This is a genomic window from Streptomyces sp. NBC_01176 (assembly GCF_045039825.1).
Taxonomy (GTDB): Bacteria; Actinomycetota; Actinomycetes; order Streptomycetales; family Streptomycetaceae; genus Streptomyces.
This window is the reverse complement of record NZ_CP108600.1, coordinates 3,095,985-3,326,670: the sequence shown is the minus strand read 5'-3', so window position 1 is coordinate 3,326,670 and position 230,686 is coordinate 3,095,985. Positions and strand designations below refer to the sequence as shown.

Genomic DNA, 230,686 nt, shown 5'->3' with positions numbered 1-230,686 from the left:
GCGCGCCGGACGATAGAGGAGGTGGACCTTCCGGACGGCTCGTCGCCGTCCGGCGTCGCCGTCGAGGAACCCGCGCCCGTCATCGAGGCGCCCTCGATCGAGATCCCGGAGCCCACCGCCGGACGCCTGGTGCGGCTGCGCAGCCGGCTCTCCCGCTCGCAGAACGCGCTCGGCAAGGGGCTGCTCACGCTCCTGTCGCGCGAGCACCTCGACGAGGACACCTGGGAGGAGATCGAGGACACGCTCCTGACCGCGGACGTCGGTGTGCAGCCCACCCAGGACCTGGTCGAGCGGCTGCGTGAGCGCGTGAAGGTGCTCGGCACCCGCACGCCCGACGAACTGCGCTCGCTGCTGCGCGAGGAACTCCTGCAGATCCTCGTCCCCGAGTTCGACCGCACGGTCAGGACGGACTCGAACCTCGACACCCCGGGCATCGTGATGGTCGTCGGTGTCAACGGCACCGGTAAGACCACCACCACCGGCAAGCTCGCCCGCGTGCTCGTCGCCGACGGCAAGAACGTGGTGCTCGGCGCCGCCGACACCTTCCGCGCCGCCGCCGCCGACCAGCTGCAGACCTGGGGCGAGCGCGTCGGTGCCCGCACCGTGCGCGGCCCCGAGGGCGGCGACCCCGCCTCGATCGCCTTCGACGCGGTCAAGGAGGGCATCGAGGAGGGCGCGGACGTCGTCCTCATCGACACCGCCGGGCGCCTGCACACCAAGACCGGCCTCATGGACGAGCTCGGCAAGGTCAAGCGGGTCGTCGAGAAGCACGCGCCGCTCGACGAGGTGCTGCTCGTCCTCGACGCCACCACCGGCCAGAACGGTCTCATCCAGGCACGGGTCTTCGCCGAGGTCGTCGACATCACCGGCATCGTGCTGACCAAGCTGGACGGCACCGCCAAGGGCGGCATCGTGATCGCGGTCCAGCGCGAGCTGGGCGTACCGGTCAAGCTGGTGGGTCTGGGTGAAGGCGCGGACGACCTGGCCCCGTTCGAGCCCGAGGCGTTCGTGGACGCGCTCATTGGCGAGTGATCCCGGCTTAGGCGTACAGGAAGCGCCCGTTCCCCCGTGCGACGGGAACGGGCGCTTCGTCGTGCCGGGGGAACGGGCGCCCAGTCGTACCGGCGCGCGTCGGCGGGGTTACGCGCGCGACCGGTGCGCCACGTAGGCCAGCGTCCCCAGCAGCAGCCGTGCCTGCGGCGGCCTGGTCGCCGAGTCCAGCGCGGGGGAGCGCAGCCAGCGGACCGGGCCGAGGCCGGCGCGATCGGAGGGCGGCGCGGTGATGAACGTACCGGGACCCAGGCCGTGCAGGTCGAGGGAGGCGTCGTCCCAGCCCATCCGGTAGAGCAGCTCGGGAAGTTCGGCCGCCGCGCCGGGGGCCACGAAGAAGTGGGCGCGGCCGTCCGGGGTGGCGGTCACGGGGCCGGTGGGCAGTCCCATCCGCTCCAGCCGGACCAGCGCGCGCCGTCCGGCGGGCTCGGCGACCTCGATCACGTCGAAGGCGCGGCCGACCGGCAGCATCATCGCGGCACCCGGGAACTCGGACCAGGCCTCGGACACCTCGTCGAGCGTCGCGCCCGCCGGGATCACCGGTGCGAAGTCCAGCGGATGCGCCCCCGGCGCGGAGCAGCCGACCCTTCCGCACGAACACGCTCCCGCGGCGGCCCGGGCGCCGGGAACCACGTCCCACCCCCACAGTCCGGTGAACTCGGCCACCGCGGTGCACTCCGACGAGCGGCCGCGGCGGCGGGAGCCGGGCCGGATCTCGCGAATCCCCCGGCTGCTGCCGATCGTGAAGCCCATGCCCCCTCCAACGGGTCCGAGGCACCCGTGGTTACGACCCGGATGCAAACCGTTACTCACTGTGCCCGCGCCCATGTCCGTGCTCGTGCCCATGTCCGTGCTCATGCCCCTGGATGCCGCGCGGCTCCGGCGGCGCGTGGGAGCGCTCCGAGGGTCGCGTTCCACCCTGTGCGCCCCCGCGTGCACCGCTACGCCCACTTCTGGCTGTCCTATGTCAAGTGAATCGCGTACTGGCGATCCGGAGTTCATTCGAAGGGGTGGCGAAAGGTGGCGTTTCGCGGATCGCCATGGCTGGACGGGTGATCGTAGGATTACTTTGAGTGCACGAGTCCTGGGGACGAATGCACTCGTGGGTATGCCGGAGGCAACTCGGCTTCCCGTTCGAAGGGTGAGAACCACCGGACGGGCGGCCGTATTTACCGGCATTCTGATAGGGCTTGGCGCACGCAGCGTACAAGTGGTCTCAGGGATGGGGGCGTTCCAGTGGGCGGCAACGGCGGAAGCGGTGTGAACGCTGACAAGCGCCCGAATGAGCTGTTGGGCTCCTGGTTCGTGCGCAGTGGCTGGTCGAAGGGCGAGCTCGCGCGTCAAGTGAACCGCAGGGCCCGTCAACTGGGGGCCAGTCACATCTCCACGGACACCTCGCGGGTGCGCCGCTGGCTGGACGGCGAGAACCCGCGTGAGCCGATTCCGCGGATCCTGTCCGAGCTGTTCTCCGAGCGGTTCGGCTGTGTCGTCGCCGTCGAGGACCTCGGTCTGCGCGCCGCCCACCAGTCACCTTCCGTGTCGGGTGTCGACCTGCCCTGGACCGGCCCGCAGACCGTGGCCCTGATCAGCGAGTACTCGCGCAGCGACCTGATGCTCGCGCGGCGCGGCTTCCTCGGCAGCTCGCTGGCCCTCTCCGCCGGGCCGTCCCTCATCGAACCGATGCAGCGCTGGCTGGTGCCCACCCCCACCCCGCCCCCGGAGGAGCCCGAGCACCCGGCCGCCGCCCGCCGCGCCGGCCGGCTCTCCGCGCCGGAGCTGGAACTGCTGGAGTCCACCACCGTGATGTTCCGCCAGTGGGACGCCCAGTGCGGCGGCGGCCTGCGGCGCAAGGCGGTCGTCGGCCAGCTGCACGAGGTGACCGACCTGCTCCAGGAGCCCCAGCCCGCGGCGACCAGCCGCCGTCTGTTCAAGGTCGCCGCCGAGCTGGCCGAGCTGGCGGGCTGGATGAGCTACGACGTGGGTCTGCAGCCCACCGCGCAGAAGTACTTCGTGCTCGCCCTGCACGCCGCCAAGGAGGCCGGCGACAAACCGCTGGGCTCGTACATCCTCTCCAGCATGAGCCGCCAGATGATCCACCTCGGCCGGCCCGACGACGCGCTGGAGCTGATCCACCTCGCGCAGTACGGGAGCCGGGACTGCGCGAGCCCGCGCACCCAGTCCATGCTGTATGCGATGGAGGCCCGCGCCTACGCCAACATGGGACAGCCGGGAAAGTGCAAGCGTGCCGTCCGGATGGCCGAGGACAGCTTCGAGGACGTCCACGACTGGGACGACCCCGATCCCGACTGGATCCGCTTCTTCTCGCAGGCCGAGCTGCACGGCGAGAACTCGCACTCCTACCGTGACCTCGCCTACGTCGCGGGCCGCAGCCCCACCTACGCCTCGCTCTCCGAGCCCCTGATGCAGAAGGCCGTCGACCTCTTCGCCAAGGACACCGAACACCAGCGTTCGTACGCACTCAACCTCATCGGCATGGCCACCGTGCACCTGCTGCGGCGCGAGCCCGAGCAGAGTGCGGTATTGGCCAAGGACGCGATGGCGGTCGCCAGGAAAGTGCGCTCGGAGCGCGTCAACACTCGTATCCGAAAGACGGTCGACACGGCCGTCCGTGACTTCGGTGAGCTCGCGGAGGTCGTGGACCTCGCCGAGCAGCTCGCCGTGGACCTGCCGGAGACCGCGGAAGCGGTCTGAGCCCAGGCCGCGCAAGCGGACCGATCCCAGTACCCCGGCCACGGCCGGCCGTCCCGAACTGCCCGACTCGGCTCCCCCATGCCAGGTCATCGGACGACCGACCGTGGCCGGTTTCTTCGTCTTCGGGGAAGGTTGCGCAACAATAACGATCGCTCCGCCCGGTATCGGGCAGTTCATGCACGCGTAACACACGAGACGCCTTCGTCACTGCGGCGAAACATCGAGGGGCGTCGACGGAAACCGCGCTGCGTCAATCTCATGGCGCATAACCGGCCCACCCCTCATGACCGCTCAGGCTTCGCCCGCACGGGGCCGTACCAACGACGAGGAGACGCCGATGGCACCAGCCATCACGCTAGCCGCAGAAGCTCCCAAGCTCTCGGCCGCCAACACCGGGTTCATGCTCATCTGTTCCGCCCTGGTGCTGATCATGACCCCCGGCCTGGCCTTCTTCTACGGAGGCATGGTCCGTGTCAAGAGCACCCTGAACATGCTGATGATGAGCTTCATCAGCATGGGGATCATCACGATCCTGTGGGTCCTGTACGGCTTCTCCCTCGCCTTCGGCACGGACAAGGGCTCCTTCATCGGCTGGACCTCGGACTGGGTCGGCCTCAGCAACATCGGCCTGACGGAGCTGTGGCCCGGATACACCATTCCGGTCTTCGTCTTCATGGTCTTCCAGCTGATGTTCGCGATCATCACGCCCGCGCTGATAAGCGGTGCGCTGGCGGACCGGGTGAAGTTCACGGCGTGGTCGCTGTTCATCGCGCTGTGGGCCACGGTCGTCTACTTCCCGGTCGCCCACTGGGTCTGGGGCACCGGCGGCTGGGCGTTCGACCTCGGCGTGATCGACTTCGCGGGTGGTACGGCCGTCCACATCAACGCCGGTGCCGCGGCGCTCGGCGTGATCCTGGTCATCGGCAAGCGCGTCGGCTTCAAGAAGGACCCGATGCGCCCGCACAGCCTCCCGCTCGTGATGCTCGGCTCCGGTCTGCTGTGGTTCGGCTGGTTCGGATTCAACGCCGGTTCGTGGCTCGGCAACGACGACGGCGTCGGCGCGCTGATGTTCGTCAACACGCAGGTCGCCACCGCCGCCGCCATGCTGGCCTGGCTCATCTACGAGAAGATCCGCCACGGCGCGTTCACCACGCTGGGCGCCGCCTCCGGCGCGGTCGCCGGCCTGGTCGCCATCACCCCGTCCGGCGGTGCGGTCTCCCCGCTCGGCGCGATCGCCGTCGGCGCCATCGCCGGTGTGGTCTGCGCCATGGCCGTCGGCCTCAAGTACAGGTTCGGCTACGACGACTCCCTCGACGTGGTCGGCGTGCACCTCGTCGGCGGTGTCATCGGCTCCCTGCTGATCGGCTTCTTCGCCAGCGGCAAGGGCCAGTCCACCGTCGAGGGTCTCTTCTACGGCGGCGGCCTCACCCAGTTCTGGAAGCAGTGCGCCGGCGTCTTCGCCGTCCTCGGCTACTCCCTCGTCGTCTCCGCGATCCTCGCCTTCCTCATCGACAGGACGATGGGCATGCGGGTGAGCGAGGACGAGGAGATCGCGGGCATCGACCAGGCCGAGCACGCCGAGACCGCATACGACTTCAGCGGAGCGGGCGGCGGCATCGTCGGCGGCTCCGTCTCCGCCCTCGCGGGTACGCAGAGCAAGAAGGTGGACGCATGAAGCTCATCACCGCCGTCGTGAAGCCCCACCGGCTCGACGAGATCAAGGAGGCCCTGCAGGCCTTCGGGGTGCACGGTCTGACGGTCACCGAGGCCAGCGGCTACGGCCGCCAGCGGGGACACACCGAGGTCTACCGTGGTGCCGAGTACACCGTCGACCTGGTCCCCAAGATCCGCATCGAGGTCCTCGCCGAGGACGACGACGCCGAGCAGCTGATCGACGTCGTCGTGAAGGCGGCCCGCACGGGCAAGATCGGTGACGGCAAGGTGTGGTCCATCCCGGTCGAGACGGCCGTCCGGGTCCGGACCGGCGAGCGCGGCCCGGACGCGCTCTAAGCGGAAGAACAGAACAGGAGCGCTGGGTGACGAGTACGGACATGCGTACGGATGCAGGGGACTCGGAACCCAGCGGCTACGCGGCGGCCCGGCTGCGCCTCCTCCAGGAGGGGGCGCGGTCCGGGCCGCCGCGCCGTGCGGCCCTCGCCGAACTGACGGACGAGTGGCTGACCGGCCTCTTCGGCGCGGGCACCCAGGACGGCAAGGAAAGCAAGGACCGCAGGGACCGCAGGGAGAGCCAGGGCGGCAGGGACGGCGGCGAGGACGCGGCGCGCCTCGCCCAGAAGGGCGGCGGCCGACGGGAGAACCTGCGCGGGGTCTCGCTCGTCGCCGTCGGCGGCTACGGCCGCGGCGAACTCTCCCCGCGCAGCGACCTCGATCTGCTGCTCCTGCACGACGGCAGCGACTCCGGCGCGGTCGCCGCCCTCGCCGACCGCATCTGGTACCCCGTCTGGGACCTCGGTCTCGCGCTCGACCACTCGGTCCGTACGCCCGGCGAGGCCCGCAAAACGGCCGGCGACGACCTCAAGGTGCAGCTCGGCCTGCTCGACGCGCGCCACATCGCCGGCGACCTCGGCCTCACCGCCGGACTGCGTACGGCCGTCCTCGCCGACTGGCGCAACCAGGCGCCCAAGCGCCTCCTCGAACTCCAGGAACTCTGCCTCGAGCGGGCCGAGCGCCAGGGCGAGCTCCAGTACCTGCTGGAACCGGACCTCAAGGAGGCCCGCGGCGGCCTCCGCGACGCCACCGCCCTGCGCGCCGTCGCCGCCTCCTGGCTGGCCGACGCGCCCCGCGAAGGCCTCGCCGACGCCCGACGGCGCCTGCTCGACGTCCGCGACGCACTGCACCTGGCCACCGGACGCGCCACCGACCGGCTCGCCCTCCAGGAGCAGGACCAGGTCGCCGCGGAACTGGGACTGCTCGACGCCGACACCCTGCTGCGCCAGGTCTACGAGGCCGCGCGGGTCGTCTCGTACGCCAGTGACGTCACCTGGCGCGAGGTCGGACGCGTGCTCAAGTCACGCGCCGTACGGCCGCGCCTGCGCGCCATGCTCGGCGGCGGCGCCAAACCCGCGGCCGAGCGCTCACCCCTCGCCGAGGGAGTCGTCGAGATGGACGGCGAAGTGGTGCTCGCCCGTGCCGCGCGTCCCGAGCGCGACCCCGTGCTCCCGCTCCGCGCCGCCGCCGCCGCGGCGCAGTCGGGAATCCCGCTGTCCCTGCACGCCGTACGGCGCATGGCCGCCGTCGCCCGCCCGCTGCCCACGCCCTGGCCCGCCGAGGCGCGGGAACAGCTCGTCACCCTGCTCGGCTCCGGACGCCCGACCATCGAGGTCTGGGAGGCGCTGGAGGCCGAGGGCCTGATCACCCGGCTGCTGCCCGACTGGGAACGGGTGCGCTGCCGGCCGCAGCGCAACGCCGTGCACATCTGGACCGTCGACCGCCACCTCATCGAGACGGCCGCCCGCGCCTCCGAGCTGACCCGCCGGGTGGGCCGCCCCGACCTCCTCCTCGTCGCCTCCCTGCTGCACGACATCGGCAAGGGCTGGCCCGGCGACCACTCCGTCGCGGGCGAGATCATCGCCCGGGACGTGGCCACCCGGATCGGTTTCGACCGCGCGGACGTGGCCGTGCTCGCCACCCTCGTACGCCACCATCTGCTGCTCGTCGACACGGCGACCCGGCGCGACCTGGAGGACCCGGCGACCGTCCGCTCGGTCGCCGATGCCGTCGGCTCGCAAGGCACCCTCGAACTGCTGCACGCGCTCACCGAGGCGGACGCGCTGGCCACCGGGCCGGCCGCCTGGTCCTCCTGGCGCGGCTCCCTCGTCACCGACCTGGTCAAGCGGGTCGCCGCCGTGCTCGCCGGGGACGCCCCCGAGGAGCCCGAGGCGGCGGCCCCCACGGCCGAACAGGAACGGCTCGCGATCGAGGCCTTCCGCACCGGCGGCCCGGTCCTGGCCCTGCGCGCGCAGACCGAGCCGCCCGCCGAGGAGGAGTCCTCCGCAGACCCGGAACCCCTCGGCGTGGAACTGCTCATCGCCGTCCCCGACCAGCCAGGGGTGCTGCCCGCGGTGGCGGGCGTCCTCGCGATGCACCGCCTGACCGTCCGCACGGCCGAGCTGCGCGCGTTCGACCTCCCCGACGGCGTGCGGGGCTCGGTGCTGCTCCTCAACTGGCGGGTCGCCGCCGAGTACGGCTCCCTCCCGCAGGCCGCACGGCTGCGCGCCGACCTCGTCCGCGCCCTGGACGGCTCCCTGGACATCGCCGCCCGGCTCGCCGAGCGCGACGCCGCCTATCCGCGGCGCCGCGGAACCATCGCGCCGCCGCCCCGGGTCACAGTCGCCCCGGCGGCCTCCCGGCACGCCACGGTCATCGAGGTCCGCGCGCACGACGCCCCCGGCCTGCTGCACCGCATCGGACGCGCCCTGGAGGACGCGAGCGTACGGGTGCGCAGCATGCACGTCTCCACGCTCGGCGCCAACGCCGTGGACGCCTTCTACGTGACCGGACCCGAGGGTGCCCCACTGCCGGGGGAGGAGGCTGCTTCCGTGGCCCGTGGGCTGGAGGAGATGCTGCGGGGATGACCGGGACCGGGGCCGCTACCGGTCTCGTACGAACGCGGTGGAGACCCCACGCCACGCGGCCGGATACCCTGGAGGGCGATTCCCATCGCCCCCGACCCCTGAGGACAGACGAGCGCCGTGTTCGATACTCTCTCCGATCGCCTCTCAGCGACGTTCAAGAACCTGCGGGGCAAGGGCCGGCTGTCCGAAGCTGACATCGACGCCACCGCACGCGAGATCCGTATCGCGCTCCTCGAGGCCGACGTGGCCCTGCCGGTCGTGCGGACCTTCATCAAGAACGTCAAGGAACGTGCCCTCGGCGCCGAGGTCTCCAAGGCGCTGAACCCGGCCCAGCAGGTCCTGAAGATCGTGAACGAGGAACTCGTCACGATCCTGGGCGGCGAGACCCGCCGTCTGCGGTTCGCCAAGAACCCGCCCACCGTGCTCATGCTCGCCGGTCTGCAGGGTGCCGGTAAGACCACGCTCGCCGGAAAGCTCGGCAAGTGGCTCAAGGACCAGGGCCACTCGCCGCTCCTGGTGGCCGCCGACCTCCAGCGCCCGAACGCCGTGAACCAGCTCAGCGTCGTCGCCGAGCGCGCCGGTGTGGCCGTCTACGCGCCCGAACCGGGCAACGGCGTCGGCGACCCGGTCAAGGTCGCCAAGGACTCCATGGAGTTCGCGCGCACCAAGGTCCACGACATCGTGATCGTGGACACCGCCGGCCGCCTCGGCATCGACCAGGAGCTGATGCAGCAGGCCGCGGACATCCGTGACGCGGTCAGCCCCGACGAGATCCTCTTCGTCGTCGACGCCATGATCGGCCAGGACGCGGTCAACACCGCCGAGGCCTTCCGTGACGGCGTCGGCTTCGACGGCGTGGTGCTCTCCAAGCTCGACGGCGACGCCCGCGGTGGTGCCGCGCTCTCCATCGCCTCGGTCACCGGCAAGCCGATCATGTTCGCGTCGAACGGCGAGAAGCTCGACGACTTCGACGCCTTCCACCCGGACCGGATGGCCTCCCGCATCCTCGACATGGGTGACCTGCTCACCCTGATCGAGCAGGCGGAGAAGACGTTCAGCCAAGAAGAGGCCGAGAAGATGGCCTCCAAGCTGGCGTCCAAGAAGGGCCAGGACTTCACCCTGGACGACTTCCTGTCGCAGATGGAGCAGGTCAGGAAGATGGGCAGCATCAGCAAGCTGCTCGGCATGCTTCCGGGCATGGGCCAGATCAAGGACCAGATCAACAACCTCGACGAGCGCGACGTCGACCGCACGGCCGCCATCATCAAGTCGATGACCCCGGCCGAGCGCCAGGAGCCGACGATCATCAACGGCTCGCGCCGCGCCCGTATCGCCAAGGGTTCCGGCGTCGAGGTCAGCGCGGTCAAGGGCCTGGTCGAGCGCTTCTTCGAGGCCCGCAAGATGATGTCCCGCATGGCCCAGGGCGGCGGCATGCCGGGCATGCCCGGGATCCCGGGCATGGGCGGCGGCCCCGGCCGCACCAAGAAGAAGGTCAAGCAGGCCAAGGGCAAGCAGCGCTCCGGCAACCCGATGAAGCGCAAGCAGCAGGAGGAAGAGGCCGCGGCGCGCCGCGAGGCCGGCGCCCAGCCGGGCGGCGCCTTCGGACTGCCGGCCGGCCAGCAGGGCCAGGACTTCGAGCTCCCGGACGAGTTCAAGAAGTTCATGGACTGATCGCACCGACGCATGGACGGACGGTTCGTCCCGCGCACCGACGCCGTCCCGTACGTCACCGGGGGCACCCCTCGACCGAGGGGCGCCCTCGGCGCTGTTCCGGCGACGTCCTGCGCGTGCTGGCGCGCATTACGTGGCGTAACGTCCTGATATGACCAACCCCGTGCCGCCACGCAAGGACCCTGATCAGCCGTGGCGTACCGAGGGCACGCCACCCGAGCCGACCCCACCGCCCTCCGGGCGCAGGAAGATGCCGGGTGGCTGGATAGGCCTGGCGGTCGCCGCTCTGATCGTGTTCGTGATCGCCGTCCTGGCACTGTCCTTCTTCAACGAGGGCAACGAGCCGACGATCTCGTACACGGAGTTCAGCAAGCAGATCGACGGGGGCAACGTCACCAAGATCTACTCCAAGGGTGACGCGATCCAGGGCGAGCTCAGGACCGCCCGGGAGAAGCCGGACGGCGGCGGGAAGTACACCAAGTTCAAGACCCAGCGCCCCTCCTTCGCCGACGACAAGCTCTGGCAGAACCTGGAGAAGCGCGGCGTCACGGTGACCGCCTCACCAGTGGTCCAGCAGCGCAGCCTGCTGTCCAACCTGCTGCTCTCCCTCGCCCCGATCCTGGTCCTGGTGGTGCTGTGGTTCTTCATCGCGCGGCGGCTGCGGCCGGGGATGGGCGGCCCGGGCGGCATGCTCGGCCGCAAGGCACCCCCCAAACCCGTGGAACTGCAGCCCGGCGCGCAGCGCACGACCTTCGCGGACGTGGCGGGCATCGACGAGGTCGCGGGCGAGCTCAACGACGTCGTGGACTTCCTCAAGAATCCGGGCGCCTACCGCAGGATGGGTGCCAAGATGCCGCGCGGTGTACTCCTCGCGGGCCCTCCCGGCACCGGAAAGACCCTGCTCGCGCGGGCCGTGGCGGGAGAGGCGGGGGTGCCGTTCTTCTCGGCCTCGGCGTCGGAGTTCATCGAGATGATCGTCGGCGTGGGTGCCTCGCGCGTCCGTGAGCTCTTCGCCGAGGCCCGCAAGGTCGCCCCCTCCATCATCTTCATCGACGAGATCGACACCATCGGACGGGCCCGCGCCGGTGGCTCGGCGATGGGCGGTCACGACGAACGCGAGCAGACCCTGAACCAGATCCTCACCGAGATGGACGGCTTCTCGGGTGCCGAGGGCGTCATCGTCATCGCCGCGACCAACCGCGCCGACATCCTGGACCCGGCGCTGACCCGACCCGGCCGCTTCGACCGGGTCGTCAACGTCTCGCCGCCCGACCGCGGTGGCCGCGAGGCGATCCTGGAGATCCACACCCGCGAGATCCCGCTCTCCCCGGACGTGGACCTGGCCCAGGTGGCCCGGACGACCCCGGGCATGACGGGTGCCGATCTGGCCAACCTCGCCAACGAGGCGGCGCTGCTCGCGGTCAAGCGCAAACAGGAGCGGGTGACGCGGACGGACCTCTCCGAGGCGCTGGAAAAGGTGCAGCTGGGTGCCGAACGGCCCCTGGTCATGCCCTACGAGGAGCGCCGCCGCACGGCGTACCACGAGAGCGGTCACGCCCTGCTCGGCATGCTGCGGCCGGGCGCCGACCCGGTCCGCAAGATCACCATCGTCCCGCGCGGGCGTGCGCTGGGCGTCACGCTCTCGACCCCGGACGCCGACCGCTACGCGTACACCGAGGAGTACCTGCGCGGCCGGATCATCGGCGCCCTGGGCGGCATGGCCGCCGAACACGTCGTCTACGCGGTCGTCACCACCGGCTCCGAGAACGACCTCGAACAGGTCACCAACATCGTCCGGGGCATGGTCGCCCGCTGGGGCATGACCGAACGCGTCGGCCGGCTCTCCGCCCTCCCGGGCGACGCCCAGCAGGCCTACGGCCTCTCCGCCGCCCCGGCGACCCTCGACTCCATCGACCACGAGATGCGCCGCATCGTCGACGAGTGCTACGAGGAGGCCTGCCAGAACCTCCGCGACCACCGCGACCAGCTGGACGCCCTGGCGGAGGCACTGCTCGCCAACGAGACGCTGGAGGAGGCGGACGCGTACCGGATCGCGGGCATCACCCGGATCCGGAAGGAGGAGGGCTGAGCCTCCACCCTCCGGGGCGGCGCCGGACTCCCAGGCGTCCTCGCCCGGGTACGAACGCCAGTCTGTCCGTCCGAAGACCCCCTGCCCGTGCCGTCCGGGCGATCGGGTGCCTGCGTCCGGGCGACCGATTGCCTGCGCGTCCGGGCGACCGCTTGCCTGCGCGTTCGGGCGACCGATTGCCTGCACGTCCGGGCGATCGGGTGCCTGCGCGTCCGGGCCGCCGGAATGTCCGTCTCGTCGGGGCGGCCGAATGTCCGCCTCGTCCGGGCGATCAGATGTCCCCCTCGTCCCCGGGCGCCTACCTCGTCCGGGCGATCAGATACCGGAAGACGTTCGGCATCCACACCGTCCCGTCCCGCCGGCGATGGGGGTGGAGCGCTTCGGTGAGTTCCTTGTCGACCTGGACCTCGTCCGTCGCGGCCACCGCCGCGTCCAGCAGCCCGGTCGACAGCAGGCCCCGTACCGCGCTCTCCACGTCCGCGTACCCGAAGGGGCACGCGACCCGTCCCGACCCGTCGAGCCCGAGCCCGGCCCGCTCGGCGATCTCCTCCAGCTCGTCCCGCCGAGGGGCCCGCCACCCGCCGCCGCCGCGCAGCGGTTCGGCCAGTCTGCCGACGCCCCGCAGCACGGCGGACGTGGCGCAGCGCTCCGGTGGCCCCCATCCCACGAGCACCACGGGCGCCCCCCGCTCGGCGAGCGGCGCGGCCGTCTCCAGCACCTCGACGAGCCCTTCGGAGTCACCGGCCACCCCTCCGACCGGCTCGAACGCGGTCACCAGGTCGTACGCCGGTTCCCCGGAGCCGGCCAGGTCCGCGGGCGTGCCCCGTACGATCCGGGCGTCGTCGTGCGCGTGCGTGCCGCGTCCCTCCGGCCCCAGCCGTTCCCGCGCGAGCCTCATCCGTTCGGGTGAGGAGTCGTCGACCCCGGTCACCGCGGCGCCCCGGGAGGCCGCGGTCAGCAGGGCCAGTCCGGAACCGCAGCCGAGGCCGAGCAGCCTTGTCCCGCCGCCGACTTCGAGTCGCTCGTAGACGGCCTCGTGGAGCGGTACCAGCATCCGCTCCTGGATCTCGGCCCAGTCACGCGCGCGTACCCGCGAGTCGACACGGGAGGGAGGTCCCGTGTGCTGCAGGTGTTGCCGCACGAGCGTAGGTGTCATCGAAAGCGCCCCAATCCGCCGAGAGTTGTCGCTGTGCCCCGTTTCCCCGACCCCCGCGCAGTGCGCGCGCACTTCCCCCGTATGTCAGGTAACTCCGCACTCGTCGCGGCGTCCAGGGGTTGCGGCGCGCTGCTTGTGCGCTGTCCGCGCGCGGCGCAAGAATTCACGTCCCGGCAACGTGTGCCCGTACGATCGCGCCATGGCTAAGGCACCTGTTCTCACGCCCCAGGCGGACGACTTCCCGCGCTGGTACCAGGACCTGATCAACAAGGCCGAGCTGGCCGACAACGGGCCGGTGCGCGGCACCATGATCATCCGGCCCTACGGGTACGGGCTGTGGGAACGGATGCAGCAGGAGATGGACGCCCGCATCAAGGCGGCGGGTGCCCAGAACGCGTACTTCCCGCTCTTCATCCCGCAGTCGTACCTGACGAAGGAGGCCGAGCACGTCGAGGGCTTCGCCCCCGAGCTCGCGATCGTCACCCACGGCGGCGGCAAGGAGCTGGAGGAGCCGGTCGTCGTCCGCCCCACCTCCGAGACGATCATCAACGCCTCCTTCTCCAAGTGGGTGCAGAGCTACCGCGACCTGCCGCTGCTGATCAACCAGTGGGCGAACGTGGTCCGTTGGGAGATGCGCCCGCGGGTGTTCCTCCGCACCACCGAGTTCCTGTGGCAGGAGGGCCACACCGCCCACGCCACGTACGAGGACGCCCGGGACTACGCCGCGTACATCCACAAGGAGGTGTACGAGGACTTCATGGTGAACGTCCTCGGCATCGACGTGGTGCTCGGCCGCAAGACCCCGCGCGAGCGGTTCGCCGGCGCCGTCAACACCCTCACGCTCGAAGGCATGATGGGCGACGGCAAGGCACTCCAGATGGGCACCAGCCACGAACTGGGCCAGAACTTCGCGAAGGCCTTCAACACCCAGTACCTGTCCAAGGACGGCCGACAGGAACTCGTCTGGCAGACCTCCTGGGGGTCCTCGACCCGTATGGTCGGTGGCCTGATCATGTCGCACGGCGACGACAGCGGGTTGCGGGTGCCGCCACGGCTCGCTCCCGTACAGGTCGTCGTCCTCGCGATCAAGGACGACGAGGCGGTTCTGGCCAAGGTCCGCGAGATCGGCGACCGGCTCTCGGCGGCGGGCGTACGGGTCCAGGTGGACGACCGCACGGACACCCCCTTCGGGCGGCGCGCGGTCGACTGGGAACTCAAGGGCGTACCGGTACGCGTCGAGGTCGGCCCCCGTGACCTGGAGAACGGCACCGCGATGCTGGCCCGCCGTATCCCCGGGGGCAAGGAGCCGGTCGCCCTCGACGCCCTGGCGGGACTGCTCCCCACCCTCCTCGAGGAGGACCAGGCGCGCCTCCTCGAGCAGTCGCGCGAGCGGCGCGAGTCCCGTACGTCGGACGTGACGACGATCGAGCAGGCCGTCGAGGCCGCCACGGCCGGCGGCTGGGCCCGCATCCCGTGGGCCGACCTCGGCGAAGAGGGCGAGGCCAGGCTCGCCGAGCACTCCGTGACCGTACGGTGTCTGGTCGCGGAGGACGGGTCGGTGCCCGACAGCGACGACGCACCCGGTAACGTCGCCGTCGTGGCGCGCGCCTACTGAACCGTCCCCGAGGGCGGCCGAAACGCCTCTTGCGCATCTGATGACGACAGGCACCCCGGCGCGCGGACAGCGTCTACGCGCCGGGGCGTACGCGTGACTACGTACCAGCTTGGTGCGAGCTGTGAGGCTTCTCCGCAGATCAGCGCACCCGCCCTCGTCAGGACACATCAGGGGCAACTGACGGGTACGTGCAAATTATTTGGGATGCCCCGGAATAGGAACACACAGGGCCCCCGGCTCGTTGTCACGACGTGAGCACGACACCACCTGTTCTTGCCGCAGAGCTGGCAGGGGCGTGGGCCGACATTCAGCGGCACCACCCCGAACTGCCCGATCTGGCCGCGCCCGAGTCCCTGATCGGAGAGTCGTCGTCCGCCTGCGGACACGAACTCTCCTTCGAACGCCTGTTGCACGAGGCAGTCCATGGCATCGCCGCCGCCCGCGGAGTCCGCGACACCTCGCGCGCCGGCCGCTACCACAACCGCAGATTCCTGGCGATCGCCGAGGAGCTGGGTCTTGACCACCCCGAGGAACCGCATCCCAGCAGCGGATTCTCGCTCGTCACGCTCAACCCCGAGGCCAAGCGCCGCTATCGCCCGACCATCGAGCGGCTGCAGCGCGCTCTCAAGGCGCACACCGCCGCGACCACCGCCGACACGGCCCGCTCGTTCCGGGGCCCCGCCGCCCGGCACGGCTCCTCCGGAGGAGGCGTCCGGGTCAAGGCCGTCTGCGACTGCGGCCGCAACGTACGGGTCGTCCCGTCCGTCCTGGCCCAGGCGCCGATCGTGTGCGGGGGGTGCGGCAAGCCCTTCCGGATTCCGGAGGTGGTCGGAGCGGCGGCGAGCTGAGAGGACGGCTGCTCGTGGCAGCCGTGCTCGGCCGCGCCGCCCGGTGAGCGCCATGTCACACCGCCGGCGCCCGGGAGTCGGCGCCGGGCGCCGGTCAGCCACGGGCCGGCGCGCAGGGCCGGTGAGGTGAACCTCCGGGGTGTGGCACAATGTCTAGCTGTACTCGACAGTCGCATAGGACCCCTCTCTCCTCCGGCTGACGCGTCCATCGGGCACTCGGGTACCGCAACCCCACGCGGCCATCTCGCCGTGCCCAACCACGTCAAGACCAGGAGACACCACTTCCGTGGCAGTCAAGATCAAGCTGAAGCGTCTGGGCAAGATCCGTTCGCCTCACTACCGCATCGTCGTCGCCGACTCCCGTACCCGCCGTGACGGCCGGGCCATCGAGGAGATCGGCCTGTACCACCCGGTGCAGAACCCCTCGCGCATCGAGGTCGACTCGGACCGCGCGCAGTACTGGCTGGGTGTCGGCGCGCAGCCGACCGAGCCCGTGCTCGCCATCCTGAAGCTGACCGGCGACTGGCAGAAGTTCAAGGGTCTGCCCGCCCCCGCTCCGCTGCTCGTCGCCGAGCCGAAGGCGTCGCGCCCGCTGTTCGACGCCCTGGGCGGCGACGACGAGGGCAAGGGTGAGGCCATCACCCAGAAGAAGAAGGCTGAGAAGAAGGACGAGGCCCCGGCCGCGTCCTCTTCGTCTGAGTCGACCGAGGCCTGAGCATGCTCGAGGAGGCTCTCGAGCACCTCGTGAAGGGCATCGTCGACAACCCCGACGATGTGCAGGTCGCCTCGCGCGACCTGCGCCGCGGGCGCGTACTCGAGGTCCGGGTCCACCCCGACGACCTCGGCAAGGTGATCGGCCGCAACGGCCGCACCGCGCGCGCCCTGCGCACCGTCGTGGGCGCCATCGGCGGCCGCGGTGTCCGCGTCGACCTCGTCGACGTGGACCACGTCCGCTGACGTAACAGGCAGCACCGGCTCGGGCCGGGGAGGGCCATCCGGCCGTCCCCGGCCCGTAGTCGTCTGCGAAGCAACGCCGCAGGCACACCGACAGGAGATCAAGCACAGTGCAGCTGGTAGTCGCTCGCGTCGGCCGCGCCCACGGCATCAAGGGCGAGGTCACCGTCGAGGTACGTACCGACGAGCCGGAGATCAGACTCGCCCCTGGTGCCGTCCTGGCCACCGACCCCGCCTCCACCGGTCCGCTGACCATCGAGACGGGCCGCGTGCACAGCGGCCGTCTGCTGCTCCGTTTCGAGGGCGTACGCGACCGCAACGCCGCCGAGGCGCTGCGCAACACCCTGCTCATCGCCGACGTCGACCCGGACGAGAAGCCCGAGGACCCGGACGAGTACTACGACCACCAGCTGATGGACCTGGACGTGGTCACCAAGGAGGGCGACGAGGTCGGACGGATCACCGAGATCTCGCACCTGCCCTCCCAGGACCTGTTCGTGGTCGAGCGGCCGGACGGCACCGAGGTCCTGATCCCGTTCGTCGAGGAGATCGTCGTCGAGATCGACCTGGACGAGCAGCGGGCCGTCATCGACCCGCCGCCGGGCCTGATCGACGACCGCGCCGAGATCGCGTCCACCCGGGACTCCACCGAGGAAGAGGCGTAATGCGGCTGGACGTCGTCACGATCTTCCCGGAGTACCTGGACCCCCTGAACGTCTCGCTCGTCGGCAAGGCACGCGCCCGCGGACAGCTGAACGTGCACGTGCACGATCTCCGGGAGTGGACGTACGACCGCCACAACACGGTCGACGACACCCCCTACGGCGGCGGCCCCGGCATGGTCATGAAGACCGACCCGTGGGGCGAGGCCCTGGACTCCGTGCTGGCCGACGGCTACGAGACGGGCGCGCACGGGCCCGTCCTCGTCGTGCCCACACCCAGCGGACGCCCCTTCACCCAGGAACTCGCCGTCGAGCTGTCCGAGCGCCCCTGGCTGGTCTTCACACCCGCCCGCTACGAAGGCATCGACCGTCGCGTCATCGACGAGTACGCCACCCGCATGCCGGTCCACGAGGTGTCCATCGGCGACTACGTGCTCGCCGGCGGCGAGGCGGCCGTCCTCGTCGTCACGGAGGCCGTGGCGCGCCTGCTGCCGGGCGTCCTGGGCAACGCCGAGTCCCACCGGGACGACTCCTTCGCCCCCGGGGCCATGGCCAACCTCCTGGAAGGGCCCGTCTACACCAAGCCCCCCGAGTGGCGCGGCCGGGAGATCCCCGAGGTGCTGCTCAGCGGCCACCACGGCAAGATCGCCCGCTGGCGTCGCGACGAGGCACTGCGCCGTACGACGGCCAATCGGCCCGACCTCATCGAGCGCTGCGAGGCGTCCCTCTTCGACAAGAAGGACCGCGAGATGCTCTCGATCCTGGGGTGGCAGCCGGATCCCGACGGCCGATTTTGGCGCAGGCCGCAGGCCGTGGAAGAATAGGCCGCTGCTCTACGTCGTCCGGCGTGCGCCCCTGCCACAGGGGGACACGACGCCCGCCCCGACGCGGCAGCACTCTCCTGAAAACCCTTCTCCCGTCGATGACCTGTGGCATCGGCGAAGAAAGCAGACCCAATGTCTCACCTGCTCGACTCCGTCGACAGCGCGTCGCTGCGCACCGACATCCCGGCCTTCCGTCCGGGCGACACCGTCAACGTCCACGTGCGCGTCATCGAGGGCAACCGCTCCCGTGTGCAGCAGTTCAAGGGCGTGGTCATCCGTCGCCAGGGCGCCGGTGTCCGCGAGACCTTCACGGTCCGCAAGGTCTCCTTCTCGGTCGGCGTCGAGCGCACCTTCCCGGTGCACACCCCGATCGTCGAGAAGATCGAGCTCGTCACCCGCGGTGACGTGCGTCGCGCGAAGCTGTACTACCTCCGTGACCTGCGCGGCAAGGCCGCGAAGATCAAGGAGAAGCGCGACAACTGAGCTCGCACGGAGGCTCATACGGACGCCGGATAACATCTGGCTCCGATGAACACCGAAGCACAGCACACGGAGCGCGACCGCTCCTCCCGCCCTGCAGAGTCCGAGGAGATCTCGGACACCCAGGGGCCGGAGGGACGGTCGCGTTCCGCGTTGCTGGACCGGGTCGCGGAGTGGATCCCCGGCGGGCGGATCACTCTGACCCTGCTGGTCTGCCTGCTGTTCCTGGCCGGCTTCAGCACCTTCGTGATGCAGCCCTTCGAGATTCCCAGCAGCTCGATGGAGCGCGGATTGAGGATCGGGGACCGCGTTCTCGTAAATAAGTTGGCGTACCGTTTCGGTGCTGAGCCGCAGCGGGGAGACATCGTCGTGTTCGACGGCACCGGCTATTTCGGGAACGCCGACTACGTCAAACGCGTCGTCGGTGTGGGGGGAGACCATGTGGTCTGCTGCGACAAGGAGGGGAGACTCGAGGTGAACGGCCGTTCGGTCGACGAGTCGACGTTTCTGTATCCCGGGGACGCCCCGTCGGAGGTGCCCTTCGACGTCGTCGTGCCCGCCGGCAGCCTGTTCCTCCTGGGCGACCACCGCAGCGACTCCAGCGACTCCCGGGACCACCTGGGGTCCCCCGGAGGCGGCATGATCCCCGTCGGCGACGTCATCGGCCGCGCCGACTGGATCGCCTGGCCCTCGGACGACTGGGCCCGGCTGAGGCGCCCCGGCGCCTACACGCGCGTGCCCGCCGCGGACGGTGCCCATGGGTAACCGCGGAAGGCCGCGCGGTGTCTCCGAGCACGCGGCCGACAACCTGCTGCCCACCGGGACGCGGCGCGCCTCCGGCGGCGCGGTACGCCCCGGCCGCGCCGAGCGCCGCAAGCTCCAGCGCAAGGTGAAGCGACGACGGCGGCGCTCCGCGGTCAAGGAGATCCCGCTCCTCGTCGGCGTCGCGGTGCTCATAGCCCTGGTTCTCAAGACCTTCCTCGTCCAGGCCTTCGTCATCCCGTCGGGCTCCATGGAGAGCACGATCCAGATCGGCGACCGGGTGCTCGTCGACAAGTTCACGCCATGGTTCGGCTCCAAGCCGCAGCGCGGTGACGTCGTCGTCTTCAAGGACCCCGGGGACTGGCTGGAAGGGGAGAAGACCACCAAGAAGAACGACCCCGTCGTCATCAAGCAGGTCAAGGAGGGGCTGACCCAGATCGGTCTGCTGCCCTCCGACAACGACAAGGACCTCATCAAGCGGGTCGTCGCGGTCGGCGGCGACACCGTCAAGTGCTGCGACACGCAGGGGCGCGTCACGGTCAACGGCATGCCGCTCGACGAGCCGTACATCCACGCCGACAACAAGCCGTCGGACTTCCCCTTCGAGGAGACCGTCCCCAAGGGCCGCCTCTGGGTCATGGGCGACCACCGGGCCAACTCGGCCGACTCCAGGTACCACCGTAAGGAGAAGTACGGCGGTACCGTCTCCGAGAAGTCCGTCGTCGGCAGAGCCATGGTCATCGCGTGGCCCTTCGGGCACTGGAGTCGATTGAAGGAGCCGGACACGTACGCGTCGGTGCCGAGCGGGTCGGCCACGGCCATGGGACCGTCGCATAGGGTGGCGTCCGCGGATCTCAATGGATTGATCCCGCTCCCGAGCCCTGCGGAACTCCCGCTCGTTATGGGAGTGGTGGGCCTGCGTCGGATCCGGGGCAGGCGGCGGCACGGAGTGAGGAGTGGATGTGGGGGATTTGGCGGTCGGCGCACGATCCGGACACGATGGGCCCGAGGAACAGCCGGAGCGAGCCGACGGATCGGCCACCCCGGCCACGAGCGAGGTCGTCGGTCCCGGGAGTGACTCCGGGGACGGCGGCGGTACGAAGGAGCACGGCGGGCAGGACGAGAAGCCCAAGAATCCGCGTTCCTTCTGGAAGGAACTGCCGCTCCTCATCGGTATCGCACTGGTCCTCGCGCTGCTGATCAAGACCTTCCTGGTGCAGGCGTTCTCGATTCCCTCGGACTCGATGCAGAACACCCTCCAGCAGGGCGACCGTGTACTGGTCGACAAGCTCACGCCGTGGTTCGGCTCGGAGCCCTCACGCGGCGAGGTCGTCGTCTTCCACGACCCAGACAACTGGCTGGCGGGCGAGCCGACGCCCAACCCGAACGCCGTGCAGCAGGTCCTCAGCAAGATCGGCCTGATGCCGTCGGCGGACGAGAAGGACCTCATCAAGCGGGTCATCGGCGTCGCCGGTGACACGATCGAGTGCGAGAACTCGGGCCCGCTGACGGTCAACGGCAAGGCGCTCAACGAGACGTACGTGTACGCCGGGAACACGCCGTGCAGCGTCGACGACCAGGGCGGCCAGTTCAAGGTGACGGTACCCCCGGGCAAAATCTGGGTCATGGGTGACCACCGGCAGAACTCGCTGGACTCCCGCTACCACCAGCAGGACAAGTACCAGGGCTTCGTGCCCGTGGGCAATGTCGTGGGCCGCGCCATCGTGATCGCCTGGCCGCCCACCCGCTGGAACACGCTGCCGATTCCCGACACCTTCGACCAGAACCTCAGCGCGGCCGCCCCGGGCGCCCTGGGACTGGCCGGCGCGGCGCCGCTGGTGCTGTGGCGCAGGCGTCGGCTTACCGCCGGAAACCCCAGGGTTTCTGGGCGGGGTACCGCCGGGTAGGGTGCCGTCCCAGATCACCGATCTTCCGCGGCCCGTACCCAGGACCGCGGGGTCGATTCTCCGAGTCGGGGGAGCACTGGGATGAGCAGGACGTCAGGTCGTACGGACGAGGGCCACGGTCGGCTCGGCAGCGTGCTGTCGGGACTGACCGTGGCCCTCGGCTGTGTGCTCTTCCTCGGCGGCTTCGCCTGGGGCGCGGTCGTCTATCAGCCGTACACGGTGCCGACCCAGTCGATGGTGCCGACCATCAAGGTGGGCGACCGCATCCTTGCGGAGCGGATAGACGGCAATGACGTCAAGCGCGGTGACGTCATCGTCTTCAAGCAGAAGAGCTGGGGCGACATGCTGATCGTCAAGCGGGTCGTCGCCGTCGGCGGTGACACCGTCGCCTGCTGCACGGACGGCAAGCTGACGGTCAACGACAAGAAGATCGACGAACCGTATCTCCCCAAGGGCCAGGCCGCTGAGACGAACCGGATCCCGACCGTCGAGGTCCCCGAGGGACGACTCTTCCTGCTCGGTGACGAGCGCAGCGGCTCACTGGACTCGACGGCGCACCTCACCGAGGCCTTCAACGGCACGGTGTCGCGCGCCGCGGTGAAGGGCCGCGTCGACGCCATCGCCTGGCCCATGAAGGGCATGCTGAAGCGCCCCACGGGCTTCAAGACGCTCGGCGGGATCTCGACCCCCGGTCCGCTGCGGCCGATCCTGACCGCCGTGGTCGCGGGCGCGGTGCTCGTGCTGGGCGGGGCGGCGTACGGCCCGGTCGCCAAGCGGCTCGGGCGCCGGCGTGGGCGGAGGCGGACGGAGCCGGTCGGTGTCGGCTGAGCCGTCCGGATCGTCCGGGCCGACCGGATCATCTGGACGGGCTGGACGGGTCACCCCGTCCGGGGCGTCGCCCGAGGCGTCCCTCGGGCCGACTCCTGGGCCGTCTTCCGTGTCGTCGGAGCGGGTCTCGGGCGCGGACCCGAACGGAGACTCGTACGACGGAGGGCTGCGGAAAGTCGCCCGGGTGGTGCTCCTCGACGCGCAGGAGCGCATTCTGCTGCTGCACGGCCACGAACCGGACGATCCCGCGGACGACTGGTGGTTCACGCCCGGCGGCGGCCTGGAGGGCGACGAGACCCGCGAGGAGGCCGCGCTGCGGGAACTCGTGGAGGAGACCGGCATCACCCAGGTCGAACTGGGCCCGGTGCTGTGGCGGCGCACATGTTCGTTCCCGTTCGCGGGACGCCGCTGGGACCAGGACGAATGGTACTTCCTGGCCCGTACGACCCAGACGGGAACCGTCGCCACCGGGCTGACGGAGCTGGAACGGCGAAGTGTCGCCGGAGCGCGCTGGTGGACGTGCCAGGAACTGACCGAGGCACATGAGACGGTGTATCCGACCAGGCTCGCCGAGCTGCTGCGCAGGCTGCTCGACGAGGGTCCCCCGGCCAGACCCGAGGTCCTCGACACCGAAATCGTCTAGGGGCTCGCGGGGCTGGCGCACAATGGGGGGACGCACGGCTGAAGGGGAACATGCCATGAGCGCCGAGGACCTCGAGAAGTACGAGACCGAGATGGAGCTGAAGCTCTATCGGGAGTACCGCGATGTCGTCGGTCTGTTCAAATACGTGATCGAGACCGAACGGCGCTTCTACCTCACCAACGACTACGAGATGCAGGTGCACTCGGTCCAGGGTGAGGTTTTCTTCGAGGTGTCCATGGCGGACGCCTGGGTGTGGGACATGTACCGGCCCGCGCGCTTCGTGAAGCAGGTACGGGTGCTCACATTCAAGGACGTGAACATCGAGGAGCTGAACAAGAGCGATCTGGAGCTGCCCGGCGGGTGACCGCCCCGGTGGATCCGCTGATCCCATGAGGTCGACCGGCGGCCGCTGACGGACGATGATCACTCGTGAGGGTGATGCAGTTGTCCCCAGACGGCCGCCTGTCCACCAAGATCCAACAGCGGGCGGGGACAGCCGCACTGTTGGCGCCGGAGGTGGTGCCGACATGAAGACGTCCAAGGCACGCAACGCACTCGGCAAGTACGGCGAGGATCTGGCCGCGCGGCGGCTGGCCGAGACCGGAATGACCGTCCTGACGCGCAACTGGCGCTCCGGCAGGACCGGTGAGATCGACATCGTGGCCCGGGACGGCGACGCGCTCGTCGTCTGCGAGGTCAAGACACGCAGGACAGGAGCCTTCGAGCACCCGATGGCGGCCGTCACCCCGGCCAAGGCACAGCGCCTGCGCGGCCTGGCGGAGCGCTGGCTCCAGGAACACGGCGGGGCCCCGCCCGGCGGCGTCCGCATCGACCTGATCGGTGTCCTCCTCCCCGACCGCGGCGCACCCGTGGTCGAGCACGCGCGAGGGGTGGCCTGATGGGGTTCGCGCGTACGTGCTCGGTGGCCCTGGTCGGCGTCGAGGGCGTCGTGGTGGAGGTCCAGGCCGACCTGGAGCCGGGCGTCGCGGCGTTCACCCTGGTCGGCCTCCCCGACAAGAGCCTCTCGGAGAGCAGGGACCGGGTCCGCGCGGCCGTCGTGAACTCGGGCGCGGTGTGGCCCCAGAAGAAGCTCACCGTCGGGCTGAGCCCGGCCTCGGTGCCCAAGGGCGGCAGCGGATTCGACCTCGCCGTCGCCTGCGCGGTACTGGGTGCAGCGGAGCGGATCGATCCCCGGGTGCTCTCCGACATCGTGATGATCGGCGAACTCGGACTCGACGGACGGGTCCGGCCGGTCCGGGGAGTGCTGCCCGCGGTCCTCGCCGCGGCGGACGCGGGGTACGAACAGGTGGTGGTGCCCGAGTGTGCGGCGGCCGAGGCCTCGCTGGTGCCCGGGATCTCCGTGCTCGGCGTGCGCAGCCTGGGCCAGCTGATCGCCGTGCTCACCGACGAACCGGTCCCCGAGGAGGACCCCGACGACGCGGGCCGGCCCCATCCGCTGACGGCCGGCCTGCGCATGCCGGGCACCGCCGCGGCCACCGGCATCCACGGCGCCCAGCACGACCACGGCCATGACCTCGCCGACGTCGTCGGCCAGCGCTCCGCGCGCACCGCCGTCGAGGTCGCGGCGGCGGGCGGACACCACCTCTTCCTGGAAGGCCCACCAGGAGCGGGCAAGACCATGCTCGCCGAGCGGCTGCCCGCCGTCCTGCCGCCGCTCACCCGGGGCGAGTCCCTGGAGGTCACCGCCGTCCACTCGGTCGCCGGCCTGCTGCCACCGGGCAAACCCCTGGTCGACGTCGCCCCGTACTGCGCGCCCCACCACTCGGCGACCATGCAGGCCCTCGTCGGAGGAGGCCAGGGAATCGCACGACCGGGCGCCGTGTCGCTCGCCCACCGGGGAGTGCTCTTTCTCGACGAGACCCCGGAATTCAGCGGCCAGGCCCTCGACGCGCTGCGCCAGCCCCTGGAGGCGGGGCATGTGGTGATCGCGCGCAGCGCGGGCGTGGTGCGGTTTCCGGCGCGGTTCCTGATGGTGCTCGCGGCGAATCCCTGCCCGTGCGGGCGCTTCTCGCAGCGGGACGACCTGTGCGACTGCCCGCCCTCCGCGATCCGGCGCTATCAGGCCAGACTCTCCGGCCCGCTGCTCGACCGGGTCGACCTGCGCGTCGAGGTGGACCGGGTCACGCGCTCCGAGCTGACCGGGCGCGGGACACGGGGCGAATCCACGGAGACCGTCGCCGGCCGCGTACAAGCAGCCAGGGAACGGGCCGCGGCGCGGCTGGCGGGCACCCCCTGGCGGACGAACAGCGAAGTGCCGGGGCGCGAACTGCGCAGCCGGTGGCACGCGTCCTCGGGAGCGCTGGACGAGGCGGAGCGGAGCCTGGAGCGGGGCGTGCTGAGCGCCCGGGGCCTCGACCGGGTGCTGCGCGTCGCCTGGACCGTCGCGGACCTGGTGGGGCACGACCGGCCCGACGCGACGGATGTCGCCCTCGCGCTGCAACTGCGCACCGGGGTGCCACGCGGGGTACCGATGGCGATCGGTGCGCTGTCGTGAGCCACGACGGCGCACCCCGATATCACGATGGCGCACCCGGGAACCACGACGGCACACCCCGGCAGGGCATGCGCGGAGAGGCCGCGCGCGGAGTGGGCATGCGCGGAGAAGGCACGCGTCGAGAAGGCCCGGGCCGAGAGGACAGGTGCCGGGAGAGCGCCCACGGGGGACGCGCGGACCGGGTGGACGCGCACGGGGCGGGTGCGCGCGAGGAGGGCGAGGGCGTCCGTGGATCGGGCGCGCGCCACGGGGGTGCCTACCGGGAGGCCGCGCAACAGGAGCGCGCCCGCCGCCAGGGTGCGCCCTCTGGGGATGGACTCCGCGGGGACGCACCCTTGGAGGACGTCCGCCGGGAAGGCGCACACCGGCAGGACCCGGACCGAGCGGACGAACGCGTGCACCGGGCCTTTCTCGCCCGTGTCGCCGAGCCGGGCGACGAGGCCTGCGGGCGCTGGATCCGTGAGGCCGGGGCGGAGCGGGCCGTCCAGGGGCTCCTGGACGGCGGGGAGCGGCCGCGGGGAGTGTCGGACCGGAGATGGGCCGGACTGCGGGCACGGGCCGAGCGGGCCGACCCGGAAAGGGACCTCGCGGCGGCCCATGCCGCCGGTATCCGGTTCGTGTGCCCAGGGGACTCCGAGTGGCCCGCACAACTCGACGATCTGGGGGACGCCCGACCCACCGGACTCTGGGTACGGGGACGCCCCAGCCTGCGGATGTGGGCGCTGCGGTCCGTCGCCCTCGTCGGAGCGCGCGCCTGTACGGAGTACGGCGCCCACATGGCGACCACCCTCGGCGCCGGACTGGCCGAGCGTGGCTGGGTCGTGGTGTCCGGCGGTGCCTACGGCGTGGACGGCGCCGCGCACCGGGGCGCCCTGGCGGCAGGCGGGGCCACCGTCGCCGTGCTGGCCTGCGGAGTGGACCGGCCCTACCCCCGCGGCCACACCGAGTTGATCACCAGGATCGCCGAACAAGGCCTGGTCGTGGGGGAGTTGCCGCCAGGAGAGCACCCCACGCCGAGCAGATTCATCCTGCGCAACCGGGTCATCGCGGCACTCACCCGGGGGACCGTGGTCGTCGAGGCCGCCTATCGCAGCGGCGCGCTGGTCACGGCGCGCGCCGCACAGCGGCTGGGCAGGTTCGCGATGGGCGTGCCCGGCCCCGTCACCAGCGGGTTGTCGGCCGGTGTGCATGAACTGCTGCGCGGGGAGGCGGTGCTGGTCACCGACGCCGCGGAAGTCGCGGAACTGGTCGGCGACATGGGTGAGCTGGCCCCGGACCGGCGGGGGCCCGTACTGCCACGTGACCTGCTGGACCCGGGTGCCGGACGGGTTCTCGCCGCACTGCCGGCGCGCGGACTGGCGCGAGCGGAGGAGATCGCCCTCGGGGCGGGAACCACGACGGACGACACGGTCGGGAGACTGTACGAACTCCGCTCGCTCGGGTTCGTCGAACGACACGGCGACGGCTGGAAGTTGACACGCCAGACGATGATCCCGGTCCGCGAAGATCGTCGCGGGCGCTGACCGAGCGTGTTCCTCCGTCCGGGCGAACGTCGACACCCTTGGCAATACCCGCAGTTGGCGTCCGCGGACCGTCACGGACGGCGACGAGGGCGACCGAGGCAAACGTTCAGCGGAACGTATCTGCGCACGGCCCGCCCACAGCCCTTCGCGCACTGCGACACTCCAGTCACGCTACGCTCACCTGGGTTCTGACGCAGACAGGCAACTCGGCATCAGAGCGACAGCTCACCCAGGTACCCACAGTTCACGGCAGAACGGCACAAGGCGACGAATGCCCCAGCACACCTCCGGGTCCGACCGGGCGGCGATCCCCCCAGCCGCCCGCGACGGCGGTAGCAGGCGGCCGCCCGCTCCCTCGACGCTCGACGAGCTGTGGCGGTCGTACAAGACGACGGGTGACGAGCGGCTGCGCGAGCAGCTGATCCTGCACTACTCGCCCCTGGTCAAGTACGTCGCGGGACGGGTCAGCGTGGGCCTGCCGGCCAATGTGGAGCAGGCGGACTTCGTCTCCTCGGGGGTGTTCGGGCTGATCGACGCGATCGAGAAGTTTGACATCGAGCGGGAGATCAAGTTCGAGACGTACGCGATCACGCGCATCCGGGGCGCGATGATCGACGAGTTGCGCGCGCTGGACTGGATCCCGCGCTCGGTGCGGCAGAAGGCGCGCAACGTGGAGCGTGCGTACGCGACGCTGGAGGCGCGGCTGCGACGCACGCCGTCGGAGGGCGAGGTCGCCTCCGAGATGGGGATCGCGGTGGAGGACCTGCACGCCGTCTTCAGCCAGCTGTCGCTGGCCAACGTGGTGGCCCTCGAGGAACTGCTGCATGTCGGCGGCGAGGGCGGCGACCGGCTGAGCCTGATGGACACGCTGGAGGACACCGCGGCCGACAACCCGGTCGAGGTGGCCGAGGACCGGGAGCTGCGTAGGTTTCTCGCGCGGGCGATCAACACCCTCCCCGACCGGGAGAAGACCGTGGTCACGCTCTACTACTACGAGGGCCTCACGCTCGCGGAGATCGGGAACGTCCTGGGAGTGACCGAGAGCCGGGTGAGCCAGATCCACACCAAGTCGGTACTGCAGCTGCGCGCGAAGCTGGCCAGCTTCGGACGCTGATCCGGAGCGTGGTGCGGTGCTGAATCGTCCCTTCGTCATCAGGGTCGCGATTCCTCCAGGTGGTGGGAGTGGCTGCCGCCATCCGCGGTCCGTCCGTAAAGTGGAGGGCGTGCCAAGGATTCGAGCGGCCTCCGTGGCCGAGCACCGGTCGATGCAGCGAGCCGCCCTGCTGGACGCGGCCCGGTCCCTGCTGTCCGAGGGCGGGACGGAAGCACTGACCTTCCCCGCCCTCGCCGAGCGGACGGGGCTGGCGCGGTCGTCCGTCTACGAGTACTTCCGGTCCCGCGCCGCCGTGGTCGAAGAACTGTGCGAGGTCGACTTCCCCCTGTGGGCGGCCGAGGTCGAAGCGGTGATGGCCGCGGCCGACGGACCCGAGGGCAAGGTCGAGGCCTACGTCCGGCAGCAGCTGGCGCTGGTCGGGGACCGGCGGCACCGCGCCGTGGTGGCCATCTCCGCGAGTGAACTCGACGCCGGGGCCCGCGAGAAGATCCGCGCGGCGCACGGCGGGCTCGTCGCGATGATCGCGGAGGCGCTGCGGGACATGGGCCACGCCGAACCGCGACTGGCCGCGATGCTGCTCCAGGGTGTCGTCGACGCGGCTGTGCGGCGGATCGAGCTGGGGGCGGCGGAGGATCCCGAAGCGATTACGGACGCGGCCGTCACGATGGCCCTGCGGGGCGTGCGCGGCTGAACCTCCGAGCCGAACCAGGGGCCCGGGCAGCTCAGGGGCGTCGACCCCCTGACGTGCCCACCGCGCCCACCGCGCCCACCGCGCCATCGAGCGCGCCGTGCCTACCACCTGCCTCGCCTCGCCTCGCGCACTTGCCCCACCTTGCCCCCGTCCCCCGGGCCCTCCCCCTCCCCCCACCCCCTCCCGCCCCACCCCCTCGCCGGCTGCGCCCCGCGCGCAGGTCTCACCCATCCGCCCACCCACTCCCGCGCCACCCACTCCCGCGCCGCCCACCCACTCGCACCCCGCCCACCCACCCACTCGCGCCCCACGCGCTCCGCCGCGACCCCGTGCGCCTGCCGGATGTCACGGCGCTACCGGTGCCGTCCTCACGGCAAGCGCGCCCGCGCCGTGCCCTTGGTGGCGTCCGAGCCCGTGCCCGCGGTGGCGATGGTCTCCGTGACGGCGACGGTCACGGTTGTCTGCGTTCTGTCGGCACCGGCAGCAGCCGGGACGGCGCGCCGCGCAGCAGCCAGGCGGGGAGCAGGGAGAGCGGGTCGAGGTAGGTGCGGTCTCTCAGCAGGCCCCAGTGGAGGCAGCTCGTGGGGCAGTGGGAGGCGTCCGGTTCGAGCGTGCCCAGTACGTCGCCGGCGGCCACCTCGTCGCCCTTTCTCACCGTGGCCCGTACCGGGGTGAAGGTGGTGCGCAGAGGCGGATCGCCGGTGCCCGCCAGCTCGACGGCGATCGCTCCGCGACCCGCGACCCGGCCGGCGAAGGAGACCCGGCCCGGGGCGACGGAACGGACCGGGGCGTCCGGGGGCGCCGCGAGGTCCACGCCCCGGTGGCCGCGACCGTAGGGCGTCGCCGGGGGTTGCCAGGCCCGCAGGACCGAGGGGCGCGTGCCCACCGGCCAGAGGCGGGCGACCGCCCGGACCTTCGAGTCGGCGCCGGGCGGTTCCACGGGGACCGGAGGCGCCGGACCGTTCGTACCCTCGATCATGTCCGGGTCGGACATCCGGGCCACGCCGCCGTCTCGGGACGAGGACGTCGAAGTGGCCAGGGTGACCGGCGCAGACACCCGCGCCGGCACGGCGGGCGCGGGTGACACCGTCAGCGCGGCCAGCACGACCGGCGCGGCCACCGTGATTCCCGGCCGCAACCGCGGCCGGGTACGCACACATCGTTTCGCTCGCATGCGAGAACGGTCCCGCATCGGGCGGATCCTGACCGGGAGCTGTGGACCACCGGCCGGTTGTGGACAGCGGCGTCACCCCGCACCTCGCGGGTCCCGTACACTTCTCGTGGCGATCCGGGTCACCGGGTCGACTTCGCACGCCCCGACACGCGGTCATCAAAAGCCGGTGTCAGCGCCCCTCGGTCCCTCGTGGCAAGGCGCATCGCGGGCGTCAGGCGCGAGTGCCGTCCGGCACGCGCGGCACAACCGAGAACACCAAGGAGAACGGCCATGGCCGTCGTCACGATGCGGGAGCTGCTGGAAAGCGGCGTCCACTTCGGTCACCAGACCCGTCGTTGGAACCCGAAGATGAAGCGCTTCATCTTCACGGAGCGCAACGGCATCTACATCATCGACCTGCTCCAGTCGCTGTCGTACATCGACCGCGCCTACGAGTTCGTCAAGGAGACCGTCGCCCACGGCGGCACGGTCATGTTCGTCGGCACGAAGAAGCAGGCGCAGGAGGCCATCGCCGAGCAGGCCACCCGCGTCGGCATGCCCTACGTCAACCAGCGCTGGCTGGGCGGCATGCTCACCAACTTCTCGACCGTCTACAAGCGTCTGCAGCGCCTCAAGGAGCTCGAGCAGATCGACTTCGAGGACGTCGCCGCTTCCGGTCTCACCAAGAAGGAGCTTCTCGTGCTCTCGCGCGAGAAGGCCAAGCTGGAGAAGACCCTCGGTGGTATCCGCGAGATGCAGAAGGTGCCCAGCGCCGTCTGGATCGTGGACACCAAGAAGGAGCACATCGCGGTCGGCGAAGCCCGGAAGCTCAACATCCCGGTCGTCGCCATCCTCGACACCAACTGCGACCCCGACGAGGTCGACTACAAGATCCCGGGCAACGACGACGCGATCCGCTCCGTCACCCTGCTCACCCGCGTGATCGCCGACGCCGTCGCCGAGGGCCTCATCTCCCGTTCCGGTGCCGGCAAGGCCGAGGGTGACAAGGCCGCGGGCGAGCCGCTCGCCGCGTGGGAGCGCGACCTCCTCGAGGGCGAGAAGAAGGCCGACGACGCCGAGGTCCAGACCTCCGCCGAGACGGAGAAGGTCGCCGACGCCGAGCAGGCCGAGGCCCCCGTCGCCGAGGCCGAGGCCGTCGAGGCTGCCGCCGAGACCCCCGCCGCGGACGCCGAGCAGGCCTGACCCCTCACCCCTTCGGGTCACGGACGGCGGGGGCACACCAAGCCCCCGCCGTCCGGCCCGTAGATCTTCAGACTTCGAGAGAGATTCCAGGAATCATGGCGAACTACACCGCCGCCGACGTCAAGAAGCTCCGTGAGCTCACCGGCGCAGGCATGATGGACTGCAAGAAGGCACTGGACGAGGCCGACGGCAACGTCGACAAGGCCGTCGAGGAACTGCGCATCAAGGGCCAGAAGGGCGTCGCCAAGCGCGAGGGCCGCTCCGCCGAGAACGGCGCCGTGGTCTCCGTCATCGCCGACGACAACACCTCCGGTGTCCTGGTCGAGCTGAAGTGCGAGACGGACTTCGTCGCCAAGGGCGAGAAGTTCCAGGCCGTCGCCGGCCAGATCGCCGACCACGTCACCAAGACCTCCCCGGCCGACCTCGACGCCCTCCTGGGCTCCGAGATCGAGCCCGGCAAGACGGTTCAGGCGTTCGTCGACGAGGCCAACGCCAACCTGGGCGAGAAGATCGTCCTGGACCGCTTCGCCCAGTTCTCCGGTGCCTACGTGACCGCGTACATGCACCGCACGATGCCCGACCTGCCCCCGCAGATCGGTGTCCTCGTCGAGCTGGACAAGGTCAACGCCGAGCTCGCCAAGGGCGTCGCGCAGCACATCGCCGCCTTCGCGCCGAAGTACCTCTCCCGCGAGGACGTCCCGGCCGAGGTCGTCGAGTCCGAGCGTCGCGTCGCCGAGGAGACGACCCGCGCCGAGGGCAAGCCCGAGGCCGCCCTCCCGAAGATCGTCGAGGGTCGCGTCAACGCCTTCTTCAAGGAGGCCACCCTGCTGGGCCAGCCCTACGCGCTGGACCAGAAGAAGTCCGTCCAGCAGGTCCTGGACGAGGCCGGTGTCGCCCTGAAGCGCTTCGTGCGCATCAAGGTCGGCATCTGAGTCCGTACAGCGATCGACGCGCGACCCCTATAGGGTCGACAGCAGTCGTCCGCGTACGTCGGCACGCGCGCGTGCGTGCCGGACGACAGCAGATCTGACGAGGAGGCCATTGCCGAGCATGGGAGCCAACACCCCACCGGCAATGGCCTTCTTCGTATGTGCACCATGAGGAGATCTCCATGACCAGCACCCAGGCCGACCAGGGCGAGAAGACCGACGACGGCAAAGGCGCCGGACGCTTCATGCTGAAGCTTTCAGGCGAGGCGTTCGCCGGTGGCGGCGGACTGGGCGTCGATCCCGACGTGGTGCACAAGATCGCCCGCGAGATCGCGGCCGTCGTGCGCGGGGGCGCCCAGATCGCCGTTGTCATCGGCGGCGGCAACTTCTTCCGCGGCGCGGAACTCCAGCAGCGCGGCATGGACCGGGCACGCTCCGACTACATGGGCATGCTCGGCACGGTGATGAACTGCCTCGCTCTCCAGGACTTCCTGGAGAAGGAGGGCATCGACAGCCGCGTACAGACCGCCATCACCATGGGACAGGTCGCCGAGCCGTACATCCCGCTGCGCGCCGTACGGCACCTGGAGAAGGGCCGTGTGGTCATCTTCGGCGCCGGTATGGGCATGCCGTACTTCTCCACCGACACCACGGCCGCCCAGCGTGCCCTGGAGATCGACGCCGAGGCCCTGCTGATGGGCAAGAACGGTGTGGACGGGGTCTACGACTCCGACCCCAAGACCAACCCCGAGGCCGTCAAGTTCGACTCGCTCAGCTACGGCGAGGTCATCACCCGCGACCTCAAGGTCGCCGACATGACCGCGATCACGCTGTGCCGTGACAACAAGCTGCCGATCCTGGTCTTCGAGCTCCTGGCGGAGGGCAATATCGCGCGGGCCGTCAAGGGTGAGAAGATCGGCACACTTGTGGGTGACCCAAGCGGCCGGGCCTGACCCGGGACGGACCCTGACCGGGGGATGGACAATGTCCTGCCGGTCCGGAACCGTGCAGGAACAAGACGCGACGCAGCCGGCTGCCACCCCGACGGGGAACAGCTGCCGGGCCTACTCAAGACACGCAGGAGCAAGTGGTGATCGAAGAGACCCTCCTCGAGGCCGAGGAGAAGATGGAGAAGGCCGTCGTGGTCGCCAAGGAGGACTTCGCCGCGATCCGCACCGGTCGTGCGCACCCGGCGATGTTCAACAAGATCGTGGCCGACTACTACGGCGCGCTGACGCCGATCAACCAGCTGGCCTCGTTCGCGGTCCCCGAACCGCGCATGGCCGTGGTCACCCCGTTCGACAAGAGCGCGCTGCGCAACATCGAACAGGCGATCCGCGACTCCGACCTGGGTGTCAACCCGAGCAATGACGGCAGCATCATCCGCGTGGTGTTCCCCGAGCTGACCCAGGAACGCCGCAAGGAGTTCATCAAGGTCGCCAAGACCAAGGGCGAGGACGCCAAGATCTCGATCCGCTCCGTGCGCCGCAAGGCGAAGGAGACCATCGACAAGCTGATCAAGGATGGCGAGGTCGGCGAGGACGAGGGCCGCCGTGCGGAGAAGGAGCTCGACGACACCACCGCGAAGTACGTCGCCCAGGTGGACGAGCTCCTGAAGCACAAGGAAGCGGAGCTGCTCGAGGTCTGATGAACGACTCTTCCTGGGGGGCACCGCCGCAAGCCGGGTACTGGGGGCCCTCCGACCAGGGGCCTGCCCAGGGGGCAGGCCCGGCGGGTCCCGCGTACGATGCGCATGACGCGCAGCACACTCGCCCCATGCCCATCGTGCCCGAGGGACCCGCACACGGCGGAGACCAGGATGACGACCGGGGGGCCGCTCGGCTGAGCGGCCCCCCGGTCCGCGACGACACACCGTCGGCGGGGTCCTACGGGAACCCGTCGCAGAAGCCGCAGGAGCCCATGCCCAGCGCCACCCCGCAGCCCGCGCCCGCACCGAAGAAGAGTGCGGGCCGCGACCTGGGTGCTGCGATAGGGGTGGGCGTCGGGCTCGGTGCGGTGATCGTCGCGTCGTTGTTCGTCGTCAAGGCCGTCTTCGTCGGTGTGATCGCCGTCGCCGTGGTGGTGGGGCTGTGGGAGCTCACCTCGCGGCTCGAGGAACGCAAGGGCATCAAGGCGCCGCTCGTGCCCCTGGCGGTGGGCGGTGCGGCCATGGTCGTCGCCGGCTACGTACGGGGCGCCGAGGGCGCGTGGGTGGCGATGGCACTCACCGCGCTGGCGGTCCTGGTCTGGCGGATGACGGAACCGCCCGAGGGATACCTCAAGGACGTCACGGCGGGCGTCTTCGCCGCCTTCTACGTGCCGTTCCTGGCGACCTTCGTGGCGATGATGCTGACCGCGGACGACGGTCCGCGCCGTGTCCTGACGTTCCTGCTCTTGACGGTCGTCAGCGACACCGGCGCGTACGCGATCGGCTGGCGCTTCGGCAAGCACAAGCTCGCGCCCCGCATCAGCCCCGGCAAGACCCGCGAGGGTCTGGTCGGAGCGGTCGTCTTCGCGATGGTCGGGGGCGCGCTGTGTCTGCAGTTCCTGATCGAGGACGGCACGTGGTGGCAGGGCCTGATCATCGGCCTCGCGGTCGCGGCCACCGCCACGCTCGGTGACCTCGGCGAGTCCATGATCAAGCGGGACCTGGGCATCAAGGACATGGGCACCCTGCTGCCGGGTCACGGCGGCATCATGGACCGCCTGGACTCGCTCCTGCCGACGGCTCCCGTGGTCTGGCTGCTGTTGGTGATCTTCGTAGGGTCGAGCTGACCCGCGTTCTTGTCGGTGAGGGGTCCGTCGTCCACTGGGCGGCGGGCCCCTTCCGCATGCCCGGGTCCTGGTCGAACACGAGAGCTCGGCACGGCCGACCGAAGTGGATTTCACGTGCTCCTCAGCGCTGCCTCCTCAGCGCCGCGCCGGCGGCCACGCACGCGGGTACGGCACGCGAAGCGACCGGGCCGCGACCGGCGTGTGGTCCGCGGCTGCGTGGAGGCGCCCCGCGCGCCGTACGACGGCACCGCTGCCGAGCATCGACGTGACGAGCTCGGCGGCGAGTACCTCTGGGGTGAGGTCCAGCAGGCGTGCGGCGTCGGTCAGCCAGGCTCGTGCATGGAGGTAGGGCTCCACCTCGTCGACCGGGATTCCGTCGCGGATCATCAGGGCGAAAGCGAAGATGCGCCGGGCGCCGTACCAGAGCGCGCCGGCGGGATCGTCGACGAGGCGCTGAGCGCGACGGAGGGCGGTGCTGAAAGCGGCCGTCGGGTCGGCGGGGATCGGGCCGTGCGACGGGAGGATCACCCGCGGGGCGAGACCGGCCATCCGGTGGAGGGAGTCGAGCGCCGCCGTGGCAGCGCCCGGTCCGTCGAGGGCGAGGTTGACCCAGCCGACGTCGTAGTCCGACAGCGCGTCCCCGACGACGAGCAGTCGCTCCTCCGGCTGCCACAGGGCCAGGTGCCCCGGTGTGTGCCCGGGAGTGCGGATGACCTCCCAGTCGGCGTCACCGAGTCGCAGGACTTCCCCGCCGTCGAGCGGCATATCGACCGTGTAGGGCGCGACCGGCTGGTCGAGGTACTCCGCGGTGCAGCAGCCGGGGTCGCGACGCGAGATCGCCTCCGCCTCCGGAGCTCCGGCCGCGATGCCCGCGCCACCCGCCTGAAGGATTGCGTTGCCGCCGACGTGATCGGAGTGCCAGTGCGTGTTCACGACCAGGCCCACGGCGCCGCCGTGCGCGCGTGCCCAGGAGGCCGTTTCCTCCGCGTGGCCGACGAATCCGCTGTCGACCAGAGCCGGTTGCCGGCCTTGGAGCAGCAGCAGGTTCGCGTCGGGGAACGGCCGTTGCCGCCAGGTCACCCAGGACGGCAGCGAGGGCGCGGACGGGCGGCTCACCGCTCCGGCCGGTTCACGCGGATGAGTGTCTGCTGCCCGTTGGCGACGAGCTTCCGGGCGCCGTCGCTCTGGACCCCGAACACCTCCAGCCGGCACACGCTCAGAGTCCGGCCGGACTTCAGGACGGTCCCGACGGCCTCGATGCGGTCGCCGGTGGCGGGTGCGAGGAGGTTGATCTTGTACTCGACGGTGAGGACGTCGGCGTTCTCCGGGAACAGCGTGTAGGCGGCGTAGCCGCCGGCGCTGTCCGCGACGGCGCTGGTCGCTCCGGCGTGGAAGTAGCCGTGCTGCTGGGTCACTTCGGGGCGGGCGGGAAGCGTGATCTGGACGCGGCCCGGGGCGATGCCGGTTATCCGCGCACCGAGGTGGGCCATCAGCCCCTGGCGGTCGAAGCTGTCCTGGACGCGCTTTTGCACCTCGGGGCTCGCCTGGTCCTGTGGGGTCGGGTCTTCCACGTGCTCTCCTTCGGCAGACATCGGAGTGTGCGCAGAGGCGCGGCGGGTGGTCAGCCGACCAGACGTTCCACGAGCAGGAACCCGCCGATGACGATCATCATGGCACCGGAGACACGAGTCACGGCTCGTGCCGCCGAGGGCCGCGTCGATGCGGAATCCGCTTCGTGCGGAACCGCCCATCGCCCACACGGGCTTGGCGATCATGATCATCGCAGGCGTCTTCGTGGGCGTGTTCCGGTCGCCGACGACGGGCGTGAGCATCGCTGCCACGACGGCTTTCAAGGCTGCTTCAGTCGCCGAGGAACCAGAGATAGCGGTGCGGTCCGGTCAGGACGACCTGACACAACTCTCTGGCCTGTTCGACCCAGGCCCCGCCACAGGTGTCCGGAAGCCGGTCGAGTTCGGCGAGCAGCAACGGAACCTGCCGATGGTTGAACATCGCGTCCCCGTAAGGGATCAAGGCCGACAGCATCGGGAAGGCGGCCGGGTTGAGGCCGGCGAAGGCGTCCGTCCATTCCACCCCGGCCCGGGCACGGGCCACGATGTCCCCCGCGTCGCCGCGTACCTGCATGTTGATCACTCGCTGATGCTATCGGCGCCTCGTGTCCGTTGCGTGCCCGTTCCAGCGGGGTGTGACGGCGACTCACGGGTACATCACCACCGACCACGCTCCGGCCCCGGTGGGGTACGTCGCAGGTCGCCGCGATCCGCATACGCGATCTTCCGAACGGTGCGGTCCAGCAGTGAAGTACCGCAACCGGCATGACCCCAGCCGACCGGCACCAGCGTTCGGTGACCGTTTCACCGGCCCACCGGCCCACCAGCCTGACTCGGGTCACGTTACGATGCGCGGGCTGGGGGGGGATCATGAACCTTACTGTTCCGCCGGCCCCGTTCGACATCGCCGACGTATTTCCAGAACTCGTGCCGTACGCGCGGGCCACCACTCTGCTGTACCCGCGCGCCGGCAGCCCCGTACGGGATGAGAGCTCGCTGGGTGGGCCGCTCCTTTGGCCCGCGGAGGAGTCCTGGCCGACGTGTACGGCTCCCGACCACTACAACCCTGCCCGCGGTTGTGCGGTGGTCGGTCCGGCCCCCGTCTCCATGGTGCCCGTGCTGCAGCTCATCGCTCGCGACGTTCCGGCACTGGTGTTCCCGGCCGGCACCGACGTGCTCCAGGTGCTCTGGTGCCCGCTGATCCACTCCGAGCACGACCAGCACTCGCCGGTGCCGGTGCTGCGCTGGCGATCCGTCGCCGACCTGGCGGATCGGCCCCTGCTCGATGAGGCGCCACGGCCTTACGAGTTCGACGACGAGTACGTCCCACTGCCCTGCGTGATACACCCCACCGAGACCGTGGAGTACCCCAACCAGGACATGCCCGCGGAGTTGTGCGAGCGCGTGGCCAGGTGGAGCGAGGAGATGGAGGAGTCCTGCGGCATCTCCTACTACGACGCCTTCACCACCCAGCAGAGCAAGATCGGCGGATACCCCGGCTGGGCACAGCCCCCGAACTGGCCGCACTGCGCCTGCGGTTCCCGGATGGAACACTTGCTGACGATCTCGGCGAGTGAATCGTATGGGCGCTGGCTCCCGGTCGAGGAGCGCACCCGTCCCGGCGGCGGCTGGGAAACCGACTCGGAACCACAGCATGACGGCCATGAAATGATCATGGGGGACTGTGGGGGCATCTATGTCTTCGTCTGCCGCACCTGCCCCACCTGGCCCACGACCCACCGTTACGACTGCTGAGCTGTAGGCCACGGAGGCCGGATTGCGCGGCTCAGAGCCCGTCTCGCCGCATGCTTCCGTACCGACGTCACGGAAGACGCCTCTGTAATCACCGCTCCGTTCGATGGTCGTCGCACCGCAGCCACCGGCACCGGCGCCGGCACCGACATCGCCAGGCGGGTCCGACCGAGTGCCGCGGTGGGGTCCCTGGACCGTCCCTGGGCCGCTCGAGGCCGACCGACGCTGACAGGCCGCTCAGAGGTGACCGTCCCCACCCCGCTCCGGCCCGGGCCCCAGGAGTTGATCTGCGACACTGGAAGGGTTATGCCTGCACCCGGAGAACTGATCTCCCACGGGCATGAAGAAGCCCCCTACCAGCGGTTTTGTCGCCAGTAGGGGGCCGTCTTGTGCCCGGTGGGCCGTCTCTGGGCCGTCAGGGCTCCTGGGCCGTGCCGAAGACGTCGTCCAGGGCCCGGCGAGCTCGCTCACGGCTGCTGGGCATCAGGTGGGCGTACACCCGCAGCGTCATCGCCGGATCGGCATGGCCGAGGTACTCGCTCACGGCCTTGATGCTCTCGCCCGCGTCCAGGAGGACCGAGGCGTAGAAGTGACGAAGGGCGTGCATCCCGTGCTGCCGGGCGGAGGCGTACGGCTTCCCGGGGTCCGGCGTCGGGATGAGGCCGGCCGCAGCGAGGGCGCGCTTCCACTCGTGGAAGTTGAAGTTGCTGCGCCAGACGATGCCGCCGACCGTGTTCGTGAAGATCAGACGCCGCTCGGTGAGCGGGCCGTCCGGCCTGCCCCACGGAAGCTTGATGCCCACGGGCGGGTGATTCTTCATGTGCTGCCGTAGGGCAGAGGCCACCAGGGTCGGCAGCGGTACGTCCCGTTCCTTGTTGCCCTTGGGCGGAGCGAAGACCGCGACGCCTCGGATCAGCTTGACCTGAGTGGTGACCCGCAGCGTGTCGCCGTCGAGCTGTACGGCGTCCTCCGACAGACCGATGATCTCGCCCTGACGCAGACCGCAGCCACTGCCGACGGAGACCATGGCCTGGTACCGCTCGGGCAGAGCGTCGCGGACCGCAGTCACTTGGGAAGGGATCCACGGCACGACCCGGGCAGTCGAGACGGCCGGCGGGCGGACGGATGCGGCCGAGCACGGATTCCGGGCGAGGTGGCCGTCATCCACGGCGGCCGACAGGACCGCGCGGACGTTGGCGTAGATGTTGCGGGCGTAGCTGCCGCCTATCGTCGAGTCGACCTCCAGGTCGCGCACGAACTCGCGGATGTGGGCCGGCCGGAAGGACCCGAGCGGACGCGCCCCCATGCGAGGGAAGGCGTGCAGCCGAAGCCGGGTTTCCACTCCGATGCGCGTGTTCAGGTCGGTCGTCTGGCCCGTGATCCAGCGCTCCGCGTACTGCTGGAAGGTCATGCGGGCGGCCTTGGGGTCGACGTACTGACCACGAGACATGTCGGCCGCCGTCTCGGCCAGCCACTCTTCAGCCTTGCGCTTCTGGCGGTCGGGGAAGGACCGGCTTTTCTCGGTGCCGTCGGGACCGACGTATCGGGCCCGGTAGCGAAGGCCGCCGCCGTAGCGGTCGGTCTTGACCTTTACAGGCTTGCCGTCCGGACCCGATTCGGTCTTGTACCAGCGGTCCTGGATGTGCCCGGCCATCAGGCAGCCTCCTCAATCTGGGAGTCCACCCAGGCCCGTACGTCGTTCGGGTCGAAGCGCAGGTGCCGGCCGACACGGAAGCCGCGGGGGCCGGTGTGCTTGCGGCGCCACTGGTAGACCGTCTCGACGCTGGGCAACTCGAACATGTTCACCAGGTCGTCAGGGGTGAGGAAGCGGCGCGGCAACTCGGAAGCCATGTCACCAGCCCCTTTCATCGGCGGACTGGTCGCGTAGTGCTTCGCGTGCTGTTTCGCGGTTGTGTTGGAGGTCGCGGGCGATGGTGGCGGCGAGGGCGGATTCGCCGGGGGTGTGGCCGTGGCCGGCGTACTGCCAGTCGGCCAGGACGAGGACGGTGTCCGGCTCGCGCTCCTCGAGGCCGAGGGCTTCGCGTTCCTGTACGGCGCGGAAGTCGGCGCGGGCTTGGCGGAGTTCGCCGAGGGTGGTGGAGTAGCGGCGGGACTTTGAGGAGAAGTGGCCGCGGAAGCCGAGCATGTGAGCCCACGCCCACAGGCGCCGTTCGGGGTAGAGCGGGTCGAGATGCTTGCAGGCTTCGATGAGGCGGCGGGTGTGGTCGGGGATCTGGTGGCGGTCGAGTTCGGCGAGTTCGCCGACGCGCCGGTCGAGGGTGCCGGTGTTCTCGGCGGCTTTGGTGGCGTACTTCGCGACGTAGGAGGCCACGGCCTGTTCGGTGATGTCGGAGCCGTCTCCGAAGGCCTTCACGGGGCGGACGTCGAGCTGGGTTCCCCACCGGAAGGTGCGCGCCGGCTGGACGTCGGCGGCCGGGGCGGAGACCGAGGTGTAGGAGTGCGCGGCGGCGGCGTGGATCGCGTCGGTGAGGAGGTCGGCCGTTGCCCAGGACGGGGGCGGGGTGTCGGGGCCGTCCGGTCCGTCGAGGCGGATCACGGCGTGGAAGTGCAGGGCGCCGCGCTTTTGGAACTCGGCGACCTTGCCGTAGGAGAGCCGGGCCGACTCCTTCAGCTCCCGCTGCGACAGGCCGGCGCGGGCAGCGAGTTCGCGGCGTAGCCGGTTGGTGAAGCGCTGCCAGAGTTCGCCCGCGTGGTTGTTGAAGAGGACGGCGCCCGCGTAGTCGTAGGTGGCTGGGTCGATTGCCGTGCCGAGGGTGGGGTCGGCGGCGGGGTGGCGGGTGCCGCAGCGGCAGATGCCTCGCTCGGGACGGTTGTGGACGGGGCCGAAGGACGGGGCGGTGAGCGTGGCGAAGACCCTGGGGTGATCGCGGACGGTGGAGGGGATGTCGCGGCGGTCGTCTCCGGCGAGGCCAGCGCGGATCAGGTGGTAGGTGTCGCCCGCGTACGTCCAGGCGCAGGAGGGGCAGCGGGAGGCCCGGCGGTTGCCGCACGCGACCCGCAGTCGTCCGCCGGGCTCGGATTCGGTCGAGTAGTGGTGGAGGGTCTCGCCGGTGGTCTTGTCCTTGCTGAGGGTCCAGCCGGTGAGGTGGATGGGGTCGGCGCAGCCGCCGGTGCGGCGGATCTGCTCGTGCCAGCGGTCGAAGTCGTCGGCCGAGGCCACCCTCAGCAGGTCGCCGAGGGTGACGGGGTCGGTCAGGAGGTCCAGGGTCACAGGACCTCCAGCAGGGCGGAGGCGATCCACTGGGCGACGTTGGCGGGCACGGCGTTCCCGGCCTGTTTGGTCTGCTCGCCGCCGTGGCCGAGGACGGTGTAGTCGTCGGTGAAGCGCTGGGCGCGCAGGTGCTCACGCGGGGAGAGCATCCGGAAGTAGCAGTCCTCCACCTCGACCGGGTCGGGGACACGGTTGTTGGCGCCGAGGACGAGGGCGGCGGATTCGCGGGTGGCGATGGTGTGGAGCGGGGCGCTGGTCGTTGTAGGGCTGCCCTTGCGGTAGGGGATGACGAGTCCGTGGTGGTTGCCGCCGGCGGTGATGGAGGCGAGCGGGTCACCGATGGCGCGGGTGGTCGAGCCGCCCCCGCGGTGCTCGGTGATGAACGCGGCGGGCACGAGGAGGGCTTCGCTGTCACGGGTGGTGCGGGTCCGCATGGGCGCGGTGACCGGGGACGCGGTGGTGTTCCAGCTCCCGCCGGCCGGGACGAGCAGCGGGGGTGTGGCGATGCCGTCGCCGATGCGGACCGTGCGGGTGGGCAGGGGTGCGGCGAGCGCGGGGAACGCGCGGCCGTCGCCCTGGTCGGCGTGGTTGACGGTGACCACGGACGGCACCCGGTGCTTGGTGAGGCCGAGGCGGATCTTGCGGAGGGTGGAGTCGGCGAGGGGGCCCCTGCCGTGGGCGGCACGGTCGCCGATCCGGATGCCGGGGTCGTCCCAGTTGATCGCGGAGGCGGCGGGGCGTACGTAGGGTTCGACGATCTGGTGGCGGCAGCGGGTGCTGGGGCAGCGGTAGTCGTACTGCTGCCGGTACTTGCCGATCGTGCGGCCGTTGCGCCAGGACTGCACCGCTTCCACGTCGCTCTCGCAGCCCGTGCACCAGGCGGGCGGACGCAGTCGCAGGTTCGGGGCGCGCATGCCGGTGCGGGTGAAGACGATGAAGATCCGGTCACGCCACTGCGGGGCGTGCGGGTTGTCGAGGGTCCCGACGTGGGCGGCGGTGACGGAGATGATCTGGTGGCGGAAGCCGAGGATCTCCATGCCGTGCAGCCACCAGGCGAACAGGGGCCACGCGGTGGCGAAGCGGGGGACGTTCTCGCAGATGACGGCGTCGAAGTTGTGGACTTCGGCGGCGCGCAGGATGTCGTAAGCCGTCGCGCGGGTGCGTTCCCACGCGGCCGCCTGCATGGGGCCTTCCTCGAAGAGGTCCAGTTGCCCGGCGGAGAGCGGTGCCTTGGGGCGGCTGACGCCGTCGGCGGGGCTGCCCTCGGTGCAGATCGGGGAGCCGACCAGGACGCGGGCCTTGGGCAGGCGCCGCATGTCGTAGTGGTCGAGGTCGACGCAGAGGTGTTCGGCCTCGGGGAAGTTGGCGGCGTGGGTCTCGACCGCGCGGGACCAGTGGTTCGCGCCGAGGACGACGTCGAAGCCGGCGCGCCGGAACCCGTCCGAGTCGCCACCGGCACCACAGAACAGGTGGATGGACGTCGGCCGGGAAGTGGCAGTGCGACGCATGACCATCACCGCCCGACCGGAGAGAGAGCGGAACGGCGGATGGTGAGCGACCCGGTGCCGTGGCAGGCGGAGCAGTGGGCGGTGATGGTCCGCAGGTGGCCGTTCCGGTCGCGGCCGCCGAGGGTGATGGCGGCGGAGGCGAAGCCGTCGCAGTTCGGGCAGATGCGGGACGGCGGGCGGGTGCGGTGCGTCATGCTGGGGGTTCCTTTCGATTGCGGTTGGAAGGGGCCGGACCGTCCGGGCGGCGGCGATGCTTGGCGGCTTGTGTGCCGCCCGGAGGCCGGTCAGCGAGAGGTGGGGCGGGGTCCGCGACGGCCGGGGTGTCCCTTGGCCGCGTACATGGCGGCATCAGCGGCGGTGAGGGCTTCCGGCAGGGCGCGGTGGGGCAGATCGGCCAGGTGGCAGATGCCGACCGACGCGGCCAAGGGCAGGGTCTGGCCGTGATGAGTGAACGGGCGGTTCAGGTCACGGATCAGCTCACCCATGCCAGACTCGCCGAGCCGGTGGGTAGCGACGGCGACGAACTCGTCTCCGCCGAGGCGGCCCGCGACACCGTGACGTCCGCACCAGTCGGCGAGGCGGGACGCTGCTACGACGAGGGCTGCGTCACCGGCGGCGTGGCCGTGGGTGTCGTTGAGGGACTTGAAGTCGTCCAGGTCGATCAGCAGGACCAGGGCGTCGCGGTGCCGGCGGATGGTGCGCTGAGCACGGGCGGTCCATCCGGCGCGGGTGTGCAGACCTGTCAGAGGGTCGCGACGGGCGGCAGCCAGGCGTTGGGTCAGCAGCCCGGAGTGGGCGGCCCAGCCAATCAGGGGCAGGGCTAAGGCGAGCACATGCGTGTCCACGGGGGATCTCCTCTGCTGCGGCTGGAGTTGCGCGGGGCCGTCCGGTCAGTGGCGGTGCTTGGCGGCTTGTGCACTGCCGGAAGGCGTGCTTTTCAGCGGCGTGTCTGCGCGTTGATGAGCGAGCGGATGACCAGGGCGCAGATGGCGACGGAAGCGCCGGTGATGGCGACCGCGAGGAGCATCGAGACCAGGACGGCGCCGACAACCAGGACCACGGCGGTGCCGCTGCCGACGAGGGTGATGACGGCGCCGGGGGTGAGCTGCACGGCCGGCCGCGCCGGGACCGGAGCCGCAGAGATGAACGGAGCGGGAGCCGGGTCCTGCGGGGTCTGCTGGATGACGACGGTCGGCTCGACGACCGCGGGCGGCGTCACGAGGCCGGTGGGCAGGGGCATGGCCGGGACCTTGGGGCGGAGCATGGCGGGGTTTCCCTTCTTGGGTGGTTACTTGACGGCGGTGTCGATGGCGGGGGCGAGCAGGCTGTCGGCGAGGAGGTAGCCGCCGAGGAGGAGGACGGCGACGAGCCACCAGGGCGGGCGGATGAGCTTGACGCCGAGCCAGCCGACGACGATCAGGGCGAACCAGAGCGGGACCTGCACGGGTGTCTCCTCAGCGGGCGGTGCAGCGGTGGGTGCGGGCGGCGAGCTGGGCGGCGGACTGGCTGGAGTAGTCGGCGGACCAGCCGCAGCGGTCGTTGGTGCACACGGCGGCGTGTTTGGTGTGGCCGTGGCGGTCGCGGTGGGTGCCGATCTGCACGGGGCCGATCCGCATCACGGAGTGGAAGTGGTCACGGGCAGGCATGACGGGTTCTCCCTTCGGGTCAGACGAGTTGGGCAGCGATGGCGTCAGCCAGCTGCGGAGGGACGCCGAGGCGTGCGCGCAGGGTGTCGGTGTCGATCGGGGATCCGGTGCGGGTGTGGTGGTCGGCGGCGAGCTTGCGGGCGTGCCCGACCAACGCGGCCGGGACCGGCGGACCGGCCGGAGCAGGAGTGGCGGGGGTGAGAGCGGGGGTGACCTCGGCTGCGGGAAGCGGTGCGGGTTCGGGCTGCGGTTCGAGGGCGGATTCCCGCTCGACTTCCGGCGCCGGATCTGGGGCGGCGGGGGCCGGCGGATTTGGCTCCGGGTCGTTGGCGGTGTGGGAGTGGGCGAGGAGGGTGCCGCCGAGGAAGGCGAGGGCGGGCCATCCGGCGATGCCGAAGCGCAGCCAGGCCGGCGGGTGGGCGAGGTCGAGGAACCCGGCGGTGGCGACGTTGGCGCCGAGCGAGGCGACCAGGGCGATCAGGAACCAGCACCAGGCCAGCCGGGACGGTCCGTCCGCGCGGAGCCGTCGCCATGCAGCGACGAGGAGCAGGTCGACGGAGATGGGGTAGGCCCAGCCCTTCCAGCCGGTCTGTCCGGCGGCGTCGGCGAGTTCGTGGAGGTGGGCGAAGGAGAGGGCTCCGGCGATGACGGCCTGGACGAGGACGGCGTCCACACGGAACGCGGGGCGGGCCATCACGAGCCGCCGGGGTATTCGGGGCCGTCGGTGGGGTCGTAGCCGGGCGGGAACATGCCCGGCGGGGGCTCAGGAAGCGACGCCGCGAGCGACGGGCCGATGGTGTCGATGAACAGGTCGTCGGCGCCGGGCGTGTCCGCGTAGAGGGCCAGGGCGCCGAGCATCAGCACGGTGCGGTGAAAGTCCTCGATGTGCTCACACATGGGAGTCGATCTCCCTTCTTTGAGGCATGGAGGGGGGTAGGGACCCGGCGCGAGACGGTCGCGCCAGCCGTGGAGCGGGAGGGGTCAGACGGTCGCGGGAGCGGCCTTGGCCAGCGGCTCGGATGCCGGTGCCGGGGTGCCGACGACGGGCCGGAACGGCGCGAGGGCGGGCAGGTCGGGGGTGCGGCCGGCGTGCTTGTTGCAGAGGTTCACGGCCGCACGGAGCGTGGTGTGCGGGGCGCGGATACGGGCCCAGCCGCCCGAGGAGTCGCCGGTCACGGCGATGCCGGGGGTCTCGGTGGGGATCTGGATCGCGGCGAGGACGGCGTCCGGGGCGATGTCGCCGAAGGCCATGTTGGCGGAGGATTCGTCGTTGACGCGGTGGGCGGTGCGGCCGGTGAGCTGGGCCCGGAGCATGGTGATGCCCTTGCCGAGTTCGGAGCCGAAGCGCTGCCCGCAGATCTCCAGATAGATCCCGGCAGCGCGGCCGAGCTGGGCGAGGTGGACCAGGGCGGTGATGATGCGGTCCCGGCGCTTCTCCTCGTCCTTCGTGGCGAAGAGGGCGAGTTCGGCAACCTCGTCGACCAGGACCACGATCGGCACCGGGCGCAGGTGGTCGGGGAGGTCCCAGATGTCGGCGGCGATCTCCGCATCGGGCACGTTGACCGTGATCCGCTGCTGGGTCCGGATCACCTGGTAGACGTCCGCCATGTGGGAGACGAGGGCTTCGAGGAGGTCGAGGGCGGTGTCGGGGTTGTCGGCGAGCGCGGAGAACCTGCGGGCCAGCGGGAAGAGTTCCACGCCCTGCTTGCAGTCGATCCCGACCAGCGCGACGTCCATCGGGGCGAGGCCGGCCACTAGGTTGCGCTGGTAGACGGACTTCCCGGACTCCGTAGCGCCGAGGGTCAGCCCGTGCGGGACCGTCCGGTAGTCGCGGTAGTGCACGGCTCCGTCCTCGCGCAGGGCGACCGGTACCCGCATCGGAGCCGGATCGGTTTTCGCGGGCATCTGGACCCGCTTGAGGACGTCGTAGCCGGTCATCCGGACCTCGACGACACCCGAGCGCAGTTCACGGGAGGTGACGCCGTACATGGCGAACGAGTGGCGCAGCCGGTCGCAGGAGGCGGAGACGTCGAAGGCGTCCTGCCCGGGACGGAGCTTGAGGCGCAGCACCAGGCCGGTCCGGGTCGGCCGGAGGCGCAGGATGCGCGGGGCGCGGGATTCGGGGACGGGCCGGTTGGCGAGACGGGCCATGGCCAGGCGCCAGCGCGACGGCGGAACCGTGAGCCCGCAGGCGTCCATCACGGAGGTGTACTGGAAGAGGACCCGTACCGCGGCGAAGGCGGCACCGAAGGCCAGCCAGTACCAGGCGGGGCGCCGCCACCGCAGGACCAGCGCGGCAGCGACGACCAGCACCAGCGCGACCGTTAACGCGGTCATGATCAGGCAGCCTTCGACGTCGAGCCGGCGGCGAGCGAGGTGACGGCGACCGCACGGAACGCGATCCCGTGCCGCTTCTGGCCGTTGAACTCGTTCTCCCACGCCGAGGCGACCAGGCCCGTCAGCGCGACGGGGGTGCCCATGGCCAGGTCCTCGGAGACGCCCGGCTGCGGAACGGTGAGCTTGAGGATCTCCACCTCGTCCGGCGTGGAGAACATGACCTCCACCGTCATCAGCGTGACGCCGTCCTTGTCGAGGGCGATCTCACCGGTCCGGCGGTCCTTGACCTTCGGCTGCGGGGCCTTGGCGACCATCACGGTCGCGTTCGTGGTGTCGACGGGAATCTGACGCATCGTCTGTTCTCCTGCATCGGAAGGATGTTGACCGGCATTTGCCGGTGAGATCAGGAGACCGCGAGAGGCCATGGACGCATCACGGTCCGCATGGACGTTTGGGGACGTCTGAGGTACCGTCAAAACGTCCCTACGTCCTACGGGGAGGACACCTCATGGCGAACGAGCGTCTGCGTGCGGCCATCTCGGCGAAGGGCGAGACCATCCAGTCCACTGCCGATCACGTCGGAGTAGACCCGAAGAGTGTCGAGCGGTGGATCACCACGAACCGCACGCCGCACCGGGGCCACCGATGGAAGGCCGCAACCTTCCTGGGCGTAGATGAGGTCTATCTCTGGCCGACAGTGGAGAAGCAGGCCGAGACCGCGAGTACGTCGGAGCTGGTTACGTACTACCCGCACCGCGGCGCCGTTCCGACTTCGTTGTGGTCGTCACTGATCGACGGGGCTACGGATCAGGTTGAAATCCTCGTCTACGCAGGGCTTTTCCTCTTTGACAGCCACCCCGACCTACCCGACCAGCTTGCCGAGAAGGCAACGGCCGGCACTCAGGTACGCGTCCTCCTGGGCGACCCGGAGTCGCAGATGATCCGCCAGCGAGGCGAGGAGGAAGGCATCGGAGACGATCTGGCCGCCCGCGCTCGGATAACCCGTCGCTACCTCGAACCGGCAGCCAAGACGCCGGGTGTCGAGATCAGGCTCCACGACACGATCCTGTACAACTCGATCTACCGCTTCGACGACGACGTGTTGGTGAACCCACATGTCCTCGGAGCTCCCGCAGGACAGAACCCGATCCTGCACTTCCGCTACATCCCCGGTGCTCGCACCTTCCGGCACTACATGCGGAGCTTCGACTACGCGTGGGAGCGGGGTCGGCCCTCCTAGCCCGGATGCCGCTCGGTCGTGCGAGGCTGGAGTCATGGCCCGCGTCGACTACATCAACGATCCCAACGCTCCCAAGGCGAACAGCATCGTCCCCTCGGTCACCGCCGTTGCGCGCAACGAGGCCGGGGAGGTGCTGCTCATCCACAAGACCGACAACGACCTGTGGGCCCTTCCCGGCGGGGGCGTCGATGTCGGCGAAGCGGTCGCGGACGCGGCGGTGCGGGAGACGAAGGAAGAGACCGGCTTCGACGTCGAGGTGACCGGCCTGGTCGGCCTCTACACGAACCCCGGACACGTCATGGCCTACGACGACGGCGAGGTCCGCCAACAGTTCTCGATCTGCTTCACGGCCCGGATCACCGGTGGTGAACTCCGGACCAGCAGTGAGAGCAAAGAAGTGGCGTTCGTGGACCCGAGCAAGCTCGACGAGCTGAACATCCACCCGTCCATGCGGATGCGGATCGATCATGGCCTGGCGAACCGGCCCGAGCCGTACATCGGATAGGGGGCCGGCGCACCGTGGCAACGCCCCGCAGCATGGACCGCGAGGAAGCCGTCCGTCTTGTTCGACGACTCATGACCGACGACTTTGCCGACGAGGACGAGGCGGACGGCGCCATAGACAGGCTGCAACGCGGACTCGTCTGCCCGCACGTCAGTGACTACATCTTCTGGGATGCCGACCCGGAGCTCACCGCCGAGAAGATCATCGATCGGGCTCTGTCCTATGAGCCGTTCGTGCTCTGAGCCGCGGTCCGCCCCAGCCGTTCCTGGGTCCGCTCGATGGCTGCCGCAAGGTAGGGCCGTGCGTTGCTGATCGCGGTGTGCACCTCGCTGCCGACGTCGTAGCGGACAAGGATCTCTTCGATACGGCGGTCGAAGTCGAAGGACTGGCCGGCGGGACCGGTCGTCATGTCCGCGTAGATCAAGGCATCGAGGATCGGAGCGTCCTCACGCTCGTAGACAGCCAGTTCAGCCGAGAGGCCACGCTGCTCGGCCTCGTACACGGCACCGGAGTGATGAGCGACGAGGCGTACGAGCCGGTCAGGAGCGCCGAGACGCACGAGGTGCCGCGCACCGTCGATCGGGTGGAAGCCGGTGTCACGAAGCTCCGGGGCGTAGCCGAGATCGTGGAGCCAGGCTGCGGCCACCAGGAGATCCCGTTCTTCCTCTGGGACGGCCGCGGAGACCTCACGGGCCCGAGCCGCTACGGCCTGAGTGTGCAGCCAACGGTTCCCGAGCGGAGGCAACAGAGACTCGGCCAGCTCGGCCGCTCCTTGAGGCGTGTCCAATGCAGAGGGCATGAATCGCACCGTAGCGGAGATCACTACTCAGCCGACAGCCCGAGCCCCGAGGGGCAGCAGCGCGGTAAGACTTTCCCTACTTCATCAAGGCCCGCGCACGGCGCGGGCGCGCGCCGCCTCAGCGGCGCGGCCTGCCTCCTGTCTCCGCCCCGGCTGGCCGCGCCCGGCGGCGCGCTGACGAGCTGCGGGCATGAAGTGGGAGACACCCTCTGTGGCTGGGGCGGTCGGCTCCACGGCTTTAGGCAGCCACTTTGGGGCGAGCCTCTAAGATCATGGCCCCAACGTCGTGCTTTAACGGGCAGGTCCACAGACTGCCCGACTCGCCGGAAGCTTAAGGGGCCATGATCACTCGCCCCAAAGCAGCTCCCGCCCAAAGCCGCTCCACCGACCTGGCGAAAGACCTTACGGAAGTCGCCCTTTACTAGCTTTCCAAAGAAAGTAGACATCAGAGGTTTTAATGTCCTTGCGGTCGTCTACGTGTTTATGTAGGCCGCCGAGCGTTACACCCACAGCAGCCAACCCGGCGCCAATAACCAACGGCACCGATGACAGGAGACCGACAGTAGCTACGGTGCTGCCGACAGCCATCGATGCACCGACCTTCACTGAAAAAGAGCGCTTGGCCTCCAAGAGGCTTCTTTCGATGTCTGCGAAAGCCGGTCGGATGAACTCTTCAGTGACCGATTTGACGATGTCCGGATTGGCGCGCTCCGGGTCTCGCTCGATCTGTTCGCGAATTGCCAGCGTCAGCGCGTGCTGAAACCTATCAAAATGCGGGCGCATATCGGCTCGCATTTTAACAATATCCCCACTAGTCATTCCGTGCATAATCGGCATCGGCAGCTGAAAGGCAACGGCAGACTCACGTGCCGCGTTAGCCACCTGTTGCGATGCTTGCAAGTACGAGAACTCTTCAGCCAGTGGAAGGGAGAGCCACTTGCTCGTAGCAACATCGTAGATCAGAGATGCAACCGACCTCTTCACCACGATCTCTGCGATCTGTGCCTTCGTGGGCTTCTTTGCCCTCTTCTTTGTCGAAACGAACGAGCCAGTAAACGGTTCGCTCGACGAGGGGTGGACTACGTTATAGCGCCAGCGCTCACCAGAGCTCTGCCGAATCGAAATCTCCGATTCCGACTTCAGCTGCTTAGCGATCTGAGCCCTGACATCCTCGCCAATCAAATGCGAAATGCCCGCCTCAGCCGCATGCTGTTCGATGTGGCGCGTACAGAAACCGTGCGGCTTAGACCGGAAGATTAGATGATCTGCGATATTCAATCGGCGCAAGTGCAGCAAAAAGTCGACATCTTGGGTAATGGAGTAGTTGAGCGAAAATACGCCCTGGCGCGAGGGTTTATTTTCTAGTGACCGGATATAGAAGTCGGCTTGTGGTCCCTCGACAACCGCAGAGTCGAAGTAGTGCCAGACTCGGCCAAATAGGCGATCTACCTGACGCATAAGGCATTCGGCATGGGAGCAATTCATACGCCCAGAAAAATCCATCGTGCTACCCGCCACGATGGATCTCCCCTTCGGGGGATCACCCGCGTGCCACTTGGGAATATTCTTGGCTGCTTCGTGCAGCTTCTCGGCGGGCCCAGGAAGAGCGAGCAAGTGGCTTGCCTGTTCTCCGCTCTTGACCTCAAACTCGTCGATCCAGCTGTACAGCCAATGCTCACTCATACCCGCGCCCCCCTGCCGCAGTGAAGAAGAAGATTCTACTTCCGTCATGACCGCCAGTGGCAGAACTCGGCAAAATCTGTCATCCCGCGCTCCTCGGAGGCGTACCCGAACGCGGCACGTGCACGGACCCGGCGGCCTGGCGTCCTCTCTCCGATAGAGAGTTGCCGCCGTCTGATCGTACAAGCGCCCTCCCGGACCGTTCTGGGGCCGTGGAAGGAACAGGCCAAGAGGGGGGCGCAGCCATAGAGCGCCCTCTAGGCGCTCCGTTGCTCGGAACGTGCCACAGTCGTGCCACATCGTGCGGTCAACCACGGTCAGCGACGGTTCGACGCAGTCGAAATGTGTCGGTCACCTGGGCTGCCGCCAAAGCCCGTGTGACCTGGACACCAGGGCCACCCCGTACTCCCGCTCTTACAAAGCGGCGCTCGACACAGTCATGCTCTAGCCATGGATGAGTTCAGATTGCCCGCGGGTCCTGGAGTGCCGGCGGCGGAGGCAGTTCGACAGAGCTGGACAGCAACCGTCGCGGCGCTACCTGAGGGCGCCCGCATCAGTGGAGAGGTCATCGGCCGCCAGCGGTTCGGTGTCTTCATCCGGATTCACGGGATGCCCGATGCCGTGGGACTGGCCGAGGTCGGCAGCATGCCGCATGATCTGGAGCTGCCCGCCCTGGGCGCTGCGGTCGCAGGCGTGGTCATCTGGCATACAGATCACAACCACCAAGTGAAGATCAAGTTGGATGAGTGGGACCGGCCTGAGTGATCGCACTGGGCCGTCCCTGGGCCGTGCGAGGGCGCTCGACGGTGACCTACGGCGACAGTCAGTGACAGATCAGGTGCGAGCGAGGGCAGTGAACGGCCAGGTCACAGCTCCCGGATGAGACTGGTTTCCGTCGAGGGGTGGCCGTCAGGCAAGATGGGGTGTTTCTCACCAGGCGGCTTCCCGGAAATGCCGTCACGCCCTCAGGGTGCCGTCGATAGGCTCGGCGCCGTGAGCGAAGACGCCCGCCTCATAGCGAACCACCGAGTCCACGTCGTACCCGCGGTCCTGGCTCTGGCCAATCCACCCTGGCAGCAGGACGTCTGGCTCGACCCATCGGCGTTCGAGAGCCTGGACCACGTCTTCCACACGCTCTTTGACGACTTCTGCGACGCCGGCGAGCCCGAGAGATTTCTCGGCGTCAGTCTGAGAACTGAAGAAGAGGTGACTCTCATGCGTGAGTTGGGCATCGCGCTCAACGCCGCAGCGGCCCAGGCGCCCAACGACACGGACGAGGAGTATCTACAGTCGCCCTCTTGGCCAAAGGTCGTTGCCGTCGCCGGGCGCCTTGCTCAGCTCCTGGTCGCGAACGACCTGAAGGAACTCGCTGCGCTGCATGAGTCCACCTGAGCCTCAGCACCCGACATGGGCCGCAGCGTTGAGTGTCTAACTGCGTGACAACGCGGACGGACAGCGGCGGACACGCAAGGACACATACGGACCAGCGCAGCAGGTCAGACGAGCAGTGGCCCAAGGTCAGCAGCCCGCCCAAGTTGCTTCGGGACGAAGAGGTTGTGGGTTCAAGTCCCGCAACCGTGAAGGAGAAGTATGGGCCCAGGGCAGGGGACTCGTGATCTACGAAGTGGGCTGACCCTCCAGCAGTGTTTTTACCGTCAGGGTCCCTGCCAGCGTGCCCGTCAGCCATTCAGTGAGGTTCATGCCCTGGGGCCAGTGCTCGCCCTCGTGGTTGACCCACATGGCGCCCGCGGGATCGCGGAAGTCGACCAGGGACCAGATGGTGCAGCCCCAGTCGTAGATCAGGACCAGGCCGGCCGGGATGCGGCCGGACGGATCCGGGCCGTCCTGGTACAGCTCGGCGATGTCCATGAAGTTGCCCTGCGCGGCCCCACCGCTCACTCCCAGGATGCCTTCGTTCGGGCCGAATCCGCCGTTGGCGACTTCGACGTACAAGCGCCGTAGGAGAGGAGGCAACGGGAACCCGATGGCCTCTTCCGCCGCGGCGATAGCCTCCGCCGTCGCGGGCGGTGGCAGAGCCCCTGCCCGAGCTGTGATCCGCAACGCCTCGACAACCTCATCATCAGTCACCGGCTCAGGCTCTCAGTCCGGAGTAGTCGGACGTGCCAGATGTGTGCCAGATCCTGCGGAGAACCACGGGGAACAGCGGGGAGCAAGTCGGCGATCGCCTCCGCCCCGCTCCAGGTCCACCGCAGGTCAGTGCAGGCAGCATCTTCGGAGAACCCGAGCTTCCCAAGCTCAGGGCACTCGTTGCGTTCTGTCACCCTTGTCCCTGGCGAAGGGCTCTTGAGGCTCAACGTGAGGGTTTGAAGCTAACGCAGGCCGCCAAGATGGGAGGCATGGGTAGCTGGGGGGATCTAGCGGGACAAACAGCCAGTGCGCTTGTAGGGACGTTGGCCGGCGGAGGCATCGCGGTGTACGTGGCGCGGTGGCAAACCGCGAGGACTGTCGAATCACAAATCCAGCTCGCGGCATCTCAAGAAGCTGCCAACAGCGCGTTAGCACGTCAGCAAGGGATGCAGCAGCGCTCTGCGGAGGCTGCACAGCGGCTCTTGGACCACCTCGCAGAACTTTACGCGTGGCTGCCATCGCTGCCGGACCTCGCACAGGACGAGCCGCGGTTGAGTTTGCGGGCTCGTGAGCGATGTGCAGTGGCCCTTGCCTCGGTCCGACGGGGCATGCAGACCGATCTCCTCTCCATAGGAGACAACCGTGTCCGCGATCGGTACAGGGCACTTGTGCGGTTGTGCTTCGACGTCGGCTACCGAGGCATCGGCCAGATCCATCGCGAACGCCAGATTCGCGACGTACGTGGGTACCTGCGCTATGTCCAGTTCACGCTTGAGGCCGTGATCGACGGTAGTACTTTGCCGGATGACTGCGCGGCACCAGTGCTTGAGCGCAGTGACAGTACTCCCTGGCTGCCGCCGGGGCTGCCCTGGCACTGGCAGGACCCAGCCGACGGTAGTTGAACTACTCAGCTGACATCCACGTCTGACATCAACGACAGCGAACTTGAGCAGACTTGAGCCACCCGGGACGACCGACGCTCTTGGCGCTGGCCGCAGCACGGACGGTTGCGGAGCGAACTTACAAGGCGGATGTCGGCGGTTCGAAACTACCCGCGCCCAGTAGCCCGAAGGCACGGCAAAGGCCCAGACCGGCCAGTGTGAACCCGGAAAGCTGGGCCTTCATGCCTCGACGACCCCGCGGCGGAGAGTTCGGCACGAAGAGGTCAGGCATCCGTGTCTTCTGGACCGACGTCACGGAAGACGTTTCTGTAGTCACCGCTCCGAACAAGGTTGTCGACGACATCGACCATCCCGGCGATGCCTCTGTCGCGGACGATCAGTCCATCCCAGGTGTAGAAGAACCTGCCCCCAAGGCATTCGCCGGTCTGCTGCCAACGATCCATGAGGCGATGCACGACATCCAGGGTGTGGATCGTCCCCGACCAGCGGTGCCCGTTGTTGAAGATCACCCACATGTCGACGTCATCGATTTCGTCAAGAGGCATCCCGGCGTCGGGGACGAAGCAGATCTCGTAATCGTCACGTCGGACGCGGTAGAACGCTCCGTCCCACACTGGGGGTGGCCCCCTTCACAACGGGCTGGTGCTGCGGGCCGGCCGACGCAGGCAGTACGGATCGTAAGGCAGCCTTCAGTGCTCCCGCACCGGTGTTTCGCGCACGCGAGGAGCGGCAGTCGCGAGTGTTCAACCGCATGACAACGCCGACGGACCGCGGCGTCTGCGGCCTGTCAGCGCAGGTGAGGAGCACACCGGGCCAAGGCTGAGCACGGGCCCGCGCTGCTTCGGGACGAAGCGGTCGTGGGCTACAGGCCGTCGCGCTCGATCAGCGAGCCATCGGGGCCCAGCGTGTAGAAGCGCGGCGACCCCATGGTTTCCATGATCTTTTTCAACTTCGCTTCTTCCTCCGCAGGGTCAGGCCCGTGAGGGTCCCGCACGTGGAATCCGTGGAGGTCGATGCCGTATGCGTTGATGTCGTCAGGTTCGGGGCGGCCCTCCTGGACGAAGCCGCAGAGTGCGCGGAGGGCATCTTCGCCTAGGTCCAACGGGTGGAAGGGCAGCGGGTACGGCTCTTCGTCCTCGTCGGGCCAGGGGGCGATGTCCGCGGGGCGGTCGCCGGCCCAGTAGGGCAGCTCGAAGGGGAGCGGTTCGCCGAGGTTCTCGATGATGCCGCTGTCCGGCGACAGGCTCAGGGAGCGGACCAGGCGCCCGTCCTCCCACACCGCGAACGCGAGCCAGTCGACGACGCTGTGCATGGCGTGCAGGACGAGCCGTCGGCCGGCGCTCGCCGCGACGAGGTGCTCGGGAAGCTGGGACGGGAAGTCGATCATCACCCGTTGGTCGCAGACGATCTCCACGCCCGGTCGGCTCGCTGCGTACGCCGTGTCTTTCGGCGGGTACACGCCGCCCCCCAGCGTCGAGCCGGGGAGCTGTTCGATCTCCCAGCCCGGGTAAAGGCGCCGCATCATCTCGGACGTCCGCGCCAGGTCCGCCGCCCCCGCCTGCCGCAGCAGGGCCGGCACCTCGCCGTTTGCGTAGATGAGCAGTCCCGTTTTGGCTCCCATGGCCCCTCCCCGATGAGTCGCGCTCGATGGTCGTCGCACCATAGCCACCGGCACTGACATCGCCACGAGGGTCCGACCGAGGACCGTGCTGGGCCGTCCCTGGGCCGTGCGAGGTCGACCAAAGCTGACAGGCGGCACCCGTGGGTGACCACCCCCACCCCGCTCTGGCCTGGGCTCCCCGAGTTGATCTGCGACACTGGAAGGGTTATGCCGAAGCCCGGAGAACTCACATTCGTCGCCCCCCGCGGAGCCAAGAAGCCGCCGCGGCACCTTGCCGACCTCACGCCCGCCGAGCGTAAGGAGGCCGTTGCCGCGATCGGGGAGAAGCCGTTTCGCGCCAAGCAGCTCTCGCAGCACTACTTCGCGCGGTTCGCGCACGATCCCGCGGAGTGGACGGACATCCCGGCCGCCGCGCGCGGCAAGCTCCAGGAAGCGCTGCTTCCCGAGCTGATGACCGTCGTGCGGCATCTGTCGACCGACCAGGAGACCACGCGCAAGACCCTGTGGCGGCTCTTCGACGGCACGCTCGTCGAGTCCGTGCTGATGCGCTACCCGGACCGGGTGACCATGTGCATCAGCTCCCAGGCGGGGTGCGGGATGAACTGCCCGTTCTGTGCCACCGGCCAGGCCGGGCTCGACCGGAACCTGTCGACCGGCGAGATCGTGCACCAGATCGTGGACGGCATGCGGGCGCTGCGGGACGGGGAGATCCCCGGGGGCCCGGCGCGGCTGAGCAACATCGTCTTCATGGGTATGGGAGAGCCGCTCGCCAACTACAAGCGGGTCGTGGGCGCCATCCGCGCGCTCACCGACCCCGAGCCGGACGGCGTCGGACTCTCCCAGCGCGGCATCACCGTGTCGACGGTCGGACTGGTCCCGGCCATCCACCGGTTCTCCGACGAGGGCTTCAAGTGCCGCCTCGCCATCTCCCTGCACGCGCCGGACGACGAGCTGCGCGACACCCTCGTCCCCGTGAACACACGGTGGAAGGTGCGGGAGGTGCTCGACGCGGGCTGGGAGTACGCGGCCAAGTCGGGGCGCCGGCTCTCCATCGAGTACGCCCTCATCCGGGACATCAACGACCAGGCGTGGCGCGGTGACCGGCTCGGGCGGCTGCTCAGGGGCAAGCCCGTGCACGTCAACCTCATCCCGCTGAACCCGACCCCGGGCTCGAAGTGGACCGCCTCGCGGCCCGAGGACGAGAAGGCGTTCGTCGAGGCCATCGCGGCCCACGGCGTGCCGGTCACCGTCCGGGACACCCGGGGCCAGGAGATCGACGGGGCGTGCGGCCAGCTCGCGGCGACCGAGCGGTAGTCTGACCCGGCACGTACATTTTCATATTCCGACATCTTCATATTCCGACAGGGGAGCGCCACAGCGCTGAGAGTGCGGCAGCCGGAGCACCGGTGGGCCGCAGACCCTCTGAACCTCGCCCAGGTCATTCTGGGTAGGAAGTTCGGGCATCACTCAAGCTGTTGCGCCCTGCCCGGGAACCGCCGAGTTCCCGGGCAGGGCCGCGTCTCTTCCTGGTCACCCCAGGAGGAATCCAGTGAGCACCAAAGTGAGCACCAAGAGGCGGACGACCGCGGCCCTGGTCGTCGCACTGGGTCTCGTCACGCTGTCCGCGTGCGGCTCGTCCGGTTCCGGCGACAAGGCCGCCGACTCCAGGACCGTGACCCTCGTCAGCCACGACTCCTTCGCCTACTCCAAGAGCGTGCTGCACGCCTTCGAGCAGGAGTCGGGTTACAAGGTCAGGATCCTCAAGGACGGCGACGCCGGCCAGGCCGTCAACAAGGCCATCCTGACCAAGGACAACCCGCAGGGCGACGTCTTCTTCGGCGTCGACAACACCCTGCTCTCCCGGGCGCTCGACAACGGGCTGTTCCAGCCGTACGAGCCCAAGGGCTCCGACCAGATCGTCCAGCGCTACCGGGTCGACCAGGAGAAGCACCGGGTCACGCCCATCGACTCCGGCGACATCTGCGTCAACTACGACAAGGCCTACTTCAGCAAGCACGAGCTGGCCCCGCCCACCTCCTTCGACGACCTGATCAAGCCCGCGTACAGGAACCTCCTCGTCACCGAGAACGCGTCCACGTCCTCGCCCGGCCTCGGTTTCCTGCTCGGCACCGCCGCGAAGTACGGGGACGCCGGGTGGCAGGGCTACTGGAAGAAGCTCAAGGCCAACGGCGTGAAGGTGGTCGACGGCTGGGAGCAGGCCTACAACGACGAGTTCTCGGGCTCCGCGGGCGGCAAGAAGGCCAAGGCCGACCGGCCGCTGGTCGTCTCGTACGCCTCCTCGCCGCCCGCCGAGGTGGTCTACGCCGACCCGAAGCCGAAGACCGCGCCGACCGGGGTCGCGAACGGCACCTGCTTCCGCCAGGTCGAGTACGCGGGGCTGCTGGACAACGCGAAGAACACGAAGGGCGGCAAGGCGCTCCTCGACTTCCTCATCAGCCTCAGGTTCCAGGAGGACATGCCGCTGAACATGTTCGTGTACCCGGTGCGTGAGACCGCGAAGGTGCCCGAGGTGTTCGTGAAGTTCGGCCCGCAGGCCGCGCACCCCGAGACCCTGGCCCCCGCCGAGATCGCCAAGAACCGTGACCAGTGGGTCAAGTCGTGGACCTCGCTCGTACTGAAGTAGCCGAGGCGGCGCCCAGGAGGCGTGGGAGCGCGACGCGGCTGTGGCTCATGGCCCTGCCGGTCGTGTTCTTCGCCGTCTTCTTCGCCTACCCCGTCGCGGCGATCGTGGCCCGCGGTCTCGAGGTCGACGGGGTCTGGCGGCTCGGACGGATCGGCGAGGTGCTCGGCCAGGCCGACATCCGGCACGTGCTGTGGTTCACCACCTGGCAGGCGCTCGCCTCGACAGCGCTCACGCTGCTGATCGCGCTCCCCGGCGCGTATGTCTTCGCGCGCTTCGACTTCCGGGGCAAGCAGGTGCTGCGCGCGGTGGTGACCGTCCCGTTCGTACTGCCCACCGTCGTCGTCGGCACGGCGTTCCTGGCGCTCATCGGCCGCGGGGGACTCCTGGACGGCCTGTGGGGCGTCCGGCTCGACACCACCGTCTGGGCGATCCTGCTCGCGCACGTCTTCTTCAACTACGCGGTGGTCGTCCGCACGGTCGGCGGGCTCTGGTCGCAGCTCGACCCGCGCCAGGAGGAGGCCGCGCGCATGCTCGGCGCTTCCCGGTTCGCGGCCTGGCGCACGGTGACGCTGCCGGCCCTGAGCCCGGCCGTCGCCGCCGCCGCGCTCATGGTCTTTCTCTTCACCTTCACCTCGTTCGGGGTGGTCCAGATCCTCGGCGGGCCGACCTTCTCCACCCTCGAGGTCGAGATCTACCGGCAGACCTCGGAGATCTTCGACCTCGCGACGGCGGCGGTGCTGACGATCATCCAGTTCGTGGCCGTCGGCGCGATCCTCGCCGTCCACGCCGCGACCGTACGCCGCCGGGAGACCGCCCTGCGTCTGGTGGCCCCGGAGACGACCGCCCGCCGGCCGCGCGGGGCCGGGCAGTGGGCACTGCTCACGGGAGTGCTCGCGAGCATCGCCGTCCTGCTCGTGCTGCCGCTCGGAGTCCTGGTCCAGCGATCCCTGGACACCCCCGGCGGCTTCGGACTCGGCTACTACAGGGCGCTCGCCTCCGACGACGGCGGCATCTTCCTGGTGGCCCCGATCGAGGCGATCGGCAACTCGCTGGAGTACGCGCTCGCCGCCACCGCGATCGCCGTGGTCATCGGAGGTCTGGCGGCCGCCGCTCTCACCGGCCGCGCCGGTCGGCTCGTACGGGGTTTCGACGCACTGCTGATGCTGCCGCTCGGTGTGTCCGCCGTGACCGTCGGTTTCGGGTTCCTGATCGCGCTGGACGAGCCGCCCCTCGACCTCAGGAGCAGCTGGATCCTGGTGCCGCTCGCGCAGGCGCTGGTGGGCGTCCCCTTCGTCGTACGGACGATGCTGCCCGTGCTGCGGGCCGTGGACGGACGGCTGCGGGAGGCGGCGTCGGTGCTCGGGGCCTCGCCGTGGCGGGTGTGGCGGGAGGTCGATCTGCCGATGGTGCGACGGGCGCTGCTGATCGCGGCGGGGTTCGCCTTCGCCGTGTCGCTCGGTGAGTTCGGGGCGACCGTCTTCATCGCGCGCCCCGACAACCCGACGCTGCCGGTCGCGGTCGCGCGGCTGCTCGGGCGCGCCGGGGACCTCAACTACGGGCAGGCGATGGCACTTTCGACGATCTTGATGGTGGTGTGCGCGGTGGCGCTGCTGCTGCTGGAGCGCGTGCGGACCGACCGGACGGGGGAGTTCTGATGGCGAAGCTCGTCACGAAGGCGACGGCTGGGGCGACGGGGGCGGGGGCAGCGGCGTCGGCGTCCGCGTCGGCGTCGGACGTTCTGCTCGGCATCGAGGCCGCGACCGTGCGCTTCGGCGGCCGGCCCGTGCTGGACGCCGTCGATCTGGAGGTCGCCGAGCACGAGATCGTGTGCGTGCTCGGGCCGAGCGGCAGCGGCAAGTCCACGCTGCTGCGGGCGGTGGCCGGACTGCAGCCGCTCGACGCGGGCCGTGTGCTCCTGGCCGGCCACGACCAGGCGGAGGTGCCCGCGCACCGCCGGGGCGTCGGGCTGATGTTCCAGGACCATCAGCTCTTCCCGCAGCGCGACGTGGGCGGCAACGTCGCCTTCGGGCTCCGGATGCACGGCGCGTCGAAGCAACAACAGGCGGTGCGCGTCGGTGAGTTGCTGGAACTCGTCGGGCTGCCCGGCGCCGCCTCCCGGGCCGTCGCGGCCCTGTCCGGAGGCGAGCAGCAGCGGGTCGCGCTGGCCCGTGCCCTCGCCCCTCGCCCCCGGCTGCTGATGCTCGACGAACCGCTCGGCCAGCTCGACCGCTCGCTGCGCGAACGACTGGTCGTCGAACTCCGGGAGCTCTTCGGCCGGTTGGGCACGACCGTGCTCGCCGTCACGCACGACCAGGGCGAGGCCTTCGCGCTGGCCGACCGGGTCGTGGTGATGCGCGACGGGCGAATCGCCCAGTCCGGTACGCCCCTTGAGGTCTGGCAGCATCCGGCGGACGAGTTCGTGGCACGCTTCCTCGGCTTCGACAACGTCGTCGACGCGACGGTGACAGGCCGGGTGGCGGACACGCCGTGGGGGAAGCTCCCGGTACCCGACGGCACCCCGCAGGGGCCCGGCACGCTGCTCGTGCGGCCCGCGGGCGTACGGCTGGTCGCCGCCGAGGACGGGCTGCCCTGCACCGTGACCGCGCGCACCTTCCGGGGCACCCACGTCGCCGTCCACCTTCAGCCGGAGGGCGCGCCGCGGCTGGAGGCGGCGTGCGCGCTGCGGGAGGCGCCCGCGCCCGGCGACCAGGTCGCGGTGGCCTTCGACGCGGCCGAGGTCGTCGTGCTCGGGGACGCCTCGGCCGGGTAGACCTCCGACCACCACGACCACTGGGCGGGGCGTCCGTGCGGCACCGTGACCGCGCCGCACGCCATCGGGATGCCGGTGACGCGGCCGAGGCGTGGCGTGTACGGACCTGCGGGCCACTGTCAGGAAGAGGCCCCCGCCGGCCTCGCGGGCCGTCTTCGGGTGGTGGACGGTCTGCGACCAGTGCTCCGCACAGACGTGTGGCCCGCCCCCTCCGGGAGGGGACGGGCCACACGGTCCTACAGGCGTGGTGCGGTTCAGCCGGTCTTCGAGGCGCCGCGGCGGCGCATACCGAAGAAGACCGCTCCGCCGCCGACGACCACGAAGGCACCGGCGATGCCGGCGATCATCGGGGTGTTGGAGTTCGCACCGGTCTCGGCGAGGTTGGAGTCACCGACCGCGGGGGACGGGGCGTTGTCTCCAGGCGTCGCGGGCGCGGCGCTGCTCTCCGACTCCGACGGGGTCGCGGAAGCCGACTCCGAGGGGGCGGGCGAGGAGGAGGTCTCCGACGGCTTCGGCGTCGGAGAGGGCGTCTCCTCGGACTTGCACGCCTTGGAGGGCGTGGTCAGCTGGGGCGTGACGTCCTCGTTGACGATCTTCCCGGCCGTGACGTGGATACGGTACGTGGCGTTGGGCGCCCAGTCCTCGGAGAAGGTGACAGTGGCGCCCTCGCGGGTGCCCTTGACCGTCTCGGAGCCGACCTGGCGGGCGTCCGCGCCGTTGGTCTCGAGGAAGACGGAGACCGTGGCCTCGACGCCGGAGGCGTCGTTGTCGGTCACGGTGATGATGCCCTTCCCGTTGTCGTCGCACGAGGCGACGGCCGAGAAGTCACGGATATTGCAAGCAAGTGCGTTGCCGGCGACACCGAGCGCGAGCGCGGCCGTGGCGGAGGCAACACCGAGGATGCGCACTGAACGTGCGGTACGGCGAGATATGGACACGATTGCCCTTCACAGATTGCGCAACTGCGGGGGGTTTGAGGGGAGTTCTGCTGTGGCAACAGGACTCCCTTAGGCCACACAGGTCTATAAGTGCCAGCTAAGTGCTGTCAATGCATATGCCCTGCCGTGCCGTCGGCTTTGCCATGTCGTTAACCACCGAGGCGTTTGAGAGCCTCCGGAGCGTCCTCGATCCGGTCCACCAGAGCGATCCGGGACTCCATCGACCGCTCACGGGCGAGGGACTGGAGGAGGGGCCAGGTGGGGTGCCGCTCGGTCCAGTGCGCGCGGTCCACGAGCACCATCGGGGTGGGCTCCCCGCGCGACTCGTAGTAGTTCGGGGTCGCGTTGTCGAAGATCTCCTGTACGGTCCCGGCCGCACCCGGCAGGAAGACGACGCCGGCGTTCGAGCGGGCCAACAGCCCGTCCTCACGGGTCGCGTTGGCGAAGTACTTGGCGATGTGCGCGGCGAACGGGTTCGGCGGCTCGTGACCGTAGAACCAGGTCGGGATGCCCACCGAGGCGCCACCGGCGGGCCAGCGTTCCCGCACCGTGAACGCGGCCCGCGCCCAGTCGGTGACCGAGGGCCGGAACGACGGCGCCCCGGCGAGCAGCCGGAGTGCCTCGGTGAGCATCGTGTCGTCGAACGGGGCCGCGTACGCGCCGAGGTTCGCGGCCTCCATCGCGCCCGGCCCGCCGCCGGTGGCCACCATGAGGCCGGAGCGCGCCAGTTCGCGGCCGAGCAGCGCCGCGCCCTCGTACGCCCGGGTGCCGCGCGCCATGGCGTGGCCGCCCATGACGCCGACCACCCTTGTGCCGAGGAGGAGTTCGTCGAGGGCGTCCGACACCGCGTCGTCGTGGATCGAGCGGAGCATCGACGCGAAGACGTCGCCGTCGGCCTTGGTCTGCTGGAACCAGGCGTACGTACGGGCGTCCGGTGTCGCCTCGTACCCGGCGTCGAGGGACTCGAAGAGCTCGTCGGGGGAGTGGAGCAGTCCCCGGTACGGATCGAAGGGCAGCCCCGGTATGGGCGGGAAGACCAGCGCGCCCGTGGCTCTCACCCGGGCCGCGGCGCGGGGATCCATCGGGCAGCCGAGGAAGACGGCGCCCGAGGTGTCCAGGGAGAGCAGGGTGTCCGTACGGTCCGTCAGATCCACGGACTGGACGCGGAACCGGGTGAGCGAGCCGCGCTCGGAGACGACCTCGTCGAACTCGGCGAGGGACTCGATCTCACGGTCGTGCCCGGCGTGGAAGGGAGGTGGCTGCACGCGGCCATGCTAGGGGGTGGGCCAGAACGGGGCCGGGGGCGGGGCGTTGGCGGCCGTGGGCATCAGGCCACGACGGCCGCCGGGTCCGGGCGCCCGGGACACTCAGCCCTGGACGGCCGCCGGGTCCATCCACATGACCTCCCAGGTGTGGCCGTCCGGGTCGTCGAAGGAGCGGCCGTACATGTAGCCGTGGTCCTGGGCCTCCCGGGTGCCCGAACCGCCCGCCGAGAGGGCCTTGTCGCACAGCTCGTCCACCTTCTCGCGGCTCTCGGCGCTCAGACACAGCAGCACCTCGCTGGTCCGGGACGGGTCCGCGATCTCCTTCTTCGTGAAGTCCGCGTAGCGCTGCTTGCTCAGCAGCATCGCGACGATCGTGTCGCTGATGACGACGCAGGCGCAGTCGTCCGTCGAGAACTGCGGGTTGATCGTGTAGCCGAGCTCGGTGAAGAACTTCTTCGAGGCGTCGACGTCGTTCACGGCGAGGTTCACGAAGATCATCTGCTGGTACATGAGCGGTCTCTCCCGGTGGGGGTGAAGTCGTGTGCCGTACGGAGAGGTGGACCGTCCGTCCGCGCGGAACTCATCGGTCGTGGCGACGACGTTTCGTACCTCTGTTCAGCGGGCCAGCGGCATCGCGGCCAGCTCCGCGACCAGCCAGGTCAGCGGGCCGAACACGGCGAGCAGTACGCCCGCGCGCAGCAGCGCCGCGCTGCGCAGCACCGAGGCGGGCGCCCCCAGCCGCAGCAGCGCCGCCGTGGTGTCGGCACGCACCTGCTTGGTCTCCAGCGCCGCCGTGAACAGCGTCGCGACGGCGCACCCGGCCACGAGCAGCGCTCCGAGCGTGCTGAGCGGCCCGATCGAGGGCCGCGCTCCCGCGTACACGGTCGCCACGGCGTACGCGCCCGACGCCACCGCGCACACCACTCCCAGCGGGCGCCCGATGCGCCGGGCCTCCCCCTGGAGACCGCGCCCGGCGAGCAGGCGCAGGGCGCCGGGGCGCACGGCCTGGAGCAGCCATCCGCACAGGTGGGTGATCGCGGGTCCGGCCAGGGCCAGTCCCACCGCGGTGAGGGCCCAGCCGCCCAGCACCCCGGCGGGGCTGCCCGCGAACCGGCTCGTCAGGTCGGAACCGGGTGCCGCTCCGGAACGGCTCGCGTACGACTCCACGGCGAGCCCCGCCGCGATGACGGCGGTGCCCCAGGGCAGTCCGGCGGGCGCGGGCAGCGGAGGCGCGAGCGGCTGCGGGTCCGGCGGGAGTTCCGGGTGGTCGGCGTCCGGGGCGGACCCGGCCGTCACGGGAGCGGAGTCCCCGGACGTGCCGGGGGCTCCCACGACGGTGGCCCGCGGCCGGCCCGCCCGGCCGCGGCCGACGCTGCGCGGGCGCAGTGCGACCGCGCTGGCGAGGGACGCGGCGAGCGGCACCAGGAGCAGCAGGGTCAGGGCCGCGGGCAGCGGCAGTGGCTGGTCCGCGGCGAGGAAGTCCGTCGCGGAGCCGTCGAAGGGCATGCCCGTCAGATCGCCGCGCAGGTGCAGGAAGACGAGCAGCGCGAGCATCGAGCCCAGCGTGGTCGACAGGGCGGTGGTCACCGCCGAGACGGCCATCAGACGCCCGGGTCCGAGTCCGACCGCCGCGAGCCCGGGGCGGGGCCGGGTCCCCGGATCCGTACGGGCGACCGCGACCGCGAGATGGACGCTGGCGGCGACGGGCGCGAGGCACCACAGCAGCCGGAGCACCGAGCCGGTCGAGGCGTCGGGATGCGCCATGGCGTATCCCAGCGCGCTCAGCAGCAGGAAGCCGGTGCCCGCCGACGCGGCGGCGACCAGCAGCCTGCGCAGCTGGACCAGGGGATGTGTCCCGCGGGCTAGACGGAGAGCGAGCACGCGGCCCGGCCTTCCGTCTCGGTGACCGGGGGCAGGTGGACGGTGTTCACACGCCGTCCGTCGAGCAGCGTGATGGCGCGGTCGGCGAGGGCCGCGGTGTCCGCGTCGTGCGTGGCGAGGACCACCGTGATGCCGTGCGAGCGGGCGGCGGTGGTGAGGGTGCGCAGCACGTGGGCGCGGTCGGCGCGGTGCAGCGGGGCGGTCGGCTCGTCGGCGAAGAGCACCTGGGGGGCGGGCACGAGCGCGCGGGCGATGGCGACGCGCTGCCGCTCGGCCTGGAGCAGGGCGTGCGGCCGCTTGCGGGCGCAGTCGCCGATGTCCAGGCGTTCGAGCCACTCCAGGGCGGCGGTCTTCGCGGCCCGGCGGCCGGAACCGCGCAGCATCAGGGGCAGCGCCGCGTTCTCCCAGGAGTTCAGCTCGGGCACGAGGACGGGCACGGGGTCGATCCAGCCGAAGCGGTCGCGGCGCAGGCGCTCACGGGCCAGTGCGCCCATGGTGTGCACGGGCACGCTGTTGAACCAGACCTCACCCTGCTGCGGCAGGAGCTGCCCGGACAGGCACTGGAGCAGTGTGGTCTTGCCGCTGCCGCGCGGGCCTCCGACGGCGAGGATCTCGCCCTCGCGGACGCCGAGCGAGACACCGCTGAGCGCGGGCGAGCCGTTGTGCTTGACGTGCAGGGCGCGTGCCCAGAGCACGTCGTTGTCCGGCGGGGCCACCATCGCGTACACCTCGTTCAGATCTGATTTGCGCTGCCAATCCCCCGGACGGGGGAACGAAGGCAGGGCCGATCGGTCACTGGGCACGCTAGGGAGTCGGGGGCGGGAGGCCGGACAGCACGCGGCCCCGGGGCGCCCATTCTCACTCGAACGGGCGCCCCGGGGCCGTTGTGGATCAGCCGGGCGGAATCAGAGCTTCGCCCACGCCTCCGTCAGCACCTGACGGACGATCCCCTCGATCTCGTCGAAGGTCGACTGGTCGGAGATCAGCGGCGGCGACAGCTGGATCACCGGGTCGCCCCGGTCGTCGGCGCGGCAGTAGAGGCCGTACTCGAAGAGCTTCTTGGAGACGAAGCCGTAGAGCACGCGCTCCGACTCCTCGTCCGTGAAGGTCTCCTTGGTGGCCTTGTCCTTCACGAGCTCGATGCCGTAGAAGAAGCCGTTGCCGCGGACGTCGCCGACGATCGGCAGGTCGTGCAGCTTCTGCAGGGTCTGCAGGAAGTTGGCCTCGTTGTCGAGCACGTGCTGGTTGAGACCCTCGCGCTCGAACAGGTCGAGGTTGGCGAGACCCACCGCGGCGGAGACCGGGTGGCCGCCGAAGGTGTAGCCGTGCAGGAAGGTGTTGTCGCCCTGGTAGAACGGCTCGGCGATCCGGTCGGAGACGATGCACGCGCCGATCGGGGAGTAGCCCGAGGTCATGCCCTTGGCGCAGGTGATCATGTCCGGTACGTAGCCGAACTTGTCGCAGCCGAACATCGTGCCGAGGCGGCCGAAGGCGCAGATGACCTCGTCCGACACCAGCAGCACGTCGTACTGGTCGCAGATCTCGCGCACCCGCTGGAAGTAGCCGGGCGGCGGCGGGAAGCAGCCGCCGGCGTTCTGCACCGGCTCCAGGAAGACCGCGGCGACGGTCTCCGGGCCCTCGAAGAGGATCTCCTGCTCGATCTGGTCGGCGGCCCAGCGGCCGTAGGCCTCGGGGTCGTCGCCGAAGAGCGGGGCGCGGTAGATGTTGGTGTTCGGGACCTTGTGGGCACCGGGGACCAGCGGCTCGAAGGGGGCCTTCAGGGCCGGCAGGCCGGTGATCGACAGGGCGCCCTGCGGGGTGCCGTGGTAGGCGACCGCACGCGAGATGACCTTGTACTTGGTCGGCTTGCCCTGGAGCTTGAAGTACTGCTTGGCGAGCTTCCACGCGGTCTCGACGGCCTCGCCGCCGCCGGTGGTGAAGAAGACCTTGTTCAGGTCGCCCGGCGCGTAGTCGGCGAGGCGCTCGGCGAGCTCGATGGCCTTGGGGTGGGCGTAGGACCACACCGGGAAGAAGGCCAGCTCCTGCGCCTGCTTGAACGCCGTCTCCGCGAGTTCGGTGCGGCCGTGGCCCGCCTGGACCACGAACAGACCCGCGAGACCGTCGAGGTAGCGCTTGCCCTTGTCGTCGTAGATGTAGGTGCCCTCACCACGGACGATGGTGGGAACGGGCGCGTTCTCGTACGAGGACATGCGGGTGAAGTGCATCCACAGGTGGTCGTACGCGGTTCGGCTGAGGTCCTTGCTCACGGCTATCGGGTTCCCCACATGTAGGTCTGTTTCTTGAGCTTCAGGTAGACGAAGCTCTCGGTGGAGCGCACGGCGGGCAGCGCCCGGATGCGTTTGTTGATGACGTCCAGCAGGTGGTCGTCGTCCTCGCAGACGACCTCGGCGAGGATGTCGAACGAGCCCGCGGTCATCACCACGTACTCGACTTCCGGCATGGCGGTCAGCGCTTCGGCCACCGGGTCGAGGTCGCCCTCGACGTTGACGCCGACCATCGCCTGCCGGCGGAAGCCCACGGTGAGCGGGTCCGTGACGGCGACGATCTGCATCACGCCCTGGTCGAGCAGCTTCTGCACGCGCTGGCGCACGGCCGCCTCGGACAGGCCCACGGCCTTGCCTATGGCGGCGTACGGGCGGCGTCCGTCCTGCTGGAGCTGCTCGATGATGGCGAGGGACACGGAGTCCAGCTGGGGACTGCCGTTCCTGGACTCGCGGGTGGAGTCCCTGGGGTCTGCGCTTCGACTGGCCACGACCTCACTGTGCACGACGTCTCGACGGTTCCGCAAGGCTGTAGCGATGAAATTCGTTGTTTGCGGGGACGTTGCTTGCGGATTTCGCAGTCGAGGGGTCGCCGGGGGTGTTGAAAACGTGGAGGCACGGATTAGTGTGGGTGTCTCAGTGATTGGACACCCGAACTTGGAGGGCCGGCAGTGAGCACCGAGCTGCGTCGTCTGCGCAATTACATCGACGGTGAGTTCCGGGACGCCGCCGACGGGCGGACCACCGAGGTCGTCAACCCCGCGACCGGCGAGGCGTACGCGACCGCGCCGCTGTCCGGTCAGGCGGACGTGGACGCCGCGATGGCGGCCGCCGCGGCGGCCTTCCCGGCCTGGCGCGACCAGACCCCCGCCGAGCGCCAGAAGGCCCTCCTGAAGATCGCGGACGCGTTCGAGGAGCGGGCCGAGGACCTCATCGCGGCCGAGGTGGAGAACACCGGCAAGCCGATCGGACTGACCCGGTCCGAGGAAATCCCGCCCATGGTCGACCAGATCCGCTTCTTCGCGGGCGCGGCGCGGATGCTCGAGGGCCGCTCGGCCGGCGAGTACATGGAGGGCATGACCTCCATCGTCCGCCGTGAGCCGGTCGGCGTCTGCGCGCAGGTCGCGCCGTGGAACTACCCGATGATGATGGCGGTGTGGAAGTTCGCGCCGGCCCTCGCGGCGGGCAACACGGTCGTCCTCAAGCCCTCGGACACCACCCCCGCCTCCACCGTCCTGATCGCCGACATCATCGGCGGCATCCTCCCCAAGGGCGTCTTCAACGTCATCTGCGGCGACCGCGACACCGGCCGCGCGATGGTCGAGCACCCGACCCCGGCGATGGCCTCGATCACCGGCTCGGTGCGCGCGGGCATGTCGGTCGCCGAGTCGGCGTCCAGGGACCTGAAGCGGGTCCACCTGGAGCTCGGCGGCAAGGCCCCGGTCGTGGTCTTCGCGGACACCGACATCACCAAGGCCGTGGAGGACATCTCGGTCGCGGGCTTCTTCAACGCCGGCCAGGACTGCACGGCCGCCACCCGTGTCCTGGTCCAGGAGGGCATCCACGACGAGTTCGTGGCCGCGCTCGCCAAGGCCGCGGCCGAGACCAAGACCGGTCAGCCGGACGACGAGGACGTGCTCTACGGCCCGCTGAACAACCCCAACCAGCTCCAGCAGGTGACCGGGTTCATCGAGCGGCTGCCCGCCCACGCGAAGGTGGAGGCCGGCGGCCACCGCGTCGGCGAGAAGGGCTTCTTCTACGCACCGACCGTCGTCTCGGGCCTGAAGCAGGACGACGAGATCATCCAGAACGAGGTCTTCGGACCGGTCATCACCGTCCAGTCCTTCACCGACGAGGCCCAGGCCATCGAGTGGGCGAACGGCGTGGACTACGCCCTCGCGTCCTCCGTCTGGACGAAGGACCACGGCCGGGCGATGCGGCTGTCCAAGGCCCTCGACTTCGGCTGCGTGTGGATCAACACCCACATCCCGCTGGTCGCCGAGATGCCGCACGGCGGCTTCAAGAAGTCGGGCTACGGCAAGGACCTGTCGGGGTACGGCTTCGAGGACTACACCCGGATCAAGCACGTGATGACGTCGCTGGAGGCGTAGCCCCGGGCGCCGGGGCAGGGCCCCGGGCGGTCGGCGCGCGGCCCCGGACGGTGTGATCCGTCCGGGGCCGCGGCGTTTCCTTTTCCTCCGTGCCGGCGCGGAGACGCGCGGTGCGCGGCGCTCGGTGCCGATTGCCGGTTGGCGGTCGGCGGTCGTGAGCGGCGTGCGCGGGGGAGCAGGGGTGTACGGGGCGAAGGGCTCGCCCCGGGGGAACGGCGGCGCGGCATACTGGACGGTATGCGTGTGCTGGTGGTCGAGCGGCACGACGAGCTCTCCGGGACCCGGGCTGCCGCGCTGTGCCGGGAGCGCGGGGCGGCGTACCCGGCACCGTACGGTCCCACCGCCTCGGAGTGCGCGGAGGGCGGCGGTCGCGAAGCCGCGGAGGGTGGCGGTCGCGAAGCCGTCGTACGCGAACTCGACGCCGCCGCACGGATCGTGGGCCTGCGTCACGGCCACAGCCCCCGTCCCGGCGGCCGGTGCCGGAACGACACCGTACGGAGCGACCGTCCGGCGCGCCTTGATCGACAGGGTGTCGGTTCGGCGGGCCAGTGCTCGACGCAGCGTCCATTGTCGCGGCGTTCCCGGGAACGGGATGCTGCCCGCGTGCCCGTGATGCGGAAGACCCCGACCCTGTCCCGCCGGTCCCTGCTGCGCGCCCTGGGCGGGGGTGCGGCGCTCGGCGCCCTGGCGGGATGCGGGGTGCCCGCCGCGTACGTGTCGCCCGGTGACCGTGCCGGAGTCGACCTCTCCGCCCGCGACAAACGGCTGACCTGGGCGAACTGGCCGCTCTACATCGACACCGACGACAAGGACCACACGAAGCGGCCCACGCTGGACGCCTTCGAGAAGCGCACCGGGATCTCCGTCGACTACATCGAGGAGATCAACGACAACGACGAGTTCTTCGGCAAGATCAGCCCGTCCCTGATGAACCACCAGCAGACGGGCCGCGACCTCATCGTCATCAGCGACTGGATGTGCGCGCGCTTCGTCCACCTCGGCTGGGTCCAGCGGATGAACCGGGCCGAGCAGTCGAACGTCGCCAAGTACCTGGACCCGCTGCTGAGTTCACCCGCCTTCGACCCCGGTCGCAGGTCCACCGTGCCGTGGCAGTCGGGGATCACCGGCATCGCGTACAACCGCCGCAAGGTCGGCCGCGAGATCAGGCACGTCTCCGACCTGTGGGCCGGCGACCTGAAGGGCCGGGTCACCCTGCTCTCCGGTCTGGACGAGGCGTTCGCGCTGCTCATGCAGGGCAACGGTGTCGACATCACCCGGTGGACCGCCGACGACTTCCACCGGATCTGCGACCAGGTCGAGAGGCACGTCCACAGCGGCCAGATCCGGCGCTTCACCGGCAACGACTACACCAAGGACCTGGTCAGCGGGGACGTACTGGCCTGCCAGGCGTACTCGGGCGACGTGATCCAGCTCCAGGCCGACAACCCGGACATCCGCTTCGTCGTCCCCGAGGAGGGCGCCGAACTGTGGTCCGACTCGCTGATGATCCCCAACCTGGCGCACCACAAGGCCAACGCGGAGAAGCTCGTCGACTACTACTACCAGCCGGAGGTGGCCGCGGAACTGGCCTCCTGGGTCAACTACGTCTGCCCGGTCCCGGCCGCCCAGGACGTCCTCGCCTCCTCCGGCGACAAGGACACCGCCGCCCTCGCCGAGAACCCGCTGATCTTCCCCAACGCCACCATGCGCAAGCGGCTCGCCATCGCCCGCGACATCACGTCCACCGAACGCACGGAGTTCGCGAAGCGCTGGAACGCGATCGCGGGCCTGTGACGCCGGCCGGTGTCCACCGGCCGTCCTTCGCATCCGGGCCGGCCCTCACCGAACAGGGCGCGGCGGCGCATCGGTTCAGGGGACCTGCGCGGACGTATCGGTGCCGGACGTGCCGGTGCTCTGCCCCTGGTTGACGACCCCGAAGGGAATGTGGACGCTCGGGGTCGTCTGGGACGTTCCTTCCAGGTGGATCTCCTGGTCGTCGAAGAAGATGTGGGGCCTCAGCACATCCATGATCGAACTCTTGTCGATGCCGCCGAGGAAGAAGGCGTCATTGACGGTCACTCCCCATTTGTTCAAACTCATTACGGCGCGCTCATGTGCCGGCGCGTTGCGTGCGGTGACGATGGACACGTGAACGCGGATCGTGTAGTCCTCGCTCTCCCTGCGGCGTTCTTCTTCTCTTCGCTGCAGCTTGTTGATCTCGCGCAGGAAGTCCCGCAGGGGGCCCGCGTCGTGAGGGGTGGCCACGTTCATGGTCTCGTGGGCGCGGAATCTCTCTATGCCGTCCTGCCGGAAAACACGTTCCGATTCATCGCCGGCGAGAACGCCGTCGAAGTCGAAGGCGATCCGCAGATCCCTGTCCTCCGGATCGTCGGCGACGGCGGAGCCGAGGACCCGGCCGGCGGGCAGCCCCGCGGCCACGGCCTCCCGGACGTCGTTCTCGTCCGCGGACAGGAACAGTGACATGTGCAGAGCCCGTACGAACTTGTACGGTGCCCGGCCCTGCATGAATATGGCGCGGCTTATCGGCAGGCCATGCGACTTTATGGACCGCATGACGCGAAGCCCCGTATCGGGGTCGTTGCGGGACAGGATGATCACTTCGACCAGAGGGTCGTCCTCCGGATTCAGGTCGTTCAGCGACAGGATGCGGCGAATGAAAGAGAAGGCGACACCGGGTCGCAGGGTGTCGTCGAGATGGGCTCGCTGATAGGTGCGATAACCCTTCTCGCCTTCCTTCCGGAATACCCCGTCGGACTCCGCGAGGTCGAAGAGTGCGCTCGAGGCTATTCCGATGACCAGCCGGTTTTCGAGGCTATAGGGCGGCATGACGAATTCCCTTACGTGCCGGAAGGATATGCGGGGGCGTCTTCTCGTGCGCTTTCGGTCCGTGCCCCTTCGGCCCGGCGGCGCGCCCGCTCCGGCGGGGCGATCGAAGAGGCGATCGAAGGGGGGACCGAAGGGGCGACCGACCGGGTCCGCGTGGTGCGGCGCGTGCCGGTCCGGCGACGACCGGTGCGGAGACTCGCACGCTCGGTCCAGGCCCACCGACACGGAAGGCGAATCCCATGCCCACCCCTTTCCCCCGGGGGCTCAGTGTGGCACCGACCGACGCTTCGAGGGCAGGTGCGCCGGGCCACGGGCCCGGCCGGGCCCGGCTCGCCACGACCACGGTCCCGCGGTCGGATCGGAGCCTTCGGGGCCGTCCGCACCCCGGCGTCGGCGCCTTTGCCCGTTCTTTACAACCCGGTCCGCCGCTGTCTCGTCTCTCCGCTCGATCCACCACACAGCCCCCCGGGTGACCGGGTGGGCGGTCCGAGGAAAGAGAGCGATTCATGCGCCGAACAGTCCTGAGCGCCGTGGCCCTCGCGTGCCTGGCCGTGCCGGTGGGCACGGTGTCCGCGTTCGCCGACGGGGCGAGCCCGAGCGCCCGCCCCAGCGCCACCACCGCCCCGGCCCCCAGCGCCGAACCCAGCCGGGCGCCGGGCGGCAGCACCCGGGCCCCGAGCCCCGTACCGAGCCGGGCGTCGACCCCGGGCCAGGTCGCCGTCGTACCGAACGGCGCGCCCGACACCGGTGTGGCGCCGACGTCCACGGGGTCCGGATCGCAGGGCACGCTGATCGGCGGGGGCGCCGCCGCGGTGCTCGTCGGCGGAGGCGCGGCGGTCCTCCTCGTACGCCGCCGGCGGGCGACCGGGGCATGACCTCACCCTCCAGGCGCGCCTTCGCCACCGCCGCGCTGGCCTCGCTGCTCGTGAGCTGCGGTGGCCACCCGGCGAACCGGACCACGACGACCCCGCGCCGGGGAACCACGCCACCGTCCACGCCACCGCCGTCACGGCACTCCGCGAACGCGGCGCGTGCCCTGCGGCGTTCGGCCCCGGTCAGGCTGCGGATCCCGGCCATCGAGGTCGACACCCCGCTCATCCGGCTGGGGCTGACCCCGGGCGGCGGTGTGGAGGTGCCCCCGGTCACGGCACACGACCGGGCGGGCTGGTACCAGTTCTCGCCGACGCCGGGTCAGACCGGTCCGTCGGTGATCCTCGGTCACGTCACGGTCGGCGCCTACGGGGACGGGGTCTTCCGGCACCTCGGCCGGCTGCGCCGGGGCGACCGTGTCGAGGCGCGTCTGGAGAACGGCACGACGGCGGTGTTCACCGTCGACTCCGTACGCACGGTCGCCAAGGCGGAGTTCCCGGCGGACGCGGTCTACGGGGACGTGGACCGTCCGGAGCTGCGGCTCATCACCTGCGGCGGCCGGCGCACCGGTGACGGATACCTCGACAACGTGATCGTGTTCGCCACGCTGAGCTCCGCGAGCCGCTGACCCGCGCGGTCCCACGGGCCGCCGCCCCTGCCCCTCCGCCGCCAGGATCCCGGGCCGCTGGACCTTGTGCCGACGGCCCGGGATCCTTCCCCACGAGTGACCCACGACCATGGAGAGCGTTGAAACGGACCCGCGAGAAGGCCGCGTCCGAGCTGTTCGCCGCCCTCTATCCGCGCCTCGCCGGCTGGTGCCGTCGTTTGGTCGACGACGACGAGACGGCCCACGAGATCGCCTCGGAGGCGTTCACCCGGCTCTGGGCCCGCTGGACGTCCGTGGCGGAACCCCGCGGATTCCTCTACGTCACCGCGGCCAACCTGGTCCGGGACCACTGGCGCAAGCTCGAACGCGAACGCAGGGCCGTGCACCGTGCCACCGCGGAGGCCGCCGTGCGCCCGGCGATCGAACAGGCCGATCCCTCGGTACGGCTGCTCGTGCAGTCGCTGCCCGAACGACTGCGCGTCCCGATCCTGCTGCACTACTACGCTGACATGCCGATCCGGGAGGTGTCCGTGCTGACCGGGCGCAAGGAAGGAACCATCAAGGCCGATCTCCACGCGGCCCGCGAACTGCTCCGCGCCCATCTGAGGAGAAGCCTTGATCACACGCCCTGACGACGGTCCGGACTTCGAACCCGACGACCCCCTCGCGGTCATCCTGCGGCCCTCGTCCGACTACCTCGGCCCGCCCGCCGGCCGGTACGAGGCGATCCGCCGCGGCGCGGCCCGCCGCAGACTGCTGCGCGCCGCGGCCGGGGCCGGCCTGACCTGTGCCGTCGCCGCCCTCGTCGCGCTGCCCCTGCGCATGACGGCACCCGGCACCCCCGTGTCCCCGAGCGTCCCTCTCGCCCCGCCGCCCGCGAGCAGTCCGCCGCCCCGGAGCACTCCGCCGACCGCGCCCGGTCCGTCGGCGTCGCCGAGCTCCGTCACGCCCCGCCCCGGCGGGAGGACCCGGACCCACCTCCCCAGCGCCCAGACCGGCCGGGCCACCGGCGGCCGCGCGCCGTCCACGACGCCACGCCCGACCCTCTCCTCGCCCTCCGCCATACCGACGCCCGACCCCGGCCGGACCGTCACCACCAGGGGCGGCACGCGGCCGTAGCCCACAACCGGCCCGTTGTGCCCCGCCGGCCCGCCTCACGTCGGCGGCCGCGGGACCGGTGCCCGGGCAGATGCCGAGCGCGGCGGCGCATCCCGCTGGTTTGGTGCGGGAGCCGACGGCGGCTCAGCCCCGTTCGGCTCGGTCCTCGCGCAGGGCGGACAGTGTGCCGACGCGGTTCGTGGTGATCGAGTCGACGCCGAGGTCGAGCAGCCGCCGCATGGAGCGCCGGGTGTCCGGGGTCCACACGGACAGCAGATGACCACCGTGGTGGACCCGGGCGGCGAGGTCCCGGTCGACCAGCGTGAAGCGGTAGTTGAGCCAGCGCGGCCGTACGGCGTCGAGCAGGGCCGGGCGCGGCGGCGCGAGCGTCGTCCAGGTCAGCGCGATCTCCGCGGCGGGGTCGGCGGCGCGCACCGCCAGCATGGCCGGGGCACCCGCGCAGTAGTACACCCGCTCCTCGGCCCCGCACGAGCGGACGACGTCGACGATCCGGCGGACGGCCCCGGCGTCGGGGCCGCCCGGCAGGTCGATCATGATCCGGCTGTCACCGGTCGCCGCGAGGGCCGTTTCCAGTGTCGGCACCCCGCCGCCGGTGAGGCCGCTCACCTCGTCCGCGGAGAGCGCCCGCAGCGGCCGGTCCACTTCCCACAGCCGCTTCAGCGTCTCGTCGTGCAGCAGCACGGGGACGCCGTCGCGGCTGAGCCGTACGTCGATCTCCACGGCGTCCGCGCCCCGTTGGAGCGCGGAACGCAACGAGTCGATCGTGTTCTCACGGACGTGATAGGGGTCGCCGCGATGGGCGACGGCGGTCACGGTGTGCATGGGCCCATTGTGCAGTGAGCCCACGACGCGGTGGGTCCGATCGTGCGACGGGCACGGTCGTCGACCGGGTCCGAGGCGGAGCCGGCACGGGTCCGTGGGGGGTCCGTGATGCGGTGGGTCAGGGCGCGAGCCACGTCGAGGCGTAGGTGTCGATCTCCTCGGCGAGCCTGGTCTTCCCGGCCGGGTCGAGGAAGGACGCCTCGACGGCGTTCTTGGCGAGCGCGGCGAGACCGAGTTCGTCGAGGTCGAGGAGGCGGGCGGCGACCGCGTACTCGTTGTTGAGGTCGGTGCCGAACATCGGCGGGTCGTCGGAGTTGATGGTGACGAGGACCCCGGCCCGGGTGAACTCCTTGATGGGGTGCTCGTCGAGCGTACGGACCGCGCGGGTGGCGATGTTGGAGGTCGGGCAGACCTCCAGGGCGATGCGGTGCTCGGCGAGGTGCGCGAGCAGCTTCGGGTCCCGGGCGGAGCTCGTGCCGTGACCGATGCGCTCGGCCCGCAGGTCGTTGAGCGCGTCCCACACGGTTTCCGGCCCGGTCGTCTCACCGGCGTGCGGAACCGACCGCAGCCCGGCGGCGAGGGCCCGGTCGAAGTACGGCTTGAACTGCGGCCGCGGTACACCGATCTCGGGTCCGCCGAGCCCGAACGAGACGAGCCCTTCGGGCCGCACCCGGTCCTCGGTCGCGAGCCGTACCGTCTCCTCGGCCGCCTCCAGGCCGGCTTCGCCCGGAATGTCGAAGCACCAGCGCAGAACGACCCCGAACTCGGCCTCGGCGGCCTTGCGGGCGTCCTCGATCGCCTCCATGAAGGCGAGTTCGTCGATGCCGCGGCGGGTGGAGGAGTAAGGGGTGATGGTGAGTTCGGCGTAGCGGACCTGCTGCCGGGCCATGTCCCGCGCGACCTCGTAGGTCAGCAGCCGGACGTCCTCGGGGGTGCGGACGAGGTCGACGACGGACAGGTACACGTCGATGAAGTGCGCGAAGTCCGTGAACGTGAAGTAGTCCGCGAGCGCTTCCGGGTCGGTCGGCACCCGGGAGTCGGGGTGCCGGGCGGCGAGGGCGGAGACGATGCGCGGCGAGGCGGATCCGACGTGGTGCACATGCAGTTCGGCCTTGGGCAGTCCGGCGATGAAGGCGTGCAGATCACGGGCGTCGCGGTGATCGGTCAAGGGGTCCCTCCCCGGGAACGGCGTCCCCGGAGCAGGGTCGGGGGACGCGGGTGATCGGCTGATCGATGACTCGGGGATCATCGTAGGCGGCGGCCCGCGCGGTGTGGGCCCGGGCCCGTAGCATGACGGAACGCACGACAGAGGGGGACCCATGTCCGACGACGCCCAGGCGCCACAGGCCCCGCGGAACGCCGCCGCGACGCCGTGGGCGTCCCCGGACCACGGGGCCGCGCCGTCTCGGCCGGCCGACGCGGCACCGGCCGCGGACCCCGAGGACGCGATACCCGCGGCGGGCCCCGCGCCCGCTTCCCCGTCCGGGCCCGCGGCCCAGGCGTACGACGGCACCGCGGACCCCCGGGCCGGGCAGGCCGCCCCTGCCGACGGACCCCCCGCGGCCACGGCCCCCGCCGCCCGCGCGCCGGAGCCGAACCCCTGGGCGCCGCCCGCGGACCCCGCCCCGTCGTCCGGGTACGGCGGCACTCCCGCGCACCCCGCGTCCCCCACCTCGCCCACGGCCCCCGCGTCGCCCTCCGTACACGACCAGCCGACCATGGCCGCGTTCCCCGGCGGCGCGGGCAGCCCGGCCGGGCCTCCCTCCCCGTCCTGGGACAACCCTTTCGCGCCCCCCGGCGGTCACACGCCCTACCCGCGGGCGGCCGCCGGGGAGCCGGTCCCGCCGCCGCCCATCGCTCCGGAGGGCCCCGGCCAGGCCCCGTACGGCTACGGATACGGCTACCCGTCGTACGGACCGCCCGGCGCCGGCCACCCGGGCGCACCCGGCCACCCCGGCTACCCCGGCTACCCCGGCGCATCCGGCTATCCCGGCGTACCCGGCTATCCCGGCGCGACCGGCTACGGCTGGCCCGGGGTGCCGCTCGCGCCCAGCAACGGCATGGGGACCGCCGGGCTGGTGGTCGGCATCATCTCGGCCGTGGTGTTCTGCCTCTGGCCGGTGGCCTTCGTGCTGGGCGTTCTCGGTGTGATCTTCGGTGTGGTGGGCCGCCGCAGGGCCCGCCGGGGCGAGGCGACGAACGCGGGGCAGGCCCTGGCCGGGATCATCTGCGGAGCGGTCGGTATCGCCCTCAGCATCGGGATGGTCGTGATCCTCTTCGTCGTCCCGGACGACGACGGCGGCGACTCCCCGTTCACCGGCGACGACGGGTACTCCACCTCACTCGTCGTGCCACGCTGACGCCCCTTCCCACCGGGTGGGCGGCGCCCCTCAGCCGTCCACACCGGCGAGCCGCTCGCGCGCCGCCATCAAGGCGAAGCCCAGCAGATTCGGCCCCCGCCACCGCTCGGGGTCCGACGCCCGTTCGTCGTCCGCGGCGAGTCCGATGCCCCACACGCGGTCCACGGGACTGGCCTCGACCAGCACCCGCTCACCCGTGCCCAGCAGGAACGCGCGCAGATCGGGATGCGCGGCGAACTTGTGGACGCTGCCCTCGACCACGACGGCGAACCGCTCCCGCTCCCACACGGAGTCGTCGAAGTCCCGCACGAGCCGGCCCGCCTTCTTGGCGAGGGCGGGGTTCGGCGCCTCCAGCGCGCGCCGCTCGGCCGCCGCGCCCCCGAAGAGCCGCGCCTTGCCCGCCATCATCCAGTGCTCGGCGGTCGCGTAGGAGACACCGTCGACCACGAACGGCGACGGCCACCACTGGCTCAGGCAGCTCGCGCCCACCTGGCCGTCCGGCCGCGGCCGGTGCCCCCAGAAGTGCAGGTACTTGACGCGCGTCCCCGAGTCGACCGCGCTGACCAGCGCTTCCCAAGAATCGATCTTCCCCATGCACGCGAGTCTGGCATCCACCACTGACACTCCGTCCCCCCTTTTCCGTGGGGACTCGACACCTGGTCGACAGATTCCGTCGCGTAACCAAAAGGCAACAACGGAATCACTTGTTGGAGTCCCTCAGCTCTGTCAGGATCGGCACTCAAATCGAGCTGGAGCCACGCCGACCCCGCGGCAAGGGGGCGGACGGCGGAGGAGAGCGACATGCACAATCCGGGCCATCGCTTCCAGGCGCAGGACCGTTTCGCCGACGGCGCGCAGTACATCGCGGGCCGGCCCGCCAAGGGCACCTCCGGCCGCACGCACGCGGTCGTCGACCCCGCCACCGGCGACGAGGTCTACACGTACGAACTGGCCGGCACCGCCGACGTGGACGCGGCCGTCGCCGCCGCCCGCGCGGCGTTCCCCGGCTGGGCGGGCGCCACCCCCGGCGAGCGGTCCGACGCCCTGCACCGCTTCGCCGCCGTACTGGCGGACCGCGCCGAGGAGCTCGCGCGGGCGGAGTCCCTCCAGTGCGGCAAGCCGCTGAAGCTCACCCGGGAGTTCGACGTCCCGGGGACCATCGACAACACCGCGTTCTTCGCGGGCGCGGCCCGGCATCTGCAGGGCCAGTCGGCGGGCGAGTACTCCGGCGACCACACCTCCTACGTACGCCGTGAACCCATCGGCGTCGTCGGCTCCATCGCGCCCTGGAACTACCCCCTCCAGATGGCCGCCTGGAAGATCCTCCCGGCCGTCGCCGCCGGCAACACGATCGTCCTCAAGCCGGCCGAGCTCACCCCGCTGACCTCGCTCCTGTTCGCGGAGGCGGCCACGGAGGCGGGGATCCCGGACGGTGTGATCAACATCGTCACGGGAGCCGGCCGGGACGCCGGTGAACACCTCGTCGGCCACCCCGACGTCGCCATGACCTCGTTCACGGGGTCCACCGCCGTCGGCAAGCGGGTCGCCGAGATCGCCATCGCGACCGTCAAGCGGCTCCACCTGGAGCTGGGCGGCAAGGCTCCCTTCGTGGTCTTCGACGACGCGGACCTGGAGGCGGCCGTGCATGGCGCGGTCGCCGGATCGCTCATCAACACCGGGCAGGACTGCACGGCCGCCACCCGCGCGTACGTGCAAAGGCCCCTCTACGAGGAGTTCGTCCGCCAGGCGGCCGACCTCATGACGAGCGTCCGCCTCGGCGACCCCTTCGCCCCCGGCACCGACCTCGGCCCGCTGATCTCGCACGCGCAGCGCGACCGGGTGGCCGGCTTCGTCGACCGGGCCCGCGGCTACGCGCGCGTGGTCACCGGCGGAGAGATCCCGCAGGACCTCGAGGCCGGCGCGTACTACCGCCCCACCCTCGTCGCCGACGCCCCCCAGGACAGCGAGATCGTGCAGTCCGAGATCTTCGGCCCCGTCCTGGTGGTGCTCCCCTTCGACAGTGACGACGAAGGGATCCGGCTCGCCAACGACACCCCGTACGGTCTCGCCGCCTCCGCGTGGAGCCGGGACGTGTACCGGGCGGGCCGCGCGACCCGCGAGATCAAGGCGGGCTGCGTCTGGGTCAACGACCACATTCCGATCATCAGCGAGATGCCGCACGGCGGATACAAGGCGTCCGGCTTCGGCAAAGACATGTCCGCGTACTCGTTCGAGGAGTACACCCAGATCAAGCACGTCATGTTCGACAACACCGCGGTGGCCAGGAAGGACTGGCACCGCACGATCTTCGGGGACCGCTAGCAGAACGGTCCGCCCCACCCGTGGCCGAGACCTCCCGAAAGGGCAGCACGCGCATGAAGCAGTTCGAGCCCGACCGCCTGACACCGGCCGAAGCGGCCGCCGTGCGGCGCAGCTTCCGCAACGGACGGGCCGCCATGACCCGCCGTTCCCTGCTGCGCGCCTCCGCGGGCGGCGCGCTCGCCGTGGGGGGACTCGGGGCGCTGAGCGCCTGCGGGATCCCCGCGGCCGGCAAGACACAGGGCGGTGTGTCCGCCGACGACCACTCGGCCAAGGAGAAGGTCGTCGACTTCTCCAACTGGCCCGAGTACATCGACGTGGACGACAGCGGCAAACACCGTCCCACGCTCGACACCTTCACCAAGCGGACCGGAATCCAGGTCAAGTACACCGAGGACATCAACGACAACGACGAGTTCTTCGGCAAGGTCCAGCCGCAGCTCGCCGCGGGCCAGGCCACCGGCCGGGACCTCGTCGTGCTCACCGACTGGCTGGCCGCCCGCATGATCCGGCTCGGCTACGTCCAGAAGCTGGACCCGTCCCACCTGCCGCACGCCTTCGCCAACCTGTCGGACCAGTTCCGCGCCCCCGACTGGGACCCCGGGCGCGCCTACTCGTACCCGTGGCAGGGCATCTCGACCGTCATCGCGTACAACAAGAAGGCGCTCGACGGCATCGAGGTGAAGTCGGTCTCCGACCTGCTCGACAACCCCAAGCTCAAGGGCCGGGTCGGCTTCCTGACCGAGATGCGCGACAGCGTCGGCATGACCATGCTCGACATGGGCAAGGACCCGGCGAAGTTCACGGACGACGACTACGACGCCGTGATCGCCCGCCTCCAGAAAGCCGTCGACAAGGGGCAGATCCGCCGCTTCACCGGCAACGACTACACGTCCGACCTCAGCAAGGGCGACTTCGCCGCGTGCGTCGCCTGGGCGGGCGACATCGTGCAGCTCCAGGCGGACAGTCCCGACGTCGGCTACGTGATCCCCGACAGCGGATACATGACGTCGACCGACAACATGCTCATCCCGAACAAGGCGCGTCACAAGACGAACGCGGAGCGGCTCATCGACTACTACTACGAGTTGGAGCCGGCCGCGGAACTCGCCGCCTACATCAACTACGTGAGCCCGGTCGCGGGAGTGCAGCCCTATCTCGCCAAGATCGACAAGTCGGCGGCGGACAACCCGCTGATCGTTCCCGACAAGGCCATGCAGGCCAAGTCCCACGCCTTCCGCTCCCTGAGCTCGAAGGAAGAGACGGCCTATCAGCAGAAGTTCGCGAAGCTCACAGGGGCGTGACGACGATGAACACCACGGACAACAGCGGCGACGTCCGCCTCTCCGGAATCAGCAAGACCTACGGCTCCTTCACCGCCGTGCAACCGCTCGACCTGACCGTGCCGCAGGGCTCGTTCTTCGCCCTGCTCGGCGCTTCCGGCTGCGGCAAGACCACGACCCTGCGCATGATCGCGGGTCTGGAGGAACCCTCCTCCGGCACCGTGTTCCTCGGCGACCAGGAGGTCACCCATCTGCCGCCCTACAAGCGGCCGGTGAACACCGTCTTCCAGTCCTACGCCCTCTTCCCGCACCTCGACATCTTCGAGAATGTCGCCTTCGGCCTGCGCCGGCGCGGCATCAAGTCGGTGAAGAAGCAGGTCGGGGACATGCTCGACCTCGTCCAGCTCGGCGAGCAGGCGCGCAAGAAGCCGCACCAGCTCTCCGGCGGCCAGCAGCAGCGCGTCGCGGTGGCCCGCGCACTGATCAACCACCCCAAGGTGCTGCTCCTGGACGAACCCCTCGGTGCCCTCGACCTCAAGCTGCGCCGGCAGATGCAGCTTGAGCTCAAGCGCATCCAGACCGAGGTCGGCATCACCTTCGTCCACGTCACGCACGACCAGGAGGAGGCCATGACCATGGCCGACACGGTCGCCGTGATGAACGCGGGCCGCGTCGAGCAGCTCGGCGCCCCCGCCGACCTCTACGAGAACCCGAACACCACCTTCGTCGCGAACTTCCTCGGCACCTCGAACCTCATCGAGGCCGAGGTCGACTCCAGGAACGGCGACGAGATCGTGCTGAAGGCGGGCGGCGGGAAGCTCGTGCTGCCCGAGGCCCGCTGTGCGGCGCCCACGACGACCGGCGGCAAGGTCCTGGTCGGCGTGCGCCCCGAGAAGATCTCTCTCACCCACGCCGACGACGCCGGCGAGATCCCGGCCGGCCGCAACCGCATCACCGGCAAGATCGCCGACTCGAGCTTCATCGGCGTCTCCACGCAGTACGTCATCGACAGCGCCGTCTGTCCCGAGTTCGAGGTCTACGCCCAGAACATCGACCGCGACCCCCGGCTCACCCCCGGCGCCGACGTCGTCCTGCACTGGAGCCCGGCGCACACCTTCGGGCTGGACGCGGCGCAGGACATCGACGCGGGTGTGGAGAGCGTCGAGGAGGAGGCCGCCTGATGGCCACCGTCACCGAGGCGCCGCCTCTCGCGCCGCAGCCGCAGAGCAAGCCGCCCCGCAAGCGCGGCCGCCTCGTCCCGTACTGGCTGCTCCTGCCCGGCATCCTGTGGCTGCTGGTCTTCTTCGCGCTGCCGATGGTCTACCAGGCCTCCACGTCCGTGCAGACGGGCTCCCTGGAGGAGGGCTTCAAGGTCACCTGGCACTTCCAGACGTACTGGAACGCGCTGTCCGACTACTGGCCCCAGTTCCTGCGCTCGGTGCTCTACGCCGGTGCCGCCACGATCCTGTGCCTGCTGCTCGGGTATCCGCTGGCGTACCTGATCGCCTTCCGGGCCGGCCGCTGGCGCAATGTCGTGCTTGTCCTCGTCATCGCGCCGTTCTTCACCAGCTTCCTGATCCGCACGCTCGCCTGGAAGACGATCCTCGCGGACGGCGGTCCGGTCGTCGGCGCCCTCAACACGCTGCACGTCCTGGACGTCACCAACTGGCTCGGCTTCACCGCGGGCGACCGGGTCCTCGCCACCCCGCTCGCGGTGGTCTGCGGTCTGACGTACAACTTCCTGCCGTTCATGATCCTGCCGCTCTACACCTCACTGGAGCGCATCGACGGACGGCTGCACGAGGCGGCCGGCGACCTGTACGCGAAGCCGTTCACCACCTTCCGCAAGGTCACCTTCCCGCTGTCGATGCCCGGAGTGGTCTCCGGCACCCTGCTCACCTTCATCCCGGCCAGCGGCGACTACGTCAACGCGGACCTGCTCGGCTCCACGGACACCCGCATGGTCGGCAACGTCATCCAGACGCAGTTCCTGCGGATCCTCGACTATCCGACGGCCGCGGCGCTCTCCTTCATCCTCATGGCCGCGATCCTCATCATGGTCACGCTCTACATTCGCAAGTCCGGGACGGAGGATCTGGTCTAAATGGCCTTCGTACGCTGGTTCAAGAGGAATCTCGTCGTCATCGCGGGACTGGTCACCCTCGGATATCTGCTGCTGCCGAACGTGATCGTCACGGTGTTCTCCTTCAACAAACCGAAGGGGCGCTTCAACTACGAGTGGCAGCAGTTCTCCACGGACGCCTGGCGCGATCCGTGCGGGGTCGCCGACATGTGCGGATCGCTCTCCCTCAGCCTCCAGATCGCCGTCTGGGCGACCCTCGGGGCCACCGTCCTCGGCACGATGATCGCCTTCGCGCTGGTCCGCTACCGCTTCCGGGCGCGCGGCGCGGTGAACTCGCTGATCTTCCTGCCGATGGCGATGCCCGAGGTCGTGATGGCCGCCTCGCTGCTGACGCTCTTCCTCAACCTGGGCGCCCAGCTGGGCTTCTGGACGATCCTGATCGCCCACATCATGTTCTGCCTCAGCTTCGTCGTGACGGCCGTCAAGGCGCGCGTGATGTCGATGGACCCGCGCCTGGAGCAGGCGGCCCAGGACCTGTACGCGGGTCCGGCGCAGACCTTCCTGCGGGTCACCCTGCCCATCGCCGCCCCCGGAATCGCCGCGGGCGCGCTGCTCGCCTTCGCACTCTCCTTCGACGATTTCATCATCACCAATTTCAACGCCGGCTCGACCGTCACCTTCCCCATGTTCGTCTGGGGTTCGGCGCAGCGCGGAACACCCGTTCAGATCAATGTCATCGGTACGGCCATGTTCGTCGTCGCCGTACTGTTCGTCCTGGTCGGAATGGTCATAGGTAATCGCCGCAACAGGCAAAAGGCGTAATCGCAAGCAATCCGTAGGGAGTTGAAATCATGGCCCCGAGCGCCATGACCCGTTGGACCACGTCTCTTTCCGAAGCCAGGCCGGTCCCGTACTGGCTGGACGACCCCGGCAAGCCCCACCCCGAGCCCGCCCTCACCGGCGCCGAGACCTGCGACCTGCTCGTCGTCGGCGGCGGCTACAGCGGACTGTGGACCGCGCTGCTCGCCAAGGAGCGCGACCCGCGGCGCGAGGTGGTGCTCCTGGAGGGCCGCGAGGTGGGCTGGGCCGCCTCGGGCCGCAACGGCGGATTCTGCGCCGCGTCGCTGACCCACGGCCTGGCCAACGGGCTCACCCGCTGGCCGGACGAGATCGGCAAGCTCGAGGAACTGGGCGCCCGCAACCTCGACGCGATCGAGGAGGCCGTCGCCCGCTACGGACTCGACTGCGACTTCGAGCGCACCGGCGAGATCGACGTCGCCACCGAGCCGCACCAGGCCGAGGAACTCCGGGAGTGGTACGAGGAACTGCGCGGCCGGGGTCTCGCGGACGGCGTGGAGTTCCTGGACGGGGCGGCGGTCCGCGACCAGGTCGACTCGCCGACGTTCCTGGCCGGCCTGTACGACCGACGCGGCGTCGCCATGCTGCATCCCGCGAAGCTCGCCTGGGGTCTCAAGCGTGCCTGCCTGCGGCTCGGGGTGCGGGTGTACGAGCACACCCCCGCGCTCGCCCTGAAGGCGCACGGTGCCGGTATGGCCGTACGGACGCCCTACGGCTCCGTCGGTGCCCGCCGGGTGGCCCTCGCCACCAACATCTTCCCGAACCTGGTCAGGCGGGTGCGGTCGTACACCGTCCCGGTCTACGACTACGCGCTGATGACCGAGCCGCTGACCGCGGAGCAACTGGCCTCCGTCGGCTGGAAGAACCGGCAGGGGCTGGGGGACTCGGCGAACCAGTTCCACTACTTCCGGCTCTCGTCCGACAACCGGATCCTGTGGGGCGGCTACGACGCGATCTACCCGTACGGCGGCCGGGTGCGCGCCGAGTACGACGACCGCCCGGAGACCTACGCGAAGCTCGCCGGGCACTTCTTCACCTGCTTCCCGCAGCTGGAGGGCGTCCGCTTCACCCACGCCTGGGGCGGCGCGATCGACACCTGCTCGCGTTTCTCGGCCTTCTTCGGCACCGCGCACCGGGGCCGGGTCGCGTACGCGGCCGGCTACACGGGGCTCGGGGTCGGCGCGACCCGGTTCGGCGCGGACGTGATGCTCGACCTGCTCGCGGGGGAGCGCACGGAGCGCACCGAGCTGGAGATGGTCCGCAGGAAGCCGCTGCCGTTCCCGCCCGAGCCGTTCGCCTGGACCGGCATCGCGCTCACCAAATGGTCCCTGGCGCGGGCGGACGCGCACGGCGGGCGGCGCAATCTGTGGCTGAGGGCCATGGACCGGCTGGGGCTGGGCTTCGACAGCTGAGGCCCGGACCGTCGACCCCCGGCCCGTTGATCACCGGGGCGCTCCGGAGCGCCGTTGATCCACAGGCGTACGCCCAGCTCATCCGTTGTGATCCGGTTCACCACCACCGGATGGCCGAACCCGCGTAATGCCCGGCCCGAACCTCGCTCTCCCCTCTGACGCGACCAGCGTCGACGCGAGGAGAGAGGGAGGTTCCGCCATGACAGGGGCCAAGACGGCGGTCGAATGGCTGGCATCCGTGGCGCCGGATCCCGAGGCCTGCCGCTGGGAGTGGGAGCGCAATCCGGCGGGGGTCGCGCTGCTGCCGGCCGGCCGGCTCTGGGACGTGCTGATCCTGCCTGGCCGGCTCGGCTACCCCACGCTCGACGTGCTCACCCGGGTGATCGACCAACCGGGCCCGGTGCTCGTCGACTTCGGCGACGCCCGGATGGGTTTCTTCGTGCCGCCGGGCACCGCGGCGCGCTGGCTCGGCACGGGGGTGCGCACGGCGGGGCACGGCACCTGGATCGTGGTGCCGTACCCGGGACGGCTGACCGGCGGGGTCCGCTGGCTGGTCCCGCCGGACGGCACCGGAACGCTCACCGATCCGGCGTTGCTGGAACTGGCCATGCACGAGGCGGCAGCGGGTCTCGCCGGAAACGAGAACCGACAGTGACCACGGGAACGGACCCGGCCGCCCACGGACGCCGCACCGACCGGCAGAGGTCTTGACAACCGGATTGGTCTGGACCAAGTTGGGCGCGCTCCACCCTCCTGAATTCCCCCATGCCTGGAGGCAGTTGTGGAACGCACCGCACACAGAGGCCCCAACGGACCACTGCCGCTCCGCCGGAGGCTGCTCGCCGTCTGCACGGCCACCGTGCTGGCCCTGCCCGGCCTCGCCGCACTCTCGACGGCCGCCCGTGCGGCCGACGCCGACCTGGTCAGGAACGGCGGCTTCGAGACGGGCCTCGACGGCTGGACCTGTACGGCGGGCGCCGTCGTGAAGACACCCGTCAGGAGCGGCGGTTCGGCGCTCCAGGCCACCCCGGCCGGCAGCGACAACGCGCAGTGCTCGCAGACGGTGACCGTGAGGCCCGACTCCTCGTACACCCTCGCCGGATACGTCCGGGGCAGCTACGTCTACCTCGGGGCGAGCGGCACCGGCACCACCGACGTCTCCGCCTGGACCCAGTCCGCGCCCGACTGGCAGCACCTGACCACCACCTTCCGCACCGGCCCGACCACCACCCGGGTCACGGTCTACACCCACGGCTGGTACGGCACCGGCGCGTACTACGCCGACGACCTCTCCCTCGTCGGCCCCGGCGCCGACGCGGGGCAGCCCCCGGCCGCGCCCACCGGCCTGACGGCCGGCACCGTCTCGTCCTCGACCGTCGCCCTTTCCTGGTCGCCGGTGACCGGCGCGACGGGCTACGCCCTCTACCGCGACGGGGTCAGGGTCCAGACGGCCACCGGGACATCGGCCACCGTGGGCGGGCTCACGCCCTCGACGGCGTACGCCTTCCAGGTCGCCGCGACGAACGACGCGGGCGAGTCCGCGAAGTCGGCCACGGTGACGGCGACGACCTCCGCCGGTTCCGGCGGTTCGACCGGGCTTCCCCCGCACGCCCTCGTCGGCTACCTCCACGCGAGCTTCGCCAACGGCTCCGGGTACACCCGCATGGCCGACGTCCCCGACAGCTGGGACGTCATCGACCTGGCCTTCGGCGAACCGACCTCCACCACGTCCGGCGACATCCGCTTCACCCGCTGCCCGGTCACCGAGTGCCCCACGGTCGAGAGCGACGCCGACTTCAAGGCGGCGATCAAGGCCAAGCAGGCCGCGGGCAAGAAGGTGCTGATATCGATCGGCGGCCAGAACGGCCAGGTCCAGCTGACGACGGCGGCCGCCCGCGACACCTTCGTCTCCTCGGTCTCGAAGATCATCGACACCTACGGTCTCGACGGCCTGGACATCGACTTCGAGGGGCACTCCCTCTCCCTGGACGCGAGCGACACGAACTTCAAGAGCCCCACGACTCCGGTGATCGTGAACCTGATCTCCGCGCTGAAGACCCTGAAGGCCAGGTACGGCTCCGGGTTCGTCCTCACCATGGCCCCGGAGACCTTCTTCGTCCAGCTCGGCTACCAGTACTACGGCACCGGCAAGTGGGGCGGCCAGGACCCGCGGGCCGGCGCGTACCTCCCGGTGATCTACGCCCTGCGCGACGACCTGACGCTCCTGCACGTCCAGGACTACAACTCCGGCCCGATCATGGGCCTCGACAACCAGTACCACTCCATGGGCGGCGCCGACTTCCACATCGCCATGACCGACATGCTGCTCACCGGCTTCCCGGTCGCGGGAGACACCGGCAACGTCTTCCCGCCGCTGCGCCCCGACCAGGTCGCCATCGGCATGCCGGCCTCGGTCAACGCGGGCAACGGCTATGTGTCCCCGGCGGAGGTGGACAAGGCGCTGGACTGCCTGACGAAGCGGACGAACTGCGGCTCGTACGCGCCCCACGGCACCTGGCCCGGACTGCGCGGCCTGATGACGTGGTCGGTCAACTGGGACCGGTTCGCGGGCTGGGAGTTCCAGCGGAACTTCGACGGCTACTTCGGCTGACGCTCCGGTCGAGGAACAGGGCCGACGCCGTGAGCAGCACCGCGCACAGGCACCAGCTCGCCAGTACGTCCAGCGGCCAGTGGTACCCGCGGCGGACCAGGCCGAAGGCGACCGCCAGGTTCAGGGCGAGGCAGAGCCCCAGCAGGGCGCGGCGGGCGCGGGCGGTACGGAGCCGCGGAAGCAGGAGCAGGGTGGCGGAACCGTAGGCGACGACGGCCGTCGCGGTGTGACCCGAGGGGTAGAAGCCCGTACCCGGGCCCATGACCGGTGGGCCCGGGCGGGCGACGAGTTCCTTCAGCGGCACGATCACCGCCGGTACGACCGCCATCAGCACCGCCGCGACGGCCGGCGCGCGCCACCAGCGTTGCTGTCCGGCCGCGCGGGCGGACAGCGCCACGTACCCGAGGGCGACGGCCAGCACCGGTAGCGCGACGGGCACGCCGCCCAGGTCGGCGAGGACCTCGGAGACGCGGTCCGGGTGGACCAGGGAGCGGCTGAGGCGCTCGTCCGCGCGGGCGAGGGGGCCGTGGGCCACGACCTGCCAGGTGATCAGTGCGAAGAGGGCGGCCGGAAAGCCGAGCAGCGCCAGAAGGCCGGGAAGGCCGGGGAGGAAGGTCGGCCGCCCCGGAACAGGGGGGGTAGTTCCGAGGCGGCCGTCCGGACCGGGTCGTCGCGCGCCCCGGGGGGTTTGGGGCGGGCGACTGTCCGATCGGTGAGAAGCTCCGGAGCCGGAAGCTCCGGGTGTGTGCGCGAGGGCACGACCAGGGCGAAGCTGGGGAGGCCTCGACCCTGTGTCGCCCACAGTCCCCTGTGGGCGGGGTGTTTCTCTCATCTGGGTAGAACCTACGGCAGGGGATGCGGCACCGACCAGTCGCAAACGCGTCCTCTCATCCACCTCGCACACCTTCTTCACACGCTCTGCCCCCGGCCGCACCCGACGCGGAACGAAGCGGAATCCGCCGTCGGCGGCCGGCCGGGTTCCGGTGCGGGTGCGGCGGGCGCCGTCAGATGCGGGAGAAGGCCTGCTCGATGATGTCGAGGCCCTCGTTGAGGAGGTCCTCGCCGATGACCAGCGGGGGCAGGAAGCGGAGGACGTTGCCGTAAGTGCCACAGGTCAGGACCAACAGGCCCTCCTGGTGACAGGCCTTGGCGAGCGCGGCGGTCGCCTCCGGGTTCGGCTCCTTGGTCGCGCGGTCCTTCACCAGCTCGATGGCGATCATGGCGCCGCGGCCACGGACGTCGCCGACGATGTCGAACTTCTCGGCCATGGCACCCAGCCGTGCCTTCATGACCGACTCGATGTTCTTCGCCTTGGCGTTGAGGTCGAGTTCCTTCATGGTCTCGATCGCGCCGAGCGCGCCCGCGCAGGCCACCGGGTTGCCGCCGTAGGTGCCGCCCAGGCCGCCCGAGTGCGCGGCGTCCATGATCTCGGCGCGGCCGGTCACGGCGGCGAGCGGCAGACCGCCCGCGATGCCCTTGGCAGTCGTGATCAGGTCGGGGACGATGCCCTCGTCCTCGCACGCGAACCACTGGCCGGTGCGGCAGAAGCCGGACTGGATCTCGTCCGCGACGAAGACGATGCCGTTGTCCTTGGCGAACTGGCTGATGGCCGGCAGGAAGCCCTTCGCGGGCTCGATGAAGCCGCCCTCGCCGAGCACCGGCTCGATGATGATCGCGGCCACGTTGTCGGCCCCGATCTGCTTGTTGATCATGTCGATGGCCTGCGCGGACGCCTCGGCGCCGGCGTTCTCGGGGCCGGTCAGCCAGCGGTAGCCGTAGGCGACCGGAACCCGGTAGACCTCGGGCGCGAACGGGCCGAAGCCGTGCTTGTACGGCATGTTCTTGGCCGTCAGCGCCATCGTGAGGTTCGTCCGGCCGTGGTAGCCGTGGTCGAAGACGACGACCGCCTGGCGCTTGGTGTACGCACGGGCGATCTTGACGGCGTTCTCGACGGCCTCGGCGCCCGAGTTGAACAGCGCCGACTTCTTGGCGTGGTCGCCCGGCGTCAGCTCGGCCAGCGCCTCCGCGACGGCGACGTACCCCTCGTACGGCGTGACCATGAAACAGGTGTGGGTGAAGTCCTGGAGCTGGGCGGAGGCCCGGCGTACGACGGCCTCGGCACTCGCGCCGACCGACGTCACGGCGATGCCGGAGCCGAAGTCGATCAGGCGGTTGCCGTCGACGTCCTCGATGATGCCGCCGCCGGCGCGCGTGGTGAAGACAGGGAGCACCGAGCCCACGCCGGCCGCGACCGCGGCGGTACGGCGGGCCTGCAGCTCCTGCGACTTCGGGCCGGGGATGGCGGTGACGACGCGGCGCTCCTGCGGAAGTGCGGTCATGAGGGGCTCCCTGATGATCTTGCGAACCGGACGGTCCCCGGCGGACGGGGCGCCGGGCGGGTGTTTTCGGACGCTTGACTTCTTTCTTCGCAGGCTAGGGCCGGCCCTGGAGGGTGGGCATGCTCCATGTGGGCGTTGTCGGAAGGTCCCCTTGTCCGTCGTGGACATAGAGGGAGGGCAGCAGGGTGAGGACCTGTACACCGTGGACAGGGGGACAGGGGGACAGGGGGACAGGGGGACAGGGGGACAGGGGGACAGGGGCGCCCCGGGCGGAGGCGGCGCGCACGGCCGGAGTCGTCGCGCGCGGGCGGCGCCGAGGGTCCGGTGGTCCGTGCCGCCGCGCTCCTCGCCCCGGGTACCGCGAACTCGCCCGGCGGGGGCAGCCCCGTAAACGGTGAACTCGCCCCGCAGGGGCACTAGATTGACTCGCGGACGAAGCAGGGAGCGGCTGGTCAGGGGGCAGGGCGATGGACAGCGACGGGACCCAGGACGCACGGGGCACGCATGCCCGGCCGGTGCCGCGTCCGGCGGGACCGGCGGACGCGGCGGTGACACCACCCCGGCCCGCACGGGCACCGGGCGTACCGCCGTTGCCGGACGGATCCGCGTTCCTGGCCTGGCTGCGGGCACCGCGGCCCGAGGCCGCCCCCGGGGTGTGGCGGTTCGGCTACCGGCCCCGGCCCGAGCAGGAGCCGGAACGGATCCCCGCCCGGCAGCTGCTGAGCGGCGCGGTGATCGCCTTCCTGGTGGGCTGGCTGGTCTGGTCGCTGCTGTGGAACGGATACCTCGGCGGCTGGTGGGTCCTGCCGCTCGAACTGTTCACCCCCGACTCCTGGCGCCACAGCGACGACCGGGTCGGCAACGCGTTCCTCTGGTACGGCTACTACACACTGATCGCCCTCGCCATCATGATCGTCGTCGGCCGCCTGGGCCGCTGGGGTGAGGTCTGGCGGCGCTACGGACTGCCCGCGTGGCACCGCGCCGCCCCCGTCCACGAGCGGCCGCCCGCGCCCGAGGAGGACCCCGCCCAGTGGAACCACCTGCGCGCCGCCGGAGCCGCCGACGCCGCCGACCGGCTCGCCGCCGAGGCGGGCCGCGGGCTGATGCGCGATGTCGACCACGCCCGGATCGCCCGCGCCTGGCAGGGAGTGCGCAGCGGACGCCACAGCCTCGCCACGTTCACCGCCGCCGTGCTCAAGGACGGCGCCGCCGCCTGCCTGCACCCCTCCGGCGAGCGCGACCTGCCCGGACGACTCGCCCGCCACGACCTGGTGACCGGACAGGTGCGGCTCGGCGCGACCGCCGACGACCCGCGCAACCCCTACGCCTACCGCGACACCGGACTGGCCCTCGGCCCCGATCTGCTGGGGACCTCACTGCTCGCCGTCGGCCCCGCCGGGTCCGGCAAGACCGGCGCGGTCGTCTGGCCGCTCGCCGAGTCGCTGTGCCTGCACGCCCTCGCCGGGCGCGCCGCCGTCGTGGTGGTGGGCGCGGCGGGCGCCGGGCTCGGCCCCGTCGACGCGTACGACGTCGTCGTCCGGATCGGGAACCCCGAGTCCGTGTACGACCTCGACCTCTACGGCGGGACCACCGACCCCGACGAGGCCGCCGCGGTGCTCGCCGAAGCACTGGTCGGGGATCTCGCCGACCCGCACCCCGGGGGCGACAGCCGCCGCTCGACCACCGTGCTCGCCCAGCTGCTCGGCCCCTACCGCGCCGTCCACGGGCGCTTCCCCTCCGTGCCCGAACTGCGGCAGCTCCTCGACGGAACGCCCGGACCGCTCGGCGCGCTGCGCAAGGCACTGCAGGACGGCGGACAGGAGTCACTGCTGCGGGAACTCGACGCCCGGGAGCGTCAGATGGGACACCCCGGCGACGTCGCAAGCGTGCTCGCGGACCGGGTCGCGCTGCTCGACCGGCCCGCGTTCGCCGGGTTCTTCGACACCTCCGGGCAGTCGCGGCCCTTCTCCCTGCGGGCCCTGGACCACCCGGTGCGGGTACGCGTCGACCTGCCCGCGCGCGGACACGCCGACGCCTCGCGGATCCTCGCGCGGCTCGTGCTCGCGCAGTTCACGGCGAGCGTCGCGGTACGCGAGGACCGCTCGCTCTTCGCCTGTCTCGTACTGGACGACGCGACGGGACTCATCACACCCGAGGCCGTACGGGGCATCCAGCGCCTGCGGTCGGGCAACGCCGGGGCCGTGCTGACGCTGCGCACGCTCGACGACGTACCGCGCCCCCTGCGCGGCCCGCTGCTCGGATCCATCGGATGCCGGATGGCGCTGTCCGGACTCACCCCCTGGGACGGGCAGGACTTCGCCGAGGTGTGGGGCAAGGAGTGGATCGAGGCGCGGGACGTCACCGACCGGCAGATCATCGCGGAGACCCCGGCGGGGAAGGCCGTGCACATGCTGCGGCGGGTGATCACCGGGCACGCGCCGACCGCACGGGCCGTCACCGTCCGGCAGGTCGAACGGGAGCGGTGGTCCGCGTCCGAGCTGGCGCACGGGGTACCGCCGGGGCACGCCGTGCTGTCGCTCACCAGCGTGCGCGGCGAGCACGCGCCGCCCCTGCTGGTCGATCTGCGCGGCTGACCGGGGCGTCCGGACATCGGGTCACCGGCCGACCGTACGGTGAGGCAGAATCGACATAGGTCGTTCATACGTTGCGGCCAAAAGATCCAAAAGATCACACCTCCCGTGGCCGTCGAAGATCCTGTGAAGACCTGAAGGTCCCATGCCCCCCACGCTCGCCTCGCTCGTCCACCACTCCGCGCTCAAGCTGACCGTGCGGGCCGGCGAGGACCGACTGGACGTACCCGTCCGCTGGGCCCATGTCAGCGAGCTCGCCGACCCCGTGCCGTACATGGAGGGCGGGGAGCTGTTGCTCATCACCGCGCTCACCCTGGACGCGGAGGACCCGGACGCCATGCGGCGTTACGTGAAGCGGCTCGCGGGAGCGGGGGTCGTCGGCCTCGGGTTCGCCGTCGGCGTCAACTACGAGGAGACCCCCGAGGCACTCGTCGACGCGGCCGCGGAGGAAGGGCTCCCGCTGCTGGAGGTACCCCGGCGCACGCCGTTCCTGGCGATCAGCAAGGCCGTGTCGGCCGCGATCGCCGCGGACCAGTACCGGGCCGTGACCGCCGGCTTCGCCGCGCAGCGCGAGCTGACCAAGCAGGCACTGAGCGACGGGCCCCAGGGACTGCTCGCCGCGCTCGCCGGGCAGGTGGACGGCTGGGCCGCGCTGTACGACGCCTCGGGCGCCGTCGTCGCCGCCGCGCCCGAGTGGGCCGGGCGGCGGGCCGGACGGCTCACCCCGGACGTGGAGCGGCTGCGTGAGCGGCCCGCCCCCGCGAGTTCGGTGGTGGGCGGCGAGGACCGCGTCGAGCTGCACTCCCTCGGGGCCGGACGCAGGCCCCGCGCCGCGCTCGCCGTCGGCACGGCCGCCGCCCTCGGCACCGCCGAGCGGTACGCCGTGCACTCGGCGATCGCGCTGCTGACGCTCACCACCGAGCGGTCACGGCCGCTGCACGCGGCCGAACAGCGGATCGGCGCGGCCGTGCTGCGCATGCTGCTCGCCGGCCAGCCCGAGCACGCCCGGACCGTGGCGGGGGACCTGTACGGGGAACTGCTCGACGCGCCGTTCCGGCTCATCCTCGCCGAGTCGGCGTCCGCCTCGGCGGCCCGGGCGCACGCCGACGGGCACGCCAGGGTCGCCGCGGCGAAACCGTCCAAGGCCCAGGTCGCGGTGCCGGACACGAACGGCGACCCGCTCGGCGGGCTCGCCGAGATCGTGGAGTCGGCCGCGGCCCGCTCCGGCGAGTCCGTCCTCGTCGTGCCCGACGGCGAGCGACTGGTCGTGCTCGCCGTGGACGGAGGCGCGGCGGTGGCCGCGTGCGGGGAGTACGCCCTCGCCCTGGACGCCGCGCGGAACGGAGCCCGGGAACAGCCGGCGGGCGAGGACGACGAGCTGGTCGTCGGCCTGTCCGCGCCGGCCGGGCCGATCGCCGCGGCCGCCGCCTACAAGCAGGCCGAACAGGCGCTGTCCGTCGCCCGGCGGCGGGGGCGGTCGCTGGTCGAGCACGAGGAACTGGCCGCGGGGTCGGTGCTGCCGCTGCTCGCGGACGACGCGGTGCGGGCGTTCGCCGACGGGTTGCTGCGGGCGCTGTACGAGCACGACGCGACCGGGCGGGGGGATCTGGTGGCCTCGCTGCGGGCCTGGCTGTCCCGGCACGGGCAGTGGGACGCGGCGGCCGCGGACCTTGGTGTGCACCGGCACACGCTGCGATATCGGATGCGGAGGGTCGAGGAGATCCTCGGGAGGTCACTCGACGATCCGGATGTGCGGATGGAACTCTGGCTGGCCCTGAAGACGACGGCTGCCGCCGCCGAATAGGGGGTTTCGCCCCCGCCGCCCCTACCCGTCCCGTCCCTTCCCTGGGGGCTGCCGCCCCCGACCCCCGCTCCGGCCTTGAGGGCCCTGTCCTCCATCGCCGGACGGGCTGGAGATGCGGGCCTGTGCCGGAGACTCGGCGTGTGCTGGATGCGGGCCCGTGCTGCCGGGGCGCTCTCGAAGGCTGGCGGCCGGGGTCATGTCTTTCAGCCCGTCCGGCGTTTGAGGACGAGCCCTTCGGGCGATGCGGGGGTCTGGGGGCGGCACCCCCCCCAGGTACGGGATGGGTTGGTAGGGGCGGCGGGGGCGAGACACCCCCGCGGTCACCGGGACAATGCGGCGTGCCCCGCCGGGTGACTGCTACGGCTCGGACAAATACCCCTCCGCCGCCACGGCCCTACCGTGGACCACGAAACCAAGGACGACTCCTCAACCTCGGAAGGGCCGGGACTCGACATGACTTCCACCACCGCCTTCTGGCTCGCCGGCCGCCAGGCCACCGGCGAGACCGCCTTCGACGTGACCTCGCCGTGGGACGGCCGGCTCGTCGCCCAGGTCAGCGTCCCGACCGAGGCCCAGGTCGAGGAGGCCGTGGCCGCCGCGTACGCCGTACGCGACGAGTTCGCCGCCACCCCCGCCCACGTCCGCGCCGCCGCCCTCGACCACGTGAGCCGCCGCCTCGTCGAGCGCACCGAGGAGATCGCGCAGCTCATCTCCGCCGAGAACGGCAAGCCGATCAAGTGGGCCCGCGGCGAGGTAGGCCGCGCGGTCTCCGTGTTCCGCTTCGCCGCGGAGGAAGCCCGCAGGTTCAACGGTGGCGAGGCCCAGCGCCTGGACACCGACCTCGGTGGCCAGGGCCGCCTCGCCCTGACCCGCCGCTTCCCGAAGGGCGTCGTCCTCGGCATCGCGCCGTTCAACTTCCCCCTCAACCTGTGCGCCCACAAGATCGCCCCGGCCATCGCCGCCGGCGCGCCGATCATCCTGAAGCCGGCGCCCGCGACGCCGCTGTCGGGCCTGATCATCGGTGACCTGCTCGCCGAGACGGACCTGCCCGCAGGTTCGTGGAGCATCCTGCCGGTCTCCAACGACCGCATGCCCGCACTCGTCCAGGACGAGCGCCTGCCCGTGATCTCCTTCACCGGCTCCGAGAAGGTCGGTTACGCGATCATGGACTCGGTGCCCCGCAAGCACTGCACCCTGGAACTGGGCGGCAACGGCGCCGCGGTCGTGCTCGCCGACTGGGCGAGCGACGCGGACCTCGACTGGGCCGCGACGCGGATCGCCACCTTCTCGAACTACCAGGGCGGCCAGTCCTGCATCTCCGTGCAGCGGGTGATCGCGGACGCGTCCGTGTACGACCGGCTGCTGCCGCGCATCGTCGCCGCCGTCGAGGCCCAGGTGACCGGTGACCCGTCGGACGACAAGACCGACGTCGGCCCGCTGGTCAGCGAGGACGCGGCCAAGCGAGTCGAGTCGTGGGTCGACGAGGCGGTCGGGGCCGGCGCCTCGCTGCTCACCGGCGGCAAGCGCGACGGTGCCTCCTACGCGCCGACGGTTCTCGCCGACGTGCCGGACGACGTCACCGTCTCCTGCGAGGAGGTCTTCGGACCGGTCCTCACCGTGCGGAAGGTGGACGGCGAGGCGGCCGCCTTCGCCGCCGCCAACGACTCCAAGTACGGCCTGCAGGCGGGTGTGTTCACCCACGACCTGCAGGGTGCCTTCCGCGCGCACCGGGCGCTGGAGGTCGGCGGTGTCGTGGTCGGTGACGTGCCGTCCTACCGCGCCGACCAGATGCCGTACGGCGGTGTGAAGCAGTCCGGCGTCGGGCGCGAGGGCGTGAAGTTCGCGATGGACGACTACACCTACGAGCGCGTCCTCGTGCTGACGGGCCTCGCCCTCTGAGCGCTGCCCGAACGTTCGCCGACGGCCGGAGTCCACTGTGCGGGGACTCCGGCCGTCGGCGTGTCCGGGGCCCTACGGGCGGAAGATGGGCTGCTTCTCGGTGCGGAGTGACTTCATGACGTTGTCGTTGAGGTTGAGGTGGTGGCGGACGACTTCGGCGGGGGTCAGGGCCATCCACTGGGCGAGGCTGACGTCCTCGAAGCGGGGGGCGAGGAACATCTCGAGCAGTTTCAGTGGTGTGTCGCCGGTGTTCTCGATGTAGTGGCCCATGGCGAAGGGGACGTATCCGACGTCGCCGGCCTGGTAGTCGAATGTCCGGTTGCGTCCTGAGTCGGCGAAGACGCCCATGCGTCCTTGTCCGGAGATGTAGTACTGCCATTCGTCGTTGGTGGGGTGCCAGTGCAGTTCGCGGATGGCGCCGGCGTCGATCTCGATCAGGGCGGCCGATGTGCTCAGCCCGAGCGGTGACGTCCCCCGCAGCTTCAAACACAGCCTCGACTCCCAGACCCCGATCCGCACCAGCGGCGGTACCGCCCGGATCGTCGACTCACGCAACTTCGAGGCCTCCGCGAACGCGGTCGGAGTCGAGGGACGGGGGGACTGTGCCGTTGAAGATGTACAGCTCGGATGTCGGGATCGTGGAGAAGTCCTCCTCGGTGACGCCGAAGTTCTTGGCCAGGACCGACCGGGGGTGTGGGCGAACCAGTCGCTGATCAGGAAGGTGTCGTTCTCGGAGAAGTTTCCGTCGTTGAAGACGAGGAGGAATTCGACGCCTTCGTCGAGGGCCTGGATGTGGTGGGGGATGCCCTGAGGGAAGAACCAGAGGTCGCCGGCCGAGACGTCGTCGAGGAAGTTGCGGCCTTCCTGGTCGACGGCGCTGATCCGGCATCTGCCGTCGAGGACGTAGGCCCATTCCGACTGCTTGTGCCAGTGCGGTTCCCTGATCGCTCCGGGCTTGAGGCGCATGTTGACGCCGGAGAGTGTGGTGGCGATCGGCATCTCGCGCTGGGTGACCTCGCGGGCCCAGCCGCTTCTCGGGGCGCCTGTCATTTCGCCATGGTCACGATGAGGTAGACGTTCAGGCAGATGACCAGGGTGCACACGAGTGCGCCGGCGGCTGTGGTGGCGGGCCGGTTGGTCAGTGGGCCCATGAGGTCGCGGCGCCGTGTGACGAGGACGAGTGGGAGCAGGACGAAGGGGATGCCGAAGGCGAGGACGACCTGGCTGAACACGAGGGTGGAGGTGACGGGGAGTCCGAGGCACAGGACGAGCAGTGCCGGTGCCATGGTCACCGTGCGGCGTAGGGACAGGGGGATACGCCGGCGCAGGAAGCCCTGCATCACGACTTGGCCTGCGTAGGTGCCCACGCTCGCGGAGGAGATGCCGGAGGCGAGGAGCGCCACCGCGAAGGCCATCGCGGCGGCGCCGCCGGCGGTTTTGGCGAGGTCGGTGTGGGCGGCGGTGATGCTGTCCAGGTCGCCTGGGGTGGTGTGGCGGAAGAGGGCTGTGGAGAGGCAGAGCATGCCGAGGTTGACGGCGCCGGCGATGGTGAAGCCCAGTGCGCAGTCGATCCGCAGGTAGCGCAGCAGGAAACGGCGGTCGCGGGGCTGGTCGGTGCGTACTCTGCGCTGGGTGAGCGCGGAGTGGAGGTAGACGGCGTGTGGCATGACGGTGGCCCCGACGATGGCGGCGGCCAGCAACGCGGTGCTCTGGCCGTCGAATTGGGGTATCAGGCCGCCGGCGGCGCCGGCTGGGGACTGGTGGCCGACGGTCAGCAGGTCGTAGGCGAATCCGGCCAGGACGAGGAAGAGCAGGGCCATCACGGCGAGTTCGAAGGCGCGGCAGCCTCGTTGCTGGCAGGCCAGGACCGCGAACGACACCACGGCCGTCACCAGGGCGGCCAGCGGGATCGGCATGCCGAACAGCAGGCTCAGGCCGAGTGCGGCGCCGGCGAATTCCGCCAGGTCGGTGGCCATGGCGACCAGTTCGGCCTGGGCCCACAGCAGTCGGCTCAGCCAGCGCGGGGCGAGTTCACGGCACTGTTCGGGGAGGTTCTTGCCGGTGGCCAGTCCGAGTTTCGCCGACAGGTACTGCACGAGCAGGGCCATGAGGTTGGCCAGGACGACGACCCACACGAGGAGGTAGCCGGTGCGTGCGCCGGCCTCGACGTTGGTGGCCACGTTGCCCGGGTCGACGTAGGCGACCGCCACGACGAAGGCGGGGCCGAGCAGCGCCAGCCGGAACCGCCATCTGCCGCGGGAGCGGATGTCATTCAACTCCCCGAGGACCTGGGAGCGTTCGTCGACGGCCGTGGGGCGTGCCGGGCGGGTGACGACGGGTACGTTCATGGGCGCTGTCCACGATCGGGGCGGCCGGGTACCGAAGGCGCAACCCGGCTGTGGGCGAGATGACGGCCGGTGAGGCGGAACGCCAGATAGGCCGTCAGCACAAGTCCCCGGCCGGGGAAGTGCTGTGTCACGGCGAGGACCGCGAGGAGCAGCAGCATCACGTCGTAGACCCGGGCGGGAAGGCTGGCGCACCGGAACCGGACGCGACCGTCGCGTGGCATACGGCACGCAGGCCGGCGCGACCACGGTGAGGATCGCGACGATGCTGAGGACGAAGATGTGGAGCGGTGGTGGAACACGGTGCCTCCTCTCGTCTCGTCGGCGTTGTCGTGGTGTGGTCGTCGGTGTGGTCGTCGCCCACCGGGCCGGGGCCACGGAATCACTGCGAGAAGCCTGCAGATACCAGGTCACCGAGCCGTCACCACGCCATCACCCGCGCGAAGAAACAGGCCGCCGGTCCACGGCTCCCCGGGCCTCGTCGCCCGCGCGGATGTGCCGAAGGGCTCGCGGTGTTCCAATGGGACGGTGCGGCCCTCGCGCAGCGCCGCACCGCGGATCGGCGGCTGCCGTGGCGGTTGCCGTCGTGGGCGCACGGCGGTGTGCGACGCGAAGTCCGCAGCCGCCTTCGGGGACCGCCCGAGGTGCCGCGCCGGGAATCGCCGTTCGTCGACGACGGCTTCTTCGTGGTTCGAGGAGGCGGCAACACACATGCATTCCGACGACAACCGACCGCGTACCCTTCCCTACTTGACGCTCATGGGCGGTTTCGACCTGCGCTACGGAGGCCGGTCCGTACTGGTCGCCCCGGCGGGCCGGCGACTGCTGAGTCTGCTGGTGCTCAGTCGCCGCACGCTCACCCGTGAATACGTCGCCGAGAAACTGTGGCCGGACGCCGCCGGCACCCGAGCCGCCGGCTGTCTGCGCTCGGCACTGTGGCGGCTGCCCAAACTGGATCGGCCGTTGGTCATCGCCACGGCGAGTACCCTCCAGCTGTCCCAGGACATCGAAACGGATCTGGCCGCCACCGAGGACATCCTGCGCCGGGCCATCGCCTGGTCACAGCCGTCGGGCCGCGTCCCGCCCGACACACCCCTTCCCGACACGGCGCGGGCGGACCAGGCCCTCAGCAGCGACCTCCTGCCCCAGGACTGGGACGACTGGGTCATCGTCGAACGGGAGAGACTGCACCAGATGCGCCTCCACGCCCTGGAATCGCTCGCCCGCGTCCACCGCGCCGCGGGCCGGTTCGGGGAAGCACTCGACGCGGCACTGCGGGCGGTCGCCGGAGAACCCCTGCGGGAAAGCGCCCACCGGCAGGTCATCGAGACCTACCTCGCCGAGGGCAACACCGGCGAAGCCATCCGGCATTTCGACGAACTGCGACACCTCCTCCGCACCGAACTCGGACTGGAGCCCTCACCCCCGCTGTGCCGTCGCATGGGAAGCGCGGTCCAAGCCATGCGCACTCGGCCGTGACGTTGAGGTGGCGTCGGTCCGGAACACTGAGCACATGGCTGTCTCAGACGCTCACACGGGAGTCCTCGTCCTTCGCGTGTGGTACGAGCCCGGACGAACACCGGCCCTACGAGCACGCCTGCTGGTCGTCGACAGCCCCGATCAGGTCCCCGCCGAGTACTCGGCCGCAGCGGGCCTGGACACCATTTGTGACCAGGTACGCGCATGGCTCGAGAACGGGAACCGGAGCATGGAGGCCTCGGAGGAGTGAGCTCAGCCTTCGGGGGAGAGTGCCCTCTGGCATCGGTCGACCGCCTGCGCGACAAGAGGCGACCGCGTCCGGCCGCTCGATCTGCTCCGGCCGCTCGGGCCGGTCCGTGGCGGCGCGTCCGCCCGCCCGGCCCTCTCTGCGTTGCGGGGCCCACCGCCCCGCAGCAGGCTGTTCGACAGGGAGGGGGACGATGAGGAAGGGAGCCCCGCGATGACGCAGCAACCGCCCACGGCGCCGCTCGACCGGCCGGTGGTCGGCTCGTACCCGACCTACGAGGGCGCGCAGCGCGCGGTCGACTTCCTCTCCGACAGCAAGTTCCCGGTGGAGCACACCGCGATCATCGGCTCCGACCTGCGGATGGTGGAGACGGTGCTCGGCAGGCTCACCCGCGGCCGGGCCGCCCTGGCCGGCGCGGGCTCGGGTGCCTGGTTCGGGCTGCTCATCGGCCTGCTCCTGTCGCTGTTCGCCGCGGGCAACCATCACGTCGTGGTGCTGATGATCAGCGGCCTGTTCTACGGCGCGATCTTCGGCGCGCTCTTCGGCTTCGCCGGCCACGCGTTCACCGGAGGCCGCCGCGACTTCGCGTCCCGCAGCCAGATCGTCGCCGCCCGCTACGACGTGGTCGCCCAGGCGGAGGTCGCCGAGGAGGCCAAGAACCTCCTCGTCAAACTCGGCTGGCGCGAAGGCTGAGAAGACCGCGCAGGCCAGGCGGCCCGGGCAGGCCGCACGGGACGGCCGGTCGGCCGCCGCGCGTCATACGGCCGTGCTCCTCCTGGCCCGGCGCTCCGTGTCGAGGGCAGCGGCGCCGGCCGTCGCCACGGCGGCCACCGCGAGACAGAAGAAGGCCGGGTTGACGTACCGGGGGACGTGGCCGGTGGCGTACCGGCCGCCGTCCCCCGTCTCGCAGACGAACCGCACGGGCAGATAGCTCACCGTGTAACCGGTGATGCCGGGGTCCCGCGCCCACTCCTGCCAGCCGGGCGTACGGCACGGCCGGATCGGCGCCGAGTCGGCGCCGCCGTCCTCCGCCGACAGGACCGCTCCGGCGACATGGAGCAGGCCCCACACATACACGGCGACCGCGGCGGCACCCATGAGGGCGGCCGGTCCGCGCAGCCGCCCCCCGCCGTCGACGAGCCCCGCGCCCGCGCGGCCGAGCCTGCCGAAGCCGTACCCGGCGAGGGCGACGCAGGCGGCCAGCCCGCCGGGAAGCAACAACAGGAGCAGAAGGACCATCCGCCGACTTCAGCAGGACAGGACCGGCCTCGCTGTGGTGGAGGCCACAGTTCCGGGCAACGGAAGCGTCACGTGCCCTGCCCGGCCGTCAGGCGGCCGCGGGGGCCGGCCCCGTGCTCGCGCGGATCGTCAACTCGGGCGCGATGAGTGCGACTTCGTCGTTTCCACGCCCCTCCAGCTTGGCGATCACCTGCTCGACGGCGTGCCGGCCCATCTCCTGCGCGGGGATGGCGACCGACGTCAGCCGCACCGAGGCCTGCGTGGCGACCTGGTCCGGGCAGATCGCGATCACCGACACGTCCTCGGGGACGGCCCGGCGCTGCCGGCGCAGCAGGGCGAGCAGCGGCTCGACCGCGGACTCGTTCTGCACGACGAAGCCCGTGGTGCCGGGGCGCTCGTCGAAGACCCGGGCCAGCGTCAGGGACATCGCGTCGAAGCCGCCCTCGCAGGGGCGGTGCAGCACACGCAGTCCCAACTCGCGGGAACGGGACCGGAGTCCGTCGAGCGTGCGCTCGGCGAAGCCCGTGTGCCGTTCGTAGACGGCGGGGGCCTCGCCGATGACAGCGATGTCCCGGTGGCCCAGCGCGGCCAGGTGCTCGGCGCACAGCGCGCCCGTCGCCCTGAAGTCGAGATCGACGCAGGTCAGTCCGGCGGTGTCGGCGGGCAGCCCGATCAGCACGGACGGCTGGTCCGTCCGGCGCAGCAACGGCAGCCGTTCGTCGTCGAGTTCGACGTCCATCAGGATCATCGCGTCGGCGAGCCCGCTGCCGGTGACCCGGCGCACGGCGTCGGGTCCCTCCTCGCCGGTGAGCAGCAGCACGTCGTACCCGAAGGTGCGGGCGTGGGTCGCCACCGCGATGGCGATCTCCATCATCACGGGTACGTACATGTCGGTACGGAGCGGAACCATCAGCGCGATGATGGTGGACCGGCTGCTCGCCAGGGCCCGGGCGCCCGCGTTCGGGTGGTAGCCGAGCTCCTGGATGCTCCGCTCCACCCGCTGCCGGGTCGCCGCGGAGATGGACCGCTTGCCGCTGAGGACATAGCTCACCGTGCTCGCCGAGACTCCGGCGTGCTGGGCGACCTCGGCGAGGGTGACCATCCGGCTCTCCAAGCTGTGTGAAGCGCTTCGACAGCGCGTGTCGCACTGACAGGGGCGGCGAGTGAGGCGGCTCGACAGTAGCCCGGTGGAGAGCGTGTGTCCACAGGTGTCCCAAGCGTTCATCTATGTCGAAGCGCTTCGATACCGACTTCGTGCGCGCTCGTCGCGAGATACCCGGACGGACCTCCCGCCGCCGGGCTCCTCCCAGGGGAGCCCGGGGGGACGGTGACCGTCGAGGGGCCTCACGCGGACCGTCCCCCGAACGGCCCCACGATGTGACACCCGGCGCGGCGGCGACGGCCGCGAGGGAGCAATGTGGAACCTGTCAGGCGACACCGGACGGAAAGCCGCGTACGCGGCGTACGCCGGCTGCTCCCCGCATGGTCGGGGGACGGCCCGAACGCTGCGCGAGGACTGGTGGGGTCGCCCGCCATCAGGTACATACGATCGAGTAGCACCGGTCAGTAACGAAGACCCCCAGTGATCCCTATTCGCGGCGAGGTGAGCTTCTTGTCCGCAACACCCCACCGGCCCACAGTCACCGAACGTGAGGCCCGTCAGGTCGCCGAGGCGGCGCGGGAACAGGACTGGCGCAAGCCCAGCTTCGCCAAGGAACTGTTCCTCGGGCGCTTCCGGCTCGACCTGATCCACCCGCACCCCCTGCCGCCCGACGAGGCGGTCCAACGTGGCGAGGAGTTCCTCGCCAAGCTGCGCGACTTCTGCGAGACGAAGATCGACTCCGCTCGTATCGAGCGCGAGGCGCGGATCCCCGACGAGGTCGTCGACGGGCTCAAGGAGCTCGGCGCCCTCGGCATGAAGATCGACACCAAGTACGGCGGCCTCGGCCTCACCCAGGTGTACTACAACAAGGCACTCGCCCTGGTCGGCTCCGCGAGCCCGGCGATCGGCGCGCTGCTCTCCGCGCATCAGTCGATCGGCGTGCCCCAGCCGCTGAAGCTCTTCGGCACCAAGGAGCAGAAGGACACCTTCCTGCCCCGCTGTGCCCGGACCGACATCTCGGCCTTCCTGCTCACCGAACCGGACGTCGGCTCCGACCCGGCGCGGCTGGCCACGTCCGCCGTGCCGGACGGCGACGACTACGTCCTCGACGGCGTGAAGCTCTGGACGACCAATGGTGTCGTCGCCGATCTCCTCGTCGTCATGGCGCGGGTGCCGAAGTCCGAGGGCCACAAGGGCGGCATCACGGCCTTCGTGGTGGAGGCCGGTTCCGACGGCATCACCGTCGAGCACCGCAACGCCTTCATGGGCCTGCGCGGCCTGGAGAACGGTGTCACCCGCTTCCACCAGGTGCGCGTCCCCGCCGCGAACCGGATCGGTCCCGAGGGCGCGGGTCTGAAGATCGCGCTGACCACGCTCAACACGGGCCGGCTCTCGCTCCCCGCCATGTGCGTGGGGGCGGGGAAGTGGTGCCTCAAGATCGCCCGCGAATGGTCCGCCGCGCGCGAGCAGTGGGGCAAGCCGGTCGCCTTCCACGAGGCGGTCGGAGCGAAGATCTCCTTCATCGCGGCGACGACGTTCGCCCTGGAGGCGGTCGTCGACCTGTCCTCGCAGATGGCCGACGAGGACCGCAACGACATCCGTATCGAGGCCGCCCTCGCCAAGCTGTACGGCTCCGAGATGTCCTGTCTGATGGCCGACGAACTGGTCCAGATCCGCGGTGGCCGCGGCTTCGAGACCGCCGCGTCCCTCAAGGCCCGCGGCGAACGGGCGGTCCCGGCCGAGCAGATCCTGCGGGACCTGCGCATCAACCGCATCTTCGAGGGCTCGACGGAGATCATGCACCTGCTGATCGCCCGCGAGGCCGTGGACGCCCACCTCTCGGTGGCCGGTGACCTCATCGACCCCGAGAAGTCCCTCTCGGACAAGGCGAAGGCGGGCGCCAACGCCGGTGTCTTCTACGCCAAGTGGCTGCCGAAGCTGGTCGCGGGACCCGGTCAGCTCCCGCGCTCGTACGGCGAGTTCCAGCACGGCGTCGACCTCTCGCCGCACCTGCGCTACGTCGAACGCAGCGCCCGCAAGCTGGCCCGGTCCACGTTCTACGCCATGTCCCGCTGGCAGGGGCGGATGGAGACCAAGCAGGGCTTCCTGGGCCGGATCGTCGACATCGGCGCCGAGCTCTTCGCGATGAGCGCCGCCTGCGTGCGCGCCGAACTCCTGCGCACCAGCGGGGAGCACGGCCGTGAGGCGTACCAGCTCGCCGACGCCTTCTGCAGGCAGTCCCGCATCCGCGTCGACGAACTCTTCGGGCGTCTGTGGACCAACACCGACGAGCTCGACCGCAGGGTCGTCAAGGGCGTGATGTCGGGCACCTACACCTGGCTGGAGGAGGGAGTCGTCGACCCGTCCGGCGACGGCCCGTGGATCGCCGACGCGACGCCCGGTCCCGCCCAGCGGGAGAACGTGCGCCGGCCCATCCGCTGACCTCGCTCGCGGTAGGCACGGGCGGTGGCCGACGCCCTCAGGCACGTCGGTCACCGCCCCCTCCCGTGCCAGGCCGCCGCCCGCCCCGGCCGGGGCGGGCGGCGGCCTGCCGGGGGATCAGCAGTACTTGTCGCTGGGGTCCCGCGTCGTCCACGAGCACGAGTCGACCTTGGAGCCGCTCGCCTTCGTGAGCGTGGCGGTGTCACTGGTGTTGTTCCAGACGTACGCGCGCCGGCGTTGGAACTTGTCCGCCGCGGTGTCCGTACCGCTTCCGGTGTGCACCTTCATGGTCCTGCCCGCCCCGATCTTCACGTTGGGGAAGGTGTACCTGTGGTTCGACACGTCCTTCAGGACCCAGCCCTTGAGCGAGACCGCCGCGGAACCGGTGTTCTTGAGCTGCACCCACTCGCCGTTGAGGCTCGCGTTGGAGCGGTTGTCGGAGCCCGGGCTGTCGAACCAGACGTGATGGATGGTCACACCGCCGGCGGCCTGCGCCGGAGTGCTGAGAAGAAACGTGCCCGTCAGTGCCACGGCGCCCGCGAGTGCGGGCAGGGCAGCGCGCATGCGCATGAGAACCCCCCAGGGTGTCGTCCCCCGGCCGGTCGTCCACCGGCCAGTGGTGAAGTGTTATCACGTGATCTTCACGTGAGCTTCACAAAGGGTGATTTCGTGTCCTCGGGTACGCCGAGGTGTTAACAAGGCCGGAGGGGAAGAGGGGAGCCCTGTCCTGCGCGGTCCGCGTTGCGGCCACAATGGGGGGATGAGCGACAGTCCAGCCCCCCTCGCTGATCCGCATCTTGTCTTCGACCCCGTGGACGGAGTCCGGGATGTCGTGATCCTCGGCTCCACCGGGTCGATCGGGACCCAGGCCATCGACCTCGTGCTGCGCAACCCCGACCGCTTCCGCGTCACCGGGCTCTCCGCCGCAGGCGGCAGGGTCGCGCTGCTCGCCGAGCAGGCCCACCGACTGCGGGTGCGCACGGTCGCGGTCGCACGCGAGGACGTCGTCCCCGCGCTGCGAGAGGCACTGGCCGCCCAGTACGGCGCCGGTGAGCCGCTCCCCGAGATCCTCGCGGGAGCCGACGCCGCCACCCTGCTCGCCGGATCCGACGGTCACACCGTCCTCAACGGCATCACCGGCTCCATCGGTCTCGCCCCGACCCTCGCCGCCCTGGAGGCGGGCCGCACCCTCGCGCTCGCCAACAAGGAGTCGCTCATCGTCGGCGGCCCGCTGGTGAAGGCGCTGGCCAAGCCGGGACAGATCATTCCCGTCGACTCCGAGCACGCGGCCCTGTTCCAGGCCCTGGCGGCCGGCACCCGCGCGGACGTCCGCAAACTGGTCGTGACCGCCTCCGGAGGGCCCTTCCGGGGCCGTACCAAGGCGGAGCTGGCGCACGTCACACCGGCCGACGCCCTGGCCCACCCCACCTGGGCCATGGGACCGGTCATCACGATCAACTCCGCGACCCTGGTCAACAAGGGACTGGAAGTCATCGAGGCGCACCTCCTCTACGACATTCCCTTCGATCGCATTGAGGTGGTCGTGCACCCGCAGTCGTATGTCCACTCGATGGTTGAGTACACGGACGGATCGACACTGGCGCAGGCGACGCCCCCCGACATGCGGGGGCCGATCGCCATCGGCCTCGGCTGGCCGGAGCGCGTCCCCGACGCGGCCCCGGCCTGCGACTGGACCAAGGCGTCGAGCTGGGAGTTCTTCCCGCTCGACAACGAGGCGTTCCCCTCGGTCGGACTCGCCCGGCACGTGGGCCGGCTCGCGGGCACCGCCCCGGCGGTGTTCAATGCCGCCAACGAGGAGTGCGTCGACGCGTTCCTGAACGGCGCACTGCCGTTCAATGGGATCGTGGAGACCGTCACACGGGTGGTCGAGGAACACGGAACACCCCGATCGGGAACTTCCCTGACGGTGGCGGACGTCCTCGAAGCGGAGACCTGGGCGCGCGCCCGGGCCCGTGAACTGACGGCACAGACGACAACCGCGGAGGCTCGTGCATGACGACCCTGATGATGATCCTCGGCATAGTCGTCTTCGTGGTCGGCCTGCTCATCTCGATCGCCTGGCACGAGCTGGGACATCTGTCGACGGCCAAGCTCTTCGGCATCCGTGTGCCGCAGTACATGGTCGGCTTCGGACCGACCATCTGGTCGCGGAGGAAGGGCGACACCGAGTACGGGGTGAAGGCGGTCCCGCTCGGCGGCTACATCCGCATGATCGGGATGTTCCCGCCGGGTCCCGACGGCCGGATCGAGGCACGCTCGACCTCGCCCTTCCGGGGCATGATCGAGGACGCCAGGTCCGCGGCCTTCGAAGAGCTCAAGCCCGGTGACGAGACCCGCCTCTTCTACACGCGCAAGCCGTGGAAGCGCGTGATCGTGATGTTCGCGGGCCCCTTCATGAACCTCGTCCTGGCCGTCGCGATCTTCCTCGGCGTGATGATGACGTTCGGCGTGCAGACCCAGACCACCACGGTCGGCAAGGTCTCGGACTGTGTCATCCAGCAGAGCGAGAACCGCTCCAAGTGCGCGGCGAGCGATCAGGCGGCGCCGGCCAAGGCCGCCGGGCTCAGGGGCGGCGACAAGATCGTCGCGTTCGACGGCAGGGCGGTCGCCGACTGGTCGGTCCTGCAGTCCGACATCCGCTCCAACCCCGGCAAGGACGTCACCATCACGGTCGAGCGCAAGGGCCAGCGGCTCGACCTCAAGACCCACCTGATCAAGAACCAGGTCAGCAAGACCGACGGCAACGGCGGCTACGTCGAGGGCAAGTACGTGTACGCCGGCTTCCTCGGCTTCACCCCCGCCTCCGGCATCGTCCAGCAGTCGTTCGGACAGTCCGTGGACCGCATGGGCGACATGATGCAGAACGGCGTCGAGTCGCTGGTCTCGCTGCCCGGCAAGATCCCCGACCTGTGGAACGCGGCGTTCGGTGACGGGCCGCGCAAGGCGGACTCCCCGATGGGCGTGGTCGGCGCGGCCCGGATCGGCGGGGACGTCTTCACGCTCGACATCCCGGCGTCCCAGCAGGTCGCGATGATGCTGCTGCTGGTCGCGGGCTTCAACCTGTCCCTCTTCCTGTTCAACATGCTCCCCCTCCTCCCGCTCGACGGCGGGCACATCGCGGGCGCGCTGTGGGAGTCGCTGCGGCGGAACGCGGCGAAGGTGCTCAAGCGGCCCGACCCGGGCCCCTTCGACGTCGCGAAGCTGATGCCGGTGGCCTACGTGGTGGCCGGGATCTTCGTCTGCTTCACGCTTCTCGTCCTGATCGCGGACGTGGTCAACCCGGTGAAAATCTCCTAGTAGGGCGCCGTTCACGGTGGCCGGGCACCCTGGGGTGCCCGGCCACCATCCGTTGGGTGGGTTTAGGGGCGTGATGTGCTGGCGCGCGCGCCGGTGCCGTAATCTCGGATCCTGGAGCCCACGATTCCGGGACCTTGATCCACAACTTGGGGTTGCACAGCAGATGACTGCGATTTCTCTCGGCATGCCGTCCGTTCCGACCAAGCTCGCCGAGCGCCGGAAGAGCCGGCAGATCCAGGTCGGAACCGTGGCCGTGGGTGGAGACGCACCCGTCTCGGTGCAGTCGATGACGACCACGCGCACGTCGGACATCGGCGCCACGCTGCAGCAGATCGCCGAGCTGACGGCGTCCGGCTGCCAGATCGTCCGGGTCGCCTGCCCGACCCAGGACGATGCCGACGCCCTCGCGACGATCGCCCGCAAGTCCCAGATCCCGGTGATCGCGGACATCCACTTCCAGCCGAAGTACGTCTTCGCGGCGATCGACGCCGGCTGTGCCGCGGTGCGCGTCAACCCCGGCAACATCAAGCAGTTCGACGACCAGGTCAAGGAGATCGCCCGGGCCGCGAAGGACACCGGCACCCCGATCCGGATCGGCGTCAACGCGGGCTCGCTCGACCGGCGCCTGCTCCAGAAGTACGGCAAGGCGACGCCGGAGGCGCTCGTCGAGTCGGCGCTGTGGGAGGCGTCCCTCTTCGAGGAGCACGACTTCCGGGACATCAAGATCTCGGTCAAGCACAACGACCCGGTCGTCATGGTCAACGCCTACCGGCAGCTGGCCGCCGCCTGCGACTACCCCCTCCACCTGGGTGTGACGGAGGCTGGCCCGGCCTTCCAGGGCACGATCAAGTCGGCGGTCGCCTTCGGCGCGCTGCTGTCCGAGGGCATCGGCGACACGATCCGCGTCTCCCTCTCGGCCCCGCCCGTCGAGGAGATCAAGGTCGGTCTCCAGATCCTGGAGTCCCTCAACCTCAAGCAGCGCGGCCTGGAGATCGTCTCCTGCCCGTCCTGCGGCCGCGCCCAGGTCGACGTCTACAAGCTGGCCGAGGAAGTCACCGCCGGCCTCTCCGGCATGGAGGTCCCCCTGCGCGTCGCCGTCATGGGCTGCGTGGTGAACGGACCGGGCGAGGCCCGCGAGGCCGACCTCGGCGTCGCCTCCGGCAACGGCAAGGGCCAGATCTTCGTCAAGGGCGAGGTCATCAAGACCGTGCCCGAGTCGAAGATCGTCGAGACCCTCATCGAGGAAGCGATGAAGCTCGCCGAGCAGATGGAGGCCGACGGGGTCGCCTCCGGCGAGCCTTCGGTGGCCGTGGCGGGCTGACCCCCGTCGTCGCCGGGGGCTCCGGCCCCCGGACCCCCACCCCGCCCGAAGGCCTCGTCCTCGAACACCGGACGGACCGAAGACGCACACCCCGGCACGGGGAACTGCACGCCCAGCCCCCGTCGACCGGCAGCCGATCGTGTTCGGGCGGCCGGTGTCCGGGGCGCAGCCCCTGGTTCGAGGGGCGCGGGGAACTGCACGTCCAGCCCCCGTCGACCGGCAGCCGATCGTGTTCGGGCGGCCGGTGTCCGGGGCGGAGCCCCCGGTTCGAGGGGCGCGGGGAACCGCGCCCCCGGCCCGCACCCACCCGCACCCGAGAACGCCCACCCCGCACAAGGGGCGGCGCCCCATGACCTCGCCAGGTACAGTGCGGAGATCAGTAGACCCCAGGGTGAGGCCCCCGTACGTGTTGACCCAGACCACCACCAGGGTCCTCGAACCGAGTGACCTGGACGCCGCACTCGCCGTGCTCAACCGTGAGCCTGTCGCGAACGCCTTCGTCGCATCCCGGGTGCAGATCGCCGGCCTCGACCCCTGGCGGCTCGGCGGCGAGATGTGGGGCTGGTACGAGGACGGCATGCTGCAGTCCCTCTGCTACGCCGGCGCCAACCTGGTCCCGATCTGTGCCACCCCCCGAGCCGTCCGCGGCTTCGCCGACCGCGCCCGCCGGGCAGGCCGCCGCTGCTCCTCGATCGTCGGCCCCGCCGAGGCCACCGCCCAGTTGTGGCGCCTGCTCGAACCGAGTTGGGGCCCCGCCCGCGAGGTCCGCGCCCACCAGCCCCTGATGGTCACCGACCGCCTCCCCGCCGACATCGCCCCGGACCCCTACCTCCGCCGCATCCGCAAGGACGAGATGGAGACGATCATGCCGGCGTGCGTGGCGATGTTCACCGAGGAGGTCGGCGTCTCGCCGCTCGCCGGTGACGGCGGCCTGCTCTACCAGGCACGGGTGGCCGAACTCGTCGGCACCGGACGCTCGTTCGCCCGCCTCGACCAGAACGGCAGGGTCGTCTTCAAGGCCGAGATCGGCGCCGCCACCCCCCAGGCCTGCCAGATCCAGGGCGTCTGGGTCGCCCCCGAGTACCGGGGTCAGGGACTCGCGGCCCCCGGCATGGCGGCCGTCCTGCGCTACGCCCTCGCGGACGTCGCCCCCCTCGTCAGCCTCTACGTCAACGACTTCAACACGGCCGCCCGCGCGACCTACCGACGCGTGGGCTTCCAGGAGATCGGGGCGTTCATGAGCGTCCTGTTCTAGCCACGCCGCCGGCCACGCCCGCCGCCACCGCCCCGAAGAGCCGCTCTGAGCCCCGTACGTGCCCTGTAGTCTCCCCGGCATGCTGCGCTTTCCCGGTCAGGGGCCCCGCACCCCCGACGACGTGGTCATCGGCCCGCTGGATCTCGCCGCGCGCGTCGACGAGGCGCTCGCCGTCCAGGCGCTCGCCTTCGGACTGGGCGCCGACGAGATCGCCGTCCGCCGGCAGATCGTGCTGCGCCACCTCACCTGTCCGGGAGCCCGGGCCCTCGGGGCCACCACCGTCGACGGACGGCTCGTCGGATTCGTCTACGGCATGCCCAACGACCGTGGGCACTGGTGGTCCACCGTCGTCGAGCCGTATCTGCGCGCGCGGGGCAACGACACCTGGCTCGACGACTCCTTCGTGATCACCGAGCTGCACGTCCACCCGCGCTACCAGAACCGCGGCTCGGGCCGCGCCCTGATCACCGGCATCACGGACAGCGCGGCCCAACCCCGCTCGATCCTCTCGGCCATCGACACGGACAGTCCCGCCCGCGGCCTGTACCACTCGCTGGGCTACGAGGACCTGGCCCGCCAGGTCCTCTTCCCGAGCGCGCCGAAACCGTACGCCGTGATGGGCGCGCCACTGCCGCTGCGGCGCCCCTGACGGGCGGCCCCGGGGCGAAACGGATTTCCGGGGACGGCGGCCCCCCGGCTAACCTCCTTGCCATCACCCTTACGCAGCAGGAGTCGAGAACCATGGCCCAGGTCCAGCGCATGTCCCGTTTGATGGTCAAGACACTGCGTGACGACCCGGCGGACGCCGAGACGCTCAGCCACAAGCTGCTGGTCCGTGCCGGCTACGTGCGCCGCAACTCCGCGGGCATCTGGACCTGGCTGCCGCTCGGCAAGAAGGTCCTGGACAACATCTCCCGGGTCGTCCGCGAGGAGATGGACGCCATCGGCGCCCAGGAGGTCCTGCTGCCGGCCCTCCTCCCCAAGGAGCCCTACGAGGCCTCGGCCCGCTGGGAGGAGTACGGCGATCTGCTGTTCCGCCTCAAGGACCGCAAGGGCGGCGAGTACCTGCTCGGCCCCACCCACGAGGAGATCTTCACCCTCGTGGTGAAGGACCAGGTCGCGTCGTACAAGGACCTGCCGGTCATGCTGTACCAGATCCAGACCAAGTACCGGGACGAGGCCCGCCCGCGCTCCGGCGTGCTGCGCGGCCGAGAGTTCCAGATGAAGGACTCGTACTCCTTCGACACCACGGACGAGGGTCTCGCCGAGTCCTACGCGCTGCACCGCGCCGCGTACCAGAAGATCTTCGCCCGGCTGGGCCTCGACTACCGCATCGTGTCGGCGGTCTCGGGCGCCATGGGCGGCTCCGCCTCCGAGGAGTTCCTCGCGCCCGCCGCGGCCGGCGAGGACACCTTCGTGGACTGCCCGGCCTGCGACTACGCCGCCAACACGGAGGCCGTGACCTTCACGCTCACGCCCGTCTCCGAGGAGCACGGCCCGGTCGAGGAACTGGACACCCCCGACACCCCGACCATCGAGACGCTCGCCCGGCACCTCGGCGTCCCGGCCTCCGCCACCCTCAAGAACCTGCTGGTCAAGGTCGACGGCGAGATCGTCGCCGTCGGCGTCCCGGGCGACCGAGAGGTCGACCTCGGCAAGCTGGGTGAGCACCTCGCGCCCGCCGTCGTGGAACTGGTGACGGCCGAGGACTTCGAGGGCCGCGACGACCTCGTACGGGGCTATGTGGGCCCGCAGGGTCTGGAGAAGGTCCGGTACATCGCCGACCCGCGGGTGGCGCCGGGCACGGCCTGGGTCACGGGCGCCAACAAGGCCGACACGCACGCGAAGAACGTCGTCGCGGGCCGTGACTTCGAGGTCGACGACTACCTCGACGTCGTCGTGGTCGAGGAGGGCGACCCCTGCCCGTCCTGCGGCGCCGGCCTCAAGCTGGACCGTGCCATCGAGATCGGCCACATCTTCCAGCTCGGCCGCAAGTACGCCGACACCTTCCAGCTCGACGTCCTCGGCCAGCAGGGCAAGCCGGTCCGCGTGACCATGGGCTCCTACGGCATCGGCGTCTCGCGCGCGGTGGCGGCGCTCGCCGAGCAGTCGGCGGACGAGCAGGGTCTGTGCTGGCCCAAGGAGATCGCCCCCGCGGATGTCCACGTGGTCGCCGCGGGCAAGGCGCTCCAGACCGAGCTGGCCCTCGACGTCTCCGAGAAGCTGGGAGCCGCGGGCGTGCGGGTCCTGGTGGACGACCGCGCCGGTGTCTCCCCGGGCGTGAAGTTCACGGACGCCGAGCTCATCGGCGTACCGCAGATCCTGGTCGCCGGGCGCCGCTCGGCCGAGGGCGTGCTGGAGCTCAAGGACCGCCGCACCGGTGAGCGCGAGGAACTGACCGTCGACGAGGCGATCGCCCGGCTGACGGCCTGACCGAGGCGGGCGGACAGGCGGGCAGGACGGACGGCCCGGCCGGGGTACGACACCCCGGCCGGTGGCCGGAAGTCCGCCCCCGAACACGCCTCCGGGAACGTTCCTCGTGGCGTCGCCGTTGCCCGGCACGTCCCACTCCGGCTGCTCGCCTGCCGTAGCACGCGGCAACAGCGCGCCATCCCGGCCGGGAAAGGCCCCGAGGGCCGCGGGCTCAGAGCCAGCCGGCGAACTCCAGCAGCAGCTCGGCGTCCTGCTCACGCCCCACCCGTCGCGCCCGCACGCCGGACTCGACCGCCCGGAACAGGGTCCAGCCGCGCAGCCGCTCCTGGTCCACCTCCAGCGATTCGGCGAGCCGCTTCACCCGCCGCCGGGTGATCGAGGCCCCCGAGGGCGAGGCGATCAGGTCCTCCACCCGGTCACGGACCAGCCGGGCCAGATCGAAGGCGCACTCGCCGATCACCGGGTCCGGGCCCACGGCCAGCCAGGGCATGCGCTCACCGGCGAGCACCTTGCTCTGCCGGAACGTGCCGTGCAGCAGTCGCTCCTCGGGCGGGCCGGTGATCAGCTCCTCGCGCGCCGCGAGTGCGGCGTCGACCAGCTCCACGACCTCGGTATCGGTGTCCGCCGCGGCCCGCATCGCCTCGGCCTGCCGCCCGGTCCGCTCGGCCACCGTCTCGAAGGCGTGCACCTGCGCGGCGGGCGGTTCGACCCACAGCCGCCGCAGCGTACCGGCCGCCTCCAGCAACGCCTTCGCCTCCGGCAGCGAACGCACGGACAGATCGGGCCGCAACCGCTCCAGCAGCAGCTCTCCGTGGACGTCGTCCGCCACACCGCGGGCAGGCAGGAGCTGCACAGCGCCCCGGCCGCCCCAGTGGGCGAGCGCGGCCCGCTCGCTCTCCGGACGCGCCCGCTCCGGCGCCAGCTTCAGAACCGCGGGTGTCCCGTCGGCCTGCCGCACCAGCACGACCAGACTGCTGCGCCCGCCGGGCGCCTGCACCCGCTCCACGGTCAACTCGCGTAGAACGACAGCCTGTTGAACCGCCCCGGCGAGTTCGTCCAGCCACTTGCCCGGCTCCTCGGCCCCCTTGGTCCCGTCGGGCCCGCCCCGCTGCGCCTCGCCGAGCGCCCGCACCAGGCGCTGCGGCGGTTCGAAAGCCATGCGGGAGTCCATGCGGGAGGGGTTCCTTCCGAGAGTCGCGTCAGGTGTGCGAGGGCGCCGCCGCGAACGAGGCGGCCGTCCGCTCGGCGAGACCAGGGAAGGCTACGCTCTCCCCGCGCCAGCGCACTCCCCGCACCGCCGCCTCCCGCAGCGCCTCGGCCGCCGAGCGCCGCCGGTCGCCCGAGGAGGCGCGCACCAGGTCGGAGTAGCTCCCGGCGACTCGTTCCTCCAGCTCGGCGGCGAACCGTACGGCCGTGCCGGAGTCCTTGACGGCGAAGGGCAGCGCGTACGCCGCCGCCGCGGGCGCGGGCTGTCCGCCCAGGTCCCTTATGGCGCGGGCCAGTTCGTCGCGACGGGCGCGGTGCGCGTCGTACGCGGCGCGGGCCTCGCCCCGGCGGGACTCGCCGATCCTGCCGCCGACGACTCCGTACCCGTACACCACGGCGTGCTCGGCGGCCAGCGCGGCCTGCAGGGCCGTCAGCTCCGCCGTCCCGGCCTTCTGTCCGGCCTTCCCGGCCGTCCCGGCCTCCCGGGTCTCCTCGGCCCGCCCGGCCCGTTCCGTCCCGCCCGTCGAGCTCACTTCTTCTCCTCCGTCAGCACGTACGCGTGGGCCGCACCGGCCGCCGCCACCGAGGCCAGCAGTCTGGCCAACTCTCCCGGCACGTCAAGCAGGGCTCTCGTGCGCCGCTCCACCAGGGCGAGTTCGGCTGCCGCGAGGTCGGCCAGGGCGTCCTTCTCACGGGCCGGCACGGCGGGCGAGGCACTCGCGGAAAGCGAGCCCGAGGGGGACACGGAGGCAGAGTCCGAGTCCGAAGGGGACACGGAGGAAGAGGCGGACGAAGAAGCGGGCGAGGAGGCGGGCGAGGAGGCGGACGGTGAGGCCGAGGGCCGGCCCCCGGTGCCGCCGAACGCCTGCGCGTGCCGCACGACCTCGGTCCGCAGCGGGTCCAGTCGCTTCGCCAGCGGCGGATGGGCGGCGATCACGGCGGCGTAGCGCGCCGCGAGCGTCTCGCTGTCGCGGGCGGCACGCGCGCGTGCGGCGTCGGCGGCCGAGGGGCTCCGGCTCGCGGTACCGGAGGACGGCGACTCGGGAGCGGAGCAGCCCACGAGCACGGCGGCGCCCGCGGCCGACGTGAGCAGGCTCCTTCGGCGCGGACCCGACGGGGTGCGGGACGGCGGGGTGAACGACACGGCAGACGTCCTCGGAAGGCTCGTACGAACGGGAGGGCGGCGCGCCCGTGATCACGGTACCCGCGCCGGGACCCGGGGCCGGCCAGCGGCTCTCCCGTGCCTCCGCCGGACCCGTCGCCGGGCAGCCGCCGGCCCTTCCCGTGACCGCCCCGATGGACGGCAACACCCCCTGCGACCGGATACCCTTTGACCAGACACGCGACCAACCCACAACAGCACACGCGGCCGAGGAGTCACCCGGATGAGCACCACCCAGAGCGAGAGGCTGCGAGAACTTCTGGAACCGCTCGTCAGCTCCCAGGGACTCGACCTGGAAGAGATCGAGGTGGACTCGGTCGGACGCAAGCGCGTGCTGCGGGTGGTCGTCGACTCGGACGCCGGTGCGGACCTCGACCAGATCGCCGATGTGAGCCGCGCGCTCTCGGCGAAGCTCGACGAGAGCGACGCGATGGGCGAGGGCGAGTACACCCTCGAGGTCGGAACCCCCGGTGCCGAGCGCGAGCTCAAGGAGCACCGTCACTACGTACGCGCCACGGACCGGCTGGTGAAGTTCCAGCTGGGAGATGGCGCCGAGCTGGTCGCCCGCATCCTGAAGGCCGATGACGACGGCCTCGACGTGGAAGTGCCGGGTGTGAAGGGGCGCAGGCCCACCACCAGGCGGCTCGCCCTCGCGGACATCGCCAAGGCCCGCGTCCAGGTCGAGTTCAACCGTAAGAACAAGAACGAAGAGACCGAAGAGAACGCAGAGGAGGCGTAGCCGTGGACATCGACATGAGTGCCCTGCGGGGTTTGGTACGGGAGAAGGAGATCTCCTTCGACCTGCTGGTCGAGGCGATCGAGTCGGCCCTCCTCATCGCCTACCACCGCACCGAGGGAAGCCGCCGCCACGCGCGCGTGAAGCTCGACCGGGAGACCGGTCATGTGACCGTGTGGGCGAAGGAGGACCCCGAGGACCTGGAGGAGGGGCAGGAGGTACGCGAGTTCGACGACACCCCGTCGGGGTTCGGCCGGATCGCCGCGACCACCGCCAAGCAGGTGATCCTGCAGCGTCTGCGGGACGCGGAGGACGACGCGACGCTCGGCGAGTACGCCGGACGCGAGGGCGACATCGTGACGGGCGTGGTCCAGCAGGGACGCGACCCGAAGAACGTGCTCGTCGACATCGGCAAGCTGGAGGCCATCCTGCCCGTGCAGGAGCAGGTCCCCGGCGAGACGTACCAGCACGGCCTGCGCCTGCGCTCGTACGTCGTCCGGGTGGCGAAGGGCGTGCGCGGTCCGTCCGTGACGCTGTCGCGCACGCACCCCAATCTGGTGAAGAAGCTCTTCGCGCTGGAGGTGCCGGAGATCGCCGACGGATCCGTCGAGATCTCCGCCATCGCCCGCGAGGCCGGCCACCGCACGAAGATCGCCGTGCGCTCGACCCGGTCGGGCCTGAACGCCAAGGGTGCCTGCATCGGTCCCATGGGCGGCCGGGTGCGCAACGTCATGGCCGAGCTGAACGGCGAGAAGATCGACATCGTCGACTGGTCGGACGACCCGGCCGAGATGGTGGCGAACGCGCTGTCCCCGGCCCGTGTCTCCAAGGTCGAGGTCGTCGACCTCGCGGCCCGCTCCGCGCGGGTGACGGTCCCCGACTACCAGCTGTCACTGGCGATCGGCAAGGAGGGCCAGAACGCCCGCCTCGCGGCCCGCCTCACCGGCTGGCGTATCGACATCCGTCCGGACACCGAGCAGCCCGCCGAGCAGCCCGCCGAGCGGCGCGGGGACCGGAGCGGGGACCGGGGCGGGGAATAGATCCAAGCCGCGAGTGGCTTGGATCACGACAGTTATCTGCGCAGCAACTGTTCGATTCTTGCCCCAAAGGGGTGAGGTCGGTGCGGAGAGGTAGACTTAAGAGTGTCTGGCCGGACGCGAGCCCGCGCATGCCCTGAACGCACCTGTGTGGGGTGCCGGGAACGAGCGGCCAGGACTGATCTGCTGCGGGTCGTGGCGATCGAGGGTGAATGCGTCCCCGATCATCGCGGTACGCTGCCCGGCCGGGGTGCGTATGTACACCCCGCCCTGGTCTGTCTGGACCTGGCGGTACGCCGCCGGGCGTTCCCAAGGGCGCTGCGTGCCCCGGGAGTGCTCGACACAGCGGCGTTGCGCCTCTGCGTCGAGCAGGCAACACCGTAAGACGTGTCGTACGGAACCCCCGTGCGGCCCTGGTACCCCGCGAGTTGGAAGTAGGTCGAGATTGCGATGAGCACTCGATGAGCACGCGATGAGTACGCCCATGAAGTAGCGACGGTCCGGACGCAACCCGGACCTAAAAGGAGCGAAGTGGCTAAGGTCCGGGTATACGAACTCGCCAAGGAGTTCGGGGTTGAGAGCAAGGTCGTCATGGCCAAGCTCCAGGAGCTCGGTGAATTCGTCCGTTCGGCGTCGTCGACGATCGAGGCGCCCGTAGTACGCAAGCTGACCGATGCCCTCCAGCAGGGCAACGGTGGCGGCAAGCCCGCCGCACGCAAGGCTGCCCCGGCGAGGCCGGCAGCCCCCTCTCCCGCGCAGGCCGCCCGTCCGGCTGCCCCGCGCCCGCCGGCCCCGAAGCCGGCTGTTTCCGAGCGGCCCGCCGCCGCGCCGGTCACCCCGGCCGCGCCGGGTCCGCGTCCGACTCCGGGTCCCAAGCCCGCTCCGAAGCCCGCTCCCGCGGCTCCGGCGCCGGCCGCGCCCGAGTTCACCGCGCCCCCGTCGGCGCCCGCGGCTCCCTCGGCTCCGGCCGCGGGTCCCCGTCCGGGTTCCGCCCCGCGCCCCGGTGGCCAGGCTCCGCGTCCCGGTGCCCGTCCCGCCGGTGGTCCCGGCCAGGGTGGCCAGGGCCGTGGCGACCGTCCCGAGCGTCCCGAGCGCGGCGACCGTCAGGGCGCCCCGCGTCCCGGCGGCCAGTCCGCGCGTCCCGGTGCCCGTCCGGCCGGCCCGCGTCCGGGCAACAACCCCTTCACCTCGGGTGGCTCCACCGGCATGGCGCGCCCGCAGGCGCCCCGTCCGGGCGGCGCGCCCCGACCCGGTGGCGCCGGTGCGCCCGGTGGTCCGCGTCCGCAGGGCGCGGGCGGCCAGGACCGTGGTCCCCGTCCCCAGGGCGGTCCCGGCGGCGCTCCGCGTCCGCAGGGCGGTCCGGGCGGTGCCCGTCCGACTCCGGGCGGCATGCCCCGTCCGCAGGGTGGCGCTCCGCGTCCCGGCGGTGGCCCCGGTGGCAACCGTCCGAACCCCGGCATGATGCCGCAGCGTCCCGCCGCGGGTAGCCCCCGTCCCGGTGGTGGCCCCGGTGGCCGCGGTCCCGGTGGCGGCGGCGGTCGTCCCGGTGGTCCCGGTGGCGGCGGCGGTCGTCCGGGCGGCGGCGGCTTCGCCGGTCGTCCCGGTGGTGGCGGTGGCGGCTTCGCCGGCCGTCCGGCCGGTCCCGGTGGCGGTGGCGGCGGTTTCGCCGGCCGTCCGGGTGGTCCCGGCGGTGGCGGCGGTGGCCGTCCCGGCTTCGGCGGTCGTCCGGGTGGTCCCGGTGGCCGTGGTGGCACACAGGGTGCGTTCGGCCGTCCCGGCGGTCCGGCGCGTCGTGGTCGCAAGTCGAAGCGGCAGAGGCGCCAGGAGTACGAGGCCATGCAGGCCCCGTCGGTCGGCGGCGTGATGCTGCCTCGCGGCAACGGACAGTCCGTCCGCCTGTCGCGCGGTGCGTCCCTCACCGACTTCGCGGAGAAGATCGGCGCCAACCCGGCGTCGCTCGTCGGCGTGATGATGAACCTCGGCGAGATGGTCACTGCCACGCAGTCCGTCTCCGACGAGACGCTGAAGCTCCTCGCGGACGAGATGAACTTCGTCCTCGAGATCGTCAGCCCCGAGGAGGAGGACCGCGAGCTGCTCGAGTCCTTCGACATCGAGTTCGGCGAGGACGAGGGCGACGAGGACGACCTCGTGGTCCGTCCGCCGGTCGTGACCGTCATGGGTCACGTCGACCACGGTAAGACCCGCCTTCTCGACACCATCCGCAAGACGAACGTCGTCGCGGGCGAGGCCGGCGGTATCACGCAGCACATCGGCGCGTACCAGGTCGCGACCGAGGTCAACGGTGAAGAGCGCAGGATCACCTTCATCGACACCCCCGGTCACGAGGCGTTCACCGCCATGCGTGCCCGTGGTGCCAAGTCGACCGACATCGCGATCCTCGTGGTGGCGGCCAACGACGGTGTGATGCCCCAGACGATCGAGGCGCTGAACCACGCCAAGGCGGCCGACGTGCCGATCGTGGTCGCGGTCAACAAGATCGACGTCGAGGGCGCCGACCCGACGAAGGTGCGCGGTCAGCTCACCGAGTTCGGTCTGGTGGCCGAGGAGTACGGCGGCGACACGATGTTCGTCGACATCTCCGCCAAGCAGGGTCTGAACATCGACTCCCTGCTGGAGGCCGTGGTCCTGACCGCGGACGCCTCGCTCGACCTGCGGGCCAACCCGGAGCAGGACGCGCAGGGTATTGCGATCGAGTCCCACCTCGACCGCGGCCGCGGTGCCGTTTCGACGGTCCTGGTCCAGCGCGGCACGCTGCGCATCGGCGACACCATGGTGGTCGGCGACGCGTACGGCCGAGTCCGGGCGATGCTCGACGACAACGGCAACAACGTCGAGGAAGCGGGTCCGTCGACCCCCGTCCTGGTCCTGGGTCTCACCAACGTCCCGGGCGCCGGCGACAACTTCCTGGTCGTCGACGAGGACCGCACGGCACGACAGATCGCCGAGAAGCGGGCGGCGCGCGAGCGCAACGCCAACTTCGCCCGCCGGGGTGTCCGGTTCTCCCTGGAGAACCTGGACGAGGCCCTCAAGGCCGGTCTGGTGCAGGAACTCAACCTCATCATCAAGGGCGACGCGTCCGGTTCGGTGGAGGCTCTCGAGTCCTCGCTGCTCCAGCTCGACGTCGGCGACGAGGTCGACATCCGTGTCCTGCACCGCGGTGTGGGTGCGGTCACCGAGTCCGACATCAACCTGGCGACCGGCTCCGACGCCATCGTCATCGGCTTCAACGTCCGCGCCGCGGGCCGCGCGGCGCAGATGGCGGAGCGCGAGGGCGTCGACGTCCGGTACTACTCGGTGATCTACCAGGCCATCGAGGAGATCGAAGCGGCCCTCAAGGGCATGCTCAAGCCGGAGTACGAGGAGGTCGAGCTCGGCACGGCGGAGATCCGCGAGGTCTTCAAGTCGTCCAAGCTGGGCAACATCGCCGGTGTCCTGGTCCGCTCGGGCGAGGTCAAGCGCAACACCAAGGCGCGCCTCGTCCGCGACGGCAAGGTCATCGCGGAGAACCTCAACATCTCCGGGCTGCGTCGCTTCAAGGACGACGTCACCGAGATCCGCGAAGGCTTCGAGGGCGGTATCAACCTCGGAAACTTCAACGACATCAAGGTCGACGACGTCATCGCGACGTACGAGATGCGCGAGAAGCCGCGGTCGTAACGCAGTGGCTTGAGCTGGCCGGCGGTGAGAAATCACCGTCGGCCGGCTTGCTGTTTGAAGATCGCGCGGCTCCCCGTGCCCTTTCGGGGCGCGGGGAACCGCGCGACCAGCCCCCACCGGCCGGCGGCCGGAGAACGACCCACGGGGTCCGGGGCGAAGCTCCCGGAGACGGGACGGGCAGGGGCGGCGGTGGTGAAAAACCCCGGCGAGCAACCCACCGGTTCGTTGTACGGTTCAGATGTCCCTGCCAAGTGCGATTGGCAGGCCATCTATCCCGTACCGGCGGGACATCCGGTTACACATGTATGTGGGGACGCTGTCCTTCGATCTGCTCCTCGGCGATGTCCACTCGCTCAAGGAGAAGCGCTCTCTCGTCCGCCCGATCGTCGCCGAACTCCGGCGGAAGTACGCGGTCAGCGTGGCGGAGACGGGCAACCAGGACCTTCACCGCAGGGCCGAGATCGGCCTCGCGGTGGTCTCCGGAGACACCGAGCACCTCACCGACGTACTGGACCGGTGCGAACGGTTCGTCGCCGCACGGCCGGAGGTGGAACTGCTCTCGGTACGGCGCAGGCTCCACACAGACGAAGACTGACGAAACAAGCAAGGCGAAGAAGGAGACGGACCAGTGGCCGACAACGCGCGTGCCAAGAGGCTGGCGGACCTCATCCGAGAGGTCGTGGCCAAGAAGCTGCAGCGCGGGATCAAGGACCCGCGGCTCGGCACCCACGTCACCATCACGGACACCCGGGTCACCGGGGACCTCCGGGAGGCGACCGTCTTCTACACGGTGTACGGGGACGACGAGGAGCGCGCGGCCGCGGCCGCGGGCCTGGAGAGCGCCAAGGGCGTGCTCCGCTCCGCGGTCGGCGCGGCGGCGGGCGTGAAGTTCACCCCGACCCTCACCTTCGTCGCGGACGCCCTGCCGGACACCGCCAAGACCATCGAGGACCTGCTCGACAAGGCACGTGCCTCCGACGCCAAGGTGCGTGAGGTCTCGGCGGGAGCCGCCTTCGCCGGTGAAGCGGACCCGTACAAGAAGCCGGGCGACGAGGACGAGGACGACGCCGCCGAATGACCCAGAAGCTCCGGACGCCCGACGGGCTTGTCATCGTGGACAAGCCGTCGGGCTTCACCTCGCACGACGTGGTCGCCAAGATGCGCGGCATCGCGAAGACCCGCCGCGTCGGCCACGCCGGCACCCTCGACCCCATGGCGACGGGCGTGCTCGTCCTCGGCGTCGAGAAGGCCACCAAGCTCCTCGGGCACCTCGCGCTCACCGAGAAGGAGTACCTCGGGACGATCCGCCTCGGCCAGAACACGCTGACGGACGACGCCGAGGGCGACCTCACCTCCTCCACCGACGCCTCCCGGGTGACCCGGGAAGCCGTCGACGCCGGGATCGCCAAGCTCAGCGGCGCCATCATGCAGGTGCCGTCCAAGGTCAGCGCGATCAAGATCGACGGCGTGCGCTCCTACAAGCGGGCGCGTGAGGGCGAGGACTTCGAGATCCCGGCCCGTCCGGTGACGATCTCGTCGTTCACCGTGTACGACGTGCGGGACGCCGTGGCCGAGGACGGCACGCCCGTCCTGGACCTGGTCGTCTCCGTGGTCTGCTCGTCCGGGACGTACATCCGGGCGCTCGCCCGCGACCTCGGCGCGGACCTGGGCGTCGGCGGCCATCTCACCGCCCTGCGCCGCACCCGTGTCGGCCCGTACAAGCTGGACTGCGCGCGCACCCTCGACCAGCTCCAGGAGGAGCTGACCGTGATGCCGATCGCGGAGGCCGCCACCGCCGCGTTCCCGCGCTGGGACGTGGACGACAAGCGGGCGCGGCTGCTGCTCAACGGCGTGCGCCTGGAGATCCCCGAGGAGTACGCCGGGGCAGGCGCCGTGGCCGTCTTCGATCCGGCGGGGCAGTTCCTGGCGCTGGTGGAGGAGCAGAAGGGGAAGGCCAAGAGCCTCGCCGTGTTCGGCTGAGGCCCGCGACATCCTTCGAAGCCCGCGAATCCCACGGCCCGCGAGATCCTGCGGGCCGGTCGGGGCGCGGGCTTCCGGCAGGGACCACTGGCCCGTGGAGCGGCGGTCACGGGGCGTCGCGCCCGCCGCTCCATGGTCCCCCCTCGGTTCCCCCACCCAGAGGTGTATCCATCCACCCTGCCCTATTCACCCCATCGGGCGGGCGCTCGGAGTGAACCGAGGGAGCGGAAGGGGGCGCGTTCACCACGCGATCTGTCCCGCTGATCACCTCGCGCCTACCGTCGGAGGAACGGAGCGCGGCGGGGAGGTTCGAACATGGCGGGACGAGGCCCGCGGACCGGGGACGAGCAGGCACCGGACGCCATCGACCGCGCGCGGGACGAAGGCGTGGTGCGCATCTGCGACCTGGCCGGACGCCCGCGCGGCACCGGATTCGTCGCCGACCACCACGGCACGGTGATCACCAGCCACGAGGCCGTGGACGGGCTGGCCCGGCTCGTCCTCCACGCCCCCGGCGACCGCAGTGTGGTGGTGGGAGCCGACGCCGTGACCCTCCTGCCCGCCGCCGACCTGGCACTCGTCCGTACCAGGGGTCTCGACCTCGACCCGCTCCCCGTCACCGTGCGGGACCGGATCCAGGCCGGCACGTACGTCAGGATCGCCGCGGGCGGCTGGCGCGAGGCGCGGGTGCTCGGCAGTACCGCCGTGACCTACACGGCCACCGACCGTTTCCACCTGCTCGGCGAGGCGCTGGAGCTGGCGATCGGCACGGCGGGCGCGGACGCGCTCCGGCTCGGCGGCGGGGCGGCCGGAGGCCCGGTCCTGGACGTGTCGACCGGGGCGGTGATCGGCGTCGTGGGCACCGCGCTGCACGGGGAGCACCCGGCGGCGCGGTTCGCCGTCCCCCTGCGCACCCCCGGCGTGCGGGGACCGCTCGCCGCCCTGCTGGCCCGCAACGCCGCGACCGTGCCCGCGTACGGCGCCGATCTCAACCCGGCCGGGGTGCTGGAGCTCACGGCGACCTCGGTCGGCTCCGACGGACCGGGGGCACTGCCCTCGTCCGGTACCGGTGCCGAATCGTCCACCCCGGTCGAACGGACCGCCGTCGTCGGGGAGTTCGAGGTCTTCGTGCGCGGCCCGGCCGCCGTCCTCGGGCTGGTCGGCCCGCCCGGCAGTGGCCGCACGACGGAACTGGCGGCCCTCGCCGCCCGCCGCACCGGCGGTGCCGAACCGGCCCCCACGCTCTGGTTGCGGGGAGCCGACCTTCTCGCCGCGGACGCCTCCGTCGCCGACGCGGCGGCACGGGCACTGGAGCGGGCCGGACGGATCGTGGCGACTTCGCGGGAGGGGGCGCCCGGGGACTCGGAGGTGCTGCCTCCCGGCGGATACGGCGGTGAGCTGGGCGACATCGGCCCGGAGCGCCTCGCCTCACTGGCCCGGGACGCCGGACGTCCGCTGCTGCTCCTCCTCGACGGCCCCGAGGAGATGCCGTCAGCCCTCGCCCACCGGCTGCCCGACTGGACGGCGGGCACGGCCGAGTGGCTGGGGGAGACCGGGGCGCGGCTCGTCGTCGCCTGCCGGCCGGAGTACTGGGAGCAGGCGGGGGCGCACTTCCCGGCGGAGCTTCTGCACCGGGCCGCCGGGGCCGAGCCGGAGCCGCTGCTGCCGCCGTGCGTCCGGCTCGGTGATCTCACGGAGGAGGAGGCACGGCGGATCCGGGTGCGGGCCGGGATCCCCGAGGGCACGCTGGGCGCCGCCGACGCACGGCACCCGCTGACCCTTCGCCTGCTGGCCGAGGTGCGGGCCGGGGTGCCGGACGCCCCGGCCGGGTGCCTCGACCGGCACGACGTCCTCGGTGCCCATCTCGACCTGATGTGCCTGCGCGTCGCGGTCCGGCTCGCGGCGGCGAACGGAGTGCGCGGCACCGCCGTACGCCGCCTCGCCGCCCAGGTGTCCGGCCGGGTGCACGAGGCCGCGCGGCGCTGTCTGGGGCCGGGGCAGGGCCAGTTGGACCGCGAGTCCTTCGAAGCCGTCTTCCCTTGGGGTCCCGCTCCGGGGCGCCGCTCCGGCCGGACCACCGGCTGGGCCTCCGCCGTCCTCACCGAAGGCCTCCTGGTCCCCGCGGGCAACGGCTACCGCTTCGCCCACGAAGAACTCGCCGACTGGATCCAGGGCACCCACCTGGACCTGGACGCGGCCCTGCACGCCCTGGTCCACCGGAGCCGTGACACGGCCTCGCCCGCCGCGGTCCGGGCGCCGACTCCGTCCGGGACGGAAGCCGAGCGGGTACCCGGCCGGCGGACACCTCCGCCGGCCGGGACGGGACCGCGGGCCGTGCCGGGTCCGGTGACCGGGCCGGGCGTGCCGCGCCGCCGCCGGTCCCGGGGCTCCCGGCCCGCCGTCCGCACCGGTCCGGGTCACCTTCCCGTCCCCCGACACCGCATCGGACCGGTCGTCGAGGCCCTGCTCCTCGTGGCGCGTCAACAGGGTGCGCCGGCGCTGACCCCTCGACTCGAAGAACTGGTCCACGCCCTGGACGCCCTCCTGCCGGACGTGCCCGCCGCGCCGGAGGACCCGGTCTGGTGGGCCGCGCGACTCCTCGGCGACGTCATGCCGCGGTTGCCCGACGCGACTCCGTACACCGGGGTCCTGGGGCTGCTCGCCGAGCGGATCGTGCGGTGGCGGGCGGAGGGCCGGGGTGTTCCGGCGGAGTTCGGGCCGGCCTTCTGGGAGGCGCTGCCGCTGTCGGGGACGGAGCGGCTCGACCTGCTCAGGAGCCTGGTCGTCGCGGACGAGGCGCCGCGACAGGCGGACCTGGCCGGCCCGGCTCCGGCCGGCGCCACACCGGCCGACAGGGTGCGGCTCGGTACGACCCCGGTCGGCGTGATGCGGCTCCGTACGACCCGGGCCGGCGTGATGCGTCCCGCAACGACCCCGGCCGACGTGATGCGTCCCGCCACGACCCCGGCCGGCACGGTGCCTGGCGACGCCGCCCCGATGGGCAGGGTGCGGCTCGGCACGGCCCTCGACGGCGCGCCATCGGGCGACGCGGCGCGGGACGCCGGCGCCACCGCAGGTGCGGCACCGGGGGATGCGGCAGCTGCCGGTGGAGCACGGGAGGGCGCGGCCACGGAAGGCGTCGGCCCTCTCGACGAGGTCTCCGGCGACCGGACCACCGCTCTCCACCGCACGCCGGGAAACTCCCGCACGACGGAGGGCACCGGTGCGCCTACGGTCACCGGCACGCCGGAAAGCTCCCGTACGACGGAGGGCACCGGCACGCCGGCAGGCGCCCGCATGTCGCGAGGCACCCGCGCGCCGGAACACACCCATACGCCCCGCTACCTGGACGCCGTGGCCCGGCTCCTCGCCGCCGACCCCACCGGCGTGGCACCCCACCTCATCAGCTGGTTCGACGACGAGCGCCCCCTGCCCGCGACGCCCCACGCGACCGTGGCCACCGCGGCCCAGGCGCTGCTCTACGCGCACCGGTGGCGAGCCCTGGACGACCTGGCGGAGGCACTGGTGGACAGCGCGCACCGCCGGGCCGACGAGCTGCTCGCCGCGCTTGCCGAGGAGGAGCCGTCGGCGGTCTGCCGGGCCGTCGACCGGTGGGCCCACGACACGCGGCCGGCCCGGCGGGTGGCGGCGGTGGCGTACGGACTGCGCGCCGCGCCGCACGTACGCACCGAGGCCGACCGCGCCCTGCTGCGCTACGCGGCGCTGGCTCTGCTGGCCCGCCCCGCCGACTGCACCCTGCACGGCGGAGCGCTCGGCCTGCTCGTACGGGACCCGCGGAGCCGGGCCGCGTATCTGCCGCAGGCGTTGGAGCGGTTCGCGGCGGGCGACGCGCAGATGCCCGCCCGCGCGCTGGTCCCCGCCCTCGCCACGCACCCCGACCCGGTGATCGCCGCGTTCCGGGCCCGGCTGCGGCAGCCCGGCGCGGACCCGGCCGAGGCGCTGCGCACGCTCGCCGACGTCACCACGCCCGCGCTCGCCCACCGTGTCGCCGCGCTCGTACGGGAGATGGTGGAGCTGCGCCCGGAGGCCGCCGCGCACATGGCCGCGTATGTCGACCGTCGTCTCGCCCACGGCTCCGTCGCGCGCACGGCGCTCTTCCCACTGGTCACGGGGCTGCTGATCGGCTGTCCGGCCCCGGTGCGGGCGGCCCTCGCGGCCGTGCTGGCCGCGCCGGGCAGCCGCGCCTCCCAGGAGCTGCGGCGTGAGCTGCTGGATCTGCTCCTCGCGCACGAGCGCGACCCGGCCGTCCTCGGCACCCTGCTGCGGGCCGCCGCGGAGGGCATGGACCGCTGGGGCGAGGAACCCACCCGGGAGCTGGTGCACCGGACGGGCCGGCTGCTGGTGCGCACCCCCGCCGGAGCCACCGCCTTCGACCGCGGCCTCGTCGAGCTGGCCCGCCAGGTGCCGGGATTCGCCGCCGTGGTGGCCGCCTGGCTGGCCGGCGCCCCCGAGGAGTGGGCCGGGGTGGTCGGTCCGAGCACCCGCCGCATGATCGAGAATCTGGCCGGTGTGCGGGTCCCCGCTTGAGTCAGGCCTTGGTCAGGTTCTCGTGCTCCGCGTCACAGCTCGATGCCGATGCGAACCGGGGGCACGCGGCATGGCACCCTTAGAGCTGCGAATGAGGCAATCACGGACACGGGTTCGACAAGGAGCGGTCACAGTGCAGCGCTGGCGTGGCTTGGAGGACATCCCCCAGGACTGGGGGCGCAGCGTCGTCACCATCGGTTCCTACGACGGGGTGCACCGCGGACACCAGCTGATCATCAGGCATGCGGTGGACCGGGCCCGGGAGCTGGGCGTGCCCTCCGTCGTGGTCACCTTCGACCCGCACCCGAGCGAGGTCGTCCGCCCGGGCAGTCACCCGCCTCTGCTCGCCCCGCACCACCGCCGTGCCGAGCTGATGGCGGAGCTGGGCGTCGACGCGCTGCTGATCCTCCCCTTCACGACCGAGTTCTCGAAGCTGTCGCCCGCCGACTTCGTGGCGAAGGTGCTGGTCGACAAGTTGCACGCCAAGGCCGTCGTGGAGGGCCCGAACTTCCGCTTCGGCCACAAGGCCGCCGGCAATGTCGACTTCCTGCGCGAGCAGGGCGAGACGTACGACTTCGAGGTCGAGGTGGTGGAGCTGTACGTGAGCGGTGCGGCCGGCGGCGGTGAACCCTTCTCCTCGACCATGACCCGGCGGCTGGTCGCCGAGGGCGACGTGGAGGGCGCGCGCGAGATCCTGGGCCGCCCGCACCGCGTCGAGGGCATCGTCGTCCGTGGCGCGCAGCGCGGCCGCGAGCTCGGCTTCCCGACGGCCAACGTCGAGACCCTCCCGCACACCGCCATCCCCGCCGACGGCGTCTACGCCGGCTGGCTGCACGTCGGTGGCGAAGCGATGCCCGCGGCGATCTCCGTCGGTACGAACCCGCAGTTCGACGGGACCGAGCGCACGGTGGAGGCCTACGCCATCGACCGCGTCGGTCTCGACCTGTACGGCCTGCACGTCGCCGTCGACTTCCTCGCCTTCGTCCGCGGCCAGGCCCGGTTCGACTCCATCGAGGCGCTGCTGGAAGCCATCGCCGACGACGTGAAGCGGTCCCGGGAACTGATCGAGGCGTACGGGGCCCTGTAGTCGCAGGACGCATGGCGCAGCCGCGTGGCCGGTTCCCCTGACAGGGCACCGGCCACTCCCGTTTCGTCACTCGTCGGCGCCCCCGTGTCGCAGGGCGGGCCGCATCCCGATTTCACCGGAACCGGAACCGGAACCGGAGCGGGAGCGGCAGCGGGAGCAGGGGCGGGAACGGGCACCCCGGCCACGCGCGTTCGACCTGGCGGGCCCCCCGAGCCACGGCGACCGGTCGCCCCGAGTCACCGGGACCGGTCACCCCGACTCACGTACCGACCCGCCCCTCACCTACCGGCCGTCGCCGCCCAGTGGCACGCCACCTGTGCCTCTCCGCCGCCGCCCAGTACCGGCAGGTCCTGCCCCCGGCACGCGTCCGCGACGCCCGCCCGTTCGGCCTCCCCGCCCGCCAGGATCTGGCAGCGCGCGTGGAACCGGCAGCCCGAGGGGATGCGGGAGGGGTCCGGGGGCTCACCGGTGAGCACGACCGGAGCGCCCGGCGACTCCGGGAGAACGGACAACAGGGCCTGGGTGTACGGATGCCGGGGTGCCGTCAGGACCTCGGCGACCTCGCCCGTCTCCACGATCCGGCCCAGGTACATCACCGCGACCCGGTCGGCGATGTTCCACGCCAGACCCAGGTCGTGGGTGACCACCAGGGCGGACAGGCCGAGTTCGGCCCGCAGCCGCAGGAGCAGGGCGAGGATCTCGCCCCGTACCGACGCGTCGAGGGAGGCCACCGGCTCGTCGGCGACGATGAGTTCGGGCTCCAGGACGAGCGCGCCCGCGATGACGACGCGCTGACGCTGGCCCCCGGACAGTTCGTGCGGGTAGCGCAGGAAGAAGCGCTCCGGCGGACGCAGGCCGGCCCGGGAGAGTGCCTCCCCGACGGCGGCCCGTTCGTCGCCCCCGTATCCGTGGATGCGCAACCCCTCGGCCACCGCGTCGTACACCGTGTGCCGGGGGTTGAGCGAGCCGCTCGGATCCTGGAGGACCAGCTGCACCCGCTTGCGGTAGGCCTTCAGGGCGCGAGAGGAGTAGTCGAGCGGCCCGCCGTCGAAGGTGACGCGACCGCCGGTGGGCGGGACGAGGCCGAGCAGGGAGCGGGCGAGCGTCGTCTTGCCGCAGCCGGACTCGCCGACCAGCGCGACGATCTCGCCGCGGCGGATGTCGAGGTCGACCCCGTCGACGGCACGGGCGCGGGCGGCGCCGTGCCGTCCGGGGAAGGAGACGTGCAGTCCCTCGGCGCTGAGCAGCGGCGGTGCGAGCGCGGGCGCCGGTGCCGCCGCCGGCACGGGGGACGACGGCGCGGGCGGGTTCGTCATGACGTGCTCCTGACTGGTTCTGCCGTTCCCGCGGGCGTGTCCACGTGCACGCAGGCCGCCCACCGCCCCGCGCCCGCGTCCCGCAGTCCCTGGTCCTGGTCGGCGCACGAGTCCAGCGCCACCGGGCACCGGGGGTGGAACGTACAGCCGGAGGGGAGTGCGGACGGGTCCGGGGGATCGCCGGGCAGGCCGCGCGGCGCGAACCGCGAGGCGCTGTCCCCGATACGCGGAAAGGCCGCGGACAGGGCCTTGCCGTAAGGGTGCCGGGCGTTGTCGTACACCTGCCGGGCGGGGCCCTCCTCGACGATGCGGCCCGCGTACATCACCGCGAGCCGGTCGCAGGTGTCGGCCAGGACCGCGAGGTCGTGGCTGATCATGAGAAGGCCCAACTCCTGTTCGCTCACGAGCTGTTCGATCAGGCGGAGGATCTGCGCCTGGATCATCACGTCGAGCGCCGTGGTCGGTTCGTCGGCGATGACGAGCCGGGGGTCGCAGGCCAGCGCCATGGCGATCATGACGCGCTGGCGCTGCCCGCCGGAGAGCTCGTGCGGGTAGGCGTCCGCGCGGGCGGCGGGCAGGCCCACGTGTTCCAGCAGTTCGCCGGTCTTCCTCCTGGCGGCCGCCGGGGTCGCTTTCTTGTGCAGCAGGATGGGCTCGGCGATCTGGTCGCCGATGCGGTGCACGGCGTTCAGCGAGTGCATCGCTCCCTGGAAGACGATCGAGGCACCCGCCCAGCGGACCGCCCGCACCCGTCCCCACTTCATCGTGAGCACGTCCTCGCCGTCGAGCAGGATCTCCCCGCTCGTGCGGGTGCCCGCGGGCAGCAGCCGCAGCAGCGCGAGAGCCAGCGTGGACTTGCCGCAGCCGGACTCGCCCGCGATGCCGAGCTTCTGCCCCGCGTCGAGCGAGAGGTCCACGCCGCGTACGGCGGCCGCCCCGCCCGCGTACGTCACCTCGAGGTTCCTGACCGCCAGCAGGGGCTGCCTGGCGGGAGTGTTCACCGGAGTGCTCAACGGGTCACCCCCAGCTTGGGATTGAGGACCGACTCGACCGCACGCCCGCACAGGGTGAACGCGAGCGCGACCACCGCGATCGCGATGCCCGGCGGAACCAGGTACCACCACTTCCCGGCGCTGACCGCGCCCGCCTCCCGGGCGTCCTGGAGCAGCCCGCCCCAGGACACGATCGTGGGATCGCCCAGGCCGAGGAACGCGAGCGTCGCCTCGGCGAGGATCGCCGAGGAGATGATCAGGGTCGTCTGGGCCAGCACCAGCGGCATCACGTTGGGCAGCACGTGCCGCGTCATGATGTGCCAGTGCCCGCCGCCGAGTGCCTTGGCCCGTTCGATGTAGGGCCGTGATTCGACGGCGAGGGTCTGCGCGCGGACCAGCCGGGCCGTCGTCGGCCAGGTGGTGACGCCGATCGCCAGGATGATGGTGCCGAGCGAGCGGGTCATCACGGTCGCCAGCGCGATCGCGAGGACCAGCGTCGGCATCACCAGGAACCAGTCCGTGATCCGCATCAGCACGGTCGCGTACCAGCCGCGGAAGTGGCCCGCGGTGATCCCGATGAGGGCGCCGATCGCGACCGAGAGCACGGCGGCGAGCAGTCCGACCAGCAGGGAGACCCGGGCACCCCACACCACGAGTCCGAGCAGATTGCGTCCGAACTGGTCGGTGCCCAGCGGGAATCGGGCGCTCGGGCTCTCCATCGGCCGGCCCGGCGCGTCGGTCACGCTCTGCACGTGGGAACCGACGGTCAGCGGCGCCGTCAGGGCGATGAGGGCGAAGAGCGTGAGCGCGGCGAGCCCGAGGACGCCCGCCCGGTGGGTGCGGTACTGCCGCCAGAAGCGGACCGCGGAGTTGCGGCGGCGTTGCCTGGCGAGGGTGCGGGGGCTCTTCGCGCCCGCGGTGACGGTCTGTTCGGCCGCCGTGGATTCGGTTGTCATCGGCCCGTCCGACTCGGTCGTGGTCATCGGCCCACCCGTGGGTCCAGCAGCGGATAGATCAGGTCGGCCAGCGTGTTCATCACGATCACCGCCGCAGCGAAGACGAAGAACAGCCCCTGGACCAGCGGCAGATCGGGCACGCTCAGCGCCTGATAGAAGAGGCCGCCGAGGCCCGGCCAGGAGAAGACGGTCTCGACGAGGATCACACCCGCGACCGTCCGGCCGAGGTTGATGAAGATCAGCGTGACGGTCGGCAGCAGTGCGTTGGGTACGGCGTGGCGGCGCCGTACGAGATCGTCGCGCAGGCCCTTGGCCCGTGCCGTGGTCAGGTAGTCGCTGCCCATCTCGTCCAGCAGTGCCGAGCGGGTGACCAGCAGTGTCTGCCCGTACTCGACGGCGACCAGTGTCACGACCGGCAGGACCAGGTGGTGGGCGACGTCGAGGACGTACGCGAAGCCCTCCTTGCCCCCCGACTCCATGCCGCCGGTCGGGAACAGGCCCGGGATCGGGCCGATGCCCACCGAGAAGACGATGATGAGCAGCAGCCCGAGCCAGAAGGACGGGATCGAGTACAACGTCAGCGCCAGACCGGTGTTGAGGCGGTCGCTCGTCCCGCCGTTGCGCCAGGCGGAGCGGGTGCCGAGGAAGATGCCGAGCGCCGTGTAGAGGACGAACGCCGTGACGGTCAGGAGCAGGGTGTTCGGCAGCGCTTCGGTGATCTTGTCGATGACGGGCGTCCGGAACTGGTAGGACGTGCCCAGGTCGCCCGTGAGCGCCTTGCCGCAGTAGTCCGTGAACTGTTCCCAGAGCGGCAGGTCGAGTCCGAACTCCGTCCGGTAGTGGGCCAGTTGCTCGGCGGACACCTGGCGGCCGCCGGTCATGTACTTGACCGGGTCGCCGGGGATGAGCCGGAAGAGGAAGAAACTGGTGACGAGGACGGCGAGCAGCGAGACGGCGGCGCCGCCCAACTTGCCCGCCACATAGCGCAGATACGCGGTCGTGGTGCGCGCCCGTGGCCCGCGGACCGACGGTCCGGCGTCGGCCGGACCGTCGGTCGCCTCGACCAGCGAGGGTGTTGCCTCAGCGGTCATGAACTACTCATTCGCTCGTACGTCCATGGAGTGCCCCGGGGGGCGTGGGGGCGCGCTATTCGCGGTCCTCGGCCGTGGCACGGCGACGCATCGCGAAGAACGCCCCGGCGCCCACGAGGACGACCACGCCCGCGACGATGCCGATGATGACGCCCGTCGAGCTCGAACCGTCGGAGGACGCACCGGAGGAGCCCGCCGGAACCGCCGACCACCAGCTCCAGTAGCCGTCCTGGCCGTAGATGTTCCCGGCCGCCTTCGGCATCGTCTCGATCGACTTGATCTGGTCGGTGCGGTAGGCCTCCACCGCGTTCGGGTACGCCATGACGTTCATGTACCCGGTGTCGTACAGCCGCGACTCCATCTGCTTGACGATGTCCGCCCGCTTGGCGGTGTCGTACTCGGCGAGTTGCCGGCCGTACAGCTCGTCGTACTTCTTGTCGCAGATGAAGTTGTCCGTCGCGCCCGTGTCCTTGGGTGTGGCGGGCAGCGCCGCGCAGGTGTGGATCGACAGCACGAAGTCGGGGTCGGGGTTGACGGACCAGCCGTCGAAGGCCAGGTCGTACTTGCCCGCGAGCCACGGGTCCGTCACGTTGTCCAGGCAGTCGAGGGTGACGCCGATGCCCAGCTTGCCGAACCACTCCTTCAGGTACTGCCCGACCGCCTTGTCGTTCGGATCGGTGGCGTGGCACAGCAGCCGGTAGTTGATCGGCTTGCCGTTCTTCTCGACGCGCTTGCCGTCGCCGTTCTTCTTGTAGCCGGCCTCGTCGAGGAGTTGGGCCGCCTTCGCCGGGTCGTAGCCGAGGTTCTGACTCGCCGAGGGCTTCCAGGAGTAGGTGGAGAAGCGCGGCGGGATGTATCCCTCGCCCTCGACGGCGTGGCCCTGGAAGACCTTGTCGACGAGGGTGCTCCGGTCGACCGCCATGAACAGCGCCTGGCGCACCTTCTGGTCGAGCAGGGACTGCGCTCCGTCGCCGAAGCGGTCCCCGTTCGCGGCCTGGGCGCCGGGATTGGTGGCGAGGGCGTAGAAACGGCGGCCGGGGGCGTCGTTGACCTTGATGTTCGGCTGGCTCTTGAGCGCGGCGGACTGGGCGGGCGTCAGGTTGGAGACGAACGACACCTCGCCCTTCTGGAGGGCCGCGACGGCCGCGTCACCGTCCTTGTAGTACTTGAAGACCAGCTCGTCGAACTTGGGCGCGCCCCGCCAGAAGGTCTTGTTGGGCTTCAGCCGCACATAGCTGTCGGGCTTGTAGTCCGTCAGGATGAACGGCCCGTTGCCCACGATCGGGAAGCTCTTGTCGTTGTTGAACTTGGAGAAGTCCCCGACCTTCTCCCAGACGTGCCGGGGCACGATCGGGACGTCGAGAGCGGCCATGGTGGCCTGCGGCTTCTTCAGCTCGATGACCAGCTTGGTGGGGCTCGGGGCCGTGACCTTCTTGAAGTTGCCGACGAAGCTGCCGTTCGCGGTGGCCGCGTTCGGGTCGGTCATCATCTTGTTGAAGGTCCACGCCGCGTCCGCGGCGGTGGCCTGCTTGCCGTCCGACCACTTGGAGTTCGAGCGGATCGTGTAGGTCCAGGTGAGCTTGTCCGCGGACGGCGCCCACTTGGTGGCGAGGCCCGGGATCGCGTGGTTGTCCGCCGGGTCGTAGTTGGTCAGGTACTCGTACATGAGCCGGTGGATGCTCGTGCTGACCAGGCGCGACGCCAGGAAGGGGCTGAGCGAGTCGACGCTCTGGGCGACCGCGACGGTCAGGACGTTCTTGCCCTCCGCGGCCCGGGCCTGCTGCGGGGCCGGATCGAGCGGCGTCGCGAGACCGGCGGTGAGGGTGAGGGCGGCGGCGCCCGCGGCGGCGAGGAGCCTGAGACGCGGACGTCCTCCGGTGTGCTGATCTTGTCTGTTCATGGGTCGGTGACCTCGCGTCATCGCTCGCACGGGGATGGCTGGTTGAACTGCTGGATCAGGGGTGAACGGGGGGCGCCGGCGGGGTTGATGTGTGTGTCTATCAGCGGCGGTCTCCGTGAGTCAACGGCAGGTGGACCCCATGTGGCCTGCGGAAATAACGAGTTGGCGCGGAATATCCGCTCATTGGTTCAGACCGGTGAAGCCCTCCTGGCCAGGGGGTGGCGCTTTCTTTCGCCCCTGGACACGCGAAGGCCCGCACCGTGGACGGACGGTGCGGGCCCTGGCGCGAACCGGCCCCTGGGAAGGGGCCGATCGGGTGATGGTTTCCGCTACTGCTGAGGGGGCGCGGGAGGCGGCGGGGGCGGAGTGTGTCCCTGGCGCGGCGGATAGGCCTGACCGTCCTCGAAAGGCCGGCCCGTGCCGGACTGACCCGGCTGCGGCTGTGGCTGCGGCTGCGGGGGCGGCGGGTACGCCTGGCCCGGCTGCTGCGGAGGGAGCGTCGGACCCGGCTGCTGGGGGTGGGGGCCGCCCTGCTGGTACGGGTGGGGCCGGCCGGGCGCAGGCTGGCCGGGAACCCACTGTCCGGACGGCGGCTGGCCGGGGGCGGCCTGACCACCCGGTACGGGCAGGTCCGGCGGGTACGAGTACTGCGGCTGCCGTGGCATCGGCGGGGCGGCCACCGGCGGCGGGTTGCCGTCGTTCGTCCACAGACCGTGCGACTGCTGGTGACGCACGATGTCCTCGGCGACCATCGCGGAGAGGTTGAAGTACGCCTCCCGCACCTTGGGCCGCATCATGTCGAGGTCGACCTCGGCGCCCGCGGCCAGATGCTCGTCGAACGGCACCACCACGACCCCGCGGCAGCGCGTCTCGAAGTGGCTGACAATGTCCTCCACCTTGATCATCTTTCCGGTCTCGCGCACCCCGGAGATGACGGTGAGGGAGCGCGAGACGAGATCCGCGTACCCGTGCGCCGACAGCCAGTCCAGCGTCGTACTCGCGCTGCTCGCACCGTCGACGGACGGCGTGGAGATGATGATGAGCTGGTCGGCGAGGTCGAGCACCCCGCGCATGGCGCTGTAGAGCAGACCGGTGCCGGAGTCGGTCAGGATGATCGGGTACTGCTTGCCCAGCACGTCTATCGCGCGCCGGTAGTCCTCGTCGTTGAAGGTCGTGGACACGGCCGGGTCGACGTCGTTGGCGATGATCTCGAGCCCGGACGAGGCCTGGGACGTGAACCGCCGGATGTCCATGTACGAGTTGAGGTACGGGATCGCCTGCACGAGGTCGCGGATGGTGGCCCCGGTCTCCCGCCGTACCCGGCGCCCGAGCGTTCCCGCGTCCGGGTTGGCGTCGATCGCGAGGATCTTGTCCTGCCGCTCGGTGGCGAGCGTGGAGCCGAGGGCGGTGGTGGTGGTCGTCTTTCCGACACCGCCCTTGAGGCTGATGACCGCGATCCGGTAGCACGACAGCACCGGCGTCCGGATCAGCTCCAGCTTCCGTTGCCGCTCGGCCTCCTCCTTCTTGCCGCCCAGCTTGAACCGGGAGGAACCGCCGCCGGGGCGGCCGCTCTTGGCCTTCTGCTTCTTGTTGTTGAGCAGACGGTCGGAGGACAGCTCCACCGCGGCGGTGTACCCGAGAGGCGCGGCGGAGGGGTTGGTGGGCTGCCGCTGGTCGTGCCGGACGGGCTGCGGCCAGGCGGTCCCGCTGCGGGGGTCCACGGGGGCCTGCTGAGGAGCCTGCTGCTGCGGCTGCTGCTGCGAGGGGTCCGGAGTCTCGGGGGGCAGGCCCGGGTGCGGCTGGTACTGCGCGGGGATGTGCGGCTGCTGTCCGGGGATGTGCGGCTGCGGCTGCGCGGGCGGCTGGGGATGCGGGGGGAACCCGTAGCCCGGCTGCGGGCCCGGGGCCTGGGGTGCGGGGGCATCCGGCCCCGACGCCTGGGGTGCGGGCGGCTGGGGAGCCGGAGCCGGGGCGCCCGGCTGCGGGAAGCCGTAGCCGGCCTGCGGCGCGGGCGGGACCGGCTGCCCCTGCTGCGGGAAGCCGTAACCGGTCGGCGGGGCAGGGGGGTTGGGTGCGGCGGGAGCCGGAACACCGGGCTGCGGGAAGCCGTAACCGGCCTGCGGCGCGGGCGGCTGGGGGACCGGGGCGCCCTGCTGGGGGAAGCCGTACGCGGCCTGCGGTGCGGGCGGGACGGGGGCGCCCTGCTGGGGGAAGCCGTAGCCGTCCCGCTGCGGGGCCGGGGCGGGCGCCGGCGGCACCGGGCCCGGCGCGGGCGGTGCGGCCTGTGCGTCCCAGGCCGTGGGCGCGGGCTGCGCGGCCGGCGGCTGGAACGGCGGTTGCGGTTGCGGCTGGTCCGGCGGCTGGTGCGGCTGGACCTGGGCGTGCTGGGGCTGGATCTCGGGCTGATGCGGCGGAGCGGGCGGCTGCGCCCCGGTGACCGCGGGCTGCGGCTGTACGGGAGGCTGCGCGGGCCCCTGCGCGGCCGACGGCTGCGGCTGCTGCGGGGTCGCGGGCGCGGGCGGTGCCACCGGTCCGGGCGAGGGCCACTGCGCGGCCGGGGCCGGGGCGGCGGGCTGGTACGCGGGCGGCAGCGGCGGCAGCGCGCCCTGCGCCATCGGCGGGGGAGTCCAGGCGGGCGCCGCTTCCGGCGCGTCCACGGGTACGTCCACTCCGGCGTCCGGCGCCGCGCTCCCGGGCGGGGTGTCCGACGGGTCGCCGCCCTCGACGATGACGTCCCGCGCTCCCGCGTCCTGCTCTCCGGAATGCCGCGGCGGCACCTCCGGGGACGCGTCGGCATCGGGTCGCCCGGCCTCCGCGTCGTCATCGCCGGCGTCGGTGGCGGTGTCCGCGGCGCCCTCGGTGTCCGGGTGGGAAGGCGACGCCTCGGCTTCCGGGCCGTCCGCGTCGACAGTTCGGGCCGTCACGTCGGCCCCGGTGTCCGCGGGCTCCCGCTCCTGCCCGGCGAAGGGCTCCACGACATCGGCACCGGCATCGGCATGGGCACCGGTCTCAGCGTTCGTGGAGCCGCCCCTCTCGGCGCCGTCCTGCCCGCTCACCTCGGCGTCCGTGCTCTCCGGTTGTGAGGGCACGTCCTCGCTCACCGCGGACGCACCGGCAGCCTCGGCCGACCCTGTCTCCGGCCCCGACTCCAACTCCGCACCGGGCACAGCGACCGGGGAACCCGGGGCACTCAACTCGAAGTCTCCGCCGGTCGCGTCACCGCCGTCCGGTCGGGCGGCGGCCGGCTCCTCCTTTGGGGCGCCGACGACGTCACCGCTCGCCCCGACCGCGACCGGGCCTTCGGCCTCGGCGACGTGTTCCCCCGCGGACCGCTCCGCGAACTCACGCTTGAGCGCGGCGGCGGAGAAACGCATGGTCGCGCCGCTCTCGATGTCACCGGTCGCCGCACCCGCCCGGTCGGCCGGTTCGGCCGGCGGCGACCAGGGGGCCTGCGGCAGCTGTGCGGGCGGCGCCGGGGGAACCTGGGACACCGGCGGTCCCGGCGGCAGCGGCGGCCCCTGAGGGCCCGGCGGAGCCGGAGCGGCGGGCACCTCGGGAACCGGAGCCTGCGACGCCTGTGCCGAACCGCCCGACGCGTTCTGCGTGTACCAGGCGGGCGGCGCGTAGTCGATGGTGAACTCGCCCGTCGCCTCGACGGCGGACTCCGCGTCGGACTGGTCATCGCCGGGTGTGGCCCAGCCCCCGCGGATCCCGTCCCGATCGCTGTTCACAGTTCCTCCTGGTGTGGTCAAGCACCCTCGATACCGAGCTGGGGCGACCGTTCTCTTCATCTGAATCTCTTGGCCGGACGCAGTCCGACGCCGTCCGACGCGCCGGACCGTCCCCGCCGGACGCGGGCGGCCTGCCGACGGGTCGGTCGACGGCGAGGTGTCGCGTCCGGTCCCAGCCTAATCACCACGGGCGCCGCGACGGCAGGCCCGTCCACCCCTCCGCACAGGCCCACTTCGTCACACCCTGCCCAGAAGCGGCGCACGCACGCGCCAAAGGACGAAACAAAACGGGCAATCCTGGTGAACAAGTCGGTTGCGAGAGGGGGTAATCGGCCTGAAACGCCCGAGTCCGGAAGGGAACTCCCGGAGTGCGAACCGGGCTTGCGTCAGGTCCGTACCGGGGCCGCGCCCGGTCAGTCCATTCTTCGCGGCGTACCGAACAATCCGGTCTCGGCGTCCGTCGGCTGCGTCATCACGTACTGCCGGTCGCGGTCGGCGCACCACAGCGTGACGCCGTCGGTGAGCGTCGGCAGCGAGTCCACGTCGCCCCGGGGAAGGGCCAGCGCCCGCCCGATCTCCGCGGCCTCGTCCGGCGAGACCCGCTGCACACCGACGAGCCGCGCCTGCCGCAGCAGCCGTGGGGCCACCGGGCTGAGATACGGCAGCAGCGTCAGAATCGACTGCCAGGGACCGGCCACCACCCGCCCGCGCGGCGGCCGCATTCCGCAGTCGCGCACCACCAGCACCGGGTTGCCCGCCGAGGCGCCCTGCGGCGGAACCCGCCCCACGTCGTGCACACTCATGCCGTTCTGCCCGCCGCCCATCGCGTGCACCATCTGCATCCAGGCCTGCGCCCGCCCCGTCTCGACGGCGACGCGCGCCCCGGTGGCCGCCGCCCGGAGCGCGAGCACCTGCGCGGTCCACAGCCCGCCGATCAGGACGACGTCGTACGGTGTCGGCCGGTTGAGCCCGAGCACGGCGGGCTGCCCCCCGGCGTCCACGCCGATGACGACCCCGTCGTCCCCGATGGGCAGCGCCAGCGAGTCCACCTGCTCCACGGACAGCACATGCCGTCCGTGCCGCGGTCCGATCAGGCCGAATCCGCTGCGCAACAGGCCGCGCGGACGCTCCGCGGCCGAGGCTCCCGGCACGTCGGGAGAACCCGGCGGAACGGACCCGGGAGCCCCCGAAGTCCCGTACGTCCCCGACGGGGTGGTTCCGGGCGAGGTCATGGACATCAGCGAACACCTCCGAGCGGCAGCGTGGCGAGCACACCCGGAAGCTGCTCCCGGTCGAGCCGGGTCAGTCCCGTGCCGGCCCGTCGTGCGGCGTCCTCCAGCGAGCGGCGCGCCGCGACCAGTTCGTCGTCGCTGCGCCCGGTCACCCGCAGGTGTCCGCACAGTGACACGTCCTGACGCTCCCCGCGCCGCAGGGTGAGGCTGAAGGTGGTGGCCAGCGCGGGCACGGCCGTGAGCAGGGCGACGAGTTGAGGCAGCGACGGTCCGGCGGAACCGCCCAACTGGGGCCAGCGCCGCACCCAGTACGTCGTGTGGCGGCGGTTGTCGCAGCGCCAACTGCGGCTGGACTCCTCCGTCCGCCGCGCCGGCAGGTCCGTGCGTCCCGCCTCCGCCGTCACCAGGGGGTTCGCGCACGCCGAGGTCGCCACCGCCGCGGTCAGCTCCTCCTCGTTCAGCAGCGTCGTACGGAATCCCGCTCCCGTGAGCCGGCTCGCGAGGTGGTCCGCGGCGCGTACGACGCATTTCTGCGCGCCGACGAGTCCGCCCCCGCGCGCGGCCACCGCCTCCGGGCACAGCTCCGGATCGAGCTTCAGCGCGATCCAGGTGATGCGCACGGCGGGCGCCCCGGTCTGCTCCTGCAACGGCGTGTAGTTGCTGACGGCCACGGACTGCTGGGGCAGGTGCAGCGCGGGCGCGGGCTGCGTGTGCAGCACGATCTGCGCCGACTCCAGGCGGACGCCGTCCACCTCCAGCGCGTCCCGCACCAGTCCCAGGGGCAGCGGCTGGCGGCTCCGCTCGGCACGCAGCGCGGTCGCGTCGGCCTCCACCTGGAGGACGGCGGTCACGAACGTGCCGTCCCCGATGACGCCGACCGGGCGCCGGTCGCGGGCGCTGTACGCGGAGGTGCGCAGGCTGGGATCGCACTCCACGGCGGGGGCGAGGCCGGGCTCCGTACCCGGCCGTATCGGAGTGTCGGCGGCGCGGCGTCGTCGGACGCGCAACGCCCTTGCCGTGGCGAGCCATTCGGGCAGCGAGCGGCCGCGGCGGCGCACCAGGGCGAGCAGGACCAGCACGACCGCGAGTACGACCGCGGGGACCAGGGCGAAGGGGGAGACGACCCATCCGACGAGCAGAGCGGCGGCGGCGATCTCCAGCAGGACGACTCGTTGCAACCGGAACGATCCGGACTGTCCGGCGCGCACCCTGAGGTGCAACGCACCTGTGCGCGGCCCGGGTTGCCCGGAGCGGTCGGGTGTCCCGGGCGGCTGCGGCCGGGACGCGGACGAGTCCTGCTCCCGCGACCGGTCACGCGACCGGAACCGCGCTCCGGAAGCCATCACGTCATCCCCCCGATTTCCTCACAACTCACTGGAACAAGGCCACCACATAGGGCCCTTGAGGCGCCGATACCCTACCCGCACCACCGGGCCGCTCCCTTAGCAGGCATAGTAGGGGGCCGGTCCGACAACGGAGGGCGGGGGACGGGACCCCCGAGCGCGGGCAGGGCGAGACACGGGGAGACACAGGCACACATGGCATCTCGGCGGGACCAGCTCAACGCCTACACCTTCGCGAAGCGCCGCATGCTCGCGTTCTTCGTCCAGTCGTCTCCGGACGGCTCGGAGGAAGGGGCACCGCGCCCGTTGCGCGCCGTGCTGCCGGGCACCATCGTCGGGGTCGTCATCCTGGCCGCGTTCGGGGCGTGGGGGATGTTCAAACCGACGGCCCCGCAGGGCTGGGACACCGTCGGCGAGAAGGTGATCATCGCCAGCGACTCCACCACCCGCTACGTGGTGCTCAGGACCGACGGCAAGGTGCAGCTGCACCCGGTCCTCAACATGGCGTCCGCGAAGCTCCTCCTCAAGACGGGCAAGGGGGAGGTCGTCACCGTCGACGAGTCGATCCTCGACAAGGGCACCATCCCGCGCGGTGTCACGATCGGCATCCCCTACGCGCCCGACCGTCTGCCCGCGGCCTCGGAGGCGGGCTCCGCGAAGCGCTGGGCCGTCTGCGAACGTCCGAGCGCGGGCGGCAGGTCCATCCAGAAGGCCGCCTTCGTCCTCGCCTCCCGCGACATGGACAAGACCGAGGGAAGTCGGCAGAAGCTGCGCGGCGGCGATCTGCTGTACGTCGTCGGGCCGGACAGGACCCGCTACATCGTGGACGCGCACGGCAAGTCCTACGAGGTGGACAGGAAGGACGAGTTCCTGCTGCGCACCCTGGTCGGCTCCGGCCGGGAACCCCAACGGGTTTCCCAGGAGTGGCTGGAGACCCTGCACCAGGGCGACCCGATCATCTTCCCGAAGGTCGAGGGGCACGTCGGCACCGACGCCGGCGTCGGGGGCGGTCTGCCCGCCGCGGCGGACAAGGTCGGCATGCTGCTCAGGGCACCGAACGGCGACCGGGACCAGTACTACGTCGTCGAACCGGGCAAGGTGGTGCCCGTCTCGGACTTCACCGAGAAGCTGCTGCTCAGCAGCCCTGACCTGGGAAGCCTCAACCAGACCGACGCGCTGGACGTCCGGGTCTCCGACTTCACCCCGGACTCGGGGGAGTTCGCCGCCGACTACGACTGGCCGGCGGAGTCCCCGTCGACCGTCAACGAGGCGGGCACCGGGCAGGGCAGCCGCAACACCGTCTGCAACGTCCTGCGGGGCGTCGACAAGGACAAGGGCACGACGACGCTCAGCACCTGGGCGGGCACCGACTTCCCGGCCCCCCTCCCGACCGGCTCCACCAGCGCGTACGTCACCCCCGGCTCCGGTCAGCTCTACCGCCAGTTCCAGGGCGAGGAGACCAGGGCGGGCGGTGTCTTCCTGGTGACCGACACCGGCCTGCGCTACGCGATGCAGTCCAACGACGACAGCGCCACGGACGACGCGGGCATCGGTACCACGGCCAAGGACCGCAAGCAGCTGGAGCAGGAGGCCAAACTGGCCCAGACCAGCCTGGGTTACTCCGACGTGGATCCGGCGCCGATCCCCGTCTCGTGGTCCTCGTTCCTGTCCACCGGCCCCCGTCTGTCGACGTCGGCGGCCCGCCAGCCGCAGGGCTCCTAGGGACTCGGGGGTCAGTCCATGCCGTACGCGCCCGCCGCGAGGTCTCCGCGTGCCGCGGCCCTCGTCGCCGCGACACTGACCGCCTTCGCCGCCACCACCGCCCTCGCGCCGGCGGCGACCGCGGACTCGTCCACCGACCAGTGCACCTTCCCGAGCAAGATGTACGCGGGCCGCCCCTGGGCCCTGCAACGCGTCCTCCTGGACGAACTGTGGAGCCAGTCCAAAGGCAAGGGAGTACGCGTGGCCGTCATCGACACGGGTGTGGACGTGCAGAACCCGCAGCTCACCCACGCGGTGGACACGGCCGCCGGACACAACTTCCTGCCCAAGAAGCTGAAGGACGACAACGGGGATCCGATCCCGCGCGGCAAGGAGAACGGCACGACGGACACCGTCGGCCACGGCACCCGCGTCGCGGGCATCATCGCGGCCAGGCCCGCCCCGAAGACCGGATTCGTGGGCCTGGCCCCCGAGGCGACGATCATCCCGCTCGAACAGAACGACGCCGAGGGCCACGGCACGGCGGGGACCCTGGCGCAGGCGATCCGTCACGCGGTCAAGGCCAAGGCCGGTGTCATCAACATCTCCCAGGACACCTCCAACGCGGTGGAGCCCGACCCGGACCTGAGACGGGCGGTGGACGAGGCGCTGAACGCGAACGTCGTGGTGGTCGCCTCCGCGGGCAACGACGGCCTGGGAGGCAACGTCAAGAGGACCTATCCGGCGTCGTACGCCGGCGTCCTGGCCGTCGCGGCCTCGGACCGCAACAACGAACGCGCGTCCTTCTCCCAGTCCGGCGACTTCGTCGACGTCGCCGCACCGGGTGTGGACATGATCTCCACCGTCCCCAAGGGCGGCCACTGCTCGGACAACGGCACCAGCTTCTCGGCCCCGTACGTGGCCGGCGTCGCGGCCCTGATCAAGGCCAAGCACCCGGACTGGACCCCGCGCGAGATCGTGGCGCAGATCGAACAGACCGCGGAACGCTCCGTGCCCGGCCACGACCGGCTGGTCGGCTGGGGCGTCGTCGACCCGGTCCGTGCCCTGACCGAGGACGACCACCCCCTGCAGTCCCCCGATCCCCGGGAGGGTCTCTCCAAGGCGGAGGCCCCGGCCCCGGCCGCCCTGCAACTGGGCGAGACCCCGGACGAACGCAACGCCCGTCTGGCGACGTACGTGGCGGTGGGCGCGGTGGTGCTGGTCGCGGGGCTGGCCGGGGGCGCGGTGGCGATACGGGACGCGCGCCGACGTGGGCACCGGATCCCGGGGACTGAGTAGAAGTACTCATGCCCGGCGGCCCGTTGCACGTCTAGCCTCGCGTTGCGGGAGTGATCATCGTGGTGCACCGGGCATGGTGAAGGAGGAGTGAAGCCTCGCACAGTAGTAGCAGAGCTGCTGCATAAGGCAGTTGGGGCTGTCACATGAATTGACTAGAGTGGTTGCGTTGCAGACAGGAACGCTCGGGGGCGCGGTATCCCCGGGCAGGCGACGACAACGGGGAGGGAAAGCATCGTGCTTCCTGCGGACATGGGTGGCAGTGGGGGCGCCGACCTGAGGCGTGGCATGGAGGCGCTGACGACCTTCAAGAAGCGCGTGGACGGCGTGCTCTCGAACTTCGAGGGTTCACCGGGCAGCGCGACGAAGGTGGGCGCCCACACCATCTCGCAGGCATCGTTCTGCGGCCGGGGCGACTTCGGCGAGGCCAAGGGCCTCCACACGCAGTACGAGCGCGTCCACGAGCGTCTCACCACGCTCTCCAAGTCCCTCGGGTTGCAGATCGAGGCGCTCCGGATCGCCGTGCACGGCGCGGACGTCGGCTTCGACAACCTCGAGGAGGAGCTCCGGCACCGCTTCTGGGAGATCCAGACGCAGGTGCGCCATGAGCAGGAACAGGCGCAGCGCGAGAAGGCCGCCGCCGAGGCCGCGAAGCACGGCAAGCCCGAGGAGAAGCGCTCCGACGACACCAAGTCCGAGGCCGGGTACTGATGGGTGACGAGAAGAACAAGCCGGACCACAAGGCCGACCTGGAGCACGTGAACCAGCAGGTCGGCGTCATCGACGCGACCAACGCCGTGTCCGAGATGCTCAACCACACCTTTCTCGGTGGCGGTGTCCGCTTCTTCGGCAAGACCAACTTCGAGGGCCACGAGCTCAACGACATGGTCGACATGGTCGAGTCCGCGAACCCCGAGCACCTGGAGACCGCGGGCAAGGCCCTGTGGGACGCCAGGGACGCCATCAACGACGCCGCCGAGGAACTGAGCGGCCACATCGGCCGGGTCGACTGGGACGGTGAGGCGGGCAGCGCGTTCCGTACGTGGGGCGGCAACCTCGTCACCCACGCGCGTGACCTCGCCACCTTCGCGGAGGTCGCGGGCACGCAGATCACCGCGGCGGCCACGGGACTGGCGTCCGTACGCAAGTCCATGCCGCCGCGCGACGCCCGGCTCGCCCCCAAGACGGTCGCCGACATCCCGGTACCCAAGCGGGTCGAGGGCAACCACGAGTACGCGGCGGCGGTGAAGGCCGAGGACCACCGTCAAGAGGCGATCAACCAGATGAACCGGTTGTCGTCGTTCTACGCGGTCTCGGAGGAGACGCTGGCGGCCCAACAGCCGCCGGTGTTCGAGCCGATGCCGGGGGTGGGGGTGCCGAAGCCGGCTCCTGGGACCATCAAGGGCAGGGAGGACGGGGGTTCAGGAGACGGTTCGCTGCGGACGACGAGCGAATCCGGCTCCGAGCACCACTCGGTCACCCGGACGACGGTGGAGACCCGGCACCCGGCGGAGATCCCACCGCACTCCTCCGCGCACGTGGACGACCCGATCTCGCGACCGGACCTGCCCGTCGTCGGGACGGAGGTCGACAGCGTCGGCACTCTGCCGCAGGACACCGTTCACCAGCTGCCCGCCGTGCCTCCGTCGGCGACCGGGCCGGGCGGAAGCCCCGCGGGGAACGTTCCCGTCATCAACACCGGCCCAGTACCTCCTGTCTTCGGGGGCCCGGTCGGACGTGTCCCGGGATCGGGCGGAGCGAACGGGCCGAGGTCACCGCTCTCGACACAGGGACGCGTCGGAACCAACCCCGGCGGAACGGCGGGCAAGGTGGCCGGACGCGGCCCGCTGGGACAGGCCGGACGCGCCGCCACCACCGGTCAGGCCGGGGCACGTGGCGTCGGATCGGCCACGGGCAAGCCGCCGATGGGACGGAGCGTCACCGGCGGGATGCCGAGGACCGGAGGCACGCCAGCCGGACGAGCCGGCAACGTGCCGGGCGGGCGTCCTGGTGCCACAGGAGCCACAAGTACGGGACGTGCCAATGGTGTTGTCGGCGGGAAGCCCAGCACGGCGGCGACGCCCGGTAAACCGAGTTCCCGATTGCCGCGCGGCACGGTCGTCGGCGGCAAGGGCACGGCTGAATCACCCGCGTCCGGAGACAGGCTCGGTCAGCGGGGTGTGATCGGAGCTCCCCACCAGACCAGAGGTGCGGGGCCAGGACAGACGCCCCGCCGATCCACCAGCAACTCTGACGGCGTGGTCGGGGCACCCAGGGGCCGGACCTCCGGAGCGAAGAACAAGGGGTTCACCTCCGGTGGCACCGGCTTGGTGCGGGGCCCAGGGGGCAAGCAGGCTCCAGATCCCGCACGTGGCAGGAGCGCGTCACGTCGGGAGCGACCGAACGATGACGATGCCGAGGACGAGACACGTTCGCGTGAGGACCCGCGGCGCGATGTGCCGCCGACGACAGACTGACCGGATACGAGCGAGGACAGACAGAGGCATGGTGTCAGGGATCAGCCGAGATGGCAGGCGGACCGCTACCTCCGTGGGGCGTGGCAGGAGGCGGGTGTCCTCCGTGTGCGCAGCGCTGGGCGCGGTGGTCGTTCTGTCGGCCGGGTTGGCTCCGAGCGCGGCAGCCGATGACGTCCAGTCGCAGCAGTGGTACCTGGGGCCGATGAAGGCCGACGAGATGTGGAAGGTGAGCACGGGCAAGGGCGTGAAGGTCGCCGTGATCGACTCGGGCGTCAACCCCGAGACCCCCTCGCTCAAGGGGCAGGTACTGGTCGACGAGGTACCGAAGGCCCTCTCGTACCACGTCACGCAGGACTACTCGGGCCATGGGACGAGCATGGCCGAACTGATCGCCGGTACAGGCGCCGGAGGCGGTCTGAAAGGTCTGGCCCCGGGGGCGAAGATCGTGCCGTACCGGATCGTGACCAAGGATCTGAAGGGCGAGGCGGAGCAGAAGAAGACCTCGACCTCGGCCATGGCGATCAGGGCGGCCGCCGACAGCGACGCCAAGATCATCAACATGTCGTACGGCAGTCCGGCCAGTGACCCGGATGAAGAAGCGGCCGTCAAGTACGCCTATTCGAAGGGCAAGTTGCTGATCGCCGGCACTGGCAACAACGCGGAGAAGTTCAACCTGATCGGGTACCCGGCCTCGTATCCGTTCGTCGTCGGAGTCGCTGCCGCGGACAAGACCGGGAAGGTCGGGAAGTTCTCGGAGCACGGCAACTACGTCGACCTCGCGGCCCCCGGCCTCGACGTGCCCACCTGGTGCGACGCGACGTTCAAGTCGTACTGCCCCGGCGTGGGAACGAGTATGTCCACCGCCATCACCTCCGCCTCCGCCGCCCTCATCTGGTCCGCCCACCCCGACTGGACGGCCAACCAGGTCCTCGGGAGTCTCATAGACACCGCGGGACGCGACTGGCCGAAGAACGAGCCGAGCAACTACCTCGGATACGGCCTCATCCGGCCCCGCAAGGTGCTGGAGGACACCGGCATCGACCCCGGCCCGGCCAAGACCGACCCGCTCAGCTACGAGAACGGGACGGGCGTGACCGACGCCTCCCCCTCCGCCACCGCGTCAACCGCGTCACAGCCCCCGAAAACCACTACTGGCGACCGGACTTCGGCGGCAGGATCGAGCGCGGAGTCGTCCGGCGGGAACACCCTGTGGGTGGTTCTCGGGGGCGTCGCGGCCGTGCTGGTGGTCGGAGGAGGCGCTTACGCGGTGCTCCGTTCACGGCGCCGCGCATGACCACCCCGCACGTCCGGACCACTCGGTGACGTGCGCGCAAGAAAGACGAACCACAACCCACGAAAGGGAGTGCGGACATGGCCGACGGCCGCAAGTTCGACGACGACCGGGTACAGAAACTCCAGACGAACGTCCTGGACCGGTACGAGTCCATCAAGAAGCAACTCGCCGCTCTCCAGGGGACCATCGACATGATCGAGGCCAACTGGACGGGTGTCGGCGCCAACGCCTTCAACAAGAAGCAGACCGAGATCAACGACAACATGGCCCAGATCGGCCGGATGCTCGACCGGTTCCTCGAGAACCTGCACCTCACCAAGTCGGACAAGACGAAGCTCGAGGGCGAACTCCACTCGACGATCTCCAACATCCAGGTGGACCTCGGCGGCAAGACCTCGGCGCTCAACAGCTACTGACGCGCTGAGCCGCATCGTTCCCCGGACCGCGAGGTCCGTCCGAAATCGTCAAGGAGATGAGGAAACATGTCCGGCGTCCACTACCAGGACCTTGCCGTCAAGTACGGCACCCTGGACGCGCTCACCACGGAACTCGGCAACCAGGCCAAGAAGCTCGAGGAAGACCTCGGAGCGCTCAAGCAGGCCGTCCTCGACGCGGCGGAAGGCTGGGGCGGCGAGGCGTACGACGCGTTTCACGCGCAGTCGAAGGAGTGGGACAACCACGCCACCGCCGTTCACCAGGCGCTGCTGTCCATCTCGCAGAAGGTCCACCAGGCCGGCGGTGACTACCGGGGCGGCGACCTCAAGGGAGCCAGCTACTTCCAGTAGGACCAGGCGGTACGGACGACCGGGGTGGGCACGCACGGGAGGTGCCCACCCCGTTCCGTACCCCCGTCGCGGCGGGGCTCCGCACACGAGCGGCGAGGAGAGCGGAACACCCGCCCCCCTCGCCGCCGTTCGCCGTCCGGGCCCCCGTGACGATGACCCGTGCCGCCGGTAGCCCGTGCCGGTGACCGGCAACCCGCGCCCGGTGCCGGTAGCCCGTGCCGGCAACCCGTGCCCGGTCAGCACCCGCCGGTCAGTACGTCCCCTCCGGCACCAGCCCCGTCTGCACCAACGGCTTCCCCCGCCGGCGCGACACGAAGACGCCCCGCCCGGCAGGCATCGGCCGGGGGCGCACCCCGCCGAGGATGTCGCCCTCGCCCGGATCACCGGCGAGCACCACACCCTGCGCGCCCAGCTCCTTCATCCGCTGCATGAAGGGCTCGTACGAGGCACGCCCCGCGCCCGCCGTGGACCGGGCGATGATGAACCGCACGCCCACGTCCCGCGCGAACGGCAGCAGTTCCGTCAGACCGCTCAGCGGGTTGCCGCCGGACGTGGAGACGAGGTCGTAGTCGTCGATGACGACGTACACCGTCGGCCCCCGCCACCAGCTCCGCTCCCGCAGCTGCTGCGCCGTGACCTCCGCCGTGGGGGTGCGGCGCTGCATCAGGTCGACCAGCGCCGCCATGTGGTGGTCCATGGCGTTGGACATCGGGATGTACTCGGCGAGGTGGGTGGCCGGGGTGACGTCCAGCAGCGAACGCCGGTTGTCGACGACGAAGAGTTTGCAGTCGTCGCCGGGATAGCGCTCGGTGAGCTGCTTGATCAGCAGCCGCAGCAGATTCGACTTGCCGGACTCGCTCTCGCCGTAGACGAGGAAGAACGGGTCCTGCTCGAAGTCGACGTAGACGGGTTCGAGGTTGTCCTCGTCGAGCGCGAAGGCGACGCCCCGGCGCGGGAAACTCCCGCCGGACGGCAGCTGCTCGGCCGGGAACTCGCGCGGCAGCAAACGGACTTCGGGGGCGCCGGGCGCCTGCCAGTGCCGGGAGACCTCCGCCGCGAGCGCGGCCGTCGCGTCGGCGAGGTCCGTGTCGGAGGTCAGGCCGTCGATACGCGGGACGGCCCCCATGAAGTGCAGCTTCTGCGGCGACTGGCCGCGTCCGGGCACCCCGGTCGGGACGTTCGCGGCCACCTTGCGGTCCAGCTCGGAGTCCATGGTGTCACCGAGGCGCAGCTCCAGGCGGTTCATCAGGTGGTCCTTGAGGTTCGCCCGGACCTCCATCGACCGGGACGCGGTCAGCACCAGGTGGATGCCGTAACCGAGACCACGCGCGGCGATGTCCAGGACGACACCCTCCGCCGCCTCGTAGTCGCCACGGAAGTTGCCCCAGCCGTCGATGACGAGGAAGACGTCCCCCCACGGCTGGTCGGTCACGGAGATGTCGCCGCGCGCCCGCTTCGTACGGTACTCGGCGATCGAGGAGATGCCGGAGGAACGGAAGTACTCCTCGCGCCGGGTCATGACGCCGTACACCTCGGCGACCGTACGCCGCACCTTCTCCGGGTCCAGACGCGAGGCGACACCGCCGACGTGCGGGAGCCCCGCGACGGCCGCCAGACCGCCGCCGCCGAAGTCGAGGCCGTAGAACTGCACCTCGTGCGGGGTGTGCGTGAGGGCGAAGGAGGCGATCAGCGAGCGCAGCAGCGTCGACTTGCCCGACTGCGGGCCGCCGATGATCTGCATGTGGCCCGCCGCGCCGGAGAAGTCGACCCACAGCGGGTCGCGGCGCTGCTCGTACGGCTTGTCGACGAGGCCGACGGGCACGACGAGCCGCCCCGCCCCCTCGTAGCCGGGCTGGGTGAGCCCGCGCCCCGGTACGGCGGCCAGTCCCGGCAGCAGCCCGTCCAACGACGGCGGGCTGTCCAGCGGCGGCAGCCACACCTGGTGGGCGGCCGGGCCCTGCGCCTCCAGCCGGCGCACGATCACGTCGAGCACGGTGTCGGCGAGGGCGTCGTCCGTCTCCGCCGTAGCCGCCGGGCGCTGCTGGGGCACGGCCACGTACTGCACCGGCACCTCCGCCGCCGTGAACAGCACCGGCCGCCGGTCGACCGGCAGCGCCCCGCCGAGCGCGGCCTGCGCCGGACCCGTGCGGTACACCCCGGAGACGTACGCCGCCTTGAAGCGCACCATCTCGTCGGTGCCGAACTTCAGGAAGCCGGAACCGGGGACGTTCGGCAGTTCGTAGGCGTCGGGGACACCCAGTGCCGCGCGGGACTCGGCGGCGGAGAACGTCCGCAGACCGACGCGGTACGAGAGATACGTCTCCAGCCCGCGCAGCCGGCCCTCCTCCAGGCGCTGCGAGGCCAGCAGCAGGTGCACGCCGAGCGACCGGCCGATGCGGCCGATCTGCACGAACATCTCGATGAAGTCGGGCTTGGCGGTGAGCAGTTCGCTGAACTCGTCGATCACCAGGACGAGCGAGGGGATCGGCTGGAGGGGGGCGCCCGCGGCGCGCGCCTTCTCGTAGTCGTGGATGTTCGCGTAGTTGCCCGCGTCGCGCAGCATCTCCTGGCGGCGGTTGAGCTCACCGCGGATCGAGTCGCCCATGCGGTCGACCAGCGTCAGGTCGTCCGCCAGGTTGGTGATGACGGCCGCGACGTGCGGCATCTGCGCCATGCCCGCGAAGGTGGCGCCGCCCTTGAAGTCCGCGAGGACGAAGTTCAGCGTCTCGGAGGAGTGCGTCACCGCGAGACCGAGCACCAGGGTGCGCAGCAGTTCCGACTTGCCGGAACCCGTCGCGCCCACGCACAGCCCGTGCGGACCCATGCCCTCCTGCGCGGCCTCCTTGAGGTCCAGCATCACGGGCCGGCCGTCCTCGCCGACACCGATCGGCACCCGCAGCCGCTCGGCGAGCGAACGCGGCCGCCAGGTGCGCTTGGTGTCCACCGAGGCGGCGTCACCGAGGCTCAGCAGATCCGTGAACTCCAGGTTGGCGAGCAGCGGTTCGTCGTCGTCCCCGCCCGAGGCCATGCGCAGCGGCGCCAGTTGCCGCGCCAGCGCCTCCGCGGACTCATACGAGAGGACGTCCGGCGTGCCCTCGTAGACGAGGCCGTGCCCCGACTCCAGGTGCAGCGCGTGCGGTTGTACGACGATGGAGAGGTCGCCGCGGGCTCCGGAGAGCTCACCGGGCACGACCTCGACGACCGTCACCCCCTGCAGCCCCTCCGGGGTGGCCAGGACGGAGTCCGGCGGCAGCGACAGACCGTCGAGCACGACGACGACGTGCGGCTCGTCGGGAAGCGGGGTGGCGCCCGGATGGAAGCGCGGACGCCCGGTCAGCCGGGTGGCCAGCAGGTCCTCCAGTTCCCGGGTGTCCGCACCGATCAGCCGTCGGCTGCCCGCGCCGTCCACCGCGGCGGACGCTTGCGCGTGCGGCAGCCACTTCGCCCACTCCCAGTGCGGCAGCTCCTCGCGCCCCGCCGCGACCACGATCATCAGGTCCTCGGGGGAGTGCAGTGAGGCCAGCGAGCCGGTCAGGGCGCGCGCCGAAGCACGGACGGACCGCGGGTCGCCGCTGACCGTCACGTGGTAGAAGGCACGCAGCGAGACCGCCATCGGCAGGGCGTCCAGGACGCTGTGGGTGGCCACGAAACGCTGCATGGCCCCCGCCGTCAGCGGCTCCAGCTGGTCGACCGGCCCGGTGTCGGGAGAGACCAGCGGGGTCGCCAGGGACTGCGGGCCGAGGCCGATGCGCACCTGGGCGAAGTCCTCGTCGCCGGGCCGCCGTTCCCACACCCGGCTGCCCTCGGCGACCAGCGCCCACAGCTGCTCGGGGGAGGGGTGCTGGTAGTACTGGGCGTCGCGCTGTGCCCGCGCCGTGTCCATCGCGGCCCGCCGGGTCTGCGACAGATAGCTCAGGTAGTCGCGGCGCATGTCCGCCAACTGCCCCTGGGAGCCGCGACGGAAGCGGACCACCATCGCGATGGACATGGCCACCGTCGACGCGATCATCACCATGCCCATGATCTTCATGAACGGTTGCCCGTTGGTGAAGAAGAAGACCACCGAGCCGCCCATGCCGAGCGTCGGCAACAGCTGCATGAGGACGCTCTCCTGATGCCCGCGCGGAAGCTCCGGCGGTGGCTGCAGGACGACCTCGTTGGTCGGTACTTCGGACGGCAGCGCCCTGGGCGGGCGCTTGACGATGATTTGGCTCACTGCTCACCAATTCCCTTGCCGGCCCCAGGGTCTTCCGCCCGCCGCCCCGTGTCAGGCGGGCGGAGGCCGCCGCGCGATCCTACTGACTTCCCGCTGAGGTCACAGGAGACGGGTGGGCGGTAAGGTGCCGGATGTTCGCGTGAGCACACGTGAACAGGGCCGGAGAATCAGGGCATTTCGCGCGATGTGGAGGTGTGTGGGGCCTTCGCTCCGGTCGCACGGGCCGCTTTCCGCCGCCTCGCCGCACAGCCGGCCCGGCGCGCGGAGCAAAGAGACGCAGGACCTTCACACGGCGGACGCAGAACCACCGCAGCCGCGGAACCACCGCGGAAGCCGAACCGCCGAAGACCCGGAACCACCGCAGACGCAGGACCATCACTGAGGGGGAGCAGCAGGTGAGCATGACGGCCTCCGCGACAAACACCGGAGCCGGAGGGCCGGGCCCGGGAGCCCTCCAGGGGGCGGGCACCGGCCTGGGCTTCTGCCGGGTCACCATCGTCGCGCCCGACAGCCGGATCGACGTGGCACTTCCCGACGACATCCCCGTCGCCGACATCTACCCGGAGATCCTGCGGCTCTCCCAGCAGAGCCCCGCCGAGGGCGCCCCGGTCGGCTACCACCTCGTACGCCGCGACGGAGCCGTCCTCGACAGCTCGCGCTCCTTCGCCGCCCAGCGGATCCTCGACGGCGAACTCCTCACCCTGCGCCCCTTCTCCGAGTCGCTGCCGCCCGCCGTCTTCGACGACGTCTCCGAGGCCGTCGCGTCCGCGGTGACCCGCGAACGCAGCCTGTGGAGCGGCGACCTGACACGGGCCGCCGGGCTCGTCGGCGGCGCCGTGCTGCCGACACTGCTCGCCTTCGTGGCCTGGACCGCCGATCCCCGCCACGACATGCACAGCCTGCCCGGCATCCTCGCGGGCGTCACCGGCGTGCTCCTGGTCGTCCTCGCGGCGATCCGCGCCCGCATCTACGACGACCGCGCCTCCGCGGTCGCGCTCGGGCTCGGCGCGCTGTCGAACGTGGGCGTCGCCGGCTCCGGGCTGCTCGCGGTCGCGCACGGCGAGGGCATCGGCAAGCTGCAGTTCCTGCTGGCCTGCGCCGCGGTCCTGGTCGCGTCGGTGATCCTGACGCTGTGCTCGCCGCGTGGGGACGGCCCGTTCGTCGCCTTCGTGTTCGCCTCCGCCATCGGCCTGGTCACCGTGTTCGTGGCCCTGCTCGTGCACTGGACGCCCACCGAGACCGCCGCGCTCTGCGCACCGGTCGCCGTCGGAGCCCTCGCCTTCCTGCCGGGCATGTCCATGCGCTTCGCCCGCATCCCGATCGGCTTCGACCCCCCGAACGCCACCCCGCGCAGCGCGTACGGCGCCGAGCCCGCCCCTCCGGAGCCCGTCGACGCCGGGCGCATCGAGGCACAGACCCGCCGCGGCCACGAACTCCTCGTCGGCCTCGTCGGCGGGTGCGCGCTGCTCGCCGTCGGCGCCTCGGCGGTGCTCGGCTTCTCCGACGACCTCTGGGGACAGCTGCTCGCGTTCGCGACCGGCGTCGCCCTCCTGATGCGGGCCCACCTCTTCCGTTACACCGCGCAGGTCGCTCCCGTGCTGGGCGCGGGCCTCGGCGCCCTCGTCCTGCTCGGCCTCGGCCTGGCGCTCCACCCGCCGCACTCCCTGGTGCGCGACGCCCTCGCCGGAGACCGCGCGGACCTGGACATCCGTACGATCTGGCTCGTCGCGGCGATCGCGGCGGCGGCCGGGCTGGTCACCGCGCTCGGCCTGATCCTGCCGCGCGGAGGCCTCACCCCGTTCTGGGGCCGCTTCCTGGAGATCGCCGAGAGCTTCGTGCTGCTCACCCTGATCCCGCTGGCCCTCGCGGTCTTCGACGTCTACGGCACGGCCCGCTCGATGACGGGCTGACCGGCCACGCGTCCCGTCGGCGACAGAGAAAGAAGAGGGCGGTCGGCCCACCGGCCGACCGCCCTCTCCGCCGTCCGCGCGGGCTACTCCGCCGCGAGGCCGCCGTTGTGCGGCGCCGGCTCCAGATCGAACTCGCCGTCCCGGGCCCCCAGCACGAAGGCCCGCCACTCCGCCTCCGTGTAGCGCAGGACCGTCTCCGGGTCGAGCGACGAACGCATGGCCACCGCACCCGCGGGCAGGTATGCGATCTCGACCCGCTCCTCGTGCTCCTCCGTGCCCGGCGCGCTCTGCCACTCGACGTCCGAGATGTCGAGCGCGTAGAGCTCGTCGCGCTCCCGCTCCTTGCGCGCCCTGACGTCCGCGTCCCTGACGTCGACGTCCCTGTCCGCTGCTGCCTCGGCCATGTTCGGACGGCCCCTTCCCCACGTACGGTTGACCTCTGCCGTCACCCTAGTGGCCGGACCGGCGTCGCCCGTGAGGTTCCGGGACCGGGGCGGACGCATCCGGCCAGGCTGGTACGCTGTGTGACGGCCGTTCGTGTACGCACCCCCGGAGCCCATGGCTCTGGAGGCCGCGCCCAGCGGATCCCCGCCTCCCGAGTAACGGAAGCTCCCCTGAGATGTGGACCAGGGGCACTCGGTGGCACATCAAAGACTACGAGGAGTACGCGTGTCGCTCGACGCCGCTACGAAGAAGCAGATCATCAGCGAGTTCGGTCAGAAGGAGGGCGACACCGGCTCCCCCGAGGTCCAGGTCGCCATGCTCTCGCGCCGCATCTCGGACCTGACCGAGCACCTCAAGACCCACAAGCACGACCACCACTCCCGTCGTGGTCTGCTGATCCTGGTCGGTCAGCGCCGCCGGCTGCTGCAGTACCTGGCCAAGAAGGACATCCAGCGCTTCCGTGCGCTGGTCGACCGCCTGGGCATCCGCCGCGGTGCGGCGGGCGCCAAGTAAGACGCCGTGAAGGGAGCGGTTCCCACCTCTTGGGAGCCGCTCCTTTTGCTGTACGTGCCCTGTACGTGCGGAGTGTCACCGACGCTTTGTAGTGTGGTAGCACAAGGACACACGCAGGACACAGCACGTACGACACAGCGTGACGACGCCCCACCCGCCGGGTAGGGACCGTCACGACAAACGAACGAGGAGAAGCGCACCTCGCCGCCGCCGGTCCTCGGTAGTGGCCCCCGGGAGAATGAGACCCCGGGTGCTTCGATCGAAGACCGGCCCGCACCAGACGGAGCGCTTCTCCGCCACCGTCCCCCTGCCACACGGGCAGGACGGGACGAAGACGAGGAGAAAACGCTAGTGGAGAACGAGACCCACTACGCCGAGGCCGTTATCGACAACGGTTCCTTCGGCACCCGCACCATCCGCTTCGAGACGGGCCGCCTGGCCAAGCAGGCCGCCGGCTCCGCCGTGGCGTACCTGGACGACGACACCATGGTGCTGTCGGCCACCAGCGCTTCCAAGAAGCCCAAGGACCAGCTCGACTTCTTCCCCCTCACGGTGGACGTCGAGGAGCGGATGTACGCCGCCGGCAAGATCCCCGGCAGCTTCTTCCGCCGTGAGGGCCGCCCCTCCGAGGACGCCGTCCTCACCTGCCGTCTGATCGACCGCCCGCTGCGCCCGTCCTTCAAGAAGGGCCTGCGCAACGAGATCCAGGTCGTCGCCACGATCATGGCGCTCAACCCCGACCACCTGTACGACGTCGTGGCGATCAACGCCGCCTCCGCGTCCACCCAGCTGGCCGGCCTGCCCTTCTCCGGCCCGGTCGGCGGCGTCCGCGTCGCGCTGATCAACGGCCAGTGGGTCGCGTTCCCGACGCACACCGAGCTCGAGGACGCCGTCTTCGACATGGTCGTCGCCGGTCGCGTCCTGGAGGACGGCGACGTCGCGATCATGATGGTCGAGGCCGAGGCCACCGACAAGACGATCCAGCTGGTCAAGGGTGGCGCCGAGGCGCCGACCGAGGAGGTCGTGGCCTCCGGCCTCGACGCCGCGAAGCCCTTCATCAAGGTCCTGTGCAAGGCGCAGTCGGACCTCGCCGCGAAGGCCGCCAAGCCGACCGCCGAGTTCCCGATCTTCCTCGACTACCAGGACGACGTCCTGGAGGCCCTCACCGCCGCGGTCAAGAGCGAGCTCGCCCAGGCGCTCACCATCGCCGGCAAGCAGGACCGCGAGGCCGAGCTGGACCGCGTCAAGGAGATCGCCGCCGAGAAGCTGCTCCCGCAGTTCGAGGGCCGCGAGAAGGAGATCTCCGCCGCGTACCGCGCGCTGACCAAGAAGCTGGTCCGCGAGCGCGTCATCAAGGACAAGGTCCGCATCGACGGCCGCGGCGTCACGGACATCCGTACGCTCGCCGCCGAGGTCGAGGCCATCCCGCGCGTGCACGGCTCGGCGCTGTTCGAGCGTGGCGAGACCCAGATCCTGGGCGTCACCACCCTCAACATGCTCCGCATGGAGCAGCAGCTGGACACCCTCTCCCCGGTGACCCGCAAGCGCTACATGCACAACTACAACTTCCCGCCGTACTCCGTCGGTGAGACCGGCCGCGTCGGCTCCCCGAAGCGCCGCGAGATCGGCCACGGCGCGCTCGCCGAGCGCGCGATCGTGCCGGTCCTGCCGACGCGCGAGGAGTTCCCCTACGCGATCCGTCAGGTGTCCGAGGCGCTCGGCTCCAACGGCTCGACGTCCATGGGCTCGGTCTGCGCCTCCACCATGTCGCTGCTGAACGCCGGTGTGCCGCTCAAGGCCCCCGTCGCCGGTATCGCCATGGGCCTGATCTCCCAGGAGATCGACGGCCAGACGCACTACGTCGCCCTCACCGACATCCTCGGTGCGGAGGACGCCTTCGGCGACATGGACTTCAAGGTCGCCGGCACCAAGGAGTTCGTCACCGCCCTCCAGCTCGACACCAAGCTGGACGGCATCCCGGCCTCCGTCCTGGCCGCGGCCCTCAAGCAGGCCCGCGACGCCCGCCTCCACATCCTCGACGTGATGATGGAAGCGATCGACACGCCGGACGAGATGTCCCCGAACGCCCCGCGGATCATCACGGTCAAGATCCCCGTGGACAAGATCGGTGAGGTCATCGGCCCCAAGGGCAAGATGATCAACCAGATCCAGGAGGACACCGGCGCCGAGATCACGATCGAGGACGACGGCACCATCTACATCGGTGCCGCCGACGGCCCGGCCGCCGAGGCCGCCCGCGCCACGATCAACGGCATCGCCAACCCGACCATGCCGGAGGTCGGCGAGCGCTACCTGGGCACCGTCGTGAAGACGACGACCTTCGGCGCGTTCGTGTCGCTGCTCCCGGGCAAGGACGGTCTGCTGCACATCTCGCAGATCCGCAAGCTCGCCGGCGGCAAGCGCGTGGAGAACGTCGAGGACGTCCTCGGTGTGGGCCAGAAGGTCCAGGTCGAGATCGCCGAGATCGACTCCCGCGGCAAGCTCTCCCTCATCCCCGTGATCGAGGGCGAAGGCGACGACGACAAGAAGGACGACACCGACCAGTGACGTCTCGTAGCTCCACGACGACGGCCCGCACCTCTTCGGAGGCGCGGGCCGTCGCCCGTACCCAAACCCTCATCAAGGGCGAGAACGGCATCGGTACGGTCCGCAAGACCACCCTCCCCGGCGGCCTGCGCATCGTCACCGAGACGCTGCCCTCCGTCCGCTCCGCGACCTTCGGGATCTGGGCGCACGTCGGCTCCCGCGACGAGACGCCGACGCTGAACGGCGCCACGCACTACCTGGAGCACCTGCTCTTCAAGGGCACGAACCGCAGGTCCGCCCTGGACATCTCGTCCGCCATCGACGCGGTCGGCGGCGAGATGAACGCGTTCACGGCCAAGGAGTACACGTGCTACTACGCACGCGTGCTCGACACCGACCTCCCGCTCGCCATCGACGTGGTCTGCGACATGCTCACCGGCTCGCTGATCGAGCAGGCCGACGTGGACGCCGAGCGCGGTGTGATCCTCGAAGAGATCGCGATGACCGAGGACGACCCGGGCGACTGCGTGCACGACCTGTTCGCGCACACCATGCTCGGCGACACCCCCCTCGGCCGCCCCGTCCTCGGCACGGTCGACACGGTCAACGCCCTCGGCGCCGACCGCATCCGCCGCTTCTACAAGAAGCACTACGACCCGACCCATCTGGTCGTGGCCTGCGCGGGCAACGTCGACCACAACAAGGTCGTGCGCCAGGTCCGTGCCGCCTTCGAGAAGGCCGGCGCCCTCCGGGAGGCCACCGCCGAGCCGATCGCCCCGCGCGAGGGCCGACGGGCCATCCGTACCGCCGGCCGCGTCGAACTGCTCGGTCGCAAGACCGAACAGGCCCATGTCGTCCTCGGCATGCCGGGCCTCGCCCGCACCGACGAGCGCCGCTGGGCCCTGGGCGTCCTCAACACCGCCCTCGGCGGAGGCATGTCCTCCCGCCTGTTCCAGGAGGTCCGCGAGAAGCGCGGTCTGGCCTACAGCGTGTACTCGTACACCTCTGGCTTCGCCGACTGCGGCCTCTTCGGGGTGTACGCGGGCTGCAGGCCGAGCCAGGTCCACGACGTGCTCAAGATCTGCCGCGACGAGCTCGACCACGTCGCCGAGCACGGACTGTCGGACGACGAGATCGGCCGTGCCATCGGCCAGCTCCAGGGCTCCACCGTCCTCGGCCTGGAGGACACCGGCGCGCTGATGAACCGTATCGGCAAGAGCGAGCTGTGCTGGGGCGAGCAGATGTCCGTCGACGACATGCTGGCCCGGATAGCGTCGGTCACCCCGGACGAGGTCCGTTCGATCGCCCACGACATCCTGGGACAGCGGCCGTCGCTGTCGGTCATCGGTCCGCTCAAGGACAAGCAGGCGGCCCGTCTGCACGAAGCGGTCGCGTAAATCCCGTCTCTGTTAGGAACGAAGCAATGAGCAAGCTGCGCGTGGCGGTCCTCGGTGCCAAGGGCCGGATCGGGGCCGAGGCGGTACGAGCCGTCGAGGCCGCCGAGGACATGGAGCTGGTGGCCGCGCTGGGCCGGGGCGACCGACTGGAGACCCTCGTCGACGCGGGCGCCCAGGTCGCGGTCGAACTGACCACACCGGACTCGGTGATGGGCAACCTCGACTTCTGCGTCCGCAACGGGATCCACGCGGTGGTCGGAACCACGGGCTGGACCGACGAACGCCTCGCACAGCTCACCACGTCACTGGCCGAGTCGCCGGGGACGGGGGTGCTCATCGCCCCGAACTTCTCCATCGGTGCCGTACTGACCATGAAGTTCGCCGAGATCGCCGCGCCGTACTTCGAGTCCGTCGAGGTCGTCGAACTGCACCACCCGAACAAGGTGGACGCGCCCAGCGGCACCGCCACGCGCACCGCCCAGCTCATCGCCGCGGCCCGGGCGCGTGCGGGCAGCGCCCCGCAGCCCGACGCCACGGCCACCGCTCTCGACGGCGCCCGCGGGGCGGACGTCGACGGCGTCCGGGTGCACTCGGTCCGGCTGCGCGGTCTGCTCGCCCACCAGGAGGTCCTGCTCGGCGGCGACGGCGAGACCCTCACCGTCCGCCACGACTCGCTGCACCACAGCAGCTTCATGCCGGGCATCCTGCTCGGTGCCCGCCGCGTGGTGAGCACGCCGGGCCTCACCTTCGGCCTGGAAAACTTCCTGGACCTCGGCTGAGCCGAGGGACGGGCACGGACGGACACGGACACCTGGCAGACATGCGCGCGAAGATCACCTACGCCGTCACGGCGGCCGTCCTGGTCGTCTATTTCGTCCTGGTCGGCAGCCGCGGCGTGCTGCTCATCCAGAACGGCACCCTGATCACCGTCACCTTCGGCATCGCGGTGCTGATCCTGCCGGTCATCGGTGTCTGGTTCCTCTGGAAGAACACCCAGTTCGTACGCAAGGCGAACCGGCTCGCGGCGGAGCTCGACGCGGAGGGCGGACTGCCCGTCGACGAGCTGCGGCGCACCGCGGGCGGCCGCATCGACCGCGACTCTGCCGACGAGGTCTTCGCCAGGCGCAAGGTCGAGACCGAGGACGCGCCCGACGACTGGCGCAGCTGGTTCCGCCTCGCCGTCGCCTACCACGACGCCCGGGACACCCCGCGCGCCCGCAAGGCGATGCAACGGGCGATCGCCCTGCGCGAGGGCAGGCCACCGGCGGAGGCCTGAGTCCGTCCGGAGGCCTGGGGGCGGGGCCCGGCTGGGCGCTCCGCCCCGGACCCCCGTTCGGCCTGGCGGCCTCGTCCTCCATCGCCGGACGGCCTGAGACCAATTGCCGGACGCGCTGAGATCAATTGCCGGACGCGCTGAAATTCTGCAGCCGGGGCCCGCATCATCAGCCCGTCCGGCGTTTGAGGACGAGCCCTTCGGGCGATGCGGGGTCCAGGGGGCGGCAGCCCCTTGGCGGGGTCTGGGGCGGAGCCCCAGAGACAGGACGAACGAAAACCGAGGCGTCCGAGCCCGCGGCGGGCCCCGGCCCCCCGGGGGACACCGAGGTCCGGCCCGAGGCATACCGCAGAGTCCGGGCGCGGAGGGCCCGGAGACACGACAAAGGGGCCGCCCCGCACGACGCGGACCGACCCCTTCGTTCGTCAGGCCCCGGCTCACCCCGACCGGTACTCGTCGGCCCAGACCTCGACGGCGTCCGCCGCCCGGTCGAAGGCCTCCGGGCGCGCGAGGAAGTCGGAGTTGTGCGAGGTCAGCAGCGGCGGTACGGCATCGGCCGCCCGGTCCCTGCGGACCAGGATCAGCGCCTGCCCCTGCACCGTGCGCGGCAGCCCCAGCCAGCGCACCGGCTGCTGCACGGTGCGCACGGCGACGACCTGCTCCCAGGGCGCGGTACTGGTGGTGAGGAAGCCCACGCGGCGCAGCCCCCGGGCGCTCACCCAGACGCCCATCCGCAGCAGCCGCAAGGCGCCGAGGACGACGATCACGGAGACCAGCAGACAGACCACGGCCGCGGAGCGGCTGCCGGCGAACGCGGTGATCACGGTGGCCACGAGCACATAGGACGCGAGCAGCAGAATCAGCGCGGCGAACGCCACCCGCCACGGGCCCGGCCGGTAGGGGCGACGCCACTGGTCGCGGTCGTCGAACGGCAGGGCGAGATCGTCCGCAGCCTCGTCAAAAGCACGGTCCGCCGTAAGGAAGGGCAGGGGCACGACTGATCCTCACTCAATCCACGCATGGGTATGCCCGGTGAGGCTATCGAGCCGGGTCCCCGCTCACCACCCTCGGGGGTCCGGAAGAGTCAGCGGCCGTCCGACGCCTCGGAGTGCTGCGTGTGGGCGGGCGACGGATCCTGCGACAGGGCGGGCATGCCGAGGATCAGGGACCCGACGAGCCCGGCGGCCAGGGTGAGTCCCGTGAGCCACCGCCCGGCTATCTGGCCGGCGGAGGCCCGCTCGCGCGGTGGGGGAGTGACATTGCTGCGGAAGTTGTCGGCTTCGGCGATGAAGGCGAACGGTACGGGCTCGCGCCGACGGAACATGGGGACTGCGTCTCCTCTGGAGTCTCGAAGAAATCTCTGTCACCAACACAGACGTACGAATGCCCTCAATGGTGCCCAGTTTCGCCGAATTCATTGCGGCAAGGCCCGAACGCCCTGGTATCGGCGCCCCGTAGAGTGGCCGCGTTGCAAGCTGTGATGGGAAGGACCCCCCGAATCGTGACCGAAACCCCCGCCGACGATCTCAAGATCGACCTCCGCAGCGACGTCACCGTCGAGCTGGTGAAGCACTCCGCGGCCGACTCCGACGTGCTGTTCGCCGCCCGTGTCTCCACCGTCGGGGAGCAATCCCTGGACGAGATGGACAAGGACCCGGAGCGCTCGAAGGGGTTGATCAACTACCTGATGAGGGACCGGCACGGCAGCCCCTTCGAGCACAACTCGATGACGTTCTTCATCAGTGCCCCGATCTTCGTCTTCCGCGAGTTCATGCGGCACCGCGTGGGCTGGTCGTACAACGAGGAGTCCGGCCGGTACAGGGAGCTCCAGCCGGTCTTCTACGTCCCGGACGGGTCGCGCAAGCTGGTCCAGCAGGGCCGTCCCGGGAAGTACGTGTTCGTCGAGGGCACCGCGGAGCAGCGCGAGCTCGTCGCGGGCGCCATGGAGGACTCGTACCTCGCGTCGTACCGGACGTACCAGGAGATGCTCGCCGCCGGTGTCGCCCGCGAGGTGGCCCGCGCCGTCCTCCCGGTCGGCCTCTTCTCGTCGATGTACGCCACCTGCAACGCGCGCTCCCTGATGCACTTCCTCGGTCTGCGCACCCAGCACGAGCTCGCCAAGGTCCCGTCCTTCCCGCAGCGGGAGATCGAGATGGTCGGCGAGAAGATGGAAGCGGAGTGGGCCAGGCTCATGCCGCTCACGTACGCGGCCTTCAACGCCAACGGTCGTGTGGCGCCGTAGGGCGCTCCCATGCGCCTTCCGGCACAGATGTACGGATCAGCCGAGCGAGGTGTCCGTATTGCGGCATTTCGAGAAGTTCATCTAGCCTGATCAAACGGACCCGGCACTGCTTGAACCCCCGAGCAGGCAGTGCCGGGCTCCGCATTTGTCGTGCTTTGTCGTGTCCCCCGAGGGCAGACCCGGCCCTGAGCAGCGAGTAGCGTGTTACCCATGGCTCCGACCTCCACTTCGCAGACCCCCTTCGGACGGGTCCTCACCGCCATGGTCACGCCCTTCACGGCGGACGGCGCACTCGACCTCGACGGTGCCCAGCGGCTCGCCACCCACCTGGTGGACGCAGGCAACGACGGCCTGATCGTCAACGGCACCACCGGCGAGTCACCGACCACCAGCGACGCGGAGAAATCGGATCTCGTACGGGCCGTGCTGGCGGCGGTCGGCGACCGTGCCCACGTCGTCGCGGGCGTCGGCACGAACGACACCCACCACAGCATCGAGCTCGCCCGCGCCGCCGAGAAGGCCGGCGCGCACGGCCTGCTGACCGTCACGCCGTACTACAACAAGCCCCCGCAAGAGGGCCTGTACCGGCACTTCTCGGCCATCGCCGACGCCACCGAACTGCCGGTGATGCTCTACGACATCCCCGGCCGCAGCGGCGTACCGATCAGCACCGAGACGATCGTCCGCCTGGCCGCGCACCCGCGCATCGTCGCGAACAAGGACGCCAAGGGAGACCTCGGCCGGGCCAGCTGGGCCATCGCCCGCTCCGGTCTCGCCTGGTACTCCGGCGACGACATGCTGAACCTGCCGCTGCTCTCCGTGGGCGCGGTCGGCTTCGTCTCGGTCGTCGGCCACGTCGTCACGCCGGAGCTGCGAGCCATGCTCGAGGCCTATGTCGCGGGCGACGTGCAGAAGGCCACGGAGATCCATCAGAAGCTGCTTCCGGTCTTCACCGGCATGTTCCGCACCCAGGGCGTCATGACGACGAAGGCCGCGCTCACCCTCCAGGGTCTGCCTGCCGGGCCGCTGCGCGCCCCGATGGTCGAACTGTCACCCGAGGAGACCGCTCAGCTCAAGATCGATCTTGCTGCCGGCGGGGTACAGCTCTAAGTACAGACTTCACAACTGAATACGTACGACAACGCAGGCCGGCGGCCTGCACCCCACACAAACAACAGCTACTGCACGAACGTCATGCACGCCACGTGCCTTGCCAGGTACGTGGCGTGTGTGGTGAGGAGAGTCTTTTGAGTCATCCGCATCCTGAACTCGGCCCGCCGCCCAAGCTTCCCCAGGGGGGCCTGCGGGTCACCCCGCTGGGCGGCCTCGGTGAAATCGGCCGGAACATGACCGTCTTCGAATACGACGGCCGCCTGCTGATCGTCGACTGCGGAGTGCTCTTCCCCGAGGAGGAGCAGCCCGGAATCGACCTGATCCTGCCGGACTTCACGTCCATCAGGGACCGCCTCGACGACATCGAGGGCATCGTCCTCACGCATGGCCACGAGGACCACATCGGTGGTGTCCCCTTCCTCCTGCGCGAGAAGCCGGACATCCCGCTGATCGGCTCCAAGCTGACCCTCGCGCTGATCGAGGCGAAGCTCCAGGAGCACCGCATCCGCCCGTACACGCTCGAAGTCGCGGAGGGCCACCGCGAGCGCATCGGCCCCTTCGACTGCGAGTTCGTGGCGGTCAACCACTCCATCCCGGACGCCCTCGCGGTCGCCATCCGCACCCCCGCGGGCATGGCGGTGCACACCGGCGACTTCAAGATGGACCAGCTCCCGCTGGACGGCCGGCTCACGGACCTGCACGCTTTCGCACGCCTGAGCGAGGAAGGCATCGACCTCCTTCTCTCGGACTCCACGAACGCCGAGGTCCCCGGCTTCGTCCCGCCCGAGCGCGACATCTCGAACGTGCTGCGCCAGGTCTTCGCGGGCGCCAGCAAACGCATCATCGTGGCGAGCTTCGCCAGCCATGTGCACCGCATCCAGCAGATCCTGGACGCGGCCCACGAGTACGGCCGCCGGGTCGCCTTCGTCGGCCGCTCGATGGTCCGCAACATGGGCATCGCGCGCGACCTGGGCTATCTGAAGGTCCCGCCGGGCCTGGTCGTCGACGTCAAGACGCTGGACGACCTCCCGGACCACGAGATCGTCCTCGTCTGCACGGGCTCGCAGGGCGAGCCGATGGCCGCGCTGTCCCGCATGGCCAACCGTGACCACCAGATCCGCATCGTCCAGGGCGACACGGTGATCCTGGCCTCGTCGCTCATCCCGGGCAACGAGAACGCGGTCTATCGCGTCATCAACGGCCTGACCCGCTGGGGCGCCAATGTCGTCCACAAGGGCAACGCCAAGGTGCACGTCTCCGGTCACGCCTCCGCGGGCGAGTTGCTGTACTTCTACAACATCTGCAAGCCGCGGAACCTGATGCCGGTCCACGGCGAATGGCGTCATCTGCGCGCCAACGCCGAGCTGGGCGCGCTCACCGGCGTGCCGCACGACCGCATCGTCATCGCCGAGGACGGCGTCGTCGTCGACCTCGTCGGGGGCAAGGCCAAGATCTCCGGCAAGGTCCAGGCGGGTTACGTGTACGTCGACGGCCTCTCGGTCGGCGGAGTCGGCGAGCCCGCGCTCAAGGACCGCAAGATCCTCGGGGACGAGGGCATCATCTCGGTGTTCGTGGTGATGGACTCCAGCACGGGCAAGATCACTGGTGGTCCGCATGTGCACGCCCGCGGTTCGGGCATCGAGGACTCCGCCTTCACGGACGTCGTCCCGAGGATCACCGAGGTTCTCGAACGCTCGGCCCAGGACGGCGTGGTCGAGCCGCACCAGATGCAGCAGCTCATCCGCCGCACGCTGGGCAAGTGGGTCTCGGACAACTACCGCCGCCGGCCGATGATCCTGCCGGTCGTCGTCGAGGTCTGACCCCCCCTCACACGTGCCAACCCGGAGCGGGGCGCCTCGATTTGCATCGGGGCGCCCCGCTCCAGTACGTTTACGGCTCCGCCTGAACGGGAACCCGGGACGATCGTGTGCCTGGACCACCCCGAGCGGGACGGAAATTCCGACTCAGAATCTCTGATAAAGTCGGAACCGCCGGAAAGGGAAACGCGAAAGCGGAAACCTGGAAAGCACCGAGGAAATCGGATACGGAAACGGTCTGATAGAGTCGGAAACGCAAGACCGAAGGGAAGCGCCCGGAGGAAAGCCCGAGAGGGTGAGTACAAAGGAAGCGTCCGTTCCTTGAGAACTCAACAGCGTGCCAAAAATCAACGCCAGATATGTTGATACCCCGTCTCCGGCCGATCGGTCGGGGCGAGGTTCCTTTGAAAAAGTCCCGCTCCTTGACTGGGGTGGGCGCACAGCGAGGACGCTGTGAACCGGGAGGATTATTCCTCTTCCTGGTTCCGCTCTCGTGGTGTCGTCCCGATTACGGGAAAACATTCACGGAGAGTTTGATCCTGGCTCAGGACGAACGCTGGCGGCGTGCTTAACACATGCAAGTCGAACGATGAAGCCCTTCGGGGTGGATTAGTGGCGAACGGGTGAGTAACACGTGGGCAATCTGCCCTTCACTCTGGGACAAGCCCTGGAAACGGGGTCTAATACCGGATAATACCTGCCTGGGCATCTGGGTGGGTTGAAAGCTCCGGCGGTGAAGGATGAGCCCGCGGCCTATCAGCTTGTTGGTGAGGTAGTGGCTCACCAAGGCGACGACGGGTAGCCGGCCTGAGAGGGCGACCGGCCACACTGGGACTGAGACACGGCCCAGACTCCTACGGGAGGCAGCAGTGGGGAATATTGCACAATGGGCGAAAGCCTGATGCAGCGACGCCGCGTGAGGGATGACGGCCTTCGGGTTGTAAACCTCTTTCAGCAGGGAAGAAGCGAAAGTGACGGTACCTGCAGAAGAAGCGCCGGCTAACTACGTGCCAGCAGCCGCGGTAATACGTAGGGCGCAAGCGTTGTCCGGAATTATTGGGCGTAAAGAGCTCGTAGGCGGCTTGTCACGTCGGGTGTGAAAGCCCGGGGCTTAACCCCGGGTCTGCATTCGATACGGGCTAGCTAGAGTGTGGTAGGGGAGATCGGAATTCCTGGTGTAGCGGTGAAATGCGCAGATATCAGGAGGAACACCGGTGGCGAAGGCGGATCTCTGGGCCATTACTGACGCTGAGGAGCGAAAGCGTGGGGAGCGAACAGGATTAGATACCCTGGTAGTCCACGCCGTAAACGGTGGGAACTAGGTGTTGGCGACATTCCACGTCGTCGGTGCCGCAGCTAACGCATTAAGTTCCCCGCCTGGGGAGTACGGCCGCAAGGCTAAAACTCAAAGGAATTGACGGGGGCCCGCACAAGCAGCGGAGCATGTGGCTTAATTCGACGCAACGCGAAGAACCTTACCAAGGCTTGACATACACCGGAAAGCATTAGAGATAGTGCCCCCCTTGTGGTCGGTGTACAGGTGGTGCATGGCTGTCGTCAGCTCGTGTCGTGAGATGTTGGGTTAAGTCCCGCAACGAGCGCAACCCTTGTTCTGTGTTGCCAGCATGCCCTTCGGGGTGATGGGGACTCACAGGAGACTGCCGGGGTCAACTCGGAGGAAGGTGGGGACGACGTCAAGTCATCATGCCCCTTATGTCTTGGGCTGCACACGTGCTACAATGGCAGGTACAATGAGCTGCGAAGCCGTGAGGCGGAGCGAATCTCAAAAAGCCTGTCTCAGTTCGGATTGGGGTCTGCAACTCGACCCCATGAAGTCGGAGTTGCTAGTAATCGCAGATCAGCATTGCTGCGGTGAATACGTTCCCGGGCCTTGTACACACCGCCCGTCACGTCACGAAAGTCGGTAACACCCGAAGCCGGTGGCCCAACCCCTTGTGGGAGGGAGCTGTCGAAGGTGGGACTGGCGATTGGGACGAAGTCGTAACAAGGTAGCCGTACCGGAAGGTGCGGCTGGATCACCTCCTTTCTAAGGAGCATCTAGGCTGCCAGGCTTGCCTGGTGGTCCAGGGCCATTACGTCGGCACACGTTCGACGGTGGTTGCTCATGGGTGGAACGTTGATTATTCGGCACTTTCAGTCATCTCGGGCTGCCAGTACTGCTCTTCGGAGCGTGGAAAGCTGATCATGAGTGGCGAGGGTGTCGGGCACGCTGTTGGGTGTCTGAAGGTACGGCCGATTTTGGCTGCCTTCAGTGCCGGCCCCAGTGAACTTGCCTTCAGGGCAGGGTGATGGGTGGTTGGTCGTTGTTTGAGAACTGCACAGTGGACGCGAGCATCTGTGGCCAAGTTTTTAAGGGCGCACGGTGGATGCCTTGGCACCAGGAACCGATGAAGGACGTGGGAGGCCACGATAGTCCCCGGGGAGTCGTCAACCAGGCTTTGATCCGGGGGTTTCCGAATGGGGAAACCCGGCAGTCGTCATGGGCTGTCACCCTTGCCTGAACACATAGGGCAAGTGGAGGGAACGCGGGGAAGTGAAACATCTCAGTACCCGCAGGAAGAGAAAACAACCGTGATTCCGGGAGTAGTGGCGAGCGAAACTGGATGAGGCCAAACCATATGCGTGTGAGACCCGGCAGGGGTTGCGTATGTGGGGTTGTGGGATTTCTCTTTCACGGTCTGCCGGCCGTGAGACGAGTCAGAAACCGTTGATGTAGGCGAAGGACATGCGAAAGGTCCGGCGTAGAGGGTAAGACCCCCGTAGTCGAAACGTCAACGGCTCGTTTGAGAAACACCCAAGTAGCACGGGGCCCGAGAAATCCCGTGTGAATCTGGCGGGACCACCCGCTAAGCCTAAATATTCCCTGGTGACCGATAGCGGATAGTACCGTGAGGGAATGGTGAAAAGTACCGCGGGAGCGGAGTGAAATAGTACCTGAAACCGTGTGCCTACAAGCCGTGGGAGCGTCGCGCATTGAGTTTACTCAGTGCGTCGTGACTGCGTGCCTTTTGAAGAATGAGCCTGCGAGTTTGCGGTGTGTTGCGAGGTTAACCCGTGTGGGGAAGCCGTAGCGAAAGCGAGTCCGAATAGGGCGATTTAGTAGCGCGCTCAAGACCCGAAGCGGAGTGATCTAGCCATGGGCAGGTTGAAGCGGCTGTAAGAGGTCGTGGAGGACCGAACCCACCAGGGTTGAAAACCTGGGGGATGACCTGTGGTTAGGGGTGAAAGGCCAATCAAACTCCGTGATAGCTGGTTCTCCCCGAAATGCATTTAGGTGCAGCGTCGTGTGTTTCTTGCCGGAGGTAGAGCACTGGATAGGCGATGGGCCCTACCGGGTTACTGACCTTAGCCAAACTCCGAATGCCGGTAAGTGAGAGCGCGGCAGTGAGACTGTGGGGGATAAGCTCCATGGTCGAGAGGGAAACAGCCCAGAGCATCGACTAAGGCCCCTAAGCGTACGCTAAGTGGGAAAGGATGTGGAGTCGCACAGACAACCAGGAGGTTGGCTTAGAAGCAGCCACCCTTGAAAGAGTGCGTAATAGCTCACTGGTCTAGTGATTCCGCGCCGACAATGTAGCGGGGCTCAAGCGTACCGCCGAAGTCGTGTCATTGCAGCTATAGGGCCAACGCCTGCTGTGATGGGTAGGGGAGCGTCGTGTGCCGGGTGAAGCCGCGCCGGAAGGCAGTGGTGGACGGTTCACGAGTGAGAATGCAGGCATGAGTAGCGATACACACGTGAGAAACGTGTGCGCCGATTGACTAAGGGTTCCTGGGTCAAGCTGATCTGCCCAGGGTAAGTCGGGACCTAAGGCGAGGCCGACAGGCGTAGTCGATGGATAACCGGTTGATATTCCGGTACCCGCTGTGAAGCGTCAAACATTGAACCAGGCGATGCTAAGTCCGTGAAGCCGCCCTGGAGCCTTCGGGCAAAGGGGAGTGGTGGAGCCGATGGTCCAGACCTGTAGTAGGTGAGTGATGGGGTGACGCAGGAAGGTAGTCCATCCCGGGCGGTGGTTGTCCCGGGGTAAGGGTGTAGGCCGTGTGATAGGTAAATCCGTCGCACATCAAGGCTGAGACCTGATGCCGAGCCGATTGTGGTGAAGTGGATGATCCTATGCTGTCGAGAAAAGCCTCTAGCGAGTTTCATGGCGGCCCGTACCCTAAACCGACTCAGGTGGTCAGGTAGAGAATACCGAGGCGTTCGGGTGAACTATGGTTAAGGAACTCGGCAAAATGCCCCCGTAACTTCGGGAGAAGGGGGGCCATCACTGGTGATCCGATTTACTCGGTGAGCTGGGGGTGGCCGCAGAGACCAGCGAGAAGCGACTGTTTACTAAAAACACAGGTCCGTGCGAAGCCGTAAGGCGATGTATACGGACTGACGCCTGCCCGGTGCTGGAACGTTAAGGGGACCGGTTAGTCAAACTTCGGTTTGGCGAAGCTGAGAACTTAAGCGCCAGTAAACGGCGGTGGTAACTATAACCATCCTAAGGTAGCGAAATTCCTTGTCGGGTAAGTTCCGACCTGCACGAATGGCGTAACGACTTCTCGACTGTCTCAACCATAGGCCCGGTGAAATTGCACTACGAGTAAAGATGCTCGTTTCGCGCAGCAGGACGGAAAGACCCCGGGACCTTTACTACAGTTTGATATTGGTGTTCGGTTCGGCTTGTGTAGGATAGCTGGGAGACTTTGAAGTCATGGCGCCAGCCATGGTGGAGTCGTCGTTGAAATACCAGTCTGGTCGTGCTGGATGTCTAACCTGGGTCCGTGATCCGGATCAGGGACAGTGTCTGATGGGTAGTTTAACTGGGGCGGTTGCCTCCTAAAGAGTAACGGAGGCGCCCAAAGGTTCCCTCAGCCTGGTTGGTAATCAGGTGTTGAGTGTAAGTGCACAAGGGAGCTTGACTGTGAGACCGACGGGTCGAGCAGGGACGAAAGTCGGGACTAGTGATCCGGCGGTGGCTTGTGGAAGCGCCGTCGCTCAACGGATAAAAGGTACCCCGGGGATAACAGGCTGATCTTCCCCAAGAGTCCATATCGACGGGATGGTTTGGCACCTCGATGTCGGCTCGTCGCATCCTGGGGCTGGAGTCGGTCCCAAGGGTTGGGCTGTTCGCCCATTAAAGCGGTACGCGAGCTGGGTTTAGAACGTCGTGAGACAGTTCGGTCCCTATCCGCTGTGCGCGTAGGAATATTGAGAAGGGCTGTCCCTAGTACGAGAGGACCGGGACGGACGAACCTCTGGTGTGCCAGTTGTCCTGCCAAGGGCATGGCTGGTTGGCTACGTTCGGGAGGGATAACCGCTGAAAGCATCTAAGCGGGAAGCCTGCTTCGAGATGAGTATTCCCACCCCCTTTGAGGGGTTAAGGCTCCCAGTAGACGACTGGGTTGATAGGCCGGATCTGGAAGGCGGGTAACCGCTGGAGGTGACCGGTACTAATAGGCCGAGGGCTTGTCCTCAGTTGCTCGCGTCCACTGTGTTGGTTCTGAAACCACGAACAACCGTCGTAGCTTTGCCACGGCTCCGGTTGACAGTTTCATAGTGTTTCGGTGGTCATAGCGTGAGGGAAACGCCCGGTTACATTCCGAACCCGGAAGCTAAGCCTTACAGCGCCGATGGTACTGCAGGGGGGACCCTGTGGGAGAGTAGGACGCCGCCGAACAAAATTTGAAAGAGCTGGTCCCCGAATTTCGGTTCGGGGACCAGCTCTTTTTTGTTGTGCGTCACTTTGTGTTCACTTCGCGCGACCAGCATCCGCGTCATGGGTACTGCTGCAATGCTCAGGGCCGCGGGCGTCGGAGCCGGTGACGAGGTCATCGTGTCGGCGTTCGGCAACGTCGAAGTCACGGAGGCCGTGGCCCAGGCCGGAGCCTCGGTCGTCTTCGCCGACATAGACCCGGCGACCTACTGCCTCGACGCCGGCGCGGTCGAGACGGCCGTGACCGCACGGTCGAGGGCCGTAGTCGTCGTCCACCGCTTCGGGCGGACGGCCGACATGGTGCGCCTGCGGGACGTCGGGCAGCGGCACGGACTCCTCGTCCTCGAACTGGGCGAGTCCGAGGCGCCGTACGAGGACATCGCACAGCGCCGGGAGCGGGCCGCCTACCTCGACGGGCGGTTGAGCGGGGTGCGCACACCGGCCGGCGGTGACGGGCACACGTACCAGCAGTACGTGGTGCGGGTGCCGGGCAACGGGCGGCCGGACCGGGACGCCTTCGCACGGGCCGTACGCGCCCGCGGAGTCGAGTGCCGGGTGCCGGTGAAGACACCGGTGCACCGCATGCCCGGATTCCGGCGGGACGTGTTCCTCCCGGAGACCGAACGGGCCGCTGACGAGACGCTCGCGCTGCCCGTGGACGCGTCCCTGACGAAGCGGGAGATGCAGCGGATCGTCTCCGCCTGCAACGCGCTCGGCGGTCTCCTGCAGCCCGCCTTCTGATCCGACAGACCTCACACGGGGTCAACAGGACTGATTAGGAGCACGCTTCTGTTCGGGGTATGATCTATTTCGTTGCCGCGAGGGAAACCTCGAAAAGGCGACCGGCCCCCCTAGCTCAGTCGGCAGAGCGTCTCCATGGTAAGGAGAAGGTCAACGGTTCGATTCCGTTGGGGGGCTCCACAGCAGAAAAGGCCTCGCCCTCCCGGGCGGGGTCTTTTTGCTGCTCCGGTCGGGGAGCGGTTCAGTCCACCTGCAGGCCCGGTACCCGCATCGCCAGAATCGCCATGTCGTCGGACGGGGCGTCGGAGGCGAAGCGTTCCACCGCGCGCATCACACGGGCGGCCACCGCGCCCGCCGTCAGACCCGTACACGTGGTGAGGACGTCCGTGAGACCGTCGTCCCCCAACATGCGGGTGCCCTCGCGGCGTTCGGTGACGCCGTCCGTCACGCACAGCAGGACGTCGCCCGGATCGAGAGTGACCGTCTGCTCGTACAGCTCCAGGTCCTCCATGACGCCGAGGAGGGGCTGCGGTTCGGCGGCTGCCTCCACCGTGCCGTCCTGGCGCAGACGGAGCGGGAGCGGATGGCCGGCGCAGACGACCTTCAGCACGGCGCTGCCGTCCTCCTGGGGCCACAACTCGCCGTACAACAGCGTCAGGAAGCGGCTGCGGGCGCCCTCGTCGAGGATCGCCGAGTTCAGCCGCTCCAGGACCGCCGGGCCGCCGAAGCCCTCGCGGGCCAGCAACCGCAGCGCGTGCCGGGCCAGACCCGTGACCGCCGCCGCCTCCGGGCCCGTACCGCAGACGTCACCGATGGCGAAGCCGTAGGCGCCGTCACGGATCGGGAAGAGGTCGTAGAAGTCGCCGCCGACCTCGTTGCCCTCGCCGGCCGCGCGGTAGATGACCTCGACCTCGACGCCCTCGATGTGAGGGAGTTCCGGGGGCAGGAGGCTGCGCTGGAGGGACTGGCTGATCGCCGTGCGCTCCGAGTACAGGCGGGCGTTGTCGAGGGCCAGGGCGGCCCTTCGGGAGAGGTCCTCGGCCAGCTCCAGGATCTCCTGCCGGAAGTGCTCGTCGGACGGCTTGCCGAGCGTCAGCATCCCGATGACCCGGTTGCGGGCCACCAGGGGCAGGACGACCGTCTCGCCCCCGACCGCCGCGGCCGTCGCCAGCGTCGTGCCGATGCCGGAACTCACCGGTGAGCGTTCGCCGAGGCCCAGGCTGCGCATGGAGGTGCGCAGCGCCGCCTGGTGGGCCGCGTCGGCGGGGGCCGGCCAGACACGGGCGCCCGGGGTGGGGACCGGGTCCGGCGGGGCGATCTTCGACAGCAGGGCCTTGAGGCCGTCGATGCGTTCCTCGTCCTCGTGCAGGACATAGGAGAGATACGGGTCCGAGGCCTGGTCGGCGATCGTGTAGACGGCACACCAGGTGGCCAGGGTCGGGACGGTCATCTGGGCCATGAGGGCCAGGGTCTGGTCACGGTCCAGAGTTCCGGCGAGGAGGTCGGAGGCCTCCACGAGGAAGGAGAGCGAGCCGCGCCGCAGGCGTTCCAGCTCGCCCAGGCGGGCCGATTCCACCGCCAGCGCGATACGGTCCGCGGCGAACTGGAGGCGCAGCGCCTCCTCGTTGGAGTATCTGGCGGGGGATTCGGCGGCGACACCGAGAGAGCCCGTCAGGCGTCCCTCGACCTTCAGCGGGACCGTGACCACCGAACGCATGCCGGTGCCGCCCAGCAGGGGGACGGCGCCGGGGACGACCGTCAGGTCCTCGTGGACGGCCGGCATCCGGGCCGAGCCGTAGCGGCCGGGGCCCGCCTCGACGGGGACGCGGGCGAAGCGCTGGCGGGCCGAGGGCAGGCCCGTCGAGGCGCGGACCTCCAACTCCGTCTCGTCGTCGGTGGCCAGGAGCAGGAAGGCGGAGTCGCCGTCGAGCATGTCGCGGGCGCGCTCCACCGTGCGCTGGAGAAGGCCGTCCAGGTCGTCGGGGGCCGGAGAGCCGATGAAGACCTCGAAGGGGTCCGTGGCCTGGCCCTCGGAGCTGGTCGTCGTGTCCGTGGCGGAGGCGCGCAACGGGGTCTGCAGCACGGCGCGTTCGTGGTCGCGCACGAGGAGGCAGACGGTCGAGGGCTCGCCCTCCGTGTCACGGACCCGGAGGTGGGAGGCGTAGACGGGGGTGACGCGGCCGCTGGCGCCGCGGATGCCGTAGCTGCCCTCCCAGCGCGAGAGCTGGAGGGCCTCCACGATGCCGGTGCTGGTGCCCGGGGTGTGCGGCCACGCCGCGAGGTCGGTCAGCGGCTTTCCGGTGACCTGCTCCGCGGCGTACCCGAAGAGGTCCTCCGCGTCCTCGTTCCACGCCGAGATGGAGCCGGCGCGGTCGATCTGGACGACCGCGACGCGCACCCGGCCGTCGGCGAGCGGAAGGAGGTGGGCGGGGAGGGAGGGTCCCGCGGTGCGGGTGCCGACCGGGCGCGCGGGGAGGTCGAGCTGGAACCAGACCTGCTTGCGGGTGGGCGAGTACTCGACGCCCCAGTGGCCCGCCAGCGCCGCGCAGAGCTGGAGGCCGCGGCCGCCCTCGCGGTCGGGGCTGCCCATGTTCACCGCCGACGCCTGGAGTGGAATCTCACGTTCCGGGTAGCGGTCCGACACCTCGATGCGTACGCCCTCGTCGCTGCGCAGACACAGGACGTCGGCGGAGGTGCCCGCGTGCACGACGGCATTGGTGACCAGCTCGCTGGTCAGGACCACGGCATCGTCGACGATGTCGGCGAAGCCCCAGCCCTGGAGGGTGTCGCGGACGAAGGAACGGGCGGTCGCGACCGATCGTCCCACGGGGTCGAAGCTGGCGGCCGCGCGCGCGGTGATCACAGAACTCCTTGTCCGGTTGTCGGCGTGCAGCGGTGCCGGCCCGACCTGCTCCTGTTGGGGCAGCGCCTGGTTCCCTGTCGGCCGAGGATCCTGGGGCGGTCCCCCAGGATGCAGTCCGGTGGTCATGGTGCGGTGCCCCTCCGATGCCTGCCCGCTCGTTCTCGTGCCACCGCCCAGGCCGGACGGACCGGTGTGGCTGGACAGCCGCATGCAAGGTTACTTACCTTCGCGGTCCATGCGGATGCCGGTCACCAGTGTTTCCGCCCGGAGGGGGCTCATGTTTCCTTCCGGAGGGTGCCGTGGTCCGCGTCCGGACCGTGTGCGGACGATGTGCGAAGCTGCCGAACTGTTATGGCCTGGTTCAGCAGGGGTGAAACACTGGGCAGGCTCCAGTGGGAAGGTCCCGGCAGGCTGAGGGCCTTCCGGTTCGCCGAGCAGCAGTATCCCAGTACGCCGAGCAGTAATGGTCGACCCTTGCGGGAGGGACACAGTGGAGTCTGGCGAAGCGACGCGGGGCACCAAGACGCGCGCAAAAGACGGACAGTCCCTGAACAGCCAGCGCACGCCGCGCAGCGGCACCACCGAGGTGGACACGGCGGCTCTGAACAGGCTGCTGGCCGCCCTGGTGTCGATGCGGGACGGCAATTTCCGCAAGCGCCTCACGGTCTCCGGCGACGGCGTGATGTCGGAGATCGCCGCGGTCTTCAACGAGGTGGCCGATCGCAACCTGCACCTGACGGGTGAGCTGTCGCGGGTGCGGCGGATGGTCGGCCGTGAGGGCAAACTCACGGAGCGGCTGGAGACGGGCGCCTGCGAGGGTTCCTGGGGGGCGGCGATCGACGCGTCCAACGCGCTCGTCGACGACCTCGTACGACCTGTCTCCGAGGTCGGCCGGGTGCTGTCCGCGGTGGCGGAGGGCGATCTGTCGCCCCGCATGGAGCTGCGGGCGCAGGCGGCGGACGGCAACGGGCATCCGCTGCGCGGGGAGTTCCTCAAGGTCGGGCGCACGGTCAACAATCTGGTCGACCAGCTGTCCACGTTCACCGACGAGGTCACCCGGGTGGCCAGCGAGGTCGGTACCGAGGGCAAGCTGGGCGGACAGGCCCGGGTGCGCGGTATGTCCGGTTCGTGGAAGGACCTCACGGACTCGGTCAACACCATGGCGTACCGGCTGACGGCTCAGGTGCGTGACATCGCTCTCGTCACGACGGCGGTCGCCAAGGGTGACCTGTCCCGGAAGGTCACGGTTCACGTGGCCGGCGAGATGCTGGAGCTGAAGAACACCGTCAACACGATGGTGGACCAGCTCTCCTCGTTCTCCTCCGAGGTGACGAGGGTCGCGCGCGAGGTGGGCACCGAGGGTGAACTCGGCGGTCAGGCGCAGGTGCCCGGTGTGGCCGGCGTGTGGAAGGACCTCACCGATTCGGTGAACCTCATGGCCGGCAACCTCACGGCCCAGGTGCGCGGGATCGCGCAGGTGACGACGGCGGTCGCGAACGGTGACCTGTCACAGAAGGTGACCGTCTCGGCGCGGGGCGAGGTCGCGCAGCTCGCCGAGACGATCAACCAGATGACCGAGACGCTGCGGACGTTCGCGGACGAGGTCACGCGCGTGGCCAACGAGGTCGGTGGCGAGGGACGGCTCGGCGGGCAGGCGAACGTGCCGGGCGCGGCGGGTACGTGGAAGGACCTGACGGACTCCGTCAACACGGTGTTCCGCAACCTCACGACCCAGGTGCGGGACATCGCCGCGGTGACCACGGCCGTGGCCAATGGTGACCTCTCGCAGAAGGTCAGCGTCGAGGTCGCCGGCGAGATGCTGGAGCTGAAGAACACCGTCAACACGATGGTGGACCAGCTGTCGTCCTTCGGTGACGAGGTCACGCGCGTGGCGCGGGAGATCGGTGTCGAGGGTGAACTGGGCGGTCAGGCGCAGGTGCCGGGCGCCGCGGGCACCTGGAAGGACCTGACGGACTCCGTCAACACGGCCTTCAGGAACCTGACCGGACAGGTCCGCAACATCGCGCAGGTGACGACGGCGGTCGCCAACGGCGATCTGTCGCAGAAGGTCACCGTCGACGTCTCCGGCGAGATGCTCCAGCTGAAGAACACCGTCAACACGATGGTGGACCAGCTGTCGTCCTTCGCCGACCAGGTGACGCGGATGGCCCGGGACGTGGGTACGGAGGGCCGCCTCGGCGGGCAGGCCCGCGTGGACGGCGTGTCCGGTACGTGGAAGGAACTGACCGACTCCGTCAACTTCATGGCGGGGAACCTCACCTCGCAGGTGCGGCAGATCGCCCAGGTCACCACGGCGGTGGCCCGGGGTGACCTGTCGCAGAAGATCGACGTGGACGCGCGCGGCGAGATCCTGGAGCTGAAGAACACCATCAACACGATGGTCGACCAGCTCTCCGCCTTCGCGGACCAGGTGACGCGGGTGGCCCGTGAGGTGGGCACGGAGGGCCGGCTCGGCGGGCAGGCGCAGGTGCCGGGCGTCGCGGGCGTGTGGCGCGACCTGACGGACTCCGTGAACGGCATGGCGGGGAACCTGACCGCGCAGGTCCGCAACATCGCGCAGGTCGCGACCGCGGTGGCCCGGGGTGACCTGTCGCAGAAGATCGACGTGGACGCGCGCGGCGAGATCCTGGAGCTGAAGAACACCCTCAACACGATGGTCGACCAGCTGTCGAACTTCGCCGAGCAGGTGACGCGGGTGGCCCGTGAGGTGGGCACGGAGGGCCGGCTCGGCGGGCAGGCCGAGGTGCAGGGTGTCTCCGGCACCTGGAAGGACCTCACGCAGTCCGTGAACTTCATGGCGAACAACCTGACCATCCAGGTGCGCAACATCGCCGAGGTGACCACCGCCGTCGCCATGGGTGACCTGTCCAAGAAGATCACCGTCGACGCCAAGGGCGAGATCCTCGAACTGGTCACCACCGTCAACACGATGGTCGACCAGCTGTCGTCGTTCGCCGAGCAGGTGACCCGGGTGGCCCGCGAGGTGGGCACGGAGGGCCAGTTGGGCGGTCAGGCGCGGGTGCCCGGGGTCACGGGCATCTGGAAGGACCTGAGCGACAACGTCAACCTGATGGCCTACAACCTCACGATGCAGGTGCGGAACATCTCGCAGGTGGCGGCGGCCGTCGCCAACGGCGACCTCACCCGGACGGTGACGATCGAGGCGCGCGGCGAGGTCGCGCAGCTCGCCGACACCTTCAACACCATGGTGAAGACGCTGAGTTCGTTCGCCGAGCAGGTCACCAAGGTGGCCCGTGAGGTGGGTACGGACGGCATCCTCGGTGGTCAGGCGCACGTTCCGGGAGTCGCCGGTACGTGGAAGGACCTCACCGAGTCCGTGAACGGGATGGCGTCCAACCTGACCGGCCAGGTGCGCAACATCGCGATGGTCACCACGGCCATCGCCAAGGGCGACCTGACCAAGAAGATCGACATCGACGCCCGCGGCGAGATCCTCGAACTGAAGACCACCATCAACACGATGGTCGACCAGCTGTCGTCCTTCGCGGAGGAGGTCACCCGGGTGGCCCGCGAGGTGGGCACCGAGGGCCAGTTGGGCGGTCAGGCGCGGGTCCGTGACGTCGACGGCACCTGGCGCGACCTCACCGAGTCGGTGAACGAGATGGCCGGGAACCTGACCCGGCAGGTGCGTGCCATCGCGCGCGTGGCGACCGCGGTGACCCGCGGCGACCTGAACCTGAAGATCGACGTGGACGCCTCGGGCGAGATCCAGGAACTTCAGGACTACATCAATAAGATGATCGCCAACCTGCGCGACACCACCATCGCCAACAAGGAACAGGACTGGCTCAAGGGCAACCTGGCCCGTATCTCCGCGCTGATGCAGGGGCGCCGCGACCTCGACGACGTCGCCTCGCTGATCATGAGCGAGCTGACGCCGGTGGTCTCCGCGCAGCACGGCGCGTTCTTCCTGTCGATGCCGCTGGTCGACGGGAGGGACGCGAGCGCCGAGGACGAGGAGGCGTACGAGCTGCGCATGCTCGGGTCGTACGGCTACTCGATGGGCTCGATGCCGACGTCGTTCCGGCCCGGTGAGGCGCTCATCGGGACGGCCGCCCAGGAGAAGCGCACGATCCTGGTGGAGAACGCGCCGAGCGGCTATCTGAAGATCTCCTCCGGGCTCGGCGAGGCGCCCCCGGCGCAGGTCATCGTGCTCCCGGTGCTCTTCGAGGGGACCGTGCTCGGTGTCATCGAGCTGGCCTCCTTCACCCCGTTCACGCAGATCCAGAAGGACTTCCTGAACCAGATCGCCGAGATGATCGCGACGAGCGTCAACACCATCTCCGTCAACACCAAGACGGAGGTGCTGCTCAAGCAGTCGCAGGAGCTGACCGAGCAGCTCCGGGAGCGGTCGGCCGAGCTGGAGAACCGGCAGAAGGCGCTTCAGGACTCCAACGCGGAACTGGAGGAGAAGGCCGAGCTGCTGGCCCAGCAGAACCGCGACATCGAGGTCAAGAACACCGAGATCGAGGAGGCCCGCCAGGTCCTGGAGGAGCGTGCCGAACAGCTCGCGGTCTCCATGCGCTACAAGAGCGAGTTCCTGGCGAACATGTCGCACGAGCTGCGGACGCCGCTCAACTCGCTGCTGATCCTGGCCAAGTTGCTCGCCGACAACGCGGAGTCGAACCTCACCCCGAAGCAGGTCGAGTTCGCCGAGACGATCCACGGCGCGGGTTCCGACCTGCTCCAGCTGATCAACGACATCCTGGACCTGTCGAAGGTCGAGGCCGGGAAGATGGACGTGTCGCCGACGCGTATCGCGCTGGTGCAGCTCGTCGACTACGTGGAGGCGACGTTCCGCCCGCTGACCGCGGAGAAGGGCCTCGACTTCTCGGTCCGGGTCTCGCCGGAACTGCCCGCCACGCTGCACACCGACGAGCAGCGGCTCCTCCAGGTGCTGCGCAACCTGCTCTCCAACGCGGTGAAGTTCACCGACTCCGGAGCGGTCGAGCTGGTGATCCGGCCGGCGGGCGCCGATGTGCCGGTGGCCATCAGGGAGCAGTTGCTGGAGGCGGGTTCGCTGCGGGACGCCGACGCCGACCTGATCGCGTTCTCCGTGACCGACACCGGCATCGGGATCGCGGCCAGCAAGATGCGGGTGATCTTCGAGGCCTTCAAGCAGGCGGACGGCACGACGAGCAGGAAGTACGGCGGTACGGGGCTGGGGCTGTCCATCTCGCGGGAGATCGCGCGTCTGCTGGGCGGTGAGATCCACGCGCAGAGCGAGCCGGGACGCGGTTCGACGTTCACGCTGTACCTGCCGCTGCACCCGAGCGAACTGCCTCCGCAGGGCTACGGACAGCTCGCGGCCGCGCTGGGAGCGGGGGAGCTGCTGGCGTCCGAGGCGGAGCTGGCCGGCGGGGACATCGAGACGCCGGCCGAGGTGAAGTCGTACCAGGAGACCCAGAACGGGCCCGCCGCGCTCTTCAGGAGGCGCCGCAGGGCGCTGCCGGTGGCCGAGTCGCGTCCTGGGCTGACGGCGCAGCCGAACGGGGCCGGCGGACCCGTCCAGGAGCAGTGGCCGGTCACGCCGCAGCAGGAGGCGTCGCAGCCGCGCGGCGGCATCCGGTTCGAGGGCGAGAAGGTGCTGATCGTCGACGACGACATCCGCAACGTGTTCGCGCTCACCAGCGTCCTGGAGCAGCACGGGCTCTCGGTGCTGTACGCCGAGAACGGCCGTGAGGGCATCGAGGTCCTGGAGCAGCACGATGATGTGACGGTTGTCCTGATGGACATCATGATGCCCGAGATGGACGGCTATGCGACGACGACGGCGATTCGCCGGATGCCGCAGTTCGCCGGACTGCCGATCATCGCGCTCACCGCGAAGGCGATGAAGGGCGACCGCGAGAAGGCCATCGAGTCCGGGGCGTCCGACTACGTCACCAAGCCGGTCGATCCCGATCACCTGCTCTCCGTGATGGAACAGTGGATGCGGGGGGAGTGAGCGGGGTGCGGTTCGCTGTACGGTGGCGGCGTCCCGGACACCGCGGTGTGCGGGACGGCGGCTCGTCGCGGCACGCCCGACGTCGGACAACCGACTGTGGGCGAAGCCGTGTAGAAGCGCGGGATTCGGGGAACCTTCTGGTCCCCCACTACGTTTCTGCTACGTGCACAGTGACATCGCGGTGACAGGGTGTGGCGACAGGCGGGGTGCGGCTACCATGACCGGCACAAGGACGGACGGCGCAAGGGAGTCGTCCCCTGGGGCGGCGCCCGGTGCACTGCCGGGACGAGGAGGGCGGGCCATGGTGCAGAAGGCCAAGATCCTCCTGGTCGATGACCGGCCGGAGAATCTGCTGGCGCTGGAGGCGATCCTCTCCGCGCTCGATCAGACACTGGTGCGGGCATCGTCCGGGGAGGAAGCGCTCAAAGCACTACTCACGGACGACTTCGCGGTCATTCTGCTGGACGTGCAGATGCCGGGTATGGACGGGTTCGAGACCGCCGCGCACATCAAGCGGCGAGAACGGACCCGGGACATCCCGATCATCTTCCTCACCGCGATCAACCACGGTCCGCACCACACCTTCCGGGGGTACGCGGCGGGTGCGGTCGACTACATCTCCAAGCCGTTCGACCCGTGGGTGCTGCGCGCGAAGGTCTCTGTCTTCGTCGAGCTCTACATGAAGAACTGCCAACTGCGGGAGCAGGCCGCGCTGCTGCGGCTCCAGCTGGAGGGCGGCGGCAAGGTGGCGCTCGGCACGGCCAAGGAGCCGGCCGGTCTCCTCGCCGAACTCTCGGCGCGGCTCGCGGCCGTTGAGGAGCAGGCCGAGGCGCTGTCCAAGCAGCTCGACGACGACTCGGCGGACGCGGCGGCGGTGGCGACCGCCGCCCATCTCGAACGCAAACTCACCGGACTGCGCAGGGCACTGGACGCGTTGGAGCCGGGCACGGGCAGTGGGGCGCCGTCGGTGCCCTCGCAGAACTGATCTCCGGTCCCGCGCCGGGCGCGTCGCGAACCGGCCTTCGATCCCGCGAAGTGTGATGAGCGGAACGCGGAGCCGCCGTCCCCTGAGCGAGCGTTCCCGGGGAAGCCGCGCCCAGTGATCCGGCGTCAGTTCTGTGCCTCGGCAAGGGCGACACGATCGGGTGAAGCTGTGGGCACACGTGTCCCTTGTCGTCTCCACCGGTAACCTCACACCCATGGCCTCACGTCAGTCCGCAGCCAAGAAGCCGCCAGCGAAGAAGGCGGCCGCTCCGACGAAGGCTCCGGTGAAGAAGGCCCCCGCGAAAAAAGCGGTCGCCAAGAAGGCGCCCGCCAGGAAGGCCGCGGCGAAGAAGCCCGTACCCGCGCCGGCGCCCAGCCCGACCACGGGTGTGTACAGGCTCGTACGCGCCGTGTGGCTGGGCCTCGCGCATGCCGTCGGGGCGATGTTCCGCGGCATAGGGCGGGGCGCGAAGGGGCTCGACCCGGCGCACCGCAAGGACGGCGTCGCGCTTCTGCTGCTCGCCCTCGCGCTGATCGTCGCGGCGGGCACGTGGTCGAATCTGCAGGGGCCCGTCGGTGACCTCGTCGAGATGCTCGTGACCGGCGCCTTCGGCCGGCTCGACCTGCTCGTCCCGATACTCCTCGCCGTCATCGCCGTCCGCTTCATCCGGCACCCCGAGAAGCCCGAGGCCAACGGCCGCATCGTGATCGGCCTGTCCGCGCTCGTCATCGGGGTGCTCGGGCAGGTCCACATCGCCTGCGGGTCGCCCGCGCGCAGCGACGGCATGCAGGCGATAAGGGACGCCGGCGGCCTCATCGGCTGGGGCGCGTCCACCCCGCTGACGTACACCATGGGCGACGTCCTCGCCGTACCGCTCCTGGTCCTGCTCACGGTCTTCGGTCTGCTGGTCGTCACGGCCACGCCCGTCAACGCGATCCCGCAGCGGCTGCGGCTGCTCGGACAGCGGCTCGGCATCGTGCAGGGCGACCCGGACGAGATGTTCTTCGGTGAGGACGACGAGCGCTACGACGAGCAGTGGCGCGAGGCGCTCCCCGCGCGCCCCCGCAGGCGCCCGAGCGGGCCTGGCGACTACGACCCCGAGGGCGCCGAGGAAGAGGCGCTCACCAAGCGCCGTGGCCGCCCCCGGCGGGCTGCCGGGCGGCAGCACGACCCGAACCGGCCGATGGACGCCGTGGACGTCGCCGCGGCGGCCGCCGCCGCGCTCGACGGAGCCGTGATGCACGGCATGCCGCCCTCTCCGCTGGTCGCCGACCTGACCCAGGGCGTCACCGCGGAACGAGACGGCTACGAGGAGACGACTCCGGTGCCGGCCGCCCGCGCCAAGGCCGTCCCGGGAGCGAAGCGGCCCCGGCAGGAGTCCCTGGCCGTCGACTCCGTCGTGCCCGACCTCACCAAGTCCGCGCCCGACGCGCCGCGCGACCTGCCCCCGCGCGCCGAGCAGCTCCAGCTCTCCGGCGACATCACCTACTCCCTGCCGTCACTCGACCTCCTGGAGCGCGGCGGACCCGGCAAGACACGCAGCGCCGCCAACGACGCGGTGGTCGCCTCGCTCCAGAACGTGTTCATGGAGTTCAAGGTCGACGCCGCCGTCACCGGCTTCACCCGCGGTCCGACGGTCACCCGCTACGAGGTCGAGCTCGGCCCGGCCGTGAAGGTCGAGCGGATCACCGCGCTCACCAAGAACATCGCGTACGCGGTCGCCAGCCCCGATGTGCGGATCATCAGCCCGATCCCCGGCAAGTCGGCGGTCGGCATCGAGATCCCGAACACCGACCGGGAGATGGTCAACCTCGGCGACGTGCTGCGCCTCGCGGACGCGGCCGAGGACGACCACCCGATGCTCGTCGCGCTCGGCAAGGACGTCGAGGGCGGGTATGTGATGGCCAACCTGGCGAAGATGCCGCACGTGCTCGTGGCCGGAGCAACCGGTTCCGGTAAGTCCTCGTGCATCAACTGCCTGATCACGTCCGTGATGGTCCGGGCGACCCCCGAGGACGTCCGGATGGTCCTCGTGGACCCCAAGCGGGTCGAGCTGACCGCGTACGAGGGCATCCCGCACCTGATCACGCCGATCATCACCAACCCGAAGCGGGCCGCCGAGGCCCTCCAGTGGGTCGTGCGGGAGATGGACCTGCGCTACGACGACCTCGCGGCGTTCGGCTACCGGCACATCGACGACTTCAACGAGGCCATCAGGAACGGCAAGGTGAAGCTGCCCGAGGGCAGTGAGCGTGAGCTGACGCCGTACCCCTACCTGCTGGTGATCGTCGACGAGCTCGCGGACCTGATGATGGTCGCGCCGCGCGACGTCGAGGACGCGATCGTGCGCATCACGCAGCTCGCGCGTGCGGCCGGCATCCATCTGGTGCTCGCCACGCAGCGGCCGTCGGTCGACGTCGTCACCGGTCTGATCAAGGCGAACGTGCCGTCGCGGCTCGCCTTCGCCACCTCCTCGCTCGCCGACAGCCGCGTCATCCTCGACCAGCCGGGCGCCGAGAAGCTGATCGGCAAGGGCGACGGGCTCTTCCTGCCGATGGGCGCCAACAAGCCGACCCGTATGCAGGGCGCCTTCGTCACCGAGGACGAGGTCGCCGCGATCGTGCAGCACTGCAAGGACCAGATGGCGCCCGTCTTCCGGGACGACGTCACGGTGGGCACCAAACAGAAGAAGGAGATCGACGAGGACATCGGTGACGACCTCGACCTGTTGTGTGCCGCGGCCGAGCTGGTCGTCACGTCGCAGTTCGGGTCCACCTCGATGCTCCAGCGCAAACTGCGCGTCGGTTTCGCCAAGGCGGGACGGCTGATGGACCTCATGGAGTCGCGCGGCATCGTGGGGCCGAGTGAGGGATCCAAGGCACGGGACGTTCTGGTGAAGGGCGACGAGCTCGACGGTGTGCTCGCCGTGATGCGCGGGGAAGCCGAAGCGTAGGGTCCTCGGCCCGGGAAACCGGGACGCATCGGTCACCGGACCCGGGGGTACACGACATGTTGATATTCGAACGTGACTCACCCGTAAGGAGCCGAAGGGCAACCGTTTCCCCTCGGCGGACGTCAAGTTGAGCGAGGGACGGGTATAAGTCCCACATCAGGATGACCGGCCATTCTGATGGCGTACAAAGTCGTACCGCCCGGTTGCCCCACGCTTTCGTACCCCCCCTAAACTGAACCTCCAGCACAGGTGGCTACACGCTCGAAAGGCGCCCCCGTGTCCATCGGCAACTCCCCTGACGGCAACATCCCCGAAGACGAGCGCCCGTTCGAAGAGCACCATGAAGAAGGTCCCTCGGTCGGCCGTGCTCTGCAGCAGGCCCGCATCGAGGCCGGACTGACCGTCGACGACGTCAGCAACGCGACCCGGGTCCGTATCGCCATCGTGCACGCGATCGAACAGGACGACTTCAGCCCCTGTGGCGGTGACGTCTACGCACGCGGTCACATCCGGACCCTGGCCCGCGCCGTGCAGCTCGACCCGGTTCCTCTGCTGGCACGCTACGACGCCGAACACGGCGGGCGTCCCGCGCCGACCCCGGCCGCCCCGCTCTTCGAGGCGGAACGTATCCGCCCGGAGCGTCGCGGGCCGAACTGGACCGCGGCCATGGTCGCGGCGATCGTCGCGGTGATCGGCTTCGTCGGCTTCACCGCGATCAAGGGCAGCTCGGGCGACGGCGCGAAGTCGAACGTCGCCGAGGGTTCCACGCCCACCACCGGCAAGTCCCCCGTCTCGGCCAGCCCCAAGAGCAGCAAGCCCGCCGACCCGAAGCCCGATCCTTCCGACAGCGCCATCGCGGCCGCCCCGCAGGACAAGGTGACCGTGCAGGTGAGCGCCCCCGACGGGCGCAGCTGGATCTCCGCCAAGGACCACAACGGCCGGCTGCTCTTCGACGGTCTGCTCAAGCAGGGCGAGTCCCAGACCTTCCAGGACAAGACGAAGATCGACCTCGTCCTCGGCGACGCGGGCGCGATCCAGCTGTACGTGAACGGCAAGAAGATCGACGACCAGTTCCAGTCGGGCCAGGTCGAGCGACTGACCTACACCAAGGGCGACCCCGTCGTCGGATAACGGGCCCGAGGCGCAGGCGTGGACGGGGTTGGCCAAGATCGGCCAACCCCGTCGACGTGGGCCGTCAGTGAGACAAAGTAGTCTTGAGCCCATGCCTGAACGCCGTACCGTCGCACTCGTCACTCTTGGCTGCGCCCGTAACGAGGTGGACTCGGAGGAGCTCGCAGGCCGCTTGGAGGCGGACGGCTGGCAACTCGTGGAGGACGCCGAGGACGCGGACGTCGCCGTCGTCAACACCTGTGGCTTCGTCGAGGCCGCCAAGAAGGACTCCGTCGACGCCCTCCTCGAAGCCAATGACCTCAAGGGCCAGGGCAGAACCCAGGCCGTCGTGGCCGTGGGCTGCATGGCCGAGCGCTACGGCAAGGAGCTCGCCCAGGCCCTCCCCGAGGCCGACGGCGTGCTCGGCTTCGACGACTACGCGGACATCTCCGACCGCCTGCAGACCATCCTGAACGGCGGGATCCACGCCTCGCACACCCCCCGTGACCGGCGCAAGCTGCTGCCGATCAGCCCGGCCGAGCGGCAGAGCGCCGGCGAGGAGGTGGCCCTTCCCGGCCACGGCGCCCCCTCGGACCTGCCGGAGGGCGTGGCCCCGGTGTCCGGCCCCCGTGCGCCGCTGCGCCGCCGCCTGGACGGCTCGCCGGTCGCCTCGGTGAAGCTCGCCTCCGGCTGTGACCGGCGCTGCTCGTTCTGCGCCATCCCGTCCTTCCGCGGCTCCTTCATCTCCCGCCGCCCCAGCGACGTACTGAACGAGACGCGCTGGCTGGCCGAGCAGGGCGTCAAGGAGGTCATGCTGGTCTCCGAGAACAACACCTCGTACGGCAAGGACCTCGGCGACATCCGCCTGCTGGAGACGATGCTGCCCGAGCTGGCCGAGATCGACGGCATCGAGCGGGTGCGGGTCAGCTATCTGCAGCCCGCCGAGATGCGCCCCGGGCTCATCGACGTCCTCACCTCGACGCCGAACATCGCGCCCTACTTCGACCTCTCCTTCCAGCACTCCGCGCCCGACGTGCTGCGCTCGATGCGCCGTTTCGGCGACACCGACCGCTTCCTGGAGCTGCTCGACACGATCCGCTCCAAGGCCCCGCAGGCCGGTGTGCGGTCCAACTTCATCGTGGGCTTCCCCGGGGAGAGCGAGGCCGACCTCGCGGAGCTGGAGCGGTTCCTCACGCATGCGCGTCTCGACGCGATCGGTGTCTTCGGGTACTCCGACGAGGAGGGCACGGAGGCGGCGACGTACGACCACAAGCTGGACGAGGACGTCGTCGCCGACCGCCTCGCGCGGGTCTCCCGGCTCGCCGAGGAGCTGGTCGCGCAGCGCGCGGAGGAGCGGGTCGGCGAGACCGTCCAGGTGCTGGTGGAGTCCCTCGACGACGAGGACGGCGCGTACGGCCGCGCCGCGCACCAGGCGCCCGAGACGGACGGACAGGTGCTGTTCACGAGCAGCGAAGGCCTGGCCGTGGGCCGTATCGTCGAGGCCAAGGTGGTCGGTACGGAAGGTGTCGACCTGGTGGCCGAGCCGCTCCTGGGTTCGCTCCCCGGTACTGAGGAGGCGGGCAGATGACCGGAGTCCCGGCATCCGCGGCGGGCGGCTCCCCCAGCGCGAAAGGCGCGGCGGGCGCTCCCGGCGCCCCGGGGGACTCCAAGCCGGCGCGGGGCGGGAAGCTGGGCGCTGCGGCCGTCAACCAGGCCAGCCTCTGGAACATCGCGAACATCCTGACCATGATCCGGCTCGTCCTGGTGCCCGGCTTCGTGGCGCTGATGCTGGCCGACGGCGGGTACGACCCCGTCTGGCGTGCCTGGGCCTGGGCGGCTTTCGCCGTCGCCATGATCACCGACATCTTCGACGGCCACCTGGCGCGTACGTACGACCTGGTCACGGACTTCGGGAAGATCGCCGACCCCATCGCCGACAAGGCGATCATGGGCTCGGCGCTGATCTGTCTGTCCTCGCTGGGTGATCTTCCCTGGTGGGTGACGGGCGTGATCCTCGGGCGCGAGCTCGGCGTCACCCTGCTGCGCTTCGTGGTGATCCGTTACGGCGTCATTCCGGCCAGTCGCGGCGGCAAGCTGAAGACCCTGGCGCAGGGCACGGCGGTCGGCATGTACGTCCTCGCGCTGACGGGGGGACTGGCCACCCTGAGGTTCTGGGTGATGGCCGTGGCGGTCGTCCTGACCGTCGTCACCGGGCTCGACTATGTGAGACAGGCCATCGTGCTGCGCAGGAGCGGGATCGCCGCACGGCTGGCGGCTGCCGCGGAGGCGGAGCGGTGAGTCCTGAGGCCGCCGAGGTGCTGCGACTACTCACGGTGAGGGGCGAGACGCTCGCCGTGGCCGAGTCGCTGACCGGCGGTCTGGTGGCGGCGGAGATCACCGCGACACCCGGGGCCTCCCGCGCCTTCCGGGGCTCCGTGACCGCGTACGCCACCGAACTCAAGCATCTGCTGCTGGGCGTCGACGCCACCCTGCTGGCCGAGCGCGGGGCGGTGGATCCGCAGGTCGCGGCCCAGATGGCGGCCGGAGTGCGCAAGGCGCTCGGCGCGGACTGGGGGATCGCGACCACCGGAGTCGCGGGACCGGACCCGCAGGACGGACAGCCGGTCGGCACCGTCTTCGTGGCGGTCGACGGTCCTGCCGAAGCGATGTTTCCCGCCATCGAGAGCGGGAAAGTGGTCCGGCTGCGGTTGAACGGCGACCGGGCGGAAATCCGTATGGAGAGTGTACGCAGCGTACTCGCACTGCTCCTGAGAGAGCTCGCGGGCGAACAGACCGGAAATGAGCGGGCACAGGATACGGAACAGAACGGGGGGACTTGATGTTTGCAGCCCTGAGTGAACACGACATCGCTCCCCGCACGGCCGCGGCGCGAGGCGGTACGGTGGGGCGAGAAGGATGCGGCTACGCGGTCCGAGGAGGGAGCCACCGATGATTCTGCTCCGTCGCCTGCTGGGTGACGTGCTGCGTCGGCAGCGCCAGCGCCAGGGCCGTACTCTGCGCGAAGTCTCCTCGTCCGCCCGAGTCTCACTCGGCTATCTCTCCGAGGTGGAGCGGGGGCAGAAGGAGGCATCCTCCGAGCTGCTCTCCGCCATCTGCGACGCGCTGGACGTACGGATGTCCGAGCTCATGCGGGAAGTGAGTGACGAGCTGGCTCTCGCCGAGCTGGCACAGTCTGCAGCGGCCACCGACCCGGTGCCTGCACCGGTACGCCGCCCGATGCTGAATTCCGTTTCGGTCACCGGTGTGCCACCGGAACGGGTCACGATCAAGGCGCCAGCCGAGGCGGTCGACGTCGTCGCCGCCTGACGCTCACGAGTTCACGCTCATGAGCTGAGCACGCTTGTGCGAAGGCCCCGGCCGGGGTTGTTCCAGGGAGATCTGGAGCAGGTTCGGCCGGGGCCTTCGTTTTTCTTCGAGTGACCCGAATTGTTCGTTTATGTCATGGTTAGTGGGCTGTGTTGTATCGCGCCGTGCCAGGAGAGTCGGAGGAATCGGATGTACGTCGTGAAGAGCCCGTTGGCGGAAGCGGACCTGAAGACGGTGTCCGAGGCGTTGCAGGGAGCGCTGGTCGACCTGGTGGACCTCTCGCTCGTGGCGAAGCAGATCCACTGGAACGTCGTCGGACCGCGCTTCCGTTCCGTCCATCTCCAGCTCGACGAGGTCGTGGACACCGCACGGCTGCACTCCGACACCGTGGCCGAGCGCGCCTCGACGCTGGGTGTCCCGCCCGACGGACGGGCCCGGACCGTGGCCGCCGACAGCGGCATCGGCGCGACCCCGGACGGCTGGGTCAAGGACACCGATGCCGTGGGGACGCTCGTCAAGGCGCTGGGCGCCGTGATCACCCGGATGCGGACGCGGGTGGAGTCGACCGCCGAGGCGGACCCGGTGACCCAGGACATCTTCATCCAGATCACCGCCGACCTGGAGAAGCATCACTGGATGTTCCAGGCGGAGAACGGGTGAGTGGAGGCGGGTGCGGTCGGCTCCGTATGTGCCCGGGGTGCGCCTCTGTGCCGTCGGTGCGCCCTGTCGATGTGTGAGGGCGCGGGTCTAGCTTCGGGCTGGAGGTGGGCACCATGGCAGGGCGGATAGCGCGCTGGGGGGTGGCGCTGGTGCTCGGTGCGCTGTGGTGGTGGGGGGTGCTCCGGCTCGTGCTGGTGCCCGACGCGGGTGTGCTGGAAGGGGCGGTCGTCGCCGGCGGGTGGGGACTGAGTCTGCTGCCGGTGCACTGTGTGCCGAAGCCGGGGATGGCGGGGGACGGCGAGGGCGTGGGGGAGGGCCCGGAGCGCGGGCGGTGGCGGTGGCGTCGTGGGGCTACCACGGCATCGCGACGCCGCCGTTCGGGCGGAGGATCTGACCCGTCGTGAACGCCGAGGCGTCACAGGCCAGGTAGAGCACGGCGTGAGCGACGTCCTCGGCCTCGCCGACCCGCCCCAGGGGTGACAGCCGGGCCATGACCGCCTCGGTGCGCGCCTGTGCCTCCCCGTGACGGTCGGTCATCGGCGTACGGGTCCAGCCGGGCGCGACCGCGTTGACGCGGATGCCGTGCGGGCCGATCTCGGTCGCCAGCGTCTTCGTCAACTGCACGACGGCCGCCTTCGCGGCGCCGTAGCAGAGCAGTCCGCGCCCGCCGGTGTCCACGGCGCCCGACGCCATGGTGACGATGCTGCCGCGGATGTTCTGCTCGATCATGAGGAGGGCCGCCTCCTGGCAGGAGTGGAGCACCCCCTTGAAGTTGACGCCCAGAACCCGGTCGAGGTCCTCGTCCCGGGTCTCCAGCACCTCGCTGCTGTGCATGATCCCGGCCACCGCCGCCATGACGTCGAGGCGCGGGCAGGACCTGACGGCCCGGCGGAGCCGCTCGCGGTCGGTGACGTCGAGCGTGTGCGCGTGGGCCGCGCCGCCGCCGTCCTCGATGAGGGTGACCGTCTCGTTCAGGCCCTGTGGGTTCAGGTCCGCGCAGTGGACGGTGGCTCCCGCCTCCGCGAGCAGGACGGCCGACGCGCGGCCGATGCCGCCGGCGGCGCCGGTGACGAATGCGGTGCGTCCGGTGAGGTCGTACGCCTTCACGGCCATGAGGGGACGGTACGAGGGTTTCTGACGGGTCGTCAATTGGTGGGGCGTGGGGTCCTCGTACGGTGTTCGGGGGCGCTGGGTGTCCGGGCCGGGCCCGGTGCCGGGGCGGGGCCGGGCCTCAGGGTGGGGCCGGATGCCGGGGTGGGGCCGGGCTGGCAGGTCGGGCACCAGTAGGTGGGGCGTTCGCGGGAGCCGTCGCCCTGGTCGGCACGCCTGATCGAGGCACCGCAGCGCAGACAGGGGCGGGGCGCGCGTCCGTACACGAAGAGGTTCTGGTCGTGGCGGCCCGTGGTGTTGCGGACCGGACGGTCGCGGTTGGCCTCCAGGAGCCTCTTGGCGAGGACGGGCAGCAGGGGGACGCGGTCGGCGGGGAGCTCGCCGACGGGGAGCCAGGGGGTGACCCGGAGGAGGAAGCAGAGCTCGCTCTTGTAGACGTTGCCGATTCCGGCGAGGTTGCGCTGGTCGAGCAGCGCCTCGCCCAGGGAGCGGGCGGGGTCCTCGAGGAGGTTCGCCAGGGCCTTGTCGGGGTTCCAGTCGGGGCCGAGGAGGTCGGGTCCGAGATGGCCGACGGCCCGGTCCTCGTCGGTGGTGCGCAGCAGTTCCAGAACGGGCAGCCGGTACCCGACGGCCGTACGGTCGGCGGTGCCGAGAACGGCCCGGATCTGGTGGGCGGGACCGCCGCTCCAGCGCCGGCCGGGCGCGTACACCTTCCAGGAGCCGTCCATCCGCAGATGCGAGTGGAGGGTCAGACCGCCCTCGATCCGGGTGAGGAGGTGCTTGCCGCGCGGGGTGACGTCCAGGACGGTGCGGCCGGTGAGGTCGGCGGTGGCGAACCTGGGGACCCGAAGGTCGGAGCGGGTCAGCACCTTGCCCGCGAGGGCGATGTGCAGCCGTCTCGCGGCCTGCCAGACGGTGTCTCCTTCAGGCATGCGTTCCAGGGTGGCACGGGTGGGGGCGGGGTGCTCGGGTGTGGCTGTGGCTGTGGCTGTGGCTGTGGCTGTGGGTGGCGGGTCTGTGGGTGGGGGGCGGGTCCGTGGGGGTCGGTCAGGCGCGCAGGCGCAGGCCGCGCGGGGTCGCGATGAAACCGGCTCCTTCCAGAAGGGTGCCGAAGGGGGAGGTCAGGGCGGAGGCGCCGTTCACGCGCTCCACCGTGACCGTGCCGAGGGAGCCCGCGCGGGCCGCGGAGGCGAGGGCCTCGGCGGCCGCACCCAGACGTGCGTCGTCCATGACCGCGCCGTCCGGGTCGGAGGGCCAGGCCAGCAGCGTCTTGCCGCCGCGCTCCATGTAGAGGGTCAGCTCGCCCTCGACGAGCACGACCAGGGAGCCCGCCTTGCGTCCGGGTTTGTGTCCGGCGCCGGTGGGCGGCTCGGGCCAGCCGAGGGCCGCGCCGTACGCGTTCGCGGGGTCGGCGGCGGCCAGGACCACCGCCTGGACGGTCGGGCGGTGGTGCGGGCGGGTGCGGTTCGGGGGCAGGGGGTGGATGGGGTCGTCCGCAGGGTGGGCTGCGGGCGTCGAGAAGGCGGCGTCGGCCGAGAAGCCGTGGTCGTCGGACTCGGTGGGACCCGGACCGTCCGGGAAGTCGGAGAAGCCGGGGAGATCGGAGAAGTCGGGGAGGTCGGAGAAGTCGGGGGAGCCCGTCGGGCCGAGGCCGTCCGGGGAGGCGGAGGCGCTCGCACGTCCGCGGCTTCCGGTCGCGCCGGGGGCACCCGGGGTGCGCGGGCGGCCGCGGTCACCGGGGAAGCCGGGCGTGCGCGGCGATCCGTTCGGCCCCGGGAAGCCGTGCGGGACGTCCGGGCCGGTCAGGGTTTCGCCGCGGTCGCGTGCGTTCGCCGCCGCGCGCAGCCGGTCGACCGCGCCGTCCATCGCGAACTGGGCGGCACCGAGCCCCTCCACCACATAACCGCGGCGCGCCTGGCCACTGTCCTCGAAGGCGGACAGGATGCGGTACACGGCGGAGAAACCGCCCTCGACACCCTCCGCGGCGACCGCGCCCCGGGTCACCACGCCGTGCCGGTCGAGCAGGGTGCGGGCCAGGGCGTGGGCGCGCACGGTGGCGTCGGCCTCGCGGGCGGGTAGCAGCGACCAGCGGCCGGCCACGGTCGGGGGGCCGGTACGGGACTGGGGGCGGGCGGCGCCGGTCAGGGAGCCGTAACGCCCGCGCGGGACCGTGCGCTTGGCCCGGTGGGCCGTGGAGCCGGCGGTGCGGCCCGAGCCGAGCAGGGAGCGCATCGGCGCGAGCGTGTCGTTCGTGAGCCGTCCGGACCACGCCAGGTCCCAGATCGCGTCGGCGAGTTGGGGATCCGTGGCATCGGGGTGCGTGGTGGCGCGGACCTGGTCGGTGATCTGACGGAAGAACAGGCCGTAGCCCCCGGAGAGGGAGTCCAGGACCGACTGGTGCAGCGCGGTCGGTTCCAAGGGGTGCGGGGACGGCAGGAGCAGCGGGGCCGCGTCCGCGAGATACAGCGAGACCCAGCCGTCCTTGCCGGGCAGCGCCCCGGCGCCCGCCCAGACCACCTCACCGGCGGCGGTGAGCTCGTCGAGCATCGCGGGAGCGTAGCCGGAGACCCGGGAGGGCAGCACCAGCTTCTCCAGGGCGGAGGCGGGCACCGAGGCACCCTGCAACTGCTCCACGGCGCGCACCAGTCCGTCGATGCCGCGCAGTCCGTGCCCGCTGCCGACGTGCTGCCACTGCGGCAGGAACTGTGCGAGCGCGGCGGGCGGTACGGGCTCCAGCTCGTGGCGCAGGGCCGCGAGGGAACGGCGCCGCAGTCTGCGCAGCACGGTGGCGTCGCACCACTCCTGCCCGATGCCCGCCGGATGGAACTCGCCCTGCACGACACGGCCGCCCGCGGCGAGGCGGTGCAGCGCTCCGTCCGTGACGGCCGTGCCGAGACCGAAGCGGGCGGCTGCCGTGGTGGACGTGAACGGGCCATGGGTGCGGGCGTACCGTGCGAGGAGGTCGCCGAGCGGATCCTTGACCGGCTCCGTGAAGGCCTCCGGGACACCGACGGGCAGTGCGGTGCCCAGCGCGTCGCGGAGACGGCCGGCGTCCTCGATCGCCGCCCAGTGGTCGGCGCCGGCGATCCGGACCCGGATGGCACGGCGGGCCGCCGCCAGCTCCCCGGCCCACTCCGGGCCGGCGCCCCGCTCGGCCAACTCGGCCTCGGTGAGCGGGCCCAGCAGGCGCAGCAGGTCCGCCACACCCTCGGAGTCCTTCACGCGCCGGTCCTCGGTGAGCCACTGGAGCTCGCGCTCCAGCTCGGTCAGGACCTCGGCGTCGAGCAGCTCGCGCAGTTCGGCCTGGCCGAGGAGTTCAGCCAGCAGACGGGAGTCCAGCGACAGCGCGGCGGCCCGCCGCTCGGCGAGCGGCGAGTCCCCCTCGTACAGGAACTGGGCGACGTATCCGAACAGCAGCGAGCGGGCGAAGGGGGACGGCTCGGGTGTCGTGACTTCGACGAGTCGCACCTTGCGGGACTCGATGTCACCCATCAGTTCCGTGAGACCAGGGACGTCGAAAACGTCCTGGAGGCACTCGCGGACCGCCTCCAGGACGATCGGGAAGGACCCGAACTCGCTGGCCACCTGCAGCAGTTGGGCAGCGCGCTGGCGTTGCTGCCACAGCGGGGTGCGCTTTCCGGGGCTGCGACGCGGCAGCAGCAGCGCGCGGGCGGCGCACTCGCGGAAGCGGGCCGCGAACAGCGCGGAGCCGCCGACCTGGTCGGTGACGATCTGGTTGACCTCGCCCTTGTCGAAGGCGACGTCCGACGCGCCCACGGGCGCCTGTTCGGTGTCGTATTCCGTGCCCGTCCTGGCGGGTTCCTGGTCGAGCAGGTCCATGCCCATCAGATCGGCGTCGGGCAGACGCAGCACGATGCCGTCGTCGGCGTGCATGACCTGGGCGTCCATGCCGTAGCGCTCGGAGAGCCGGGCGCCGAGCGCGAGGGCCCAGGGGGCGTGCACCTGGGCACCGAAGGGCGAGTGCACGACCACCCGCCAGTCACCCAGCTCGTCGCGGAACCGCTCGACGACGATCGTGCGGTCGTCCGGGATGTGGCCGCACGCCTCGCGCTGTTCGGCGAGGTACGACAGCACGTTGTCGGCGGCCCAGGCGTCGAGTCCGGCGGCCAGCAGCCGCAGCCGGGCGTCGTCCTTGGGCAGCGAGCCGACCTCGCGGAGGAACGCGCCGACCGCGCGGCCCAGTTCGAGCGGGCGGCCGAGCTGGTCGCCCTTCCAGAAGGGGAGCCTGCCCGGGACACCGGGGGCGGGCGAGACCAGCACGCGGTCGCGGGTGATGTCCTCGATGCGCCAGGAACTCGTGCCGAGTGTGAAGACGTCTCCGACGCGGGACTCGTAGACCATCTCCTCGTCGAGCTCGCCGACCCGGCCGCCGCCCTTCTTGGGGTCGGCCCCCGCCAGGAAGACCCCGAAAAGCCCCCGGTCGGGGATGGTGCCGCCGGAGGTGACGGCGAGGCGCTGCGCTCCCGGGCGGCCGGTGACCGTGCCGGCGACGCGGTCCCACACCACGCGGGGGCGGAGCTCGGCGAAGGCGTCGGAGGGGTAGCGGCCCGCGAGCATGTCGAGCACGGCGGTGAACGCCGACTCGGGGAGCGAGGCGAAGGGGGCGGCGCGCCGGACGGTGGCGAGCAGGTCGTCGACCTGCCAGGTGTCGAGCGCGGTCATGGCGACGAGCTGCTGGGCGAGCACGTCCAGGGGGTTGGCGGGGACCCTGAGGGACTCGATGGAGCCGGTGCGCATCCGCTCGGTGACGACCGCCGCCTGGACGAGGTCGCCGCGGTACTTGGGGAAGACGACACCGGTGGAGACCGCGCCGACCTGGTGGCCCGCCCGGCCCACGCGCTGGAGGCCGGAGGCGACGGACGGCGGGGACTCGACCTGGATCACCAGGTCCACCGCGCCCATGTCGATGCCGAGCTCCAGGCTGGAGGTGGCGACCACGGCGGGCAGGCGCCCCGCCTTCAGGTCCTCCTCGACCTGGGCCCGCTGCTCCTTGGAGACGGAGCCGTGGTGGGCACGGGCGATGACGGGGGGAGCCCCCTGGGCCGCGCCGGAGCCCCCCATCAGCTGGGCCGGGGAGTGGGCCTCCTCCAGGGGCTCGCCGGTCGCCCGCTCGTACGCGATCTCGTTGAGCCGGTTGCAGAGGCGCTCCGCCAGGCGGCGGGAGTTCGCGAACACGATCGTGGAGCGGTGGGACTGGACGAGGTCGGTGATCCGCTCTTCCACGTGCGGCCAGATCGAGGGCTTCTCCGCGCCCTCCTTGCCGTCGGCGACCGGGGAGCCGCCCAGCTCGCCCAGGTCCTCGACGGGGACGACCACCGACAGGTCGAACTCCTTGCCGGAGGGCGGCTGGACGATCTCCACCTTGCGGCGGGGGGAGAGGTAGCGCGCCACTTCGTCGACCGGGCGGACCGTCGCGGAGAGGCCGATGCGGCGTGCGGGCCGGGGCAGCAGCTCGTCCAGGCGCTCCAGGGTCAGCGCGAGATGGGCTCCGCGCTTCGTACCGGCGACCGCGTGCACCTCGTCCAGGATCACCGTCTCGATGCCCGTCAGCGCGTCGCGTGTGGCCGACGTCAGCATCAGGAACAGCGACTCGGGAGTCGTGATCAGGATGTCCGGCGGGCGGGTGGCCAGCGCGCGGCGCTCGGCGGGCGGGGTGTCACCGGAGCGGATGCCCACCTTCACCTCGGGCTCGGGAAGGCCCCGGCGCACGGACTCCTGGCGGATGCCGGTCAGCGGGCTGCGCAGGTTCCGCTCCACGTCGACCGCGAGGGCCTTGAGCGGTGACACGTACAGCACCCGGCAGCGCTTCCTGGGGTCGGCCGGTGGCGGCGTCGAGGCCAGCTGGTCGAGCGCGGCGAGAAAGGCGGCCAGGGTCTTGCCGGAGCCGGTCGGGGCGACCACCAGCACGTCCGACCCCTCACCGATGGCTTTCCACGCCCCGGCCTGGGCCGCGGTGGGCGCGGAGAACGCCCCCGTGAACCAGCCGCGGGTCGCGGGGGAGAAGCCGTCGAGGGCTCGGTGTGCGGAGCTGACCATGCGTCCATCCTGCACCCCGCCACTGACAATCGCGCTGACCTGCGCGAATGCGGTCGCTGGGGAAACCGGCGCGGCCGGACCGGGGCCGGCCGAGGGGTGGAACGGGGCCGGCCGAGGGGTGGACCGAGGGGTCGGCGTCCGGTCGTGGTCGCGGAGAATGAGGAGGTGGCAGGTTCGGGACAGGAGCGGGCACGGCACTGGCAGTACGCGGAACTGCCGGGTGTCGACCTGCTGCGCGCCCGGTTCGTGGAGAAGGTCTTCGTGCGGCACACCCACGAGAACTTCGTGATCGCCGCCATCGCCGACGGCGTCGAGGTCTTCCACCACGGCGGCGCCGACCAGTACGCGGGCCCGGGCACCCTCGCGCTGGTCAACCCCGACACCCCGCACACGGGCCGGGCGGGTGTCCCCGAAGGCTGGCGGTACGGGGCGGTGTACCCGTCCCCCGAGCTGATGGCGGAGATCGCCGCCGAGACCACCACGATCCGCGGCACCCCCGGCTTCACCCGCCCGGTGCTCGACGACCCGTACGCCGTGAGCCTGGTCCACGAGGTGCTCCGGGCCGCCGAGGAGGGCAACGCGCTCGCCGCCGACACCCTGCTGAGGGTCGCCGTGACCCGGCTGCTCCGGCTGAACGGGGGCACGCTGCCGCAACGGGCCGTACCCACCGCAGGTTCCCGCGTCGCCGCTCGCGCGCGTGCCGTGCTGGAGGAGCGGATGGCCGAGCCCCCGACCCTGGAGCGGCTCGCCACCGACCTCGGCACCAGCCCGTTCGCCCTGCTGCGCGCCTTCCGTGACACCTACGGCATGCCGCCGCACACCTGGCTCACCGACGCCCGGGTCCGCAGGGCACGCCGGCTCCTGGACACCGGTTCGGCGCCCGCGGAGGCGGCCGTCGCCGTCGGCTTCACCGACCAGCCCCATCTGAACCGCCACTTCACCCGGATCGTGGGCGTGCCCCCGGGTGCCTATCGGCGTGAGCGCAAGAACGTACAAGACGCGGAGCCGGGGCTGTACCTACCGTCCGGGATGTGGCAGAACAGACAGCTCGCGCAGCGACCCGCAGGAAAGAAGACGGCGGACGACCCGACGCCGCCGTCGTCCGGGACGCCCTGGGAGTCGGGATCGCCGTCGGACTGTCCGGCTTCGCCTTCGGGGTGACCTCGGCCGGCAGCGGACTCACGGTGTCGCAGACCTGTGCGCTCAGTCTCCTGGTGTTCACCGGCGCCTCGCAGTTCGCGCTCGTGGGCGCTCTCGCGAGCGGCGGCAATCCGCTCACGGCCGCCGCGGGCGCCTTCTTCCTCGGGGTGCGCAACGCCTTCTACGGACTGCGTCTGTCGCAGTTGCTGGCCCTCCCGCGCGCGGTGCGTCCGTTCGCCGCGCAGTGGGTGATCGACGAGACCACGGCCGTGGCGCTGGCCCAGCCGACCCGGCGCAGCGTCCGGATCGGCTTCACCGTCACCGGGCTCACCCTCTACGTGCTGTGGAACCTGACCACGCTCCTGGGCGCGGTCGGGGCCGGCGCCATCGGGGACACCGACGCGTGGGGGCTGGACGCCGCCGGGCCCGCCGTCTTCCTCGCGCTGCTCGCACCGATGCTGACGACCACCACGGAGCGCGCGGTCGCCGGTGCCGCGGTCCTCCTGGGGCTCGGTCTGCTCTCCGTGCTGCCCGCGGGAGTCCCGGTGCTGGTGGCCGCGCTGGCCGCTCCCGCCGCCTTCTACGTGGAGGGACGCCGGCGCCCGGGGACCGACGGACGACCGAGTACCAGCCACGACGCGCCGGAGGACGACCGTTGAACGTCTGGATCGCGATCGGCGTGACCGCCGTCGGCTGCTACCTCGTCAAACTCACCGGGCTGCTCGTCCCGGCCGGCGTCCTGGAGCGTCCGCTCGTCAAGCGCCTGGCCGCCCTGTTGCCCGTCGCCCTGCTGGCCGCGCTCACGGCGCAGCAGACCTTCGCCGAGGGGCGCGTCCTGGTCGTGGACGCGAAGGCCGCCGGTCTCGCCGCGGCCGCCGTGGCACTGCTCCTGCGGGCGCCCTTCCTGCTCGTGGTCGGTGCCGCCGTGGTCGTGACGGCGGGGGTGCGGGCGATGACCGGCTGACGGCGCGGGCCACGACCGCCGGCACCCGGCGCGGGCGGCGGGGATCCTGGACCCGCGACGGTCCGCGACGGTCCGCGACGTCCCGCGGACCGATCCCGCGCCCCCGGGGTCAGTCGATGGCCCGCCCGTGGGCCCGCAGGGTGCGCAGCGCCTCGATCGTCACCATGGGACGGCACTCCAGGGCGGTGCCCGGTGCCCAGGTCCGCCAGCGGATCGGCCAGCCGCCGTCCTCCCGCTGCTCGTCCGCGAGGAAGTCGAGCGAGCGGGCCATCTCCTCGTCGGTGAACCACGCGCGCGCGAGTGAGCCCGGCGTCTTCGCGTAGTCGTACGGGAAATGGTGCTCGCCCGGCGCGTAGCCGGAGGCCACCGGGAACGCGTCGAGACGCTCCGGGTCCAGCGCGGCGAGCCGCTGCTCGCGCACCAGCCGGCCGAGCCGGTCGGCCGCGGCCTCCGCGCGCGGGCGGTCGGGCGCGGAGTCCAGGAAGGCCACGGCCGCCTCGACCTCGTAAGGATGGGACTTCTCCAGGGAGTCGACCGCCTGCCAGCAGAAGTCGGTGGCCCGGAACAGCCAGGCGTGCCACACCTCGTTGCGGTGCAGCAGGCCCACCACGGGCCCGGTGGCGAGCAGTTCGCTCGGCGGGTCGTCGACGACCGGCACGAAGGGGGCATGGGGATATCCGCGCTGACTGGGACGGATCGCCGGCAGCGCGCCGTCCGCCGTCGAGACGGAGGTCAGATAGCGGCACACACGGTCCACGCGCTGTCCGCCGCACCGCCCGATCGAGTCGAGCACGCGCAGCGCGTGCCCCGTGTGCAGCGGCTGGCTGACCGGGCCGCGCAGATCGGGTTCGAGCGCATGACCGTATCCCTCGTCGTCGTTGCGGTAGGCGGCCAGCGCGGTCTCGACCGCGTCGGCGCTGCCGTCGTCGCCGTCCAGGAAGTGGTACACGAAGCGGCGCTGCTCCAGTACGCGCGCCGTGAGCCAGACGAAGTGCCCGGCGCGCGAGAGCGGGGTGTGCGCCGGGGGCGTCGGGGGGAGTGGGGATGCTCCGGTTTCGGCCATGCCTCAGACCGTAGGGCGGAAAGCGGTCTCGGCAAGGGGTCCCGGCCGGGACCCACTCTCAGGGGCGGGATACTGGAGTCATGCGGTTGACGGTCTTCTGGCAGCGGATGGCGGAGCACTTCGGTGCGGGGTACGCCGACACCTTCGCGCGCGATCATGTGATGACGGAGCTCGGCGGCCGGACGGTGCACGAGGCCCTGGACGCGGGCTGGGAGGCCAAGGACGTGTGGCGCGTGGTGTGCGCGACCATGAACGTTCCGTACGAAAACCGCTGACGGGACGGGAACTTCCGGGCGAAAGCCGCTGACCGGCCACGAAGGTCCGGGGCCGGGCACCGATTGTCGGTGGCGTGGGCGAGACTTGCACCGTGGCCCCGACAGACGAGACCGCGCAGGTCGACCAGCAGACATCACCGTTCGGCACGACGCCGCCCACGCCGCCTCCCGGCATGGACGCCGCGGCGCAGGGCGGCCGCATGCCGCGCTGGCTGCCGCGTGCCATGGTGCTCGCGCTCACCCTCATCGCCGTCTTCCAGCTCGGCAGTTGGGCGTTCCACCAGCTGATAGGCCTGTTGATCAACATTCTCATCGCGTTCTTCCTGGCGCTCGCGATCGAGCCCGCGGTGAGCTGGATGGCCTCCTACGGCATGCGCCGGGGGATGGCCACCTTCCTCGTTTTCTTCGGCCTGCTGATCGTGACCGCCGGATTCGTCGCCCTGCTCGGCTCGATGCTCGCGGGCCAGATCATCAAGATGGTGGAGGGCTTCCCCGCCTACCTGGACTCGGTGATCAACTGGATCAACTCGACCTTCCACACCGACCTGAGACGGGTGGACGTCCAGGACAGCCTGGTCCACTCCGACTGGCTGCGGAAGTACGTGCAGAACAGCGCGACCGGCGTCCTGGACGTGTCCGCGCAGGTGCTCGGGGGTCTGTTCAAACTGCTGACGATCACGCTGTTCTCGTTCTACTTCGCGGCCGACGGGCCGCGGCTGCGGCGCGCGCTGTGCTCCGTGCTGCCGCCCGCGCGGCAGGCCGAGGTGCTGCGGGCGTGGGAGATCGCGGTCGACAAGACCGGCGGCTATCTGTACTCGCGCGGTCTGATGGCGCTGATCTCCGGCATCGCGCACTACATCCTGCTGGAGTCCCTGGGCGTGCCCTACGCGCCCGTGCTCGCGGTCTGGGTGGGCCTGGTCTCGCAGTTCATCCCCACCATCGGCACGTATCTCGCGGGTGCCCTGCCGATGCTGATCGCCTTCACCGTCGATCCCTGGTACGCGCTCTGGGTGCTGGTCTTCGTCGTGATCTACCAGCAGTTCGAGAACTACGTACTGCAGCCGAAGCTGACCTCCAAGACCGTCGACATCCACCCCGCGGTCGCCTTCGGCTCGGTCATCGCGGGCACCGCGCTCCTCGGTGCCGTCGGTGCCCTGATCGCCATTCCCGCGGTCGCCACGCTGCAGGCCTTCCTGGGCGCGTACGTGAAGCGGTACGACGTCACGGACGACCCCCGGGTGCACGGGCGCCGGATCAGGAGATCCAGCCCCTTCCGCGCGCGGTTGCGCGGGCTGTTCGGCAGATGAGGCCGATCGGCGGACGAGGCCGCCAGGGCCGTCCCGTGGGACCTGCGGCGAGGCGGGATTCACCAGGTGAGGGCCGCCCAGGCCGCGGCGGCCAGGACCGCCACCGTCCAGCAGCCGACCGCCACGTACATCATCCGCAGCCGCGTCCGGGCGCTCCACGAGGTGCGTGACAGCAGCCACGCCAGCGCGGGCAGGACCAGTACCGCGTGCAGGCTCACGCCGTGCAGGGGCTTGAGGGGGGCCGTCGAGCGATACGCCGCCTCCTGGTGGCCGGTACGGGTGAGGACGACACCGCGCGCGATCATCGCGGCACCCGACAGCAGGGCGACGAGCAGGATCGCGAACCCGGAGCGCAGCGCGAGCGGCATCCCCGTGGGGCCCGCGGGCCGGTGCCGGAAGGAGGCGACCGCGAACACGGTGAGCAGCGCCACCAGGACGCCGCCGCCCACCGCGAGCGTCATCGACACCGCCGTGTCGAAGCCGGTCTCCATGTCGAGGTGAGAGGGCACCCGGCGCCACGCCTGCAGAGTGATCCCGCCGACCTCCACGACACAGTCCGCGGCGAACACGACGAGCAGCGCGGTGCGCAGGCGCGCTCCGACGCGCAGGTACGACGTGACCCAGGTGAGCGCGATCAGCGTCAGTCCGAAGGAGAGCCCGAACGTCACGGGCTTGCGCCAGGAGACGGGGCCGTCCCAGGGCCCGCCGTCCACGGCGAAGACGACCAGATGCGCCAGCCCGGAGAGCGCCAGCACGGCGCCGGTCCCGTGGCAGAGCCGCTCGGAGGGACGCGCCGCGCGCCACGCGGCACGGACACCCCTGTCCTCCCGGTGGCCCGGTCGCGGCGCGGGGACGGTGGCCGGCGGAGCGGTGAGGGCGGGCGCGTGTGTTCCGCCGCGGTGTTCCGCGCGGCTCTCCGGATGGTCCATGGGTCCAGCTTCGACGGCCCGGAGCACGGGGTCGTCGTACGGCCGAAGACTCCCGCCGTACGCCACGGAGAGTACGGCCGCAGGACGTGCGGGAGGAGCCTCGCGGAAGTCGCGGAGGACGCGGAAGATGTGGCGGACGCGGAAGATGTGACGGTGCAGCGGGCCGATGGTCCGCGACCCCGCCGAGGCGACCCCGCCGAGGCCGCGTCGCGTCGTCGCCCGGACAGGGCCCGGTGCCGGGATCCGGCCGTCGTCCGACCGCGACCGTAGTCTCGGAGGTGTCGCGTGGTGCGCTTGACACCAAAATCGAACATCCATTCTTATGGAATCTCCGGCGGGGCTCATGACGGGGATTCCGGCAGGGCTTTCGTGGAGATGTGCCCGAGTTATCCACAGGTCGGGCGGGCGTCGGGGCGCATTGTCAGTGGCAGGCGTTAGCGTCTTTGACGTGAAGCGATCGACTCAAGCAAATCGGGTGGAACCCATGGCAGGTACTGACCGCGAGAAGGCGCTCGACGCCGCGCTCGCACAGATTGAACGGCAATTCGGCAAGGGCGCGGTGATGCGCCTGGGCGAGCGCCCGAACGAGCCCATCGAGGTCATCCCCACCGGGTCGACCGCGCTCGACGTGGCCCTCGGTGTCGGCGGCCTGCCGCGCGGCCGAGTGGTGGAGGTGTACGGCCCGGAGTCCTCCGGCAAGACGACGCTGACGCTGCACGCGGTGGCGAACGCGCAGAAGGCCGGCGGCCAGGTGGCCTTCGTGGACGCCGAGCACGCCCTCGACCCCGAGTACGCGAAGAAGCTCGGCGTCGACATCGACAACCTGATCCTGTCCCAGCCGGACAACGGCGAGCAGGCTCTGGAAATCGTGGACATGCTCGTCCGCTCCGGCGCGCTCGACCTCATCGTCATCGACTCCGTCGCCGCCCTGGTGCCGCGCGCGGAGATCGAGGGCGAGATGGGTGACTCGCACGTGGGTCTGCAGGCCCGTCTGATGAGCCAGGCCCTGCGCAAGATCACCAGCGCGCTCAACCAGTCGAAGACCACCGCGATCTTCATCAACCAGCTCCGCGAGAAGATCGGCGTGATGTTCGGCTCCCCGGAGACCACGACGGGTGGCCGGGCGCTGAAGTTCTACGCCTCGGTGCGTCTCGACATCCGCCGTATCGAAACGCTGAAGGACGGCACGGACGCGGTCGGCAACCGCACCCGCGTCAAGGTCGTCAAGAACAAGGTCGCGCCCCCCTTCAAGCAGGCCGAGTTCGACATCCTCTACGGGCACGGCATCAGCCGTGAGGGCGGCCTGATCGACATGGGCGTGGAGCACGGCTTCGTGCGCAAGGCCGGCGCCTGGTACACGTACGAGGGCGACCAGCTCGGCCAGGGCAAGGAGAACGCTCGCAACTTCCTGAAGGACAACCCCGACCTCGCGAACGAGATCGAGAAGAAGATCAAGGAGAAGCTGGGCGTCGGTGTGAGGCCGGCGGAGCCCACCGCCGAGCCGGCCGCGGACGCGGCGGCCCCGACCGCCTCGGACGAGGCCGCGAAGACGGTGCCGGCCCCCGCGGTCAAGACCACCAAGTCCAAGACCGCGGCGGCCAAGAGCTAGTCCATGACGCGACGAACCGACTGGGCCGAGTACGCCGACCCCGTGCCACCGGAGGGGCGGGGGTACGGGGGACAGGGCGATGCGGTCGGAGACAGCGGAAGAGCCCACGGCGGGGCGTACGGCTCCGACGGGTTCCTCGGCGGGGATCCGGACGGACCGGACGGCGAGGGCCGTTGGAGCGGAGGCTCCCGCGGGCGCGGCGGCACGGACGTTCCGGCGGGCTACGGCGACGTTCCGGCGGACCCGTACGGTTCGCCGGCTGACGGTTCACGCCGTGGCGGTGCCGGTCGGCGCGGCGACGGAGGGCCGCGCGGTGGACGAGGGCGTCGGAGAAACGGCAGCTTCGGTGAGCCGTCCGGCGACCCACAGGATGGAGGCACTCCTACCTCGTCGAGGGCCGAGAAGGGGGAGCCCCCAGGGGACCCGGCTGAGCGGGCGCGGGCGATCTGTCTGCGCCTGCTCACCGGGACCCCGCGTACGCGGAAACAGCTCGCGGACGCGCTGCGCAAGCGTGAGATCCCCGACGAGGTCGCGGACGAGGTCCTGTCACGCTTCGAGGAGGTCGGCCTGATCAACGACAGCGCCTTCGCGGACGCCTGGGTGGAGTCCCGGCACCACGGCCGGGGTCTGGCCCGGCGGGCCCTCGCACGGGAGCTGCGGACCAAAGGCGTGGAGTCGACGCTCATCGACGAGGCCGTCGGACAGCTCGACTCCGAGCAGGAGGAGGCGACGGCGCGCGAACTCGTCGCCCGCAAGCTGCGCTCCACACGCGGCCTCGACCGCGACAAGCGACTGCGCCGCCTCGCGGGCATGCTCGCCCGCAAGGGTTACTCCGAGGGCATGGCCCTGCGGCTGGTCCGCCAGGCCCTGGAGGAAGAGGGCGAGGACACGGAGGGGCTCGGGGACGAGGGGTTCTGACCCGACGGGGTTACGGGTACGGGGTGTTCTGGCCCGACGGGCCTTCTGGGCGCGGGACTCCGACCTGACGGGATTCCGGGCGCCCGGTTCCGAAGGGGAGCAGGGGGCAGCGAGCCATGGCGGCCGCCCCTTACGGCGGAGGGCACCCACCATGGCCGAACCACCTGAACCGCCTGAACCACGGGGACCACCTGAACGAGGGGAACCGCCTGGACCACGGCGACTACGGGGACGGCGCCGTCACCGGTAGACCGGCCGCCTTCCACGCCTGGAATCCTCCGACCAGGTCGGTCGCCCTGCCCAGTCCCAGCTGGCGCAGGGACACGGCGGCGAGGCTGGACGCGTACCCCTCGTTGCAGATCACGACGACCCGCAGATCGTGGCTGGTGGCCTCGGGGACGCGGTGGCTGCCCTGAGGGTCGAGCCGCCACTCCAGTTCGTTGCGTTCCACGACGAGGGCACCGGGGATCAGCCCGTCGCGGTCACGCAGGGCGGCGTACCGGATGTCGACGAGAAGGGCTTCGCCGGTTCGCGCGGCGGCGTGTGCCTCCTCGGCCTCCACCCGGTCGAGTCCCGCGCGGACCTTCTCCAGCAACGCGTCGATGCCCACCGGGCCTTGGGTGTGGTCGCTCACTGCCAGTCCTCCGGTCGTTCGACCTGCTCGAGTCGGAGGATCTGCCCGGTACGGCTGTAGCGGCGGATCCGGGGCAGCGGCGGGTAGTACGCGTGCACGGAGATCGCGTGCTCCTCGGTGGAGTCGTTGAGTACCTCGTGCACATGGTGGCGGCCGAAGGAACGGCCCTTGCCGGCCGGCAGCCGCCGCTCGCGGTCGACGCCCTCGGTCAGTTCGAGGGTTTTCCAGCCGTCGGTGGGCAGCCGCGCGGCGAGCGAGTACTCCCTGAGCTCACCGGCCGCGGTGACGAAGGCGCCGACCGAGTCGGCGTGGTCGTGCCAGCCGGTTCCGGTGCCGGGAGGCCAGCCGATGAGCCAGGCCTCGCTGCCACCCGGGCCTTCCAGACGGACCCAGGTACGGCCCTGGGGATCGAGCGGAAGCGAGGCGACCAACTCGGTGTCGGCGGCGGCGCGGCGCACGAAGTCGAGCAGGTCGGTCTGCGAGGGGGCTTGTGGGGGCGCTGAGACAGAGGGGGAGACAGACACTTGTACCGTCCTGAGGGTTCGCGAGGGGCGCGCGGCAGCACAGGGGGCGCGCGCGGGGAGAGGGGGAGCGAATTCAGCAGGACGGTCGACACACGCAGCCCGCATAGCGGATGAGGTCCATATGGACCCTCCGCCACAGGCGCACACAGGTGTCGGTCACGATCCGGAGTACACCATGGCGGTTCGGACCGGTCAACTCACTGTCACTATGTGGACCAGACAGTCACCCGGGGTGGCCCGGCGGTTTCCCGGTCGGCGGCGCGCCCGCCCGCGGGTGCGCCGGGCGCGGACGAGCTCGGTCCGGGAGCTCACGGGTGACGTCGATCCGGAAGAACCCGAGGTCCGGGCGGCCCCGGCAGCCGGCTCCGAGCTCGCGCGCTCGACCACGCGGGCAGCCGGATGCCATCCCGACAGCGGTCGGTGGCGGCCCCGCGGAGGGACTTCCGCGGGATACACCTCGTCACTGCGTGCTATCCATCACCTGTGCGGTGCGTCACGACGGTGCCGTCGAGGCCCGGAAGCGCACCCGCGAGGCGGGCCCCGGAAGGCCACAGCGGCCCATGAGCGCCGCGAGCGCGAGCCCGCCAGGTTCAGGCGGGTATGGGCGAGTTGGGTGAGTTGGGCGGGCCCGCGGGAGGACGGCCCGGCCGTCAGCCCGTGCGCACCGCGTTCTCCGCCCTCGCCTCCCGCTCCGCTTCGGCCGTCACCCTGGCGGGGCCGCCCAGTGCCGCTTCGGCCGCCGCGTACAGGTCGGCCGGGCGCACTCCGCTCAGCGCGGTGACCAGGTGTCCGTCGGGGCGCACCAGCAGCACGCTGTGCGCGGCCGCGCCGGGGTAGCTCTCGGCCACCAGGAGCTCGGCGGGGTGCGGCAGCGCGGTCACGGCGGCCGCCAGCCGGGGCATGATCCCGGCCGTCACCCAGTGCTTCCGCTCCCACACCCCCGTACCGGGTGCGATCAGCACGACGAGCAGCACCCCACGGCCGAGCCGGTCCCGCAGCGGTACGAACGTGCCGTCCTCCGCGGTCACCCGCACGTCGACGACCGGCGCACCGGGCGCCGTGTCCACCGGAGTCTCCGACTCGGAGGGGCGGGGCGCGAGCGGTGAGTCGGCGTACGTCCCCGGCCTGCCCAGCGGGCCGCGTCCCAGGTGCCCGTCCGTGAGCATGACGTCGTGGCCGCGGGCCGATCCGGGCACGTACGCCCGTAGCCCTCCGCCGCCGCGCAGCAGCGGAAGTGCCTGGTCGGCGGCGCGCAGCCGGGCGGCCACGACGGCCCGTCGCTCCACCTGATAGCTGTCGAGCAGCGCCTCGTGCGGGCCGTGGTGCCAGGCCACCGCCAGCTTCCAGGCGAGGTTGTCGGCGTCCCGCAGGCCCTCGTCCAGGCCCTGGGTGCCGAGTGCGCCGAGCAGGTGCGCGGCGTCCCCGGCCAGGAACACCCGGCCGGACCGCCACCGGCGCGCGAGGCGGTGATGCACGGTGTGGACGCCGGTGTCGAGCAGTTCGTACGGGGGTGTGGGGCCGCCGCTCCAGCCCGCGAGGGTCTCCCGGATGCGTGTCACCAGCAGGTCGGGGGTGACCAGGTCCTTGCCGGGCGGCAGCAGCCAGTCCAGGCGCCACACGTCGTCGGCGAGGGGGCGGGCGGTCACCTCGCCGGCCGAGGGGCCCGAGGTCCGCCACGGCGGCGTCCGGTGCAGCAACGCTTCGCCGGGCCACGGCAGTTCTGTCCGCAGCGCGGCCACGGCATGCCGTTCGACGGCCGTGCGGCCGGGGAAGCGGATGTCCTGGAGCTTGCGCACGGTTGAGCGCGGACCGTCGCAGCCGACGAGGTAACTGCCCCTCCACCAGGTGCCGTTGGAGCCCCGGGTGTGCGCGGTGACGCCCGAGGTCTCCTGCTCGACGGAGTCGAGGCGGCTGTTGACGGCGAGCTTGATCAGCCGCTCGTGGGCGATGGCCTCGCGCAGGGCGGCGGACAGCGTGTGCTGCGCGAGGTGCAGCGGAGGTGCGAGCTCCTCGTCGTCCCCGGGCTCGCCGGGGCTCCCGGCGCTTCCCGGGCCGGTGGAACCCTTCGCGTCGAATGCGATCTCGCGCATCACCTGCTTGCGCCGCATGGACCGCCATCCGGCCCAATGGAAACCGGCGGCGGAGAGGGGCAGACCCGTCAGGCGTTCGACGAGCGCGGCGGTGTCCTCGCGCAGTACCACCGTCCGCGCGAGCCGCTGTTCGTCCTTGCCCGGTCCCTCGTCGAGGACCACGGAGGGGACTTCCTGGCGGGCCAGCGCAAGGGCCAGCGTGAGGCCCACGGGCCCCGCGCCGACGATGATCACCGGGTCCACGGCGCGGCGCCCCCTGCCCGCAGTGGTGCCCTGGAGGACATAGGTGAACAGGAAGACGGAGCAGGGTGCACGATCACAGAATGTATGCAACCCAGTGCCGGTGCTTGCGTCAAGTGACGGGGTCCGCCGCACGGCTGAGTGGTGATCAGCCGCCACCGGCGGACCACGGGCGGGCGGCACACCGGTGTGCCGCCCGCACCCGCGCTCCGTGGCTACTTCTTCGGGCGGGTCGCGTCTGCGTCGGCCGGTCCCGGGGCTGCGTCGACGGCGTCGAGCACGCCTGGCTGTTCGGCCGGCTCGGCGGCCGCCGCCACGGCGACCCCGGTCCTCGAGCGGCGGCCCCGCCGTTCCAGCCACGTCGCGAGCGAGGAGAGCGCGAGGCACATCGCGATGTAGATCGCCGCGACGACGATGGTGACCGCCGTGAACGGGTTCTCTCCGTTGACGATGATGTTGTTGGCCATCGTCCGGGTGGCGAACAGGAGCTCCGTGTAGGTGATGACGTAGCCGAGCGAGGTGTCCTTGAGCGTGACCACCAGCTGACTGATCATCGTCGGCAGCATGGAGCGCACCGCCTGCGGCAGCAACAACGTCGTCATCACCTGGTACTTGCGCAGGCCGAGGGCGTACGCCGCCTCCACCTGGCCCCGGGGCACCGCGTTGATGCCCGCGCGGAAGATCTCGGCCTGCACACTGCCGTTGTAGATGGTCAGGCCGATGACGAGACCCCAGAACGCGGTGTTGTCGCCGACGGTGCCGAGGTCGTTCTTGTAGGTGAGGAAGACGACCCACAGGGCGTAGATGGTGATGAGCAGCGGGACGGCCCGGAACAGTTCGATGAAGCCGGTCGCGAACCAGCGGACCGGCCGGTGCTCGGACAGGCGTGCCACGGCGAGGAGCAGCCCGAGCGCCAGGGACAGCACGCCGGCCACGGCGAACACCTTCAACGTGGTCAGCACACCGTCGCGGATTTTGGTGCGCACGCCCGCGTTGTTGAAGATGTTCCAGACGTCGGGGTCCAGTTGGTTCTTGGCGTCGAGCCGGTACACGACGAAGGCGAGCAGGGCCGCCAGGGCCAGCGAGCCGAGCACCGTGTAGAGCCGGTTGCGCAGGCGGCCCTTGGGGCCCGGCGCGTCGTACAGAACGCTCGAAGTCATCGTGCGACCCCCAGGCGGCGCTCCAGCAGCCGGAAGAGACCGCTGATCGAGAACGTGATGACGAGGTAGCCGAGAGCCACCCAAAGGAAGATCCAGGTGATGGTGAAGCCCTGGTCGCTCAGCAGCTTCTGCACGCCGAAGAGTTCGGTGACACTGAACGCGCCCGCGATCGCGGAGTTCTTGGTCAGGGCGATGAAGATCGAGCTGAGCGGTGCGATCACGGTCCGTGTCGCCTGCGGCAGGACGATCACACGCAGCGTCTGCGAGAAGCTCATGCCGAGGGAGCGGGCGGCCTCCGCCTGCCCCAGCGGGACCGTGTTGATGCCCGACCGGACGGCCTCGCAGACGAATGCCGAGGTGTAGAAGCTCAGGGCGAGCAGGGCCTTCGTCCAGGGGCTCAGACCCGGTACGAAGATGACCGGGACGACGAACCACGCGATGAGGAAGAGAAGCGTCAGGGGCGTGTTCCGGAAGAGGGTGACCCAGGCGGTGCCGAACATCCGCAGCGGAGGCACGGGAGAGACACGGAACCCGGCGATGATGACACCCAGCACCATCGCGAGGAGTCCGCTGGCCAGGGTCAGCAGCAGGGTGCCTATGAAACCTTCGCGGAAGTCCGCGAGATGGTCGAGCAATACGTTCACGGGGAGGTCCTCGTGGCGGTGTACGGGCAGGGGAGGCCGCGTCCGGGGTGGTATGCCGGACGGCGTCGCGCCACGTGTCGGCCGGCCGCCGCGGACGCGCAGGGCACCGGGTCGGCGGCGGCCGGCTCAGCCGACGCCGCGGCGGCGACGTCTCGACAGTGCGTCAGTAGCGGTTGACGGCCGGCGGCTCCGTGTACGGCGAGCCGGACAGGCCGAGCGTCGCGTCGTACGCCTTCTTGTAGTCGCCGTTCTGCTCGTGCTTCTCCAGCGCGTCGTTGACCGCGTCGCGCAGGGCCTTGTCGTCCTTGTTCATGCCCACGCCGTACGGCTCCTCGGTGAACGGCCGGCCGATCACCTTGAGCTTGGTGGGGCGCTGCGCCGCGTAGCCCTTGAGGATGGCGTCGTCGGTGGTGACGGCGTCGACCTCGTTGTTGAGGAGCTGCTGCACGCACTCCGAGTACTTCGACAGTTCGACCGTCTTCGCGCCGTACTTGGGCTTCTTGATCTCCTGGAGCGGAGTCGAGCCCTTGATGGAGCACACGGTCTTGCCCTTGAGCGAGTCGGGGCCGGTGATGCCCTTCTCGTCCTTGCGCACGAGCAGGTCCGCGCCCGCCTTGAAGTACGGGCCCGCGAAGCCGACCTGCTTCTTGCGCTCGTCGTTGATCGTGTACGTGCCGACGTACAGGTCGACCTCGCCCTTCGAGATGGTGGTCTCGCGGACGTTGGAGTCGATCGTCTTGAACTCGATCTGGCCGGGCTTGAACCCGAGATCCGCGGCGACCATCTTGGCGATCTCGACGTCGAAGCCGGACCGCTTGCCGGTCGTGTCCTCGAAGCCCAGATACGGCTGGTCGTTCTTGGCGCCGATGACGAGCTTGCCCGCCTGCTGCGCCTTCTTCAGCGTGGCGGAGTCGACCTTCACACCGGTGGCCACGGCGTACGTCGGGACCTTGGGCGCGTTCGCCCCCGTGCTCCCGCCGGCGGGCTTGTCGCCCGCGTTGCCGGACTCACCGCCACAGGCCGTCAGGGTGAGCGCGAGGGCGGCGAGGGCTGCCGCGGACGCGGACGTGCGGAACTTCATGGTGGACATCCTTCGATTCGGCAGATTCGGCGTTGCGTGGTTCCGGCCGGTGGTGTGCACCGGCCGGCGGCGGCGCTGAGTCGGTGTCAGTGGTGCAGGATCTTCGACAGGAAGTCCTTGGCGCGATCGCTGCGCGGGCTGCTGAAGAACTGTTCGGGCGCGGCCTGTTCGACGATGCGGCCGTCCGCCATGAAGACCACGCGGTTCGCGGCGGAGCGTGCGAAGCCCATCTCGTGGGTGACGACGACCATGGTCATGCCGTCGCGCGCGAGCTGCTGCATGACCTCCAGCACCTCGTTGATCATCTCCGGGTCGAGGGCCGACGTCGGCTCGTCGAAGAGCATGACCTTCGGGTCCATCGCCAGCGCCCGCGCGATGGCGACGCGTTGCTGCTGGCCGCCGGAGAGCTGTGCGGGGTACTTGTCCGCCTGAGTGCCCACGCCGACCCGGTCGAGCAGAGTCCGGGCCTTCTCCTCGGCCTGCTTCTTGTCCGCCTTGCGGACCTTGATCTGCCCGAGCATCACGTTCTCGAGCACCGTCTTGTGCGCGAAGAGGTTGAAGGACTGGAAGACCATGCCCACGTCGGCGCGCAGCCGGGCGAGCGCCTTGCCCTCCTCGGGCAGCGGCTTGCCGTCGATCGTGATGTCGCCCGAATCGATCGTCTCCAGGCGGTTGACGGTGCGGCACAGGGTGGACTTCCCGGACCCGGAGGGCCCGATGACCACGACGACCTCGCCACGGGCGATCGTCAGGTCGATGTCCTGGAGCACGTGCAACGCCCCGAAGTGCTTGTTGACGCTCTTCAGGACGACCAGGTCCTCGGTCGCGGCCACGTCGTCCTTGGCCACCGATACTTCGGTCATCGCTCTGGGGCTCCGTCCTCCTCGGTTTCGGTGGACAGTAGTGAGCCCGTGCGACCAGCGTCATTACATCTGAGGGGAACTTGAGCATCACGATCGGATAGCAATCGGACACGTGTCGTAGCCGCGTGCGGACTCCGGGTGCGCGCCCGGAGCGCGGCAGGGTACCGGCTGGGTAACGGAAGCCCTCCGCAACCGGAACCCTCTTGACGCCGTCCTTGTCCATCGGCGTGACTGCCAGGGGGCACGCACGTGTGCCCTGGTTGTACAAACTGAGACTGTTTGAAGTTGTACAAGTCGGGACCGTGTGCAGCTGTCCAGGCCCGCGACCGCACGCACGAAGGACACGAGCGAAAGAACCGTGCGAACGAAGCACCGTACGAGCGAAGAACCGGGGCGGACGACCGATGGACCGGAGGGGGCCGGAATGAGACTGCTGCTCGTCGAGGACGACAACCACGTCGCCGCCGCCCTGTCCGCCGTGCTGGCGCGTCACGGCTTCGAGGTCACCCACGCCCGCAGCGGCGAGGAGGCTCTGCAGGCACTGGTCCCGGAGAGCGACGGATTCGGTGTCGTCCTGCTCGACCTGGGCCTGCCCGACCAGGACGGCTACGAGGTCTGCGGCAAGATCCGCAAGCGCACCAGCACGCCGGTGATCATGGTCACGGCCCGCTCCGACGTACGCTCCCGCATCCACGGCCTCAACCTCGGCGCCGACGACTACGTGGTGAAGCCGTACGACACCGGCGAACTGCTCGCCCGTATCCACGCCGTCAGCCGCCGCAGCGCCCACGACGAGACCGGGGCGGCCGGCGACGGCGCCCTGCGGCTCGGCCAGGTCCGCATCGAACTGCCCACCCGCCAGGTGAGCGTGGGCGGTTCGGTCGTCCAGCTGACCCGCAAGGAGTTCGACCTGCTCGCGCTGCTCGCCCAGCGCCCCGGCGTCGTCTTCCGCCGGGAACAGATCATCAGCGAGGTCTGGCGCACCAGTTGGGAGGGGACCGGGCGCACCCTGGAGGTGCACGTCGCGTCCCTGCGCTCCAAGCTGCGGATGCCGGCGCTGATCGAGACCGTGCGCGGTGTGGGGTACCGCCTCGTCGCCCCCACGGCGTAGCGTGCACCGTGCGCACCCGCCTGCTTCCCCTGCTCATCGTCCTGATGGCCGCCGTGCTGCTCGCGCTCGGCATCCCGCTCGCCGGGAGCGTCGCGGCCGCCGAGCAGCAGCGCGTGGTCGTCGACCGCATCGACGACACGGCACGCTTCGCCGCCCTCGCGCAGTTCGTCACCGACCAGCCGACAGGCCCCCGGGTGAGCGCCGTCGACGAGCGCCGGCAGACCCTGATCAAGGAACTCGCCGCCTACTACGACGTGTACGGCATCCGCACGGGCGTCTTCTACCGCAACCTCGCCGTCATGGCCAACGCGCCGGAGACCCTGTACCTGCCCGCGGAGGGCGAGGGCCGCGAGGCCTTCAACGAAGCGCTCCTCGGCCGCCGCAGCCACGACCCGGAGCAGGTCTGGCCCTGGCAGCGCCACCGGCTCGTCGTCGCGTCACCGGTCATCCGGGACGGTGACGTCATCGCCGTCGTCGTCACCGACTCGCCCACCGGGCAGATGCGTTCGAAGATCCTGCAGGGCTGGCTGATCATCGGCGCGGGCGAGATCGCCGCGATGCTCCTCGCCCTCGGCGCGGCGCTGCGCCTCACCGGATGGGTGCTCAGGCCGGTGCGCGTCCTCGACGCCACCACCCACGACATAGCGACCGGACGCCTGAAGTCCCGGGTGGCGGTCGCCGGCGGACCGCCCGAACTCAGGCGCCTGGCCCGGTCGTTCAACGAGATGGCGGACAACGTCGAGGACGTCCTGGAGCAGCAGCGGGCCTTCGTCGCCGACGCCTCGCACCAACTGCGCAACCCGCTCTCGGCGTTGCTACTGCGCATCGAGCTGCTCGCCCTCGAACTGCCGGAGGGCAACGAGGAGATCGCGTCCGTCCGCACCGAAGGCAAGCGGCTCGCCGAGGTCCTGGACGACCTGCTCGACCTGGCGCTCGCCGAGCACGCCGAGGCGGACCTGCGGCTCACCGACATCGGTGAGCTGACGGCCGAGCGCGTCGCCTCCTGGTCACCCCTCGCCGACAGCATGGGCGTACGGCTGACCGGTACCTGCCCGGCCACCACCGCCTGGGCCGATCCGGTCACGCTGTCCAGCGCCCTGGACGCGGTGATAGACAACGCCCTGAAATTCACGCCGGAGGGCGAGAGCGTCGAGGTGGAGGTCTTCTCGAACGGCGAGGTCTCGAAGGTCGTCGTCGCCGATCGCGGGCCGGGCCTGAGCGACGAGGAACTCGTCCGCATCGGCGACCGCTTCTGGCGCAGCGCCGGGCACCAGAACATCAAGGGGTCGGGCCTCGGCCTGTCCATCTCGCGGGTCCTGCTCTCGGCCGGCGGCGGCTCCCTCTCGTACGCGCATCACGAGCCGCAAGGGCTGAAGGTGACGGTGACGGTGCCGAGGTCCGAACCGGCGTCCTGACCCGGGTCCTTCGCCGGCCGGTGCCCACGTGACCTACGGCTTGACCGAGCGGTAGTAGCGCCGGGCGCCCTCGTGCAGGGGAAGCGGGTCGGTGTAGATCGCCGTCCGCAGGTCCACCAACTGGGCCGCGTGCACCTGGGAGCCGATGTGGTCACGGCTGTTGATCACCGTACGCGTGAGCTCCTCCGTCAGCCGCGCGTCCGAGTCCTCCCGGGTGATCAGGTAGTTCGCCACCGCCAGCGTCTGCACGGAGGCGCCCTGCTGTGCCGCGGGATAGGCGTCCGCGGGCATCACGGCGGCCCGGTAGTAGCGGGAGGCGCCACCCTGCTCGTGCAGCTTCGCGACCAGGTCGCTGCCGATCGGCACCAGCCTGATGTCGAAGTTCTTCGAGAGCCCCTGGACAGCGCTGGTCGGCAGACCGCCCGACCAGAAGAAGGCGTCGATCCTGTGCTTTTCGAGCAGGTCGGGCATGGTCCCGATGCCGTCGGAGAACGGCGAGATGTCGTGCTTCGGATCGAGGCCGGCCGCCTGGAGCACATGTTCCGCTATCAGCCGTACCCCGGAGCCGTCCGGCCCCACGGCGACCTTCTTGCCCCGCAGGTCCGCCACCGACCGCACGGGCGAGGTGCGCGGGACCACGAGGTGCACGTAGTCGTCGTAGAGCCGCGCGCAGCCGCGCAACCGGGCGGCGCCCGGCCTGTTCTCCATCAGGTACGTCTCCACGGCGTCGGCCGCCGCGATGGTGAAGTCGGCCTGTCCGGTGGCCACGCGGCGCACGTTCTCCTGCGAGCCGTCGCTGTTCTTCAGACGTACGTCGAGGCGAGGCATGTCCTTGGCGATCGCGCTCTGCAGGAGCACACCGTACTTCTGGTAGACCCCCGTCGGTGTGCCCGTGCTGAAGGTGATCGACCCGCCCGGCGACTCCTCGCCCAGGGGCAGCAGCCACCAGAGCAGCAGCCCGAACACCGCGAACGCGGCCGCCGAGCCGAACAGCGTGCGGCGCCTGCCGATGCGGGGAAGTGCCTGGAACATGCGCGCGATCCTGCCAGCCAGGGGACCCTCCTGGCCAGGGCGGGACGGACGGCGGGCCGTGCGGGAGGACGGACGGGGGCGGGGCAGCGGGACGGACACGAGGCGGGGCGGCGGGTCGGACGGGGGCGGGGCGGCGGGTCGGACGGGGGCGGGGCAGCGGGACGGACGGGGGCGGTGCGGTGGGTCGGTAGGGTCGGACGATGCAGTCCTCCTCCTCCGACTCCCCCTCCGTGGTCCCCTCGCCCGCCGCGCTGGTCCGCGCGTTCCACCTCGCCTTCGGCCTCGCCGCCCGCAGCACGCCGACGGAGGTCTCCCCGGCGCTCGCCGCCCACCGGGGTGAGCTGCTCGCCGAGGAGGCCGCCGAAGTGGCCGAGGTCTCGGTCACGGGTCCGCTGGACCGGCTGGCGCACGAACTGGCCGACGTCGTCTACGTCGCGTACGGCACCGCACTCGTCCACGGCATCGACCTCGACGAGGTGATCGCCGAGGTCCACCGGTCCAACATGACGAAGGTGGGTCCGGACGGCCGTGTCGCCCGCCGGGCCGACGGCAAGGTCCTCAAGGGAGAGCACTACCGCGCGCCGGACGTGACGGCGGTGCTGCGCGGGCAGGGGTGGCGGGGCGCGGACGCGTAGCCTTGCGGCCCCGGGAGCGGATGCGTGGGGCCTTTCGGCCGCGGGAGCGGACGCGTGGGCCTTTCGGCCCCGGGACCGGACGTGTGAGCCCGCTGGCCCCGGACCGGACGTGTGAGCCCGCCGGCCCGGGACGGGCTCCGCTCAGTCCGGGACGGCCGTCTGCCGGCGTACGTCGTCCGCCCGCTCCGCGTCGGCCTCCGGCGCCGTCCATTCCTCCGTCTCGGCGGGGCGCCCGCCGACGCTCGCGCGCCCGGGGCCGCCGGCGAACCGGGCGGCGAGCCGCGCCGCCAGCGGCTGCGTGTAGCGGGCGGTGAGCGGGCCGAGTACGACCAGGATCAGCACGTACGCCGTGGCCAGTGGGCCGAGAGACGGCTCGATGCCGGCGGTGACCGCGAGCCCGGCGATCACGATGGAGAACTCGCCGCGCGCGACCAGCGCACCGCCCGCCCGCCAACGGCCCTTGACGGAGATGCCTGCCCGACGCGCGGCCCAGTACCCGGTCGCGATCTTCGTCAGCGCCGTCACCGCGGCCAGCGCCAGCGCGGGCAGCAGCACGGGCGGAATGCTCGCCGGGTCGGTGTGCAGTCCGAAGAAGACGAAGAAGATGGCCGCGAACAGGTCCCGCAGCGGGCTCAGCAGCGTGTGCGCCCCCTCCGCGACCTCCCCCGACAGGGCGATGCCGACCAGGAACGCGCCGACCGCGGCGGACACCTGGAGCTGCTGCGCGAGGCCCGCGACGAGGATCGTCAGGCCGAGCACGACAAGCAGCAGCTTCTCGGGGTCGTCGCTGGAGACGAAGCGGGAGATGACGCGGCCGTAGCGGACGGCCACGAACAGGACGAGTCCCGCGGCCCCCAGCGCGATCGCCAGCGTCACGCTCCCGGCGGCCAGCCCCACCCCGGCCACCAGCGCGGTGACGATCGGCAGGTAGACCGCCATCGCCAGGTCCTCCAGGACCAGGATGCTCAGGATCACCGGAGTCTCCCGGTTGCCGACCCGCCCCAGGTCGCCGAGCACCTTGGCGATCACCCCGGACGACGAGATCCAGGTGACACCCGCCAGGACCACCGCGGCCACCGGACCCCAGCCCAGCAGGAGCGCGGCGGCGGCGCCCGGCAGGGCGTTGAGCGTGCAGTCGACCAGGCCCGACGGATAGTGGGCCTTGAGGTTCGAGACCAGATCGCTCGCCGTGTACTCCAGGCCGAGCATCAGCAGCAGCAGGATGACGCCGATCTCGGCGCCGGTGGCGACGAACTCCTCGCTCGCGCCGAGCGGGAGCAGCCCGCCCTCACCGAAGGCGAGACCGGCCAGCAGATAGAGCGGGATGGGGGAGAACCGCAGCCGGGCCGCGGCACGGCCGAGCAGGCCGAGACAGAGGATGATGGCGCCGAACTCGATCAGCAGAACCGCAGAGTGCACGCGCTCACTCCCGTCCGAGTATCGTCGCGGCGCCGTCGACGCCCTCACGGGTCCCGACGACGATCAGGGTGTCCCCGCCGGCCAGCCGGAAGTCCGGTGTGGGGGACGGGATCGCCTCCGCACGCCGCAGCACCGCCACGACGGAGGCGCCGGTCTCGGTCCGCATCCGGGTCTCGCCGAGCACCCGCCCGTTCCACCGCGACGTCGCGGCGATCTCGATGCGCTCGGCGATCAGCCCGAGGTCGGTGGTGTACAGCAGGCTCGGGCTGTGATGGGAGGGCTTCAGGGCGTTGATCAGCGAGGCCGCCTCACCGCTCGACAGCCGCAGCGACTGCGCGCAGGAGTCGGGGTCGTCGGCCTGGTACACGCTGACGGTGCGGGCGCCGTCGCGGTGCGCCACCACGGACAGGTGGCGCTGTTCACGGGTCACGAGGTCGTACTGCACCCCGATACCCGGCAGTGGCGTCGCCCGCAGGCGTGGAGCCGACATGATTCTCCCCTTGCTCGTCTCGACGCCCGTTGTGCGTCGTACTGGGTTCGTCGTACTGGTCTTGTCTGTCGTCGTGGCCTGACGCGACGCGGCGGTGTGCGTCACATCCGTCCGCGTCGGGCTGTCCGTGTCGCGCCACGGCCGCGATGCGGCCCCGCGTCGAGGCTGTCCGGCCGAGGGCGGCCGCCCCGGATCCGTCGCGCGCGTCGGCACGATGCGGCCCGCGAAAAAGCCCACCCAAAACGGTCATGCTGCCATCTCGCCGTACCGTTGCGACATGGGTGCTGGCACGGATGGACAGGGCCGCCCGGCTGTTGCGAGGCTGTTGGGGGCGGTGGCACGGCCGCAGGTCGGGAAGGACGGGATGCCTGCCGCGGAGCGGGCGAAGGCAGCCGCGCGGAAGCCGACCGGAAGGGACGGACAGAGGAACGTGTCGCTGTTCCGGCGGATCTTCCTGCTCAACGCCGCGGGTCTGACCGTGGCGACCGCCCTGCTGCTGGGACCGGTCACCGTCTCGACACCGATACTTCCCGGCGAGGCACTCATCGTCGTGCTGGGGCTGGCGCTGATGCTCGTCCTCAACGCGGTCGTCCTGCGGATCGGCCTCGCCCCGCTGCAACGGCTGGGCCGGGCCATGGCCACCGCCGACCTCACCCATCCTGGAACCCGGGCGCCCGTCACGGGTCCGGCCGAGGTGGCCGAGCTGATCACCACGTACAACACCATGCTCGACCGGCTGGAGACCGAGCGTGCCACCAGTTCGGCCCGCGCGCTCTCCGCGCAGGAGGGCGAACGCCGGCGCGTCTCCCAGGAGCTGCACGACGAGGTGGGCCAGACCCTGACCGCCGTCCTGCTCCAGCTCAAGCGGGTCTGCGACCGGGTGCCCGGGGAGTTGCGGCAGGAGGTGAGCCAGGCGCAGGAGGCCACCCGCGGCAGCCTGGACGAGATCCGCCGCATCGCCCGCCGGCTGCGCCCGGGTGTGCTGGAGGAGCTCGGACTGCACAGCGCGCTGCGCTCCCTCGCGGGCGAGTTCACCACACACGGGCTGTCCGTGACCCATCACCTCGACGCCGATCTGCCCCCGCTGAACGACGAGGCCGAACTCGTGGTCTACCGGGTGGCGCAGGAGGGGCTGACCAACACGGCCCGGCACGCGGGCGCCGACCGCGCCGAACTCCGGCTGCGGCGCGTCGGGGACGGCGTCGAACTCCTCGTACGGGACAACGGCGGCGGAACGGGCCGGGCGCGGGAGGGAGCGGGCATCACCGGGATGCGCGAGCGGGCGCTGCTGGTCGGCGCCGCGTTCTCGCTGGGGCCGGCACCCGAGCGGGGCACCGACGTACGGCTGCGGCTCACGACGACCGGCGGGCGCCCGCAGCCGCGTCCGGGCGTCACCACCGGCACCAGCGTCGACACCGCTACCGCCCCCGACAAGGCTCCCGACGCCGCCTCCGACACCGCTTCCGAGGGAGACCGATGATGTCCGCGCCCGCCGGGAGGCCCACGCGCGTCCTGCTCGCCGACGACCACACACTCGTGCGCCGCGGTGTGCGGCTCATCCTCGACGGTGAACCCGACCTGAGGGTGGTGGCGGAGGCCGGAGACGGTGCCGAGGCCGTCGCCCTGGCCCGCGAGACGGAGGTGGACCTCGCCGTTCTCGATGTGGCCATGCCCCGTATGACCGGCCTGCAGGCGGCCCGCGAACTCTCCCGGCGTCTGCCCGACCTGCGCATCCTCATCCTGACGATGTACGACAACGAGCAGTACTTCTTCGAGGCACTCAAGGCCGGTGCCTGCGGCTACGTCCTGAAGTCGGTCGCCGACCGGGACCTGGTCGAGGCGTGCCGGGCGGCGATGCGCGACGAACCGTTCATCTATCCCGGCGCCGAGACCGCGATCGTGCGCACCTACCTCGAACGTCTGCGCCGTGGCGAGGGGCTGCCCGCGCGGGCCGTCACCGACCGGGAGGAGGAGGTGCTGAAGCTGGTCGCCGAGGGGCACACGACGAAGGAGATCGGCGAGCTGCTCTTCATCAGCGCCAAGACCGTGGAGAGCCACCGGGCGAACCTCCTGCAGAAGCTCGGAATGCGCGACCGCCTCGAGCTCACCCGGTACGCGATCCGCGCGGGGCTCATCGAGCCGTGATCCGGCGGCACCGTGTCGTACGGCCGCCGCGGGTTCGTCCGTGCGTGAGCGCTCCGCTTCCCGGCTCGGGGCTCAGGGCCGCGGATCGTTCAGGAACCGAGGCACTCGCTGTTGTCGCCGCCGGACCGGCACTGCGACTGCGGGCCGCTGTGGCCCGGGCTCGGTGCGGGCGGACGGCCGCCACCGTGCTCCGCGCTCAGGCCGATCACCACGCCGAGCACGAGCGAGAGGCCCGCGAGCGACTGCACGCAGGTGGTGACGATCGCCCCGCCCCGGTAGGACACGACCGCCGAGACCAGCACGAGCGCGCCGACGGCCGAGACGTACACGACCGGCCTGACGACGCTGACGGCCTCCGTGCCGGCGCCCGTGTCGAAGAACGCGTACCCGGCCGCGTCCAGACCGGACACGAGCGCGAGCACCGCCGCGACGGCGTCCACGACGAGCAGGACGAGGGCGAGGACGACATCGGCGAACGGGCTCGGCCGCCGGCGGGACTCCGGGGAAGGCGTCATACGGCAAGCCTCGCGTTCGGGGACGTCCGGGTCCTGAGCGGAAGTACCCAGCTCGCGCCTGAGTAGGGGACGGGGCCCCGAGCCGGGCGCGGGGCCCGTGTCCGCGCCTCCGCCTCGCCCCCGCCCTGCCCTCACCTCCGGTCAGCCGAGTGGGCGCATGTCACCCCCGTACACCGTGCGGTAGTCCGGGACGACGATCCGGCTCGCCGGGGACGACCGGCGTACCTGGGCGACGAACGCGTCCAGGTCCATCGACGGGTCGCGGCGCGGGGGAGCGGTCAGGGGTTCCTCGAAGTTGTCCCAGTGCACGGGCACGACGACCCCGGGCCGGTCCAGGGCCCGCAGCAGCCTGGGGACGTAGTCGTGGGTCGCGGTGCCGGCCGGCACCGCGACCATGGCGAGATCGGGGCGCAGCCCCCGCGCCGCCCGTTCGCAGAAGTCGCTGGCGCCCATCAGGAACGCCGACGGACCGCCGCTCCCCGCCGTCACCAGGAAGGCGAGCGTGTCGCCCTCCGGCAGGTCCGAGATGGTCCTCGGGGGTGTCGCCGGCGGTGCGTGGAGGGTGCCGGGGGCGAAGTAGGAGTACTTCTTGTTGCGGCTGTGCAGACTCGCCACGACCTCGACGGTGAGTCCACCGCCGAAGTCCAGCACCTCGCCGCCCTTCACCACGGAGACCTGCCCCGGGTCGACGCCGGACGCGACCAGCAGGTGGTACGTCGTCTCGGTGCCGACGACACGGGCGCCGGTGGTCCTGGCGATGTGCGGCACATCGGCGAGATGGTCCCAGTGGGCGTGGCTGACCAGGACGAGTTCGGGGTGCCCGACGTGTTCCCGTACCAGGTCGGGATCGGTGCGCAGCTCCGTGCCGGCGTCGAAGGCACCGTCGAACAGACCGGTCCTGAAGCGGGTGAGGTACGGGTCGAAGAGCACGGTCCGGCCATCGACGTCGATGCGCCAGCCGGCGGTGCCGAACCAGCGTAAGGACGCCGAGGCCGGTGTCGGTGTCGGCGTCGGCGTCGATTCGGGCGTGTGCGCCGCCGGGGGCGTGGCCGTCGAACCGGCGGCCGTGGCGGCTGCGGCGGGCAGGAGCGGGGCGGCCGTGCCGAGTGCGGCGCCGCGCAGTACCGTGCGGCGGCCGAGCAGGGGGGAACCCTGGGGGTTCTCGTTGTCGCGCATGGCGTCAGGAGATCAGGGGCCGGCGACCCCCGTCCAAGATCGATCCTGTGCCCTGCCGATACGTGAGCGCATATGAGACCTGGTCACAGTCCCGCGTTCCGCAGGAAGTCGACGGCGATCCTGGCCGCGTCGCCGATCGCCGCGTCCACCTCCGGCCCGGTGGCCGCGAGTTGGCGGGTCCGGGCGAAGACGGAGACCGCGTAGCACCGGCCGTCGGGGTACCGGACGACGCCCGCCTCCATGTGCAGCCCCGGAAGCGTCCCGGTCTTGGCCGCGATCACCGTGTCGCCGGGGAACCCCGACACCAGCCGGTGCCGGAAGACTTGACGACTCATCAAGTCACGTACCTGGGCGCAGACTTCCGGTGTACCGGCCTCGTCGCGCCAGATGAGACGGAGTAGTTCGGTGGTCTCGCGGGGCGTGCCGGCGTTGGTCCGCAGGGGGTCCAGGACCGCCATCCGCCGCTTGCGGTCCTCCGGCAGGGCCGGGTATCGGACGGCGAACTCCCCCTCGTCGCGCGCCCCGACCTCGGCGAGCATCGACTCCAGGAGGTCCCGCGGTCCTCCCACGATGCGGGTCCGGTCCAGCCCCAGCTCCCGGGCGAGCAGCCGTACGGTGTCCAGGCCGACCCGGTCGAGGAGCAGATCCGCCGCCGAGTTGTCGCTGACCGACATCGCGAAGAACGCCAGATCGCGCAGCGACAGTTCGACGTCGTCCGCGCAGCCCGCCGTGCCCCAGCCGCCGAGCCGGTCGGCCGCCGTCACCCGTACCCGCTCCCGGGGGTCGAGCTGCCCGGTCGCCACCTGCCGGGCGAACTCCAGGACCAGCAGCACCTTGAACACCGAGGCGAGCACGACGGGTTCGTCGGCGCCGACGGCCACCTCGCGCACGCGGGACTCCGCGAGGACGGCCGACCCGGGCACGCCGGGGTCCGTACGACGCGGGTGCCCGGGCCGGGTGCCGACGGGGTCCGTCCGCTCGGCGCCGACGGGGTCCGTCCGCTCGGCGCCGACGGGGTGCGTCCACCGGGCGCCGACGGGTCCCGTCCGCTGTCTGCCGTCAGGGTCCGCCCGTGCGACACCGGGGGCATCCGCCCGTGCGACACCCAGGGCATCCGCCCGTGCGGCGCCGATGGGGACCGCGTGCAGGAGGCCCTCGGCGCCCGCCTCCGCGAAAACCGCGCGGATCCGTTCCTCGGCCATCGGTTAGCCCGCCCCCTCGCGTAAGGTCCATGGTCGTGGATCTCTTGCGCCACCTGCGTCTGTTCGTCACCGTAGCCGAGGAACTGCACTTCAGCCGGGCCGCCGACCGGCTGGGCATGGCCCAGCCGCCGCTCAGTCAGGCGGTGCGCCGACTGGAGGGAGAGCTCGGCGCCGAGCTGTTCGACCGATCGCACCGCCGGATCCGGCTGACCGCCGCCGGGGCGCTGTTGCGGGACGAGGCGCGTGAACTCCTCGCCCGCGAGGACCGGTTGCGGATGCTGGCCCGGCGCGCGGGCGACGGTGGCCTGGGCACCCTGCGCGCGGGCGTGCCGCCCGACACCGCGGCCGCCGTGCTGACCGCGCTGCTCGCCGCCTGCGCCGAGCGTGCCCCGGGGCTCTGCGTCGACCTGCGGGAGGTCACCACCGGGGAACAGGTCGGGCTGCTCGCCTCCGGCGGACTCGACGTCGGACTCGTGCACCGCCCCGCCGACACCACCGGACTGCTGCTCGGTCCGGAGGTCGCGGTGGACCTCGGCGTCGTCCTGCCCCGCACCTCGCCGCTGGCCCGGCAACCGGAGGTGGCGCTCGGCGAGCTGTCCGGCCACGACCTGGTGCTCTTCCCGCGGGCCCACGCTCCGGACCGGTACGACCAGATCCTCGACGTCTGCCGCGCCGCGGGCTTCGTGCCGGGCCGGGTACGGCACGCCTCCAACTCCGAGTTTCTGCTGGCCCTGGTGACGGCCGGGCACGGCGTGGCCTTCGACCAGGGGCCGGTGGCCCGTAAAGAGCCGCGCGTCGCCTGGCGGCCCCTGGCGGGGCGCCCCCTCGCCCAGCGGCTGAGCGGCGCGTGGCCCGCCGGACGCACCGCCCACCCGGCCGCCCGGACCTTCGCGGAGCTCGCCGCCGAGGTGCTGGCCGCCGACCGCGCCGCGGCTCCCGACCGCACCGGCGAGGCCGGCCCCGCCGGTGGAACGCCCCGCCCGTGGTCGGTCGTGTACGGCTGAAGCCTGTCGTTCGAAGCCCGTCGTTCGGATCATGCGGCCGGTCGCCGCGGCCGGCGAGCGGTGCCGCACCCGGCTCCGACCGGGAACCGTTCCGGGCGGGCGCCCCGGATCGGCCTCAGTGCCGCGAGGGTGTGGTCCGCGCCGCATCCCGGCGGACACCAGGGCCCTCTCCCCGCGCGTCCGGCGTGGGCCCGCGGCCGGAGACTCCGGGGCCGGGACGACGTACTCCCGGCACCGCCTACCCTTGTCGCATGAGCAGCAACGACCGGAGCCACGCGGTGGACGTTCAGGATTCGAAGACCTACGAGGTGCGCACCTACGGGTGCCAGATGAACGTCCACGACTCCGAACGGCTCTCCGGGCTCCTCGAAGGCGCGGGCTACGTGCGGGCGCCCGAGGGGTCCGACGGCGACGCGGACGTCGTCGTCTTCAACACCTGCGCCGTGCGCGAGAACGCCGACAACCGGCTGTACGGCAACCTCGGCCGCCTCGCCCCGATGAAGACGAAGCGCCCCGGGATGCAGATCGCGGTCGGCGGCTGCCTGGCGCAGAAGGACCGCGACACCATCGTGAAGAGGGCGCCCTGGGTGGACGTCGTCTTCGGCACGCACAACATCGGCAAGCTGCCCGTCCTCCTGGAGCGCGCCCGCGTGCAGGAAGAGGCGCAGGTCGAGATCGCCGAGTCGCTCGAGGCGTTCCCCTCGACGCTGCCGACCCGCCGGGAGAGCGCGTACGCGGCCTGGGTGTCGATCTCCGTCGGCTGCAACAACACCTGCACGTTCTGCATCGTCCCGGCGCTCCGCGGCAAGGAGAAGGACCGCAGGACGGGCGACATCCTCGCCGAGATCGAGGCACTGGTCGGCGAGGGCGTCTCCGAGATCACGCTGCTCGGCCAGAACGTCAACGCGTACGGCAGTGACATCGGCGACCGGGAGGCCTTCAGCAAGCTGCTGCGCGCCTGCGGGCAGATCGAGGGCCTGGAGCGGGTCCGGTTCACCTCCCCGCACCCCCGCGACTTCACCGACGACGTGATCGCGGCCATGGCGGAGACGCCGAACGTGATGCCGCAGCTGCACATGCCGATGCAGTCCGGCTCGGACACCGTCCTGAAGGCGATGCGCCGCTCGTACCGCCAGGAGCGCTACCTGGGGATCATCGAGAAGGTGCGCGCCGCCATCCCGCACGCGGCGATCACCACCGACATCATCGTGGGCTTCCCCGGCGAGACCGAGGAGGACTTCGAGCAGACGATGCACGCCGTCCGCGAGGCGCGCTTCACGCAGGCCTTCACGTTCCAGTACTCCAAGCGCCCCGGCACCCCGGCGGCCACCATGGAGGGGCAGATCCCCAAGGAGGTCGTCCAGGCGCGCTACGAGCGTCTCGTCGCCCTCCAGGAGGAGATCTCCTGGGACGAGAACAAGAAGCAGGTCGGTCGCGTCCTGGAGCTGATGGTCGCCGAGGGCGAGGGCCGCAAGGACGGCGCCACGCACCGCCTGTCCGGCCGCGCCCCCGACAACCGCCTGGTCCACTTCACCAAGCCCGACCAGGACGTACGCCCCGGTGACGTCGTCACCGTCGAGATCACCTACGCCGCCCCGCACCATCTGCTGGCCGAGGGCGCCGTCCTGGACGTGCGCCGCACGCGCGCGGGGGACGCCTGGGAGAAGCGCAACGCGGCTCAGGCGGCGAAGCCGGCCGGCGTGATGCTGGGCCTGCCGAAGATCGGCGCCCCGGAGCCGCTGCCCGTCGTGACCGGCAGCGGCTGCGGCTGCGACTGACCCCGCTCGCGCGGCGAAGGGTTACGCTGCCGATCATGCTTGTAGCCGCCGCAGCCTGCCCCTGTCCGCCGCTGCTCGTGCCCGAGATCGCCGCCGGGGCGGCCCCCGAGCTGGCCGCCGCGCGCGACGCGTGCGCGGACGCGCTCGGCGTGCTCGCCGCCTCGCGGCCCGATCTGCTGGTCGTCGTGGGCCCCGCCGAGGACGGCGGCTCCTACCCCGAGGGGACACCGGGCTCGTTCCGCGGATTCGGCGTGGACCTCGGCGTACGCCTCGGGCCGGGCGGCACGCCTTCGGCGCCCTCGCAGCGGACGCTTCCGCCCTCGCTCGCCGTCGCCGCCTGGCTGCTGGAGCGCACGGACTGGTCCGACATCCCCGTGACAGGTCTCGCCGTGGCGGAGCCGCTCACGGCCGAGCGGTGCAGGAGCGCCGGCGCGGAGGCCGCGGGCCGGGCAGCGCGGGTGGCCCTCCTGGTGATGGGCGACGCCAGCGCGTGCCGGACGCTGAAGGCGCCCGGTTACCTCGACGAGCGCGCGGCGGGCTTCGACGCGGAGGTCGCCCGGGCGCTGGGGACGGCGGACGTGGCGGCCCTGCAGGCACTGGACGCCGGGCTCGCCCGCGAACTGAAGGCCTCCGGCCGCGCCCCCTGGCAGGTCCTCGCGGGCGCGGCCGAGGAGGCGGAGCTGGGCGGCGCCCTGCTGTACGAGGACGCGCCGTACGGGGTGGGATACGTGGTGGCGGCCTGGTCGTAGCGCCGCGCCGTACGGGGTGGGGTACGTGGTGGCGGCCTGGTCGTAGCGCCGCGCCGTACGGGGTGGGGTACGTGGTGGCGGCCTGGTCGTAGCGCCGCGATGCGCTGGTGGCCGCCTGGTCGTGGCGTTGCGCGGCGAGCCGCGCACCGGACACGGCGGACGGCCGGGAGCCCTGGGTGCTCCGCGGCCGTCCGTCGGTGTGTGCCGTTCAGAATGTCGGGGGCGATGGGGGCGCGTCCGGAGGGGGCATGGTGCCACCGTCCTTGTGCGCGAGTCGGTCCATGGCGCCCTTCGCCTTGCCCGTGCCCGTCTGGATCTTGTCGCTGTACTTGCCCTTGGTCTTCTCGTCGACCACCCTGGCGGCCTTGTCGAGGCCGTGGGTGACCTTGTCCCCGTGCTGCTGCGCGAGGTCCGAGACCTTGTCCTTGGCAGGCGCCAGCTTGGCTTTCAGATTGTCCAGGAGACTCATGGTCCACCTTCCCTCGCGGGACAGTTACTTACGGGCGCTCTCACCGGCCCCGTTGTCGGCCGCCTTCTCGGCGGTCTGCTGCTGAGGGATCTCGACGTCGTCGGAAGTCGACGCTCCCGCGGCCGCCGTCGCCGCGACCGCAGCCTCGGCCTTGCGGTCGCTCTCGCCCGCGTTCTCGCTCCCGGACGATCGCTTCGCCTCTTCCGTCACCGGCTCCGACGCGCCGCCGGCGCCGGTCGTGGCATCGGCACCGGTCGAGACATCGGCTTCGGTCGTCGTGACGTCGGCGTCAGTTCCGGCGTCGGCTCCGGCCGTCCGTGTGCCGGCAGGCACCTCGGCGGTCGACGCCTCCTCCGCAGCCTTCGACCTCCTGAGAAGTCGTGCAAAAACACCCATATCCACTCCATACGTTACTCGTGAGGACGAAATTCCGCGTCACCCGGTGCGTCCCATTGCGTCGCCCGGGGCGCCGGTCCTCGAAAACCGGCGGCCGGAACCTCGCAACAGGCAACGACCCCGAACCTGTGGCGTCACGCGGCGCGTCGGAGGTGGGCCCCCGGGTTTGCGAGACTGGGGCGGTGAGCAGCGCACCCCCCGCCCCCCGAGTCATCGCCGTCGTCGGACCGACCGCGGCAGGAAAGTCCGATCTGGGCGTTTTCCTCGCCCGCCGTCTCGGAGGCGAGGTCGTCAACGCCGACTCCATGCAGTTGTACCGAGGGATGGACATCGGCACCGCCAAGCTGACGTCCGAGGAGCGGGCCGGGATTCCGCACCACCTGCTGGACATCTGGGACGTGACCGTCACGGCCAGTGTCGCGGAGTACCAGCGGCTCGCCCGCGCCCGCATCGACGCCCTGCTCGCGGAGGGCCGCTGGCCGGTCCTGGTGGGCGGCTCCGGGCTCTATGTGCGCGGCGCCGTCGACAACCTGGAGTTCCCCGGCACCGACCCCGAGGTGCGCGCCCGACTGGAGGAGGAGCTCGGGCTGCGCGGCTCGGGCGCGCTGCACGCGCGTCTGGCCATGGCCGACCCCGGGGCGGCCCAGGCGATCCTGCCGAGCAACGGCCGCCGTATCGTGCGGGCGCTGGAGGTCATC

At 70.7% G+C, this 230,686-nt stretch carries 199 protein-coding genes, 1 tRNA gene, 3 rRNA genes and 1 riboswitch (2 of these 204 only partly in view); of the genes, 124 read left to right on the top strand and 79 right to left on the bottom strand.

From position 1 onward, the window contains the following. Positions 1 to 1,032: the 3' portion of a signal recognition particle-docking protein FtsY gene (gene ftsY / locus OG199_RS14085; protein ID WP_401799953.1), read on the top strand. The gene continues 180 nt to the left of window position 1, outside the view; the window shows 1,032 of its 1,212 coding nt (coding positions 181–1,212); the start codon falls outside the window, past its left edge; its stop codon occupies positions 1,030 to 1,032. Between the two features lie 108 nt (positions 1,033 to 1,140). On the opposite strand, the gene OG199_RS14080 is transcribed toward ftsY, so the two are convergent. Beyond that, the gene (locus OG199_RS14080) at positions 1,141 to 1,803 is read right to left on the bottom strand and encodes a bifunctional DNA primase/polymerase (RefSeq protein WP_401799956.1); all 663 of its coding nucleotides are present in this window, start codon (positions 1,801 to 1,803) and stop codon (positions 1,141 to 1,143) included. Positions 1,804 to 2,286: 483 nt separating this feature from the next. Here OG199_RS14080 and OG199_RS14075 point away from each other — a divergent pair, with 483 nt between their 5' ends. From OG199_RS14075 to ftsH, 6 genes are all read left to right on the top strand, one after another. Continuing rightward, the gene (locus OG199_RS14075; RefSeq protein ID WP_356809141.1) at positions 2,287 to 3,762 is read left to right on the top strand and encodes a hypothetical protein; all 1,476 of its coding nucleotides are present in this window, start codon (positions 2,287 to 2,289) and stop codon (positions 3,760 to 3,762) included. A 337-nt stretch (positions 3,763 to 4,099) separates the two neighbouring features. Next, positions 4,100 to 5,437: an ammonium transporter gene (locus tag OG199_RS14070; protein ID WP_356809142.1), complete on the top strand. Its 1,338-nt coding sequence runs from the start codon at positions 4,100 to 4,102 to the stop codon at positions 5,435 to 5,437. Further along, positions 5,434 to 5,772 (top strand): P-II family nitrogen regulator, encoded by a 339-nt coding sequence (locus OG199_RS14065; protein ID WP_054235369.1) that lies wholly within the window; start codon positions 5,434 to 5,436, stop codon positions 5,770 to 5,772. Before OG199_RS14070 ends, OG199_RS14065 begins: the two co-directional genes overlap by 4 nt. 26 nt (positions 5,773 to 5,798) lie before the next feature. Continuing rightward, entirely contained in the window at positions 5,799 to 8,357 is a 2,559-nt protein-coding gene (locus tag OG199_RS14060) for a [protein-PII] uridylyltransferase (RefSeq protein WP_405829747.1), read from the top strand. 117 nt (positions 8,358 to 8,474) lie between these two features. Next, a complete protein-coding gene (gene ffh / locus OG199_RS14055) occupies positions 8,475 to 10,028 on the top strand; it encodes a signal recognition particle protein (RefSeq protein WP_356801979.1) in 1,554 nt (517 codons plus the stop codon). Between the two features lie 151 nt (positions 10,029 to 10,179). Continuing rightward, positions 10,180 to 12,117 carry an ATP-dependent zinc metalloprotease FtsH gene (gene ftsH / locus OG199_RS14050; protein ID WP_356801981.1) on the top strand — a complete coding sequence of 646 codons (1,938 nt, stop codon included), beginning with the start codon at positions 10,180 to 10,182 and terminating at the stop codon, positions 12,115 to 12,117. Between the two features lie 298 nt (positions 12,118 to 12,415). Here ftsH and OG199_RS14045 read toward each other — a convergent pair whose 3' ends face one another. Next, positions 12,416 to 13,273: an SAM-dependent methyltransferase gene (locus tag OG199_RS14045; RefSeq protein ID WP_405829745.1), complete on the bottom strand. Its 858-nt coding sequence runs from the start codon at positions 13,271 to 13,273 to the stop codon at positions 12,416 to 12,418. 199 nt (positions 13,274 to 13,472) lie between these two features. Here OG199_RS14045 and proS point away from each other — a divergent pair, with 199 nt between their 5' ends. From proS to OG199_RS13955, 18 genes are all read left to right on the top strand, one after another. Further along, the gene (proS, locus tag OG199_RS14040; RefSeq protein WP_405829743.1) at positions 13,473 to 14,888 is read left to right on the top strand and encodes a proline--tRNA ligase; all 1,416 of its coding nucleotides are present in this window, start codon (positions 13,473 to 13,475) and stop codon (positions 14,886 to 14,888) included. 251 nt (positions 14,889 to 15,139) lie between these two features. Continuing rightward, a complete protein-coding gene (locus OG199_RS14035; RefSeq protein WP_153288376.1) occupies positions 15,140 to 15,736 on the top strand; it encodes a hypothetical protein in 597 nt (198 codons plus the stop codon). Between the two features lie 286 nt (positions 15,737 to 16,022). Further along, the gene (gene rpsP, locus OG199_RS14030; RefSeq protein WP_266701692.1) at positions 16,023 to 16,451 is read left to right on the top strand and encodes a 30S ribosomal protein S16; all 429 of its coding nucleotides are present in this window, start codon (positions 16,023 to 16,025) and stop codon (positions 16,449 to 16,451) included. 2 nt (positions 16,452 to 16,453) lie between these two features. Then, positions 16,454 to 16,693, top strand: a complete 240-nt coding sequence (locus tag OG199_RS14025) for an RNA-binding protein (protein WP_005479813.1) — start codon at positions 16,454 to 16,456, stop codon at positions 16,691 to 16,693. A gap of 107 nt (positions 16,694 to 16,800) precedes the next feature. Continuing rightward, a complete protein-coding gene (gene rimM / locus OG199_RS14020; protein ID WP_266701694.1) occupies positions 16,801 to 17,355 on the top strand; it encodes a ribosome maturation factor RimM in 555 nt (184 codons plus the stop codon). After that, positions 17,355 to 18,176, top strand: coding sequence for a tRNA (guanosine(37)-N1)-methyltransferase TrmD (gene trmD, locus OG199_RS14015; protein ID WP_351717761.1), 822 nt, complete (start codon positions 17,355 to 17,357; stop codon positions 18,174 to 18,176). Before rimM ends, trmD begins: the two co-directional genes overlap by 1 nt. A 132-nt stretch (positions 18,177 to 18,308) precedes the next feature. After that, positions 18,309 to 18,659: a 50S ribosomal protein L19 gene (gene rplS, locus OG199_RS14010; RefSeq protein WP_037741626.1), complete on the top strand. Its 351-nt coding sequence runs from the start codon at positions 18,309 to 18,311 to the stop codon at positions 18,657 to 18,659. A gap of 45 nt (positions 18,660 to 18,704) precedes the next feature. Further along, positions 18,705 to 19,421, top strand: coding sequence for a signal peptidase I (gene lepB / locus OG199_RS14005; protein ID WP_405829740.1), 717 nt, complete (start codon positions 18,705 to 18,707; stop codon positions 19,419 to 19,421). Next, positions 19,414 to 20,496, top strand: a complete 1,083-nt coding sequence (gene lepB, locus OG199_RS14000) for a signal peptidase I (RefSeq protein ID WP_356801989.1) — start codon at positions 19,414 to 19,416, stop codon at positions 20,494 to 20,496. The genes lepB (OG199_RS14005) and lepB (OG199_RS14000) overlap by 8 nt, the downstream gene beginning before the upstream one ends. Further along, positions 20,381 to 21,325, top strand: a complete 945-nt coding sequence (gene lepB, locus OG199_RS13995; RefSeq protein ID WP_356801991.1) for a signal peptidase I — start codon at positions 20,381 to 20,383, stop codon at positions 21,323 to 21,325. Before lepB (OG199_RS14000) ends, lepB (OG199_RS13995) begins: the two co-directional genes overlap by 116 nt. Before the next feature lie 81 nt (positions 21,326 to 21,406). Further along, entirely contained in the window at positions 21,407 to 22,153 is a 747-nt protein-coding gene (gene lepB, locus OG199_RS13990) for a signal peptidase I (protein WP_356801993.1), read from the top strand. Positions 22,154 to 22,262: 109 nt separating this feature from the next. Beyond that, a complete protein-coding gene (locus OG199_RS13985) occupies positions 22,263 to 22,796 on the top strand; it encodes an NUDIX hydrolase (protein ID WP_356801994.1) in 534 nt (177 codons plus the stop codon). Positions 22,797 to 22,851: 55 nt separating this feature from the next. Beyond that, positions 22,852 to 23,160, top strand: coding sequence for a DUF2469 domain-containing protein (locus tag OG199_RS13980; RefSeq protein ID WP_003965949.1), 309 nt, complete (start codon positions 22,852 to 22,854; stop codon positions 23,158 to 23,160). A 163-nt stretch (positions 23,161 to 23,323) separates the two neighbouring features. Next, the gene (locus OG199_RS13975) at positions 23,324 to 23,695 is read left to right on the top strand and encodes a YraN family protein (protein ID WP_356801995.1); all 372 of its coding nucleotides are present in this window, start codon (positions 23,324 to 23,326) and stop codon (positions 23,693 to 23,695) included. Then, on the top strand, positions 23,695 to 25,311 hold the full coding sequence (locus tag OG199_RS13970) for a YifB family Mg chelatase-like AAA ATPase (RefSeq protein WP_405829738.1): 1,617 nt from the start codon (positions 23,695 to 23,697) through the stop codon (positions 25,309 to 25,311). Before OG199_RS13975 ends, OG199_RS13970 begins: the two co-directional genes overlap by 1 nt. A 335-nt stretch (positions 25,312 to 25,646) precedes the next feature. Next, positions 25,647 to 26,834 carry a DNA-processing protein DprA gene (dprA, locus tag OG199_RS13965; protein WP_356801997.1) on the top strand — a complete coding sequence of 396 codons (1,188 nt, stop codon included), beginning with the start codon at positions 25,647 to 25,649 and terminating at the stop codon, positions 26,832 to 26,834. 271 nt (positions 26,835 to 27,105) lie between these two features. Beyond that, complete coding sequence (gene whiG, locus OG199_RS13960) at positions 27,106 to 27,948, top strand: RNA polymerase sigma factor WhiG (protein ID WP_266701720.1); 843 nt, start codon at positions 27,106 to 27,108, stop codon at positions 27,946 to 27,948. A gap of 133 nt (positions 27,949 to 28,081) precedes the next feature. Further along, complete coding sequence (locus tag OG199_RS13955) at positions 28,082 to 28,639, top strand: helix-turn-helix domain-containing protein (protein WP_356802014.1); 558 nt, start codon at positions 28,082 to 28,084, stop codon at positions 28,637 to 28,639. Between the two features lie 451 nt (positions 28,640 to 29,090). Here the strand turns inward: OG199_RS13955 and OG199_RS13950 are convergent, their stop codons facing one another. Next, entirely contained in the window at positions 29,091 to 29,633 is a 543-nt protein-coding gene (locus OG199_RS13950; protein WP_405834543.1) for a murein hydrolase activator EnvC family protein, read from the bottom strand. 450 nt (positions 29,634 to 30,083) lie between these two features. On the opposite strand from OG199_RS13950, the gene rpsB reads away from it, so the two are divergent. From rpsB to OG199_RS13925, 5 genes are all read left to right on the top strand, one after another. Further along, positions 30,084 to 30,995 (top strand): 30S ribosomal protein S2, encoded by a 912-nt coding sequence (gene rpsB / locus OG199_RS13945; RefSeq protein ID WP_356802002.1) that lies wholly within the window; start codon positions 30,084 to 30,086, stop codon positions 30,993 to 30,995. 95 nt (positions 30,996 to 31,090) lie between these two features. Beyond that, positions 31,091 to 31,927 carry a translation elongation factor Ts gene (gene tsf / locus OG199_RS13940; protein WP_356802003.1) on the top strand — a complete coding sequence of 279 codons (837 nt, stop codon included), beginning with the start codon at positions 31,091 to 31,093 and terminating at the stop codon, positions 31,925 to 31,927. A 179-nt stretch (positions 31,928 to 32,106) separates the two neighbouring features. After that, the gene (pyrH, locus tag OG199_RS13935) at positions 32,107 to 32,877 is read left to right on the top strand and encodes a UMP kinase (RefSeq protein WP_356802005.1); all 771 of its coding nucleotides are present in this window, start codon (positions 32,107 to 32,109) and stop codon (positions 32,875 to 32,877) included. Between the two features lie 137 nt (positions 32,878 to 33,014). Further along, the gene (gene frr, locus OG199_RS13930) at positions 33,015 to 33,572 is read left to right on the top strand and encodes a ribosome recycling factor (protein ID WP_153288324.1); all 558 of its coding nucleotides are present in this window, start codon (positions 33,015 to 33,017) and stop codon (positions 33,570 to 33,572) included. Beyond that, entirely contained in the window at positions 33,572 to 34,699 is a 1,128-nt protein-coding gene (locus OG199_RS13925) for a phosphatidate cytidylyltransferase (RefSeq protein WP_356802007.1), read from the top strand. Before frr ends, OG199_RS13925 begins: the two co-directional genes overlap by 1 nt. 135 nt (positions 34,700 to 34,834) lie before the next feature. On the opposite strand, the gene OG199_RS13920 is transcribed toward OG199_RS13925, so the two are convergent. From OG199_RS13920 to OG199_RS13910, 3 genes are all read right to left on the bottom strand, one after another. Next, positions 34,835 to 35,815 (bottom strand): MBL fold metallo-hydrolase, encoded by a 981-nt coding sequence (locus OG199_RS13920; protein ID WP_405829736.1) that lies wholly within the window; start codon positions 35,813 to 35,815, stop codon positions 34,835 to 34,837. Beyond that, on the bottom strand, positions 35,812 to 36,291 hold the full coding sequence (locus OG199_RS13915; RefSeq protein ID WP_405829734.1) for a PaaI family thioesterase: 480 nt from the start codon (positions 36,289 to 36,291) through the stop codon (positions 35,812 to 35,814). Before OG199_RS13915 ends, OG199_RS13920 begins: the two co-directional genes overlap by 4 nt. A 268-nt stretch (positions 36,292 to 36,559) precedes the next feature. Beyond that, on the bottom strand, positions 36,560 to 36,841 hold the full coding sequence (locus OG199_RS13910; protein ID WP_356802016.1) for a hypothetical protein: 282 nt from the start codon (positions 36,839 to 36,841) through the stop codon (positions 36,560 to 36,562). Between the two features lie 296 nt (positions 36,842 to 37,137). Between OG199_RS13910 and OG199_RS13905 the strand changes: the two genes are divergently transcribed. Then, positions 37,138 to 38,022 (top strand): hypothetical protein, encoded by an 885-nt coding sequence (locus OG199_RS13905; protein ID WP_405829733.1) that lies wholly within the window; start codon positions 37,138 to 37,140, stop codon positions 38,020 to 38,022. Positions 38,023 to 38,434: 412 nt separating this feature from the next. Here the strand turns inward: OG199_RS13905 and OG199_RS13900 are convergent, their stop codons facing one another. From OG199_RS13900 to OG199_RS13840, 13 genes are all read right to left on the bottom strand, one after another. After that, positions 38,435 to 39,673, bottom strand: a complete 1,239-nt coding sequence (locus OG199_RS13900; RefSeq protein ID WP_405829731.1) for a tyrosine-type recombinase/integrase — start codon at positions 39,671 to 39,673, stop codon at positions 38,435 to 38,437. Beyond that, a complete protein-coding gene (locus tag OG199_RS13895) occupies positions 39,673 to 39,870 on the bottom strand; it encodes a helix-turn-helix domain-containing protein (protein WP_358748886.1) in 198 nt (65 codons plus the stop codon). Before OG199_RS13895 ends, OG199_RS13900 begins: the two co-directional genes overlap by 1 nt. A 1-nt stretch (position 39,871) precedes the next feature. Next, positions 39,872 to 41,245: a replication initiator protein RepSA gene (gene repSA / locus OG199_RS13890; RefSeq protein WP_405834541.1), complete on the bottom strand. Its 1,374-nt coding sequence runs from the start codon at positions 41,243 to 41,245 to the stop codon at positions 39,872 to 39,874. A 2-nt stretch (positions 41,246 to 41,247) separates the two neighbouring features. Continuing rightward, on the bottom strand, positions 41,248 to 42,759 hold the full coding sequence (locus tag OG199_RS13885; RefSeq protein WP_405829729.1) for a DNA cytosine methyltransferase: 1,512 nt from the start codon (positions 42,757 to 42,759) through the stop codon (positions 41,248 to 41,250). A gap of 5 nt (positions 42,760 to 42,764) precedes the next feature. Further along, on the bottom strand, positions 42,765 to 42,953 hold the full coding sequence (locus OG199_RS13880) for a hypothetical protein (protein ID WP_402179955.1): 189 nt from the start codon (positions 42,951 to 42,953) through the stop codon (positions 42,765 to 42,767). Positions 42,954 to 43,043: 90 nt separating this feature from the next. Beyond that, positions 43,044 to 43,604 carry a GGDEF domain-containing protein gene (locus tag OG199_RS13875; RefSeq protein ID WP_405829727.1) on the bottom strand — a complete coding sequence of 187 codons (561 nt, stop codon included), beginning with the start codon at positions 43,602 to 43,604 and terminating at the stop codon, positions 43,044 to 43,046. A gap of 92 nt (positions 43,605 to 43,696) precedes the next feature. Next, entirely contained in the window at positions 43,697 to 44,023 is a 327-nt protein-coding gene (locus tag OG199_RS13870) for a SpdD-like protein (RefSeq protein ID WP_405829726.1), read from the bottom strand. A gap of 24 nt (positions 44,024 to 44,047) precedes the next feature. Next, positions 44,048 to 44,203 carry a hypothetical protein gene (locus tag OG199_RS13865; RefSeq protein ID WP_153290809.1) on the bottom strand — a complete coding sequence of 52 codons (156 nt, stop codon included), beginning with the start codon at positions 44,201 to 44,203 and terminating at the stop codon, positions 44,048 to 44,050. Positions 44,204 to 44,213: 10 nt separating this feature from the next. Continuing rightward, positions 44,214 to 44,405: a mobile element transfer protein gene (locus OG199_RS13860; protein WP_069764280.1), complete on the bottom strand. Its 192-nt coding sequence runs from the start codon at positions 44,403 to 44,405 to the stop codon at positions 44,214 to 44,216. A 19-nt stretch (positions 44,406 to 44,424) separates the two neighbouring features. Continuing rightward, entirely contained in the window at positions 44,425 to 45,099 is a 675-nt protein-coding gene (locus OG199_RS13855) for a DUF2637 domain-containing protein (protein ID WP_405834539.1), read from the bottom strand. Next, positions 45,099 to 45,302, bottom strand: a complete 204-nt coding sequence (locus OG199_RS13850) for a hypothetical protein (protein WP_168528173.1) — start codon at positions 45,300 to 45,302, stop codon at positions 45,099 to 45,101. The genes OG199_RS13855 and OG199_RS13850 overlap by 1 nt, the downstream gene beginning before the upstream one ends. Positions 45,303 to 45,386: 84 nt before the next feature. Further along, the gene (locus OG199_RS13845) at positions 45,387 to 46,742 is read right to left on the bottom strand and encodes an FtsK/SpoIIIE domain-containing protein (RefSeq protein ID WP_405829723.1); all 1,356 of its coding nucleotides are present in this window, start codon (positions 46,740 to 46,742) and stop codon (positions 45,387 to 45,389) included. A gap of 2 nt (positions 46,743 to 46,744) precedes the next feature. After that, positions 46,745 to 47,095 (bottom strand): hypothetical protein, encoded by a 351-nt coding sequence (locus tag OG199_RS13840; protein ID WP_405829721.1) that lies wholly within the window; start codon positions 47,093 to 47,095, stop codon positions 46,745 to 46,747. 155 nt (positions 47,096 to 47,250) lie between these two features. Between OG199_RS13840 and OG199_RS13835 the strand changes: the two genes are divergently transcribed. The 3 genes from OG199_RS13835 (at position 47,251) to OG199_RS13825 (ending at position 48,729) form a co-directional block, all read left to right on the top strand. Beyond that, positions 47,251 to 47,982: an XRE family transcriptional regulator gene (locus tag OG199_RS13835; RefSeq protein ID WP_356271212.1), complete on the top strand. Its 732-nt coding sequence runs from the start codon at positions 47,251 to 47,253 to the stop codon at positions 47,980 to 47,982. A gap of 34 nt (positions 47,983 to 48,016) precedes the next feature. Then, entirely contained in the window at positions 48,017 to 48,487 is a 471-nt protein-coding gene (locus tag OG199_RS13830; RefSeq protein WP_356017725.1) for an NUDIX domain-containing protein, read from the top strand. Positions 48,488 to 48,558: 71 nt separating this feature from the next. Continuing rightward, positions 48,559 to 48,729 (top strand): e9imm peptide, encoded by a 171-nt coding sequence (locus OG199_RS13825; RefSeq protein ID WP_405829719.1) that lies wholly within the window; start codon positions 48,559 to 48,561, stop codon positions 48,727 to 48,729. Here the strand turns inward: OG199_RS13825 and OG199_RS13820 are convergent. Together OG199_RS13820 and OG199_RS13815 are read right to left on the bottom strand one after the other, a co-directional pair. Then, positions 48,708 to 49,286 carry an HD domain-containing protein gene (locus tag OG199_RS13820; protein ID WP_405829717.1) on the bottom strand — a complete coding sequence of 193 codons (579 nt, stop codon included), beginning with the start codon at positions 49,284 to 49,286 and terminating at the stop codon, positions 48,708 to 48,710. The two genes, OG199_RS13825 and OG199_RS13820, sit on opposite strands and share 22 nt — an antisense overlap. A 402-nt stretch (positions 49,287 to 49,688) precedes the next feature. Then, the gene (locus OG199_RS13815) at positions 49,689 to 50,969 is read right to left on the bottom strand and encodes a hypothetical protein (RefSeq protein ID WP_405829715.1); all 1,281 of its coding nucleotides are present in this window, start codon (positions 50,967 to 50,969) and stop codon (positions 49,689 to 49,691) included. 447 nt (positions 50,970 to 51,416) lie between these two features. Here OG199_RS13815 and OG199_RS13810 point away from each other — a divergent pair, with 447 nt between their 5' ends. Together OG199_RS13810 and OG199_RS13805 are read left to right on the top strand one after the other, a co-directional pair. Next, positions 51,417 to 51,731: a hypothetical protein gene (locus OG199_RS13810; protein WP_405829713.1), complete on the top strand. Its 315-nt coding sequence runs from the start codon at positions 51,417 to 51,419 to the stop codon at positions 51,729 to 51,731. A gap of 228 nt (positions 51,732 to 51,959) precedes the next feature. Then, a complete protein-coding gene (locus tag OG199_RS13805) occupies positions 51,960 to 52,358 on the top strand; it encodes a hypothetical protein (RefSeq protein ID WP_405829712.1) in 399 nt (132 codons plus the stop codon). Between the two features lie 225 nt (positions 52,359 to 52,583). Here the strand turns inward: OG199_RS13805 and OG199_RS13800 are convergent, their stop codons facing one another. The 3 genes from OG199_RS13800 to OG199_RS13790 form a co-directional block, all read right to left on the bottom strand. Continuing rightward, positions 52,584 to 53,054 carry an SMI1/KNR4 family protein gene (locus OG199_RS13800; protein WP_405829710.1) on the bottom strand — a complete coding sequence of 157 codons (471 nt, stop codon included), beginning with the start codon at positions 53,052 to 53,054 and terminating at the stop codon, positions 52,584 to 52,586. Between the two features lie 1,165 nt (positions 53,055 to 54,219). Beyond that, the gene (locus OG199_RS13795) at positions 54,220 to 54,570 is read right to left on the bottom strand and encodes a hypothetical protein (RefSeq protein WP_402179928.1); all 351 of its coding nucleotides are present in this window, start codon (positions 54,568 to 54,570) and stop codon (positions 54,220 to 54,222) included. A 248-nt stretch (positions 54,571 to 54,818) separates the two neighbouring features. Next, entirely contained in the window at positions 54,819 to 55,577 is a 759-nt protein-coding gene (locus OG199_RS13790) for a DUF6928 family protein (protein ID WP_405829708.1), read from the bottom strand. A 207-nt stretch (positions 55,578 to 55,784) separates the two neighbouring features. On the opposite strand from OG199_RS13790, the gene rlmN reads away from it, so the two are divergent. From rlmN to OG199_RS13770, 4 genes are all read left to right on the top strand, one after another. Next, complete coding sequence (rlmN, locus tag OG199_RS13785) at positions 55,785 to 56,891, top strand: 23S rRNA (adenine(2503)-C(2))-methyltransferase RlmN (RefSeq protein ID WP_405829706.1); 1,107 nt, start codon at positions 55,785 to 55,787, stop codon at positions 56,889 to 56,891. Positions 56,892 to 56,930: 39 nt separating this feature from the next. After that, a riboswitch (TPP riboswitch) is annotated at positions 56,931 to 57,049 on the top strand. Positions 57,050 to 57,126: 77 nt separating this feature from the next. Next, the gene (locus OG199_RS13780) at positions 57,127 to 58,221 is read left to right on the top strand and encodes a thiamine ABC transporter substrate binding subunit (protein WP_405829704.1); all 1,095 of its coding nucleotides are present in this window, start codon (positions 57,127 to 57,129) and stop codon (positions 58,219 to 58,221) included. Then, positions 58,197 to 59,876: an ABC transporter permease gene (locus tag OG199_RS13775; RefSeq protein ID WP_405834537.1), complete on the top strand. Its 1,680-nt coding sequence runs from the start codon at positions 58,197 to 58,199 to the stop codon at positions 59,874 to 59,876. Before OG199_RS13780 ends, OG199_RS13775 begins: the two co-directional genes overlap by 25 nt. Then, positions 59,876 to 60,991 (top strand): ABC transporter ATP-binding protein, encoded by a 1,116-nt coding sequence (locus OG199_RS13770; protein ID WP_405829702.1) that lies wholly within the window; start codon positions 59,876 to 59,878, stop codon positions 60,989 to 60,991. The genes OG199_RS13775 and OG199_RS13770 overlap by 1 nt, the downstream gene beginning before the upstream one ends. A 254-nt stretch (positions 60,992 to 61,245) precedes the next feature. Here OG199_RS13770 and OG199_RS13765 read toward each other — a convergent pair whose 3' ends face one another. From OG199_RS13765 to OG199_RS13735, 7 genes are all read right to left on the bottom strand, one after another. After that, positions 61,246 to 61,929, bottom strand: a complete 684-nt coding sequence (locus OG199_RS13765) for an LAETG motif-containing sortase-dependent surface protein (protein ID WP_356808871.1) — start codon at positions 61,927 to 61,929, stop codon at positions 61,246 to 61,248. 149 nt (positions 61,930 to 62,078) lie between these two features. Further along, positions 62,079 to 63,194, bottom strand: a complete 1,116-nt coding sequence (locus OG199_RS13760) for an LOG family protein (protein ID WP_405829700.1) — start codon at positions 63,192 to 63,194, stop codon at positions 62,079 to 62,081. Positions 63,195 to 63,296: 102 nt separating this feature from the next. Beyond that, the gene (locus OG199_RS13755; protein ID WP_356808873.1) at positions 63,297 to 63,704 is read right to left on the bottom strand and encodes a VOC family protein; all 408 of its coding nucleotides are present in this window, start codon (positions 63,702 to 63,704) and stop codon (positions 63,297 to 63,299) included. 105 nt (positions 63,705 to 63,809) lie between these two features. Next, on the bottom strand, positions 63,810 to 65,075 hold the full coding sequence (locus OG199_RS13750) for a hypothetical protein (RefSeq protein WP_405829698.1): 1,266 nt from the start codon (positions 65,073 to 65,075) through the stop codon (positions 63,810 to 63,812). Beyond that, positions 65,057 to 65,794: an ABC transporter ATP-binding protein gene (locus OG199_RS13745; protein ID WP_266701740.1), complete on the bottom strand. Its 738-nt coding sequence runs from the start codon at positions 65,792 to 65,794 to the stop codon at positions 65,057 to 65,059. The genes OG199_RS13750 and OG199_RS13745 overlap by 19 nt, the downstream gene beginning before the upstream one ends. 186 nt (positions 65,795 to 65,980) lie before the next feature. Continuing rightward, the gene (locus OG199_RS13740) at positions 65,981 to 67,360 is read right to left on the bottom strand and encodes an aspartate aminotransferase family protein (protein ID WP_356809262.1); all 1,380 of its coding nucleotides are present in this window, start codon (positions 67,358 to 67,360) and stop codon (positions 65,981 to 65,983) included. Further along, on the bottom strand, positions 67,345 to 67,863 hold the full coding sequence (locus OG199_RS13735) for an Lrp/AsnC family transcriptional regulator (protein WP_148010704.1): 519 nt from the start codon (positions 67,861 to 67,863) through the stop codon (positions 67,345 to 67,347). The genes OG199_RS13740 and OG199_RS13735 overlap by 16 nt, the downstream gene beginning before the upstream one ends. Before the next feature lie 165 nt (positions 67,864 to 68,028). Here OG199_RS13735 and OG199_RS13730 point away from each other — a divergent pair, with 165 nt between their 5' ends. Together OG199_RS13730 and OG199_RS13725 are read left to right on the top strand one after the other, a co-directional pair. Then, the gene (locus tag OG199_RS13730; protein ID WP_266701745.1) at positions 68,029 to 69,468 is read left to right on the top strand and encodes a gamma-aminobutyraldehyde dehydrogenase; all 1,440 of its coding nucleotides are present in this window, start codon (positions 68,029 to 68,031) and stop codon (positions 69,466 to 69,468) included. Between the two features lie 612 nt (positions 69,469 to 70,080). Beyond that, on the top strand, positions 70,081 to 71,262 hold the full coding sequence (locus OG199_RS13725; RefSeq protein ID WP_405834535.1) for a spermidine/putrescine ABC transporter substrate-binding protein: 1,182 nt from the start codon (positions 70,081 to 70,083) through the stop codon (positions 71,260 to 71,262). A gap of 75 nt (positions 71,263 to 71,337) precedes the next feature. On the opposite strand, the gene OG199_RS13720 is transcribed toward OG199_RS13725, so the two are convergent. Continuing rightward, a complete protein-coding gene (locus OG199_RS13720) occupies positions 71,338 to 72,315 on the bottom strand; it encodes a 5'-nucleotidase (protein ID WP_405834534.1) in 978 nt (325 codons plus the stop codon). Between the two features lie 506 nt (positions 72,316 to 72,821). Between OG199_RS13720 and OG199_RS13715 the strand changes: the two genes are divergently transcribed. From OG199_RS13715 to OG199_RS13700, 4 genes are all read left to right on the top strand, one after another. Then, positions 72,822 to 73,190 (top strand): sortase-dependent protein, encoded by a 369-nt coding sequence (locus OG199_RS13715; protein WP_401800013.1) that lies wholly within the window; start codon positions 72,822 to 72,824, stop codon positions 73,188 to 73,190. Next, positions 73,187 to 73,813: a class F sortase gene (locus tag OG199_RS13710; RefSeq protein ID WP_405829695.1), complete on the top strand. Its 627-nt coding sequence runs from the start codon at positions 73,187 to 73,189 to the stop codon at positions 73,811 to 73,813. The genes OG199_RS13715 and OG199_RS13710 overlap by 4 nt, the downstream gene beginning before the upstream one ends. 119 nt (positions 73,814 to 73,932) lie before the next feature. Next, on the top strand, positions 73,933 to 74,424 hold the full coding sequence (locus tag OG199_RS13705) for an RNA polymerase sigma factor (RefSeq protein ID WP_356808295.1): 492 nt from the start codon (positions 73,933 to 73,935) through the stop codon (positions 74,422 to 74,424). Beyond that, complete coding sequence (locus OG199_RS13700; RefSeq protein WP_405829693.1) at positions 74,408 to 74,911, top strand: hypothetical protein; 504 nt, start codon at positions 74,408 to 74,410, stop codon at positions 74,909 to 74,911. The genes OG199_RS13705 and OG199_RS13700 overlap by 17 nt, the downstream gene beginning before the upstream one ends. A gap of 123 nt (positions 74,912 to 75,034) precedes the next feature. Here OG199_RS13700 and OG199_RS13695 read toward each other — a convergent pair whose 3' ends face one another. Next, positions 75,035 to 75,733: a glycerophosphodiester phosphodiesterase gene (locus tag OG199_RS13695; protein WP_356808298.1), complete on the bottom strand. Its 699-nt coding sequence runs from the start codon at positions 75,731 to 75,733 to the stop codon at positions 75,035 to 75,037. Positions 75,734 to 75,851: 118 nt separating this feature from the next. After that, on the bottom strand, positions 75,852 to 76,901 hold the full coding sequence (locus tag OG199_RS13690; RefSeq protein ID WP_401800023.1) for an adenosine deaminase: 1,050 nt from the start codon (positions 76,899 to 76,901) through the stop codon (positions 75,852 to 75,854). Positions 76,902 to 77,052: 151 nt separating this feature from the next. On the opposite strand from OG199_RS13690, the gene OG199_RS13685 reads away from it, so the two are divergent. Further along, the gene (locus OG199_RS13685) at positions 77,053 to 78,093 is read left to right on the top strand and encodes a DUF4190 domain-containing protein (protein ID WP_405829691.1); all 1,041 of its coding nucleotides are present in this window, start codon (positions 77,053 to 77,055) and stop codon (positions 78,091 to 78,093) included. 30 nt (positions 78,094 to 78,123) lie between these two features. Here the strand turns inward: OG199_RS13685 and OG199_RS13680 are convergent, their stop codons facing one another. Next, positions 78,124 to 78,687: an NADAR family protein gene (locus tag OG199_RS13680; RefSeq protein ID WP_405829689.1), complete on the bottom strand. Its 564-nt coding sequence runs from the start codon at positions 78,685 to 78,687 to the stop codon at positions 78,124 to 78,126. A gap of 207 nt (positions 78,688 to 78,894) precedes the next feature. Between OG199_RS13680 and OG199_RS13675 the strand changes: the two genes are divergently transcribed. From OG199_RS13675 to OG199_RS13640, 8 genes are all read left to right on the top strand, one after another. Beyond that, the gene (locus OG199_RS13675; RefSeq protein ID WP_401800028.1) at positions 78,895 to 80,415 is read left to right on the top strand and encodes a gamma-aminobutyraldehyde dehydrogenase; all 1,521 of its coding nucleotides are present in this window, start codon (positions 78,895 to 78,897) and stop codon (positions 80,413 to 80,415) included. A gap of 53 nt (positions 80,416 to 80,468) precedes the next feature. Beyond that, the gene (locus tag OG199_RS13670; protein ID WP_402179880.1) at positions 80,469 to 81,716 is read left to right on the top strand and encodes a PotD/PotF family extracellular solute-binding protein; all 1,248 of its coding nucleotides are present in this window, start codon (positions 80,469 to 80,471) and stop codon (positions 81,714 to 81,716) included. Next, on the top strand, positions 81,713 to 82,876 hold the full coding sequence (locus OG199_RS13665) for an ABC transporter ATP-binding protein (RefSeq protein ID WP_266701771.1): 1,164 nt from the start codon (positions 81,713 to 81,715) through the stop codon (positions 82,874 to 82,876). Before OG199_RS13670 ends, OG199_RS13665 begins: the two co-directional genes overlap by 4 nt. Further along, positions 82,876 to 83,799, top strand: a complete 924-nt coding sequence (locus OG199_RS13660) for an ABC transporter permease (RefSeq protein WP_356806487.1) — start codon at positions 82,876 to 82,878, stop codon at positions 83,797 to 83,799. Before OG199_RS13665 ends, OG199_RS13660 begins: the two co-directional genes overlap by 1 nt. Beyond that, entirely contained in the window at positions 83,800 to 84,600 is an 801-nt protein-coding gene (locus OG199_RS13655; RefSeq protein WP_401800032.1) for an ABC transporter permease, read from the top strand. A gap of 29 nt (positions 84,601 to 84,629) precedes the next feature. Continuing rightward, positions 84,630 to 86,048, top strand: coding sequence for an NAD(P)/FAD-dependent oxidoreductase (locus OG199_RS13650; protein ID WP_401800035.1), 1,419 nt, complete (start codon positions 84,630 to 84,632; stop codon positions 86,046 to 86,048). Positions 86,049 to 86,247: 199 nt separating this feature from the next. Beyond that, entirely contained in the window at positions 86,248 to 86,703 is a 456-nt protein-coding gene (locus OG199_RS13645; protein WP_266701779.1) for a hypothetical protein, read from the top strand. A 126-nt stretch (positions 86,704 to 86,829) separates the two neighbouring features. After that, on the top strand, positions 86,830 to 88,659 hold the full coding sequence (locus tag OG199_RS13640; protein ID WP_405829685.1) for a chitinase: 1,830 nt from the start codon (positions 86,830 to 86,832) through the stop codon (positions 88,657 to 88,659). Here the strand turns inward: OG199_RS13640 and OG199_RS13635 are convergent. After that, a complete protein-coding gene (locus OG199_RS13635; protein ID WP_405829683.1) occupies positions 88,598 to 89,461 on the bottom strand; it encodes a phosphatase PAP2 family protein in 864 nt (287 codons plus the stop codon). The genes OG199_RS13640 and OG199_RS13635 overlap by 62 nt on opposite strands. A 202-nt stretch (positions 89,462 to 89,663) precedes the next feature. Beyond that, positions 89,664 to 90,998 carry a 4-aminobutyrate--2-oxoglutarate transaminase gene (gabT, locus tag OG199_RS13630; protein WP_356806495.1) on the bottom strand — a complete coding sequence of 445 codons (1,335 nt, stop codon included), beginning with the start codon at positions 90,996 to 90,998 and terminating at the stop codon, positions 89,664 to 89,666. 467 nt (positions 90,999 to 91,465) lie between these two features. Between gabT and OG199_RS13625 the strand changes: the two genes are divergently transcribed. The 3 genes from OG199_RS13625 to OG199_RS13615 all read left to right on the top strand — a co-directional run bounded on the left by OG199_RS13625 (position 91,466) and on the right by OG199_RS13615 (position 97,292). Further along, positions 91,466 to 93,592: an ATP-binding protein gene (locus OG199_RS13625; RefSeq protein ID WP_405829681.1), complete on the top strand. Its 2,127-nt coding sequence runs from the start codon at positions 91,466 to 91,468 to the stop codon at positions 93,590 to 93,592. Between the two features lie 142 nt (positions 93,593 to 93,734). Beyond that, positions 93,735 to 95,393 (top strand): PucR family transcriptional regulator, encoded by a 1,659-nt coding sequence (locus OG199_RS13620; RefSeq protein WP_405829679.1) that lies wholly within the window; start codon positions 93,735 to 93,737, stop codon positions 95,391 to 95,393. Between the two features lie 453 nt (positions 95,394 to 95,846). Continuing rightward, complete coding sequence (locus OG199_RS13615; RefSeq protein ID WP_405829677.1) at positions 95,847 to 97,292, top strand: aldehyde dehydrogenase family protein; 1,446 nt, start codon at positions 95,847 to 95,849, stop codon at positions 97,290 to 97,292. A gap of 72 nt (positions 97,293 to 97,364) precedes the next feature. Here OG199_RS13615 and OG199_RS13610 read toward each other — a convergent pair whose 3' ends face one another. Both OG199_RS13610 and OG199_RS13605 read right to left on the bottom strand, forming a co-directional pair. Further along, positions 97,365 to 98,342 (bottom strand): cupin domain-containing protein, encoded by a 978-nt coding sequence (locus tag OG199_RS13610; RefSeq protein ID WP_405829675.1) that lies wholly within the window; start codon positions 98,340 to 98,342, stop codon positions 97,365 to 97,367. Next, positions 98,339 to 99,640: an Nramp family divalent metal transporter gene (locus tag OG199_RS13605; protein WP_405829674.1), complete on the bottom strand. Its 1,302-nt coding sequence runs from the start codon at positions 99,638 to 99,640 to the stop codon at positions 98,339 to 98,341. The genes OG199_RS13610 and OG199_RS13605 overlap by 4 nt, the downstream gene beginning before the upstream one ends. Before the next feature lie 756 nt (positions 99,641 to 100,396). Here OG199_RS13605 and OG199_RS13600 point away from each other — a divergent pair. The 3 genes from OG199_RS13600 (at position 100,397) to OG199_RS13590 (ending at position 102,056) form a co-directional block, all read left to right on the top strand. Then, positions 100,397 to 101,116: a BTAD domain-containing putative transcriptional regulator gene (locus OG199_RS13600; RefSeq protein WP_405834532.1), complete on the top strand. Its 720-nt coding sequence runs from the start codon at positions 100,397 to 100,399 to the stop codon at positions 101,114 to 101,116. A 34-nt stretch (positions 101,117 to 101,150) separates the two neighbouring features. Further along, positions 101,151 to 101,366 carry a hypothetical protein gene (locus OG199_RS13595; protein WP_401810167.1) on the top strand — a complete coding sequence of 72 codons (216 nt, stop codon included), beginning with the start codon at positions 101,151 to 101,153 and terminating at the stop codon, positions 101,364 to 101,366. Between the two features lie 210 nt (positions 101,367 to 101,576). Next, complete coding sequence (locus OG199_RS13590; RefSeq protein WP_401810166.1) at positions 101,577 to 102,056, top strand: general stress protein; 480 nt, start codon at positions 101,577 to 101,579, stop codon at positions 102,054 to 102,056. Positions 102,057 to 102,119: 63 nt separating this feature from the next. Here the strand turns inward: OG199_RS13590 and OG199_RS13585 are convergent, their stop codons facing one another. Together OG199_RS13585 and OG199_RS13580 are read right to left on the bottom strand one after the other, a co-directional pair. Next, entirely contained in the window at positions 102,120 to 102,602 is a 483-nt protein-coding gene (locus OG199_RS13585) for a hypothetical protein (RefSeq protein ID WP_356809316.1), read from the bottom strand. Positions 102,603 to 102,690: 88 nt separating this feature from the next. Further along, positions 102,691 to 103,704, bottom strand: a complete 1,014-nt coding sequence (locus tag OG199_RS13580) for a LacI family DNA-binding transcriptional regulator (protein WP_356809317.1) — start codon at positions 103,702 to 103,704, stop codon at positions 102,691 to 102,693. Between the two features lie 501 nt (positions 103,705 to 104,205). On the opposite strand from OG199_RS13580, the gene OG199_RS13575 reads away from it, so the two are divergent. Continuing rightward, positions 104,206 to 106,146, top strand: coding sequence for an acyl-CoA dehydrogenase family protein (locus OG199_RS13575; protein WP_401810161.1), 1,941 nt, complete (start codon positions 104,206 to 104,208; stop codon positions 106,144 to 106,146). Between the two features lie 117 nt (positions 106,147 to 106,263). On the opposite strand, the gene OG199_RS13570 is transcribed toward OG199_RS13575, so the two are convergent. Continuing rightward, positions 106,264 to 106,716 (bottom strand): lamin tail domain-containing protein, encoded by a 453-nt coding sequence (locus tag OG199_RS13570; RefSeq protein ID WP_356806281.1) that lies wholly within the window; start codon positions 106,714 to 106,716, stop codon positions 106,264 to 106,266. Positions 106,717 to 106,906: 190 nt separating this feature from the next. On the opposite strand from OG199_RS13570, the gene dxr reads away from it, so the two are divergent. The 6 genes from dxr (at position 106,907) to OG199_RS13540 (ending at position 114,473) form a co-directional block, all read left to right on the top strand. Next, positions 106,907 to 108,163, top strand: coding sequence for a 1-deoxy-D-xylulose-5-phosphate reductoisomerase (gene dxr / locus OG199_RS13565; protein WP_356806280.1), 1,257 nt, complete (start codon positions 106,907 to 106,909; stop codon positions 108,161 to 108,163). Continuing rightward, complete coding sequence (locus tag OG199_RS13560) at positions 108,160 to 109,464, top strand: M50 family metallopeptidase (protein WP_405829670.1); 1,305 nt, start codon at positions 108,160 to 108,162, stop codon at positions 109,462 to 109,464. Before dxr ends, OG199_RS13560 begins: the two co-directional genes overlap by 4 nt. Positions 109,465 to 109,627: 163 nt before the next feature. Then, the gene (gene ispG, locus OG199_RS13555) at positions 109,628 to 110,785 is read left to right on the top strand and encodes a flavodoxin-dependent (E)-4-hydroxy-3-methylbut-2-enyl-diphosphate synthase (protein ID WP_405829668.1); all 1,158 of its coding nucleotides are present in this window, start codon (positions 109,628 to 109,630) and stop codon (positions 110,783 to 110,785) included. Between the two features lie 406 nt (positions 110,786 to 111,191). Beyond that, on the top strand, positions 111,192 to 112,040 hold the full coding sequence (locus OG199_RS13550) for a GNAT family N-acetyltransferase (RefSeq protein ID WP_356806276.1): 849 nt from the start codon (positions 111,192 to 111,194) through the stop codon (positions 112,038 to 112,040). A 79-nt stretch (positions 112,041 to 112,119) separates the two neighbouring features. Next, positions 112,120 to 112,689: a GNAT family N-acetyltransferase gene (locus OG199_RS13545; protein WP_356806274.1), complete on the top strand. Its 570-nt coding sequence runs from the start codon at positions 112,120 to 112,122 to the stop codon at positions 112,687 to 112,689. 92 nt (positions 112,690 to 112,781) lie between these two features. After that, positions 112,782 to 114,473 (top strand): proline--tRNA ligase, encoded by a 1,692-nt coding sequence (locus OG199_RS13540; RefSeq protein ID WP_356806273.1) that lies wholly within the window; start codon positions 112,782 to 112,784, stop codon positions 114,471 to 114,473. 211 nt (positions 114,474 to 114,684) lie between these two features. Here OG199_RS13540 and OG199_RS13535 read toward each other — a convergent pair whose 3' ends face one another. The 3 genes from OG199_RS13535 to OG199_RS13525 all read right to left on the bottom strand — a co-directional run bounded on the left by OG199_RS13535 (position 114,685) and on the right by OG199_RS13525 (position 116,823). Continuing rightward, entirely contained in the window at positions 114,685 to 115,632 is a 948-nt protein-coding gene (locus OG199_RS13535; protein ID WP_405829666.1) for an aminoglycoside phosphotransferase family protein, read from the bottom strand. A gap of 40 nt (positions 115,633 to 115,672) precedes the next feature. Further along, positions 115,673 to 116,113 (bottom strand): ferritin-like domain-containing protein, encoded by a 441-nt coding sequence (locus OG199_RS13530; RefSeq protein WP_356806283.1) that lies wholly within the window; start codon positions 116,111 to 116,113, stop codon positions 115,673 to 115,675. Positions 116,114 to 116,208: 95 nt separating this feature from the next. Beyond that, positions 116,209 to 116,823 (bottom strand): hypothetical protein, encoded by a 615-nt coding sequence (locus OG199_RS13525; protein ID WP_356806269.1) that lies wholly within the window; start codon positions 116,821 to 116,823, stop codon positions 116,209 to 116,211. A 241-nt stretch (positions 116,824 to 117,064) separates the two neighbouring features. Between OG199_RS13525 and rimP the strand changes: the two genes are divergently transcribed. The 9 genes from rimP (at position 117,065) to OG199_RS13480 (ending at position 129,907) form a co-directional block, all read left to right on the top strand. Beyond that, positions 117,065 to 117,580, top strand: coding sequence for a ribosome maturation factor RimP (rimP, locus tag OG199_RS13520; protein ID WP_356806267.1), 516 nt, complete (start codon positions 117,065 to 117,067; stop codon positions 117,578 to 117,580). Positions 117,581 to 117,582: 2 nt separating this feature from the next. Further along, on the top strand, positions 117,583 to 118,617 hold the full coding sequence (gene nusA / locus OG199_RS13515) for a transcription termination factor NusA (RefSeq protein WP_405829663.1): 1,035 nt from the start codon (positions 117,583 to 117,585) through the stop codon (positions 118,615 to 118,617). A gap of 102 nt (positions 118,618 to 118,719) precedes the next feature. Continuing rightward, entirely contained in the window at positions 118,720 to 118,998 is a 279-nt protein-coding gene (locus OG199_RS13510; RefSeq protein WP_356806265.1) for a YlxR family protein, read from the top strand. Positions 118,999 to 119,145: 147 nt separating this feature from the next. Further along, positions 119,146 to 122,292 carry a translation initiation factor IF-2 gene (infB, locus tag OG199_RS13505; RefSeq protein ID WP_401810150.1) on the top strand — a complete coding sequence of 1,049 codons (3,147 nt, stop codon included), beginning with the start codon at positions 119,146 to 119,148 and terminating at the stop codon, positions 122,290 to 122,292. Between the two features lie 301 nt (positions 122,293 to 122,593). Continuing rightward, the gene (locus OG199_RS13500; RefSeq protein ID WP_153288273.1) at positions 122,594 to 122,887 is read left to right on the top strand and encodes a DUF503 domain-containing protein; all 294 of its coding nucleotides are present in this window, start codon (positions 122,594 to 122,596) and stop codon (positions 122,885 to 122,887) included. 33 nt (positions 122,888 to 122,920) lie between these two features. After that, on the top strand, positions 122,921 to 123,370 hold the full coding sequence (gene rbfA / locus OG199_RS13495) for a 30S ribosome-binding factor RbfA (RefSeq protein WP_329290832.1): 450 nt from the start codon (positions 122,921 to 122,923) through the stop codon (positions 123,368 to 123,370). Next, the gene (gene truB, locus OG199_RS13490; RefSeq protein ID WP_356809371.1) at positions 123,367 to 124,272 is read left to right on the top strand and encodes a tRNA pseudouridine(55) synthase TruB; all 906 of its coding nucleotides are present in this window, start codon (positions 123,367 to 123,369) and stop codon (positions 124,270 to 124,272) included. Before rbfA ends, truB begins: the two co-directional genes overlap by 4 nt. Before the next feature lie 315 nt (positions 124,273 to 124,587). After that, a complete protein-coding gene (locus OG199_RS13485) occupies positions 124,588 to 128,820 on the top strand; it encodes a trypsin-like peptidase domain-containing protein (protein WP_405829661.1) in 4,233 nt (1,410 codons plus the stop codon). 133 nt (positions 128,821 to 128,953) lie between these two features. Further along, complete coding sequence (locus tag OG199_RS13480) at positions 128,954 to 129,907, top strand: bifunctional riboflavin kinase/FAD synthetase (protein ID WP_356809434.1); 954 nt, start codon at positions 128,954 to 128,956, stop codon at positions 129,905 to 129,907. A gap of 278 nt (positions 129,908 to 130,185) precedes the next feature. On the opposite strand, the gene OG199_RS13475 is transcribed toward OG199_RS13480, so the two are convergent. The 8 genes from OG199_RS13475 to eccE all read right to left on the bottom strand — a co-directional run bounded on the left by OG199_RS13475 (position 130,186) and on the right by eccE (position 142,468). Beyond that, positions 130,186 to 131,223 carry an ABC transporter ATP-binding protein gene (locus tag OG199_RS13475; protein WP_356809435.1) on the bottom strand — a complete coding sequence of 346 codons (1,038 nt, stop codon included), beginning with the start codon at positions 131,221 to 131,223 and terminating at the stop codon, positions 130,186 to 130,188. After that, positions 131,220 to 132,236: an ABC transporter ATP-binding protein gene (locus OG199_RS13470; RefSeq protein WP_401810141.1), complete on the bottom strand. Its 1,017-nt coding sequence runs from the start codon at positions 132,234 to 132,236 to the stop codon at positions 131,220 to 131,222. The genes OG199_RS13475 and OG199_RS13470 overlap by 4 nt, the downstream gene beginning before the upstream one ends. Continuing rightward, positions 132,233 to 133,171: an ABC transporter permease gene (locus OG199_RS13465; protein WP_356809677.1), complete on the bottom strand. Its 939-nt coding sequence runs from the start codon at positions 133,169 to 133,171 to the stop codon at positions 132,233 to 132,235. Before OG199_RS13465 ends, OG199_RS13470 begins: the two co-directional genes overlap by 4 nt. 23 nt (positions 133,172 to 133,194) lie before the next feature. Continuing rightward, positions 133,195 to 134,262, bottom strand: a complete 1,068-nt coding sequence (locus tag OG199_RS13460) for an ABC transporter permease (protein WP_401810139.1) — start codon at positions 134,260 to 134,262, stop codon at positions 133,195 to 133,197. Positions 134,263 to 134,317: 55 nt separating this feature from the next. Further along, positions 134,318 to 136,162, bottom strand: a complete 1,845-nt coding sequence (locus OG199_RS13455) for an ABC transporter substrate-binding protein (RefSeq protein WP_401810137.1) — start codon at positions 136,160 to 136,162, stop codon at positions 134,318 to 134,320. A 329-nt stretch (positions 136,163 to 136,491) separates the two neighbouring features. Then, complete coding sequence (locus tag OG199_RS13450) at positions 136,492 to 139,893, bottom strand: SCO5717 family growth-regulating ATPase (RefSeq protein WP_405829658.1); 3,402 nt, start codon at positions 139,891 to 139,893, stop codon at positions 136,492 to 136,494. 413 nt (positions 139,894 to 140,306) lie between these two features. Continuing rightward, complete coding sequence (locus tag OG199_RS13445) at positions 140,307 to 141,131, bottom strand: hypothetical protein (protein WP_405829656.1); 825 nt, start codon at positions 141,129 to 141,131, stop codon at positions 140,307 to 140,309. Next, a complete protein-coding gene (gene eccE, locus OG199_RS13440; protein WP_405829654.1) occupies positions 141,131 to 142,468 on the bottom strand; it encodes a type VII secretion protein EccE in 1,338 nt (445 codons plus the stop codon). Before eccE ends, OG199_RS13445 begins: the two co-directional genes overlap by 1 nt. Before the next feature lie 195 nt (positions 142,469 to 142,663). Here eccE and eccB point away from each other — a divergent pair, with 195 nt between their 5' ends. From eccB to OG199_RS13405, 7 genes are all read left to right on the top strand, one after another. Further along, entirely contained in the window at positions 142,664 to 144,190 is a 1,527-nt protein-coding gene (gene eccB / locus OG199_RS13435; protein ID WP_405829652.1) for a type VII secretion protein EccB, read from the top strand. Between the two features lie 18 nt (positions 144,191 to 144,208). After that, positions 144,209 to 145,468: a type VII secretion-associated serine protease mycosin gene (mycP, locus tag OG199_RS13430; protein ID WP_356803130.1), complete on the top strand. Its 1,260-nt coding sequence runs from the start codon at positions 144,209 to 144,211 to the stop codon at positions 145,466 to 145,468. Positions 145,469 to 145,702: 234 nt separating this feature from the next. Continuing rightward, positions 145,703 to 146,176 (top strand): hypothetical protein, encoded by a 474-nt coding sequence (locus OG199_RS13425; RefSeq protein WP_401810128.1) that lies wholly within the window; start codon positions 145,703 to 145,705, stop codon positions 146,174 to 146,176. Then, complete coding sequence (locus OG199_RS13420; protein WP_405829650.1) at positions 146,176 to 147,942, top strand: hypothetical protein; 1,767 nt, start codon at positions 146,176 to 146,178, stop codon at positions 147,940 to 147,942. The genes OG199_RS13425 and OG199_RS13420 overlap by 1 nt, the downstream gene beginning before the upstream one ends. Before the next feature lie 103 nt (positions 147,943 to 148,045). Continuing rightward, complete coding sequence (locus tag OG199_RS13415) at positions 148,046 to 149,236, top strand: S8 family serine peptidase (RefSeq protein WP_405829648.1); 1,191 nt, start codon at positions 148,046 to 148,048, stop codon at positions 149,234 to 149,236. Positions 149,237 to 149,313: 77 nt separating this feature from the next. Continuing rightward, entirely contained in the window at positions 149,314 to 149,652 is a 339-nt protein-coding gene (locus OG199_RS13410; RefSeq protein WP_356803138.1) for a WXG100 family type VII secretion target, read from the top strand. Positions 149,653 to 149,718: 66 nt separating this feature from the next. Next, positions 149,719 to 150,021, top strand: a complete 303-nt coding sequence (locus OG199_RS13405; RefSeq protein ID WP_356803140.1) for a WXG100 family type VII secretion target — start codon at positions 149,719 to 149,721, stop codon at positions 150,019 to 150,021. Between the two features lie 250 nt (positions 150,022 to 150,271). On the opposite strand, the gene eccCa is transcribed toward OG199_RS13405, so the two are convergent. After that, entirely contained in the window at positions 150,272 to 154,237 is a 3,966-nt protein-coding gene (gene eccCa, locus OG199_RS13400) for a type VII secretion protein EccCa (RefSeq protein WP_356803142.1), read from the bottom strand. Positions 154,238 to 154,632: 395 nt separating this feature from the next. On the opposite strand from eccCa, the gene eccD reads away from it, so the two are divergent. Beyond that, on the top strand, positions 154,633 to 156,147 hold the full coding sequence (gene eccD / locus OG199_RS13395; RefSeq protein ID WP_405829646.1) for a type VII secretion integral membrane protein EccD: 1,515 nt from the start codon (positions 154,633 to 154,635) through the stop codon (positions 156,145 to 156,147). 83 nt (positions 156,148 to 156,230) lie between these two features. Here the strand turns inward: eccD and OG199_RS13390 are convergent, their stop codons facing one another. After that, on the bottom strand, positions 156,231 to 156,551 hold the full coding sequence (locus tag OG199_RS13390; RefSeq protein ID WP_266701867.1) for a DUF397 domain-containing protein: 321 nt from the start codon (positions 156,549 to 156,551) through the stop codon (positions 156,231 to 156,233). Positions 156,552 to 156,816: 265 nt separating this feature from the next. Here OG199_RS13390 and rpsO point away from each other — a divergent pair, with 265 nt between their 5' ends. From rpsO to OG199_RS13365, 5 genes are all read left to right on the top strand, one after another. Next, positions 156,817 to 157,104: a 30S ribosomal protein S15 gene (gene rpsO, locus OG199_RS13385; protein ID WP_037741887.1), complete on the top strand. Its 288-nt coding sequence runs from the start codon at positions 156,817 to 156,819 to the stop codon at positions 157,102 to 157,104. Between the two features lie 351 nt (positions 157,105 to 157,455). Continuing rightward, positions 157,456 to 159,672 carry a polyribonucleotide nucleotidyltransferase gene (locus OG199_RS13380; protein WP_266701869.1) on the top strand — a complete coding sequence of 739 codons (2,217 nt, stop codon included), beginning with the start codon at positions 157,456 to 157,458 and terminating at the stop codon, positions 159,670 to 159,672. Then, positions 159,669 to 161,048 (top strand): pitrilysin family protein, encoded by a 1,380-nt coding sequence (locus OG199_RS13375; protein ID WP_356803149.1) that lies wholly within the window; start codon positions 159,669 to 159,671, stop codon positions 161,046 to 161,048. Before OG199_RS13380 ends, OG199_RS13375 begins: the two co-directional genes overlap by 4 nt. Positions 161,049 to 161,074: 26 nt before the next feature. Continuing rightward, the gene (gene dapB / locus OG199_RS13370) at positions 161,075 to 161,827 is read left to right on the top strand and encodes a 4-hydroxy-tetrahydrodipicolinate reductase (protein ID WP_356803151.1); all 753 of its coding nucleotides are present in this window, start codon (positions 161,075 to 161,077) and stop codon (positions 161,825 to 161,827) included. Between the two features lie 41 nt (positions 161,828 to 161,868). After that, a complete protein-coding gene (locus OG199_RS13365) occupies positions 161,869 to 162,324 on the top strand; it encodes a hypothetical protein (RefSeq protein WP_356803153.1) in 456 nt (151 codons plus the stop codon). 434 nt (positions 162,325 to 162,758) lie between these two features. On the opposite strand, the gene OG199_RS13360 is transcribed toward OG199_RS13365, so the two are convergent. Both OG199_RS13360 and OG199_RS13355 read right to left on the bottom strand, forming a co-directional pair. Then, entirely contained in the window at positions 162,759 to 163,316 is a 558-nt protein-coding gene (locus OG199_RS13360; protein WP_405829643.1) for a hypothetical protein, read from the bottom strand. Between the two features lie 89 nt (positions 163,317 to 163,405). After that, positions 163,406 to 163,645 (bottom strand): hypothetical protein, encoded by a 240-nt coding sequence (locus OG199_RS13355; RefSeq protein ID WP_356809282.1) that lies wholly within the window; start codon positions 163,643 to 163,645, stop codon positions 163,406 to 163,408. Positions 163,646 to 163,822: 177 nt separating this feature from the next. Between OG199_RS13355 and thyX the strand changes: the two genes are divergently transcribed. From thyX to OG199_RS13315, 8 genes are all read left to right on the top strand, one after another. Then, entirely contained in the window at positions 163,823 to 164,563 is a 741-nt protein-coding gene (gene thyX / locus OG199_RS13350) for an FAD-dependent thymidylate synthase (protein ID WP_356809283.1), read from the top strand. A 210-nt stretch (positions 164,564 to 164,773) separates the two neighbouring features. After that, positions 164,774 to 165,673 carry a 4-hydroxy-tetrahydrodipicolinate synthase gene (dapA, locus tag OG199_RS13345; RefSeq protein ID WP_356809284.1) on the top strand — a complete coding sequence of 300 codons (900 nt, stop codon included), beginning with the start codon at positions 164,774 to 164,776 and terminating at the stop codon, positions 165,671 to 165,673. A gap of 137 nt (positions 165,674 to 165,810) precedes the next feature. Continuing rightward, on the top strand, positions 165,811 to 167,496 hold the full coding sequence (locus OG199_RS13340) for a ribonuclease J (protein WP_356809285.1): 1,686 nt from the start codon (positions 165,811 to 165,813) through the stop codon (positions 167,494 to 167,496). Between the two features lie 518 nt (positions 167,497 to 168,014). Then, a 16S ribosomal RNA gene (locus OG199_RS13335) occupies positions 168,015 to 169,540 on the top strand. Between the two features lie 313 nt (positions 169,541 to 169,853). Then, positions 169,854 to 172,977: ribosomal RNA gene (locus OG199_RS13330) — 23S ribosomal RNA — on the top strand. An 86-nt stretch (positions 172,978 to 173,063) separates the two neighbouring features. After that, positions 173,064 to 173,180, top strand: a 5S ribosomal RNA gene (gene rrf / locus OG199_RS13325). Together the 16S, 23S and 5S rRNA genes form the textbook arrangement of a ribosomal RNA operon. Positions 173,181 to 173,294: 114 nt before the next feature. Then, positions 173,295 to 173,957: a DegT/DnrJ/EryC1/StrS family aminotransferase gene (locus OG199_RS13320; RefSeq protein WP_405834529.1), complete on the top strand. Its 663-nt coding sequence runs from the start codon at positions 173,295 to 173,297 to the stop codon at positions 173,955 to 173,957. Between the two features lie 104 nt (positions 173,958 to 174,061). After that, positions 174,062 to 174,137 (top strand) — tRNA-Thr (locus OG199_RS13315). Positions 174,138 to 174,198: 61 nt separating this feature from the next. Here OG199_RS13315 and OG199_RS13310 read toward each other — a convergent pair. Beyond that, positions 174,199 to 176,946 (bottom strand): SpoIIE family protein phosphatase, encoded by a 2,748-nt coding sequence (locus OG199_RS13310; RefSeq protein WP_405829640.1) that lies wholly within the window; start codon positions 176,944 to 176,946, stop codon positions 174,199 to 174,201. 364 nt (positions 176,947 to 177,310) lie between these two features. On the opposite strand from OG199_RS13310, the gene OG199_RS13305 reads away from it, so the two are divergent. From OG199_RS13305 to OG199_RS13260, 10 genes are all read left to right on the top strand, one after another. Further along, complete coding sequence (locus OG199_RS13305) at positions 177,311 to 182,809, top strand: HAMP domain-containing protein (protein ID WP_401801634.1); 5,499 nt, start codon at positions 177,311 to 177,313, stop codon at positions 182,807 to 182,809. 301 nt (positions 182,810 to 183,110) lie between these two features. Next, positions 183,111 to 183,794 carry a two-component system response regulator gene (locus tag OG199_RS13300; RefSeq protein ID WP_266701891.1) on the top strand — a complete coding sequence of 228 codons (684 nt, stop codon included), beginning with the start codon at positions 183,111 to 183,113 and terminating at the stop codon, positions 183,792 to 183,794. A gap of 214 nt (positions 183,795 to 184,008) precedes the next feature. After that, complete coding sequence (locus OG199_RS13295; RefSeq protein WP_356801859.1) at positions 184,009 to 186,747, top strand: DNA translocase FtsK; 2,739 nt, start codon at positions 184,009 to 184,011, stop codon at positions 186,745 to 186,747. Positions 186,748 to 187,023: 276 nt separating this feature from the next. Beyond that, positions 187,024 to 187,878, top strand: a complete 855-nt coding sequence (locus OG199_RS13290) for a RodZ domain-containing protein (protein ID WP_356801861.1) — start codon at positions 187,024 to 187,026, stop codon at positions 187,876 to 187,878. A 91-nt stretch (positions 187,879 to 187,969) separates the two neighbouring features. Continuing rightward, positions 187,970 to 189,445, top strand: coding sequence for a 30S ribosomal protein S12 methylthiotransferase RimO (rimO, locus tag OG199_RS13285; protein ID WP_405829638.1), 1,476 nt, complete (start codon positions 187,970 to 187,972; stop codon positions 189,443 to 189,445). After that, positions 189,442 to 190,155 (top strand): CDP-diacylglycerol--glycerol-3-phosphate 3-phosphatidyltransferase, encoded by a 714-nt coding sequence (gene pgsA, locus OG199_RS13280; protein ID WP_356801864.1) that lies wholly within the window; start codon positions 189,442 to 189,444, stop codon positions 190,153 to 190,155. Before rimO ends, pgsA begins: the two co-directional genes overlap by 4 nt. After that, positions 190,152 to 190,697 (top strand): CinA family protein, encoded by a 546-nt coding sequence (locus OG199_RS13275; protein ID WP_356801865.1) that lies wholly within the window; start codon positions 190,152 to 190,154, stop codon positions 190,695 to 190,697. The genes pgsA and OG199_RS13275 overlap by 4 nt, the downstream gene beginning before the upstream one ends. A gap of 109 nt (positions 190,698 to 190,806) precedes the next feature. After that, positions 190,807 to 191,184, top strand: a complete 378-nt coding sequence (locus OG199_RS13270) for a helix-turn-helix domain-containing protein (protein ID WP_148010798.1) — start codon at positions 190,807 to 190,809, stop codon at positions 191,182 to 191,184. Between the two features lie 189 nt (positions 191,185 to 191,373). Further along, entirely contained in the window at positions 191,374 to 191,844 is a 471-nt protein-coding gene (locus OG199_RS13265) for a DNA starvation/stationary phase protection protein (RefSeq protein ID WP_356801867.1), read from the top strand. A 113-nt stretch (positions 191,845 to 191,957) separates the two neighbouring features. Next, complete coding sequence (locus OG199_RS13260) at positions 191,958 to 192,248, top strand: hypothetical protein (RefSeq protein WP_405829635.1); 291 nt, start codon at positions 191,958 to 191,960, stop codon at positions 192,246 to 192,248. Here OG199_RS13260 and OG199_RS13255 read toward each other — a convergent pair. From OG199_RS13255 to OG199_RS13245, 3 genes are all read right to left on the bottom strand, one after another. Next, positions 192,196 to 192,957 carry an SDR family NAD(P)-dependent oxidoreductase gene (locus OG199_RS13255; protein WP_405829633.1) on the bottom strand — a complete coding sequence of 254 codons (762 nt, stop codon included), beginning with the start codon at positions 192,955 to 192,957 and terminating at the stop codon, positions 192,196 to 192,198. The two genes, OG199_RS13260 and OG199_RS13255, sit on opposite strands and share 53 nt — an antisense overlap. Before the next feature lie 32 nt (positions 192,958 to 192,989). Then, a complete protein-coding gene (locus tag OG199_RS13250) occupies positions 192,990 to 193,886 on the bottom strand; it encodes a DNA-formamidopyrimidine glycosylase family protein (RefSeq protein WP_356801872.1) in 897 nt (298 codons plus the stop codon). A gap of 115 nt (positions 193,887 to 194,001) precedes the next feature. Further along, entirely contained in the window at positions 194,002 to 199,011 is a 5,010-nt protein-coding gene (locus OG199_RS13245; protein WP_405829631.1) for an ATP-dependent helicase, read from the bottom strand. Positions 199,012 to 199,176: 165 nt separating this feature from the next. Here OG199_RS13245 and OG199_RS13240 point away from each other — a divergent pair, with 165 nt between their 5' ends. Genes OG199_RS13240 through OG199_RS13230 form a run of 3 tightly spaced genes read left to right on the top strand, consistent with a single transcriptional unit; the run spans position 199,177 to position 201,115 of the window. After that, a complete protein-coding gene (locus OG199_RS13240; protein WP_356801875.1) occupies positions 199,177 to 200,172 on the top strand; it encodes an AraC family transcriptional regulator in 996 nt (331 codons plus the stop codon). After that, positions 200,124 to 200,810 carry an AzlC family ABC transporter permease gene (locus OG199_RS13235; protein WP_405834527.1) on the top strand — a complete coding sequence of 229 codons (687 nt, stop codon included), beginning with the start codon at positions 200,124 to 200,126 and terminating at the stop codon, positions 200,808 to 200,810. Before OG199_RS13240 ends, OG199_RS13235 begins: the two co-directional genes overlap by 49 nt. After that, positions 200,807 to 201,115, top strand: coding sequence for an AzlD domain-containing protein (locus OG199_RS13230; RefSeq protein ID WP_356801876.1), 309 nt, complete (start codon positions 200,807 to 200,809; stop codon positions 201,113 to 201,115). Before OG199_RS13235 ends, OG199_RS13230 begins: the two co-directional genes overlap by 4 nt. Positions 201,116 to 201,224: 109 nt before the next feature. Here the strand turns inward: OG199_RS13230 and OG199_RS13225 are convergent, their stop codons facing one another. Next, positions 201,225 to 202,178 (bottom strand): hypothetical protein, encoded by a 954-nt coding sequence (locus tag OG199_RS13225; RefSeq protein ID WP_401801612.1) that lies wholly within the window; start codon positions 202,176 to 202,178, stop codon positions 201,225 to 201,227. Positions 202,179 to 202,258: 80 nt separating this feature from the next. Between OG199_RS13225 and OG199_RS13220 the strand changes: the two genes are divergently transcribed. Both OG199_RS13220 and OG199_RS13215 read left to right on the top strand, forming a co-directional pair. Continuing rightward, positions 202,259 to 202,453, top strand: coding sequence for a DUF3046 domain-containing protein (locus tag OG199_RS13220; RefSeq protein WP_148010805.1), 195 nt, complete (start codon positions 202,259 to 202,261; stop codon positions 202,451 to 202,453). Positions 202,454 to 202,545: 92 nt separating this feature from the next. After that, positions 202,546 to 203,760 carry an AI-2E family transporter gene (locus tag OG199_RS13215; protein WP_356801880.1) on the top strand — a complete coding sequence of 405 codons (1,215 nt, stop codon included), beginning with the start codon at positions 202,546 to 202,548 and terminating at the stop codon, positions 203,758 to 203,760. A 59-nt stretch (positions 203,761 to 203,819) separates the two neighbouring features. Here the strand turns inward: OG199_RS13215 and OG199_RS13210 are convergent, their stop codons facing one another. Beyond that, positions 203,820 to 204,689, bottom strand: coding sequence for a hypothetical protein (locus tag OG199_RS13210; RefSeq protein ID WP_405829628.1), 870 nt, complete (start codon positions 204,687 to 204,689; stop codon positions 203,820 to 203,822). A gap of 484 nt (positions 204,690 to 205,173) precedes the next feature. Between OG199_RS13210 and recA the strand changes: the two genes are divergently transcribed. Next, entirely contained in the window at positions 205,174 to 206,298 is a 1,125-nt protein-coding gene (gene recA / locus OG199_RS13205; protein ID WP_266701926.1) for a recombinase RecA, read from the top strand. Positions 206,299 to 206,301: 3 nt separating this feature from the next. Then, positions 206,302 to 207,216 (top strand): recombination regulator RecX, encoded by a 915-nt coding sequence (recX, locus tag OG199_RS13200; protein ID WP_405829626.1) that lies wholly within the window; start codon positions 206,302 to 206,304, stop codon positions 207,214 to 207,216. Positions 207,217 to 207,439: 223 nt separating this feature from the next. Here the strand turns inward: recX and OG199_RS13195 are convergent, their stop codons facing one another. The 8 genes from OG199_RS13195 to OG199_RS13160 all read right to left on the bottom strand — a co-directional run bounded on the left by OG199_RS13195 (position 207,440) and on the right by OG199_RS13160 (position 214,452). Continuing rightward, positions 207,440 to 207,850, bottom strand: coding sequence for a rhodanese-like domain-containing protein (locus tag OG199_RS13195; protein ID WP_356801885.1), 411 nt, complete (start codon positions 207,848 to 207,850; stop codon positions 207,440 to 207,442). After that, on the bottom strand, positions 207,847 to 208,374 hold the full coding sequence (locus OG199_RS13190; protein ID WP_356801887.1) for a cysteine dioxygenase: 528 nt from the start codon (positions 208,372 to 208,374) through the stop codon (positions 207,847 to 207,849). Before OG199_RS13190 ends, OG199_RS13195 begins: the two co-directional genes overlap by 4 nt. A 73-nt stretch (positions 208,375 to 208,447) precedes the next feature. Continuing rightward, the gene (locus tag OG199_RS13185; RefSeq protein WP_322747027.1) at positions 208,448 to 208,519 is read right to left on the bottom strand and encodes a putative leader peptide; all 72 of its coding nucleotides are present in this window, start codon (positions 208,517 to 208,519) and stop codon (positions 208,448 to 208,450) included. Between the two features lie 505 nt (positions 208,520 to 209,024). Beyond that, positions 209,025 to 210,707, bottom strand: coding sequence for an FAD-dependent monooxygenase (locus OG199_RS13180; protein WP_356801889.1), 1,683 nt, complete (start codon positions 210,705 to 210,707; stop codon positions 209,025 to 209,027). 212 nt (positions 210,708 to 210,919) lie between these two features. Then, positions 210,920 to 211,864, bottom strand: a complete 945-nt coding sequence (locus OG199_RS13175) for an amino acid ABC transporter permease (RefSeq protein ID WP_356801890.1) — start codon at positions 211,862 to 211,864, stop codon at positions 210,920 to 210,922. After that, positions 211,861 to 212,508, bottom strand: a complete 648-nt coding sequence (locus OG199_RS13170; RefSeq protein WP_356801892.1) for an amino acid ABC transporter permease — start codon at positions 212,506 to 212,508, stop codon at positions 211,861 to 211,863. The genes OG199_RS13175 and OG199_RS13170 overlap by 4 nt, the downstream gene beginning before the upstream one ends. 163 nt (positions 212,509 to 212,671) lie before the next feature. Then, positions 212,672 to 213,589, bottom strand: coding sequence for a glutamate ABC transporter substrate-binding protein (locus OG199_RS13165; protein WP_356801894.1), 918 nt, complete (start codon positions 213,587 to 213,589; stop codon positions 212,672 to 212,674). A gap of 86 nt (positions 213,590 to 213,675) precedes the next feature. Then, positions 213,676 to 214,452 carry an amino acid ABC transporter ATP-binding protein gene (locus OG199_RS13160; RefSeq protein WP_401801597.1) on the bottom strand — a complete coding sequence of 259 codons (777 nt, stop codon included), beginning with the start codon at positions 214,450 to 214,452 and terminating at the stop codon, positions 213,676 to 213,678. A gap of 424 nt (positions 214,453 to 214,876) precedes the next feature. On the opposite strand from OG199_RS13160, the gene OG199_RS13155 reads away from it, so the two are divergent. After that, positions 214,877 to 215,563, top strand: coding sequence for a response regulator transcription factor (locus OG199_RS13155; RefSeq protein WP_356808318.1), 687 nt, complete (start codon positions 214,877 to 214,879; stop codon positions 215,561 to 215,563). An 8-nt stretch (positions 215,564 to 215,571) separates the two neighbouring features. Continuing rightward, positions 215,572 to 216,978: an ATP-binding protein gene (locus tag OG199_RS13150; protein ID WP_405829623.1), complete on the top strand. Its 1,407-nt coding sequence runs from the start codon at positions 215,572 to 215,574 to the stop codon at positions 216,976 to 216,978. Positions 216,979 to 217,011: 33 nt separating this feature from the next. On the opposite strand, the gene OG199_RS13145 is transcribed toward OG199_RS13150, so the two are convergent. Continuing rightward, positions 217,012 to 218,010: a TAXI family TRAP transporter solute-binding subunit gene (locus OG199_RS13145; RefSeq protein ID WP_405829621.1), complete on the bottom strand. Its 999-nt coding sequence runs from the start codon at positions 218,008 to 218,010 to the stop codon at positions 217,012 to 217,014. Positions 218,011 to 218,210: 200 nt separating this feature from the next. Between OG199_RS13145 and OG199_RS13140 the strand changes: the two genes are divergently transcribed. Beyond that, the gene (locus tag OG199_RS13140; RefSeq protein WP_356808321.1) at positions 218,211 to 218,645 is read left to right on the top strand and encodes a MazG nucleotide pyrophosphohydrolase domain-containing protein; all 435 of its coding nucleotides are present in this window, start codon (positions 218,211 to 218,213) and stop codon (positions 218,643 to 218,645) included. Positions 218,646 to 218,786: 141 nt separating this feature from the next. Here the strand turns inward: OG199_RS13140 and OG199_RS13135 are convergent, their stop codons facing one another. Together OG199_RS13135 and OG199_RS13130 are read right to left on the bottom strand one after the other, a co-directional pair. Then, entirely contained in the window at positions 218,787 to 220,064 is a 1,278-nt protein-coding gene (locus OG199_RS13135; RefSeq protein ID WP_356808323.1) for a cation:proton antiporter, read from the bottom strand. 4 nt (positions 220,065 to 220,068) lie between these two features. Further along, entirely contained in the window at positions 220,069 to 220,554 is a 486-nt protein-coding gene (locus tag OG199_RS13130) for a cation:proton antiporter regulatory subunit (protein WP_266701960.1), read from the bottom strand. A gap of 430 nt (positions 220,555 to 220,984) precedes the next feature. Here OG199_RS13130 and OG199_RS13125 point away from each other — a divergent pair, with 430 nt between their 5' ends. Together OG199_RS13125 and OG199_RS13120 are read left to right on the top strand one after the other, a co-directional pair. Continuing rightward, complete coding sequence (locus tag OG199_RS13125; protein ID WP_405834525.1) at positions 220,985 to 222,034, top strand: histidine kinase; 1,050 nt, start codon at positions 220,985 to 220,987, stop codon at positions 222,032 to 222,034. Beyond that, positions 222,031 to 222,699 carry a response regulator transcription factor gene (locus OG199_RS13120; RefSeq protein ID WP_329290906.1) on the top strand — a complete coding sequence of 223 codons (669 nt, stop codon included), beginning with the start codon at positions 222,031 to 222,033 and terminating at the stop codon, positions 222,697 to 222,699. The genes OG199_RS13125 and OG199_RS13120 overlap by 4 nt, the downstream gene beginning before the upstream one ends. 89 nt (positions 222,700 to 222,788) lie before the next feature. Here the strand turns inward: OG199_RS13120 and OG199_RS13115 are convergent, their stop codons facing one another. From OG199_RS13115 to OG199_RS13105, 3 genes are all read right to left on the bottom strand, one after another. Then, positions 222,789 to 223,214 carry a DUF6234 family protein gene (locus OG199_RS13115; RefSeq protein ID WP_405829618.1) on the bottom strand — a complete coding sequence of 142 codons (426 nt, stop codon included), beginning with the start codon at positions 223,212 to 223,214 and terminating at the stop codon, positions 222,789 to 222,791. A 141-nt stretch (positions 223,215 to 223,355) separates the two neighbouring features. Then, positions 223,356 to 224,390, bottom strand: a complete 1,035-nt coding sequence (locus OG199_RS13110) for an MBL fold metallo-hydrolase (RefSeq protein WP_405829617.1) — start codon at positions 224,388 to 224,390, stop codon at positions 223,356 to 223,358. Between the two features lie 83 nt (positions 224,391 to 224,473). Continuing rightward, positions 224,474 to 225,592 (bottom strand): serine hydrolase, encoded by a 1,119-nt coding sequence (locus OG199_RS13105; protein WP_405829615.1) that lies wholly within the window; start codon positions 225,590 to 225,592, stop codon positions 224,474 to 224,476. Between the two features lie 44 nt (positions 225,593 to 225,636). Here OG199_RS13105 and OG199_RS13100 point away from each other — a divergent pair, with 44 nt between their 5' ends. The 3 genes from OG199_RS13100 (at position 225,637) to OG199_RS13090 (ending at position 229,123) form a co-directional block, all read left to right on the top strand. Then, positions 225,637 to 226,596, top strand: coding sequence for a LysR family transcriptional regulator (locus OG199_RS13100; RefSeq protein WP_405834523.1), 960 nt, complete (start codon positions 225,637 to 225,639; stop codon positions 226,594 to 226,596). Between the two features lie 251 nt (positions 226,597 to 226,847). Further along, a complete protein-coding gene (miaB, locus tag OG199_RS13095; protein WP_356808125.1) occupies positions 226,848 to 228,374 on the top strand; it encodes a tRNA (N6-isopentenyl adenosine(37)-C2)-methylthiotransferase MiaB in 1,527 nt (508 codons plus the stop codon). 35 nt (positions 228,375 to 228,409) lie between these two features. Further along, positions 228,410 to 229,123, top strand: coding sequence for a class III extradiol dioxygenase subunit B-like domain-containing protein (locus OG199_RS13090; protein WP_405829613.1), 714 nt, complete (start codon positions 228,410 to 228,412; stop codon positions 229,121 to 229,123). 208 nt (positions 229,124 to 229,331) lie between these two features. Here the strand turns inward: OG199_RS13090 and OG199_RS13085 are convergent, their stop codons facing one another. Beyond that, positions 229,332 to 229,592, bottom strand: a complete 261-nt coding sequence (locus OG199_RS13085) for an antitoxin (RefSeq protein ID WP_356808121.1) — start codon at positions 229,590 to 229,592, stop codon at positions 229,332 to 229,334. 24 nt (positions 229,593 to 229,616) lie between these two features. Further along, positions 229,617 to 229,988: a hypothetical protein gene (locus OG199_RS13080; RefSeq protein WP_405829612.1), complete on the bottom strand. Its 372-nt coding sequence runs from the start codon at positions 229,986 to 229,988 to the stop codon at positions 229,617 to 229,619. 182 nt (positions 229,989 to 230,170) lie between these two features. Between OG199_RS13080 and miaA the strand changes: the two genes are divergently transcribed. Beyond that, positions 230,171 to 230,686 carry the 5' portion of a tRNA (adenosine(37)-N6)-dimethylallyltransferase MiaA gene (gene miaA, locus OG199_RS13075; RefSeq protein WP_356808117.1) on the top strand. Its footprint extends 423 nt past the window's final position, so only the first 516 of its 939 coding nucleotides appear in the window; the start codon lies at positions 230,171 to 230,173; the stop codon falls past the right edge of the window.

What these genes read in the sequence shown, in the direction of transcription:
- OG199_RS14080 (WP_401799956.1), bottom strand. Translation starts at nt 1,803, where the DNA reads ATGGGCTTCACGATCGGCAGCAGCCGGGGGATTCGCGAGATCCGGCCC.
- OG199_RS14070 (WP_356809142.1), top strand. Translation starts at nt 4,100, where the DNA reads ATGGCACCAGCCATCACGCTAGCCGCAGAAGCTCCCAAGCTCTCGGCC.
- OG199_RS14065 (WP_054235369.1), top strand. Translation starts at nt 5,434, where the DNA reads ATGAAGCTCATCACCGCCGTCGTGAAGCCCCACCGGCTCGACGAGATC.
- ftsH (WP_356801981.1), top strand. Translation starts at nt 10,180, where the DNA reads ATGACCAACCCCGTGCCGCCACGCAAGGACCCTGATCAGCCGTGGCGT.
- OG199_RS14045 (WP_405829745.1), bottom strand. Translation starts at nt 13,273, where the DNA reads ATGACACCTACGCTCGTGCGGCAACACCTGCAGCACACGGGACCTCCC.
- proS (WP_405829743.1), top strand. Translation starts at nt 13,473, where the DNA reads ATGGCTAAGGCACCTGTTCTCACGCCCCAGGCGGACGACTTCCCGCGC.
- OG199_RS14025 (WP_005479813.1), top strand. Translation starts at nt 16,454, where the DNA reads ATGCTCGAGGAGGCTCTCGAGCACCTCGTGAAGGGCATCGTCGACAAC.
- trmD (WP_351717761.1), top strand. Translation starts at nt 17,355, where the DNA reads ATGCGGCTGGACGTCGTCACGATCTTCCCGGAGTACCTGGACCCCCTG.
- rplS (WP_037741626.1), top strand. Translation starts at nt 18,309, where the DNA reads ATGTCTCACCTGCTCGACTCCGTCGACAGCGCGTCGCTGCGCACCGAC.
- lepB (WP_405829740.1), top strand. Translation starts at nt 18,705, where the DNA reads ATGAACACCGAAGCACAGCACACGGAGCGCGACCGCTCCTCCCGCCCT.
- lepB (WP_356801989.1), top strand. Translation starts at nt 19,414, where the DNA reads ATGGGTAACCGCGGAAGGCCGCGCGGTGTCTCCGAGCACGCGGCCGAC.
- lepB (WP_356801993.1), top strand. Translation starts at nt 21,407, where the DNA reads ATGAGCAGGACGTCAGGTCGTACGGACGAGGGCCACGGTCGGCTCGGC.
- OG199_RS13980 (WP_003965949.1), top strand. Translation starts at nt 22,852, where the DNA reads ATGAGCGCCGAGGACCTCGAGAAGTACGAGACCGAGATGGAGCTGAAG.
- OG199_RS13975 (WP_356801995.1), top strand. Translation starts at nt 23,324, where the DNA reads ATGAAGACGTCCAAGGCACGCAACGCACTCGGCAAGTACGGCGAGGAT.
- OG199_RS13970 (WP_405829738.1), top strand. Translation starts at nt 23,695, where the DNA reads ATGGGGTTCGCGCGTACGTGCTCGGTGGCCCTGGTCGGCGTCGAGGGC.
- whiG (WP_266701720.1), top strand. Translation starts at nt 27,106, where the DNA reads ATGCCCCAGCACACCTCCGGGTCCGACCGGGCGGCGATCCCCCCAGCC.
- OG199_RS13950 (WP_405834543.1), bottom strand. Translation starts at nt 29,633, where the DNA reads ATGTCCGACCCGGACATGATCGAGGGTACGAACGGTCCGGCGCCTCCG.
- rpsB (WP_356802002.1), top strand. Translation starts at nt 30,084, where the DNA reads ATGGCCGTCGTCACGATGCGGGAGCTGCTGGAAAGCGGCGTCCACTTC.
- tsf (WP_356802003.1), top strand. Translation starts at nt 31,091, where the DNA reads ATGGCGAACTACACCGCCGCCGACGTCAAGAAGCTCCGTGAGCTCACC.
- pyrH (WP_356802005.1), top strand. Translation starts at nt 32,107, where the DNA reads ATGACCAGCACCCAGGCCGACCAGGGCGAGAAGACCGACGACGGCAAA.
- OG199_RS13925 (WP_356802007.1), top strand. Translation starts at nt 33,572, where the DNA reads ATGAACGACTCTTCCTGGGGGGCACCGCCGCAAGCCGGGTACTGGGGG.
- OG199_RS13915 (WP_405829734.1), bottom strand. Translation starts at nt 36,291, where the DNA reads ATGTCTGCCGAAGGAGAGCACGTGGAAGACCCGACCCCACAGGACCAG.
- OG199_RS13910 (WP_356802016.1), bottom strand. Translation starts at nt 36,841, where the DNA reads ATGCAGGTACGCGGCGACGCGGGGGACATCGTGGCCCGTGCCCGGGCC.
- OG199_RS13905 (WP_405829733.1), top strand. Translation starts at nt 37,138, where the DNA reads ATGAACCTTACTGTTCCGCCGGCCCCGTTCGACATCGCCGACGTATTT.
- OG199_RS13900 (WP_405829731.1), bottom strand. Translation starts at nt 39,673, where the DNA reads ATGGCCGGGCACATCCAGGACCGCTGGTACAAGACCGAATCGGGTCCG.
- OG199_RS13895 (WP_358748886.1), bottom strand. Translation starts at nt 39,870, where the DNA reads ATGGCTTCCGAGTTGCCGCGCCGCTTCCTCACCCCTGACGACCTGGTG.
- OG199_RS13885 (WP_405829729.1), bottom strand. Translation starts at nt 42,759, where the DNA reads ATGCGTCGCACTGCCACTTCCCGGCCGACGTCCATCCACCTGTTCTGT.
- OG199_RS13880 (WP_402179955.1), bottom strand. Translation starts at nt 42,953, where the DNA reads ATGACGCACCGCACCCGCCCGCCGTCCCGCATCTGCCCGAACTGCGAC.
- OG199_RS13870 (WP_405829726.1), bottom strand. Translation starts at nt 44,023, where the DNA reads ATGCTCCGCCCCAAGGTCCCGGCCATGCCCCTGCCCACCGGCCTCGTG.
- OG199_RS13860 (WP_069764280.1), bottom strand. Translation starts at nt 44,405, where the DNA reads ATGCCTGCCCGTGACCACTTCCACTCCGTGATGCGGATCGGCCCCGTG.
- OG199_RS13855 (WP_405834539.1), bottom strand. Translation starts at nt 45,099, where the DNA reads ATGGCCCGCCCCGCGTTCCGTGTGGACGCCGTCCTCGTCCAGGCCGTC.
- OG199_RS13850 (WP_168528173.1), bottom strand. Translation starts at nt 45,302, where the DNA reads ATGTGTGAGCACATCGAGGACTTTCACCGCACCGTGCTGATGCTCGGC.
- OG199_RS13845 (WP_405829723.1), bottom strand. Translation starts at nt 46,742, where the DNA reads ATGACCGCGTTAACGGTCGCGCTGGTGCTGGTCGTCGCTGCCGCGCTG.
- OG199_RS13840 (WP_405829721.1), bottom strand. Translation starts at nt 47,095, where the DNA reads ATGCGTCAGATTCCCGTCGACACCACGAACGCGACCGTGATGGTCGCC.
- OG199_RS13835 (WP_356271212.1), top strand. Translation starts at nt 47,251, where the DNA reads ATGGCGAACGAGCGTCTGCGTGCGGCCATCTCGGCGAAGGGCGAGACC.
- OG199_RS13830 (WP_356017725.1), top strand. Translation starts at nt 48,017, where the DNA reads ATGGCCCGCGTCGACTACATCAACGATCCCAACGCTCCCAAGGCGAAC.
- OG199_RS13825 (WP_405829719.1), top strand. Translation starts at nt 48,559, where the DNA reads ATGACCGACGACTTTGCCGACGAGGACGAGGCGGACGGCGCCATAGAC.
- OG199_RS13820 (WP_405829717.1), bottom strand. Translation starts at nt 49,286, where the DNA reads ATGCCCTCTGCATTGGACACGCCTCAAGGAGCGGCCGAGCTGGCCGAG.
- OG199_RS13815 (WP_405829715.1), bottom strand. Translation starts at nt 50,969, where the DNA reads ATGAGTGAGCATTGGCTGTACAGCTGGATCGACGAGTTTGAGGTCAAG.
- OG199_RS13810 (WP_405829713.1), top strand. Translation starts at nt 51,417, where the DNA reads ATGGATGAGTTCAGATTGCCCGCGGGTCCTGGAGTGCCGGCGGCGGAG.
- OG199_RS13790 (WP_405829708.1), bottom strand. Translation starts at nt 55,577, where the DNA reads ATGGGAGCCAAAACGGGACTGCTCATCTACGCAAACGGCGAGGTGCCG.
- rlmN (WP_405829706.1), top strand. Translation starts at nt 55,785, where the DNA reads ATGCCGAAGCCCGGAGAACTCACATTCGTCGCCCCCCGCGGAGCCAAG.
- OG199_RS13770 (WP_405829702.1), top strand. Translation starts at nt 59,876, where the DNA reads ATGGCGAAGCTCGTCACGAAGGCGACGGCTGGGGCGACGGGGGCGGGG.
- OG199_RS13755 (WP_356808873.1), bottom strand. Translation starts at nt 63,704, where the DNA reads ATGTACCAGCAGATGATCTTCGTGAACCTCGCCGTGAACGACGTCGAC.
- OG199_RS13745 (WP_266701740.1), bottom strand. Translation starts at nt 65,794, where the DNA reads ATGGTGGCCCCGCCGGACAACGACGTGCTCTGGGCACGCGCCCTGCAC.
- OG199_RS13725 (WP_405834535.1), top strand. Translation starts at nt 70,081, where the DNA reads ATGCGGAAGACCCCGACCCTGTCCCGCCGGTCCCTGCTGCGCGCCCTG.
- OG199_RS13720 (WP_405834534.1), bottom strand. Translation starts at nt 72,315, where the DNA reads ATGCCGCCCTATAGCCTCGAAAACCGGCTGGTCATCGGAATAGCCTCG.
- OG199_RS13715 (WP_401800013.1), top strand. Translation starts at nt 72,822, where the DNA reads ATGCGCCGAACAGTCCTGAGCGCCGTGGCCCTCGCGTGCCTGGCCGTG.
- OG199_RS13710 (WP_405829695.1), top strand. Translation starts at nt 73,187, where the DNA reads ATGACCTCACCCTCCAGGCGCGCCTTCGCCACCGCCGCGCTGGCCTCG.
- OG199_RS13695 (WP_356808298.1), bottom strand. Translation starts at nt 75,733, where the DNA reads ATGCACACCGTGACCGCCGTCGCCCATCGCGGCGACCCCTATCACGTC.
- OG199_RS13685 (WP_405829691.1), top strand. Translation starts at nt 77,053, where the DNA reads ATGTCCGACGACGCCCAGGCGCCACAGGCCCCGCGGAACGCCGCCGCG.
- OG199_RS13680 (WP_405829689.1), bottom strand. Translation starts at nt 78,687, where the DNA reads ATGGGGAAGATCGATTCTTGGGAAGCGCTGGTCAGCGCGGTCGACTCG.
- OG199_RS13675 (WP_401800028.1), top strand. Translation starts at nt 78,895, where the DNA reads ATGCACAATCCGGGCCATCGCTTCCAGGCGCAGGACCGTTTCGCCGAC.
- OG199_RS13670 (WP_402179880.1), top strand. Translation starts at nt 80,469, where the DNA reads ATGAAGCAGTTCGAGCCCGACCGCCTGACACCGGCCGAAGCGGCCGCC.
- OG199_RS13660 (WP_356806487.1), top strand. Translation starts at nt 82,876, where the DNA reads ATGGCCACCGTCACCGAGGCGCCGCCTCTCGCGCCGCAGCCGCAGAGC.
- OG199_RS13655 (WP_401800032.1), top strand. Translation starts at nt 83,800, where the DNA reads ATGGCCTTCGTACGCTGGTTCAAGAGGAATCTCGTCGTCATCGCGGGA.
- OG199_RS13650 (WP_401800035.1), top strand. Translation starts at nt 84,630, where the DNA reads ATGGCCCCGAGCGCCATGACCCGTTGGACCACGTCTCTTTCCGAAGCC.
- OG199_RS13645 (WP_266701779.1), top strand. Translation starts at nt 86,248, where the DNA reads ATGACAGGGGCCAAGACGGCGGTCGAATGGCTGGCATCCGTGGCGCCG.
- gabT (WP_356806495.1), bottom strand. Translation starts at nt 90,998, where the DNA reads ATGACCGCACTTCCGCAGGAGCGCCGCGTCGTCACCGCCATCCCCGGC.
- OG199_RS13625 (WP_405829681.1), top strand. Translation starts at nt 91,466, where the DNA reads ATGGACAGCGACGGGACCCAGGACGCACGGGGCACGCATGCCCGGCCG.
- OG199_RS13620 (WP_405829679.1), top strand. Translation starts at nt 93,735, where the DNA reads ATGCCCCCCACGCTCGCCTCGCTCGTCCACCACTCCGCGCTCAAGCTG.
- OG199_RS13615 (WP_405829677.1), top strand. Translation starts at nt 95,847, where the DNA reads ATGACTTCCACCACCGCCTTCTGGCTCGCCGGCCGCCAGGCCACCGGC.
- OG199_RS13610 (WP_405829675.1), bottom strand. Translation starts at nt 98,342, where the DNA reads ATGACAGGCGCCCCGAGAAGCGGCTGGGCCCGCGAGGTCACCCAGCGC.
- OG199_RS13605 (WP_405829674.1), bottom strand. Translation starts at nt 99,640, where the DNA reads ATGAACGTACCCGTCGTCACCCGCCCGGCACGCCCCACGGCCGTCGAC.
- OG199_RS13600 (WP_405834532.1), top strand. Translation starts at nt 100,397, where the DNA reads ATGGGCGGTTTCGACCTGCGCTACGGAGGCCGGTCCGTACTGGTCGCC.
- OG199_RS13595 (WP_401810167.1), top strand. Translation starts at nt 101,151, where the DNA reads ATGGCTGTCTCAGACGCTCACACGGGAGTCCTCGTCCTTCGCGTGTGG.
- OG199_RS13590 (WP_401810166.1), top strand. Translation starts at nt 101,577, where the DNA reads ATGACGCAGCAACCGCCCACGGCGCCGCTCGACCGGCCGGTGGTCGGC.
- OG199_RS13585 (WP_356809316.1), bottom strand. Translation starts at nt 102,602, where the DNA reads ATGGTCCTTCTGCTCCTGTTGTTGCTTCCCGGCGGGCTGGCCGCCTGC.
- OG199_RS13580 (WP_356809317.1), bottom strand. Translation starts at nt 103,704, where the DNA reads ATGGTCACCCTCGCCGAGGTCGCCCAGCACGCCGGAGTCTCGGCGAGC.
- OG199_RS13570 (WP_356806281.1), bottom strand. Translation starts at nt 106,716, where the DNA reads ATGCGCATGCGCGCTGCCCTGCCCGCACTCGCGGGCGCCGTGGCACTG.
- dxr (WP_356806280.1), top strand. Translation starts at nt 106,907, where the DNA reads ATGAGCGACAGTCCAGCCCCCCTCGCTGATCCGCATCTTGTCTTCGAC.
- OG199_RS13560 (WP_405829670.1), top strand. Translation starts at nt 108,160, where the DNA reads ATGACGACCCTGATGATGATCCTCGGCATAGTCGTCTTCGTGGTCGGC.
- ispG (WP_405829668.1), top strand. Translation starts at nt 109,628, where the DNA reads ATGACTGCGATTTCTCTCGGCATGCCGTCCGTTCCGACCAAGCTCGCC.
- OG199_RS13545 (WP_356806274.1), top strand. Translation starts at nt 112,120, where the DNA reads ATGCTGCGCTTTCCCGGTCAGGGGCCCCGCACCCCCGACGACGTGGTC.
- OG199_RS13540 (WP_356806273.1), top strand. Translation starts at nt 112,782, where the DNA reads ATGGCCCAGGTCCAGCGCATGTCCCGTTTGATGGTCAAGACACTGCGT.
- OG199_RS13535 (WP_405829666.1), bottom strand. Translation starts at nt 115,632, where the DNA reads ATGGCTTTCGAACCGCCGCAGCGCCTGGTGCGGGCGCTCGGCGAGGCG.
- rimP (WP_356806267.1), top strand. Translation starts at nt 117,065, where the DNA reads ATGAGCACCACCCAGAGCGAGAGGCTGCGAGAACTTCTGGAACCGCTC.
- OG199_RS13500 (WP_153288273.1), top strand. Translation starts at nt 122,594, where the DNA reads ATGTATGTGGGGACGCTGTCCTTCGATCTGCTCCTCGGCGATGTCCAC.
- truB (WP_356809371.1), top strand. Translation starts at nt 123,367, where the DNA reads ATGACCCAGAAGCTCCGGACGCCCGACGGGCTTGTCATCGTGGACAAG.
- OG199_RS13485 (WP_405829661.1), top strand. Translation starts at nt 124,588, where the DNA reads ATGGCGGGACGAGGCCCGCGGACCGGGGACGAGCAGGCACCGGACGCC.
- OG199_RS13475 (WP_356809435.1), bottom strand. Translation starts at nt 131,223, where the DNA reads ATGACGAACCCGCCCGCGCCGTCGTCCCCCGTGCCGGCGGCGGCACCG.
- OG199_RS13465 (WP_356809677.1), bottom strand. Translation starts at nt 133,171, where the DNA reads ATGACAACCGAATCCACGGCGGCCGAACAGACCGTCACCGCGGGCGCG.
- OG199_RS13460 (WP_401810139.1), bottom strand. Translation starts at nt 134,262, where the DNA reads ATGACCGCTGAGGCAACACCCTCGCTGGTCGAGGCGACCGACGGTCCG.
- OG199_RS13455 (WP_401810137.1), bottom strand. Translation starts at nt 136,162, where the DNA reads ATGAACAGACAAGATCAGCACACCGGAGGACGTCCGCGTCTCAGGCTC.
- OG199_RS13445 (WP_405829656.1), bottom strand. Translation starts at nt 141,131, where the DNA reads ATGTCCATGACCTCGCCCGGAACCACCCCGTCGGGGACGTACGGGACT.
- eccE (WP_405829654.1), bottom strand. Translation starts at nt 142,468, where the DNA reads ATGGCTTCCGGAGCGCGGTTCCGGTCGCGTGACCGGTCGCGGGAGCAG.
- eccB (WP_405829652.1), top strand. Translation starts at nt 142,664, where the DNA reads ATGGCATCTCGGCGGGACCAGCTCAACGCCTACACCTTCGCGAAGCGC.
- mycP (WP_356803130.1), top strand. Translation starts at nt 144,209, where the DNA reads ATGCCGTACGCGCCCGCCGCGAGGTCTCCGCGTGCCGCGGCCCTCGTC.
- OG199_RS13420 (WP_405829650.1), top strand. Translation starts at nt 146,176, where the DNA reads ATGGGTGACGAGAAGAACAAGCCGGACCACAAGGCCGACCTGGAGCAC.
- OG199_RS13410 (WP_356803138.1), top strand. Translation starts at nt 149,314, where the DNA reads ATGGCCGACGGCCGCAAGTTCGACGACGACCGGGTACAGAAACTCCAG.
- OG199_RS13405 (WP_356803140.1), top strand. Translation starts at nt 149,719, where the DNA reads ATGTCCGGCGTCCACTACCAGGACCTTGCCGTCAAGTACGGCACCCTG.
- OG199_RS13390 (WP_266701867.1), bottom strand. Translation starts at nt 156,551, where the DNA reads ATGGCCGAGGCAGCAGCGGACAGGGACGTCGACGTCAGGGACGCGGAC.
- dapB (WP_356803151.1), top strand. Translation starts at nt 161,075, where the DNA reads ATGAGCAAGCTGCGCGTGGCGGTCCTCGGTGCCAAGGGCCGGATCGGG.
- OG199_RS13365 (WP_356803153.1), top strand. Translation starts at nt 161,869, where the DNA reads ATGCGCGCGAAGATCACCTACGCCGTCACGGCGGCCGTCCTGGTCGTC.
- OG199_RS13355 (WP_356809282.1), bottom strand. Translation starts at nt 163,645, where the DNA reads ATGTTCCGTCGGCGCGAGCCCGTACCGTTCGCCTTCATCGCCGAAGCC.
- dapA (WP_356809284.1), top strand. Translation starts at nt 164,774, where the DNA reads ATGGCTCCGACCTCCACTTCGCAGACCCCCTTCGGACGGGTCCTCACC.
- OG199_RS13320 (WP_405834529.1), top strand. Translation starts at nt 173,295, where the DNA reads ATGCTCAGGGCCGCGGGCGTCGGAGCCGGTGACGAGGTCATCGTGTCG.
- OG199_RS13310 (WP_405829640.1), bottom strand. Translation starts at nt 176,946, where the DNA reads ATGACCACCGGACTGCATCCTGGGGGACCGCCCCAGGATCCTCGGCCG.
- OG199_RS13300 (WP_266701891.1), top strand. Translation starts at nt 183,111, where the DNA reads ATGGTGCAGAAGGCCAAGATCCTCCTGGTCGATGACCGGCCGGAGAAT.
- OG199_RS13295 (WP_356801859.1), top strand. Translation starts at nt 184,009, where the DNA reads ATGGCCTCACGTCAGTCCGCAGCCAAGAAGCCGCCAGCGAAGAAGGCG.
- rimO (WP_405829638.1), top strand. Translation starts at nt 187,970, where the DNA reads ATGCCTGAACGCCGTACCGTCGCACTCGTCACTCTTGGCTGCGCCCGT.
- pgsA (WP_356801864.1), top strand. Translation starts at nt 189,442, where the DNA reads ATGACCGGAGTCCCGGCATCCGCGGCGGGCGGCTCCCCCAGCGCGAAA.
- OG199_RS13270 (WP_148010798.1), top strand. Translation starts at nt 190,807, where the DNA reads ATGATTCTGCTCCGTCGCCTGCTGGGTGACGTGCTGCGTCGGCAGCGC.
- OG199_RS13265 (WP_356801867.1), top strand. Translation starts at nt 191,374, where the DNA reads ATGTACGTCGTGAAGAGCCCGTTGGCGGAAGCGGACCTGAAGACGGTG.
- OG199_RS13260 (WP_405829635.1), top strand. Translation starts at nt 191,958, where the DNA reads ATGGCAGGGCGGATAGCGCGCTGGGGGGTGGCGCTGGTGCTCGGTGCG.
- OG199_RS13255 (WP_405829633.1), bottom strand. Translation starts at nt 192,957, where the DNA reads ATGGCCGTGAAGGCGTACGACCTCACCGGACGCACCGCATTCGTCACC.
- OG199_RS13250 (WP_356801872.1), bottom strand. Translation starts at nt 193,886, where the DNA reads ATGCCTGAAGGAGACACCGTCTGGCAGGCCGCGAGACGGCTGCACATC.
- OG199_RS13245 (WP_405829631.1), bottom strand. Translation starts at nt 199,011, where the DNA reads ATGGTCAGCTCCGCACACCGAGCCCTCGACGGCTTCTCCCCCGCGACC.
- OG199_RS13225 (WP_401801612.1), bottom strand. Translation starts at nt 202,178, where the DNA reads ATGGCCGAAACCGGAGCATCCCCACTCCCCCCGACGCCCCCGGCGCAC.
- OG199_RS13220 (WP_148010805.1), top strand. Translation starts at nt 202,259, where the DNA reads ATGCGGTTGACGGTCTTCTGGCAGCGGATGGCGGAGCACTTCGGTGCG.
- OG199_RS13210 (WP_405829628.1), bottom strand. Translation starts at nt 204,689, where the DNA reads ATGGACCATCCGGAGAGCCGCGCGGAACACCGCGGCGGAACACACGCG.
- recA (WP_266701926.1), top strand. Translation starts at nt 205,174, where the DNA reads ATGGCAGGTACTGACCGCGAGAAGGCGCTCGACGCCGCGCTCGCACAG.
- recX (WP_405829626.1), top strand. Translation starts at nt 206,302, where the DNA reads ATGACGCGACGAACCGACTGGGCCGAGTACGCCGACCCCGTGCCACCG.
- OG199_RS13175 (WP_356801890.1), bottom strand. Translation starts at nt 211,864, where the DNA reads ATGACTTCGAGCGTTCTGTACGACGCGCCGGGCCCCAAGGGCCGCCTG.
- OG199_RS13165 (WP_356801894.1), bottom strand. Translation starts at nt 213,589, where the DNA reads ATGAAGTTCCGCACGTCCGCGTCCGCGGCAGCCCTCGCCGCCCTCGCG.
- OG199_RS13160 (WP_401801597.1), bottom strand. Translation starts at nt 214,452, where the DNA reads ATGACCGAAGTATCGGTGGCCAAGGACGACGTGGCCGCGACCGAGGAC.
- OG199_RS13155 (WP_356808318.1), top strand. Translation starts at nt 214,877, where the DNA reads ATGAGACTGCTGCTCGTCGAGGACGACAACCACGTCGCCGCCGCCCTG.
- OG199_RS13145 (WP_405829621.1), bottom strand. Translation starts at nt 218,010, where the DNA reads ATGTTCCAGGCACTTCCCCGCATCGGCAGGCGCCGCACGCTGTTCGGC.
- OG199_RS13140 (WP_356808321.1), top strand. Translation starts at nt 218,211, where the DNA reads ATGCAGTCCTCCTCCTCCGACTCCCCCTCCGTGGTCCCCTCGCCCGCC.
- OG199_RS13130 (WP_266701960.1), bottom strand. Translation starts at nt 220,554, where the DNA reads ATGTCGGCTCCACGCCTGCGGGCGACGCCACTGCCGGGTATCGGGGTG.
- OG199_RS13120 (WP_329290906.1), top strand. Translation starts at nt 222,031, where the DNA reads ATGATGTCCGCGCCCGCCGGGAGGCCCACGCGCGTCCTGCTCGCCGAC.
- OG199_RS13115 (WP_405829618.1), bottom strand. Translation starts at nt 223,214, where the DNA reads ATGACGCCTTCCCCGGAGTCCCGCCGGCGGCCGAGCCCGTTCGCCGAT.
- OG199_RS13110 (WP_405829617.1), bottom strand. Translation starts at nt 224,390, where the DNA reads ATGCGCGACAACGAGAACCCCCAGGGTTCCCCCCTGCTCGGCCGCCGC.
- OG199_RS13105 (WP_405829615.1), bottom strand. Translation starts at nt 225,592, where the DNA reads ATGGCCGAGGAACGGATCCGCGCGGTTTTCGCGGAGGCGGGCGCCGAG.
- miaB (WP_356808125.1), top strand. Translation starts at nt 226,848, where the DNA reads ATGAGCAGCAACGACCGGAGCCACGCGGTGGACGTTCAGGATTCGAAG.
- OG199_RS13090 (WP_405829613.1), top strand. Translation starts at nt 228,410, where the DNA reads ATGCTTGTAGCCGCCGCAGCCTGCCCCTGTCCGCCGCTGCTCGTGCCC.
- OG199_RS13085 (WP_356808121.1), bottom strand. Translation starts at nt 229,592, where the DNA reads ATGAGTCTCCTGGACAATCTGAAAGCCAAGCTGGCGCCTGCCAAGGAC.
- OG199_RS13080 (WP_405829612.1), bottom strand. Translation starts at nt 229,988, where the DNA reads ATGGGTGTTTTTGCACGACTTCTCAGGAGGTCGAAGGCTGCGGAGGAG.